This is a genomic window from Noviherbaspirillum sp. ST9, from assembly GCF_048799745.1.
Classification (GTDB): domain Bacteria; phylum Pseudomonadota; class Gammaproteobacteria; order Burkholderiales; family Burkholderiaceae_D; genus Noviherbaspirillum.
Genome location: NZ_JBLWFR010000001.1, coordinates 1 through 227,245, shown reverse-complemented (window position 1 = coordinate 227,245; position 227,245 = coordinate 1). Strand labels below are relative to the sequence as shown.

207 protein-coding genes and 1 riboswitch are annotated in these 227,245 nt (G+C 62.9%); of the genes, 106 read left to right on the top strand and 101 right to left on the bottom strand.

The features are described from left to right. Positions 1 to 46: 46 nt before the first annotated feature. Both ACNOHI_RS01035 and ACNOHI_RS01030 read left to right on the top strand, forming a co-directional pair. The gene (locus ACNOHI_RS01035; RefSeq protein WP_420472773.1) at positions 47 to 268 is read left to right on the top strand and encodes a glycine zipper 2TM domain-containing protein; all 222 of its coding nucleotides are present in this window, start codon (positions 47 to 49) and stop codon (positions 266 to 268) included. A 280-nt stretch (positions 269 to 548) separates the two neighbouring features. Next, the gene (locus ACNOHI_RS01030) at positions 549 to 878 is read left to right on the top strand and encodes a hypothetical protein (RefSeq protein WP_420472772.1); all 330 of its coding nucleotides are present in this window, start codon (positions 549 to 551) and stop codon (positions 876 to 878) included. A 108-nt stretch (positions 879 to 986) separates the two neighbouring features. Here ACNOHI_RS01030 and ACNOHI_RS01025 read toward each other — a convergent pair whose 3' ends face one another. Beyond that, entirely contained in the window at positions 987 to 1,460 is a 474-nt protein-coding gene (locus ACNOHI_RS01025) for a methylated-DNA--[protein]-cysteine S-methyltransferase (RefSeq protein ID WP_420472771.1), read from the bottom strand. A gap of 2 nt (positions 1,461 to 1,462) precedes the next feature. Beyond that, positions 1,463 to 2,920, bottom strand: a complete 1,458-nt coding sequence (locus tag ACNOHI_RS01020) for an AlkA N-terminal domain-containing protein (protein ID WP_420472770.1) — start codon at positions 2,918 to 2,920, stop codon at positions 1,463 to 1,465. Between the two features lie 306 nt (positions 2,921 to 3,226). On the opposite strand from ACNOHI_RS01020, the gene ACNOHI_RS01015 reads away from it, so the two are divergent. From ACNOHI_RS01015 to ACNOHI_RS00990, 6 genes are all read left to right on the top strand, one after another. Next, complete coding sequence (locus ACNOHI_RS01015; protein WP_420472769.1) at positions 3,227 to 4,402, top strand: substrate-binding domain-containing protein; 1,176 nt, start codon at positions 3,227 to 3,229, stop codon at positions 4,400 to 4,402. Between the two features lie 206 nt (positions 4,403 to 4,608). Then, positions 4,609 to 5,394 carry an ABC transporter ATP-binding protein gene (locus ACNOHI_RS01010; protein ID WP_420472768.1) on the top strand — a complete coding sequence of 262 codons (786 nt, stop codon included), beginning with the start codon at positions 4,609 to 4,611 and terminating at the stop codon, positions 5,392 to 5,394. Next, positions 5,391 to 6,128, top strand: a complete 738-nt coding sequence (locus ACNOHI_RS01005) for an ABC transporter ATP-binding protein (protein WP_420472767.1) — start codon at positions 5,391 to 5,393, stop codon at positions 6,126 to 6,128. Before ACNOHI_RS01010 ends, ACNOHI_RS01005 begins: the two co-directional genes overlap by 4 nt. 201 nt (positions 6,129 to 6,329) lie before the next feature. Continuing rightward, the gene (locus ACNOHI_RS01000; protein WP_420472766.1) at positions 6,330 to 7,358 is read left to right on the top strand and encodes a branched-chain amino acid ABC transporter permease; all 1,029 of its coding nucleotides are present in this window, start codon (positions 6,330 to 6,332) and stop codon (positions 7,356 to 7,358) included. Between the two features lie 5 nt (positions 7,359 to 7,363). Further along, a complete protein-coding gene (locus ACNOHI_RS00995) occupies positions 7,364 to 8,428 on the top strand; it encodes a branched-chain amino acid ABC transporter permease (RefSeq protein WP_420472765.1) in 1,065 nt (354 codons plus the stop codon). Continuing rightward, entirely contained in the window at positions 8,425 to 9,261 is an 837-nt protein-coding gene (locus tag ACNOHI_RS00990) for an alpha/beta fold hydrolase (protein ID WP_420472764.1), read from the top strand. The genes ACNOHI_RS00995 and ACNOHI_RS00990 overlap by 4 nt, the downstream gene beginning before the upstream one ends. Here the strand turns inward: ACNOHI_RS00990 and ACNOHI_RS00985 are convergent, their stop codons facing one another. Next, positions 9,262 to 9,624 carry a DUF1304 domain-containing protein gene (locus ACNOHI_RS00985; protein ID WP_420472763.1) on the bottom strand — a complete coding sequence of 121 codons (363 nt, stop codon included), beginning with the start codon at positions 9,622 to 9,624 and terminating at the stop codon, positions 9,262 to 9,264. It lies immediately after the preceding gene. A 74-nt stretch (positions 9,625 to 9,698) separates the two neighbouring features. Continuing rightward, positions 9,699 to 11,369 carry a CHASE domain-containing protein gene (locus ACNOHI_RS00980; protein ID WP_420472762.1) on the bottom strand — a complete coding sequence of 557 codons (1,671 nt, stop codon included), beginning with the start codon at positions 11,367 to 11,369 and terminating at the stop codon, positions 9,699 to 9,701. A gap of 255 nt (positions 11,370 to 11,624) precedes the next feature. Here ACNOHI_RS00980 and ACNOHI_RS00975 point away from each other — a divergent pair, with 255 nt between their 5' ends. From ACNOHI_RS00975 to ACNOHI_RS00965, 3 genes are read left to right on the top strand one after another with little or no spacing between them, the layout of a single operon-like run. Next, positions 11,625 to 12,839: an MFS transporter gene (locus tag ACNOHI_RS00975; RefSeq protein ID WP_420472761.1), complete on the top strand. Its 1,215-nt coding sequence runs from the start codon at positions 11,625 to 11,627 to the stop codon at positions 12,837 to 12,839. Continuing rightward, the gene (locus ACNOHI_RS00970) at positions 12,814 to 12,972 is read left to right on the top strand and encodes a hypothetical protein (RefSeq protein WP_420472760.1); all 159 of its coding nucleotides are present in this window, start codon (positions 12,814 to 12,816) and stop codon (positions 12,970 to 12,972) included. Before ACNOHI_RS00975 ends, ACNOHI_RS00970 begins: the two co-directional genes overlap by 26 nt. Further along, positions 12,963 to 14,150: a pyridoxal phosphate-dependent aminotransferase gene (locus ACNOHI_RS00965; protein WP_420472759.1), complete on the top strand. Its 1,188-nt coding sequence runs from the start codon at positions 12,963 to 12,965 to the stop codon at positions 14,148 to 14,150. The genes ACNOHI_RS00970 and ACNOHI_RS00965 overlap by 10 nt, the downstream gene beginning before the upstream one ends. 2 nt (positions 14,151 to 14,152) lie before the next feature. Here ACNOHI_RS00965 and ACNOHI_RS00960 read toward each other — a convergent pair whose 3' ends face one another. The 6 genes from ACNOHI_RS00960 to ACNOHI_RS00935 all read right to left on the bottom strand — a co-directional run bounded on the left by ACNOHI_RS00960 (position 14,153) and on the right by ACNOHI_RS00935 (position 20,878). Continuing rightward, a complete protein-coding gene (locus ACNOHI_RS00960) occupies positions 14,153 to 15,406 on the bottom strand; it encodes a DUF1161 domain-containing protein (protein ID WP_420472758.1) in 1,254 nt (417 codons plus the stop codon). Between the two features lie 114 nt (positions 15,407 to 15,520). Further along, entirely contained in the window at positions 15,521 to 16,210 is a 690-nt protein-coding gene (locus ACNOHI_RS00955; protein ID WP_420472757.1) for a phosphatase PAP2 family protein, read from the bottom strand. Next, entirely contained in the window at positions 16,207 to 18,117 is a 1,911-nt protein-coding gene (locus ACNOHI_RS00950; protein WP_420472756.1) for an LTA synthase family protein, read from the bottom strand. Before ACNOHI_RS00950 ends, ACNOHI_RS00955 begins: the two co-directional genes overlap by 4 nt. A 108-nt stretch (positions 18,118 to 18,225) precedes the next feature. Then, positions 18,226 to 19,494, bottom strand: coding sequence for a sensor histidine kinase (locus ACNOHI_RS00945; RefSeq protein ID WP_420472755.1), 1,269 nt, complete (start codon positions 19,492 to 19,494; stop codon positions 18,226 to 18,228). After that, positions 19,484 to 20,167 (bottom strand): response regulator transcription factor, encoded by a 684-nt coding sequence (locus ACNOHI_RS00940; RefSeq protein WP_420472754.1) that lies wholly within the window; start codon positions 20,165 to 20,167, stop codon positions 19,484 to 19,486. The genes ACNOHI_RS00945 and ACNOHI_RS00940 overlap by 11 nt, the downstream gene beginning before the upstream one ends. Before the next feature lie 6 nt (positions 20,168 to 20,173). After that, complete coding sequence (locus ACNOHI_RS00935) at positions 20,174 to 20,878, bottom strand: SDR family oxidoreductase (protein ID WP_420473230.1); 705 nt, start codon at positions 20,876 to 20,878, stop codon at positions 20,174 to 20,176. Positions 20,879 to 20,942: 64 nt separating this feature from the next. Here ACNOHI_RS00935 and ACNOHI_RS00930 point away from each other — a divergent pair, with 64 nt between their 5' ends. Next, positions 20,943 to 21,158, top strand: a complete 216-nt coding sequence (locus ACNOHI_RS00930) for a DUF3717 domain-containing protein (protein ID WP_420472753.1) — start codon at positions 20,943 to 20,945, stop codon at positions 21,156 to 21,158. A gap of 29 nt (positions 21,159 to 21,187) precedes the next feature. On the opposite strand, the gene ACNOHI_RS00925 is transcribed toward ACNOHI_RS00930, so the two are convergent. Both ACNOHI_RS00925 and ACNOHI_RS00920 read right to left on the bottom strand, forming a co-directional pair. Further along, complete coding sequence (locus tag ACNOHI_RS00925) at positions 21,188 to 22,687, bottom strand: DUF4080 domain-containing protein (RefSeq protein ID WP_420472752.1); 1,500 nt, start codon at positions 22,685 to 22,687, stop codon at positions 21,188 to 21,190. Between the two features lie 54 nt (positions 22,688 to 22,741). Then, complete coding sequence (locus tag ACNOHI_RS00920) at positions 22,742 to 23,764, bottom strand: AraC family transcriptional regulator ligand-binding domain-containing protein (RefSeq protein WP_420472751.1); 1,023 nt, start codon at positions 23,762 to 23,764, stop codon at positions 22,742 to 22,744. A gap of 133 nt (positions 23,765 to 23,897) precedes the next feature. Here ACNOHI_RS00920 and ACNOHI_RS00915 point away from each other — a divergent pair, with 133 nt between their 5' ends. Beyond that, positions 23,898 to 25,073 carry an alkane 1-monooxygenase gene (locus tag ACNOHI_RS00915; protein WP_420472750.1) on the top strand — a complete coding sequence of 392 codons (1,176 nt, stop codon included), beginning with the start codon at positions 23,898 to 23,900 and terminating at the stop codon, positions 25,071 to 25,073. 6 nt (positions 25,074 to 25,079) lie between these two features. On the opposite strand, the gene ACNOHI_RS00910 is transcribed toward ACNOHI_RS00915, so the two are convergent. Both ACNOHI_RS00910 and ACNOHI_RS00905 read right to left on the bottom strand, forming a co-directional pair. Beyond that, positions 25,080 to 25,832, bottom strand: a complete 753-nt coding sequence (locus ACNOHI_RS00910; RefSeq protein ID WP_420472749.1) for a hypothetical protein — start codon at positions 25,830 to 25,832, stop codon at positions 25,080 to 25,082. 69 nt (positions 25,833 to 25,901) lie between these two features. Then, positions 25,902 to 26,600, bottom strand: coding sequence for a hypothetical protein (locus ACNOHI_RS00905; protein WP_420472748.1), 699 nt, complete (start codon positions 26,598 to 26,600; stop codon positions 25,902 to 25,904). Between the two features lie 263 nt (positions 26,601 to 26,863). On the opposite strand from ACNOHI_RS00905, the gene ACNOHI_RS00900 reads away from it, so the two are divergent. Continuing rightward, positions 26,864 to 27,307, top strand: coding sequence for a bacteriohemerythrin (locus ACNOHI_RS00900; RefSeq protein WP_420472747.1), 444 nt, complete (start codon positions 26,864 to 26,866; stop codon positions 27,305 to 27,307). Between the two features lie 45 nt (positions 27,308 to 27,352). On the opposite strand, the gene ACNOHI_RS00895 is transcribed toward ACNOHI_RS00900, so the two are convergent. Then, positions 27,353 to 28,138, bottom strand: a complete 786-nt coding sequence (locus tag ACNOHI_RS00895) for a cytochrome c (RefSeq protein ID WP_420473229.1) — start codon at positions 28,136 to 28,138, stop codon at positions 27,353 to 27,355. A gap of 162 nt (positions 28,139 to 28,300) precedes the next feature. Next, positions 28,301 to 29,968 carry a long-chain fatty acid--CoA ligase gene (locus ACNOHI_RS00890; RefSeq protein ID WP_420472746.1) on the bottom strand — a complete coding sequence of 556 codons (1,668 nt, stop codon included), beginning with the start codon at positions 29,966 to 29,968 and terminating at the stop codon, positions 28,301 to 28,303. 139 nt (positions 29,969 to 30,107) lie between these two features. On the opposite strand from ACNOHI_RS00890, the gene gstA (ACNOHI_RS00885) reads away from it, so the two are divergent. Together gstA (ACNOHI_RS00885) and ACNOHI_RS00880 are read left to right on the top strand one after the other, a co-directional pair. After that, positions 30,108 to 30,719: a glutathione transferase GstA gene (gene gstA / locus ACNOHI_RS00885; protein WP_420472745.1), complete on the top strand. Its 612-nt coding sequence runs from the start codon at positions 30,108 to 30,110 to the stop codon at positions 30,717 to 30,719. Between the two features lie 51 nt (positions 30,720 to 30,770). Then, positions 30,771 to 31,922, top strand: coding sequence for a patatin-like phospholipase family protein (locus ACNOHI_RS00880; RefSeq protein ID WP_420472744.1), 1,152 nt, complete (start codon positions 30,771 to 30,773; stop codon positions 31,920 to 31,922). Here the strand turns inward: ACNOHI_RS00880 and ACNOHI_RS00875 are convergent. Genes ACNOHI_RS00875 through cysE form a run of 3 tightly spaced genes read right to left on the bottom strand, consistent with a single transcriptional unit; the run spans position 31,911 to position 34,355 of the window. Next, the gene (locus tag ACNOHI_RS00875; protein ID WP_420472743.1) at positions 31,911 to 32,765 is read right to left on the bottom strand and encodes a hypothetical protein; all 855 of its coding nucleotides are present in this window, start codon (positions 32,763 to 32,765) and stop codon (positions 31,911 to 31,913) included. The two genes, ACNOHI_RS00880 and ACNOHI_RS00875, sit on opposite strands and share 12 nt — an antisense overlap. 50 nt (positions 32,766 to 32,815) lie before the next feature. Next, positions 32,816 to 33,475, bottom strand: a complete 660-nt coding sequence (locus ACNOHI_RS00870; RefSeq protein WP_420472742.1) for a class I SAM-dependent methyltransferase — start codon at positions 33,473 to 33,475, stop codon at positions 32,816 to 32,818. Between the two features lie 10 nt (positions 33,476 to 33,485). Next, the gene (cysE, locus tag ACNOHI_RS00865; protein ID WP_420472741.1) at positions 33,486 to 34,355 is read right to left on the bottom strand and encodes a serine O-acetyltransferase; all 870 of its coding nucleotides are present in this window, start codon (positions 34,353 to 34,355) and stop codon (positions 33,486 to 33,488) included. A 294-nt stretch (positions 34,356 to 34,649) separates the two neighbouring features. Between cysE and ACNOHI_RS00860 the strand changes: the two genes are divergently transcribed. Next, a complete protein-coding gene (locus ACNOHI_RS00860; RefSeq protein WP_420472740.1) occupies positions 34,650 to 35,120 on the top strand; it encodes a metallophosphoesterase family protein in 471 nt (156 codons plus the stop codon). On the opposite strand, the gene ACNOHI_RS00855 is transcribed toward ACNOHI_RS00860, so the two are convergent. The 8 genes from ACNOHI_RS00855 to mnmC form a co-directional block, all read right to left on the bottom strand. Next, positions 35,117 to 36,760: an NAD(P)/FAD-dependent oxidoreductase gene (locus ACNOHI_RS00855; RefSeq protein WP_420472739.1), complete on the bottom strand. Its 1,644-nt coding sequence runs from the start codon at positions 36,758 to 36,760 to the stop codon at positions 35,117 to 35,119. The genes ACNOHI_RS00860 and ACNOHI_RS00855 overlap by 4 nt on opposite strands. A gap of 50 nt (positions 36,761 to 36,810) precedes the next feature. After that, positions 36,811 to 37,257 carry a PA2169 family four-helix-bundle protein gene (locus ACNOHI_RS00850; RefSeq protein WP_420472738.1) on the bottom strand — a complete coding sequence of 149 codons (447 nt, stop codon included), beginning with the start codon at positions 37,255 to 37,257 and terminating at the stop codon, positions 36,811 to 36,813. A 60-nt stretch (positions 37,258 to 37,317) separates the two neighbouring features. After that, on the bottom strand, positions 37,318 to 38,049 hold the full coding sequence (locus tag ACNOHI_RS00845) for a DUF4142 domain-containing protein (protein ID WP_420472737.1): 732 nt from the start codon (positions 38,047 to 38,049) through the stop codon (positions 37,318 to 37,320). A 380-nt stretch (positions 38,050 to 38,429) separates the two neighbouring features. Then, complete coding sequence (locus ACNOHI_RS00840; protein ID WP_420472736.1) at positions 38,430 to 39,995, bottom strand: SpoVR family protein; 1,566 nt, start codon at positions 39,993 to 39,995, stop codon at positions 38,430 to 38,432. Then, on the bottom strand, positions 39,992 to 41,257 hold the full coding sequence (locus tag ACNOHI_RS00835; RefSeq protein ID WP_420472735.1) for a YeaH/YhbH family protein: 1,266 nt from the start codon (positions 41,255 to 41,257) through the stop codon (positions 39,992 to 39,994). Before ACNOHI_RS00835 ends, ACNOHI_RS00840 begins: the two co-directional genes overlap by 4 nt. 246 nt (positions 41,258 to 41,503) lie before the next feature. Further along, positions 41,504 to 43,426, bottom strand: a complete 1,923-nt coding sequence (locus ACNOHI_RS00830) for a PrkA family serine protein kinase (RefSeq protein ID WP_420472734.1) — start codon at positions 43,424 to 43,426, stop codon at positions 41,504 to 41,506. A 433-nt stretch (positions 43,427 to 43,859) separates the two neighbouring features. Continuing rightward, a complete protein-coding gene (locus tag ACNOHI_RS00825; RefSeq protein ID WP_420472733.1) occupies positions 43,860 to 46,256 on the bottom strand; it encodes an AsmA family protein in 2,397 nt (798 codons plus the stop codon). After that, positions 46,240 to 48,150 (bottom strand): bifunctional tRNA (5-methylaminomethyl-2-thiouridine)(34)-methyltransferase MnmD/FAD-dependent 5-carboxymethylaminomethyl-2-thiouridine(34) oxidoreductase MnmC, encoded by a 1,911-nt coding sequence (mnmC, locus tag ACNOHI_RS00820; RefSeq protein WP_420472732.1) that lies wholly within the window; start codon positions 48,148 to 48,150, stop codon positions 46,240 to 46,242. Before mnmC ends, ACNOHI_RS00825 begins: the two co-directional genes overlap by 17 nt. Before the next feature lie 136 nt (positions 48,151 to 48,286). On the opposite strand from mnmC, the gene ACNOHI_RS00815 reads away from it, so the two are divergent. Then, the gene (locus tag ACNOHI_RS00815; protein ID WP_420472731.1) at positions 48,287 to 48,778 is read left to right on the top strand and encodes an SET domain-containing protein; all 492 of its coding nucleotides are present in this window, start codon (positions 48,287 to 48,289) and stop codon (positions 48,776 to 48,778) included. Between the two features lie 208 nt (positions 48,779 to 48,986). On the opposite strand, the gene sugE is transcribed toward ACNOHI_RS00815, so the two are convergent. From sugE to ACNOHI_RS00780, 7 genes are all read right to left on the bottom strand, one after another. After that, positions 48,987 to 49,307 carry a quaternary ammonium compound efflux SMR transporter SugE gene (gene sugE, locus ACNOHI_RS00810; RefSeq protein ID WP_420472730.1) on the bottom strand — a complete coding sequence of 107 codons (321 nt, stop codon included), beginning with the start codon at positions 49,305 to 49,307 and terminating at the stop codon, positions 48,987 to 48,989. A gap of 118 nt (positions 49,308 to 49,425) precedes the next feature. Next, positions 49,426 to 50,211, bottom strand: a complete 786-nt coding sequence (gene siaD / locus ACNOHI_RS00805) for a biofilm regulation diguanylate cyclase SiaD (protein WP_420472729.1) — start codon at positions 50,209 to 50,211, stop codon at positions 49,426 to 49,428. A gap of 2 nt (positions 50,212 to 50,213) precedes the next feature. After that, a complete protein-coding gene (siaC, locus tag ACNOHI_RS00800; protein WP_420472728.1) occupies positions 50,214 to 50,591 on the bottom strand; it encodes a biofilm regulation phosphoprotein SiaC in 378 nt (125 codons plus the stop codon). Between the two features lie 13 nt (positions 50,592 to 50,604). Beyond that, on the bottom strand, positions 50,605 to 51,147 hold the full coding sequence (siaB, locus tag ACNOHI_RS00795) for a biofilm regulation protein kinase SiaB (protein WP_420472727.1): 543 nt from the start codon (positions 51,145 to 51,147) through the stop codon (positions 50,605 to 50,607). Positions 51,148 to 51,156: 9 nt separating this feature from the next. Beyond that, the gene (gene siaA, locus ACNOHI_RS00790) at positions 51,157 to 53,148 is read right to left on the bottom strand and encodes a biofilm regulation protein phosphatase SiaA (RefSeq protein ID WP_420472726.1); all 1,992 of its coding nucleotides are present in this window, start codon (positions 53,146 to 53,148) and stop codon (positions 51,157 to 51,159) included. Positions 53,149 to 53,317: 169 nt separating this feature from the next. Further along, positions 53,318 to 53,641 carry an AzlD domain-containing protein gene (locus ACNOHI_RS00785; RefSeq protein ID WP_420472725.1) on the bottom strand — a complete coding sequence of 108 codons (324 nt, stop codon included), beginning with the start codon at positions 53,639 to 53,641 and terminating at the stop codon, positions 53,318 to 53,320. Beyond that, entirely contained in the window at positions 53,638 to 54,369 is a 732-nt protein-coding gene (locus ACNOHI_RS00780) for an AzlC family ABC transporter permease (RefSeq protein ID WP_420472724.1), read from the bottom strand. The genes ACNOHI_RS00785 and ACNOHI_RS00780 overlap by 4 nt, the downstream gene beginning before the upstream one ends. A gap of 168 nt (positions 54,370 to 54,537) precedes the next feature. Here ACNOHI_RS00780 and ACNOHI_RS00775 point away from each other — a divergent pair, with 168 nt between their 5' ends. Beyond that, positions 54,538 to 54,747 (top strand): hypothetical protein, encoded by a 210-nt coding sequence (locus tag ACNOHI_RS00775; RefSeq protein ID WP_420472723.1) that lies wholly within the window; start codon positions 54,538 to 54,540, stop codon positions 54,745 to 54,747. On the opposite strand, the gene ACNOHI_RS00770 is transcribed toward ACNOHI_RS00775, so the two are convergent. The 5 genes from ACNOHI_RS00770 to ACNOHI_RS00750 form a co-directional block, all read right to left on the bottom strand. Continuing rightward, positions 54,748 to 55,515, bottom strand: a complete 768-nt coding sequence (locus ACNOHI_RS00770; protein WP_420472722.1) for a ParA family protein — start codon at positions 55,513 to 55,515, stop codon at positions 54,748 to 54,750. A gap of 25 nt (positions 55,516 to 55,540) precedes the next feature. Beyond that, positions 55,541 to 56,278 carry a YoaK family protein gene (locus ACNOHI_RS00765; protein WP_420472721.1) on the bottom strand — a complete coding sequence of 246 codons (738 nt, stop codon included), beginning with the start codon at positions 56,276 to 56,278 and terminating at the stop codon, positions 55,541 to 55,543. Positions 56,279 to 56,612: 334 nt separating this feature from the next. Next, positions 56,613 to 57,197: a hypothetical protein gene (locus tag ACNOHI_RS00760; protein WP_420472720.1), complete on the bottom strand. Its 585-nt coding sequence runs from the start codon at positions 57,195 to 57,197 to the stop codon at positions 56,613 to 56,615. An 84-nt stretch (positions 57,198 to 57,281) separates the two neighbouring features. Further along, positions 57,282 to 59,093: a sensor domain-containing diguanylate cyclase gene (locus tag ACNOHI_RS00755; RefSeq protein ID WP_420472719.1), complete on the bottom strand. Its 1,812-nt coding sequence runs from the start codon at positions 59,091 to 59,093 to the stop codon at positions 57,282 to 57,284. A 56-nt stretch (positions 59,094 to 59,149) separates the two neighbouring features. Then, on the bottom strand, positions 59,150 to 60,040 hold the full coding sequence (locus ACNOHI_RS00750) for a LysR family transcriptional regulator (RefSeq protein WP_420472718.1): 891 nt from the start codon (positions 60,038 to 60,040) through the stop codon (positions 59,150 to 59,152). Between the two features lie 74 nt (positions 60,041 to 60,114). On the opposite strand from ACNOHI_RS00750, the gene ACNOHI_RS00745 reads away from it, so the two are divergent. Then, positions 60,115 to 60,540, top strand: coding sequence for a DoxX family protein (locus tag ACNOHI_RS00745; protein WP_420472717.1), 426 nt, complete (start codon positions 60,115 to 60,117; stop codon positions 60,538 to 60,540). 29 nt (positions 60,541 to 60,569) lie between these two features. Next, entirely contained in the window at positions 60,570 to 61,178 is a 609-nt protein-coding gene (gene gstA, locus ACNOHI_RS00740) for a glutathione transferase GstA (RefSeq protein WP_420472716.1), read from the top strand. A gap of 14 nt (positions 61,179 to 61,192) precedes the next feature. Here gstA (ACNOHI_RS00740) and ACNOHI_RS00735 read toward each other — a convergent pair whose 3' ends face one another. From ACNOHI_RS00735 to ACNOHI_RS00720, 4 genes are all read right to left on the bottom strand, one after another. After that, a complete protein-coding gene (locus ACNOHI_RS00735; protein ID WP_420472715.1) occupies positions 61,193 to 61,612 on the bottom strand; it encodes a hypothetical protein in 420 nt (139 codons plus the stop codon). A 112-nt stretch (positions 61,613 to 61,724) separates the two neighbouring features. Then, positions 61,725 to 62,297 (bottom strand): DNA-3-methyladenine glycosylase I, encoded by a 573-nt coding sequence (locus tag ACNOHI_RS00730; protein ID WP_420472714.1) that lies wholly within the window; start codon positions 62,295 to 62,297, stop codon positions 61,725 to 61,727. A 37-nt stretch (positions 62,298 to 62,334) separates the two neighbouring features. Continuing rightward, positions 62,335 to 62,568 carry a hypothetical protein gene (locus tag ACNOHI_RS00725; RefSeq protein WP_420472713.1) on the bottom strand — a complete coding sequence of 78 codons (234 nt, stop codon included), beginning with the start codon at positions 62,566 to 62,568 and terminating at the stop codon, positions 62,335 to 62,337. A gap of 1 nt (position 62,569) precedes the next feature. Continuing rightward, entirely contained in the window at positions 62,570 to 63,805 is a 1,236-nt protein-coding gene (locus tag ACNOHI_RS00720) for a dienelactone hydrolase family protein (protein ID WP_420472712.1), read from the bottom strand. A gap of 306 nt (positions 63,806 to 64,111) precedes the next feature. Here ACNOHI_RS00720 and ACNOHI_RS00715 point away from each other — a divergent pair, with 306 nt between their 5' ends. Beyond that, a complete protein-coding gene (locus ACNOHI_RS00715; RefSeq protein ID WP_420472711.1) occupies positions 64,112 to 64,366 on the top strand; it encodes a DUF6139 family protein in 255 nt (84 codons plus the stop codon). Between the two features lie 22 nt (positions 64,367 to 64,388). On the opposite strand, the gene ACNOHI_RS00710 is transcribed toward ACNOHI_RS00715, so the two are convergent. Beyond that, the gene (locus ACNOHI_RS00710) at positions 64,389 to 65,252 is read right to left on the bottom strand and encodes a DUF429 domain-containing protein (RefSeq protein ID WP_420472710.1); all 864 of its coding nucleotides are present in this window, start codon (positions 65,250 to 65,252) and stop codon (positions 64,389 to 64,391) included. A gap of 145 nt (positions 65,253 to 65,397) precedes the next feature. Here ACNOHI_RS00710 and cls point away from each other — a divergent pair, with 145 nt between their 5' ends. The 3 genes from cls (at position 65,398) to ACNOHI_RS00695 (ending at position 69,433) form a co-directional block, all read left to right on the top strand. Continuing rightward, positions 65,398 to 66,825 (top strand): cardiolipin synthase, encoded by a 1,428-nt coding sequence (gene cls / locus ACNOHI_RS00705; protein ID WP_420472709.1) that lies wholly within the window; start codon positions 65,398 to 65,400, stop codon positions 66,823 to 66,825. Positions 66,826 to 67,045: 220 nt separating this feature from the next. Next, entirely contained in the window at positions 67,046 to 68,401 is a 1,356-nt protein-coding gene (locus ACNOHI_RS00700; protein WP_420472708.1) for a PQQ-dependent sugar dehydrogenase, read from the top strand. 39 nt (positions 68,402 to 68,440) lie between these two features. Next, positions 68,441 to 69,433 (top strand): M28 family peptidase, encoded by a 993-nt coding sequence (locus tag ACNOHI_RS00695; RefSeq protein WP_420472707.1) that lies wholly within the window; start codon positions 68,441 to 68,443, stop codon positions 69,431 to 69,433. On the opposite strand, the gene ACNOHI_RS00690 is transcribed toward ACNOHI_RS00695, so the two are convergent. The 5 genes from ACNOHI_RS00690 to ACNOHI_RS00670 all read right to left on the bottom strand — a co-directional run bounded on the left by ACNOHI_RS00690 (position 69,364) and on the right by ACNOHI_RS00670 (position 74,391). After that, on the bottom strand, positions 69,364 to 71,019 hold the full coding sequence (locus ACNOHI_RS00690; protein ID WP_420472706.1) for a methyl-accepting chemotaxis protein: 1,656 nt from the start codon (positions 71,017 to 71,019) through the stop codon (positions 69,364 to 69,366). The two genes, ACNOHI_RS00695 and ACNOHI_RS00690, sit on opposite strands and share 70 nt — an antisense overlap. A 169-nt stretch (positions 71,020 to 71,188) precedes the next feature. Continuing rightward, on the bottom strand, positions 71,189 to 71,770 hold the full coding sequence (locus ACNOHI_RS00685; RefSeq protein WP_420472705.1) for a CHRD domain-containing protein: 582 nt from the start codon (positions 71,768 to 71,770) through the stop codon (positions 71,189 to 71,191). A gap of 75 nt (positions 71,771 to 71,845) precedes the next feature. After that, a complete protein-coding gene (locus ACNOHI_RS00680) occupies positions 71,846 to 72,226 on the bottom strand; it encodes a carboxymuconolactone decarboxylase family protein (RefSeq protein WP_420472704.1) in 381 nt (126 codons plus the stop codon). Between the two features lie 31 nt (positions 72,227 to 72,257). Beyond that, on the bottom strand, positions 72,258 to 73,451 hold the full coding sequence (locus ACNOHI_RS00675) for an MFS transporter (protein WP_420472703.1): 1,194 nt from the start codon (positions 73,449 to 73,451) through the stop codon (positions 72,258 to 72,260). Between the two features lie 52 nt (positions 73,452 to 73,503). Further along, complete coding sequence (locus tag ACNOHI_RS00670) at positions 73,504 to 74,391, bottom strand: LysR family transcriptional regulator ArgP (protein WP_420472702.1); 888 nt, start codon at positions 74,389 to 74,391, stop codon at positions 73,504 to 73,506. 100 nt (positions 74,392 to 74,491) lie between these two features. Here ACNOHI_RS00670 and ACNOHI_RS00665 point away from each other — a divergent pair, with 100 nt between their 5' ends. Beyond that, a complete protein-coding gene (locus ACNOHI_RS00665; RefSeq protein ID WP_420472701.1) occupies positions 74,492 to 75,091 on the top strand; it encodes a LysE/ArgO family amino acid transporter in 600 nt (199 codons plus the stop codon). 249 nt (positions 75,092 to 75,340) lie between these two features. Here ACNOHI_RS00665 and ACNOHI_RS00660 read toward each other — a convergent pair whose 3' ends face one another. Further along, positions 75,341 to 76,270, bottom strand: a complete 930-nt coding sequence (locus tag ACNOHI_RS00660; RefSeq protein ID WP_420472700.1) for an MBL fold metallo-hydrolase — start codon at positions 76,268 to 76,270, stop codon at positions 75,341 to 75,343. Between the two features lie 57 nt (positions 76,271 to 76,327). Further along, the gene (gene nhaR / locus ACNOHI_RS00655; protein WP_420472699.1) at positions 76,328 to 77,236 is read right to left on the bottom strand and encodes a transcriptional activator NhaR; all 909 of its coding nucleotides are present in this window, start codon (positions 77,234 to 77,236) and stop codon (positions 76,328 to 76,330) included. 161 nt (positions 77,237 to 77,397) lie between these two features. Between nhaR and ACNOHI_RS00650 the strand changes: the two genes are divergently transcribed. From ACNOHI_RS00650 to ACNOHI_RS00640, 3 genes are all read left to right on the top strand, one after another. Continuing rightward, entirely contained in the window at positions 77,398 to 78,087 is a 690-nt protein-coding gene (locus ACNOHI_RS00650; protein WP_420472698.1) for a Bax inhibitor-1/YccA family protein, read from the top strand. A 159-nt stretch (positions 78,088 to 78,246) separates the two neighbouring features. Further along, positions 78,247 to 79,008 (top strand): TerC family protein, encoded by a 762-nt coding sequence (locus ACNOHI_RS00645; RefSeq protein ID WP_420472697.1) that lies wholly within the window; start codon positions 78,247 to 78,249, stop codon positions 79,006 to 79,008. Positions 79,009 to 79,132: 124 nt separating this feature from the next. Further along, positions 79,133 to 80,479 (top strand): UDP-glucose dehydrogenase family protein, encoded by a 1,347-nt coding sequence (locus ACNOHI_RS00640; RefSeq protein ID WP_420472696.1) that lies wholly within the window; start codon positions 79,133 to 79,135, stop codon positions 80,477 to 80,479. Here ACNOHI_RS00640 and ACNOHI_RS00635 read toward each other — a convergent pair. After that, positions 80,476 to 80,844, bottom strand: a complete 369-nt coding sequence (locus ACNOHI_RS00635) for a hypothetical protein (RefSeq protein ID WP_420472695.1) — start codon at positions 80,842 to 80,844, stop codon at positions 80,476 to 80,478. The two genes, ACNOHI_RS00640 and ACNOHI_RS00635, sit on opposite strands and share 4 nt — an antisense overlap. A gap of 171 nt (positions 80,845 to 81,015) precedes the next feature. On the opposite strand from ACNOHI_RS00635, the gene ACNOHI_RS00630 reads away from it, so the two are divergent. Together ACNOHI_RS00630 and ACNOHI_RS00625 are read left to right on the top strand one after the other, a co-directional pair. Then, complete coding sequence (locus ACNOHI_RS00630) at positions 81,016 to 81,354, top strand: DUF1294 domain-containing protein (protein WP_420472694.1); 339 nt, start codon at positions 81,016 to 81,018, stop codon at positions 81,352 to 81,354. A gap of 127 nt (positions 81,355 to 81,481) precedes the next feature. Next, complete coding sequence (locus ACNOHI_RS00625; protein ID WP_420472693.1) at positions 81,482 to 81,865, top strand: VanZ family protein; 384 nt, start codon at positions 81,482 to 81,484, stop codon at positions 81,863 to 81,865. Here ACNOHI_RS00625 and ACNOHI_RS00620 read toward each other — a convergent pair. Next, a complete protein-coding gene (locus ACNOHI_RS00620; RefSeq protein WP_420472692.1) occupies positions 81,862 to 83,163 on the bottom strand; it encodes a sialidase family protein in 1,302 nt (433 codons plus the stop codon). The genes ACNOHI_RS00625 and ACNOHI_RS00620 overlap by 4 nt on opposite strands. A gap of 28 nt (positions 83,164 to 83,191) precedes the next feature. Beyond that, complete coding sequence (locus ACNOHI_RS00615) at positions 83,192 to 85,225, bottom strand: FAD-dependent oxidoreductase (RefSeq protein WP_420472691.1); 2,034 nt, start codon at positions 85,223 to 85,225, stop codon at positions 83,192 to 83,194. 193 nt (positions 85,226 to 85,418) lie between these two features. Between ACNOHI_RS00615 and ACNOHI_RS00610 the strand changes: the two genes are divergently transcribed. Then, on the top strand, positions 85,419 to 85,697 hold the full coding sequence (locus ACNOHI_RS00610; protein ID WP_420472690.1) for a hypothetical protein: 279 nt from the start codon (positions 85,419 to 85,421) through the stop codon (positions 85,695 to 85,697). Between the two features lie 67 nt (positions 85,698 to 85,764). Here ACNOHI_RS00610 and ACNOHI_RS00605 read toward each other — a convergent pair whose 3' ends face one another. Together ACNOHI_RS00605 and ACNOHI_RS00600 are read right to left on the bottom strand one after the other, a co-directional pair. Further along, a complete protein-coding gene (locus ACNOHI_RS00605) occupies positions 85,765 to 86,700 on the bottom strand; it encodes an alpha/beta fold hydrolase (protein ID WP_420472689.1) in 936 nt (311 codons plus the stop codon). Positions 86,701 to 86,835: 135 nt separating this feature from the next. Beyond that, complete coding sequence (locus ACNOHI_RS00600; protein ID WP_420472688.1) at positions 86,836 to 87,030, bottom strand: hypothetical protein; 195 nt, start codon at positions 87,028 to 87,030, stop codon at positions 86,836 to 86,838. 156 nt (positions 87,031 to 87,186) lie between these two features. On the opposite strand from ACNOHI_RS00600, the gene ACNOHI_RS00595 reads away from it, so the two are divergent. Together ACNOHI_RS00595 and ACNOHI_RS00590 are read left to right on the top strand one after the other, a co-directional pair. Further along, positions 87,187 to 87,609 carry a response regulator gene (locus ACNOHI_RS00595; protein ID WP_420472687.1) on the top strand — a complete coding sequence of 141 codons (423 nt, stop codon included), beginning with the start codon at positions 87,187 to 87,189 and terminating at the stop codon, positions 87,607 to 87,609. 43 nt (positions 87,610 to 87,652) lie between these two features. Then, positions 87,653 to 87,850: a hypothetical protein gene (locus tag ACNOHI_RS00590; protein ID WP_420472686.1), complete on the top strand. Its 198-nt coding sequence runs from the start codon at positions 87,653 to 87,655 to the stop codon at positions 87,848 to 87,850. On the opposite strand, the gene ACNOHI_RS00585 is transcribed toward ACNOHI_RS00590, so the two are convergent. Further along, the gene (locus tag ACNOHI_RS00585; protein ID WP_420472685.1) at positions 87,847 to 88,746 is read right to left on the bottom strand and encodes a DMT family transporter; all 900 of its coding nucleotides are present in this window, start codon (positions 88,744 to 88,746) and stop codon (positions 87,847 to 87,849) included. The two genes, ACNOHI_RS00590 and ACNOHI_RS00585, sit on opposite strands and share 4 nt — an antisense overlap. A gap of 119 nt (positions 88,747 to 88,865) precedes the next feature. Here ACNOHI_RS00585 and ACNOHI_RS00580 point away from each other — a divergent pair, with 119 nt between their 5' ends. The 5 genes from ACNOHI_RS00580 to hpf all read left to right on the top strand — a co-directional run bounded on the left by ACNOHI_RS00580 (position 88,866) and on the right by hpf (position 95,247). After that, a complete protein-coding gene (locus tag ACNOHI_RS00580; RefSeq protein ID WP_420472684.1) occupies positions 88,866 to 90,506 on the top strand; it encodes a VRR-NUC domain-containing protein in 1,641 nt (546 codons plus the stop codon). Beyond that, the gene (locus ACNOHI_RS00575) at positions 90,503 to 92,740 is read left to right on the top strand and encodes a helicase C-terminal domain-containing protein (RefSeq protein WP_420472683.1); all 2,238 of its coding nucleotides are present in this window, start codon (positions 90,503 to 90,505) and stop codon (positions 92,738 to 92,740) included. The genes ACNOHI_RS00580 and ACNOHI_RS00575 overlap by 4 nt, the downstream gene beginning before the upstream one ends. A 211-nt stretch (positions 92,741 to 92,951) precedes the next feature. Then, positions 92,952 to 93,449 carry a hypothetical protein gene (locus tag ACNOHI_RS00570; RefSeq protein ID WP_420472682.1) on the top strand — a complete coding sequence of 166 codons (498 nt, stop codon included), beginning with the start codon at positions 92,952 to 92,954 and terminating at the stop codon, positions 93,447 to 93,449. A 72-nt stretch (positions 93,450 to 93,521) separates the two neighbouring features. Then, positions 93,522 to 94,661, top strand: a complete 1,140-nt coding sequence (locus ACNOHI_RS00565; RefSeq protein WP_420472681.1) for a PA0069 family radical SAM protein — start codon at positions 93,522 to 93,524, stop codon at positions 94,659 to 94,661. A gap of 244 nt (positions 94,662 to 94,905) precedes the next feature. Beyond that, a complete protein-coding gene (gene hpf, locus ACNOHI_RS00560) occupies positions 94,906 to 95,247 on the top strand; it encodes a ribosome hibernation-promoting factor, HPF/YfiA family (protein ID WP_420472680.1) in 342 nt (113 codons plus the stop codon). Here hpf and ACNOHI_RS00555 read toward each other — a convergent pair whose 3' ends face one another. Continuing rightward, on the bottom strand, positions 95,248 to 95,850 hold the full coding sequence (locus tag ACNOHI_RS00555) for a TetR/AcrR family transcriptional regulator (protein ID WP_420472679.1): 603 nt from the start codon (positions 95,848 to 95,850) through the stop codon (positions 95,248 to 95,250). It abuts the gene before it with no gap. A gap of 115 nt (positions 95,851 to 95,965) precedes the next feature. Between ACNOHI_RS00555 and ACNOHI_RS00550 the strand changes: the two genes are divergently transcribed. The 9 genes from ACNOHI_RS00550 (at position 95,966) to ACNOHI_RS00510 (ending at position 108,321) form a co-directional block, all read left to right on the top strand. Next, complete coding sequence (locus tag ACNOHI_RS00550) at positions 95,966 to 98,320, top strand: alpha/beta hydrolase fold domain-containing protein (protein ID WP_420472678.1); 2,355 nt, start codon at positions 95,966 to 95,968, stop codon at positions 98,318 to 98,320. A gap of 28 nt (positions 98,321 to 98,348) precedes the next feature. After that, entirely contained in the window at positions 98,349 to 99,278 is a 930-nt protein-coding gene (locus ACNOHI_RS00545) for an alpha/beta hydrolase (protein WP_420472677.1), read from the top strand. A 118-nt stretch (positions 99,279 to 99,396) separates the two neighbouring features. Continuing rightward, positions 99,397 to 101,361, top strand: a complete 1,965-nt coding sequence (locus tag ACNOHI_RS00540) for an MFS transporter (RefSeq protein WP_420472676.1) — start codon at positions 99,397 to 99,399, stop codon at positions 101,359 to 101,361. Between the two features lie 152 nt (positions 101,362 to 101,513). Beyond that, the gene (locus tag ACNOHI_RS00535) at positions 101,514 to 103,247 is read left to right on the top strand and encodes a polysaccharide deacetylase family protein (protein WP_420472675.1); all 1,734 of its coding nucleotides are present in this window, start codon (positions 101,514 to 101,516) and stop codon (positions 103,245 to 103,247) included. 125 nt (positions 103,248 to 103,372) lie between these two features. Continuing rightward, complete coding sequence (locus ACNOHI_RS00530) at positions 103,373 to 103,828, top strand: YiaA/YiaB family inner membrane protein (protein ID WP_420472674.1); 456 nt, start codon at positions 103,373 to 103,375, stop codon at positions 103,826 to 103,828. A 23-nt stretch (positions 103,829 to 103,851) separates the two neighbouring features. Then, positions 103,852 to 104,301 carry a hypothetical protein gene (locus ACNOHI_RS00525; protein ID WP_420472673.1) on the top strand — a complete coding sequence of 150 codons (450 nt, stop codon included), beginning with the start codon at positions 103,852 to 103,854 and terminating at the stop codon, positions 104,299 to 104,301. Positions 104,302 to 104,309: 8 nt separating this feature from the next. After that, the gene (locus ACNOHI_RS00520; protein ID WP_420472672.1) at positions 104,310 to 105,110 is read left to right on the top strand and encodes a DUF2145 domain-containing protein; all 801 of its coding nucleotides are present in this window, start codon (positions 104,310 to 104,312) and stop codon (positions 105,108 to 105,110) included. 53 nt (positions 105,111 to 105,163) lie between these two features. After that, positions 105,164 to 105,760 carry a TetR/AcrR family transcriptional regulator gene (locus ACNOHI_RS00515; protein WP_420472671.1) on the top strand — a complete coding sequence of 199 codons (597 nt, stop codon included), beginning with the start codon at positions 105,164 to 105,166 and terminating at the stop codon, positions 105,758 to 105,760. Continuing rightward, a complete protein-coding gene (locus tag ACNOHI_RS00510) occupies positions 105,757 to 108,321 on the top strand; it encodes a PEP/pyruvate-binding domain-containing protein (protein ID WP_420472670.1) in 2,565 nt (854 codons plus the stop codon). The genes ACNOHI_RS00515 and ACNOHI_RS00510 overlap by 4 nt, the downstream gene beginning before the upstream one ends. Positions 108,322 to 108,326: 5 nt before the next feature. On the opposite strand, the gene ACNOHI_RS00505 is transcribed toward ACNOHI_RS00510, so the two are convergent. Together ACNOHI_RS00505 and ACNOHI_RS00500 are read right to left on the bottom strand one after the other, a co-directional pair. Next, positions 108,327 to 108,674, bottom strand: a complete 348-nt coding sequence (locus tag ACNOHI_RS00505; protein ID WP_420472669.1) for a bleomycin resistance protein — start codon at positions 108,672 to 108,674, stop codon at positions 108,327 to 108,329. 135 nt (positions 108,675 to 108,809) lie between these two features. Beyond that, positions 108,810 to 109,166, bottom strand: a complete 357-nt coding sequence (locus ACNOHI_RS00500; protein ID WP_420472668.1) for a hypothetical protein — start codon at positions 109,164 to 109,166, stop codon at positions 108,810 to 108,812. Positions 109,167 to 109,381: 215 nt separating this feature from the next. On the opposite strand from ACNOHI_RS00500, the gene ACNOHI_RS00495 reads away from it, so the two are divergent. From ACNOHI_RS00495 to ACNOHI_RS00470, 6 genes are all read left to right on the top strand, one after another. Then, on the top strand, positions 109,382 to 109,825 hold the full coding sequence (locus ACNOHI_RS00495) for a thioesterase family protein (protein WP_420472667.1): 444 nt from the start codon (positions 109,382 to 109,384) through the stop codon (positions 109,823 to 109,825). 389 nt (positions 109,826 to 110,214) lie between these two features. Then, a complete protein-coding gene (locus ACNOHI_RS00490) occupies positions 110,215 to 110,376 on the top strand; it encodes a periplasmic nitrate reductase, NapE protein (protein WP_420472666.1) in 162 nt (53 codons plus the stop codon). Positions 110,377 to 110,383: 7 nt separating this feature from the next. After that, complete coding sequence (locus ACNOHI_RS00485) at positions 110,384 to 110,656, top strand: chaperone NapD (protein WP_420472665.1); 273 nt, start codon at positions 110,384 to 110,386, stop codon at positions 110,654 to 110,656. Further along, the gene (napA, locus tag ACNOHI_RS00480) at positions 110,653 to 113,151 is read left to right on the top strand and encodes a nitrate reductase catalytic subunit NapA (RefSeq protein ID WP_420472664.1); all 2,499 of its coding nucleotides are present in this window, start codon (positions 110,653 to 110,655) and stop codon (positions 113,149 to 113,151) included. The genes ACNOHI_RS00485 and napA overlap by 4 nt, the downstream gene beginning before the upstream one ends. A gap of 9 nt (positions 113,152 to 113,160) precedes the next feature. Further along, positions 113,161 to 113,637, top strand: a complete 477-nt coding sequence (locus ACNOHI_RS00475) for a nitrate reductase cytochrome c-type subunit (protein ID WP_420472663.1) — start codon at positions 113,161 to 113,163, stop codon at positions 113,635 to 113,637. Positions 113,638 to 113,647: 10 nt separating this feature from the next. Beyond that, a complete protein-coding gene (locus ACNOHI_RS00470; protein ID WP_420472662.1) occupies positions 113,648 to 114,229 on the top strand; it encodes a cytochrome c3 family protein in 582 nt (193 codons plus the stop codon). Positions 114,230 to 114,350: 121 nt separating this feature from the next. Here ACNOHI_RS00470 and ACNOHI_RS00465 read toward each other — a convergent pair whose 3' ends face one another. Continuing rightward, on the bottom strand, positions 114,351 to 116,258 hold the full coding sequence (locus tag ACNOHI_RS00465) for a PAS domain S-box protein (RefSeq protein WP_420472661.1): 1,908 nt from the start codon (positions 116,256 to 116,258) through the stop codon (positions 114,351 to 114,353). A 313-nt stretch (positions 116,259 to 116,571) separates the two neighbouring features. Beyond that, a complete protein-coding gene (locus tag ACNOHI_RS00460; RefSeq protein ID WP_420472660.1) occupies positions 116,572 to 116,898 on the bottom strand; it encodes a hypothetical protein in 327 nt (108 codons plus the stop codon). A 198-nt stretch (positions 116,899 to 117,096) separates the two neighbouring features. On the opposite strand from ACNOHI_RS00460, the gene ACNOHI_RS00455 reads away from it, so the two are divergent. The 3 genes from ACNOHI_RS00455 to ACNOHI_RS00445 all read left to right on the top strand — a co-directional run bounded on the left by ACNOHI_RS00455 (position 117,097) and on the right by ACNOHI_RS00445 (position 119,981). Then, a complete protein-coding gene (locus ACNOHI_RS00455; RefSeq protein WP_420472659.1) occupies positions 117,097 to 117,741 on the top strand; it encodes a LysE family translocator in 645 nt (214 codons plus the stop codon). 389 nt (positions 117,742 to 118,130) lie between these two features. Beyond that, the gene (locus ACNOHI_RS00450; protein ID WP_420472658.1) at positions 118,131 to 118,526 is read left to right on the top strand and encodes a YkvA family protein; all 396 of its coding nucleotides are present in this window, start codon (positions 118,131 to 118,133) and stop codon (positions 118,524 to 118,526) included. Between the two features lie 147 nt (positions 118,527 to 118,673). Next, positions 118,674 to 119,981 (top strand): solute carrier family 23 protein, encoded by a 1,308-nt coding sequence (locus tag ACNOHI_RS00445; RefSeq protein ID WP_420472657.1) that lies wholly within the window; start codon positions 118,674 to 118,676, stop codon positions 119,979 to 119,981. 57 nt (positions 119,982 to 120,038) lie between these two features. Here the strand turns inward: ACNOHI_RS00445 and ACNOHI_RS00440 are convergent, their stop codons facing one another. Then, positions 120,039 to 120,518: a VOC family protein gene (locus tag ACNOHI_RS00440; protein ID WP_420472656.1), complete on the bottom strand. Its 480-nt coding sequence runs from the start codon at positions 120,516 to 120,518 to the stop codon at positions 120,039 to 120,041. A gap of 291 nt (positions 120,519 to 120,809) precedes the next feature. Here ACNOHI_RS00440 and ACNOHI_RS00435 point away from each other — a divergent pair, with 291 nt between their 5' ends. Continuing rightward, positions 120,810 to 121,985, top strand: a complete 1,176-nt coding sequence (locus tag ACNOHI_RS00435) for a hypothetical protein (protein WP_420472655.1) — start codon at positions 120,810 to 120,812, stop codon at positions 121,983 to 121,985. A gap of 92 nt (positions 121,986 to 122,077) precedes the next feature. Here ACNOHI_RS00435 and ACNOHI_RS00430 read toward each other — a convergent pair whose 3' ends face one another. Then, positions 122,078 to 122,791, bottom strand: a complete 714-nt coding sequence (locus ACNOHI_RS00430; RefSeq protein WP_420472654.1) for a FadR/GntR family transcriptional regulator — start codon at positions 122,789 to 122,791, stop codon at positions 122,078 to 122,080. 213 nt (positions 122,792 to 123,004) lie between these two features. Here ACNOHI_RS00430 and ACNOHI_RS00425 point away from each other — a divergent pair, with 213 nt between their 5' ends. From ACNOHI_RS00425 to ACNOHI_RS00415, 3 genes are all read left to right on the top strand, one after another. Further along, positions 123,005 to 125,785: an FAD-binding and (Fe-S)-binding domain-containing protein gene (locus ACNOHI_RS00425; RefSeq protein WP_420472653.1), complete on the top strand. Its 2,781-nt coding sequence runs from the start codon at positions 123,005 to 123,007 to the stop codon at positions 125,783 to 125,785. Between the two features lie 85 nt (positions 125,786 to 125,870). Further along, a complete protein-coding gene (locus ACNOHI_RS00420; RefSeq protein ID WP_420472652.1) occupies positions 125,871 to 127,529 on the top strand; it encodes an L-lactate permease in 1,659 nt (552 codons plus the stop codon). Between the two features lie 14 nt (positions 127,530 to 127,543). Further along, on the top strand, positions 127,544 to 127,996 hold the full coding sequence (locus ACNOHI_RS00415; protein WP_420472651.1) for a universal stress protein: 453 nt from the start codon (positions 127,544 to 127,546) through the stop codon (positions 127,994 to 127,996). Positions 127,997 to 128,034: 38 nt separating this feature from the next. Here ACNOHI_RS00415 and ACNOHI_RS00410 read toward each other — a convergent pair whose 3' ends face one another. Further along, the gene (locus ACNOHI_RS00410; RefSeq protein WP_420472650.1) at positions 128,035 to 128,556 is read right to left on the bottom strand and encodes a class IV adenylate cyclase; all 522 of its coding nucleotides are present in this window, start codon (positions 128,554 to 128,556) and stop codon (positions 128,035 to 128,037) included. Positions 128,557 to 128,732: 176 nt separating this feature from the next. Here ACNOHI_RS00410 and ACNOHI_RS00405 point away from each other — a divergent pair, with 176 nt between their 5' ends. Further along, a complete protein-coding gene (locus ACNOHI_RS00405) occupies positions 128,733 to 130,082 on the top strand; it encodes a hypothetical protein (RefSeq protein ID WP_420472649.1) in 1,350 nt (449 codons plus the stop codon). 32 nt (positions 130,083 to 130,114) lie between these two features. Here ACNOHI_RS00405 and ACNOHI_RS00400 read toward each other — a convergent pair whose 3' ends face one another. Beyond that, on the bottom strand, positions 130,115 to 131,146 hold the full coding sequence (locus ACNOHI_RS00400; protein ID WP_420472648.1) for an AraC family transcriptional regulator ligand-binding domain-containing protein: 1,032 nt from the start codon (positions 131,144 to 131,146) through the stop codon (positions 130,115 to 130,117). A gap of 173 nt (positions 131,147 to 131,319) precedes the next feature. On the opposite strand from ACNOHI_RS00400, the gene ACNOHI_RS00395 reads away from it, so the two are divergent. The 7 genes from ACNOHI_RS00395 to ACNOHI_RS00365 all read left to right on the top strand — a co-directional run bounded on the left by ACNOHI_RS00395 (position 131,320) and on the right by ACNOHI_RS00365 (position 142,798). Then, positions 131,320 to 132,096, top strand: a complete 777-nt coding sequence (locus tag ACNOHI_RS00395; RefSeq protein ID WP_420472647.1) for a crotonase/enoyl-CoA hydratase family protein — start codon at positions 131,320 to 131,322, stop codon at positions 132,094 to 132,096. A gap of 12 nt (positions 132,097 to 132,108) precedes the next feature. After that, positions 132,109 to 133,032, top strand: coding sequence for a DMT family transporter (locus ACNOHI_RS00390; protein WP_420472646.1), 924 nt, complete (start codon positions 132,109 to 132,111; stop codon positions 133,030 to 133,032). 219 nt (positions 133,033 to 133,251) lie between these two features. Beyond that, positions 133,252 to 133,644: a hypothetical protein gene (locus tag ACNOHI_RS00385; RefSeq protein ID WP_420472645.1), complete on the top strand. Its 393-nt coding sequence runs from the start codon at positions 133,252 to 133,254 to the stop codon at positions 133,642 to 133,644. A gap of 10 nt (positions 133,645 to 133,654) precedes the next feature. Then, positions 133,655 to 134,416 carry a glycoside hydrolase family 16 protein gene (locus ACNOHI_RS00380; RefSeq protein WP_420472644.1) on the top strand — a complete coding sequence of 254 codons (762 nt, stop codon included), beginning with the start codon at positions 133,655 to 133,657 and terminating at the stop codon, positions 134,414 to 134,416. A gap of 139 nt (positions 134,417 to 134,555) precedes the next feature. Next, a complete protein-coding gene (locus tag ACNOHI_RS00375; RefSeq protein WP_420472643.1) occupies positions 134,556 to 137,870 on the top strand; it encodes a PAS domain S-box protein in 3,315 nt (1,104 codons plus the stop codon). Between the two features lie 384 nt (positions 137,871 to 138,254). Beyond that, a complete protein-coding gene (locus ACNOHI_RS00370; RefSeq protein ID WP_420472642.1) occupies positions 138,255 to 139,973 on the top strand; it encodes a methyl-accepting chemotaxis protein in 1,719 nt (572 codons plus the stop codon). An 80-nt stretch (positions 139,974 to 140,053) separates the two neighbouring features. Further along, positions 140,054 to 142,798, top strand: coding sequence for a bifunctional diguanylate cyclase/phosphodiesterase (locus tag ACNOHI_RS00365; protein WP_420472641.1), 2,745 nt, complete (start codon positions 140,054 to 140,056; stop codon positions 142,796 to 142,798). Positions 142,799 to 142,827: 29 nt separating this feature from the next. Here the strand turns inward: ACNOHI_RS00365 and ACNOHI_RS00360 are convergent, their stop codons facing one another. Further along, positions 142,828 to 143,298: an Lrp/AsnC family transcriptional regulator gene (locus ACNOHI_RS00360; protein WP_420472640.1), complete on the bottom strand. Its 471-nt coding sequence runs from the start codon at positions 143,296 to 143,298 to the stop codon at positions 142,828 to 142,830. 250 nt (positions 143,299 to 143,548) lie between these two features. On the opposite strand from ACNOHI_RS00360, the gene leuA reads away from it, so the two are divergent. Continuing rightward, complete coding sequence (leuA, locus tag ACNOHI_RS00355; protein ID WP_420472639.1) at positions 143,549 to 145,231, top strand: 2-isopropylmalate synthase; 1,683 nt, start codon at positions 143,549 to 143,551, stop codon at positions 145,229 to 145,231. A gap of 71 nt (positions 145,232 to 145,302) precedes the next feature. Here leuA and ACNOHI_RS00350 read toward each other — a convergent pair whose 3' ends face one another. Continuing rightward, entirely contained in the window at positions 145,303 to 145,557 is a 255-nt protein-coding gene (locus ACNOHI_RS00350) for a GlsB/YeaQ/YmgE family stress response membrane protein (protein ID WP_420472638.1), read from the bottom strand. A 45-nt stretch (positions 145,558 to 145,602) separates the two neighbouring features. On the opposite strand from ACNOHI_RS00350, the gene ACNOHI_RS00345 reads away from it, so the two are divergent. Further along, positions 145,603 to 146,406, top strand: coding sequence for a zinc ribbon domain-containing protein (locus ACNOHI_RS00345; protein WP_420472637.1), 804 nt, complete (start codon positions 145,603 to 145,605; stop codon positions 146,404 to 146,406). Positions 146,407 to 146,866: 460 nt separating this feature from the next. Further along, complete coding sequence (locus ACNOHI_RS00340) at positions 146,867 to 147,115, top strand: DUF3297 family protein (protein ID WP_420472636.1); 249 nt, start codon at positions 146,867 to 146,869, stop codon at positions 147,113 to 147,115. Positions 147,116 to 147,228: 113 nt separating this feature from the next. On the opposite strand, the gene ACNOHI_RS00335 is transcribed toward ACNOHI_RS00340, so the two are convergent. Beyond that, positions 147,229 to 147,513 carry a cupin domain-containing protein gene (locus ACNOHI_RS00335; RefSeq protein ID WP_420472635.1) on the bottom strand — a complete coding sequence of 95 codons (285 nt, stop codon included), beginning with the start codon at positions 147,511 to 147,513 and terminating at the stop codon, positions 147,229 to 147,231. A gap of 218 nt (positions 147,514 to 147,731) precedes the next feature. Between ACNOHI_RS00335 and ACNOHI_RS00330 the strand changes: the two genes are divergently transcribed. Both ACNOHI_RS00330 and ACNOHI_RS00325 read left to right on the top strand, forming a co-directional pair. Continuing rightward, positions 147,732 to 148,178, top strand: coding sequence for a bacteriohemerythrin (locus ACNOHI_RS00330; RefSeq protein ID WP_420472634.1), 447 nt, complete (start codon positions 147,732 to 147,734; stop codon positions 148,176 to 148,178). Between the two features lie 189 nt (positions 148,179 to 148,367). Beyond that, a complete protein-coding gene (locus ACNOHI_RS00325; protein ID WP_420472633.1) occupies positions 148,368 to 148,631 on the top strand; it encodes a hypothetical protein in 264 nt (87 codons plus the stop codon). A 38-nt stretch (positions 148,632 to 148,669) separates the two neighbouring features. On the opposite strand, the gene ACNOHI_RS00320 is transcribed toward ACNOHI_RS00325, so the two are convergent. After that, complete coding sequence (locus ACNOHI_RS00320; protein ID WP_420472632.1) at positions 148,670 to 150,346, bottom strand: methyl-accepting chemotaxis protein; 1,677 nt, start codon at positions 150,344 to 150,346, stop codon at positions 148,670 to 148,672. 163 nt (positions 150,347 to 150,509) lie between these two features. Next, complete coding sequence (locus ACNOHI_RS00315) at positions 150,510 to 152,072, bottom strand: methyl-accepting chemotaxis protein (protein ID WP_420472631.1); 1,563 nt, start codon at positions 152,070 to 152,072, stop codon at positions 150,510 to 150,512. Positions 152,073 to 152,322: 250 nt separating this feature from the next. Here ACNOHI_RS00315 and ACNOHI_RS00310 point away from each other — a divergent pair, with 250 nt between their 5' ends. Then, on the top strand, positions 152,323 to 152,832 hold the full coding sequence (locus ACNOHI_RS00310) for a hypothetical protein (RefSeq protein ID WP_420472630.1): 510 nt from the start codon (positions 152,323 to 152,325) through the stop codon (positions 152,830 to 152,832). On the opposite strand, the gene ACNOHI_RS00305 is transcribed toward ACNOHI_RS00310, so the two are convergent. Further along, a complete protein-coding gene (locus ACNOHI_RS00305; protein ID WP_420472629.1) occupies positions 152,833 to 154,185 on the bottom strand; it encodes a sigma-54-dependent transcriptional regulator in 1,353 nt (450 codons plus the stop codon). Continuing rightward, positions 154,185 to 155,861 carry a sensor histidine kinase gene (locus ACNOHI_RS00300; RefSeq protein ID WP_420472628.1) on the bottom strand — a complete coding sequence of 559 codons (1,677 nt, stop codon included), beginning with the start codon at positions 155,859 to 155,861 and terminating at the stop codon, positions 154,185 to 154,187. The genes ACNOHI_RS00305 and ACNOHI_RS00300 overlap by 1 nt, the downstream gene beginning before the upstream one ends. Before the next feature lie 370 nt (positions 155,862 to 156,231). On the opposite strand from ACNOHI_RS00300, the gene ACNOHI_RS00295 reads away from it, so the two are divergent. From ACNOHI_RS00295 to ACNOHI_RS00260, 8 genes are all read left to right on the top strand, one after another. Next, on the top strand, positions 156,232 to 157,575 hold the full coding sequence (locus ACNOHI_RS00295; protein ID WP_420472627.1) for an ABC transporter substrate-binding protein: 1,344 nt from the start codon (positions 156,232 to 156,234) through the stop codon (positions 157,573 to 157,575). Beyond that, complete coding sequence (locus ACNOHI_RS00290; protein ID WP_420472626.1) at positions 157,572 to 158,885, top strand: ABC transporter substrate-binding protein; 1,314 nt, start codon at positions 157,572 to 157,574, stop codon at positions 158,883 to 158,885. Before ACNOHI_RS00295 ends, ACNOHI_RS00290 begins: the two co-directional genes overlap by 4 nt. A 241-nt stretch (positions 158,886 to 159,126) precedes the next feature. Then, a complete protein-coding gene (locus ACNOHI_RS00285) occupies positions 159,127 to 160,032 on the top strand; it encodes a branched-chain amino acid ABC transporter permease (RefSeq protein WP_420472625.1) in 906 nt (301 codons plus the stop codon). A gap of 1 nt (position 160,033) precedes the next feature. Then, positions 160,034 to 161,008, top strand: a complete 975-nt coding sequence (locus ACNOHI_RS00280; protein WP_420472624.1) for a branched-chain amino acid ABC transporter permease — start codon at positions 160,034 to 160,036, stop codon at positions 161,006 to 161,008. After that, the gene (locus tag ACNOHI_RS00275) at positions 161,005 to 161,787 is read left to right on the top strand and encodes an ABC transporter ATP-binding protein (protein WP_420472623.1); all 783 of its coding nucleotides are present in this window, start codon (positions 161,005 to 161,007) and stop codon (positions 161,785 to 161,787) included. The genes ACNOHI_RS00280 and ACNOHI_RS00275 overlap by 4 nt, the downstream gene beginning before the upstream one ends. Then, the gene (locus ACNOHI_RS00270) at positions 161,784 to 162,440 is read left to right on the top strand and encodes an ATP-binding cassette domain-containing protein (protein ID WP_420472622.1); all 657 of its coding nucleotides are present in this window, start codon (positions 161,784 to 161,786) and stop codon (positions 162,438 to 162,440) included. Before ACNOHI_RS00275 ends, ACNOHI_RS00270 begins: the two co-directional genes overlap by 4 nt. Positions 162,441 to 162,458: 18 nt before the next feature. After that, a complete protein-coding gene (locus ACNOHI_RS00265) occupies positions 162,459 to 163,613 on the top strand; it encodes an iron-containing alcohol dehydrogenase (RefSeq protein WP_420472621.1) in 1,155 nt (384 codons plus the stop codon). 147 nt (positions 163,614 to 163,760) lie between these two features. Next, positions 163,761 to 165,227, top strand: a complete 1,467-nt coding sequence (locus ACNOHI_RS00260; RefSeq protein WP_420472620.1) for an NAD-dependent succinate-semialdehyde dehydrogenase — start codon at positions 163,761 to 163,763, stop codon at positions 165,225 to 165,227. Here the strand turns inward: ACNOHI_RS00260 and ACNOHI_RS00255 are convergent, their stop codons facing one another. Beyond that, a complete protein-coding gene (locus ACNOHI_RS00255) occupies positions 165,228 to 165,791 on the bottom strand; it encodes a flavin reductase family protein (protein WP_420472619.1) in 564 nt (187 codons plus the stop codon). 119 nt (positions 165,792 to 165,910) lie between these two features. Here ACNOHI_RS00255 and ACNOHI_RS00250 point away from each other — a divergent pair, with 119 nt between their 5' ends. Genes ACNOHI_RS00250 through ybaL form a run of 3 tightly spaced genes read left to right on the top strand, consistent with a single transcriptional unit; the run spans position 165,911 to position 168,835 of the window. Then, positions 165,911 to 166,315 carry a hypothetical protein gene (locus tag ACNOHI_RS00250; RefSeq protein ID WP_420472618.1) on the top strand — a complete coding sequence of 135 codons (405 nt, stop codon included), beginning with the start codon at positions 165,911 to 165,913 and terminating at the stop codon, positions 166,313 to 166,315. A gap of 48 nt (positions 166,316 to 166,363) precedes the next feature. Then, positions 166,364 to 167,137: a 2-oxo-tetronate isomerase gene (gene otnI, locus ACNOHI_RS00245; protein WP_420472617.1), complete on the top strand. Its 774-nt coding sequence runs from the start codon at positions 166,364 to 166,366 to the stop codon at positions 167,135 to 167,137. Between the two features lie 3 nt (positions 167,138 to 167,140). Then, entirely contained in the window at positions 167,141 to 168,835 is a 1,695-nt protein-coding gene (ybaL, locus tag ACNOHI_RS00240) for a YbaL family putative K(+) efflux transporter (protein ID WP_420472616.1), read from the top strand. Between the two features lie 103 nt (positions 168,836 to 168,938). On the opposite strand, the gene ACNOHI_RS00235 is transcribed toward ybaL, so the two are convergent. Then, the gene (locus ACNOHI_RS00235; RefSeq protein ID WP_420472615.1) at positions 168,939 to 169,397 is read right to left on the bottom strand and encodes a hypothetical protein; all 459 of its coding nucleotides are present in this window, start codon (positions 169,395 to 169,397) and stop codon (positions 168,939 to 168,941) included. A 69-nt stretch (positions 169,398 to 169,466) separates the two neighbouring features. Between ACNOHI_RS00235 and ACNOHI_RS00230 the strand changes: the two genes are divergently transcribed. After that, positions 169,467 to 169,811: a zinc ribbon domain-containing protein YjdM gene (locus ACNOHI_RS00230; protein ID WP_420472614.1), complete on the top strand. Its 345-nt coding sequence runs from the start codon at positions 169,467 to 169,469 to the stop codon at positions 169,809 to 169,811. A 9-nt stretch (positions 169,812 to 169,820) separates the two neighbouring features. Here ACNOHI_RS00230 and ACNOHI_RS00225 read toward each other — a convergent pair whose 3' ends face one another. The 3 genes from ACNOHI_RS00225 to ACNOHI_RS00215 are packed head-to-tail and all read right to left on the bottom strand — an operon-like array spanning position 169,821 to position 171,544. Further along, the gene (locus tag ACNOHI_RS00225) at positions 169,821 to 170,603 is read right to left on the bottom strand and encodes an enoyl-CoA hydratase/isomerase family protein (RefSeq protein ID WP_420472613.1); all 783 of its coding nucleotides are present in this window, start codon (positions 170,601 to 170,603) and stop codon (positions 169,821 to 169,823) included. 2 nt (positions 170,604 to 170,605) lie between these two features. Further along, positions 170,606 to 170,980: a nuclear transport factor 2 family protein gene (locus ACNOHI_RS00220; RefSeq protein ID WP_420472612.1), complete on the bottom strand. Its 375-nt coding sequence runs from the start codon at positions 170,978 to 170,980 to the stop codon at positions 170,606 to 170,608. Positions 170,981 to 170,989: 9 nt separating this feature from the next. Next, the gene (locus tag ACNOHI_RS00215) at positions 170,990 to 171,544 is read right to left on the bottom strand and encodes a flavodoxin family protein (protein ID WP_420472611.1); all 555 of its coding nucleotides are present in this window, start codon (positions 171,542 to 171,544) and stop codon (positions 170,990 to 170,992) included. A gap of 103 nt (positions 171,545 to 171,647) precedes the next feature. Between ACNOHI_RS00215 and ACNOHI_RS00210 the strand changes: the two genes are divergently transcribed. Then, positions 171,648 to 172,583, top strand: a complete 936-nt coding sequence (locus tag ACNOHI_RS00210) for a LysR substrate-binding domain-containing protein (RefSeq protein WP_420472610.1) — start codon at positions 171,648 to 171,650, stop codon at positions 172,581 to 172,583. Positions 172,584 to 172,849: 266 nt separating this feature from the next. On the opposite strand, the gene ACNOHI_RS00205 is transcribed toward ACNOHI_RS00210, so the two are convergent. After that, positions 172,850 to 173,209, bottom strand: a complete 360-nt coding sequence (locus ACNOHI_RS00205; RefSeq protein WP_420472609.1) for a PilZ domain-containing protein — start codon at positions 173,207 to 173,209, stop codon at positions 172,850 to 172,852. A 414-nt stretch (positions 173,210 to 173,623) separates the two neighbouring features. Here ACNOHI_RS00205 and sstT point away from each other — a divergent pair, with 414 nt between their 5' ends. From sstT to ACNOHI_RS00185, 4 genes are all read left to right on the top strand, one after another. Next, entirely contained in the window at positions 173,624 to 174,853 is a 1,230-nt protein-coding gene (gene sstT, locus ACNOHI_RS00200; protein ID WP_420472608.1) for a serine/threonine transporter SstT, read from the top strand. A gap of 22 nt (positions 174,854 to 174,875) precedes the next feature. After that, positions 174,876 to 176,243: a sodium-dependent transporter gene (locus ACNOHI_RS00195; RefSeq protein ID WP_420472607.1), complete on the top strand. Its 1,368-nt coding sequence runs from the start codon at positions 174,876 to 174,878 to the stop codon at positions 176,241 to 176,243. 295 nt (positions 176,244 to 176,538) lie between these two features. Beyond that, positions 176,539 to 178,092 (top strand): methyl-accepting chemotaxis protein, encoded by a 1,554-nt coding sequence (locus ACNOHI_RS00190; protein WP_420472606.1) that lies wholly within the window; start codon positions 176,539 to 176,541, stop codon positions 178,090 to 178,092. Between the two features lie 184 nt (positions 178,093 to 178,276). Further along, on the top strand, positions 178,277 to 178,915 hold the full coding sequence (locus tag ACNOHI_RS00185; RefSeq protein ID WP_420472605.1) for a tRNA-uridine aminocarboxypropyltransferase: 639 nt from the start codon (positions 178,277 to 178,279) through the stop codon (positions 178,913 to 178,915). Between the two features lie 9 nt (positions 178,916 to 178,924). Here ACNOHI_RS00185 and ACNOHI_RS00180 read toward each other — a convergent pair whose 3' ends face one another. From ACNOHI_RS00180 to ACNOHI_RS00170, 3 genes are all read right to left on the bottom strand, one after another. Beyond that, positions 178,925 to 179,305, bottom strand: coding sequence for a DUF1801 domain-containing protein (locus ACNOHI_RS00180; RefSeq protein WP_420472604.1), 381 nt, complete (start codon positions 179,303 to 179,305; stop codon positions 178,925 to 178,927). A 77-nt stretch (positions 179,306 to 179,382) separates the two neighbouring features. After that, positions 179,383 to 180,591 (bottom strand): cyanophycinase, encoded by a 1,209-nt coding sequence (locus tag ACNOHI_RS00175; RefSeq protein ID WP_420472603.1) that lies wholly within the window; start codon positions 180,589 to 180,591, stop codon positions 179,383 to 179,385. Between the two features lie 207 nt (positions 180,592 to 180,798). Further along, the gene (locus ACNOHI_RS00170) at positions 180,799 to 181,539 is read right to left on the bottom strand and encodes an alpha/beta fold hydrolase (protein ID WP_420472602.1); all 741 of its coding nucleotides are present in this window, start codon (positions 181,537 to 181,539) and stop codon (positions 180,799 to 180,801) included. Positions 181,540 to 181,874: 335 nt separating this feature from the next. Between ACNOHI_RS00170 and blaOXA the strand changes: the two genes are divergently transcribed. Further along, a complete protein-coding gene (gene blaOXA / locus ACNOHI_RS00165; protein WP_420472601.1) occupies positions 181,875 to 182,675 on the top strand; it encodes a class D beta-lactamase in 801 nt (266 codons plus the stop codon). A 46-nt stretch (positions 182,676 to 182,721) separates the two neighbouring features. Here the strand turns inward: blaOXA and ACNOHI_RS00160 are convergent, their stop codons facing one another. Continuing rightward, on the bottom strand, positions 182,722 to 183,171 hold the full coding sequence (locus ACNOHI_RS00160; RefSeq protein WP_420472600.1) for a carboxymuconolactone decarboxylase family protein: 450 nt from the start codon (positions 183,169 to 183,171) through the stop codon (positions 182,722 to 182,724). A gap of 361 nt (positions 183,172 to 183,532) precedes the next feature. Beyond that, complete coding sequence (locus tag ACNOHI_RS00155) at positions 183,533 to 186,436, bottom strand: EAL domain-containing protein (protein ID WP_420473228.1); 2,904 nt, start codon at positions 186,434 to 186,436, stop codon at positions 183,533 to 183,535. Between ACNOHI_RS00155 and ACNOHI_RS00150 the strand changes: the two genes are divergently transcribed. Next, positions 186,323 to 186,838, top strand: a complete 516-nt coding sequence (locus ACNOHI_RS00150; RefSeq protein WP_420473246.1) for a hypothetical protein — start codon at positions 186,323 to 186,325, stop codon at positions 186,836 to 186,838. The two genes, ACNOHI_RS00155 and ACNOHI_RS00150, sit on opposite strands and share 114 nt — an antisense overlap. Before the next feature lie 228 nt (positions 186,839 to 187,066). On the opposite strand, the gene ACNOHI_RS00145 is transcribed toward ACNOHI_RS00150, so the two are convergent. Further along, positions 187,067 to 187,741 carry a hypothetical protein gene (locus tag ACNOHI_RS00145; RefSeq protein ID WP_420472599.1) on the bottom strand — a complete coding sequence of 225 codons (675 nt, stop codon included), beginning with the start codon at positions 187,739 to 187,741 and terminating at the stop codon, positions 187,067 to 187,069. A gap of 107 nt (positions 187,742 to 187,848) precedes the next feature. Next, positions 187,849 to 189,552, bottom strand: a complete 1,704-nt coding sequence (locus tag ACNOHI_RS00140) for a sensor domain-containing diguanylate cyclase (protein WP_420472598.1) — start codon at positions 189,550 to 189,552, stop codon at positions 187,849 to 187,851. A 161-nt stretch (positions 189,553 to 189,713) separates the two neighbouring features. Between ACNOHI_RS00140 and ACNOHI_RS00135 the strand changes: the two genes are divergently transcribed. Then, entirely contained in the window at positions 189,714 to 190,595 is an 882-nt protein-coding gene (locus ACNOHI_RS00135; protein WP_420472597.1) for a DMT family transporter, read from the top strand. A gap of 4 nt (positions 190,596 to 190,599) precedes the next feature. On the opposite strand, the gene ACNOHI_RS00130 is transcribed toward ACNOHI_RS00135, so the two are convergent. From ACNOHI_RS00130 to ACNOHI_RS00095, 8 genes are all read right to left on the bottom strand, one after another. Continuing rightward, the gene (locus tag ACNOHI_RS00130) at positions 190,600 to 193,782 is read right to left on the bottom strand and encodes a DUF748 domain-containing protein (protein WP_420472596.1); all 3,183 of its coding nucleotides are present in this window, start codon (positions 193,780 to 193,782) and stop codon (positions 190,600 to 190,602) included. Positions 193,783 to 193,843: 61 nt separating this feature from the next. After that, entirely contained in the window at positions 193,844 to 194,113 is a 270-nt protein-coding gene (locus ACNOHI_RS00125; RefSeq protein WP_420472595.1) for a DUF4389 domain-containing protein, read from the bottom strand. Between the two features lie 11 nt (positions 194,114 to 194,124). Next, positions 194,125 to 194,712 (bottom strand): NAD(P)H-dependent oxidoreductase, encoded by a 588-nt coding sequence (locus tag ACNOHI_RS00120; protein WP_420473227.1) that lies wholly within the window; start codon positions 194,710 to 194,712, stop codon positions 194,125 to 194,127. A 244-nt stretch (positions 194,713 to 194,956) separates the two neighbouring features. After that, entirely contained in the window at positions 194,957 to 198,055 is a 3,099-nt protein-coding gene (locus tag ACNOHI_RS00115; protein ID WP_420473226.1) for an efflux RND transporter permease subunit, read from the bottom strand. Between the two features lie 15 nt (positions 198,056 to 198,070). Then, positions 198,071 to 199,231, bottom strand: a complete 1,161-nt coding sequence (locus tag ACNOHI_RS00110; RefSeq protein ID WP_420472594.1) for an efflux RND transporter periplasmic adaptor subunit — start codon at positions 199,229 to 199,231, stop codon at positions 198,071 to 198,073. Between the two features lie 40 nt (positions 199,232 to 199,271). Next, on the bottom strand, positions 199,272 to 200,660 hold the full coding sequence (locus ACNOHI_RS00105; RefSeq protein WP_420472593.1) for an efflux transporter outer membrane subunit: 1,389 nt from the start codon (positions 200,658 to 200,660) through the stop codon (positions 199,272 to 199,274). A 141-nt stretch (positions 200,661 to 200,801) separates the two neighbouring features. Then, positions 200,802 to 201,089, bottom strand: coding sequence for a GNAT family N-acetyltransferase (locus tag ACNOHI_RS00100; RefSeq protein WP_420472592.1), 288 nt, complete (start codon positions 201,087 to 201,089; stop codon positions 200,802 to 200,804). An 87-nt stretch (positions 201,090 to 201,176) separates the two neighbouring features. Further along, on the bottom strand, positions 201,177 to 202,232 hold the full coding sequence (locus ACNOHI_RS00095) for a GNAT family N-acetyltransferase (RefSeq protein WP_420472591.1): 1,056 nt from the start codon (positions 202,230 to 202,232) through the stop codon (positions 201,177 to 201,179). Between the two features lie 277 nt (positions 202,233 to 202,509). Here ACNOHI_RS00095 and ACNOHI_RS00090 point away from each other — a divergent pair, with 277 nt between their 5' ends. Next, a complete protein-coding gene (locus ACNOHI_RS00090) occupies positions 202,510 to 203,127 on the top strand; it encodes a tetratricopeptide repeat protein (RefSeq protein ID WP_420472590.1) in 618 nt (205 codons plus the stop codon). Here ACNOHI_RS00090 and ACNOHI_RS00085 read toward each other — a convergent pair. Next, on the bottom strand, positions 203,097 to 203,885 hold the full coding sequence (locus ACNOHI_RS00085; protein WP_420472589.1) for a lytic transglycosylase domain-containing protein: 789 nt from the start codon (positions 203,883 to 203,885) through the stop codon (positions 203,097 to 203,099). The genes ACNOHI_RS00090 and ACNOHI_RS00085 overlap by 31 nt on opposite strands. Positions 203,886 to 203,999: 114 nt before the next feature. Further along, positions 204,000 to 204,084: riboswitch (cyclic di-GMP riboswitch) on the bottom strand. A gap of 198 nt (positions 204,085 to 204,282) precedes the next feature. Between ACNOHI_RS00085 and ACNOHI_RS00080 the strand changes: the two genes are divergently transcribed. The 3 genes from ACNOHI_RS00080 (at position 204,283) to ACNOHI_RS00070 (ending at position 207,002) form a co-directional block, all read left to right on the top strand. Further along, the gene (locus ACNOHI_RS00080) at positions 204,283 to 205,383 is read left to right on the top strand and encodes a 6-phosphofructokinase (protein WP_420472588.1); all 1,101 of its coding nucleotides are present in this window, start codon (positions 204,283 to 204,285) and stop codon (positions 205,381 to 205,383) included. Between the two features lies 1 nt (position 205,384). Next, a complete protein-coding gene (locus ACNOHI_RS00075) occupies positions 205,385 to 205,711 on the top strand; it encodes a thioredoxin family protein (protein WP_420472587.1) in 327 nt (108 codons plus the stop codon). 64 nt (positions 205,712 to 205,775) lie between these two features. Next, the gene (locus tag ACNOHI_RS00070) at positions 205,776 to 207,002 is read left to right on the top strand and encodes a metal-dependent hydrolase (protein ID WP_420472586.1); all 1,227 of its coding nucleotides are present in this window, start codon (positions 205,776 to 205,778) and stop codon (positions 207,000 to 207,002) included. On the opposite strand, the gene ACNOHI_RS00065 is transcribed toward ACNOHI_RS00070, so the two are convergent. Beyond that, positions 206,988 to 207,824: an SIR2 family NAD-dependent protein deacylase gene (locus ACNOHI_RS00065; protein WP_420472585.1), complete on the bottom strand. Its 837-nt coding sequence runs from the start codon at positions 207,822 to 207,824 to the stop codon at positions 206,988 to 206,990. The genes ACNOHI_RS00070 and ACNOHI_RS00065 overlap by 15 nt on opposite strands. A 202-nt stretch (positions 207,825 to 208,026) precedes the next feature. Here ACNOHI_RS00065 and ACNOHI_RS00060 point away from each other — a divergent pair, with 202 nt between their 5' ends. After that, positions 208,027 to 208,377 carry a hypothetical protein gene (locus tag ACNOHI_RS00060; RefSeq protein ID WP_420472584.1) on the top strand — a complete coding sequence of 117 codons (351 nt, stop codon included), beginning with the start codon at positions 208,027 to 208,029 and terminating at the stop codon, positions 208,375 to 208,377. 31 nt (positions 208,378 to 208,408) lie between these two features. Here the strand turns inward: ACNOHI_RS00060 and ACNOHI_RS00055 are convergent, their stop codons facing one another. The 3 genes from ACNOHI_RS00055 to ACNOHI_RS00045 form a co-directional block, all read right to left on the bottom strand. Beyond that, on the bottom strand, positions 208,409 to 210,880 hold the full coding sequence (locus ACNOHI_RS00055; protein ID WP_420472583.1) for an ATP-binding protein: 2,472 nt from the start codon (positions 210,878 to 210,880) through the stop codon (positions 208,409 to 208,411). Positions 210,881 to 210,951: 71 nt separating this feature from the next. Continuing rightward, entirely contained in the window at positions 210,952 to 211,371 is a 420-nt protein-coding gene (locus ACNOHI_RS00050) for a secondary thiamine-phosphate synthase enzyme YjbQ (protein WP_420472582.1), read from the bottom strand. Between the two features lies 1 nt (position 211,372). Then, on the bottom strand, positions 211,373 to 212,590 hold the full coding sequence (locus ACNOHI_RS00045) for a 6-phosphofructokinase (RefSeq protein ID WP_420472581.1): 1,218 nt from the start codon (positions 212,588 to 212,590) through the stop codon (positions 211,373 to 211,375). A gap of 165 nt (positions 212,591 to 212,755) precedes the next feature. Here ACNOHI_RS00045 and ACNOHI_RS00040 point away from each other — a divergent pair, with 165 nt between their 5' ends. From ACNOHI_RS00040 to ACNOHI_RS00030, 3 genes are all read left to right on the top strand, one after another. Further along, complete coding sequence (locus ACNOHI_RS00040) at positions 212,756 to 213,670, top strand: SDR family NAD(P)-dependent oxidoreductase (protein ID WP_420472580.1); 915 nt, start codon at positions 212,756 to 212,758, stop codon at positions 213,668 to 213,670. A gap of 99 nt (positions 213,671 to 213,769) precedes the next feature. Beyond that, a complete protein-coding gene (locus tag ACNOHI_RS00035) occupies positions 213,770 to 214,954 on the top strand; it encodes a ChaN family lipoprotein (RefSeq protein WP_420472579.1) in 1,185 nt (394 codons plus the stop codon). After that, positions 214,951 to 216,948 (top strand): M1 family metallopeptidase, encoded by a 1,998-nt coding sequence (locus ACNOHI_RS00030; RefSeq protein ID WP_420472578.1) that lies wholly within the window; start codon positions 214,951 to 214,953, stop codon positions 216,946 to 216,948. Before ACNOHI_RS00035 ends, ACNOHI_RS00030 begins: the two co-directional genes overlap by 4 nt. Positions 216,949 to 217,088: 140 nt before the next feature. On the opposite strand, the gene cphA (ACNOHI_RS00025) is transcribed toward ACNOHI_RS00030, so the two are convergent. Continuing rightward, positions 217,089 to 219,653, bottom strand: coding sequence for a cyanophycin synthetase (cphA, locus tag ACNOHI_RS00025; RefSeq protein ID WP_420472577.1), 2,565 nt, complete (start codon positions 219,651 to 219,653; stop codon positions 217,089 to 217,091). A 112-nt stretch (positions 219,654 to 219,765) separates the two neighbouring features. Then, positions 219,766 to 221,952 carry a cyanophycin synthetase gene (gene cphA / locus ACNOHI_RS00020; RefSeq protein WP_420472576.1) on the bottom strand — a complete coding sequence of 729 codons (2,187 nt, stop codon included), beginning with the start codon at positions 221,950 to 221,952 and terminating at the stop codon, positions 219,766 to 219,768. Between the two features lie 281 nt (positions 221,953 to 222,233). On the opposite strand from cphA (ACNOHI_RS00020), the gene ACNOHI_RS00015 reads away from it, so the two are divergent. The 3 genes from ACNOHI_RS00015 (at position 222,234) to ACNOHI_RS00005 (ending at position 226,689) form a co-directional block, all read left to right on the top strand. Beyond that, positions 222,234 to 224,510 carry an ABC transporter transmembrane domain-containing protein gene (locus ACNOHI_RS00015; RefSeq protein ID WP_420472575.1) on the top strand — a complete coding sequence of 759 codons (2,277 nt, stop codon included), beginning with the start codon at positions 222,234 to 222,236 and terminating at the stop codon, positions 224,508 to 224,510. Then, on the top strand, positions 224,507 to 224,968 hold the full coding sequence (locus tag ACNOHI_RS00010) for a DUF1854 domain-containing protein (RefSeq protein WP_420472574.1): 462 nt from the start codon (positions 224,507 to 224,509) through the stop codon (positions 224,966 to 224,968). Before ACNOHI_RS00015 ends, ACNOHI_RS00010 begins: the two co-directional genes overlap by 4 nt. A 206-nt stretch (positions 224,969 to 225,174) precedes the next feature. After that, a complete protein-coding gene (locus ACNOHI_RS00005) occupies positions 225,175 to 226,689 on the top strand; it encodes an alpha/beta hydrolase family protein (RefSeq protein WP_420472573.1) in 1,515 nt (504 codons plus the stop codon). Positions 226,690 to 227,245: the final 556 nt, after the last annotated feature.

Genomic DNA, 227,245 nt, shown 5'->3' with positions numbered 1-227,245 from the left:
ACCGTGCATCGCATTCGCGATGCGTCCAATTCTTCCGGAGGAAAACATGAACACACGCAGACTGATTTCCATCACGGGTGCGCTTTCGCTTGCGCTGACACTGACCGCATGCGGCACCACCACGCGACAGCAGGTTGGCATCGGTACCGGCGCCGTCCTCGGCGGTGTCGCCGGCAGCGCAGTGACGAATGGCAGCACCCTCGGCACGGTCGGTGGCGCTGCGGTCGGCGGCGTCATCGGCAACGAAGTCACGAAGAACAAAAGGTAAGAAGTTGTAACCCGACGATGCGTGACAGCATGCTTGCTTCGCGCATCGTCAGCCCTGCCAGCCCACCCTCCTCTGCGCAAGCCCTTGATTCGCGGGGCGATCACGCGCATGCGCTTCCTGCCGCCACGTCGGATTCCTCCCACCGCGCACGTTTTGCGTGGCATTCCCTTTGGGAAGCGGACCGGAACTTTCGTTAGTTGAAAGATTCTACACACTCGCATACATGCCATTTTGGCATGAATGACTCACGTGCTTCGCGATCTTTTCAAGGAGAATACTTATGTTGAAATGGACTATCCCTCTGGCATGCGCACTCGTCCTCGCAGCTTGCGGCACCGGCAGCAAGATGGGCAGCTCGTCGTCCGGCTCGTCGGCTACGTCGCCGAGTTCGTCGTCGGGTGCGTCCGGCAGCTATGGCACGTCAAGTTCCGGAAGCTCCTCCTCTAGCAGCCCGAGCAGCAGCTCGTCCGGCATGTCGTCCGGTTCATCCTCCAGCGATACCTCCGGCAGCTCTTCCAGTCAGCCGGGCGCTAGCGGAACCTCGCAGGCCGTCCCGGGCACCCCTGGCAGCTCCAGCCCCACGAGCGGCAGCGGGTCCACCTCGAAGTAATCGTCTCATCCGTGTGCTGCGCGAGGATGGCGCAGCGAGCGGCGGATTGCGCGTGATGCGCGGTCGCCGTTTCGCGCGCGTCCTGCGTCTGCACACACGCCGCGCGCATCAGCGACCTTCATGGGCAAGCAGGTAACGCTTGCGTGCCAGTCCCCCCGCATAGCCGGACAAATTGCCCGATGTCCCCAGCACACGATGACAGGGCACGATGATCGAAACGGGATTGCGTCCGATGGCCGTGCCCACGGCGCGAACCGCTTTCGGATTCGCCACGCCATGCGCGATGGAACGGTAGGTCGTCGTTTCCCCGAAAGGAAGTGCGCTCAACGCGTTCCATATGGCGCGCTGGAACGTGGTTCCCCGCATATCGAGCGCGACGTCGAAGATCGTTCGCGTCCCCGCAAAGTATTCATCGAGCTCACGCATGGCTGCCTGCAAATGCACATTCGATGGATTGCGCGTCCAGCCTTGCGGACCGTTGAAGTACTTGTGCTCTTCAAAGTACAGTCCGCACAGGCCGTCGGCGGTCGCCGCGAGCAGAAGCGTTCCGAGGGGGCTGCAGTGTTCGGTGTAATCAATCATGATCATGCCATCCATAAAGCGAGCGCCGCATAGCCGCGCCAGGGAGACCAGGCGGATGCGCGTGAAGCGAGTTGTTTTTCGGTGAGCCGCGCTCCATCGGTGCCGGCGGCCTTCTGCAGCCCAAGGTCGCCTGCAGGAAAAGCATCCGGGTAGCGTAACGCGCGTAGTGCGATGTAATGCGCCGTCCAGTCGCCGATTCCGCGCACGGACTTCAGCCGCGACACGACGTCGGACAGGGAGAGGCCAGGCCGAACCTGCATGCCACCCTCGACAGCGAACCGAGCGAGATTACGTAGGGTTTCCGCGCGTGTTGCGGGTAAGCCGATGGCGGCAATCTCCCGCACTTCGGCTATTGCGAGTCGCGCCGCGGCCGGGAAGTGATGCGTGACGCTGGCGAAAGGCGTTTCAGCCGGCGCCCCAAAATGCCGGACAAGCCGACCGGACAGTGTCGTCGCTCCCGCCACGCTGACCTGCTGCCCGAGCACCGCCCGCACGGCGAGCTCGAATGCATCGAAGGCACCCGGGACGCGCAAGCCGGGCATCGCGGTAATCCTTGCCTCGAGGAGCGGATCGTGCATCAGGTGCGCCTCGATCACCGCAGGATTGGCATCGAGGTCGAACTGGCTGCGGATGCGCGCGATCAAGGGCATCAGGTGTGCCGCGAGCGATGCGGAGACTTCCAGCGCAAGCTGCTGGCGTGCCGGCACATGCGCCACGCGCAGCCAACCGTCGATCTCTCCCATGCGCACGCTGCGCGCATAGACGCCCTCCTGGATCGACTCCACGCCGGCGATCGCCCTTCCCGACAGGTAGCGCAAGAGGTGCTCCCATTGATAGGGCGGCCGGTAAGCGAGGCGCAGGACCAGCGCGTCGCGCTCCATGTCTTTCTCTTTCGCCTGGATGCGGCGAATGTCCGTGGGCGCAATCCCGTAGCGTTGCGCGAACAAGGCGTTGAAGCGGCGAACGCTGCCGAAGCCTGCCGCGTACGCGACATCGGTCATCGGCATGTGGGTCTCCTGCAACAGCTTCTTCGCAAACAACAGGCGCTGGGTCTGCGCGAGTTCCACCGGTGTGACGCCGAAATGCTGCAGCAGCACACGGCGCAACTGGCGCGATGAGAGGCCGACCTCATCGGCCAGGCGCTCGACATTGCCGTCATTCAGCGCGCCGGCGGCGATACGCTGCCATACCGCGTGTGCCAGATTTTCCTGCAAGGCATACGGTGCGAGTTCAGGCCGGCAGCGCAGGCAGGGACGGAAGCCGGCGGCTTCAGCCGCTGCCGCGGTGCCGAAGAACAGGCACGAAGATTCCCGCGGCGTCTTGACGGTGCATACCGGCCGGCAGTAAATCCCGGTGGTCTTCACGCCGGTGAAGAACACGCCGTCGAAACGCGCGTCGCGCGCGGCAAGGGCGCGGTAGCAGCTTTCATGATCGAGGGTCGGAGGGGCGGCGGCATTCATGCGATCTTTATACGCGCCCGTGCAAAGAGCGTCTAGCCGTTTTCGGACACCAAACGAAGAGCGCAATCATCGACGCAATGCAGCAATTGCTGTAACGCCTGCTTTACAAATTCCAACCATGCGTCCCACCGTATTTTTACTACTTTCCCCTCAACACGGCATGGAGTAATCTGGCCAAAGCCTGATTTCATCTGCGTCGTGGCAGGGGTGCCGTTTTGCTCCTGACGTCCCTGTTCCAGCTTGTTGGGCGTTGTTCACGATGCACATGCAATGAGGGTCCAGAACAACCTACAAAAGGAAGAGACAATGACCCGACACCACCTCATGGCGGCGCTCGCTGCGCTTTGCTGCACCACCGCCCTCCACGCAAAAGACATCAAGATCGCCCACGTCTATGACAAGACCGGCGCGCTCGAAGCCTATGCGAAACAGACGCATATCGGCCTGATGATGGGCCTGGAGTACGCGACCAAGGGCACCATGGCGGTCAACGGCAACAAGCTGGTGGTGATCGAGAAGGACAGCCAGGGCAAGCCGGACGTGGGCAAGGCGCAGCTGGCTTCCGCCTATGCGGATGACCGCGTCGATATCGCTGTCGGGCCGACCAGTTCGGGCGTCGCGCTGGCGATGCTGCCGGTAGCCGAGGAATACAAGAAGATCCTGCTGGTCGAGCCGGCGGTGGCCGACGCGATCACCGGCGAGAAGTGGAACCGCTACATCTTCCGCACCGGCCGCAACTCGTCGCAGGATGCGATCTCCAATGCCGTCGCGCTGGACAAGGCCGGCGTGTCGATTGCCACCATGGCGCAGGACACTGCTTTCGGCCGCGATGGCGTGAAGGCCTTCAAGGAAGCACTGAAGAGCGCGAAGCTGGTGCATGAAGAGTACCTGCCGGGCAACACCACCGACTTCACCGCCGGCGCACAGCGCATGTTCGACGTGCTCAAGGGGCAGTCGGGCCGCAAAGTAATCTTCGTGATCTGGGCCGGACCGTCGCCCATCGGCAAGCTGGCCGACCTCGATCCGAAGCGCTATGGCGTGGAAGTGGCCAGCGGCGGCAACATCCTGCCGGCGATGGCGACCTACAAGAGCTTCCCCGGCATGGAAGGCGCGGCCTATTACTACTATGGCATTCCGAAGAATCCGGCCAACGACTGGCTCGTGGCCGAGCACCAGAAGCGCCACAACTCGCCGCCTGACTTCTTCACCGCCGGCGGCATGTCCGCAGCCATGGCACTGGTCGAAGCGCTGAAGAAGACCAACGGCGAGACCAAGACCGACACCCTGATCTCCGCCATGGAAGGCATGAGCTTCGACACGCCAAAGGGCAAGATGACCTTCCGCAAGGAAGACCACCAGGCGATGCAGTCGATGTACCACTTCAAGATCAAGGTCGATCCGAAGGTCGAGTGGGGCATCCCGGAATTGGTCCGCGAGATCAAGCCGGAAGAGATGCACGTGCCGATTACGAATAAGCGCTGATCGGGCGAATACTCGCTTTGATGCTCACTTAACGTTGAGCAGCACTCTGCCTGGCTCCTTCCCCCATGCAGGGGGAAGGTTGGGATGGGGGTAGTGCGGTTGCACAATCGCAGGCTTCTGCTCAGCCTCACTACCCCCACCCTAACCCTCCCCCCTGGCAGGGGGAGAGAACCGCGATGTAGTGTGCCGCCTGTCGAGGACGCCCCATGTCTCTGCCCTCTTCCAAGAAAACCTCGCTCGAAACGCGCGACCTCACCATCCGCTTCGGCGGCCATGTCGCGGTCAATGCCGTTTCCTGCGCCTTCCAGACCGGCACGCTGACCGCCATCGTCGGTCCCAACGGCGCCGGCAAGACCACTTATTTCAATCTCATTTCGGGCCAGCTCAAACCGAGTGCAGGACAGGTCTTCCTGAACGGGAATGACATCACTGCATCGTCAGCCTCGGCACGCACCCATGCCGGCCTCGGGCGCGCTTTCCAGCTCACCAGCCTGTTCCCCAACCTGACCGTGATGGAGAACGTGCGACTCGCCCTGCAATCCCGCGCGCACCTGGGACTGGACCTGTGGAATGTGTGGAACCACCACAAGGCACTGATCGAACGCGCGGAACAGGTGCTGGAAGATGTCGCCCTCTCTGCCAAGCGCGACACGCCGGCGGCGGCGCTGCCGCACGGCGACCAGCGCAAGCTGGAGGTCGGCCTGCTGATCGCCCTCGATCCGGACATCTTCATGTTCGACGAACCGACGGCCGGTATGAGCGTCGATGAAGTCCCGGTCATCCTCGACCTGATCCGCGGATTGAAGAAGCTCTCGCACAAGACCATCCTGCTGGTCGAGCACAAGATGGACGTCGTGCGCGAACTGGCGGACCGCATCATCGTCCTGCATAACGGCACGCTGATGGCGGACGGCGAGCCGGAGACGGTCATCGCATCGCCCGTCGTGCAGCAGGCGTATCTGGGCACGGCGCCCGTCGAGGAGGCGGCATGACGCAATCATTATTGAAACTGGAAGGCGTGCACACACACATCGGCGCCTATCACATCCTGCACGGCGTCGACCTCGACGTGCCGCGCGGCCAGCTCACCATGCTGCTCGGTCGCAACGGTGCGGGCAAGACGACGACGCTGCGCACCATCATGGGGTTGTGGCAGGCGTCGCAGGGACGCATCACCTTCGACGGACAGGACATCACGAAGCGCAGCACACCAGACATTGCGCGGTCGGGCATCGCCTACGTGCCGGAGAACATGGGCATCTTCGGCGATCTTTCGGTGAAGGAAAACATGCTGCTTGCCGCACGCAGCGCGGGACGCATCGAGCAGATCGACGAAAAGCGGCTGGACTGGATCTTCGACCTGTTTCCGGCGATGAAGAAATTCTGGCTGCATCCGGCGGGCAAGTTGTCGGGCGGGCAGAAGCAGATGCTGGCGGTGTCGCGCGCGATCGTCGAGCCGCGCAAGCTGCTGCTGATCGACGAGCCGAGCAAGGGCCTCGCGCCGGCGATCATTGCGAACATGATTTCCGCGTTCCGTGAACTGAAGCAGACCGATACGACGATCTTGCTGGTGGAGCAGAACTTCAATTTTGCGAAGCAGCTGGGGGATACGGTGGCGGTGATGGATGATGGGCGCATCGTGCATCGGGGGGCGATGCAGGAGCTTGCGGAAGATGAGGGGCTGCAGACGAAGCTGCTGGGGCTGTCGCTGGCGGCGCATCACTAGGAAAGTTGAATGCGGGCTCGGAATGCAATCGCTCGCCCCCCTCCCCGTCATTCCCGCGAAGGCGGGAATCCATAGGAAGTCAGCTCGAAGAACCTCAGCATGGATTCCCGCCTTCGCGGGAATGACGGGGCAAAAAGAGATGTGATTCAAAAGCCTCCACCCGCACGCGAACGCAGAAAACAGATTCAAGAGGAAGCAACAATGGCAGAGACAACCGCACTTCCCACCGCAGCCGCCACCGGCCCGCGGCTTTACACGCAGATCGACTGGGCGCCTCTTGCGCTGGTACCGGCACTGGCGCTCGCCGCCCTGCCGCTGATCGGCTCGTCATCCACCTGGATCACGTTGACGGCCGCGGGCCTGGCAATGGGCATGATTATCTTCATCATTGCCTCCGGCCTGACGTTGATCTTCGGACTGATGGACGTGCTCAACTTCGGCCATGGCGTGTTCATCGCACTGGGCGCCTTCATGGCGGTGACCGTGCTTGGCATGATGCCGGGCTGGATGGGATCCGCGAACATCGGACTCAACCTTGCCGCCATTGCCGTCGCAATGGTCGGCGCGATGGTCGTCGCCGGAGCCATAGGTCTGTTCTTCGAACGCGTGATCGTGCGCCGCGTATACGGCCAGCACCTGAAGCAGATCCTGATCACCATGGGCGGCATGGTGGTCGGCGAAGAACTGATCAAGGTGTTCTGGGGGCCGCAGCAGATTGCGCTGAACCTGCCCGCATCGTTCCGTGGCGCGATCCTGTTCGGCGACTCCGCCATCGAGAAGTACCGCATCCTTGCCGTCGCGGTCGGGCTGACGGTGTTCGTGGCGATGATGATCGTTCTGAACCGCACCAAGCTCGGCCTGCTGATCCGCGCGGGCGTGCAGGACCGCGAGATGGTGGAGAGCCTGGGTTACCGCATCAAACGCCTGTTCGTCGGCGTGTTCGTTGCCGGCTCCGCGCTGGCAGGCCTCGGCGGCGTGATGTGGGGGCTGTACCAACAGAGCGTGATCCCGCAGATGGGCGCGCATGTGAACGTGCTGATCTTCATCGTCATCATCATCGGCGGCCTCGGCTCCACCGGCGGCTGCTTCCTCGGCGCCCTGCTGGTCGGCCTGCTGGCCAACTACACCGGATTCCTGGCGCCGAAGGTGGCTCTGTTCTCCAACATCCTCCTGATGGTCGCCATCCTGCTGTGGCGACCGCAAGGCCTCTACCAGGTGACGAACAGGTAATCGCGATGCTCAAACAACTCCTTTCCCACGACCTGCCGCGCAACAAGGTGCTGAGTGCGGTGCTGCTTGTCATCGTCTTCGCGCTTGCGTTTGCGCCCTTCCTCTTTCCCGGTGCGAAGGCGCTGAACGTGGCGGCGAAGATCCTGATCTTCATCGTGCTCGTCGCCAGCTACGACCTGCTGCTCGGCTATACCGGCATCGTCTCCTTTGCGCATACGATGTTCTTCGGCATCGGCGCCTACGGCATCGCGATCGCGAGCACGCGCATGGGGCCGGGATGGGGCAGCCTGCTGGTCGGTGCCTTGAGCGCCGTGGCGCTGTCGCTCGTGCTGTCGCTGATCATCGGCTTGTTCTCGCTGCGCGTACGCGCGATCTTCTACGCGATGATCACGCTGGCGGTGGCTTCCGCCTTCCAGACGCTCGCCTCGCAGCTATCGCAATTTACCGGCGGCGAAGACGGGTTGAACTTCAAGCTGCCGGAACTCCTCTCGCCTGCGTTCCAGCTCGCCGAGGAGCAGGTTTTCGGCGCCTGGCTGGATGGCAAGTTCATTACGTACTACATCCTGTTCTTTACCACGGTCCTGCTGTTCCTGGCCATGCTGCGCATCGTGAACTCGCCGTTCGGCCGCGTGCTGCAGGCGATCCGCGAGAACGATTTCCGCGCCGAAGCGATCGGATACAAGATCGTTGTCTTCCGCACCTTGTCCAACGTGCTGGCTGCGGTCTTTGCCACGCTTGCCGGCTGCATGCTGGCAATCTGGCTGCGCTACAACGGCCCCGACACCTCGCTGTCGTTCGAGATCATGGTCGATATCCTCCTGATCGTCGTCATCGGCGGCATGGGAACGATGTATGGCGCGATCTGCGGCTCGGCCATCTTCCTGCTGGCGCAGAATTACCTGCAGGACCTGATGCGGGTCGCGTCAGGCGCCGCGCAAAGCGTGCCGCTGCTGCCGGCGCTGCTGTCGCCGGACCGCTGGCTGCTGTGGCTGGGTATCCTGTTCATCCTGTCGGTGTATTTCTTCCCGACGGGCATTGTCGGCAAACTGCGTACATGGGGGGCACGATGACACCGGTTTCGCATTACCTCCGCTGCTGCGAGCGCGAGATCCATTACGTCGAGTGGGGAAGCAAGGATGCGCCGCCGCTGATCATGTGGCACGGGCTGGCGCGTACCGGACGGGACTTTGACGATCTCGCCGAAGCCTTGTCGGGCATCTACCGCATCATCTGCCCCGACACGCTCGGGCGCGGCCTGTCGCAATGGAGTCCGGATCCGGACAAGGAGTACTGTCTCGCCTTCTACGCCAGGCTGGCGGCATCGCTGGTGGACCAGCTGGGGTTCGACAAGGTGCGCTGGGTCGGCACGTCAATGGGCGGCGCCATTGGAACCGTGGCCGGCGCAACGACGCTGAAGGGCCGCATCAGCCACCTGGTGCTGAACGACAACGGTCCTTCGCTGGCCAGCGCGGCGATCGAGCGCATCAAGGCGTATGCGGGCAATCCGCCGCAGTTCGACACCGTGAGCGAGCTGGAGAATTTTTTCCGCACGGTGTACAAGCCCTACGGATGGCAAAGCGATGCGCAGTGGCGGCGCATGACGGAGACCTCGACGCGCCGCATGCCGAACGGGAAGGTCACACCGCATTACGATCCGGCGATGGTGCGGCAGTTCATCGTGCATCCGGACGACTACGACCTGTGGGAAGAGTACGACGCGCTCGACATGCCGACGCTGGTCCTGCGCGGTACCGATTCGGACTTGTTGCTGCAGGAGACGGCGGAGGAAATGACACGCCGCGGACCGCGCGCAAAGCTGGCGGTCATCCCCGGCTGCGGCCATGCACCGGCACTGAACGTACCGGAGCAGATCGCCCTGGTGCGCGGGTTCCTCGCCGGCTGATTATCTGGCGAGGAAGTGCGCGGCAAGCGCGAGCACGGCGGGCACCGTCTGCACGTAGAGAATGCGCTTCTGCACGGTGACCGCGCCCCAAATGCCGGCCACTGCCACGCACAGCAGGCCGAATACCGCGAATGCATTCCCGATCGCCGGTTCGGGATGCAGCAAGGCCACCGCCAGGGCGGCGGCGAGGAAGCCGTTGTAGCACCCTTGGTTGGACATGGCCGGGGCCATCATCTCGACCTGTTCCTTGCTCAATCCGAATACCTTGCGTCCCCGGCTGCGGAACATCACCGTTTCGAGCAGGAAGATGTAGACGTGGATGAGCATGACGAGGCCGGTCAGTGTCTTGGCGATGAGCAGCATGGGTTCCCCTCCTGGTAGGTTCCTACATATATACCATGGGGAAAGTAGAGACGGCCGTCTACTCGACCGATGGCTCAGGCGCCCTGCAAGCCGCGCTGCGCAAGCGGCTCCTTCGCGAACCTGATCGTGGCGCGTCCGCTGTTCTTCGCCTCGTACATCGCGAGGTCCGCACTGCGCGTCAATGATTTCGCGTCGGTGCCATCCCTCGGGTAGACCGCGGCGCCGATGCTGGCAGAGATGCTGAGCGTATGGCCGGCGATGTCGTAGGGCATGTTCAGGCGCTGCAATACTTTTTCCGCGACCACGGCGACGTCGTTCTCCCCCTCCACTTCGGGCAGCAGGGCGACGAATTCGTCGCCGCCGAGGCGTGACGCCGTATCGGATTCGCGCACGCAGCTGCGCAGGCGAAGCGCCACGTCCTTCAGGAGCAAATCTCCGTAGGCATGGCCGTAGTTGTCGTTGACCGGCTTGAACTTGTCGAGATCGATGAACAGGAGCGCCACCTGCCCGCCGTGGCGCTTCGCGGTGGCGAGGGCATACTGCAGCCGCTCGTCGAGCAACTTGCGGTTCGGCAATCCCGTGAGCGGATCGTACAAGGCCAGTTGCATCGCCTGGTTGGCCGCCTGCAAGGCGCGCGCCCTGTCGTCTAGGAAGATCCATACCAGCAGGGCGAGCAACAGGCTGATACTGATGCCGGCCTGCAATACCAACAGCGTCCTTCCCGATTCGATACGGTGCTCGAAAACCGGAAGGGCGGCGATCGCCACGCTCCACATATGGTTTGCGGCCTCGACACGTGTTACCGCCCGGTATCGGAAGTCGGGCGACAGGGCCTGCACGTCCTTCCTGGCATCGAACATCTGCGCGCGTTCATGCAAATCCCCGTCGTCGTAAATCTCGATATCGATGTCAATGCCGAGATTGTCGAACAGGCCGCGCATGAAATCTCCCATGCGAAAAGGCGCATACACCCAGCCGTCAAGATTGGAGCGCCGTTGCTCGGGAAGGTCGTAGGGCGTGTCGTCGTCATACACCGGCAGGTACATGAGGAAACCGGATTGCACTTCGCCGCCGGATTCCTGCACCAGTGTCACCTTTGCCGACAGCGCGGCGGAACCGGTATCGCGCGCCTTGTCCATCGCCGCCCGCCGCACCGGATCGGAGTACATGTCATAGCCGAACGCGCGCAGGTTGCGGCCGGAGAACGGTTCCAGGTAGACGATGGCCGAATAGACGTCACGCGCCCCTTCCGGGCGGATCGTGTAATCGGTGAATCCCTCGCTGCGCACGCGCGCGACATGCTGGTCCTTTTCCGCGGCAGGGACGAAGGCGGAATAGCCGACCCCCTGGATCCCGGGGTAATTGTCGGTCAGGTTCAGCGCGTCCACGTAGGTGCGAAACATACCGCGGTCGACCTCGCCCCTGACGATGAATAGCCCTTTCGTGGCGCGCAGGACCTGCTCATAAATCATGAGCCGCTCGCGGATCACCTCCCCCACCTCGCGCACGCGGTAGTCGAACGTGCTCTGCACGAGGTGCCGCACGTTGTTGCGCGCATCCTCCCACACCTTGTAGGTCACCAGCAGCGAGGCGATGAGCACGAGGACCGTCAGGACGTCGCGGGCGCGGATGAGTTCGGGAATGCGCGCGCGGCGCTCTTCCACCTGCCTCATGCCGGCCTCCCCGGCGCACGGTGTCGCGCGGACATCTTCCGCAGGTTTATCGGTTTCCAGGATCGTCCGCACGCCGGCTTATCCGCCATTCCCTGTGCACAGTACACTCGCGTTTCCTTGTCATTGTTTATCACGCCTGTCAAAAGGTTTAAGACAAGAAAGCGCGCCAAGGGTTTTTGACGCTTCACAAAACTTGTTCCGCTGCTTGTCGCCCCACGGAAATAGCGGACGCGGCGCGCATGCCTGGCCCGGTAAAACCGGCGGTCCACATGCTTTTTCGCTTTGCGCTACACTCGATTGTTCCCTCCTGTCATCCGAGAGTCCGTCATGCTGACCGCCACGCGCGCCCCGCAACTCAAGAACGTCCTGATCGCCAGCGGCCTGGTGCTGACCCTTGCCATGGGCGTACGGCATGGTTTTGGATTCTGGCTGCAACCGATCTCGCAGGCCCACGGCTGGACGCGCGAAACCTATTCCCTGGCGATGGCCCTGCAGAACCTGCTCTGGGGGGTATTCGGCCCCTTCGCCGGCATGGCGGCGGACCGCTTCGGCACCGCGCGGGTGGTGATCGTGGGTGCCCTGTTCTACGTCGGTGGCCTGCTGTGGATGGCCACGGTCTCGGAACCGACGGCATTCATCGTCGGTTCCGGCGTCCTGATCGGCGCCGCCCTGGCCTGTACGGCGTTCGGCGCGGTCAGCGGCATCATCGGCCGCACGGCGCCGGAAGCGAAACGGTCCTGGGCCTTCGGCATTTCCGGCGCGGCAAGTTCGTTCGGCCAGTTCATGATGATGCCGGTCGAACAGCAGCTGATTTCCGCCACCGGCTGGCAGACCGCCTTCTACATCCTCGCCGCACTGGTGGCGCTGGTGATGCTGCCGATGGCCTTCGGCCTGCGCGAGCTGCCGCATCAGAAGGCTTCCGGTCCGCAGCAGAGCATGGGCGAGGCGATCCGCGAGGCGTTCGCCTATCGTCCCTTCCAGCTGCTCGTGGCCGGCTATTTCGTGTGCGGCTTCCAGCTGGTGTTCGTCGGCGTGCACATGCCGGCCTACCTGAAGGACAAGGGCATCACCGATGCCAACGTGGCGGTGATGGCGCTGGCGCTGATCGGCCTGTTCAACATCTTCGGTTCCTACTATGCCGGCAAGCTTGGCAGCTTCCTGCCCAAGCGATACCTGCTGTCGGCGATCTACCTCGCCCGTGCCGTGGTGATCAGCCTGTTCCTGCTGGCACCGCTGACGCCCTGGTCGATCTACATGTTCGCCGCCGCGATCGGCCTGCTGTGGCTGTCGACGGTGCCGCTGACCAATGGCGTGATCGCCGGCATCTTCGGGGTGAAATACATGTCCATGCTGTCGGGTTTCGTGTTCTTCTCGCACCAGGTGGGCAGCTTCATCGGCGTCTGGCTGGGCGGCTATCTGTTCACGCGCGACGGCAACTACAACACTGTCTGGGGCATCGTCATCGCGCTCGGCGTGTTTGCCGCGCTGGTGAACCTGCCGATCAACGAACGCGCCATTGCGCGCCAGCCGCAACCAGCGTGATGCCATGCGCGACGGACTGAAACGCTTCCTGCTCGGCATCGCCATCGCGGCGGTGCTGGCGGTCGTGTTCGTCGGCTACCTGCGTCCCACCTTCATCTTCGACCTCGCCAACCGCATCATCCTATGCTTCTGAACTCCGCTTCCCTGCCGGCCGCCCGTGCCGTCGTGCAAAACCTGGGCGCCTCGCGCATCCGCGAAGTCGCCAACGCCGGCATCGGCCTGCAGGACGTGCTGCCCTTCTGGTTTGGCGAGCCCGACCAGGAAACGCCCGCTTTCATCCGTGACGCGGCGAAGCAGTCGCTGGACGCCGGCGATACCTTCTATACGCACAACTTCGGCATTCCACCGCTGCGCGAAGCGATCGCGGCTTACCTGTCGGCGCTGCATCGCACTGTCGAACCCGGCCGTGTCGCGGTCACCTCCTCCGGCGTGTCGGCGCTGATGCTGCTGTCGCAGCTCATCATCAATCCCGGCGACCGCGTGGTCGCCGTCACGCCTCTGTGGCCCAACCTGGTCGAGATTCCAAAAATCCTCGGCGCGGAAGTGGTGAAGGTACCCCTCCGTTTCGGAAAGACCTGGGAACTGGACGTCCAGCAGCTGCTGGACGCGCTCCCGCCCGGCACGAAGGCGGTGCTGATCAACTCGCCCAACAATCCGACCGGCTGGGTGATCACGAAGGATCAGCAGGAAGTCATTCTTGCCCACTGCCGCAAACACGGTATCTGGATCCTGGCCGATGATGTCTATGAACGTCTCGTCTACGACGGCGCCCCGGGCCAGCGCACCTGCGCGCCCTCCTTCCTCGACATCGCGGCGCCGGAAGACCGGCTGGTGTCGGCCAACAGTTTTTCCAAGTCCTGGCTGATGACCGGCTGGCGCCTCGGCTGGGTCGTCGCGCCCGAACCGCTGATGGCCGACCTCGGCAAGCTGATCGAATACAACACGTCCTGCGCGCCGGGCTTCGTGCAGCGTGCAGGCGTGGTCGCCATCGAACGCGGCGAGGAAATCATCGCGCACACCGTGTCGCGCTACCAGACCGCACGCGACTACCTGTACGAGCGCCTGAATGCGCTGCCCGGCATTACGACGCCGAAACCGAAGGGGGCAATGTACCTGTTCTTCCGCGTGGACGGCGCGCAGGACACGCTGGCGTTATGCAAGCGCCTGGTCGTGGATGCGAAGCTCGGCCTGGCACCAGGCAATGCGTTCGGGCCCGAGGGTGAAGGCTATATCCGCTGGTGCTTTGCAAGTTCGGTGGAGCGGCTGGAGGAAGGTGTCAACCGCCTGTCGGCGTTCCTGTCTGAACGCTGAACTCAGCGGTTCTGCGCCGTCGCGGCCGGCACGAGTCCGCCGCCGGCCGGCCACCGCACGAATTCATAAACATCGCTGTGCTGGTTTTGCCCGGTCTTGCCGCGTGTATTGATCACGACCTGGCCGGCCTCCATGCTGCCGTCGTAGACAGCCGGTGAACCATCGGGGGCGAAAAAGAGCAGGCGCGTGCCCTGGAACTTGATGCTGCCGCGCTCGTTGTTCGGCTCGTCGCGCACAAACCATTGCCGCAGTTGCTCCGGGGTCCCGACGGAGCGCACGGTGATGAAGGTGCCGTCCGGATAGAAGCGGAAGTATTTCCAGGACAGGGTGCCGTTCACGCTGACCGGCGCCCGGTAGACGCCATCGTATTGCAGTTGGGGGACGGCGGGGGTGCGCGGCTCGCTGGTGGTCCTGGCGTCTGCCGCCGGCCTGGGAATTGCCGCGCTCGCCTCCACGGCGCCTGCAGCGGCGAGCATCCCGGCGATGTCCGCCGGATCGATCACGATGGCATTCGCCGCCGCACGCGCCGTCGCGGCCACCCTGGCCTCGGAGGCTGCTTTCTGCGCAGCCGTCGCAGCCCTGGCCTGGGCCGCCGTCTTGATTTCTGCTGCGGCCCTGGCGTCCGACGCGGCTTTGGCTGCTGCGGCGGCGGCATCTGACGCTGCCTTGGCCGCAGTCGCCGCCCAAGCGTCGGCGGCCACCTTGGCATCGGCTGCACTGATGGCCTCGTTTGCCGCGGCATCCGCCTGCACCTTGGCTTCTGCCGCGACCTTGGCTGCAGCCATCGCGCGTGTTTCCGCGGCGGTGCGTGCCTCGATCGCCGCTGCCCGCGCCTCCGCGGCAGCCTTGTTCGCGGCCGCCTTGGCTTCCGCCGCGAGACTGGCTGCCGACGCGGCCTTGGCCTCCGCTGACGCCGCCTCCGACGCTGCCCTGGCTGCGGCCGCGGCTTTGGCGTCGACCGTCACCTTCGAGGTCTGGGCGATTTTTGCATCCGGGGAATTTTTGTCTGGCGGCGTCATGGCCGGCCGGCCTGCCGCGTAGACGATCTTGCGCTTCTTGCGATCGCACTGGCCGACCTGCTTGCCAGAGACCTTGGCGTCCTTGTCGACAACGGTCAGCGTGACATCCTTCACGCCGTTTGCCGACATTTTGGCTTCAATGGATTTCTTGACGGACGCGCAGTCGTCGCTTGCCGCTACGGGCGTGCCAAAAGCCGCAGCCAATGTCAGGACAGCCAATGCCTCCAGCTTGTTCATCGAAGCTCCCGTCCGCAGGGCTCGCAATGGAAAAAGCCCATGCCCTATCAAAGCCGATATTGCACATAGTCACACAAAAAGGAGGGAACGACAATCGGCGTGGCGGCAGCGACATTATGCCGCCGCGACGGCGCGCCGGGCTGGCGGAAACGCCGCATATTGCACTGCAAGATACATCCAGACCACCCATCCGGACCAGACGTTGTGCGACAGGAAGTGCGCGCCGCGCATCATCTGCGACCACCCCATTATCATGCCGGCGGCAAGGCCGGCCGCGAGGAAGAGACGCGCAGTCCGGGCAGATGTGTCACGCAATCCAAAGTAAAACGCCATCAGCGCGAACCCGCCCGAAGCATGCCCCCCGGGAAAGCAACGGCCCGCGGCCACGCCGCCGGGCAGCATGTCGAAGAGTCCGTGGAATGGCGCATACCCGCCATATTCCGCAAGGTCCCATGGGCAATGCAAGGCACTGCCGTGCTTGAGCAGCGACACCAGGAGTGATCCGCCGGCCATGCCGGCCGCAATCCAGAGCAGGCGGCGCCGGTGCGGCTCCCACTGCGGCAGCAGGTACGTCAGCAGGAAAGCGCCGAACACCGCGAAGGCAATGCCGATCACCAGCAGCTTCGTGCCGCTGTGCATGACGTTCTGCAGGAAGGCATCGTCGCGCAGCGGAAAGGCGTGCACGGACGCGTCGTAGTAATACCCGATCAGCGCGCGGTCCAACGGCGTGGACTCGAACAGCAAGGCAAGCAGCGGGGCCAGCACGAGCGGCCACCAGATATGCGGGTCGCGAAAACGCGTCATGGCAGCCGTCGGTACAAACCGCCCTTGTACAGCTCGGCCGCGCCCTGGTAATACGCAATCGCTTCACGCAGCAGGGACGGGTCGACCGGAATGCTGGTGAGGTTGGACTGTTCGTCGACGCGGTACGCCGCGACCTGCCGCTTCGGGCGCAGCACGGTGAGGATGTCCTTTTTCAGGTAACCGAGCGCCTGGTAATTGCTGATGAATGCCCGGTCTTCCGTTTCCGCCGTGTGCAGCACATCCCTGCCGAGGAAGCGGGTCGAGTAGCTGAAGTCGAGCAGGCCGAGCAGCGTCGGACCGGTATCGATCTGGCTTGCGAGACGATCGACCTTGCCTGGATGGATGTGGGCAGGGGCGTAGACGATCATCGGGATGTGGTAGCGCTCGACGGGCAACTCGGTCTTGCCGGCGCTCGATGCGCAGTGGTCCGCCACGATCACGAACACGGTATCGCGGAACCACGGCTTGCTGCGCGCCTTCTCGAAGAATCGGCCGATCGCATAGTCGGTGTACTTCACGCCGCCTTCGCGGCCGGTGTGCGAAGGGATGTCGATGCGTCCTTCCGGATAGGTAAAGGGCCGGTGGTTGGACGTGGTCATCACATGCGTGAAGGAAGGCTTGCCTGCATGGTGCGACTCGTCGATCTCGTCGAGCACCTGGTCGAACAGTGCCTCGTCCGCCACCCCCCAGATATTCTCGAACGGAATGCGCTCGGAAGGGATCGATACGCGGTCGACGACGCGGTAGCCGTTGCCCCCGAAGAAGGCGTTCATGTTGTCGAAGTAGCCGTAGCCGCCGTAGGCGTACCGCACGTCATAGCCTTTGCCCTGGAAGACGCTGCCGAGCGAGAAGAGCGCCGCGTTATCGGGGCGCTTCACAATGGACTGGCCCGGCGTCGGCGGCAGCGACAGCGTCAGTGCCTCCAGGCCGCGCACGGTACGTGTTCCCGTTGCATAGAGACGCGTGAACAGCAGGCCTTCGCTGGCGAGGCGGTCGAGGTTCGGCGTCAGGTTCTGGCGATTGCCGAAACTGCCGAGAAAATCCGCCGACAGGCTTTCAACGGAAATCAGCACGACGTTGAGATGCTTCTCGGCCGCGCGCGACTTCACGATCCGCGGCTGTTCGACACGCACTGTATCGGGAGCGACAAGGTGCCCAAGCGTGTTGCGCACTTCACCGCTGGGCAGCGTTTCGTAGAAGCGCGCGTAGTCGAGTTCGTTGTTGCGGAAGGCGGCGCCAAAGCTGTACAGGCCATTCGCCGCCAGCTCGCCGTTGTACTGGTTCCGGAAGACTTCCGTGGAAAGCAGGCCACTGCCAAGCCAGCCGGCAAATATCGCCACGCTCCAGCAGGCAACCTGGCGCAGGCGGCGGCCGAACGGGTCGGCGACAGCGAGCGCCGCCGCCAGCTGCTTCCTTGCAAAGAACAGAATGATCGCCGCCAGCACCAGCAGCGCGCCGAGGATTTTTCCGACGGGATAGGACTCGCGAATATTGCCGATGACTTCGTGTGTATAGACGAGATAGTCCACCGCGATGAAGTTGTAGCGCACGCCGAACTCCTGCCAGAACAGCAGTTCGGAGACGAAATCGAACAGCAGCAGGTACAGGGTGAGCGCGAATGCGGCTACCTTCAATGCCTTGGAGATGGGCTGCCATTTTTTTCCCTGCGGCAGGACGAGATGCAGGAGCAGCACCGGCAGCATCGCCCACATTCCGGCGACCATGTCGTACGCGAATCCAAGCGCAAGACTTCCCGGAACAGCCATCCAATCCACATCACTGGCGGCGATGATCAGCAGCACGAGACGTGTCGCCGATGACGCGATCAGGAACACGGCGAGAAATAGCAAGGGCATGCTGCCGAAATGGCGTTGCAGCACAGTGCGCGCTTGAGCAGTGAATGGCATCCGCAAGTCCTCCAATGGTGACGAGCGGAGTATAGAAACCGGACTGTGAAGGCCGGATGCGGGTTTTGTGAAGGAATTGTGATGACTTGCGGCGCCGCTTGACCGAGGTCAGGAATTGAAGCGAACAGTCACCCTGGTACCATGCTGTGGATCACCTTCCGTGGAATGGCTGGCAATGCTGCAGGTCCAGCCGTGGGCGTCGCAGACCCGCTTCACGATGGAAAGTCCGAGCCCGGTTCCGCCAGGCGTGTCGCTGGCGCGGTAATGCCGTTTGAATACGTGCGCGACGTGTTCCGGGGGAATGCCTGAACCGGTATCGGTCACGCTCAGGGCGCCGTCGGCAAAGCCGATGACGATGCACCCGCGCTCGGTATAGCGCGCGGCGTTGCCGATCAGGTTGTCGAGCAGCAGTTGCAGCAGCGACGCATCGGCTTGCACCGTCACATGCTCGCCCACCGCGACGTCGATCTGCACGCCGCGTTCTTCACAGGCATGGCGTACGGGTGCAACTGCCGCCTCCACATGCCTCTTCAGGTTGAGCGGCTTGCGCTCGTCCAGCGCCAGTTCGCGCGCCAGGAACAGCAAGCCGCGCAATCGGGATTCCATCGCATCGACGGACGCAACGATGCGATCGGCGCGCTCCTTGCTGCGCTCCTGCAGCGCCGGATCTTCGGCCAGCAGCTCGGCGCTGGTGCGAATGCGTGTGAGCGGCGTGCGCAGTTCGTGGCTGACGTTGGCGGTGAACTCGCGCTCGCGTTCCAGCAGCTCGCGGTTGCGCTGCCGGTAGCGGTCCAGCGCATCGGCGAGCAGCGCCACTTCGCGGTCCAGCCCCGGTTCGTTCAACGCGCTCTCGTCGTTGCGCTTGAGGCGCTGCGTGATGTTCTCCAGCTGGTGCAGGACGCGGCCGGCGAGCCAGTAACCGAGCCAGAGCGATGCGAGACTCAGCACGGCAATGCCGATGATCAGTTGCCATTCGAGCTGCTCAAGCCGGGTCTCATGCTCGCTGGCGTCATACATCAGGAACAGCCGTTCGTTGCCGCTGTCGCGGATACCGACGTGGTATTCGATTTCGCCCTTGTACCATTCATGGATGCCGGCGGGCAGGGTCGCGTATTGTTCGGGCAATTCCGCAGGCCGCAGGCCGCGCGGCAGGCGGAAAAACTTCATGCGCTGCGGCGCCGTCGGCAGGTCGTCCAGATCGAGGGGTGTGCCGGGCTGGCGCACCTGGTTTTCCAGGGTGGCATTGACCACTTCATTGATCATGTCCTCTTCCTGCTCCTCGGTGCTGACGAAGAGTGCCACCGCCTGGATCAGGACGGCGAAGGTGGACAGCAGCGTGAATGTCCAGGCGAGCCGCCAGCGCAGGCTATTGATCATCGGGATTCACCAGGCGGTAGCCGCGACCGTGCACGGTCTCGATCATGTTCTGTCCGTCGGGGAGCGCCAGTTCGCGCCGCAACTGCGACAGGTGGCTGCGCAGGGTGTCGCTGCTCGCCTGCTGCTGCCCCCACACCGCCTGCTCCAGTTCCTCCCGCGTGAACAGCCGCCCGGGCTGCCGCAGCATGGTGACGAGGAGATTCAGGCTTTTCGGCGACAGCTTCAGCGGCTTTCCCTGCCAGGTCATGTTTCCGGAGAACGGGTCGTACGCGAGCGCACCAACCCGCACTGCCTCATCGACCACCCTGCCCTGCGCACGCTTCAACAGTGCCTGGATGCGCGCATCCACTTCCTTGAGCGAAAACGGCTTTACCAGGTAGTCGTCCGCGCCCGCGTCAAAACCCGCGAGCTTGTCGTCGAGCGCATCGCGCGCGGTGAGCATGAGGATGGGAATGCTCATTCTTGCGTCACCGCGGAGCCGCCGTGCCAGCGTCAACCCGTCCATGCCGGGCAGGCCGATATCGAGCACGATGGCATCGAAGCGCTCTGTCGTCAGCAGGTGCAGGGCTGCCAGTCCATTAGGCGCGGCATCCACCTCGTAGCCTTTGGCGGTGAGGTAGTCGTAAAGGTTGCCGGCGATGTCGGCGTCATCTTCGGCGATCAGGATGCGCATGATGCGTTATACGGAGCGAGTGATGCCGCCGTCCACGCGCAGGTTCTGGCCGGTGATGTAACCGGCGTCGGACGACAGCAGGAACGCGACTGTCTTCGCGATCTCTTCTTTCGTCCCCTGCCGGCCCATCGGGATCTGCGCGACCGTCGCTTCATTCTGCGCGATCGAATCCACATAACCCGGCAGCACGTTGTTGATGCGGATGTTCAACTTCGCGACCTCGTCCGCGTAGATCTTGGTGAAGCTGCCGAGCGCGGCGCGCAGCGTTGCGGAGATGGGAAAGCGCGCGGAGGGTTCGTAGGCGGCGAAGGTGGAGATGTTCACGATGGCGCCGCCTCCCTGCAACTGCATGATCGGCGTCACCAGACGTGTCATGCGCACCACGTTCAGGAGAAGCAGATCGAGGCCGGCATGCCAGTCGGCGTCGGCGAGTTCGAGCAGGGGGCCTTTCTTCGGATGGCCGGTGTTGTTCACCACCGCGTCGATGCGGCCGTGTGCGTCCATTGCCAGCGAAACCAGCTTCTGCAGGTCGTCGGCATTGTCGCTCGATCCCTGCAATGCAATGCCTCCCAGTTCCTGCGCAAGCGCAAGGATATCCGCCGAGCGTGACATCAGCACCAGCTTGTAACCGCGTGCAGCCAGTTCCCTTGCGCATGCGGCACCCATGCCGCGCGACGCGGCAGTGATCAATGCAACCTTGTCCATGAATATGGTCCCGTAGGTGAAACGACGGCACATCATATCAAGCACCATCCCCTGCCGTACAATAACCCGGATGGATATCACCCTTCCCGAACTGGAACAGGCGATCAACTACTGGCGGGCCCTGCGTCCTTCCACCGGCGAGGAATGCGCGCTCTCTCCAGAGGTCAACGCTCTGGCCGATGTTTACGCAGTGATGATCTACAACCGGTGCCATTCCCTGCCGTTTGGCGAGCTCGGTCAGGCGGCCCAGCAACTGGTCGAAGCCTGGCGCAGGCAGGAAAATTAGCTTCGCGACAATACTTTCCGTGTTCTTTGCTAAGCCGCCATGTGCCGCGCCTGACGCTGGTTCGCGACGTCCGACTTTTCCTTTTCCGCCTTCGGTTTCAGGTGCCGCAGGCTGGCCTGTCCCGCATAGTCGCTGTCGAGCAACGCGGCGACCTTCTCGCCGTCGCTCCCACGTTCACGCAGCCACTGCCCCACCAGCGCGGCAAGCCGGTCCAGTGCGATCCGGTGCGTCGCATCGGTCTTCGCATACAGCCAGTCCGCCAGGGCCATGAAGTTGGCGAAAGGCGCATCGGCAAGAATGACCGGCAGCGTATTCGCGAAACGGCCTGAATTGGCGATCATGTCCCAGTAACGCGCAAAGCGCACCAGCCGCTGCATGTTGGCGAAGTCGATGCGGTCGGTGGAGAGGATGGTGTAGGGCGCGTGCGGATCGAACACCAGCTTGTATGCCTCGGTATGCCGGATCACCGGCGTGCCGCGCAGGCGCTTGAGGATGCCGAACTGGATCTCGTGCGGATTGATGGCGACAAGGCGGTCGAAGCCGCGAGCGAAACTCTCGATGTCTTCCCCCGGCAGTCCCGCGATCAGGTCCACGTGCAGGTGCGCATGCGACGCCTCGCACAGCCAGCGGATGTTGGCGGCGGATTTTTCGTCGTTCTGCTTGCGGCTGATGATGGTCTGCACTTCGGGGTTGAAGGTCTGGATGCCGATTTCCAGTTGCAGCGTCCCAGGCGGAAACTTCTTGATCGCCTCCTTCAGCGCGTCGGGCAGGTGGTCCGGAACGACTTCGAAATGGGCGAACACCGGATCATCGGGATGCGCGGCCAGCTTGTCGAGGAAGAACTGCATGATGCGCAGGCTCGATTTGATGTTCAGGTTGAAGGTGCGGTCGACGAACTTGAACAAGCGGGCACCGCGCGCATGCAGCGATTCGAGTTCGGCGAGGAACAGGTCGAGATCGAAAGGCCATGAGGTCTTGTCGAGCGAGGACAGGCAGAACTCGCACTTGAACGGACAGCCGCGCGATGCTTCGACATAGAGGTTGCGGTGGGCGATGTCCTTGTCGTCATACAAGGCATAGGGGAGCTTGATATCCGACATCGGCAGCTGCACGCCGGCGTGGATCTTCATCAGCGGCTTCGGGCCGTGCAGGATCTGCTTGCACAGCTGCGGAAAGGTCGCTTCGCCCCAGCCGGTCACGACATAATCGGCAAGCTGCGCGATCTGCTGTTCCTGCGTTTCGTAGGAAACTTCGGGCCCGCCGAGCACGACGACAATTTCCGGCGCCACGCGCTTGAGCATGGCGACCACCTTCGTGGTTTCCTCCACGTTCCAGATATACACGCCGAGGCCGACGATGCGCGGCTGGTGCGCAAGAATGCGCTCGACGACTTCCGTAGTCTTCGCACCGATCACGAATTCCTTCAGTTGCGTCTCCGCCTGCAGGTCGCCCATGTTGGCAATCAAATAACGCAGGCCGAGCGAGGCGTGCGCGTAGCGGGCGTTCAGGGTGGAAAGCAGGATGGTCATGAAGGCAACAGGCGGGATCGGCAGCCCTTCATTTTACGCCTGTCCGTCCTTGGTTCAGCGATTCTTCCGTTGCCGGAAGGCGCTCGGGGGCACGCCGAACCAGCGCCGGAAACTGCGGCTGAAATTCGACGTGTCTTGATAGCCGAGCGCTTCCGCGATGCTTTCGACGGAGCGCGCGGTATGCTGCAGATACCACTGCGCCTGCTCCTTGCGGCCCTCGTCGAGCAGGGCCTGGTAACTGGTGCCGTGCTGCTTGAGGCGGCGCAGGAGTGTGCGCGTCGACATGTGCAGCTCGGCCGCCATCGCCTCGCACGTCGGCAGCGCATCGCTGCGGCCCTGCAGCCTTGCGCGCACTTGCTGCAGCACATTGCCCTCACCCAGCAATTGCACGAGGGCCTTCTCGCACTCTTGCACCGCCGCGGCGTACCCCTGCAAATCGGCGGTCAGACACGGGAGGTCGAGCAGCGGATGCGGCAGGCGCAGTTCCATGCAGTCCGCGCCGAATGCAAGACGTCCCGACAAGCGCCTGCGATAGGACTCGACCCATGGCGGTCTGGGATACGGCAGCGCACATTCCATCTCCTCCAGTGCATGTCCAACCAGCGACTCGAGCAGTTTCACCAGCACGACCAGCACGGTTTCCATCAGCGGCACCCGCGCGACGCCGAGGTCGATGCGTTCCCGCACCTGCAACATGGTGTGCGCAGCGTCCGTGGCCAGGCGGAATTCCAGTGCGCTGCCGCGCAGGCGGCCGTAACGCACGATAGTCTCGAGCGCTTGGCGCACGTCCCGGCTGGCGACCGCCGCGTAACCGACCGCACCATGACCGGACACCGGAATCGCCGCGCCGAATTCCAGGCCAAGCGCCGGATCGCCCGAGAGGGTGAGCGCAGCATGGACCAGCGGACGAATCTGCGGCAGGCCGATGGCGGCGCCGGAGTCGACGAGCCGCTCCCATTCCAGCCCAGTGCCTTCGAGCAAGGTTGCCGTGGTGACGCCGCGCCTGCGCATCAGCACGCAGAGCAGCCGCACGTAGGAGGGATGGAAGGCCGGCGTCAGCCAATGGGCATGGATCACGATGTTCCTGCACGAAAGCTTGGTTAGCGCTGATCCTGTCACATAATGACGAGAGATTGCCACTTCATTCGGTGTGCGCGGCGAGCCATCCGCGCGATCCTTTGATTTCACCTAAATCAATAAGGACAACACAATGGAGACACTTGCCTGCCCGCCCGGTGCCGGCGGTTATCGTGACCGAAAGCGCTATGCCTGGATGCTGTCGCTGTTCGTCCCTTCCACGATTGCCGCCGGCCCGCTGCTGTATTACGCCATCCCCGATCCACGCATCCTCTGGGTTCCGGTGGTCGGCAGCTATGTCGGCTTTCCCCTCCTCGACCTCGCGCTGGGCAAGGACGCCAGCAACCCGCCCGAAGAGGTCGTGCAGGTGCTGGAGGCCGATCTTTATTACCGCCATGTCACCTATGCGCTGATTCCGCTCCTGTGGATCGGCTTCATCTTCGGCATCTGGTTCTTCACCAGCCACGACCTGCCCCTGCATGCCCAACTGGCCGGTGTCATCAGCACGGGTTCGATCGGCGGGTATGGCATCAACCTCGGACATGAATTGGGACACAAGCGTCCTGACGTTGAACGCCGGCTTGCGAAGTTCATCCTTGCGATGACGGGATACGGGCATTTCTACATCGAACACAACCGCGGCCACCATCGCGACGTGGCAACGCCGGTTGATCCGGCCTCGTCGCGCATGGGCGAGAACCTCTACCGCTTCCTGTTGCGTGAAATGCCCGGGGCCTTCGCGCGCGCGTGGCGGCTTGAACGAGAACGGCTGGTACGCGAGGGCAGTTTGCCCTGGACCCTGCGCAATGAAGTCATTCAGCCCATGCTGCTGACCGCTGTTTTCTTCGCCGGCATGACGGCGTGGCTGGGACTGCAGGCGCTGCCTTTCATCCTGCTGGCGTCCTTCTTCAGCAATTTCCAGCTGACGTTGGCAAACTATGTCGAGCACTACGGCCTGCTGCGCGACCGCCTGCCGTCGGGACGCTACGAGACGTGCAAGCCGCATCACTCATGGAACAGCAATCAATTGTTCTCGAACTGGGGGCTGTTTCATCTGCAGCGCCACTCGGACCATCATGCGCATCCGTTGCGGCGCTACCAGTCGCTGCGGCACTTCGAGCACGTGCCGCAGTTGCCAACGGGGTACTTCGGGATGTTCCTGATCGCCCATGTTCCGCCGCTCTGGTATCGGATCATGGACCGGCGCCTGCTGGAGGCCGTGGGACGCGATCCCCGGCGAATCAATTTCGATCCGGGGAAACGCGAGGCCTTGATGAAGAAATACGGCCTCCGCGAGGTGGAGGCCTGAAAGGCGTTAGTAGCTGTAGGCGACGTTCATGCCGGCGCCCCAATCGGGGCTGCCATCGGCAAAGCCCTTGGTGGCATAGGCCTGCAGCTTGTAGCCGCCGCCCAGCTTGCGGGAATAGAAGCCCGTGATCTCGCGCTGCGCGAAGCCGGTATCAGTCGACCGGCTGCGATAGTCCAGCATCGCGCCCACGCTCGCCTGCTGATCGAGCTTGTACGACAGGCCGGCATTGGCGCTGACGACATCTTTCAGCTTCAGGGTGGCGGACGAACCCAGCATGCAGTAACCAATACCGCCGAAGTAGGTCACGTTGCCGATCTTCGTATAGGGATCGACCAGGATCCAGAAATCGTTCTCGCCGGTCCCCAGGCCGCGGTCGCTGTTGGCGGTGCCCCACTTTACCTTGCCGGTGACGTCGACACCGAACTGCGACTTCGGATCGATCATGAAGGAGTAAGTCGCTGCGGTGACCAGATCACCCAGTCCGGAGTCCGTGCGTACCGTGGTCGCCGTCTGGCTGACGGCGCCCACGCCCGCGATCACGTTGTCCGAACCGGTAATGCGCACATAGGGAATGGACGCCTTGAAGGTCCAGTTGCCGGTTTCATAAGTGCCAATGAACGGAATCGCGGTGATCTCGGTGCGGGTATTCGTCCCGTACTTGCCGGAGGTGTAATCGATTCCGGTCTTCACCGTGAAATTGCCATCTGCGAATGCGGCCTGCGACAGGAGTGCGGCGGCGAGGAGGGTCAGTCTTTTCATTGCTATAACAATCGTTGGTCCAATAAAAAACCGGGCAACGCATGTTGCCCGGTCAGTAGGGTGAACTTCTTAATTGCGGCGAGTCTTTTCGACTTTTTCGGGCCGCTCGATCTTTTCAACCTTGGCGACCTTTTCGACTTTCTCCACCTTCTCTACCTTTTCCACTTTTTCAACCTTGTCGATCTTCTCGACCTTTTCCACTTTCTCGACCTTCGCCGGCTTTTCAGCCCTGAAGGCGGCAATCGCTTCGCGCTTCTCTGCGGCGGCTTCCCGGTTCAGGGCAGCGCGCTCCTGGCCTGCTTTTGCGGCTTCCGGCAACACGACGGTTGCGCCATGGGCCTTTGCAGTGACGCCGGAAGGAAGGGTTGAACCTGGCTTGTAGACAGTTGCGCCCTTGCGGACGGTGGCCGTGGTGGTAGTGGTAGTCGTCGTCGTGGTCGTGGTCGGCGTCGTTGTAGCAGTCGTCGTTGGCGTCGTGGTTGTGGTCGTCGGCGTCGTGGTTGTCGTGGTGCTGTTCGTTGCCGTCGTGGTCGTGCTGGTCGCCGGTGTCGTCGCGTCAGTCGTCGTCGCGGTGGTTGTCGTCGGCGTTGTGGTTGTGGATGTGGTCGGCGTAGCCGTCGTCGTGGTCGTCGTTGCGACCGGCGTCGTGCTGGTGGTCGTGGTGTCGGTAGTGGTCGCTGTCTGGGCAAATGCCGAGCCGGTAACCAGCAGGGCGGAGGCAAGTGCGCTCAGGACGATGGCGGGCGATGCGATCTTGGTGCGTTTCATGGTGTTCTCCCAAAGGCAGGTATCAAGTAATCAATGCCGGGATCATGTTAAGCGTCCGCCAGACGGATTGGCACCACGGAAATGTTTCAGCTGTAAGGAAATGCTACTGTCCGGAAATACTGCATCCCGGCGGCTTCCATTGTCCCCTCGAGGAGTACGGCATCTTGACCTCAATCAACTGATTCGGAACTGCTTCTTTTCCGCGTGGAATCGTGGTGATTAAATGCTTTAACCAGTGACGCTAAAGACTGTCGAGGTACCCCATGATTGAAACCACCGAAAAAAAAGAGCTTGATTCGCTACAGCTCTCCTGGTCGCAGGATCTCGCGATCGGCCATGAACTCATCGACGCCGACCACCAGGAAATCTTTGGCGCTGCCCAGCGGCTGCACGCAGAAATCACGTCGGACGAGCCCGAGTATTCCATCGTCGGCGAAGTGCTGGTCGAATTGATCGACCACACCGGCGGCCATTTTGCGCGCGAAGAAGCGCTGATGCGGGAAATCGGTTTTCCCGCCTATGAGGCGCACAAGCGCGAGCACACCCTGTTGATGCAGAAGGTCAACGACCTGCATCGCCGCTTCATGGACAGCCGCACCAGCAGCAATCTGCCGGTTGAAGTGGCGAACTTCATCCAGTACGGCCTGGTGCGTCACATCATGCGTTCCGACATGGAGCTGGGCCGCTTCATGCACGCCGGCGGCTGATTCCGCCGCGTGATCAGATCGATCCCGGGGCATGCCCGGGATTTCCTATTTCGCTGCCGTCAGAGGCTTGCGCGTCACGTAGGTGCGCAAGACGTATTCGGACACATCCGCGATATCCTGGTTGCTCATGCTCTTGTCCCAGGAGGGCATGTGGCCGCGTCCATTCGACACGGTCGAGAAGAGCGAGAACCCGGTCGCGTAGTCCCGGAAATCCTGGTCGTTGAAGTTGCGCGGCTTGATCTGCGCCACGCGCTGGTCTGTGCCCTTGCCGTCGCCGTTCGCGCCGTGGCAGGACTGGCAACTCGCCGTGTAGACCGTCTTCCCGCGCGCCGCATCCGGCTTCAGTCCGTAGGGATAGTCGACTTTCTTCGCGTTGGAGTGGTCGTGACCCTTGTGCCGGGGATCATTGTGGTCATGGACATTGTCGGCCGGCCTGCCGCCCATGAAGCGGACGATGATGTAGTCGACCAGGGTTTCCATCTGTTCCGGACTCAGGTGGTCCTTCCACGAAATCATCGCGGTACGCTTGCCGTCCTTGGTGAGCGTCCCCTTCAGCAGGGTCTGGAGCATGTGGTCGCGCGACAGTTCCTCGCGGGCCTTGGCATTGGTGAAATTGCGCGGCGCCGGGTCGAGTGCGAAGCGGGCCTGGGTCTGGCCGTCGCCATCCGGCCCGTGACATACGGCGCAGTAGTGGCGGTAGAGCTTGTCCGGCTCGTCCGTGCTCATGTGGCTTTTCCACTTCTTGTCCTGCGCCATGGCGGAGCCGGCGGCAAGGCTTGCCGCCAGCAACGCAAAAACAGCCATCCGGCGCGCGGCTTTGCTTTGGTACATCACGAACCTCTCAACGATATCGATCAGGCAAGGAGCGTCCTGCCAGGAGTTTGGGCTCATTGTATAGCCCCCCGGAAAGCGCGCAACCGAATCTACATCAAGTTTTTGCGTCGATCCGATGCCTGTCTGATACCGTTATTGCTGCTTCGTGATGACAGGCTGTCAGCCTTCCTTTTTCTCCATCTCCTTTTCCTGCAGGGTGCGCCACATCACCTTCCCTGTCGCCGACTTGGGCAGGGCCTGCACGAATTCCACCAGCTTGGGCACCTTGTAGGCGGCCATCTTCTGCTGTGCCCAGGCGATGATGTCGTCTTCCGTCGCGTCCGCCCCAGGGCGCTTCACGATGACGGCCTTGACCGTCTCGCCGCGGTACGGATCGCGGGCGGCAATGATGCAGCACTCCTGCACCGCCGGGTGCTGGTACATCATGGATTCCACTTCCGCCGGCCAGACCTTGAAGCCGCTGGCGTTGATCATCCGCTTGAGACGGTCGGTGAAGAAGAAGAATCCTTCCTCATCCATGTAGCCGAGGTCGCCGGAGCGGAAAAAGCGTTTACCGTCGAGTTCGGCGAAGGATTCCTCGGTCTTGCGCGGGTCGTTCCAGTAGCCCTTGAACACCTGCGGGCCGTGGATCCAGATCTCGCCGGTTTCGCCCTGCGGAACTTCCTTCATCGTGATCGGATCGACGACGCGGGAATCCACGTTCAGGTAGGGCATGCCGAGGCATTGCTGCTTCATCCGGTTGGGCGGATTGACGTGCGATGCGGCCATGGTTTCCGACAGTCCGTAGCCTTCCATGTACTGCTGGCCGGTGAGGTCGAGCAGCTTCTGGGCGATGGCCGCCGGCATCGCCGCGCCACCGCCGGAGACGCGCTTGAGGCCGGAGATGTCGTACTCGGGCAGGCGCGGATTCGAAAGGAAATCAATCATCATGGTCGGGATCAGCGTCCACGTCGTGACCTTGTAGCGCGTGATGAGCTGGCCGGCGGCGTCGCGATCCCAGCGCGGCAGCACGACGATGGCGCCGCCGGTGTAGATCATCGAATTCATCACCGACTGCATGCCGGTGACGTGGAAGAACGGCAGCACGGCAAGCGTGACATGGTCCGGCGCCATTGGCCCCGACCAGGTCGGCGAGGCGACCGCATTGAACATCACGGAACGATGCGTATGGATGCAGCCCTTCGGCTTGCCGGTGGTGCCCGATGTATAGGGCATGCAGGCCAGGTCTTCCGGCCCCGCCTCGTGCGGACGCAGGGCATGGGCCGCGTCGAGCGCCTCCTTCCACGCGACCACGCCCGGCATGGCAGGCACGTCGCGCGGCGCGCGCACGAAGTCGGGCACGTTGAGGTCGGTAGGCTGGATCAGGTAGTCGGAATAGCTGGCGACAATCGCCTTCTGCAGCGCACCCTTGCCCAGCAGCGGCGCAGTGCGCGAGAAAATTTCCTGCGACACGATCGCCACCTTCGCGCCGCTGTCCGCGACGTAATGCTGCAACTCGTCGGTCATCAGCATCGGGTTGACAGGCACCACCATCGCGTCGGCACGCATGATCGCGTAGAAGGCGATGATGAACTGCGGACTGTTCTGCATGTTCAGCAGCACGCGGTCGCCGCGCTGCACGCCGCAAGCCTGCTGGAGATAGCCGGCGAGCGCGAGTACCTGCTCGTGCACCTGCGCATAGGACAGCACGGTGTCGTAGAAGATGATGGCGGGCTTGTTCGGATAGCGGCGCGCGGACACTTCCATGTTCACGTACACGCTGGTATCGGGGGTCGTGATGGCGTGCGGGAGTCCCGCCGGCCAGTGGGCGTAATGGGTCGTGTTCATTGTCTCCGTCTCGTTTTTATATGTGGAAAATTGATTATAGGTGGGCATGGGAAATGCTGCTGACGACACCCTCCGGCAGGATTTTTCCTGCTGCGCTACCATCCACTTTCTTCCCGCCAGATCAAGAAAGAGGTATGCCATGAAACTCTATTACTCGACCGGAACCTGCTCCCTCTCCCCGCATATTGTCCTGCTCGAAGCCGGCCTTCCGTTTGATGTCGAGCGCGTGAACCTTGCCAGCAAGAAGACCGCCGGCGGCGCGGACTACCTGGAAGTGAATCCGAAAGGCTATGTGCCGACACTGGTGCTCGACAGCGGCGACGTGCTGACGGAAGGTCCTGCCATCGTGCAGTACCTCGCCGACAAGGTGCCGGAAAAACAGCTGGTGCCGGCAGCCGGCACGATGGAACGCTACCACCTCATCGAGTGGCTCAATTTCATCTCGACGGAACTGCACAAGAGTTTCTCGCCGCTGTTCAAGCCGAACACGCCGGAGGAAACCAAGCAGGCCTACCGCGACCTCCTTGCCGCGCGGATCAACATAGTCGAGAAGCAATTGCAGGGCCGCGAATACCTGACCGGGAACCAATTCAGCGTTGCGGATGCCTACCTCTTCACCGTGCTCAACTGGGCGCGGCCGATGAAGATCGACCTGGGCCAGTGGCCCGCAGTACAGGCATACATGCAGCGGGTGGCCGCACGGCCGGCAGTCCACGCCGCCATGAAGGCGGAGGGCCTGATCAAGGAATGATCCAGTCCACACGCTGCAACCGATGATTGATCAAGGCAAGGTTGCAGGGATATGGACTCGAAAATCAAGGCAATCGGCGCCCGTCCCCGCGTCGCACTCGTCCTCCAGGGAGGCGGCGCGCTGGGCGCCTACCAGGCAGGCGTCTATCAGGCGCTGCATGAACATGGCCTGACACCCGACTGGGTGGTCGGCACTTCCATCGGCGCGATCAACGGCGCCATCATCGCCGGCAATGAGCGGGCCAACCGGCTCGACCGGCTCAAGGAATTCTGGAACGAGGTCGCGCACTCCGACCTGCTCGACATGCGCAAGGTGCCCGATCCCGCGCGCCGGCTCAACACGATGTTCACCACGCTCGATACCGTCACGCAGGGCGTGCCGGGAATGTATTCGCTGCGCTGGTTCAATCCCTTCTTCGCGGGATGGCCGGTCGAGGCGGAAGCGGCGAGCTTCTATGACACGACCCCGCTCGAGGAAACGCTGAAGCGCCTGGTCGACCTGCAATGCCTGAATGCGTCCAGCGGCATCCGCTTGACCGTCAGCGCGATCAAGGTTACCTGCGGACGGCTCGACAACTTCGACACCGCGCACCAGCCGGTCAGCATCCAGCATGTGATGGCCAGCGGCGCACTGCCGCCCGGGTTTCCACCGGTGCGCATCGACGGCGAACTCTACTGGGATGGCGGCCTGTATTCGAACACACCGCTGGAGACGGTGCTGGCGGACGAGCCACGCGTCGATACCATCTGCTTCATGGTCGACCTGTGGAGCGCCGACGGTCCGGAGCCGAATACCCTGGAGCAGGTGTACACGCGGCAGAAGGATGTGCTGTACGCCTCCCGTTCGCGCCGCCACATCGATGCCTACCTGCGCGGCCACCGTTTGCGCCGGCTGATCCGCACGCTGCGCGCGAAAGTCCCTGACCATCTGCTCGGAGAAGACGAATTGCGCGAGCTGGAAAAGGTGGGCACCGACACGACGATGCACATTGTGCGGCTCGCTTACGCCGGCCGCGACTGGCAGATGGCGTCCAAGGACATCAACTTTTCCAAGGGCTCGATCGAATGGCGCTGGGAGCAGGGCTACCTGGATGCGATGCGCGCGATCGAACACGGCGCCTGGCGCGCGGAAGCCCCGGAAGGCGCCGGCGTGCTGGTGCATGAAATCGGCCCGGACGGGCGCGAAGAACGCTTATCGAGCTGAAGCGGAGAGCACGCCCGGCTCGGCGGGCAGGCGGCACGGCAGGCCGCGCTCCGTCGTCACGTTGGCGGCGCTGTCGCCCGCGGCACCTGCGAGGCGCGACATGACGAATACGTTGCCCGCGGAGCGGTCGACGCGGATCGGACGGATGTCCGCCAAATCCGACCAGGCGCTGACCGATTTCCAGGTATTGCTCGCCTTGTTCAGGACCTGGAGGAAGTACTGGCCATCCTGCCGGCGCACGCGCGCGCCCACTGTGCCGTCGACATCCATGATCCAGCGCGTTATCTCGCCACTGTTCTTCCACACCATCTCCACATTGCCGGTGACGGGATCGGCGGAATAGACATCGAATACGGCTGGGTCGCGCCGGTTGCTGACGATGACCAGCTTGCCGGACGGGGCATCACCCGCATGGATCACGTGCGAGGTGCTGCCTTTCCATGGCGTGAGGTTGACCGGCGTCGCGCCGGGGTGGTCGGTATCGATCAGCATGACCTGGGTGTTGCCGCCCCCGGCGGGATCGGCTTCATGAATCAGGTGGCGGCTGTCGCAGGACCAGTAGGGCAGGTTGCGTCCAAGCCGGAACACGGCCGCATCCCCGCCCTCCACGTTGCGCACGAAGGTCGTGACTTCCCTGCCGTACTGGGCATGCCAGAGCAGCTTCCTGCCGTCCGGCGAGGTCTTGCTGCCGCTGGGGGCATCGATGCTGGCGACGAATTTGCGAAGCGGATCGGGCGCGGGCAGTTGGGTGGCTGCAGGCGAAGGCAGGGCCGGCCATCCGGCACAGCCTGCGAGCAGGCACACGCCGCCTGTTAACACGATGCGCGATGCGATCGATGCCATGTTGTCATTCCTTGGAGAGCAGGGATAGCCGCAGAGTATAAAGCATTACCTCAGCGTTTTCGGGCCAGGGTGAGCCCGTCTCCAAGGGGCAGCATCGACAGGTCGATACGTGCGTCGTCACGCAGGAGCAGGTTGAATGCCTGCAAGGCGGCGGTGTCCTCGTCCGCAGGTGCCTGCGCTACCTTTCCTCCCCACAGCACGTTGTCGACAGCGATCAGGCCTCCCTGCCGGAGCAGGACCAGGCAACGTTCGTAATAGGCGGCGTAACCAGTCTTGTCCGCATCAATGAAGGCGAAGTCGAAACTGTCCGCCCTGCCCTCGGCAATCAGTGCATCCAGTGTCTCGAGCGCGGGAGCAATGCGCAGGTCGATCTTGTGCGACATGCCGGCCTTGTCCCACCAGGTGCGCGCTACGTCGGTGTATTCGCGGCTGATGTCGCAAGCGACGACGCGTCCGTCCTCCGGCAGCGCAAGGGCGACGGCCAGCGCGCTGTAGCCGGTGAAGGTGCCGATCTCGATGGTGTTGCGCGCACCGAGCAAGCGCACCAGCAGTTGCATGAACTGCCCCTGCTCCGCCGCGATCTGCATGCTGGCACGCGGATGGCTGCGATTGGCGTCGCGCATTGCGGCCAGCACAGGATGGTCGCGCAGGGAAACATCGAGCAGGTAGCGATAAAGCGTGTCGTCGAGATTCAGCGTGCGTGTGGTCATGAGGGCTTTCTCAGATCGTCTGGTCCATTTCATCCGACGGGCAGCTGTCGTCGCGGTGATGCCTGACCACGCGCGCCGGCACACCGGCAACAGTGCAGTGCGCAGGCACGGGCCGCAGCACGACGCTGCCCGCGGCGATCTTGCTCATGGTGCCGACCTCGATGTTGCCGAGGATCTTGGCACCCGCGCCGATCATCACGCCGCTACGGATCTTCGGATGGCGGTCGCCGTGCTCCTTGCCGGTGCCGCCCAGGGTCACGTTCTGCAGGATGGACACATGGTCCTCGACGACCGTCGTCTCGCCGATCACGATGCCGGTAGCGTGATCGAACATCACGCCGCAACCGATGCGCGCCGCCGGGTGGATATCGACACCCAGCGCCACGGATGCCTGGTTCGACAAGGCAAAGGCCAGCGCCTGGCGCCCGTCCTGCCATAGCGCATGCGCGATGCGATACGCCTGCAGCGACTGGAAACCCTTCAGGTTGAGCACTACATGCAGGAGGTTGGGGCATGCCGGATCGCGGTCCTTTACCGCGGCGAGGTCCGCTGCTGCCCGTTGGGCAATGCCGGGTGTGTCGCGCATTGCGCTGTCGAACAACTCACGCAGTGCAGCCTCCGGCAGATCCTCGGTGGCGAGCCGGCGCGCGATTACCGCTGCAATCGCTGCGTCAAGCGTCGGCCGGTCCAGCACCATCGTCTTCAGGCGCGGCAGCAGCAGCGGCTCCTGCGCCGCCGTCTGTTCCGCCTCGGCACGGATCTCCAGCCAGATACCCTCCTGCGTCCACGTCTGTCTCGCCTCCACGCTTGCAGCGGGCGCCGTCAGCAGCGAAGCCGGAATCGCACTTCTCCGGGCGAGGGTGGCTTCGGTCGTGTTCATATCTATCCTTTCAATGGCGCAATAGCGCCGCCCGAAAAAGCAAAATGGCCGCAGGTCTCGTGAACTCTGCGGCCATCGGAATCTGTCGAATACGCGTGCGTCAGTCGGCAGGCCCCAAAGGCCGGCCCGGGCAACAAAACTGTGCGGAAACAACGCGCTTGTTCATATGTCCAAACAAAAAGAGAATATGCATAGTGCAAAAACTTCTATGGCCATTAAAGCACAATTCCGATCACGCTGCCAAAGCGGCGCGTTTCTTGCAATCCCCGTCACTTTTGCATTTTTATTAACAAGATGGAACGTATACGCATCGGCCTGATCTCTGATACGCACAACCTGCTGCGCACCGAGGCGCGCATTGCGCTGAAGGGGGTCGACCACATCATCCATGCGGGGGACATCTGCGACGGCAGCGTACTGCGCGATCTGGAAGCGATCGCGCCGGTGACAGCGGTGCGCGGCAACAACGACCGTGGCACGTGGGCGGAGACGTTGCGCGAAAGGGAACGCATCGAGATCGGCGGCGTGCCGATCTATGTCGTGCACGACCTGCATGACCTTGACGTCGTGCCGGAAACTTGCGGCATCAAGGTCGTCATTACCGGACATTCGCACCGGCCGCTGATGAAGATGGAAAACGGCGTGCTCTACATGAATCCCGGCAGCGCGGGGCCCAGACGGTTTACGCTGCCGGTATCGATCGGGTTCCTCGAGATTGCTGGCGGACGAGCGAAAGGCCGTCTGCAGACGCTCGAGGTCGATTAGTAAATCTGCTCGCCACCCTGCGACCCGCCGCGCGCCTCCGCGCCGCCCGTCATGCTGAGCGCAACGGCCTCGGCCACCTTGATGCCGTCCACGCCCGCCGACAGGATGCCGCCCGCATACCCGGCGCCCTCACCTGCGGGGAACAGTCCCTTCACGTTCAGGCTCTGGAAGTTGTCCAGCCGCTTGATGCGTACCGGCGACGACGTGCGCGTCTCCACACCGGTCAGCACGGCATCCGCCATCGCATAACCGCGGATCTGCCGCTCGAAAGCAGGGATCGCCTCGCGCATTGCTTCGATGGCATACGCCGGCAGCGAAGTCGCAAGATCCGTGAGTTTGACGCCGGGCTTGTACGACGGCTGCACGGAACCGAATTCCTTCGACGCCCGTCCATTCAGGAAATCGCCGACGAGCTGGCCGGGCGCGTCATAATTGCCGCCGCCCATTTCAAAGGCGCGCGATTCCAGCTCGCGTTGGAAATCGATGCCGGCAAGGGGATGCCGGTCGCCGCCGAAATCTTCCGGCATGATCCCAACGACGAAGCCGCTGTTGGCGTTGCGTTCATTGCGCGAATACTGGCTCATGCCATTCGTCACCACGCGCCCCGTTTCCGACGTGGCCGCCACCACCGTGCCACCGGGGCACATGCAGAAGCTGTACACCGCGCGCCCGTTGCGGGCGTGGTGCACAAGCTTGTAGTCGGCAGCGCCGAGGATCGGATGGCCGGCAAACTTGCCGAAGCGCGCGCGGTCGATCACCGACTGCGGATGCTCGATGCGGAAGCCGATCGAGAAAGGCTTGGCTTCCATGTACACGCCGCGCTCGTACAACATCTGGAAGGTGTCGCGCGCACTGTGGCCGACGGCCAGCACGACATGATCCGTCGCAATGCGCTCGCCGCCTTCCAGCACCACGCCGCGCATCTGGCCGCTGTCGATGTCGAGGTCCGTGACCTTCGCCTCGAAACGGAATTCGCCACCGAGTTCGGTGATCGTCTCGCGCATCGCCTCCACCATTTTCACGAGGCGGAAGGTGCCGATGTGCGGCTTGCTCACGTAGAGGATTTCCTCGGGCGCATAGGCCTTCACGAATTCCGTCAACACCTTGCGGCCATAGTGTTTCGGATCCTTGATCCCGCTATGCAGCTTGCCGTCCGAGAAAGTACCGGCGCCGCCTTCGCCGAATTGCACGTTCGATTCCGGATTGAGGTCGCGCTTGCGCCATAGTCCCCAGGTGTCCTTGGTACGCTCGCGCACGACCTTGCCGCGTTCGAGGATGATCGGACGGAATCCCATCTGTGCGAGGATCAGCGCGGCGAAGATGCCGCAGGGACCAAAGCCGATGATAACCGGGCGGGAAGTGAGCTGCGCGGGCGCCTGCGCGACGACCTTGTAGCTGGTATCGGGCGCAATGGTGACATTTGGCAATGCGCGTGCGAGTACTGACGCCTCGTCCTTCACCTCGACATCGACTGTATAGACCAACGTGATCTGGCTGCGCCGGCGCGCATCGTAGCCGCGGCGGAAGAGGTTGACGACGAGCAGGTCGGCGTCGGCGATCTTCAGGCGGTCAAGAACGGCCGCGCGCAAGGCGGATTCGGGATGGTCGAGCGGGAGGATGACGTTGGTGAGTCGCAGCATGCGGAGAACCTTCAGGGAAGGCCGCTATTTTACCGCAGGCATCCTCCGCGCTAGCTACGGTATTGGTCGCGCAGACTCTTTACCTGGTCATGATTCTGCAACACCCCCTGATACTGGCGTTCGACCACCGTGCGTACGCTCTCCGGCAAGTTACGGGTCAGCGCCTGGCTGTAACTGCTGACGGCCATGGACTCGCCGCGTTCGCACTCCTGGAGCACGGCGCGGTCATCCTTGCCGGTGATCAGCGCCTTGATGTCGATCCAGCGGCGATGCACGGCGCTGCCGAGACTGCTGCTGTTGTCAGGATCGCCACCATAGGCACGAACCAGGCTCTGCAGTTCCAGCGCGGCGGCCGCGCAGGACTGGGCGCGGTTGGTGAAAAAAGTTTTCAGACGCGTATCGCTGGCGTCCAGCGCGCAAGTGCGAAAGCCTTCGTCCCCATCCTTGCAGGTTTCGATCAGCCCATTCAGTACGGAAATCACTTCGTCATTTGTCATGCTCGCTCTGCTCCACGCCCCAGCCCCTGCGGGCCGGGGAAAATTGAACGCACTTGCGGCTTATTGCTTGGCCGGGCTGGTGCTGTTGGATGAGCCGGATGTGCCCGACGCGCCGGACTTCTTGTCAGAGCCGGACGAACCCGAGGAGGACCCGGACGCCGACGTTCCTGCCGGGCCCTGGGATCCCGATGCCGAGCTCTTCGCGTTGCTGGTTTCCTGCGCCAAGGTCAGGTGCTGGTTAACGATTGGCTCCATCTTCGCAGCCAGTGCCTTCAGATCCTGATCGGTGGCGCGGGTCTGGGCGCGCTGCAGCAGCTTGTGCGTATCGCGATGGTCGCTCATGCCGCCCTGCTTCAGATACTGCTTGTCGAACTTGTCGCCTTCCAGCGCCGACAGCTTCTTCGCGGCCGCCTGGTGTTTCTTGTCCGGCTCGGTCGGCAGAGTCACCCCCTTGGCTTGGGCAAGCTGTTCCAGTTCCTTCTGCGACTGCTGGTGGTCATCGATCATTTTCTGCGCGAAGTTACGCACCTGGTCGTTCTTGGATTGACTCAGCGCAATCTTGCCGGTTTCGATCTCCGCGAGATTCGACATGGCCATGTCGTGCATGATCTTCTGGTCGGACTTGCTCAGGGACTTGCCTGCGGCATCCTTACCGGCACTTGCACTGCTGCTCGCGCTTTGCCCTGCTGAACCGGACGCGCTGCTCGACTGGGCTTGCACGGAGGACGCGCCGAACAGCATCGCGAGCACGGCAATCCCGAGCATGCGGTTGAGAATTTGACGTTTTTGCATATGGATCTCCTGCGGGAACGTGACGGCAATAGCCGGGGAATGACATCCTTGGATGCCTCGTGCCGATTAGGCAATGTGCGTGCCAGTGCCGTCCACGCGCATAGGCCAGTGACACAAGAAGATCCGGTGGAAGAGACTACAGAGAGACGGAAAAAATTACAGGTAGAGCATTCACACAAAGTGGATGCACAAAAAAAAGTGCCAAAGCTTGCGCTTTGGCACAAGTCTTGCCGGATCGCTCCGGCAAGCGCCCATGAAAAGGCGGCATGGCGAGTCGCACCCGCTAACAGGCCTGAAGGCCCGCAGCCGGTTGCGAAGGACGCCGCGCGCCGTGAGGCGCTCCCCTTTCCTCGCGGCGTCCCCGCAAACCTGATGTCTCTCTAGCCGCGCTGCCTCTTTTCACATTTGCATTCGATCGAACTCATCACATTGCCTTGCGGATCGACGGTTTCCAGCACGACATCGAAGCCCCACAGGCGCGTGACATGCTTGAGCACTTCTTCCGCTTGCCCGTTCAAGGGCCGGCGCAGGTACTGGTTGTGGCGCAAGGTCAGCGAACGCTGGCCGTGCGTATCGACCGACCAGACCTGGATGTTGGGCTCCCGGTTATGCATGTTGTACTGACCCGCCAGTTGCTCGCGCAGGTAGCGATAACCGTCGTCGTCATGGATGGCGGAAATCTGCAGCTTGTCCTTCTTGTCGTCGTCCAGCACGGCAAAGAAGTGGAAGTCGCGGATCAGCTTGGGCGACAGGTATTGCGAGATGAAGCTCTCGTCCTTGAAATTGCGCATCGCAAAGTCGAGCGTCTTCTTCCAGTCGCTTCCGGCGATGTCCGGGAACCATTGGCGGTCCTCATCCGTCGGCTCTTCGCAGATGCGACGAATGTCGCGCATCATCGCGAAGCCCAGCGCATACGGATTGATGCCGTTGAAGTACTTGCTGGTCACCGGCGGCTGGTACACCACGTTGGTGTGGCTCTGCAGGAACTCCATCATGAAGCCGTTGCCGACGATGCCTTCGTCGTACAACTGGTTGAGGATGGTGTAGTGCCAGAAGGTGGCCCAGCCTTCATTCATCACCTGCGTCTGGCGCTGCGGATAGAAGTACTGTGAAATCTTGCGAACGATGCGCACGATCTCGCGCTCCCACGGCTGCAGCAGGGGCGCGTACTTCTCGATGAAGTACAGCAGGTTTTCCTGCGGCTCGGGCGGGAACCGGTTTGGCGCAGCCTCGGTCACGACTTCGGCCCTGCGCGGCAGCGTGCGCCACAGGTCGTTGACCTGCGATTGCAGGTAGGCTTCACGCTCTTCCTGGCGTTCGCGCTCCTTCGCCAGCGACAGCTTTGCCGGACGCTTGTAGCGGTCCACGCCGTAGTTCTGCAGCGCATGGCAGGAATCGAGCAGCAGCTCCACGGCTTCGATGCCGTAACGCTGTTCGCACTCGGCGATGTAGTTCTTCGCGAACACCATGTAATCGATGATCGCATCCGCATCGGTCCAGGTGCGGAACAGGTAGTTGCCCTTGAAGAAGGAGTTGTGGCCGTAGGACGCGTGCGCGATTACCAGCGCCTGCATCGTCAGGCTGTTCTCTTCCATCAGGTAGGCGATGCAGGGATCGGAGTTGATGACGATCTCGTACGCCAGTCCCATGTGGCCGCGGCGATAGCTCTTCTCGGTCGACAGGAAGTGCTTGCCGAAGGACCAGTGCGCATACGACACCGGCATGCCGACGGAGGCGTAGGCATCCATCATCTGCTCGGCGGTGATGATTTCGAGCTGGTTCGGGTAGGTATCCAGGCCGAAGTTCTCGGCCACGCGACGGATCTCGCTGTGCGCCTGCTCGATCAGTTCAAACGTCCACTCCGACTGATCCGGCAGGCGGACAGGCTTGACCGCCTTCTTCCGGCCGGTCTTCTTCACGGGGGCTTTGTCGAGGACTTTGATCATTTTGGTTGCTTCTTGAACAGTTCCCGGAACACCGGATAGATATCAGCCGGCGACTCGATCTTCTGCTGCGCAAAGTGCGGGTGATAGTCCTGGACCTGCAGGTACTCGTACCACAGGTTCTGCGGCTCGCCGTCGGTGATCTCGACGTAGGCGTAGTACTGCACCAGCGGCATGATCTTCTCGACCAGCAGTTCGCGGCAGGTCACCGAGTCGTTGTCCCAGTTGTCGCCGTCCGAGGCCTGCGCGACGTAGATGTTCCAGTCACTGGTGGAATAACGCTCGTTGATGACCTTGTCGAGCAGGTGCAGCGCCGAGGACACGACCGTGCCGCCCGATTCGCGGGAATTGAAGAACTCGTCTTCCGTGACTTCGGTCGCCTGCGTATGGTGGCGGATGAAGACCACTTCAATTTTCTCGTAGGCGCGTTCGAGGAACAGGTAGAGCAGGATGAAGAAGCGCTTGGCCGCATCCTTCTTCGCCTGATCCATCGATCCCGACACGTCCATCACGCAGAACATGACGGCCTGGCTGGATGGCTTGGGCACCTTGATGCGGTTGCTGTAGCGCAGGTCGATCGGATCGAGGAAGGCGATGCCTTCCAGCTTTGCGCGCAGGTGATGGATTTCCTTGCGCAACGCGATGATGCGATGGTCATCCTCGAACGTCGTCTTGAGCAGCTCGTTCATCTCCTGCTCCGCCTCGCGCAGGCGCTTGCGCGACTTCGCACCGACGGCAATGCGGCGACCAATGGCCCCGCGCATGGAACGCAGCACGTGAATGTTGGTCGGCGTGCCGGAAATGGTGTAGCCGGCCCGCTGGTTGCGGAACTCGGTAATGGAGGTGAGCTGCGTCTTGACGAGGTTGGGCAGTTCGAGGTCTTCGAAGAAGTAGTTCATGAACTCTTCGCGCGTCAGCTCGAAGGTGAAATCGTCTTCGGTGATTTCCTCGCTGTTGCCCGCCTTACCCTTGCCGGACCCGCCGCCGCCTTTCGGCCGCTGGATCTGGTCGCCTTTCTGGTACTGGTCATTGCCCGGTCGGACAACTTCCCAGATCCCGCCATGTGCGTGCCCGAAACTGGGTTCGCCGATGTCCTTGACGGGGATGGATACTTTTTCGCCTTTCTCGACCTCGGTGATCGAGCGGCCCTTGATGGCGCGTTGGACGGCGTCCTTGATCTGGCCCTTGTAACGCCGCAAGAAGCGTTCGCGGTTGATCGCGGACTTGTTCTTGCCCTGCAGACGCCGGTCGATGAGGTGAGCCAAAATGCCTCCTGAAACTGTATGGGCGTTGTTTTCTCCCTCTCTCGTGGTTAGGGCGCGGCCGGAAGCGCGCCTTGTCGCCCCTTCCCCTTCAAGGGGAAGGCCGGGATGGGGATGGGTTTCGGCCGTGCATCAAAAATACTTGAAACCCATCCCCTCCCTAACCCTCCCCTTGAAGGGGAGGGGACTACAAGGCCTTGCAACCTGCAGCTCACCCTCAGCCTGAGGCATGAGAGGGGATTTACTACATCACGACGACTTGCGAACCCGCAGATACCACTCGCAGAGCAGACGAACCTGCTTCGCGGTGTACCCCTTGGCGACCATGCGCGACACGAACTCCTGGTGCTTGTTCGCATCGTCGGCGCTGGCCTTGGCGTTGAACGAGATCACCGGCAGCAGTTCCTCGGTGTTCGAGAACATCTTCTTCTCGATCACGGTGCGCAGCTTTTCGTAGCTGGTCCATGCCGGGTTCTTGCCGTTGTTCTGTGCACGCGCGCGCAACACGAAGTTGACGATCTCGTTGCGGAAGTCCTTCGGGTTGGAAATCCCCGCCGGCTTCTCGATCTTCTCGAGCTCGCTGTTCAGCGAATCACGGTCGAAGCTCTCGCCGGTATCCGGGTCGCGGAATTCCTGGTCCTGGATCCAGAAGTCGGCAAACGTGACATAACGGTCGAAGATGTTCTGGCCATACTCGGAATAGCTCTCGAGGTAGGCCGTCTGGATCTCCTTGCCGATGAACTCGACGTAACGCTGCGCCAGGTACTCCTTGATGTAAGACATGTACTTCTGCTCGGTCTCGGGCGGGAACTGCTCGCGCTCGACCTGCTGCTCGAGGACATACAGGAGGTGCACCGGGTTGGCGGCGATTTCGGTGTTGTCGAAGTTGAAGACCTTGGACAGGATCTTGTACGCGAAACGGGTCGACAGGCCGTTCATGCCTTCGTCCACGCCGGCGTAGTCGGTGTACTCCTGGCGCGACTTCGCCTTCGGATCGGTGTCCTTCAGGTTCTCGCCGTCATACACCTGCATCTTGGAGAAGATGCTGGAGTTTTCCGGCTCCTTCAGGCGCGACAGCACCGCGAACTGCGCCATCATCTTCAGCGTGCCCGGCGCGCAAGGCGCCTTGCCCAGCGAAGAGCTGGTGATGAGTTTGTCGTAGATCTTGATCTCTTCCGATACGCGCAGGCAGTACGGCACCTTCACGATATAGATACGGTCGAGGAATGCTTCGTTGTTCTTGTTGTTGCGGAAGGCCTTCCACTCGGACTCGTTCGAGTGGGCCAGCACAACGCCGTCGAAGGGAATCGCGCCGAAGCCTTCGGTGCCCTTGTAGTTGCCTTCCTGCGTTGCGGTCAGCAGCGGGTGCAGCACCTTGATCGGCGCCTTGAACATTTCGACGAATTCCATCAGGCCCTGGTTCGACAGGCACAGGCCGCCGGAGTAGCTGTAGGCGTCCGGATCGTCCTGCGAGTAGTCTTCCAGCTTGCGGATGTCGACCTTGCCGACCAGGGAAGAAATGTCCTGGTTGTTTTCGTCACCCGGCTCGGTCTTCGAAATCGCGATCTGCTTCAGCACCGACGGGTAACGCTTGACCACGCGGAACTGGTTGATGTCGCCGTTGAACTCGTGCAGGCGCTTCACTGCCCACGGGCTCGGGATGGTCTTGAGATAACGGCGGGGAATGCCGAAGTCCTCTTCGAGGATGGCGCCATCTTCTTCCGCATTGAAGAGACCGAGCGGCGATTCATTCACCGGCGATCCCTTGATGCAGTAGAAGGGAACGTGCTCCATCAGCGACTTGAGCTTTTCCGCGATGGAGGACTTGCCGCCGCCGACGGGGCCGAGCAGGTAGAGGACCTGCTTGCGCTCTTCGAGGCCTTGTGCGGCATGACGGAAATAGGAGACGACCTGCTCGATGACTTCCTCCATTCCGTAGAACTCACGGAATGCCGGATAGATCTTGATAACCTTGTTGGCGAAGATGCGCGAGAGACGCGGATCGTGGCGTGTATCGATCAGCTCGGGCTCGCCAATCGCTTCGAGCATGCGCTCGGCGGCAGTGGCATAAGCAAGGCGATCGCGCTTGCACAACTCCAGATATTCTTGCAGGGAGTATTCCTCTTCCCGTGTCCGCTCATACCGTGCTGCGTAGTTGTCAAAGATCTTCATTGGGCTTCCTTTGATGTATGTCGTACCGGTCGTGTGGGTCTCGGATACAGAATTGATTTTCCACTCCGCAATTTAATAATACGCAGAAAATTTTCTCGTCGATAGGAAATTTTTCGCTTTTTTTTGTGCGTGAAAATAGTTGAGAAAAAGGCTTTCAACTTCTTCTTTTCAAAGCGGAATTTATCGCGAATTTTTCTGCAGAATCGATTCGAATCGGCAAAACTTTTTCGCGCAGAAATTGTCGCGATGCGATGACCACGATGCAGAATTGCGACACTCGAAGTGCGCTGTCGCACGAAGACAAAAAAAGTTGTGCGCACGCGTCAACCGATAGATGCATGCAATCGTTGGATGGGGATCGGCATAGCAAATGCTCTGCAACATTTTTCTTGCGCAGCAGGGATGTTCGAGTATATTGGTGTTGTAACTCAGGCTACCTGCCCAACAAACCCTTCAGCTTCTCCTGAAGCTGACCGCGGACTTTTTCTTTCTGTTCGTCGAGCGACTTCTCCGCTTTCGCCCGCACTTCTTCTTTCCGCTCATCGAGTTTCTGTTTCGCGAGTTCGCTCGCCATGCCCGCGAGGTCGACACGCCATCCGATGGCGTTGAAGGGACCGGACAGGCGTACCGGCACCGTCAGCCCCTTCAATGACTGCAACTCAGGTCCGCCCTGTCCTTGCAAGGTAGAGACAATGGTTGTGCGCGCAAGGTAGTCCAGCCGGTTTTCCGCGAGATGGATATCGCCCGAACCCGCAACGCGTACCAGCGGTGACTTGATGAGCAGGTCTTCGTTGTGCGCCACACCATTGACGATGCGGAAGCTTCCCGTCAACTCGCTGAAGTCGGTTTTTTGCATCGCCGATCCGACACCGCCCTGCGCTTTTTCGTCGCCGCGGATTTGGACGATGCGTGCTTTCGCATCGCGGATGGTCTGTGCAATATTGACACCGCGGATGGCGCCGTCGCGCAGCTCCATTCGTGCGCTTCCGTTCAAGCCCTGCTTTATCTGGGTGAAGGTCATGCCGGTCGAGGTGACGTCGAGCTGGACATTGCCCTTTCCTTCCAGCGTGTCCTTGTCGATTGCATCTTTCATCAGCGGACCGATATCGATGCCAGTCAAGGACTGACGCACGGCGAAGCGCGCAGGGTTGCCTGCGGTGACACTGAGTGCGCCTGCGAGGCTTCCCCCGTACAGGTTGGCGGAAAGCGGTTGGATGTCCAGTTTTCCACCTGCCGCTCGCATGTCCAGGCGCGCGTTGGACGTCTTGATGTTGGCCACCTTGAAGGTGCCGATCCGCACGCTGCCGCTTGCATGCAGTTTTCGCAGTGCATCAAAATTCAGCGGTGCCTCCGCCGCCGTCCCCTTTCCGGCCGGTGCCGCAGCTGGCACCGGCTTGCTGCGATAGCGGTCAAGGTCGAGCTGGTCAATACCCACATCGAATGTATACATCAGCGGCGATAAGTCGCTGATGCCGATCTTCGCCCGGAAGGCGCTCTGGTCGAGACTGCCATTCAGCATGGCGGAACCGGATTGCTTGCCGTAGTCCAGGGCCGCATTACCGACGGCCTTCAGCGCCATCGCGCCGCCCGCCGGATTGGGCAGGGTGAAACCGGCATTGATCTTGTGCAGTTCGGCATACCGTTTTCCCAGGTCGACCGTGAGCGGCGTAACCAACGTGCCGTTGATCGCCGTCGTTCCCTGCTTGCCGTCCAGTGCCAACGTCATCTGTGGTGAAGTGAACAGCAACTTGTCGATATCGCCGTTGAGCGCGCCGGACAGCTTCAGCTTTGCATCGAGGGGGCCGTCCCGTACCACGCCGTCGACCGACAGCGCAGGTACGCGAAAAGACTTCGGACTTCCTTCAAAGGAAGGCAAGGTAAAGCTGGCGCTCATGTTGCGCGCGCCCTCCGCCGCACGGACCTCACCCTGCACCTTGCCGCCGCTGACCGTCGTGTCCGTCACCGAAAGGCGCGGGATATCAAACCTTGCTTCGATGGCTTCGCCGCCGCGCTTGCCCTTCGCCGCGAACTTGATGGCATCGAGCGTAAAGCGCTTTGCCGCCGGCTGGAGATCGGCGTCGCCCGCCAGCTTCAGATCGAGATTCGACATGCCGGCGAGCGCGCCCTGCAATGCAGCATCGAGCCCCTTGAGGTTCGCATGCTGCTTGTCGGGATCGAACGTGAATCCTGTCTTGAGCGAGACTTGGGCGTCGATGGCCGGCTCGTTGCCCTTGATGTGCGCCGACAGTTGCAGCGCTCCCGGCACGCGTGCGGCAATCTTCCCGGTTTCCAGGTCGAGGTCAGCGATCGAGAGCTTGCGCCCCTGCTGCTGGTCGTCAACCTGAAGTTGCGCCTTCTTCAACACGATGCCGTCGATGTCGAACCGGAACTGCTGCCCTGGCTCGCCTTTCGGCTCGGCCGCTGGTTCTTCCTGCGCAAGCAGATCGTCGTAATTGGTGCTGCCATCCTTGAAGCGGCGAATGTTGGCATGCAAACCCTCGATGCGCACCTGGTCGACCACGAGCTGTTTCGATAGCAGCGGGATCAGCGCCAGCGAGACGCGCGCGCTTTCCACGGACGCGAATTCGGCGTTGCCCTTGTGCTCGGAAATGCTGAGTTTGCCCAGCTCCGCGCCGATCTTTGGAAAAAAGCTGAGCTTGATCTCACCCGGAATGGCCAGCGTGCGCTGCTTCTTTTCCTGCACCAGGCGGATGAGTTGCGGCTTGTAGTCGTTCGGGTCGAACGTTGCGGCAAGGTAGGCGGCGGCTCCGGCGAGCAGCACGAGCACCCCTGCAATGACGAGAAGAATGGTTTTATAGGTCTTTCGCATCTTGTCCCGGCTCGGTCCCGCTGCGCCGATAGGCTTTCAGCGCGAATCGGGCGGGATCGAGTGCCTCGGCGAGTTCACGTTCGATCGGTAGCGGCTCCCCTTCCAGCATGGACGCGAGCAGTTCGGCTGCGAACGGCGCCCAGACAATACCGCGCGAGCCATAGGCCATCAGTCCGTACAGGCCAGGCAGCCGCGGCACGTCGCGCAGGCGGCTGCCGGCAACCGGCAAGGAGGCATTCGGCAAGGCGCCAACCAGGGGCAGCCTGTCAGGCGACACGCAACGAAAGCCTACCCGCCCGGCAAGGGCAATATTGACGTCCGCTCGCGGCAGTACCTGTTTCAACCGCGCCAGGTTCTCGTCGTGGCTGGCCTGCCGCAATTCCGTATCGCTATCGAAGTCGTAGGATGCACCCACGCAGCACATCCCGTTGGCCGGCCGTGTCACATATCCTTCGCCGCAAAGCACCACTGGCAGCGCGGGTAATGCCTCTGCCGGCACATGCGTCACCTGTCCGCGTATCGCGCTCAGGGGTAATGCTTGTGTTTGAGGAAAGGAAGTTGCAATAGTTCCATTGGCGAGGATGACAACCGGCGCCTCCGCCAAGACGTCTCCACAACTGTCGCGGACTTGCCAGCCCGCCGCCGTGCGTTCCAGCGCCGCCACCTCCTTGCTGAAACGCCGCTGCAAGCCGTCGCCGCAAGCGCGAAGCAGCGCATCGCACAGGCTGGACGGCGTCACCCATCCGCCGCGCGGAAAGAAGCACGCCCCTTCCGACCCGCTGGCGCCGGTCAGCGCCTCGACCGCGCATCCGTCCATCCAGCGCACGAAATCCTCCGGGAAGCCGAGTGTTGCCACCGCGTGCGCCGCATCCGGCGCAAGGTGGAGCACACCGCAGGACTCCCCTGCGAATGCCCGCCCGATTCCACCGAGGCGGTCCCAGGTGCGCACGGTGTACAGAAAGGCCGCTCGCAGCAGCCGCGACGAGATATTGTCGTCCTTCGACAGCAGGGGCATCGCAATGCCGGCCAGGTTGCCGGAGGCTTCCTGCGCCGGCCGGTCATGCCGTTCGATCAGGGTCACTTGCCAGCCGCGTGCGGCAAGTCGCTCGCAGGCAGTGCTGCCGGCAATCCCGGCGCCGATCACGATGGCATGACGTTCGATCGCTCCTTGCCGGGTCGTGGTTTGCCAGCGCGGCGCATATCGTGCCGCCAGCATGTCGCGCTTGCGCCCGAAACCCGGCCGCTTTTCGCAGAGAAATCCACCCTGCCCCAGCGCCTGCCGCACAGCGGCGGACACGGTGTAGGTCGCCGCCGTTGCATCCGGCGCGGCGAGGCGGTTCAGGCGCACAAGCACTTGCGGCGCCCACATGTCGGGATTCTTGCTCGGCGCGAAACCGTCGAGGTAGAACGCGTCCGCCACCGCATCGATCTGGGGCAGGCAATCGGCGATGTCGCCGAATGCCAGTGTCAGGACGACGCGCCCCTCCTCGAGTTCAATGCGATGAAATCCTGCAACCAGCACCGGCCACGCCTGGAGCAATTGCGCAGAAAGCGATGCCAACTCCGGCCAGAGCGCGTGCAATTGCACGAGATCACGCGCAGAGAAAGGATGCTTTTCGATCGCGACGTAATGCAGCCTGGCGCTGCGCCGCCGATCGTTTCGCCACGCCTGCCAAGTGGCGAGGAAGTTCAGTCCGAGGCCAAAGCCGGTCTCCATAATGGTGAAGCCGTGTCGATCCGCCCAGCGCTCCGGCAACCCGTTCCCGGCGAGGAAAACATGCCGCGCCTGCTCAAGGCCGCCATCGGCCGAGTGGTAGACATCGCCGTAGGCGTCGGCGTAGGGAATGCCGTTGACGGTGGACAGGACTGCGGGCTGGAGGCGATGGCCGGGCATGGGACAGGCAGAAAAGGAGACAATGGCGACATTGTAGAGCTTGTCCTATCTTCAAACCCGTGCAAAAAAGTCATCCGCCCCGCTCCGGTATTGAGATAATACGCACCCACATCCATTCCAACCTGCCCTAACCGAGATGAATCGCTCCAGCAATACCGCCCCGGCCGAACGCCCCCTGTATGTCGTCAAGAATTCCCGCGTGCACGGACGCGGCGTCTTCGCCGCGAAGAAAATCGCCGAGGGTACCTGCATCATCGAATACGAAGGCGAGCGCATCAACTGGAAGGAAGCGGTGCGCCGCGAAAACCTGAAGGCGCCGGACGATTTCCACACCTTCTTTTTCAGCCTGGACAGCGGCAAGATCATCGACGGCGGCAGCCAGGGCAACGATGCGCGCTGGATCAACCATGCGTGCGAGCCCAACTGCGAGGCGCGAGAGGAAGACGGCCGCGTGTTCATCTACGCGTTGCGCGACATCGCGCGCGGTGAAGAGCTCAACTACGACTACGGACTGATCCTGGAAGAACGCCACACCGCGGCGCTCAAGCGTGCCTACCAGTGCCTGTGCGGGGCGCCAAGCTGCCGCCATACCCTGCTGGCGCCGAAGAAGAAAAAGAAGGCTGCGTGACTAGAGGGTGTTAGGCACCAGCAGACCAACCAGATGAATTGGATGGGCTTGTATGCTCGAAGGTGCGTGGATGAGATCAATCCCTCCCATACTTTTCCCGTCATTCCCGCCTTCGCGGGAATGACGGGAAAAGAAGTCTGAGAAATTGAGACGAAGGAGCCCGCCGTCAAAATGCGCTGACACCCTTCAAATTCATCTGGACGTTCTACTAGTGCGGGCTGAGCATCTTCAGCCCCGCAATCCCGCCGAGGATCAATGCCACGCAGATCCACTGCCCCGGCGACAATCCCTCCTTCAGCAAGACGGCGCCGAGGATCGCGGTGCCGACAATCCCGATCCCGGTCCAGACCGCATACGACGTGCCTACCGGCAGCGTGCGCATGGCAATGCCGAGCAGCACGACGCTGACGACCATGGAGACAAGTGTCAGCACCGAGGGGATGGGGCGGGAAAAGCCTTCGGTATATTTCAGGCCGATGGCCCAGCCGACCTCGAACAGGCCGGCGATGATGAGGATGAACCAGGACATTTTTTCTTGCAGGGAGATGCCGTGGCCGTCCACGGCGGATCGGGAAGTCGCGGGGTCGTCCCCGCGCTTTTTGTGACTGCCACTACTCTATCGCATCCCTGCAATTGCTGCAGGAAGCTCAGCCGGCAATCTCGTAGCGATTGCGGCCATTGCGCTTGGCATCGAACAATGCCGCATCCGCCCGGTTGATCGTGTCGGAAATGCGCTCGCCGGGCTTGCGCTCCGCGATCCCGAAGCTGGCCGAAATCTGCACTGCCTGATCGTCGGCCATCATCTCGATGCCGGCAATCGCCTGGCGCATGCGCTCGACCACCGCGGCACCTTCGACAGCAGTGCTCTCGGGCATGATGACCATGAATTCCTCGCCGCCCCAGCGGCCGCACAGGTCGTAATCGCGGACACCATGGCGGATGGCATTGGCGATGCGCACCAGCACTTTGTCGCCGGCTTCGTGGCCGTAGGCATCATTGACCGACTTGAAGCGGTCGACGTCGATCAGCACGATGGTCAGCGGCCTCTCCAGGCGATCGGCGCGCGCCGTTTCCGCCTTCAGGCTTTCCATGAGCATGCGACGATTGCCGATGCCGGTCAGTGCATCCTTGGTCGACGCATCCTTCAGCGCCTCGTTCAGGTCGCGCATCATCGACTGGTAGCGGTCCGAAATGCGTGCGATTTTTTCGAGCTGCCGCAACTGCTTGTTATAGCGCCCCGTCAGCGCTTCCTTCTCGTCCCGGCTGACGTTCTGGTAACGATCTGAAATGCGCGTGATGCGGTCGATCTGGTGCAACAGGCTGCGGTATTCCGCATACAGTTCGCCCAGGGCATAGCGCAGCGGATTGCTCTGGTTCTCGGGGTCCGCCAGCAGCGTTTCGATGATCAGCTCGAGGTGCTTTTCGTCGCGCACGGCTATTCCACCTGGCTGGTGATCTCGAACGGGAAACTGCAGTCTTCCTTGAATTCCTCCGCCAGGTCGGCGACGCGCTCGTTCTGCTCGTCGTAGAACCAGTTCACCTCCACCTTCCGGCCCGCCTTGTACGCCTCTTCGAGGATGTCGAAGATGTCCATCATGGCCTTGACGCTGCTGGTGTTCAGGTACAGGAGGTGCAGGTTCAGCGCCAGCGGGCGGTCCTGCTGCAGGTAGCTCTCGATCCACTGCAACGCAGGCGAAAACAGCTCGAACGAGTTCTCCGGGTAGGAGTCGCCGCGCATTTCCACGGTCCCTGCATTGAAGTCGGCGACGATCGACGGTGTCGCCTGGGTGCCTTCGATTCTCAGGTTGTCCATTTTTTTTGTTCCTTTACATCACGACGCGCATGCTGAAGAACGCGCGTCCATTGTCGAGTGTGCGCAGAGAGCAGGACAGCGGCTCCGACGCTTTGCGCGCCAGGTCGATCAGCCCCAGGCCGGCGCCGGTGGTCGCCCCCTCTTCGCGCGGCTTGCGCAATTGCTCTTTGTATTCCGCCTTGAGCTGGGTCTTGTCCAGCGAAGCCAGCCGCTGCACACGCGCTTCCAGTGCCGGCCCGTCGCTGCTGTCGAGGAAATTCCCGGCCGAGACCACATAGCGGCCCCCTGCGTCGCGCGCGATGACCACCGTCGCCGCGGCATCCGCCTCGCCCCAGCCCTTGCGTGCAGCATAGTGGCGGATATTCTGCGTGAGCTCGATATAGGCGCCGAACACGTCCATGGCGGACGATGGCGTCGCGTGCTCGTGCTCCATGTAATTGCGCAGCGCATTGCCGATCTCCTCGATCAGGCTCTTGGTCAGCGGGCCGTTGAAGCACAGCATGATGCTCTGCTGGTTGTAGGTCTGCTGCAATGAAAAGAGGTCGATAAGGCCCATGTATTCCCCTTATGCGAATCTGAAACAGAGCATGGTGATGTCGTCCCGTTGCGGATGATCGCCCTGGTATTCCGCGAGTGTAGAAGCAAACGCCCCGCTCTGCTCGGCCAGAGAACGGTTGGCGTGGCGGCGCAGCATGTCGACGAAGCGTGTATTGCCGAAGCCGAATCCTTTGTCCCCGCCCGCCTGGTCGAGGAAGCCATCGGTGGTGAGGTAGAAGGTGCGGGCGCCCAGCAGGTCGACGCTTTCGTTCCTGTATTCGCCGACATACCGGTCGCCGATTGAGCGTCGCGCACCGTGGATCGAGCCGATATCCTCGCCGTCGCTCCAGTAAAGCGAAATCCTGGCGCCGGAGAAGACGACCTTGCGCGTGCTGAAATCGACAAAGGCGACGCCGGCGTCCATCATCGTTGCGATATCGCGCCGCTTGTCGTCGATCTGCAGCATGCCGCGCATCACGGCATCGGTCCGTCCCAGGATGGCGGCCGGGTCTTGTGCCCCGGTTTCGTCGATCGCCTGGTCAATCGCCGCGCGGGCAAGCATGGTCATGAAGGCACCCGGCACGCCATGACCCGCACAGTCGACCACGCCCAGCAGGCAGCCGCCTTCGACCTCGCGATAGACGTAGAAGTCGCCGCCGACGACATCGCGCGGGCGCCAGAGCACGAAATGGTTTTCGCCGAGGGCGCTGGTCAGCTGCCGGTCCGGCAGGATGGCGCGCTGGATCAGGCTGGCATAGGAGATGGAATCGCTGATCTTCTTGTGCGCCACCGACATTTCCCGGTTCGCCCGCGTCAGCTCCTGGGTACGGTCGCGCACTTTTTCTTCCAGTTCTTCGGTGTGATGACGCACCTTTTCGGCCATGGCGCCGAAAGCGCGGGTCAAGCTGCCGATCTCGTCATTACCCGCCGGTGGCAAGGTGAGCGCGTAATTGCCGGCCGCCATTTCCTGCGCCGACTGCTTGAGCCGGAGCAACGGGGAAAGGACCAGGCGATTGAGCGCATAGACGAAACCGGCCATCGCCACCACGAGCAGGGCCAGTGTCGCCAGCGTCACCCATTTCAGCAGTCCGCTGTCGAGCAGTTCGGCCACGTCGAGGTCGACCGCGGTCAGCACATGCCATTTCAGTTCGGGAATGTAGGACGCCGCGACCAGTTGCTTCTTGCCGTCCAGGTTGGCGTGGAACAGTTCCGCCTTGCCGGGGTTCTCGATCGCCCTGGCCAGTGCCGCCTTCGCCGTTTCGGCGTCCTTCGGCCCTTGCAGCAATCCGAACAGTGACTGTTCGATGATCGCTTCCTTGGTGGCGGAATTGAAGGCGATGCGCTTGTTGTCCGGGTGGGCCTGCACGGCGCCGTTGACGTCGACGATCATGGGCGTGACGCCCGTCTCGGAGGTGCTGACGAAGTCGTTCAGGAAGGTCGTCAGGTCGAGGCCGGTTCCCGCCAGCCCGATCTTGCGATCGCCGTCCTTCACGATGATGTTGAACCACACCTTGGTCACGTTCAGCTTCACGTCGGGGTCGACGTTGATATTGAAGGGCTTGTCGCTCTTCATGGTGTTGAAGAACCAGGCGTCGTTGCGGTCTTCTTCCTTCAGCGTGTAGCGCGGTGCGTCGCTGAATGCGGAACGCGCATCATTGAAGAAGTAGTGCCGGCTGATGTCCGAGATGATGAAGTAGGACTGGTCGGTAAAATCGCTGCGGAAGCTTTCGGCCTCACGCAGGGCCAGGGCCTTTTTCGCGGGATTGTCGTCGTCGAGCAGCCATTCGCGAATCACCTGCGACTTGGCGAGGCGCAGGGACAGGGCGAGCTCCCGGGCCACCGGGGCAACGATGCGCTCACGGTTGAGCAGGGTGTAATTACGGGTGTAGGCGGAGCCCAGGTGGGAGCGGATCGATTCGACGGCACGGAAGCCGATCAGGCTTGCAAGCAGAAGAACTAGAACGCAGGTACCAAACAAAGCAAGGACCGACTTGCCGCGAAGGCCGAACGCGCGCCCCATGTATTCTCCAGCTTGATCAATGGCCGGAAGCGCAGCGAACGGCGCCCCTCTCGTGTTCGCACTCGTGTTGCGAACGAGGAAATTCTGCCAGTCATTGTTGCTCTGCGCAATGCTCTTTGGGCAATTGTCGTCAGCGTGTCAATCTCTCGCCGCGCGTATTATCGATTTGCTATTGCAGTACGCCGAACTGCCAACCGAAGAAGGTGATCAGTGCAATCGCGATGGTCAGCAGCTGCTTTCGCGTCGCGGCGCACACCAGGATGGCGATAATGGAGGCAACCAGCTGCGGATTGCGCCACGTCAGTTCCATCGCTTCGCCGCCAGGTGCAAGCACCATCGGAACGATGATGGCGGTGAGGACCGTGACCGGCACGAACCCGAGCGCCTGCTGCAGGAGCGGCGGGAACGCAATGCGCCCGCCGAGGACGAAGATGGTGGCCTTGATGAAGACCGTGACCGCGGCCATGCCGAGAATCATCCCGGTATGGTTCACGCCGCGCTCCTTTCATCAGCGCGCACGCCGGCGCGCCATCGCGTCAAGGCCAGCCCGGCCGACACGCCGATCACGACGGCCAGCGTCAGGCCGAGCTTGTAGGGAAGATCCCGCAGCAGCCAGGCGAACATGCCTGCGGCGACCGCCGCGCCGAAATGCGGCAGCCGGTTCAGCTGGGGAACGACGATGGCGATGAATGTGGCGACCATCGCGAAGTCCAGTCCCATCGATTGCAGCTGCGGGAAGATCGCGCCGAACACAAGGCCTACCAGGGTCCATGTCTGCCAGTTCACGTACATGGACAGGCCCGATCCAAGGAAATACCAGTGCCCGTGCGGGCTGTCGTGCTGCCTGCTGTAATAGCCGTTCATCACGGCGAAGGTTTCGTCCGTCATCAGGAAGCCGAGGGTCCAGCGCCAGCGCGCCGGGAGATGCGCGACGTGCGGCAGCAAGGCGGCGGCATACAGCATGTGGCGCAGGTTGACGATGAACGTGGTGAACCAGATGACCAGCATGCTCGCACTGCCCGCCACGAGACCGGCGGCGATGAACTGGCTGGAACCGGCGAAGACGCCCAGGGACATCAACTGGCCCTGCCATGGGGCGAGCGGGCCGGCGGTGACCAGCGTGCCGAAGATCATGCCGAAGGGCGCGGCGCCAATCAGCATGGGAATGGTATCGCGCGCGCCGGCGGCGAAACTGGACAGGCGTGTGGGTGGGTGCGACATGCGTTTTCCTTTCGACGGCAATGGTAACGTCATGACCGCCGGTCCGCTTGTATGTTCTTGCGCAGCCGCGCTATTTGCAGGCGCCCCTTCACCATTTGCGGCATGGCATGGCCTGGTCTACACTTGGTTGAATAACAACAACGGTCCGCGGCTTTCCAGGGAGGCGTCATGCAGAAGTTCGATTTCTCGATCCATACACGCAGCGGCCAGAAGGTCGAGAGCATTGTGATTGCCGGCCGCGACCGCGACGATGCGGAACGCAAGCTGTTCCAGATGTACCGCAACTGCACGGTCGTTGCATGCGGCATCAAAGAGCCCGAGGACAAGCCAAGGCAGGCGGCATCGATGGAAGATCTGCTGACGCTGATCTCGAAATAATTACCCGAAGAATCCGGCGGCGGCCAGCTCCTCGAGCAGCGCGTCGTAATCCTGCGCGCCGCGGCTGCCCGGCGCGTGCTCGAACACCGTCTTGTTGTGCGCGGGGCTCTCCGCCAGGCTGACGTTCTCGGCAATCCGTGTGCGGCACACCTCTTCGCCGAATCGTTCTTCCAGCATCGCCTGCACTTCCTTCGCCATGCGGCGGCGGTTATCAAAACGCGTGAGCAGGTAGCGGCGCTTCACGCGCCGCTTGAGCACCGGCTCCAGCGCCTTCAAGGCCTTGTCCACCTGCAGCGCACTCTTGTAGGACAAGTGGTCGGCCGAGATCGGCACGATCAGGCAGTCGCTGGCGAAGATGGCGTTGAGCGAGAGGACGCCGATCAAGGGGCAGCAGTCGATCAGCACCGGACTCGACGGTGTGCTGAGTCCTTCCAGCCGCAGGCTGGCATTGAGCCGGTTCACCACGTTGTAGCCCTTGCCGAACAGGGTATCGACCTTGGACAGTTCCATATGGGACGGAATGACGCGGATGCCGCTGGCGGCGGGACGGATCAGTTCGGCGAGCGGACGATTGCGCTGGAACAGGCTGAGCAGCGTATCGTCGCCGGATGCTGCGGTAATGCCGGCGATGGCGCTGAAGTGCGCCTGCGGGTCGAGGTCGATGCCGAAGGGAGTGCGGCCGCTCCGCGCCAGCGCAGCGGCGAGATTGAGGGTGGTGGTGGTCTTGCCCACCCCGCCTTTCTGGTTGAAGACGGCAACGATGGTCATGAGTGCCGACCATCTTACTGGAGAACTAGGCTTGTGGCTTGAATATCGGCGCCGACGACATGATCACCAGCCCGATGGCCAGCGGGATCGTGGCCGAGAATCCCAGGTGCTTGAAGCCCAGCGCGCCGAGCACGCCGCCGACGAAGAAGGATGCCACCAGGACCAGGTGCACCCGCAGTTTCGTCCGGTTGGCGGCGACGAAATGATCGCGCTCGATGCCGGCCTCCCGGTTCCAGTAAAACAGTTTTCCCAGCTCGATGCCGATGTCGGTGAACAGGCCGGTGACGTGCGTCGTGCGGATTTCGGCATTGGAAATCTTGGTCACCAGCGCATTCTGCAATCCCATCACGTAACACAGCAGCGCCGCCGTCAGCGACAGGTCGACGACCTCGTGCATCTGCAGGTTGGCGCCCATCAGGCCGAACACCAGCAGCAGGACCGATTCCGTCAGCAAGGCAGGCATGTAGGGATTGCCGCTCAGGTTGCGCCGGGCGTAGTTGACCATGATGGCCGTGGACGCGGCGCCCAGCGCAAACGACAGGATCGACAGGAAGGCGGTGACCACCAGCGGCAGGTGGCCAAGCACGAGATTGTCGGCGGCCGACGACAGCATGCCGGTCATGTGGGAGGTGTACTGGCCGATGGCGAGGAAACCGCCGGCATTGAGCGCACCCGCGACGAAGGCCAGCGAGGTGCCGAGATGCAGGTTGGCGCGTGCGGAACGTTCCTGCGCCGTCAGGGAAGCGAGGTAATTGATGGGCATCGGAGGAATTGCCTGGTTTGCAACAGCAAGCCCGGCGACTGTGCCGCGCGGGATTCCTGAGTGTACCGCCAAACCATTCGATGCCGTGCACACTGGAAAAAAAGGAGTGGAGACTGCGTGATCTCCACCCCAAACCTCAGGAGACACTGAGGAGAGACTGCATGGGCCCGCAGACGGCGGGACCCATGCCTATTACTACCCACGGGACGAATGTAGCAGCGGGCTGACAAGAGAAAATCCGGAAAGATGGGAGGTCTATCTAAGAAGATTCAGCCGAAGGCACAACGCGATGAGGGCCTGTATCCGGGCGGACACATGTCCGGACGACGAAAGCTCAGGGTTTCGCCTGCGCGGGAGGGCTTGCTTCTGCCGGGGCGGGCGCCGCGGCGGACGGGGCGGTCTCGCGCGACTTCTTCGCCGCCGCTTCCGCCGCCATCACGAATGCCGATGCACAGGCCGCCTTGAGCTCCTGTTCGAACACCGGCGCGAACAAGGTTTTTGCCTTGGATTTGCTCAGCCGAGCCGACTTCGGCAGCAGGTAGTCGCCCGGCGGATGCTCCATGCGGATCCAGTGCAGCATGCCGCCGACTTTCTTCATCTCCACGCGCACCTTGACCGGGGGCGTGATCCGCGTGCTCATGGCCACAACCGTGGCCACATCATGGGAAATGTCGCCCAGCACCGACGGCGCCATGCCCTCGTCGACCCGTTCGGCGCCCGGGGTGGAAAAGAAATGGGCGCCGCACAACTGATCATCCTTCTGGTGCAGTTCGAGCACGAAGTTCGAGCACTTGCCGGAATCCTTTTGCACGCCATTCGGGCAGATCCACGCCACCCATGCGCCGCTGAAATCGTCGACGGCGAAAGCCGGCGCCAGAGGGGCAAGCAGGAGCAAGGGAAGGAGCGCGTGAAGCCGCATGGAGGTGGAGTCCCCGGAGTGCAATCGTGCTCTACATTTACCAGAGAACGCGGCGTGTTCCTTGAGGACTCGCAAAGGACGCGCTTACGCGGCGGCAGCGAACGGCGTCACGCGGTTCCGGCCTGCCGTCTTCGCCGCGTACAAGGCCTGGTCCGCCTCGCGCATGCGCCGCGCGAGTTCCTTGTCCGAGGGCCGCGCATTAAAGATCGTGTAGCCGATGCTCAAGGTATGTTCGATGGCCTGGTCTTCGAAGCGCGTGACCTGTTCCGCGAACGCCCGGCGCAACCGCTCAAGGATTTCGATGGCGCGTTCGCTGTCCGGCACCTCCATCATCACGCCGAACTCTTCGCCGCCAAGCCTGCTGACGACGTCGCCGGGGCGCGTGTTCTCGCGCATGATTCGGCCCAGGTCGCGCAGCACGGCATCGCCGGCGGGATGGCCAAAGGTGTCGTTGATGCGCTTGAAGAAGTCGAGGTCGATCAGTCCCAGGACGAACACGCCAGCCTTGCCCTCTCCCGCCTGCGCGCGCTCGATGAAATGGCGGCGGTTGCCCAGCCCGGTGAGATCGTCGGTGCGCGACAGCGATTCCGCCCGGTTGCGCGCCTCTTCCAGGCTGCGCGTGCGCTCCGCGACCTGGCTTTCGAGCTCCTGGTTCTTGCTTTCCAGCGCGGCCTGGTAGCGCTGCTCCGCCGCGTCTTTGTCGCGCTGGATGATACGCATGCGGTCGTACTGCGCGACGGAGAGCAGCAACAGTTCGCCGAAGTACGCCAGCTCCGCCCAGAAGAAGCCTTCATAGGAATACATGCCGAGGCGCGAGCCGATCACCCCGACCGCGACGGTGGCCGAATAAAGTGTCTGCGCAATGACGTACCAGCGTGCGTAAACCACGCCCTTGCGCCAGGCAATCCATCCCGCCAGCGTCGTCACGATTGCATGCAGGACGACCAGGACCATGAGCGCACGTGTGACCCCGCCGTACACGCCGGCGAGTCGAAAGGCGATGGCAGCGACTGACAGCCACACCATCGCCTTCAGCAGGCGGTCCGCCCACAGCGAGGTCCTCCGCGTGTGCAGGAAATCGCGCGTGAACATGGCCGAAAACACGATCGACAACAGGAAGAAGATGTGCAGCGTGATATTCGCCATGTCGGGCATGTCGACGAACACGTACTGCCCGAGCAGGCCGTTCATTCCCATCCAGGAACCGAGGACAGACAGGGCGTACAGCGCATACACCGAGAAGCGGCGGTCATGCGAGACCAGCCAGCCCGTCAGGGCGGAGAACGCCAGCGCGAGCGGCATTCCATACAGGATGCCGAGGACGACCTGGCTGTGCGCGACGCTCTGCGCGAAGGCCGCGCTGGAGTCGAGCGCGAACGCAAGATGGACGTCCGCCGTGTGCCGGTTGTGGATGCGGATATACACTTCCGCCGTTTCGCCCGGCAGGCTGAGGTGACGGACGGCCGGATAGCGGTATTGCACCTGGCGTTCACGCAACAAGGTACGGTCGCCGCCGATGGCTTTTGTCACCACCTTGCCGTCCACAATGACCCAGAACTCCGCGTAGTCGGTGAAGGGAAGCCGGTGCTGCAGCACCCACTCCATGGGCGCCGCGCCGGCATTGCGCACATTCAGGTGCAACCAGAAATCGGACGGGGTCAGGCCACGGATGAAATTGGCCCGGGTGACGGCGGTAAAGCGTTCGGCGGGCAGGCCGCGTACCTGCTCCAGCGTCAGCGACTTGTCCGGATCCTCGACGAACGCGATCTTGCTCCAGAGGCGGTCGTTTTCCAAGTCCGCCGATAGCCGGACGGATTCACCCGCGGACGCGTCCGGCAGGTGAAGCGTCGCCATCATGGCGAAAAAGGTGACAACCAGGAAATTCAGGACACGCATGGAATTCTTTCAGGGACAGACGATATTCGTACGGGCCTAGGCTTTCTGTCAAGAAACTATAAAGAGAGGTTTTCGCGGAGGAAGTCGAACAGCAGCTTCACCCGTTTCAGGTGCCGGACATCGGGGTGCGCCAGCATCCACAGGTCGGTTTCCAGCGCCGCGACCGGCCCTTCCACAATGCGCACCTGCGGGTGGTCCTTGAGCAGGAACACCGGCGCGACTCCCACGCCCAGTCCCCAGACGACCGAGCCGGCAACGGACAGCACGCTGTTGCAGCGATAGCGCGGCTGCACCTTCGGATAGTGCTGGCGGCGCCAGCGCACGGAGGGGTGGTCCGCGAGCGATTCATCCAGGGCGATCCAGTCGGCCTTTTCCAGGTCCACCTGCCCGCCGGCGCGGTTCACATAGGCCGCCGACGCGAACACCGCGGACTTCAGCGCACCGAGACGGCTGCCCACGAGATGCTCCGGCGGCTTGCGCGTGGCGCGGATGGCGACGTCGGCGTCGCGCTGGCTGAGGTTGGCGAGCGTGTTGGCGGCGATCAGTTCCAGCTCGATCTGCGGATGGGCCGCCGTGAACCTGCCGAGGACCGGCAGCAGCAGGCCGTTCAGGATGGTGTCGGTCGTCGTGATGCGCACGGTGCCGGCCGGTTCGCTTCCCATTTTTGCCGCGGCTTCGCGAGCTTCCTGCAGCTGCGTTTCGATGCGCTCCGCATAGCCGGCGAGTTCACGTCCGAGTTCCGTCGGCAGATAACCCTGCCTGCCGCGCTCGAACAGGAGTTCGCCGAGGTCCTTCTCGATGCGCTTGATCGACCGGAACACCGTCGAGGTATCGACCCGCAAGCGTTCCGCCGCGCCCTGCAGCGAACGTCCGCGCACCAGCGCCAGCAGCAGCTCCAGATCGGACAGGCTGAGCGTCGATTGCATCTGTGCATACGATGATTTCATGAATGCCTATTTTCATTGCATTTTTACAGTCCTACAGTACCACTACACCAACCCGTCCTGAAAGGAGTTCCATCATGATTGACCACACCCTCTCGCCCTACGCCGCCACCCTGCTGCGCGTGAGCCTCGGCACGATGTGGATCTCGCACGCGCTGCTCAAGCTGCTGGTGTTCACCATCGCCGGCTTTGAAGGCTTCCTCGCCAGCCACGGCATGCCAACCTTCATTGCGTGGCCGGTCGTGCTGCTGGAAATAACCGGCGGCACGCTGATTTTGCTCGGCTGGCACGGCCGCATCGCCTCCCTGGTGCTGCTTCCCATCCTCGCCGGCGCCACAGCCGCGCATATCGCGAACGGCTGGGTTTTCAGCAACGCCAACGGCGGCTGGGAATATCCCGTTTTCCTGATGGCGATGTCTGTCGTGCACATCCTGCTGGGAGACGGCGCGCTTGCGCTGTCTCGCGAAAAAGCCCGCAACGGCATGCGGCTGAAAACTGCCTGATCCCTCCCCCACCGACGAAAGGAAACACCATGAAACTTTATTACTCCCCCGGCGTCTGCTCCCTCGCTCCGCATATCGCCCTGCGCGAAGCCGGCCTCGCCTTCGAACTGGACAAGGTCGACACCGGCAAGAAGCTGACGGAGAGCGGCCGCGACTACCTCGCGATCAATCCGCACGGCTACGTCCCGGCGCTGGAGATCGAGCCCGGCTTCATCCTCACGGAAGGTCCGGCGATCATGCAATACATCGCCGACAAGGCGCCGGAGTCGGGCCTCGTCCCGATCGCGGGCAGCAAGGAACGCTACCGGCTGCAGTCCTGGCTGAACTACATCACCTCGGAAATCCACAAGGGTTTCTCGCCGCTGTTCAAGCCCGGCATGCCGGCCGAAGCGAAGACCATGTTCAAGGCGCAGATCGCAGAACACTTCGACTACCTCGAACGCCACCTGTCCCGTCATGCCTATCTCCTTGAAAGCGGCTTCTCGATTGCCGACGCTTACCTGTTCGTTGTCGCTGGCTGGTCGGGCTTTGTCGGGATCGAGCTGAAGAAGTGGCCGGCGCTCGTGGCCTTCCGCGAACGCGTGCAGGACCGCGCGTCCGTGCGTGAGGCGATGCGCGCGGAGGGCCTGCTCAAGTAGGGGCGGGAGACCGGTCAGGCCCAGCGCCGCATGCGCTGGGCGCGGTTCTGGCGCATCCCGGCCATGACCTGCCGGAAGTCCACGACATGGCGTTCGATACGGTCCGGCAGGGTCATCATGGCTTGGGCGGCATCCGTACTGACATCGATATGCAGTTGTTCCACGCGCCCGTGGCGGCCAACGGCAAGGAGCGCGTGAACGTCGTTACCGTAAACCGCTTCGATGTTGTCCGTGTCCTCGCAGTGATCGTTCCAGCGCAGGGTGTAGGCAAGGTCAGGTTGCTCGAGATCGCCGACGACGGGCACGTCCAGGATCTCCGTGGCGGCTTCGTCACCCTGGGCGGCGGCATAGGCGCGCGCGGCGAGATGATACGCAAAGGCGCGTTCGTCGCGGCGTCCGTCTTCATAGTGCGCGACCACGATATATATCTGCATGCGCTCCCCCGTCAGTATTTTTCCGACATGATGCAGATCGCGGGCCGTGCGCACTACCCATGAACATGGGATTTTCACAACGAATCGGCCCGCGGATCCGTTGAATGATCAATCAGGGTTTGCGCAGCGGCCGGTGGCGGAAGCACTCGACGCAATGGTCGTTGACCATGCCGATCGCCTGCATGTAGGCATAGATGATGGTGGAGCCGACGAACTTGAACCCGCGTTTCGACAGGTCCTTGGAAATGCGGTCCGAGAGCGGTGTCTTGGCCGGGCAGTCGCGCAGGTGCTTCCATGCGTTCTGGATCGGTTTGCCGTCGACATAGGCCCAGAGGAAGGGAGCGAGCCCGCCCGCTTCTTCCTTCAGACGCAGGTAAGCCTGCGCATTGCTAATGGCAGCGGCGACCTTGAGGCGGTTGCGGATGATGCCGGGATTGGCGAGCAGCTCGGCGACCTTCGCGTCGCCGTAACACGCGATCTTCCGCGCATCCCAATTGTCGAAGGCTTCACGGTAGTTGTCGCGCTTGTTGAGCACGGTTTCCCAGCTCAACCCGGCCTGCGCGCCTTCGAGATTGAGCATTTCGAACAGGCGCACCTCGTCGTGGCAGGGCACGCCCCATTCTTCATCGTGGTAGGCAACGTAGCGGGGATTGGCCGGATTGGCCCAGGAGCAGCGAGTCGGCATGGCATCTGCGCAAAATGACAATGCGCAGATTCTATGCCTATTTCACTTTGTACTTCAGCTTGATCCAGCGCGCGACGCCGATGACGATCGCGATGCCGGCGAGGTCCGCCAGCGCGGTCTGCTGGTTGACCTCGAAACCGGCCAGGCCCTTCAGGCCGGTGACGATCATCCAGGCGCTGAGACCGGCGAGGACGACACCGGCGAGCGGGCCGGAGTAGCCTTTCGCGAAACGTGTAAGCAGGTTCGGCTTGCCGGGCGATTGCTTGTCCATGTTACGGTCCGGTGAGTGCGGAAGTGGCCGGGCTGGCCGGGGCGGCAGCGGTGGTCGGACGCGCTTCGTCGATCCACACCACATGGTCGTCCACGGCATAGAGGCGGCAGGGCTGGCTGCTGTTCTTCTGGCAATCCTGCAGCGCCTGCTCGACAGGGTCATCGCCATCCTCTGCCCAGCTCCAGGCGCCGGTCGGCGAAACGGCGAAGGCGCGCGGCGTGGACTTGCCGAGGAAGACACGGTATTGCTCGCGCGCACTGCCCTTCAGGTAGGGAATGGCGTCGACGTTGTCGATTGCGGCATATTCGGTCTTCGGCACCTTCACTTCATTGTTCAGGGCGTACACGGTCTCGGTCGGCATGCCGAGTTCCTTCAGGAATTTCTCGGTCTCCGGCCACCAGATCTTCACGCCGTCGCGGCTGCCGCTCATGCCATGGGCATCCTTCTTGAACGCGCCGTAGGCAACCAGCTTCGCATTGCCGCCGGCCTGGGTGTAGGCGTTGTGCAGGCGCGCCGCGAGTTCGGGGCCGAAATGGTTGTCGTTTTCACCATAAAACCAGATGCTCGGCAGCGTGCTCTTGGCGCCGTAGCTGGCGAACGCCTGGACCAGGGACTGCTGCCAGCGGCAATCGCCGCCATGCATCTTGAGGCCGCCGGCAAAGTTGATCAGGCCTTTCACGCCCGGATACTGGCGGGTGCCGAAGGCCATCGCGGTCAGCCCGCCGTAGGATTGGCCGGCGACGACGACATGATTGGCATCGGCCCAGCGTTGCGTATGCAGGTAATCGAGCGTACTCTGCAAGTCATCCGCCTGCGAATAACCGTGCCCGGTCATGTCGCAGCCACGGTCGATGTAGTCGCCGCTGGACTTGGAGAAGCCCTTGCGCATCGGGATCACGACAGCGTAGCCGCGCTTGACGAATTCGCGGCTCAGCACGATGAAACGGTCGCGGTTCTGGTTGCGCGGGTTGCCCAATGCCTTGCCGTGATTCATCACGACAACGGGGAACGGGCCTTCGCCCGGGGGCTTGAAGATGGTGGTTTCGAGTTCAACCGATTTCCCGCCGGAGTTCGCGGGAACCATGACAACCTGCTCATTGAGGGAGGCGTCGAGCGACACGGCTACCGCGGGAGCGGAGCTGGCAAACAGGCTGGACGCAAAGGCAAAGAGGCCGAGGACAGCAGAGATGGTCCAGCTTTTCTTCGCGTCGCGCTTCTGTATTGAGAGAGACTTCATACATCCGATACACGTCGAATTGCAAACACATCGGCCCGCAGGGCGAACCGCCGAAGTGCCCTGGATCAAATTCTTGATCCAGCACAATGTTGCCCATTCTAAAGACCGCGTTTCCGCAACTCAATACGCGTTTAGGCAACTCGAGACGTTTTTTTTCGGAAGTTTTATTGCAGGGCAAGGCTTTGATGCAATTTTTCTTGCCTGGGAGGAACGAGAGGGCGTGCCGAGGGGGATTTGATGCAGTGCGCAACCTTTACGATGTTGCAAGGTCAATAGCAGACCAGCTTTTTTCGAGAGGACGAAGTCATGAAAGTCGACGTGTACAAACGCCCGGAACAGGAAGGCATGTATTCCTACCTCGCTGTTCCGGAAGGCCGCCCCATTCCGGAGGAAGCAACCAATATCGACTGGGAAACCGCCGAGAACAGTATCGATCTCGACGAGAACAACGAACCGGTTCTCGGTCTTTCAGCAGAAGATGCGCTGTCGCAGATCAGCGACAAGGGATACGCGATTTCACATACGCGGGCCTACAAGCTGAGCATCGGGCCGAGCGTCTGATACCACGGCCGGCGCCAGCCGGTCATCCACGCCTTTTCAGGACACCATTCCTGCCCGCCTCCCCGGCGGGCGTGGGGTCGCCGTGCGCGGCCCCCGCCGTCCACCCTTCCACCGCATCCATCGGCATCGGCATGCCGTAATCCGGCTGTCCCGCCGCCCAGGCCGCCGCCACCGCGCATAGAACGGCATCGAGCCAGTCAGCCGTGCCGTCGGCGATGAGCGTCCGGCGCAGCGTCTTTTTCATATGCACACGCACGCCCATCGGATGCGTGCCGTCCTCCAGGGCGGCGATGATGGCCGCACGCGCGGCACGGCGCTCCGGCGTCTGTTTCGCGCGTTCGTCGCTCTTGTAGGAGGCCCGCGTCACGAGGCGCGCGACGAGGCCGGGGTATCCCTCCAGCGCAACGCGCTGCGGATCGCCCGCATGCAGGCCGAATACGGTCACGCCCGCCTCGAGCAGGCGGCGCGCGCCTTCGTGGAACATGTAAGCCACGGGCGGATTCACCCATTTCATCGAGGGACTGGAGCCGGCCGGACCGTCGGTCGCGCGATGGGCGAACTTGCTGCCGACCGGCCGGGCATCGCAGAATGCCTTGAAGGTGGTGCGCAGCTCTGTCCGCGAAAGGCTGGCGCAATGCGTGACAAGTTCGGGCCACTGCAGCGGCCAGCCAAGATGCTCCACCAGTTCGCGCGACAGGCCGAAGGGAAAATCGAAGGCGCCGAGCCAGGGGCCGGGGGCGGCAAGCCATGCCTCGTAGGAAGGCCAGTCGGAAAATGCGTCGATGCGCGTTATCGATAGCACGCGTCCATCGAGATGGCCGTGCGCGACGGTGATGGGCTTGGCCCGCCGCGGGGCAGAGGTGAAATCGACGCCGACGATATGCATGGCACGGAGTGTACTCAGCCTTCTTTCCGCGTGTCCATCTCCTTGCGCTTCGTCGTTTCCGCTTCGAATAATTCTTGCAAGTTGCGGAATTATCAGGCGGAAAAACGATTCCAATATCGGACAACAAGAACATTGAGGTTCCGGAATGCAAGGCTTGCTTGCGCGTGTGCTTTCGCCCGGCCGCATCGTGCGACGCCTGGGCGTTCTTTGGGCAGTGATGCTGGTAGGTTGTGCCAGCCTTCCCGACGTCCACTACCTGCGCGAGCGCCAGTTCGTGCCGGCGCGGGATCCGACCATTATCAGCACCGCCGGCGACTTGCCGGACGCAAAAAAGCAGGCACTGCTTGATGGACTGGCGGCGAAGGCGGGGCCAACCGACATTCTTGCCAAGCATATCGCCGCCGAGGAAGCGATCAGCGGCCGCCCGCTTGTGGCCGGCAACAAGATCGTCCTGCTCGACGACGGCCCGGCCACCATGCGCGCCATGATGTCCGCGATCGAGGCCGCACGCTATCACGTCAACCTGGAGACCTATATCTTCGAAGCCGACGAGGTCGGGCACAAACTCGCCGACCTGCTGATCAGGAAGAAAGCCGCGGGCGTCGCCGTCAATCTCATCTACGACAGCGTCGGGTCAATGGACACGCCGAAAGAATTTTTCGAGCGCATGGCCGCCGCCGGCATCAAGGTGCTCGAATTCAACCCCGTCGATCCCGCACGTGCACGGCGCGAATGGGACATCAACCAGCGGGACCATCGCAAGATCCTCGTCGTCGACGGACGCATTGCCTTCACCGGCGGCGTCAATATCAGCAAGGTCTACGGCAAGAGTTCCTTCCTGCAGGGAAAGCGGCGCGAACCGCCGCCCAAGGATGCGAAGGAAGCCGCCTGGCGCGACACGCACATGCAGATCGAGGGGCCCGTCGTCGCCGAATTCCAGAAACTGTTTCTCGACACCTGGCAACGCAGGTCCGGCAGCGCCCTGTTCGATGCCAATTTCTTCCCGCCCCTGAAGCCCGCCGGCAATGCACTCATCCGCGCGATCGGCAGCACACCGGACAGGGAGGATTTCGCGGTGTACAAGACGTACATCTCCGCGTTCGCGCATGCCGACAAGACCATTCATCTCACCACCGCCTACTTCGTTCCCGACAGGCAGGTAGTGCAGGCCATGATCGATGCCGCGCGGCGCGGCGTGGACGTGCGCATCATCTTCCCGAGTTTCTCGGATGTCGGGCTGATGCTGCATGCAGGAAGGTCCTACTACGATGAATTGCTGGCAGCAGGCATCAAGGTGTACGAACGCAAGGCCGCCATGCTGCATGCGAAGACGGCGGTCATTGACGGCGTGTGGTCGACCATCGGCTCGACCAACATCGACATGCGCAGCTTCCTGCACAACGACGAGGTCAATGCAGTCGTGCTCAGCACGGAATTCGCCGACCGCATGGAAGCGCTGTTCGAGCGCGACCTGCGCGAGTCCGTCGAGATCACCGCCGAGCAATGGAGCCAGCGCGGCCTGCGCAGCCGCATGCGCGAGTGGGCGGTGCGCATGTTCGAGTACTGGCTCTGATTTGCTGGCGCAATATCCGATCCCCGCCTCGGTACTGTAATGGCCTGGCCATGCCGCCCGGCAGCATGCATGCACATTGTCCGCACCCGCTTCATGGTTGAACCAAATTGACATTCTCGCATCACATTCTCGTATCTTTGAATTTGAGAAGCTTCAATTTGGAATGACTTTTTCTGATGAAACTGCGCGCCATGGGGTCAGGCCATGGGCGCTGCTGTTGATGGCAACAGCACTATCCGGTTTGGCAGCATGTGGCGGCGGTGGCGGAAGCAGCAGTGAAGCCGCGGCGCCCGCCCCCGTACCGGCAGCAACACCCGCAACAGCACAGGCAGCCGCCGCAAGCGTCGTACGCAGGCTGGAAGTGCCCGCCGCACTCGACGATCCTCCCTTCGACTCCGCGAGAGATCTCACTGTCCCGCCGGGCTTCGGCATTCGTCTCTGGGCGCGCGTGCAGAACGCGCGGTTCATGGCGCTCGCGCCGAATGGCGATGTGCTCGTGTCGGTGCCGAGCGAAGGCAGGATCGTGCTGCTGCGGGAACGCGCGAACGACGTGCCGCAAGCCTTCGACTACGTGACCGGACTGCGCAATCCGCATGACATGGTCTTCCATCGCATCGGCGAGACAACCTACCTCTATATCGCGGAATCACACCGTGTCAGCCGCAGCGTCTATCGCGGCGATGAGACGTCCCGCAATGCGAGCGAAGTCGTCGTCGACAACCTGCCGGACAATTCGACACCGGAGCTGCAAGGAACATACGGCCACCAGTTGAAGAACATCGCGCTGTCCCCCGACAACAGGCTGTATGTATCGGTGGCTTCCACCTGCAATGCCTGTACCGAGGATACCGAGAGCGACCCGGTGCGCGGCGCGATCTACCAGTACAGCGCCGACGGTCGCGAGCGCCGCCTGTTCGCACGGGGCCTGCGCAATGCCGAGGGCCTCGCCTTCCTGCCCGGCACGTCCACCCTCTGGGTTGCCGTCAACAACCGCGACGAGATCCGTGTGCCGGTCGATGCCGACGTAGACGGCGACCAGTCGAGCGATCTCGGCAAACTCATTCCGTCCTACGTCGACCAGAACCCGCCCGAACTCTTTACCTCGGTGCGCGACGGCGGCAACTACGGCTGGCCGTTCTGCAACCCGGTGCCGAACGGAGCGATGTCCGCGCTCGATCTCTTGCCGGACTATGAGCTGAACCGGAATGGCGGCACGTTCAGCTGTGCGGCGGCGGACCGCTCTGCCAAGGGCATCCGCGCGCATTCGGCGCCGCTCGGCTTCAGCTTCCTCCACGGCAGTGCCTTGCCCGCGGCCTTCCGAAAGGGTGCGGCTGTCGCGCAGCATGGCTGCTGGAATTGCACGCGCCTCGACGCGGGGTACAAGGTCAGCTTCTTCCCCTTCGATGATGCCGGCAATGCGGGAGCGGAGTTCGACCTGGTGAGCGGCTTCGTCCTCAATCCCGACCGCCGCGAAGTCTGGGGACGGCCGGTCGATACCATTCCCGACGCGCGTGGCAATCTGCTCGTGTCTGACGATTTCGCGGGCGCGATCTATCAGCTCTATCCCCTTCGCTAAATGCACCGGCTCTTCAAACGCTTTGGCAGGATGCGGGGCATGGTGATGGCGCCGCTGCTCGGGGCTGTCGCGCTGGCCGGAAGCGGCGTCGGCTACATGACGTCCATGCCCGGCGAATCCTTTCGCGGCCCGCTGCCGCCGCTGACGTCTGAGGAAGAATCGCTGGCGCACAGGTTGCGCGAGCATGTCGAGCACATCGCGCGAGAGGAACACAACACGGCCAATCCCGGACAGCTCGACGATGTGGCGCGCTATCTCGAAAGCACGCTGGCCGGCTTCGGTTACGCGGTCAAGCAGCAAATATTCAGCGTCGATGGCAACCGTGTGCGCAATCTCGAGGTTTCTGTCCGCAGCCCGGGCCCTGCGGAAGGCAAACCGCGCATCGTCGTGGTGGGCGCGCATTACGATTCCGCACCTGGCACGTCCGGTGCGAATGACAACGCGACCGGAAGCGCAGCGGTCATCGAGCTCGCACGCGCCTTGCAGGAGACGAAGCCGGAACCCGGACACGAAATCCGGCTGGTGCTTTTCGTCAACGAGGAAGCCCCCTATTTCAAGACCGCACAGATGGGCAGCCTGCACCACGCGAGCGACATGAAAACGCGCGGCGAGAATGTCGCGGCCATGCTATCGCTGGAAACCATCGGCTACTACGCGCTCGAAAAGGGCAGCCAGCGTTATCCGCCTCCCTTGGCCGCGCTGTATCCGGACACCGGCAATTTCCTCGCCTTCGTCGGCGACCTCGGCGCGCGCGAACTGGTGCGCGACGTGCTGGCTTCATTCCGCAGGCATGCCAAGTTTCCGTCCGAAGGCCTCGCCGCGCCGGCGACCGTGCCCGGCGTCGACTGGTCGGACCACTGGTCGTACCGCAAGCACGGCTATCCCGCGCTGATGATCACCGACACGGCGCCTTACCGCTATCCGTACTATCACACCGCGCAGGATACGCCGGACAAGCTGGATTACACGCTCCTGGCGCGCGTGGTCAAGGGCATCGAATTCGTCGTGCGCGATCTCGCCGCCGCGCCTTGAACGCGCTCCTGGCGACGCAGCCTGAACATCGACACCGCCTGGTTCAACCGGTGCGCCTGCTCGGCCAATGTTGCCGCGGCGGCGGCGGATTGCTCGACGAGCGCCGCATTCTGCTGGGTGGCGTCGTCCATCTGCAGCACGGCCTGGTTCACCTGCTCGATGCCGGAATCCTGTTCGACCGAGGCGGTGGAGATCTCTCCCATGATGGTGCTCACCCGCCGGACGGAAGCGACCACCTCGCCCATCGTGGAACCGGCCTCGTTGACCAGCACCGTGCCGGCCTCCACTTTCTGCGCCGCGTTGTCGATGAGCGACTTGATGTCCTTTGCCGCGACGGCGCAGCGTTGCGCCAGGTTGCGCACTTCCGCCGCCACCACGGCGAACCCCCGGCCTTGCTCGCCGGCGCGGGCCGCCTCGACCGCGGCGTTCAGTGCAAGGAGGTTGGTCTGGAAGGCGATGCCGTCGATCAGGCCGACGATGTCGACGATCTTCCGCGACGATGCGCTGATATCGGCCATGGTGCTGACAACCTGCGCAACGACGTCCCCGCCCCGCGCGGCGACATCCGTCGCGGAAATCCCGAGCTGGTTCGCCTGCAATGCATGTTCCGCATTCTTTTTCACCGCCGCGGCAAGCTGCTCCATGCTGGACGCGGTTTCCTCCAGGCTGGCGGCCTGCGATTCGGTGCGTGACGACAGGCCGAGATTGCCGTTGGCGATTTCATCCGTGCCGATGGTGATCGTCTCGACATTGGCGCGCACGTCGCCGATGATCGCCTGCAGGTTGACATTCATCTGCTGCAGCGCGCGCAGCAGTTGCCCGATATCGTCCTGGCGGCTGGCATTGAAGCTGTGGGACAGGTCGCCGCCGGCGATGGCGCGCGCGGTCCGCGTCGCCTCTTGTACCGGACGCACGATGGCGGTGTGCAGCATGCGCCAGAGTGTCAGGACGGTGGCGATGCCCGCGGCGCCCAAACCCGCCAGCGTCCATGCAAGTGACGGATCGTGGCGCAGCAAACCGGTGAAGGCGAGGCCGGCGACGAGCGCAAGGAGGCCACAAAGCGCACCCATTTTCAGGGCGAGCGAAACGGCAAACGGCATATGGCGCATCGCCTCCAGCCTGCCGCGCAACCCGGTGCGCACCACCGCGCCGCGGCGGATGACGACGTCGCTTGCCTGCCCGGCGCGCATGCGCGCGTACAGCGTATCCGCGGCGGCCACCTCCTGCCTGCCTGGCTTGGTGCGTACCGAGACGTAACCGCTAACCTGGCCGCCTTCGAGCACGGGCGTCACATTTGCTTTTACCCAGTAGTAGTCGCCGTTCTTGCGCCGGTTCTTCACGAGTCCGGTCCAGGGAACGCCTGCCTTCAACGTATCCCACAGGTCGCTAAAAGCCTCCGGCGGCATGTCCGGATGGCGCACGAGATTGTGCGGAGCGCCGAGAAGCTCTTCCTCGGTGAAGCCGCTGACCTCGATGAAATAGGGATTGACGTAGGTGATCTTTCCCTTGAGGTCGGTCTTTGAAACGATGGCGACGTCGTCCCGCAACGGGTACTCGACGCCAGTAACAGGCAAGTTCTTGCGCATTCTTTGTCTCCTCTGCCGGCCTCGGAGTGCCGGTCTACGCGTCTAATCGCCTGTGACAGGCAGGCTTTGGCGCCTGCCTTAAATATTTCTTTGTGGAAATATTTATATCCGGTTTCGCAGCATGGGTAAATTGATCCAGATCAAGTTTTTTGAAGCTGGCGAAGCGAGGTCAGAAGCCGAGCGTGAAGCCAAGTCCGATACCGGTAAAACGCCAGTCGTCGGCCTCCAGGATTTCCTGCACCTGGCGCAACTGCAGCTCGACGGTTGCGGACTGCTCGCGCACCTGCTCCAGGCGGTTGAGCTGCTCGGGAGTCGGCATGGACCAGGTGATCTGGCCGCGAATTTCACCGTTCGGGAAGGAAGGACTGTGCACGTTGAAGTAATAATTACCGTCGCGCAGTGCGGCGAATTGCGGGTCGGTCAGCGGCGCGCGCGCCGTCCAGACGGTCGTGCCGGCCGCTTTGGTCAACGGAAACGCCACCGGTCCTACCGTCCCGGGAATGGCGAGGTGAATATGCGCGTCCGTATCCACGACGCCGGTGGTCACGACGCTGGCGGTCAACGCCCTGCCGTCAGGATCGACGGTCACGAGCCCGACGCCGCTGCCCGTGCTTGCCGTCGGCGGCACTTCCTGGGCGCCGGTCAGCGTCGCGGAGAAGGCAAAAGGAAGATCGTCGTCAATGCTGCCCCCACAGGACGCGAGGACAACTACCGCAACGCAGGCGGCGAGATGGAGACGCAAGAAGGCCATGGCGGACTCCCGTACCCCTGTCATTGCTCCCTGGATCGCCGGACTGGATCCGGTCGAGGATGACGCATGCAGGCTTCATGCCTGCGCGGCAGCTTCCTTCATGACTTCCTGTGCCGTGCGGAATGCATCCACCGCCAGAGGCGCGCCGCAGTAGACGGCGGCATGCAACAGCACTTCGCGGATTTCCGCCGGCGTCGCGCCATTGTTGAGTGCGCCGCGCAAATGTCCCTTCAATTCGTGCGCACGGCCGAGTGCGGTGAGCATGGAAATGGTGATGAGACTGCGGGTCTTCAGGTCCAGGCCTTCGCGGCACCAGACCGTCCCCCACGCGTTGCGTGTGACGAATTCCTGCAAGGGCATGGTGAACTCATCGGCATTGGCGAACGCCTTCTCGACAAAATCCTCGCCCATCACCTGCTTGCGCATCCGCAAGCCATCTTCGTATTGCTGGTCCATGCTGCCGCTTCCCGTTGAGTGAAAACGGTCATTATAGGAGTCTATGGCGCGGCGCATTGACCGCTGTGATGAAGCAGGCCAGGGACACCAGCGAAACGGCAAACAGGATGCCAAGCAGCCATGGCGGCGAGGGATTGGCCGCCACGATCGCCGCCGCGACCAGCGGGCCGGCGGCCTTCGCGACGAGCGAGGGTCCCGCGAGCGCGCCGGAAATGGCACCGTAATTCTCGCGTCCGAACAGCGTCTGCGGGACCGTGCCGCGCACGATGGTCAGCACACCGTTGCTGACGCCATACAGGATGCAGAATGCCGCCACCGCGTAGCTGTGCTGACCGAGGAAAAGCAGCGCCAGCAGCCCCGCAGGCAAAAGGGAGAAGGTCAACTTGCCCACCGTCTGCGGACGCACATGGCGCGCGAACGCCAGCTCGCCAATGCGCCCGGCGACCTGCATCGGTCCGATCAGCGTCGACACCAGCACTGCGGTGGCGGCGGAATGGCCAAAGCGTTGCAGCAGCGGAATCAGGTGCACCGATAGCGCGGAGAAGACGAACATGTTGGCGGAAAAGGCGATGGCCAGTTTCCAGAACGCGGGATCGCGCACGGCCTCATGCAGGGTGTAATTCCGCGCGGCCTGCTTCTCCGGCGGAGGCCGCTTGCGCACGCCCCCGGAGCGTATCAGCGCGTGCACGGGCGCACAGAGCGCGAGGTGGACGGCGCCGTAGATCAGGAAGGTATCGCGCCAGCCCACCAGGCTGTTGAGCTTGAGGGTCAGTGGCCAGAACACGGTGCTGGCGAGGCCGCCGAACAGCGTCAGTACGGAAATGCCCTTGCGCGGCGCGAGGAGGAATTCGCGGTTGATGGTAGCGAAGGCCGCTTCATACAGGACCATGGCCATGCCGATGCCGACCGCGCTCCATGCCACGAAGTACAGCGCGACTGAATGCGCACTGCCGATGCCGAGCATGCCGAGCCCGGCGAGCACCGAGCCCAGGGCCATGACGCCCCGGCCGCCGATGCGGTCGATCAGTATTCCAGCCGGCGTGGACGCCAGGCCGGCAATCAGGAGACTCAACGAAAACGCGCCGAACACGATCTCATTGCGCCACCCCATCTCGCGCTGGATATCGCTGGCGACGATGGCGAAGGCGTAATAGAGCGAACCCCACGACACAACCTGCGTGAATGCAAGGAGGTAGACGATCTTCCACGGGTCTTTGCTGCTCATCGGTGTGGTCTGGGAATTGCCGAACTGAAAGTGTACCCGGTTCGGCCATTCCTTATTTGAGCATGCTGCGCGCCTGCGCCACCAGCGCGCGCGACAAGCGTTCCATGCGCGGAGACTGCACCTTCCAGGCGTGCCAGTAGAGCCCGACGTCGACCGTGCGGTTTGGCGCAAGATCCACCAGCACGCCGCGCTCGCGCAGGCTGCCCATCTGCAGTTCCGGCAGCATGCCCCAGCCAAGGCCGTGAACGACGGCCTGCATGTACGGGTCGGACGCGGGGACAGTGTGCTGGGGATAGGCGTCCTCCGGCAGGCCGAAATGCTTCAGAAGAAAATCGGCCTGCAAGCGGTCCTTGCGATCGAAGATCACGACCGGCGCCTTGGCCGCCGCAGCACGCGACATGCCCCTGGCAAACCAGCGCGCGCGGAAATCCGGCGACGCCATGCAACGGTAGCGCATCGCGCCCAGCGGTTCGACACTGCATCCCCGCATCGGCTGAGACTCCGTCGAGATGCAGCCGAGCGCACGTCCCTCCTCGAGCAGCGTATAGGTATGGTCCTGGTTGTCCAGGATCAGGTCGAGCAGGACTTGCTCTGCAATCGCAAAGGGCGCCAGCGCGGGAAGGAACCAGCAGGCGAGCGAATCGTTGTTGAGGGCGATAGAGATGGACTGCGGCGCCGACTGCTCGCCGGCCAGCTCCGCGCGCAGATCGTCTTCCAGCGACTGCACGCGCCGCAGGTATTGCAGCAGGCGCTGCGCTGCCGGCGTCGCGCGGCAAGGACGGGTGCGCACGACCAGCGGCGTGCCGAGGAACACCTCGAGCGCGCGCACGCGCTGCGATACGGCGGAAGGTGTGAGGTGCAGCACGGCGGCGGCCTGCTCGAAACTGCCGTGCTCGATTACCGCGAGCACCGCTTCGCACTGGCGAGGGTCGAGTTTCATTGATTAAGCGTTTTTAAACGATACGGAATTATATTAAGTATCGTTTATTTTTCTATCCTCGCCAGACAGAATGCCTCCATTCGTCATGCGGGAGGAAAACGTGTCGTTCTATTTAAAAGGGTTGGGCCTGGGCGCAGGGCTGATTGTCGCGATCGGATCGCAGAACGCGCACGTGCTGCGCATGGGACTCAAACGCCAGCACGTCGGCCTCACCGTACTGGTCTGCATCCTGTGCGAAGCGCTCCTGATTACTGTCGGTGTCGCCGGCGTCGGCACCATGGTCGAGCGCAGCCCTGTGCTGCTTTCATTTGCACGCTGGGGCGGCGCCCTGTTCCTGGCCTGGTACGGCCTGCGTGCGTGGAAGTCCGCTTTCGGGCGCCACGCGCTAAATGCGGCGCCCAATGCGGAAATCGGACTGCGCGAAGCCCTGCTCACCGTGCTGGCGGCCACGCTGCTCAATCCGCATGTCTACCTGGATACCGTCGTGCTGCTCGGCTCCATCGGCGGACAGCAAGGGCAGGATGGCAAGTGGTGGTTTGCGCTGGGCGCGATGACGGCGGGGGCGGCATGGTTCATGTTGCTCGGCTTCGGCGCCCGCGTCCTGGCGCCGTGGTTCGCGAAGCCTGCAGCATGGCGCGTGCTCGACGCAATGATCGGTGTGGTGATGCTGTCGCTGGCCGTCTCGCTCGTGACGGGCTGAGGCTAGTAAGAGCGTCCAGATGAATTTGATGGGTTTGCATGCTTGAAGGCGAGTGGCTGAGATCGGTCTCGCGCAAAAGTGTCGCGTCATTCCCGCGCAGGCGGGAATCCATAGTGACGTAAATCGACTTGACGACGCATGGATTCCCGCCTGCTCGGGAATGACGGAGAGAGTAAAACTGAAAAATCTAACCGTCGGTGCCCGCACGCAAAAAGCGTTGAAACCCATCCAATTTAATTGGACGGCCTACTAGCGGCGGATCGCCGGCTTGAATCGGTAGGTGTCGCCATGCTTCAGGTAAGTCACCTTGCCCTGCAGCCCCGCCGCCTTGACCTCGCTTTCGAACTCGCTGAGCGGTGACTTGAACACGTCATAATCGTTGTAGTGAATGGGTATGGCGTGCTGCGGCGCGACCAGCTGCATCAGTTTCACGCCATCCTTGCCATCCATCGTCACTTTCATCACGCCGAGGATGCGCGTGCCGCCGAGGTGGAGCAAGGCAAGGTCGATGTCGGGATAGCGGCGCGGGATATCCTCCAAGTCGTTGTACACCAGCGTATCGCCGCTGATGTACATGCGGTACCCGCCGTCCTTGTCCGCCGCGAATTCGAGCATGGAGCCCATCGTTTCCGGCAAGGGCACCGAAGCGCCGGGCGGTCCGTGGCGTGCAGGCATGGCGGTGACGCGCAGCGTCGCCGTGCCCTTTCTCACCGCCAGCGTGTCCCAGGTCGCGAGCGCGTGCCGGTTCTTGAAGCCCAGGTCGGCAAGTGCCCTGGCGGCTTCCTCCGTCGTCACGATCGGGATGTTGCGGTCGAGCTTTTCCTGTACCAGCTGGTCGAAGTGGTCGCCGTGGAAATGCGAGAGCACGACGAGATCGATGGGCGGCAGCTTGTCGAGGGAAATCGCGGGGTTGGTGAGCCGTTGTGACTTCAATCCGTATCCGAGGTGCACGTGGTCGCCCTTGTGCAGGAAATTGGGATCAGTGAGGATAGTGAATCCCGCGTAGCGGATCAGGACCGTCGCCGTGCCGATGAACTGGACCGAACCCGCATCGGCATTCGCCGGAGTCCCGCCTCCGTTCAGCTCAAGCGCGGTTTCCTTCGCTTGTACAACCGCCGAAAGGCAGGCAAACAGGAGCGCAACCGATACGGCGCGCCATTGCCTCAACAAGATGGACACTCCCGCTCCAATCGTTCAATGGATGCTTCTCGTATGAAGCGGGACGCGCCTGCAAGTTCAATGCGCGAACACGCTGACGTGACTTGCCGTCAGGATGGCATCGACTGCCGGATGCTTGATCTTGCGCTCGTTGGAGATCGCATAGACCTGCTCGCGCACATGCGTGAGTTCGCCGACCGGCACGGCGCCGAACTGTTCTTCCACCGCTGACGCCAGCGCGGAGGGAGCGGGAAACATCCCCAGTCCGGTACGGCCGAAGGTGTTGAGCAAGGCGCTGTCGTCAAACTCGCCGACGATATCGGGCCGCACATCGTGCGTCTCGAACCAGTGGTCGAGGCGGCCGCGAAGCGTGTGGTTGCGCGTGGGCAGAAGCAGCGGCGCGCCTTTCAGGCTGGCAGGAAAATCCTCGCGGTACTTCTCCGCCAGTTCCGGCACTCCGTAAAGCATCGTTTCGCTTTCGCCCAGCAAGTGGCTGAACACGCGCAGCGTGGTGCCGGATGGCACCGGACGGTCGGTCAGGATGACGTCCAACTTGTGCACCGAGAGCTCGCCCAGCAGCGATTCGAAATCGTCCTCGTGGCATACCAGTTTGACCTTCTGCGGCAGTTTCAGCGCGGCATCGAGCAGGCGCGACGCCGTCAGTTTCGGCAATGAATCGGACAAGCCCACGGTAAGGCGCATCGTCTGCCCGACATCGGTTTCGGTCAGCACATCCTGAAGTTGCTCCCCCAACAGGAAGATCTGGTCGGCGTAGGACAGCGCCACGCGTCCTGCCTCGGTCAGCACCAGGCGCCGCCCCTGCGGCGCCAGCAGCGCCTTCCCGACGGATTGTTCCAGCAGGGCAAGCTGGGCGCTGATGGTCTGCACGGCCACATCCAGACGTTCCGCGGCACGCGTCACGCTGCCCTCCTTGGCAACAACCCAGAAGTAATAGAGATGGCGATAGTTCAGGGAGACGTTTTTCATATTCTGATTTTTGCGAAGTAATGTTCACATTATCTTCGCTTTTTAAGACATGACAAGCCTTTTAAGATGCAGGGGTCGATCAACAGGAGGTTCCGATGTAATGCAGGACTGCACATCACTGCAACTTGATTGTTTGGCATCTTCCTCGGAAAGGATTCACCATGAATGACCGTATCACCACCCTGCGCAACCGGACCTTTGGCTCCGGCTCGGCGACGACCGTCATCGACGCGTCGGCGCACAAGGTATTGCGCAATACCTACATGCTGCTGGCCATGACGCTGGGCTTTTCCGCGATCACGGCGGGCGTGTCGGCGGCCATGCGCCTGCCGCATCCCGGCATCCTGATCACGCTGCTCGGCTACTTCGGCCTGCTCTTCCTGGTCAACAAATACCGCGACCGCGGCCTCGGCGTGGCGCTGGTGTTTGCGCTGACCGGCTTCATGGGCTACACGCTCGGTCCCGTTATCAGCCATTACCTGAACATGCCCAACGGCACGCAGACGGTGATGCTGGCGATGGGCGGCACCGCTGCCATCTTCCTGGCCATGTCCGGCTATGCATTGGTCACCAGGCGCGACCTGTCGTTCATGGGCGGCTTCCTGATGGTCGGCATCCTGGTCGCCTTCCTGGCCGGCCTGGCGGCGATCTTCCTGCAGATCCCGGCGCTGTCGCTGACGGTGTCCGCAGTGTTCGTGCTGCTGATGTCCGGCATGATCATGTTCGAGACGCAGCAGATCGTGCGAGGCGGCGAAACGAACTATGTGATGGCGACGCTGAGCCTGTTCGTGTCGATCTTCAACCTGTTCACCAGCCTGTTGCACCTGCTGGGCTTTGCCAGCAACGATTAAACCTTAACCCCTCCGTTCCTCAACCGAGAGCAGACGCAAGTCTGTTGCCTTCCGGGGGCGCTCATACCGTCCCCGGTTTTTTTTGCAAACTGTCTTCGTTTCCCAAAGTCCAATCCACTGGGTTGGACTCTGAGAAACGAAATCAAACAAGGAGACTCCATGGTCGAACTACTCGCCGATCCGCAAGTCTGGATCGCCTTCTTCACCCTCACCGCGCTCGAACTGGTGCTGGGCATCGACAACATCATCTTCATCTCCATCCTCGTGGACAAGCTGCCAAAGGAACGGCGCGAATTCACGCGACGCCTGGGCCTGTTCCTCGCGATGTTCATGCGTATCGGCCTGCTGCTGACGCTGTCCTGGATCGTGGGCATGACGCAGCCGCTGTTCACCATCCTGGGACAGGGATTCTCGGGACGCGACCTCGTACTGCTGGGCGGCGGCCTGTTCCTGCTATGGAAGAGCGTCGGCGAGATCCACGAAACCTTCGAAGGCGCGGAGGGCGGCGCATCGACTGCCGTGAAGAACACCTTCGCCGGCATCGTGCTGCAGATCATGGTGATCGACCTGGTGTTCTCGCTCGACTCGATCATTACTGCCGTTGGCATGGTCGATGAGATCGTGGTCATGATCGCAGCGGTCGTTGCCTCCGTCGGCATGATGATGTTCTTTGCCGGCCCGATCGGCCGCTTCGTGTCCGAGCATCCGACCATCAAGATGCTGGCCCTGTCCTTCCTGGTGGTCGTGGCGGTAGTGCTGATTGCGGAAGGTTTTGGCCACCATGTACCGAAGGGTTACATCTACAGCGCGATGGCATTCTCCGTCGTCGTGGAGATGCTGAATATCCGCCTGCGCAGGCGTTCGACTCGCGCAGAACTGGAAGCGACGACCTACATTCCGGAAACCGGAAGCAAACACTGATCGACGCCATGGCAATGCCGGGAAGGAAGCGATTCCTTCCCGGCATTTTCTTTTGACGAACACCAAATGGAGGAACGGCAAGGACGGGATTCGGGTCGATCATGCAACCGCTCAAGAGGTGGATATGAAGATTGCGATCATCGGCACGGGTTACGTCGGTCTCGTCACGGCGGCCTGCCTCGCCGAGATCGGCAACACGGTTACCGGCGTCGACGTCGATGCGCGCAAGATCGACCTGCTGAATGCGGGCAAGGTCACCATCCACGAGCCGGGACTGCCGCAACTCATTGCACGGAACCGTCGCGCGGAACGCCTCGTCTTCACGACGGATCATGAAACGGCCGTCCGTCACGCCGAAGTCGTTTTCCTGGCGGTGGGTACGCCGGCCGAAGAAGACGGCAGCGCCGACCTCTCGCATGTCATCGATGCGGCCCGCCTCGTCGGACGGCACCTGCATCGCCCCACCGTCATCGTCACCAAATCGACCGTCCCCGTCGGCACGGCCGCCCTCGTGCGCGCAGCGGTTGCGGATGAACTCGCTGCCCGCCGGCTCGACCTCGCCTTCAGCGTGGTGAGCAATCCTGAGTTCCTGAAGGAAGGTTCAGCGGTGAGCGACTTCATGCATCCCGACCGCATCGTGCTTGGCTACCACGACACATCGGCGGCCGGCATCATGCGCGAACTCTACATTCCCCTCCTGCGCCAGCGCGAGCAACTCATCGAGATCGACGCGCGCAGCGCCGAACTGAGCAAGTACGCGGCCAACGTGATGCTCGCCGCGCGCATCAGCCTGATGAACGAGCTGGCCTGCCTTGCCGACGCAGCAGGCGCCGACATCGAAGCGGTGCGCCGTTGCATCGGCGCCGATGCGCGCATCGGCCCGCATTGCCTGCAGGCCGGCATCGGCTACGGCGGTTCCTGCCTGCCCAAGGACGTGAAGGCGCTGATCAGGACGTCGGTGCAGTACGGCTGCACGCCGCACATGCTCAAGGCGGCGGAAGCCGTGAATGAAAAGCAGAAGGCGCTGCTCTACAGGAAGATCTGCAGCCACTACGGCGGCGTGCGTCGGCTGGAAGGAAAGACGTTCGCGCTGTGGGGACTGTCATTCAAGCCGAACACGGGCGACATGCGCGAGGCGCCAAGCCTCGTGCTGATCGAGCAGTTGCTGAAAGCGTATTGCGGGATACGCGCCTGCGACCCCGTCGCGTGCGAGGAAGCCGCGCGGGAATTGCATGGCATGCATGAGGCCGGCCGGTTTTCCGATCGCATCCATCTCACGCGCGATCCCTGGGAGGCCGTGGAAGGCGCGGATGCATTGGTGCTGGTGACGGAGTGGAGCGATTTCCGGACGCCGGATTTTGCGCGCTTGGCGGAAAGCCTGAACGACAAGGTCGTGTTCGACGGGCGCAACCTGTACGAGCCGCGGCACGTTCAGGCTGCGGGATTGCGGTACTACGGCATCGGGCGCTAGCGCCGATAATCCCAGCGGCCGCCGCGATGGCCGCCGTCCCAACCGCCATTCCAGTCGTGGCGGTGATGATGCCGGTGTCCGCGCGGTTCGATCTGGCGTCCATACGGGTCGACGTAAATGACCGGCGGCGGGTATGCCGGATAGGCGGGTTGCACATAGACGACGGCGGGCGGCGGCGCGAACGCCGACGGCGGCGGGCCGTACATGTACTGTGGCTGCGGAGAAACGACGACGCCGGGCGCCGGCACAACGTATCCGGGCGAACCGACGGTCACCGACCACTGCACGCGTCCGCCGGCATGGACCGGCATGGCAGCCAGCCAGACTGCGAGCGCGCCGACGGCGACTGCGAAATTCCTGTTCATGTTCTGCTCCTCAATCTATTTATATTAAAGGCGATAGACGACCGTCCCGCTCGGAATCTTTGTAACAGCACGCTTCCGGAGCGGCGGTGCGGCAAGCGTGCAACAGCATGCCGAATGGACATCTTGCCGGTCATTGCTTAGACTCGCGCCATCGCCAGTACGCCGCCTTCCATGCCCGTTGCCTTCGCCGCCCTGTTCCTGACCTGCCTGCTCGCCGCCGGGCTTGCCGGCGTGTTATCGCTGGCGGTCTTTGCCGTGTACGCAACAGTCAGCCTTGCTGCCTTCATCGCCTATGGCCTCGACAAGTCGGCGGCGCGGCGCAAGTTGCGGCGCACACCGGAAAGCACGCTGCACGCGCTCGGCGTCGCTGGAGGATGGCCAGGCGCGCTGGCCGCGCAATTCCTGTTCAGACACAAGACGAGCAAGCAATCGTTCCAGGTCATGTTCTGGGTGACGGCCGGCGTCAATTGCGCTGCGCTCGCCTTGCTATTCCTGTCCGGCCGGGTTTGACATGCGTCAGCGGAAAGCCTTGCATCTTGAGAATGCCGAAAAAACACGCAGCATCTCTGACGGAACGCCAAGACATCCCGCGGTGTCCGAGCTACGTTTTGCACTTCGACGACACCTGAACATTCCGATGCCGCGTTTCATTTCCGACAAACCCGCCGAAGCCCTGATGTTCCGTTGCGGCCTCGCACTGTACCTCGCTGTCATCCTGATCGGTTCGATCCCGGGCGCACGCGCCGAAGTCGGGGAAGTGGCATCCGGCCTGGTGTTGCACTTTGTAACTTACGCGTGCATCGCTTACCTGCTCGCGTGCGGCGCGGCCGGCAGCCTCACCGCGCGGGCCATCAAGGCTTTCTGCATCGTCGTGGTCATGGGCGCGCTGGATGAAGGCATCCAAAGCTTCCTGCCCTATCGCAACGGCGCATTGGCCGACTGGATGGTCGACATGAGCGCGGCGCTGTTTGTCACGTTGACCTGGCGCATCAGAGGCAACGGCAAGACGGAAACGGTCTAATAGCTCCCGCTCAGCAGCCACACGCGGCTGCGCGTGCCGGCGACCAGGCTGCTATTGACCACAGCCACCTTGCCGCTTCTGCCTACTGCCAGTTTTTTCATCAGCAGCCCCTGGTAGCTGCCATTGCCGCCGCCGTCGGGGTCGATGCTGCCGGGTATGACTTGCGGCTCGGAAAAGCGGCGCCCGCCGTCCAAGGACACCGTTAGCGCGAGTCCCCTGGGACGTATGCGTGGATCGGACATGACCTCCCACAGTACGAATACATTGCCGCCGGCATCGATGCCCAGCGATGGAAAGGTGGCGTCGGTCCTGCCTGCCGATGAGATGTCGCGTGCCGGTTCAAACGTGCGCGCGCCGTCGGTCGAACGCGCATATCGGATGTGGTAGCGGCCGAACGGTCCGCCGGTGCTCTCCGCGAAGACAAGATGCACGGTGCCGGTCCCTCCGACTGCCAGCTTGGGCGCGTCCGAATAGCCTTTCCCCTTGAACGCGCGCACCGTGTCGCCGAAAGTGTTGCCGCCGTTGTCGGAGCGCGCTACGTGGATGTCCGCGCTGTCATCCTCGCCGGTCGTCCAGGCGAGGTAAAGCGCGCGGCCTTTTCCGATGGCCAGCGATGGCCCGCGCACCGGTTTGGCCTGACTTCCGCCAGCCACGCGTTGCGGGCGGGAAAAACGCTTGCCGCCGTCCATGGAGCGGCTGAACCAGAGCGGCCCGTCATACTCGGTCCACACAGCATAAACCACGTCATCCTCGCCGGCGACGAGGTCGTAGCTGCCGTTGTGCCAGACTTCCTTGTTGATACGGCCCTTGCCGTCGCCGCCAACGGAATTCGACACGTTCACCGGTTCCGAGAATGACACGCCGCCGTCCTCGGAGCGGGCAAAGAACATTTCGCCGCCGTGCGACGCGCCGGAGAAAATGATTTCCTGCCAGAAGAGATAGATGCGCCGGGGATCGTCAGGAGCAATCGCAATACGGGGCAACCAGGAAAACGTGGCCGGGCTGCGCGACACATTGACCGGCACGCCGAGACGCGTCGTGCCGTCGGCAGCGAAGCGCTGGAAGAGGACGTCCTTGCGGGCTTGCTCCACCCATGCGACAGCAATTCGTCCGCCGCTATCCATTGCGACGGTGGGATCGTCGACGTAATCGTAGCGGGATTCGTTCTGCTGCCACGGCCCTTTCTCGCCGCGTCCGGTGGCGATATCGGTGCTGGTCTGCCACACGGGCAGGCCGGCGGCCATGCCGGCCAGGGAAGTTGCCAGGAGACATGCCGCCAGGAGTTGTCGCGCGCCCATGATGACAGTCTAGGCGCTCCTGCAGGATTTACAGGCGGGCAGCGAGCTCCGCACCTTCCCTGATGGCACGTTTTGCGTCGAGCTCGGCGGCAAGCGCAGCACCGCCAATCAGGTGGAAACGCGGCCCACCTTCGGACTGCGCCGCCGGCATCAATTCCTTGAGCGGCTCCTGGCCGGCGCACAGGATCACGTTGTCCACGTCGAGCACCTGCTCCTTGCCATCGACCGTGATATGCAGGCCCTTGTCATCGATCTTCCGGTATTCGACACCGGCCATCATGCGCACGCCCTTGCGCTGGAGCGTGGCGCGATGCACCCAGCCCGAGGTCTTGCCGAGGGATGCGCCCAGCTTCGATGCCTTGCGCTGCAGGAGGAAGACTTCACGCACGGGTTGCTCCGGAACCGGCTTGCGCAGCCCGCCGTTGGTCCCGGCCTTGAGGTCCACGCCCCATTCGTCCAGCCAATTCTGGAGCGGCACCGGCAGCGGCACATGCGGGTCGTGCAAAAGGAACTCGCTGATATCAAAACCGATGCCGCCCGCGCCGACGACCGCCACGCGCTTGCCGACGGGTGCATCATTTTTCAGCACGTCGAGATAGGACAGCACCTTGGGATGATTCACGCCTTCGATGCGCGGCGTGCGTGGGAGGATGCCTGTCGCCACGATCACGTCGTCGAAACCCTGCTGCAGCAGTTCCTCCCGCGTGACCTTCCGGTTGAGCACGACGTCAACGCCCGCGAGGTCGAGGCGGCGGCGGAAGTAGCGCAGGGTTTCGCGGAACTCTTCCTTGCCGGGCACGCGCATCGCAAAGTTGAATTGCCCGCCGATCCGGTCGCTTGCCTCGAACAAGGTGACACGGTGGCCGCGTTCTGCTGCAACGGTCGCGGCAGACAGGCCGGCGGGTCCGGCGCCGACCACGGCGACGCGGCGCGACTGCGCGGCCTTCGCATAGACGAGCTCCGTCTCGTGCGCCGCACGCGGGTTGACCAGGCAGCTTGCGCGCTTGTTGGAGAACGTATGGTCGAGGCAGGCCTGGTTGCAGGCGATGCAGGTATTGATTTCATCCGCGCGTCCGGCCGCGGCCTTGTTGACGAAGTCGGGATCGGCAAGGAAGGGCCTCGCCATCGATACCATGTCGGCGTCGCCGGTGGCGATGATGTCTTCCGCTTCCGCGGGCATGTTGATGCGGTTGGACGCAACGACCGGAATGCCGATCGCCTTGCGCAACTGCCCCGCAAGGCTGCGGAAGGCCGCGCGCGGCACCGAGGTGACGATGGTCGGCACGCGTGCTTCGTGCCAGCCGATGCCGGTATTGATGATGTTGACGCCGGCCTTCTCGAGCGCCTTCGCCACGGCGACCACGTCGTCCCAGGTATTGCCTCCTTCGACCAGATCCAGCAGTGAATGGCGGTACATGAGGATGAAGTCATTCCCGACCGCTTCGCGCACCTGCTTCACGATCTCCACAGGCAGGCGCATGCGGTTTTCGATGGAACCGCCCCAGCGGTCCGTGCGGCGGTTGGTGCGCGCGCAGAGGAACTGGTTGAGCAGGTAGCCCTCGCTACCCATGATCTCGATGCCGTCGTAACCGGCTTTCTTCGCCAGTTCGGCACAACGCACGTAGTCGCGAATCGTGCGCAGGATGCCTTTGTCGTCGAGTTCGCGCGGCGTGAACATCGAGATCGGCGACTTGACGGCCGATGCGGACACGACGAAGGGCTGGTAACCGTAGCGTCCTGAATGCAGGATCTGCATCAGGATCTTGCCGCCCTCCTCGTGCACGGCGCTGGTGACTTTGCGATGGTTAGGCACGTCGAAGATGCTGTTCATTGTGCCGCCGAAAGGCAGCAGCCATCCCTGCCTGCTGGGTGAGATGCCGCCGGTGACAATCAGTCCGACGCCGCCCTTCGCGCGCTCGCGGAAGAAGGCGGCCAGTTTCGGATAGTTGAAGAAGCGGTCTTCGAGGCCGGTGTGCATCGAGCCCATGATCACGCGGTTGCGCAATGTCGTGAAACCGAGGTCGAGCGGGGCGAGCAGGTGCGGGTAGGCGGCGTTCTTCATCTTGTTGTTTCTCCGATGGCGGTCGGCAGAGTCTACAAGATGTCGCTCGCCTATTCTTAGTGGCAATCCTCTAGGCGTATTTCATGCGTTACATTTCTTAACACAGTCACAACAACTTCTGCGGCGCGCATGCGGTCAGAACAGGCAGTAGGGCCCGAACAAAAACACTTTCCCTTTATTTTGTGAGGACGCCATGTTGAAAAAAACCGTATCCCTTGCAGTCATGTCCGCATTCGCATTCGGTCTTGCCGCTTGTGACGTCGAGAAAAAACAGGAAGGCAAAGTCGACCTGCCGAAGTATGAAGTCGAGAAAAAGCAGGCCGGCAATGTGCAGCTGCCCGAGTATGACGTCAAGACGCCCGACGTCGCGGTGAACAAGGAACAGCGCACCGTTGAAGTCCCGACGATCAAGAAGGAAGAACGCACCGTCACCGTGCCCGACGTCGATGTGAAGCCTGCCCAGGAAAAGTAAGAGTTTGCTGCCCCCGTTCGTACTCTGATGGGTACTTGATGCACCTCCGTCCTTCGGAGGTGCCTTTTTATTTTCCTTCGCTGACAGCGGCACGGAAGCGCAGGTAATCCTCCGCACTCTCCTTCGGACGTTCGATCATCGGAAGATGGCCGACGCCAGGCATGACCACGACCTGCGAACGCGGCATCAGCTTGTGCAGCACTTCCGCCGTGCCAACGTGGATCACGCGGTCGCCATCGCCCCACACGATCAGGGTCGGCGTCTGCAGTCCCGTCACGCGCTGCTCGACGGAGTCCGTGGCAATCTTTGCGAAGATGCGCTCTTCCAGGTCCGCATTGCGGATGCGCTCCTGCGCGAACACATTGAGGATGGGCCGCGGCACGAAGGGTGGATCCGTCATCACGAAGGCGAAGGTTTCGGCGAATTCTTCTTCGCTGCGTGCGATCAGCGGATTGCGTCCGGTGCCGAGCACGATGTCCGCGAGTTCGCTGCGCGGCGCATTCCAGATCCCTGCCGGGTTCAGCAACCAGAGACTCCCCACGTCGTCCGGATACATCGCGACATACGCCATCGCGATCTGTCCGCCCATGGAGTTGCCGCCAAAGTGGACGTTCCTGATGCCGAGCGCCTTTGCCAGCCGGTGCAGGCGCTCCGCCTGCGCGGACGGTGTGTAGTCGGCGTCGGCCGGCCGCGACGATTCGCCGAAGCCGATATGGTCCGGGATGATCACGCGGTATTGCGGCGTCAGGTGACGCGCGCTGCGGGTGAAGTTGTCCTTGTTGCCGCCGAAGCCGTGCAGCAGCATGAGCGGCTCGCCCGTGCCGCCTTCGAGGTACACGTAACGCAGTCCGTCATCGAGCGTGACCTCCTTGCGCTCCAGACCGGCGCGCTCGCGGTCGAAACCGATCGCCATGCCGGCGACCTGTCTGTAGGCGCTGGCGCAACCGGTAAGCAGAAAGAGAAGGAAAAGCAGCGGCAGCAGTGGTTTTCTTAGGGTGTGCATGGGAGCAAATCGGATTGGGAAAACCCTGCAACGCTATGCGCCGCCCGCCGTCCCACCTTGATCCATCTCATGCGCTTGCCTTCCTGGCATTGCCAGGTCAACGACTGGCGCTCTCGCGCCCATGCGTCCACGTGCTCAGTCCTTGCCGCGCTCCGGAATGCCCAAGTCGATGCCCTCCAGATCCTCAACGGGACGCAAGTTGACGGCGTGCCCGACGAAAGGCTCGCGTTCTTCCCATCCGCCATTTCGTGCGGGAACCAGCCAGTAGCCGTCCTCATCGTACGCAACCCAATAGCGGGGATGGCGCGTGTATTCGTACAACGTAACCAAGGGAAACTCCGGGCCGGAAAAATCGAAAAATTTTGCTCGCCATGCAAGCAGGAATGACGGTAGTCAAGCAATGCAACTCGTCCAGTGCCCATAATAGCGGGTGCCGCGCTCAACGCGCACGACCGGCGTGACCACAGACAACACGGGACCACTGCAATGACTATCGCGCTTTCCACGAATTCCGACACCACCCCTGCGCCAGCCAACAAAGCCCGTACCGGAAAACGCATCCTGGTGGTGGACGACAACGTGGACGCCGCCGAGTCCGCGGGTGAAATCCTGCGCCTGCTCGGCAACGAGGTCTCTGTCGTGCATGACGGACTGGCCGCCGTATCCGCGGTTGATACATGGCGGCCCGAGGTGATGCTGCTCGACATCGGCCTGCCCGGTATTGATGGCTACGAAGTGGCGAAGCGCGTGCGCCAGTCGGATCACGGCAAGGGGCTGATGCTAATCGCGCTTACCGGCTGGGGGCAGGACCAGGACAAGCAGAGGACATCCGACTCCGGATTCGACCAGCACTGGGTCAAGCCCGTCGGGATCGACAAGCTGCGGGAAATCTCGCAAGGCGGACCGTGACGCGTCGTACAATGGCGCAAACAACGCCTGTCCACGCTTCACCATGTTCAACGACCCGATTTACCTCATCGTCCTGAAATCCGCCGCCGTCGGCCTGCTCCTGGGCGCGGTTGCTTCCCGCATCAAACAGCGCAGCTTTGCCGGCTGGGCGGCGATCGGCGCAGCGGCTGCCGCGATCTTTCCCGGGCTGTCGCTGGTGGCGTTGATGGTGCTGGCGCTGCTCCCCAAAGGAAAGCACTAGCGGCGCGACGATAGTACGATCCCGCCGACGATCAGCGCAAACGCCACCGCATGGTAGGCATGCGGCAATTCTCCAAGAAAGGCCGATGACATCAGCGCCGCGAACAGCGGTGTGAGATTGTTGAAGAAGGCGGCGATATTCGGACCGACGCGCTGCACGCCGGCGCCCCAGCAGCGGAAGGCAACGATTGCCGGACCGACAGCCACGTAGAGCAGCGCGGCCACGAGCGGCCAGCCCCATGCGATGTGCTTGCCACCCATCGCCCATTCCCCCGCCGCAAACGCGCCCGACCACATGACGCCGAAGGTCACCTGTGCCAGCAGGAAGGCCGCCCAGTCGTTGCGGATCGTTTCGGGCTCCTTGCGCGCAGTCAGAAACCAGCTATAGACCGACCATGCAATGGTTGCCAGCACCATGAACAGGTCGCCCGGCACCAGGCGCAATGCCACCAGTTGCTCCCATTGCCCGCGGCTGAGCACGATCAGCACGCCGGCCACCGACAGCAGTGCGCCCGCCACCTGCATGCGCGACACGCCGGTGTTGAAAAACATCCATCCGATGAGCAGCATCCAGACCGGCATGCTGGCTGCCACCAGGGTCACGTTGATCGGCGTGGAGCTTTGCAGCGCGAGATACTGGAGCGCGTTGTACATGCCGACGCCGAGCAGGCCGAGCACCGCGAAACGGCGCGAGTGCGCCCACAGGCCGCTGCCCTTGCGGTATATCCATCCCGCCATCGGCACGAGGATCAGCAGCGCGATGGCCCAGCGCAGAAAGTTGAGCGTGATCGGCGGCACCATCGCATTGACCAGGCGCCCCACCACGGCATTGCCGGCCCAGAGCAGCGGAGGAACAACGAGCATCAGGGCGGTGGATGGGGTGAGCGGATGGTTCATGCTGCGGGCAGACGGGAGAATATGTAAGTGTGGCAAGAGCATACTTGATTTCACTTGTGGCCGCCGGGCACTCCCCGCTGCCGGTACAATCGAGAGTCAAGCATCGGCACATTGCCAAGATGATCAGGACGCTGGAAAACCGCTTTTACTACCTCGACAACTTCCACACGGTCGTCAACTGGATCGGGGAACGTTACGACGCCTTGCTGGATGATGCAGAGCGTGGATTCATCGCGCGCTTCGTCGAGCTGCCGCAGGCGTCGCGGGCGCTGCTGGTGCGCATGGTGATGCGCAAGGGCGAGCTGTTCCGTTCCGGCAAACTGTTGTACGAGGAAATCGGCGATCCCCGCGAAGCGGCGACGCTTCTCGCTGATGCGGGTTGGATCGAACGCGATGCCCAACTTTCGCTCGACGACGTGTTCTCCTTGCTGACCAAGGCGGAAATCGAACACCTCTTCCGCCCGCACATTCCCAAAGGTGCGAGAAAGGCGGAGCAACTCGAGGCGCTGCGCAGCGCGTTCGGTGACACGCGCCCCTTCTCCCTCTGGCATCCCGACACGGACGAGCAGGTATATCGCCTGCGTATCGGCATGCTGTGCGACCGGCTCCGCCTCATGTTCTTCGGCAACCTGCACCAGGACTGGACCGAGTTCGTGCTGTCCGACCTCGGCATCATGCGCTACGAAAAAGTGGCGTTCCCTGCGTCGGCACAAGCGTTTCGCGACAGGCGCGATGTCGACGACTACCTGCACCTGTTCCGCTGCCGCGAACGTTTCGAGGCAGGCGAAGCGATGGAGACTGTGCTGGCCGACGTGCCGGCGCACCCCTTGGACAACCAATGGATCGAGCAGCGCCGCACGCGCCTGCTGTTCCACGCCGCGCAGGAATACGAACGCGCACGGGACTGGGACAACGCGCTGCGCCTGTACACCGGCATCCGCTATCCGGAAGCCCGCGTGCGCACCGTTCGTGTCCTCGAACTGAGCGAACGGCATGACGAGGCCTTGTCGCTTGCGCAAGCGGCCGCTTGCGAACCTGAAAGCGACGCCGAGCAGCAGCAATTGCAACGCATGCTGCCCCGCCTCCTGCGCCGTGCGGGACAGCCGAAGCCATCGCCGCGCATCCCGGCACCCGTGGCCCGAATCGATCTCCTCCTGCCGCAGCCCCCGGGTGATTACTCGGTGGAAGAACTGGTGCGCGCGCAGTTCGAAACGCCGGACGCCCCTGTCTGGTATGTTGAAAACACGCTGATCAACTCGCTGTTCGGCCTGCTGTGCTGGAAGGCCATCTTTACCCCGGTGCCAGGCGCCTTCTTCCATCCCTTCCATACTGGTCCCGCTGACCTGCACAGTGCTGATTTCCGCTTGCGCCGCACAGCGGAATTCGACGACTGCCTTTCGGCGCTCGATAGCGAGCGGTACAAGGACATCATCCGCCAGTACTTCCGGGAGAAATCCGGCATCCAGTCTCCTTTTGTTTTCTGGGAGATCCTTGACGAAACCCTGCTGGAAACGGCACTCACGTGCATTCCGCCACAGCATCTGAAGAAATGGTTCGAGCGCATGCTGCTCGACGTCCGCGCAAACCGTTCCGGCTTCCCCGACCTCATCCAGTTCTGGCCACGGGAAAGGCGCTACCGCATGGTGGAGGTCAAGGCGCCCGGCGACCGCCTGCAGGACAACCAGTTGCGCTGGCTCGCGTTCTGTGCCGCCCACGGCATGCCGGTGGAAGTCTGCTGGGTGCAATGGACGGACGCATGAAGTACGTCGTCGCCGTCCGCGCACTGACCGAGTTCACCGCCAAGCAAGGCGACCTCGACCTGCGCTTTACGCCGTCGCCCTCGGCGCAGGAAGGCATCGCGGGACACGCGACGGTGACGGCGCGGCGTCCGTCGGGGTACCAGACGGAAATCACGCTCAGCGGCGAATACCGGCACCTGGTCGTGCGCGGGCGTGCCGACGGTTACGACCCGGACCGTAACCAGCTCGAGGAAATCAAGACCTTTCGCGGCGACCTGGAAAGGATGCCGGCAAACCATCGCCACCTGCACTGGGCGCAGGTGAAGGTGTACGGCTGGCTGCTGTGCGAGAAGCTCGGACTGGCCGAGGTGCGCCTGGCCCTGGTCTACTTCGATATCGGCAGCAACAAGGAAACGGTGCTGGCGGAGACGTACGCATCGGCGGAGCTGAAGCAGTTCTTCGAAGCACAGTGTGAGCGCTTTCTCGCCTGGGCGGAACAGGAAATGGCGCACCGCGCCGCACGCGACGAAGCGCTCACCGCGCTGCGTTTTCCGCACGATGCCTTCCGTACTGGCCAGAGGGAGCTGGCGGAAGCGGTATACCGTGCGGCATGCAGCGGCCGCTGCCTGCTCGCCGAGGCGCCCACGGGTATCGGCAAGACGGTCGGCACGCTATTTCCCCTGCTGAAGGCCTGTCCGGGGCAGCAGCTCGACAAGGTGTTCTTCCTTGCCGCCAAGACGTCCGGCCGCCGGCTTGCGTTCGATGCGCTGTCCCAGCTCGGCGCGGGCAAGACGCTGCCGTTGCGCGTGCTCGAACTCGTCGCGCGCGACAAGGCCTGCGAGCATCCGGACAAGGCCTGCCATGGCGACTCCTGTCCGCTGGCCAAGGGGTTCTACGACCGGCTTCCGCAGGCGCGGCAGGCGGCGGTCGAGGTCCGCGTGCAGGACAAGGAAACACTTCGCAAGGTGGCACTGGAGCACAACGTGTGTCCCTACTACCTGAGCCAGGACCAGGCACGCTGGAGCGACGTGGTGGTCGGCGATTACAACTATTACCTCGACGGCGGCGCGATGCTGCATGGACTCGCCATCGCCAACGACTGGCGCGTGGCGGTGCTGGCGGACGAAGCGCACAACCTGGTCGAACGCGCGCGCAAGATGTACACCGCGGAACTAGACCAGGGAGCCTTGCGCGGATTGCGCCTTACCGCGCCGGCGGCACTGAAGAAAAGCCTCGACCGCCTGCACCGTCAGTGGAACGCACTGAACAAGGAGCAGGAGGCCGATTACCAGGTCTACCCGGAAGTGCCATCACCCTTTGCAGGCGCGCTCCAGCAATTGATCGCGGATATCACGGAATACATGGCGGAGAACCCGGCGCTCTTCGATGCCGGATTGCAGCAGTTCTATTTCGATGCCTTGCACTTCTCGCGCCTGGCGGAAGTGTTCGACACGCATTCGCTGTTCGATATCAGCAAACTGCGTGCGCGCGGGTCGGTGCTGTGCATCCGCAATGTCGTTCCCGCACCCTTCCTCGGCCCACGCTTCAGCGCGGCAAGGACGGCGACATTGTTCTCCGCGACACTGCGGCCGGTGGATTTCTATACCGACATGCTCGGCCTGCCCGAGGACACGGTGTGCATCGAAGTAGCGTCGCCGTTCGCATCGGACCAGTTGCGCGTGAAGATCGTGCGCGAGATTTCCACGCGCTACCAGGACCGCGATGCATCGCTCGATCCGATCGCCGCACTGATCGCACAACAGTACGAGAGCCGGCCCGGCAATTACCTGGCCTTCTTCAGCAGCTTCGATTACCTGCAGAAAGTCGCGCAGCGCTTCGCCGCACGCTTCCCGACGATTCCGTTCTGGGAGCAGTCGCGCGGCATGGCGGAAAGCGAGCGTGACGCCTTCCTCGCGCGCTTCACGCCGGAGGGGCGCGGCATCGGGTTTGCGGTGCTCGGCGGTTCCTTCGGCGAGGGCATCGACCTGCCGGGCGAACGGCTGGTCGGCGCCTTCATCGCCACACTGGGGCTGCCGCAGCTCAACCCGGTGAACGAGCACATCATGCAGCGCATGCAGGAAACCTTCGGCGCCGGCTACGACTACACCTATCTCTATCCCGGCTTGCAGAAGGTCGTGCAGGCGGCGGGGCGCGTGATCCGCACGCAGACGGACAAGGGCGTGATCTACCTGATCGATGATCGCTTCGCCCGGCCGAATGTGATGCGTTTGCTGCCGGGCTGGTGGAAGGTATAGAGTCCGCGCGGCACTGCATCATGCGATATCCCAAGCTTTGTGGCGACGGCGGGATTTCGATGCCATCTCCTTAGGTCGAATCAATGCGGCACAACCGCATCCACCTTTCTTCGCAGATGCGACCGTATCTGCAGTTCCACGAGTCATACCACGTCAGGGAGCAGATAGCGCCTCCAGAGCGCAATCGTCATTCTTCATGAATGGAGAGCTTATGGGATGGTTCACAAGCAACGATGCTTCGCCGGCTCGGCATGCCGCCGCCGCGCTGTTCGCCGCAGTCCTCCTCGCGCCCTTGTCCGCCACGGCACTTGAAGCGGGCAACATGCAGCGATTGTCGGAAGATGAACTGCGGCTCGTCGCCGCGCAGGGCCTTGCCGACCGCTTCCTCCAGCGCGTGGCGCTCTACGTATCCAACGGGCTCGGCGTCGAAGTCATTGGCGACTCCGCGAAACTGCTCAATCCGTTTGGCGACGCCTTTGCCGGTCTGCTCGATGCGGACATCACGTTCCAGGATGCGGTTTTCAATCCGCTCAATCCGGCCACACTCATCGACAGCGACGGCAGCGTGCTCGTGCGCCTGCCATCGTCGATTGGGGAAATCAATTTCCGCAATATCCGCATTCGTGGATCCAACGGCAACAGCTTCGGCAGCGTGACGATACGCGGCCTGGATTTCGGCGGCACGACGATCCGGGTGACGCGGCGTTGAAATTCGTTTTGCCTACTTGAACTTGCGCATCTGGCTGGCTAAGATACTGTATTTATATACAGTATCTTAGCCATGTCGGACAATGATTTCCCCGCCGATTCTCAACCCGTCCTGATTCACCGCCCCCTTGCCGCGCGCAAAGGACGCGGCGCAGTCACGAACTTGCAGGGCCGCTATGAAACACAGGCGCGCGAGGCCTTCGACGATGGCTGGGCGGGCGACGGGGACGAAGCCGCCGCTGCATTCAAGACCGAGGTCATCGAGGAGCAGGCGCGCAGCATCCTGACCCGCAATGCGTCGCCCGACGTGCCGTTCGATGTTTCCCTCAATCCCTATCGCGGATGTGAGCACGGCTGCATCTATTGCTTTGCCCGGCCGACACACAGCTACCTCGGCCTGTCGCCCGGACTGGATTTCGAAAGCCGGATCTACGCCAAGGTCAATGCGCCGGAACTCCTGCGCCGCGAACTGGCGCGGCCGTCCTACGTGCCGGAATCCATCGCGCTCGGCGTCAATACCGACGCCTACCAGCCCTGCGAGCGCGGCCTGCGGCTGACGCGACGTGTACTGGAAGTGCTGCATGAATGCGGCCACCCGGTGGCGGTGATCACCAAGTCGTCGCTGATCGAACGCGACATCGACCTGCTCGCCGCCATGGCCGAAAAGCACCAGGCCATGGCCGCCGTCACGATTACCACGCTCGATCCGGCGATCGCGCGCACGCTGGAACCGCGTGCCGCGGCACCAACCCGTCGCTTGCGCACGATACGTACGCTCACAGACGCCGGCATTCCGGTCGGCGTCAGCATCGCGCCGGTGATTCCCTTCGTCACCGAACCCGACCTGGAACGCATCCTGGCGGCCGCGGTGGATGCAGGCGCGGTGGCGGCGAGCCATATCGTGCTGCGCCTGCCATGGGAAGTGAATCCGCTGTTCCAGCAATGGCTGGAAGCGCATTTCCCCGACCGCGCCCGTCGCGTGATGAACCGCATCCGGGATATGCGCGGCGGCAAGGATTACGACGCGGATTTCGGCAAGCGGATGCACGGCGAGGGAGTCTGGGCCGACCTGATCCGGCAGCGCTTTGACAAGGCAACGGCACGGCTGGGGATAGGTTCTCGCTCCGAAGGATATGCCCGGCTCGACGCATCGCAGTTCCGCCGGCCGTCCGGCAAGTCCGGGATTGCCGGCAAGCAGTTCGACCTGTTCTAGCGCGTGTCATCAGGCTGTCACACCGGCCCCGTACGATTCGCCTATCTGCTGTACATGCAAACGATAGGCATGACGGCAGACAGGTGTGCCGCCGTTCCCGAACAGACACGGGGTGGCACACCGACCACCCTCTCCTTCGCATTCGCGGTGAACCTGCCCGGCAAGATGCCGTCTACAAGCAAAAGCAAGGTGCGCTACGACGCCCCTGCGATCCCCTTGTATCTTGCCAATTGGAGCCGACCGTATGAATCTGATGATCACCGGACACCATGTCGATGTCAGTCAAGCCCTGCGTGAATATGTCGAAAACAAGCTCGAACGCGTCGTCCGCCACTTTGACCAGATCATTGATATTGCGGTGATCCTTGGTATCGAGAAACCCTCCGAGAAGGACAAGCGCCAGCGCGCCGAAGTGAACATGCGGCTCAAGGGCAACGTCATTCATGTGGAGCATTTTGCCGAAGACCTGTATGCGGCCATCGACGGGCTGGTGGACAAGCTCGACAGGCAGGTGCTCAAGCACAAGAGCAAGGTGCAGGGCCACCAGAACGAGGCCCTCAAGCACATCAGCTCGGACCTGTCGTAATCAGCGGGAAGGCAAGGTGTAAGGCAGGAACAGGCTGAGCACCTGCTTGAATCCCCAGTCCAGGTGTTCCCGCGTCACCTTGCCGACGTTGTGCCGTGAGTCAAGATAATCCAGCCAGTAGCTGGAAATGATCCAGGCATTGACCACGAGGCAGTCCAGTTCCTCGTCGCTTGCGACGAGGAGTCCTTTCTCGACCATGTGTTTCAGTGCGCGCTTGATATCCGCCTGGCCGCGGTCCGCGAGCTTCACGTTTCTTGCACGCACCTTCGGTGCCATGCGCTTGATGGCAGCGCCGTCGCGGTAAAGAAAGCGCCATTCCCACATCAACCGGAACCAGCGCTGCAGGTAAGCCATGCCGGCGTCTGCGCCATCGCCCTCCGTCTGCGGCGCATTGGCGACTTCGTTCAATGCCGCTTCAAACATTTCGAACAGCGCGAAGACGATGTCTTCCTTCTTCTTGAAGTAGTAATACAGGTTGCCTTCGTTGATGCCCGCGGTGCGCGCGATCTCGGCCGTCGTCACGGCGGCGGGGCCGGATTCATTGAACAGGCGCAAACATACATCCAATATGCGGTCCCGCGTACTCATGGCGACTTCGGTCATGATGATCCGTATTGACAGATTTAAGGTAATTACCCTAACGTGGATATTGCAGAAAATTCATTTCCTTTGTCCATTTTACTGGACGCGAACCGGGCAATGCGAATCGGAGGACGGCATGAGCTGGCAAGCACGCGTTTTCAGTTTCATCCTGCGGCAGACGTTCAAACGACGGCTGGCGGCGGCGAAAAATGCCGTGCAGGCACGTGCCTTGCTCAATAGCGGACGGTTCAGGACACCCGGGGATGTGCTCGTGACGCCGGAACGGCTGGGCGGCATTGACGGGGAATGGGTCGAACCCGCGCATCCGAGTGCATCCACACTGCTCTATCTGCACGGCGGCGGCTACTTTGCCTGCTCGCCACGCTCGCACCGGGCGGTGACCAGTTTTTATGCGCAACAGGGATTCCGCGTCTTCGCGCCCGACTATCGGCTTGCGCCAGAGCATCCTTTTCCCGCGGCACTGGAAGATGCCGAGGCGGTGTATGCCGCGCTCATTGAACACGGGACCGATCCGCATCACATCGTCCTGTCCGGCGACTCGGCCGGCGGCGGACTGGCGCTCGCCCTGCTATTGCGCATCCGCGAACGCGGCCTGCCCATGCCAGCCGCCGCCGCACTGTTCTCTCCGCTGACGGACTTGGCGGCAACCGGTGCATCGATCACCGCGAACGACGCCCGTTGCGCCATGTTCCGTGGCGCACGCATCGCCATCGGCGCCGCCTTCTATCTTGGCGGCGCCGATCCGCGCACGCCCCTGGCATCGCCCCTCTATGCGGACCTGCGCGGACTTCCACCACTGCTGATCCACGTCGGCGCGGACGAAGTGCTGCGCGACGATTCGATCCGCATTGCCGAGCGGGCACAAGCGGCAGGCATACAAGTCGAACTGCGCGTGTGGCCCGAGGTGCCGCATGTGTGGCAGCTGTTCCACCGCTTCATTCCCGAGGGCCGCGCATCGCTTGCGCAGGCGAGTCGCTTCCTGCTTGCGCAAGCAGCCGGCAAGGGCAAGCGTGAACCTGACGTCGACGTCGCCATTATCGGCAGTGGCTTCTCGGGCCTCGGGATGGCGATCAAGCTCAAGGAGTCCGGCAACAACGACTTTGTCATTCTCGAAAAGGCACAGGACATCGGCGGCACCTGGCGCGAAAACACCTATCCCGGTTGCGCCTGCGACGTGCCGTCACACATGTATTCCTTCTCCTGGGAGCGCAATCCCCGCTGGAGCCGCATGTTCGCCACCCAGCCGGAAATACTCGCCTACCTGAAGCATTGCGTGGCCAAATACGGCCTTGCGCCGCACATCCGTTTCGGGGCCGAGATGCGCGAAGCGGTGTTCGACGAAGCCAACGACTTGTGGGATCTGCATACTGTCGACGGGCGTCGCTTTACGGCGCGCACGATCGTCTCCGCGATGGGCGCGCTGCACCGTCCGGCACTGCCTGCACTGCCGGGCATCGACAACTTTCGCGGCGTCAGCTTCCACTCTGCGGAGTGGAGACACGACGTCGACCTGACAGGCAAGCGGGTGGCGGTGATCGGCACCGGCGCCAGCGCGATCCAGTTCGTGCCGCAGATCGCGCCGAAGGTCGCTCAGCTTACGCTGTTCCAGCGCACGCCGGCCTGGGTATTGCCGAAGCTGGACCGGCCCATCGGCCGCCTCGAACAAACCATCTACCGCAGCGTGCCGGGCGCAATGCGGCTGTTCCGCAATATCCTGTACTGGCGGCAGGAATTCTTCGGCCTCGGCTTTGTCCACCCGAAACTGATGGAACAGGCGCAGCGCATGGCGCTCAGGCACATGGAGCGGCACATCGCCGACCCCGCACTGCGCGCGAAGTTGACGCCGTCCTATACGATCGGCTGCAAGCGCATCCTGATTTCCAATGACTATTTCCCCGCGCTTGCCCGACCCAACGTGGACGTCGTGACGAGCGGCATCACGCGCGTGCGCGAGCATTCGATTGTCGGCGGCGACGGCGTCGAGTATCCGGTAGACGCCATCATCTATGGCACCGGCTTTCGCGTCACGGAGCAGCTCTCACCCGTGCGCCTCATCGGCCGCAACGGCGTGGACATCAATGAAGCGTGGCGCGACGGGCCACAGGCCCATCTCGGACTCATGAGCGCGGGCTTTCCCAACCTGTTCATGCTGCTCGGCCCGAATACCGGCCTGGGGCACAACTCGGTCGTCTTCATGGCGGAGCAGCAGATCCGTCATGCGATGGACTGTCTGCGCCTGATGCGCGCACAAGGCAAGACACGCATCGAAGTGCAGGCCGGCGCACAACGCCAGTTCAACGAGGACTTGCAGCGCCGCCTGACGACGACCGTCTGGTCGACCGGCTGCAAGAGCTGGTACCTCGACGAACACGGCCGGAATGTGACCTTGTGGCCTGGCTTTACCTTCGAATACTGGCACCGGATGCGCAGGCTAAATCTGGCCGACTACCGTTTTTCCGGAAGCGTGTAACATCAAAAAAAACAACGGAGGAGACAACATGCTGCATCCCCAGGCGCGCGCGCTGCTTGACCTGATCGAACAACGCGCCGTACCGCCGACCCATACCCTGTCGGTTGAAGACGCCCGGCGCTTCTACCGCGAACGCCGCTTCTTCACCCAGCCGGACACGCCGGAAGTGGCGCACGTGGAGGACATGCGCACGGACGACGGAATTCCTCTCCGGCTCTACAAGCCGCTCGGCGCCGAGGCAGGCCTGCAGCCCGCGCTGGTCTACTACCATGGAGGCGGGTGGACGATTGGCGACCTCGATACCCACGACACCCTTTGCCGCCAGCTTGCCAACCGCTCCGGCTGCGTGCTGCTGTCCGTCGATTACCGCCTCGGCCCCGAGCATCGTTTTCCAGCAGCGGTAGACGACAGCATCGCCGCCTTGCGCTGGGTACACACCAATGCGTCCGCGCTCGGCATCGATGCCGCACGCATCGCGATCGGCGGCGACAGCGCGGGAGGCAACCTGGCGGCAGTCGCAACCATCGACGCGCGCGACAACGGCGGCCCGCCGTTGGCATTCCAGCTCCTGATCTACCCGGCGACCGACATGCGCGCTATTGCGGCATCGCACGTCACGAACGGCCAGGGATATCTGCTGACCAGCAACACCGTCCGCTATTTCCACGATCACTACATCGACGATCGGAAGCATGACCTCGACTGGCGTGCTTCCCCGCTGCTGCACCCCGACCTGTCGCGCCTGCCGCCGGCGTTCATCCTGACCGCCGGCTTTGATCCGCTGCGCGACGAGGGATTGATGTATGCGCAGCGCCTGAGCGAAGCAGGTACGCGCACGACCTCGATCTGCTTCGACCGCCAGATCCACGGCTTCATCACCATGGGCCGCGTGCTCGACGAAGCCAATGCAGCGGTCGACATCTGCGCTTCGCAGTTGAAGGCCGCGCTCATCGGCTGACGGTATCGCGCGGCGCGACTATCGGTCGCGCCGCATTCGCCCCGGCAATTCCATCCCCTCCATGCAGCGTCTGCGTGTATATTTGATGCCGATTTACCAATACGCATCAGAGGAGACCATGGAACAACCCGTCAATGCGCAGGCCGGCGCCGCCGTACCCGGCACGAGCACGCATGCCGACCATCCCAACCAGTTTGCGCTGCTTGGCCAGCGCCGCTTCGCGCCCTTCTTCTGGACGCAGTTCTCCGGCGCGGCGAACGACAACCTCTTCAAGTTCGCCTTCACGGTGATGGTCACTTACCAGCTTCAGGTGAGCTGGATGCAGCCGGCGATGGCCGGCCTCGTGATCGGCGCGCTGTTCATCCTGCCCTACCTGCTGTTCTCCGCGACCAGCGGGCAGATCACCGACAAATACGAAAAGACGAAGATCATCCGCTTCGTGAAGAACCTGGAGATCGCCATCATGGCGCTCGCCGCCTACGGCTTCGTCGCGGAGAACGTACCCGTGCTGCTGGCATGCACTTTCTTCATGGGATTGCACTCGACCCTGTTCGGCCCGGTGAAGTTCGCCTACTTGCCGCAGGCATTGAGCGAGCGCGAGCTGACGGGCGGAAATGGTATGGTGGAAATGGGCACCTTCGTCGCGATCCTGCTCGGCAATATTGTGGGCGGCTTGCTGATCGCGACACCTGACGTCGGACGCATGCATGTCGCTATCGGCTGCATGGCGGCCGCACTTGCCGGCCGGATCGTCGCGCAATTCATCCCGCTTGCGCCCGCCACCGATCCCGGGCTCAAGATCAACTGGAATCCAGTAAGCGAAACCTGGCGCAACCTGAAAATGGCGCACGGCAATCCTGTCGTGTTCCGCTCGCTGCTGGGCATCAGCTGGATGTGGTTCTTCGGCGCGGTCTTCCTCAGCCAGTTCCCCAGCCTTGCGCGAGAAGTCCTGCACGGCAACGAGCAGGTCGCGTCCTTCCTGCTGGTCGTGTTTTCCATCGGCATCGCGACTGGTTCGTTGCTATGCGAAGTGCTCAGTCGCCGCCACGTCGAAATCGGGCTGGTGCCGCTGGGTGCGATCGGCATGACGGTATTCGCGGTCGACCTGTACTTCGCCACGCGCGGCCTGCCGCCGTCGGCGACCCTGACGCTCGGTGAATTCCTCGCGCAGTCCTATCACTGGCGCGTGCTGGCCGACCTCGCCCTGCTCAGCCTGTTCGCCGGCCTGTACAGCGTGCCGATGTACGCGCTGATCCAGCTGCGCGCGCAACCGACGCATCGCGCCCGCATCATCGCGGCCAACAACATCCTGAACGCGCTGTTCATGATTGCCAGCTCCGTTATCGCCGGCGTCCTGCTGCAGTCGGGTTTCTCGATTCCGCAGATCTTCCTGTTCACCGGCCTGGCCAACGCCCTCGTCGCGTTCTACATCTTCATGCTGGTGCCGGAATACCTGCTGCGCTTCTTCGCCTGGGTGATGTCCCACGTGGTGTACCGCTTCAAGGTGCGCGGCGATGAACACATTCCGACGGCGGGCCCGGCGGTGCTGGTATGCAACCACGTGAGCTTCGTCGATGCCGTGCTGCTGATGGCGGCGAGTCCGCGTCCGATCTATTTCGTGATGGACCATCGTATCTTCCGCATCCCGGTGCTCGGCGCGATTTTCCGCCTGGCGAAGGCGATCCCGGTCGCGCCGCGTACGCAGGATGAAACAACCTATGAGCAGGCGTTCGAGCGTGCCGCGCAAGTGCTCCGGGAAGGCGATCTGCTGGCCATCTTCCCCGAGGGTGCGCTCACGCGCGACGGCAGCCTGCAGGAATTCAAGGGCGGCGTGATGAAGATCCTCGAACGCGCGCGGCAGGACGGCATCTCGCCGCCGGTGGTGCCGATGGGCCTGACCAATCTGTGGGGCTCCTTCTTCAGCCGCATCGAGGTGGTCAATGGAGACCGCGTGGCGATGGTGCGGCCGTTCAGGCGTGGGATGTTCTCTCGCGTGGGGCTGAACGTCGGCCAGCCCGTCCCCGCCGTGCAGGCCCAACCTGCCATGTTGCGCGAACGCGTCGCCGCACTGCTTGTTGAGTGACCGCTCACACTTGAGCACAAATAAGGCTTTTGTTTAAACCGGCGGCGACCGCCGCCGGTACGCTCTGCGCGATTGAGAACACGCAATCGATACTGTGCAGCGCACTTCTAGCATGAAGGCTCCAGAACTCGAACAACAAGGAGCCTTCCCTCATGAAGAAGACACGCGTTCCGAGCAGTCTTTTATTGGCATTGGTAAGCGGGTTGAGTGCATGCGGCGGGGGAGGTGAAGACAGGGCGGCGGAGGCAGGAGCCAGGCCGGCCTCCGTGATGGCGCCCGAAGTCTGGATCAAGTGCGCGGACGAATGGCAGGTGTGCAGCTTCTCCGGAACGACGCAGGTGCGGTATGGCCTGAATGGCACCTGGGTCACGCGGACCGCCACCGGATCGATCGGTTGCAACAACGATGTCTTCGGCGATCCGCTTCCCGGTGCGGACAAGATCTGCGAGTACGCGACGATGTCGCCGTCGCCTACCCCGACACCGACTCCCACTCCGACACCGACTCCCACTCCGACACCGACTCCCACTCCGACTCCGACTCCGACACCGACTCCCACTCCGACTCCGACTCCGACTCCGACTCCAACTCCGACTCCGACGCCGACGCCGACGCCGACTCCGACGCCAACGCCTTCGCCAGCGCCGTTATCGACGTGGACCAAGTGCGCCGATGAATGGCAAACCTGCTCCTTCTCGGGCACGCGGCAAGTGCGCTATGGATTCAACGGCACCTACGCGACGCGCACCGCCACCGGATCGATTGCCTGCAATAACAATGTCTTCGGTGATCCGGTTCCCGGTGCGGACAAGATCTGCGAATACGAAACGCTCACCCCGGCGCCGTCTCCAACGCCTTCTCCGACGCCGACGCCTACACCGACACCAACCCCAACGCCGACACCTACTCCTTCGCCGACGCCCGCGGACTGCAACGCCATCATCGATCGCTGCTTCGACCTGACCGCGCCATCCGTGACGAAGTACAAGGGAGACAAGTCCGCGGCCGCATCGTACACCTTCGACGACGGATACCGCACAAGCTCCACCATCGCCGGCATCTTCGAAAGCTTCGGCCTGCGCGCGACCTTCTACATCATTCCAGGCATCATCCCGGACACGGACTGGAATTTCTGGAAGGACATTGCCGGCCGCGGACACGAGATCGGCAATCATTCGATGACGCACGACATCGACATGGGTGACCCTTCGGTGTCCGACGCCACACTGCAGACCGAGATCAACGGCGCACAGGATCGCATCACGCAGAAACTGGGCATCAAGCCGCTCACGTTCGCCTTCCCGTGGCATTCGTACACGTCACGTGCGTTGTCGGTGGCCGAGTCGCGCCACTTCTCCGTGCGCAAGATGTCGACCGGCGAAAGCAATTACCAGTTCGCCTTCTTCGACCAGGATCACGACAGCTCCCTGTCGCAAGCGCTCACGACGGTGAACAACCAGCTGCGCTTCGTCGTCGACAATGGCGGCTGGTTCGTCGCCGGCGGCCACGGCGTGGATGGCGACGGCTGGAGTCCGGTCACGTCGCAATTCCTGCGCGATCACCTGAATTTCGCCAGCCAGTTCTCCGCGCGGCTGTGGACCGATACCTACCTGAATGTGGCGCGCTACCGCCTGTGCCGTCCGCAGGTATCCGTCTCCGCGACGGCGGCGTCGTCGAGCCAGGCGACGGTGACGGTCGGCGGCAACTTCAATGCGGCGCTGTGCACCGCGCCGCTGACGGTCAGCCTGCCGGTCAAGGAGGCGTGGTCGGGCAACGTCACCGCGCGCCTCGCCGACGGCACCGCCGTGCCCGTCACGCGCACAGCGGCCAAGCTCTATCTCGATATCCGCCCGGGACGGACAGTCACCATCGAAGTCTCCCGGTAAACCGGCCTCCGGTATCAAACCACAATACCGGAGGACCATCGCAGGTACACCCAGATCAAATCACGATCCTTTTTCCTGGCTTTCAGGGACACTCCTCTCACCCGATAACCACCGAGAGGAATGCAATGAAAGTCCTGATGCATCGCGACACGAGCGCCTGGCAGATTCAAGTCTGGGTTTCCTTCGCCCTCGCCGCCTTCTTGTGCGGCGTCGGCCTTGCCTGGCTGCCGGGCAAGGACCTCGACCGCGCCTTCATGGTCATGGGCTACTTCTTCTGCCTGACCACCGCTTTCGTCCTCGCGAAATTCGTCCGCGACAACGAACAGAGCCGCCGTGAGGGCAAGCCGGCGGACACGCCGATGTTCCGTTATGTCGTATGGACCAGCTTTTTCCTGGCGATGGCGCTCACCGGCTGGGGCCTGCTGCGCATGGAAATCAACGAGACCTACAAGGCCTTCCTCGGCGTGAGCTGGCTCTACCTCATCACCTGCGCGTTCACGCTGGCCAAGACGCTGCGCGACAAGCATGAAGCCGACGTGCTCGAAGCCCGCGCCGCATCGCGTGTGCAGGAAGCCGCCTGATTAACCATCCCCTGGAGAATGTCATGAACAAACGTTTTGCCGTATCCCTGCTTGCCTCTTTCCTGATCGCGTCCAGCGCGATTCTCCCGGCCCGGGCACAAAGCGATGCCTCTGCACTGAGCGCGATCTCCGCCCTGCCGGTCGCCTCAATCGTGGTTGCAGGCGCCGCAGCCAGTGCGGTCGTTGCCGCCCCCGCGATGCTCTCGGTTGCCGGCACCGTGCTCGTCGTCAAGTCGGTGGAAGCAAGTACGCACGCGACGGTGATCGTTCTGGAACGCGCGTCGGACGGCGCGCGGGTCAGCCTGCGCATCGCAGGGAACGGCCTTGCCGCTTCCGGCATGGTTGCCGGCACCGCCGTCGTCGTCAGCGTGATCGGCACCGGCGTCATCCTCTCGGCTGCAGGTGAAGCGATCGCTTTCATTCCCAATGCGCTGGGGCAAGCCCTGCTCCACAACGAGCGCCTGACGTACTGAGGCCGGCCATGCGCACACTGACAAGGATGGCCGTAGCCGTTTCAGTGGCGCTGTTCGCCACTGCCGCCTGGGCGGGACGTTCCTGCGAGCAGAAGCGCCCCACCGTGCAGACCATCGAGCGCGGGCTGGCCCTCGCGGCGCGGACGCAGGAAATGCTCGATTCGCTCGGCCAGGATGTCGTCGTCCTGGCACGCGCAGGACAGGACCTGACGAAATACGGCGTGCATTATTCGCATGTGGGTCTGGCGTATCGCCAGCCCGATGGCAAAGGCGGCCATGTGTGGCGAGTCGTGCACAAGCTCAATCATTGCGGCACGGCGGAGTCGGCGATCTACCGACAGGGATTGGGGGAGTTCTTCCTCGACGACCTGTGGCGCTACGAGGCGGCGTTCTCGATGCTGTCGCCCGAGATGCAGGACAAGTTGCTGGGACTCCTCAAGGACAACAGGGCGGCGGCGCGAATGCATCACAAGCCCTACAGCATCGTCAGCTATGCCTGGGGCAAGGCGTACCAGCAATCCAACCAGTGGGCGATCGAAACCATCGCCGCGGCAGCGGATCCTGCGGTACGAACGCGCACCCAGGCGCAAGCCTGGCTGCAGTTGCGCGACTACCGCCCGGCAACACTGAAACTCGACGCGCTGACCCGCCTCGGCGGACGCATCAGCGCCGCCAACGTCGCTTTCGACGACCATCCCTTCGAGAAGCGCTTCTCGGACCGCATCGAAACCGTGACGGCCGACTCCGTGTTCGGTTGGCTCGAGCGCTCCCGCCTCGGCAGCACCGCTGTTCCAGTCAGTCTTGAATAATTTCTAAACGACGTTTATTATTGAACGACGTTCAAAATTATTGGGCCGATACCATGGATGCCACACCCGGACGGCGCGAGAGAAAGCGCCAGCAGACCGCCGACCTGCTTGTCGATACCGCAATGGAACTGTTCGAGGCGCACGGCTACGACGCGGTGACGATGGAACAGATCGCTGCCGCGGCGGACGTCGCCAAGGGCACGCTGTACAACCATTTCCCGGTGAAGGAAGCCTTGTTGCGGCACTACTTCCACCGGCAGTTCGCGGAGCAGGGACCGGCGCTGCGCAACAAGCTGCTCGGCGAACCGGACGCGATCCGGCGCATCGCCCTGTTGCTTAAACACGCCGCGCGATGGGCCCAGCAGCACCGTGAATACATGCCCCACTATCTTGAGTACCGGCTCGGGCAGTCGATCCGGCCCGGCGCCGAACGCAGCGGAACGGAAGTTGTCTTCGCGCAGTTGATCGCCGCCGCACAGGAAGCGAACCGCCTGCGCAAGGATCTCGACACTGCGACGCTGGTCCACTATTTCCGCTATCTCTACCTCGCCGCCTTCACGCGCTGGATCCACGATCCGACGGTCAGGCTCGAGAACGAACTGGCGACCATGCTCGACCTGTTCGTTGCCGGAGCAGGAGAAGCGCAATGAACGCCGCCGCCCCATCCATGCCCCTGCTCGATTGGGATGCCGCAGCGACACAACGCGAGGAAGCCGGCGGCAAGGGCTGGCAGCTCGGTCTGCTGGCGCGCTACGGCCTTCCGGTGCCCGAGGGATTCGTCATTCCGGCATCCGTCTACCGGAAAGCAGTACGGGAGAACGGCGATGCACTTGCCCACTGCCGCCTCGACAATGGAGTCATCGCCCTGCTCAATGACGAACTTGCCCGCCGAGGCTGGCTGGAGACGCCGCTCGCGGTGCGCTCGTCCGCGACCATGGAAGACTCGGCGCAGGCCTCCTTCGCCGGCATCCACCTCACTCGTCTCAACGTAACCGGCATCGACGCGTTGCTCGATGCGGTGCGCGCGGTCTGGGCCTCGCTCTGGACACCGCAGGCCGTCGCCTATCGCGATCGCTTCGGCATTGCCCACGCCGACGCCGCCATGGCCGTCGTTGTCATGCCCCTGCTGCCCGCACGCGCTGCCGGGATCGCCTTCAGCTGCGACCCGCGCGCTGGACGCGATGACCGCATCATTGTTCATGCGCACTGGGGTCTTGGCGAATCATTGGTCGGGGGCGAGGCGGACGGCGACGAATATGTCCTCCACGAAGACGTGCTCGATACGCGCCTGTCGCTGGGGGAGAAACGCATCGGCAGCAAGGCGCGCAAGACCGTCATGCAGGACCAGGGCGGCACGCACACGATTGACACGCCCCGCGACGAAGCGGCCCGTCAGGTGCTCGACGACGCGCAGGCGCTCCTGCTCGGCACACTGGTACGCGACGCCGCCAGCGCGCTCGACTTCGGCCGGCCCTTCTATGATGTCGAATGGGTGTGGGACGGCGAACGCTTCTGGATCGTCCAGGCGCGTCCCGTGACCGCCATCGCGCGCAACACCTACCCCGCTATCGCCAGCCAGCCGACGATCTGGACGAACGGCAACAGCCGCGACGTCATGCCGCTGCCGATGTCCGCGCTCGACTGGTGCGGCGTTCGGCGTCTCGTCAATGAACTGCTCGAAGCGGGCTACCGGCACGCCGGTTATCCGCTGCTGCCCGGCACGCAGCGCGCCGCTTGCTTCAACGGCCGGCTCTACCTGAACCTGTCGCTGCTGATGTGGGAAGCGTGGGACGGTTTCGGCGTACCGCCGAAGATCATCAACGAAATGGCCGGCGGTCACCAGCCCGAGATCGCCGTGCCACCCGACACGCTGCGCGACAAGCTCCGTCGCATTCCTTACTTCATCCGCTTCGCGCGGACCACCGGGCCGGTGCGCAAGCATGCGGAGCAGGCTGCGGCCTCCGCAATGGCATTGGCGAAGGAATGGAAGGCAGCGACCCCGCCGCACGATCCCGTTGCCAGCTACACGCTGTTGCTCGACCGCACCCGCACCGTGCGCGGCCAGCGCGAGCTGGGGCTGATGCAGGGCTCGGGCGGCGCAAGCTTGTCCATGCTCGTCGGCGCACTGGAAAAGCACTTCCCCGGCGAGGCCAACGCCATGGCCGCGGCCCTGCTCGCCGGCGGCACACCAAGCGTGACCGCGCAGCAGGGCTACGACCTGATGTCGCTGGCCGAAGTCGCCGAGCGGCATCCCGAGGTGCAGGCCTGGCTGACACAGCCTGGCCGCGACGACAACGGCTGGCGCGCACTGGCTCCCGAACATCCTTTCCGCCGAGGGTTTGCCGACTTTCTCGATCGCTATGGCCACCGCGGTGTCTATGAAAGCTACTGGCGGCACCAGCGCTGGCACGACACCCCGGGCTACCTGCTCGACACCATTGCCGGCCTGATCGGCACCCGCGCCGCCGACGTCCGCGCCCGCCAGGAAAAGGCCCGCGAGCAGGCATGGCAACGCGCGCGCGCGGGAATGCCCTGGCACGCGCGGCAGATGCTGAAATTCTTCGTCGCGTCAGCCGTGCGCGACAGCAACCAGCGCGAACTGGCGCGCAGCACCTTTGCCGCCACGGCGGATGCGCTGCGTGGGCAGCTCCTGCATCTGGGCCGAGCGCTTATGGAACGCGGCGCGCTGGTGCAGCCCGAGCATATCGTCGAGCTGACGCTGCCGGAGATCGGCCTTGCGCTGCGCGGTGTGACAAAGGCGCAAGGTGTGGCCAACCGGGTCGAAGACCGCCTCGCCCAGCGCGCGTACTGGGAAGCCGTGCACGGCCCCGATGTCATCCAGGTCGACGGCCCGCCAGTTGCCGTCGCGGATGTTTCGATGCCCGCAACCGGCAAGGTTCGGACCGGTGTTGCGGTCGGCGCCGGCATTGCACGCGGCATTGCACGTGTCATCCGCGATCCCCGCGACGGCACGCGCCTCAACCAGGGCGAGATCCTGGTCGCGCCCTCAACCGATCCGGCGTGGACGCCGCTCTTCCTGAAAGTCGGCGGACTGGTCATGGAAACGGGCGGCTACCTGTCGCACGGCGCGATCGTGGCGCGCGAGTTCGCGATTCCGGCGGTGGTGAACATGCCGGGGATTCTGGAGCAGATTCGGGATGGGGATGTGATTGAGGTGGACGGCAGTACGGGGCGGGTGCGGCTCGCTTGATGACGTCACGCCGGCTCACCGAATTTCAGGAGATTACCGTGCGGGTCGATGACGTAGAGTTCTTTCATTCCCCACGGTCGAACGGCGGGCGGATCGGACTGCACGCCGTTCTCGGCAAACTCCTTGAATAGTGCCTCCGTATCTGTGACACGGAGGTAGCAGGAGGTGTTTTCAGCGATGCTGCGATCCCGGCACAGCCAGAAATGGATCTCGGCGCCGTCGCGGGCGACGATGGCATAGTCGTCGTACTGGCTGAGTTTTTTGAACCCGAGGCGAGCGGTGTAGAAGTCGGCGGATTCTGCGATGTCCAGCGATGCCAGGACGGGGATCGTGCTTTTGATTTGTGTTGTCATTGGGATTCAACGAATGCGTTGCTGGGCTTCACTAAAGTAGTTGTAGGCTGGGATGCAATCCCAGCAGAGCCGAACAAATGATCGCTGGGATTGCACCCCAGCCTACGGCACTGCGCTTTTTCGCCCTACGGTTGCTCACCATAGCCACCAAAACATGAGAGCCAGGCCGGTACCAAAGCCGACCAAAAGAAAGATTCGCAGGTATCCATCAGAATTGGGTTCTTCAATGGGACGCCAGTTGTCAGACAGCCCGTTAATGAGTCCCCATGAGAAGTGCATCAAGGCCAATATGGCTTCACCGATCAGGTTGCCGTAGAAGTAACCCAGGAAGGCAAAGACCGCCGCGGACCAGCCGATGATATTTGGATGCCAACCGCCTGTGAAAAACCCGATGGTCAACGAAAGCACCAGCCCATACGCTGCGCCAGTGAACCCGCCAAGCAGGCAAGACATGCTTCGATCAAGGGCTGATTCTTCCGGATCTGCGGCCATGATATTTAAGTTGGATTGGACGGACAGCGTCAGTCTGAATCATCCGCAAACCCGATCTGCTCCAATCGACATCGCGCGGACGATTCAACAGAGTGCTGCACGAAAACACAGTACCAAATAACAATAGAGCAGGGCCTAGTATAGACGCCACCTCCCCTCTCCCTCAGGTTAAAACTGCCGTACCGCATCACCAAGCCCCACCCGCAGAGACCCTCATGGCCCGCCTCACCCTCGATTTCCCCGAAAACCAGTACTACTACTCCACCACCCTCACCGTCCGCGTCACCGACATCAACGGCGCGAACCATCTCGGCAACGACTCGATGATCTCGATGATTTCCGAGGCGCGCGCCCGCTTCCTGTTCGACTTCGGCATCGAGGAAACGCAAGGCGACGGCATCGGCATCATCGTGACCGATCTCGCGACGACCTACCGCACCGAGGCGCACGCGCGCGACCAGCTGCTGTTCGAAGTGGGCGTGATGGATTTCAACAAGTACGGCGGCGACATCACCTTCCGCATCACCCGGCCGAAGGACCAGGCACTGGTGGCGATGGCCAAGTCGGGATTCGTGTTTTTTGATTACATCAACAAGCGCGTCGTGCCGATGCCTGAAGCTTTCCACAATAAATTCGGCCAGGTGAACTGGGCGGCCTAAGGCAGGCATGGCCGCACTTGACCCAGATCAAATGTAAGCACATGCTTCTCCCGCAGACCTTTAAATACAAGATTGTGGCTATATCCCCACACCTCGTCGGATTATATTGATAAATATCAAGGTTTCCATAGGTCATACTTCGATAGCATGATTCCGCTATGTACGAAGTTGATGTTTCGCAAATTCCGGATACGTCGGCGAGGCATGGCGAGTGGTCCAACGGCGGGCCGGATGCATTGAAGCAAAGACAACACCTGGCACCTCCCGCCGCGCTGCTCGCGCACTGATCTCCCCTCCCGGCAATCGCGACATCCTCTGCATAGGCGACGCCGCGGCAACATCCCCCTGCACGCGGCGTCATCCGATCAATGTCACGCACGGGAGCAGCAATGGACGCCAATGACAAGGCACCGACAAAAGCGCAGGAAATGCGCGCTTTCCTCTTCCTGACCGTCATCACCGCGCCGCTCCTGGCCGTGGCGGTCGTGGGCGGATACGGCTTCAGCATCTGGATGATCCAGCTGCTGACCGGCTCGCTGCCTACCGGCTGAGGCAGGCATGGAGCAGGAAATCCACATCGCCGGCATCGTCGTCTACGCCCAGCCCGAGCAGATCGAGTCGATCCGCTCGTGCATCGAGGACGCGCCCGGCGCCGAGGTCTGCGCCACCGACAGCAGCGGCAAGCTCGTCGTCACGCTTGAAACAGACAGCACCAAACGCACCCTCGACATCATGGACGCCATCCGCGCACTGCCCGGCGTCCTCGACGTTGTCCTTGTATATCAACATGCGGAACCCATCGCCGCACTCGACCAGGAGGTCTCACAATGAAGCTCACACGACGCGACTTCATCAAGCAATCCGCCGCCGTGACGGCGGCCACATCGGTCGGCATTCCGATCGAATCCATCGCCTCCAACGTCATCACTGACTCGTCCAAGACCCAGATCACCTGGAACAAGGCCGCCTGCCGCTTCTGCGGCGTCGGCTGCGGCGTCAATGTCGGCGTCAAGGACGGCCGCGTGGTCGCCACGCACGGCGACATCAACGCCGAGGTCAACCGCGGCCTGAACTGCGTGAAGGGCTACTTCCTGTCGAAGATCATGTACGGCAAGGATCGCCTGACCAAGCCGCTGCTGCGCATGACCAACGGCAAGTACGACAAGAACGGCGAATTCACGCCGGTGTCGTGGGATGTCGCCTTCGACACCATGGCGCAGAAGTTCAAGCAGACGCTGAAGGACAAGGGCCCGGCCGGCATCGGCATGTTCGGCTCCGGCCAGTGGACGATCTGGGAAGGCTATGCCGCGGCGAAGCTGTTCAAGGCCGGCTTCCGCTCCAACAACATCGACCCGAACGCGCGTCACTGCATGGCATCCGCCGTGGCTGGTTTCATGCGCACCTTCGGCATGGACGAACCGATGGGCTGCTACGAGGACGTGGAAGCCGCCGACGCGTTTGTGCTGTGGGGTTCCAACATGGCCGAGATGCACCCGATCCTGTGGACCCGCATCACCGACCGCAAGCTGTCCGCGCCGCACGTCAAGGTCGCCGTGCTGTCGACCTACGAGCACCGCAGCTATGAGCTGGCCGACCTGCCGATGATCTTCGGTCCGCAGACCGACCTGGCGATCCTGAACTACATCGCCAACTACATCATCAAGAACAACAAGGTCAACAAGGACTTCGTCAACAAGCACACCCGCTTCGTGCAGGGCAATACCGACATCGGCTACGGCCTGCGTCCGGAGCACCCGCTGCAGAAGGCCGCGAAGAATGCCGGCCCCGATGCGGGCGGCAGCAAGCCGATCACCTTCGACGAATTCGCGAAGTTCGTCAGCACCTACGATGCCGACTACACCTCGAAGCTGTCCGGCGTGCCGAAGGACAAGCTGCAGCGCCTGGCTGAAATGTACGCCGACCCGAAGGTCAAGGTGACGTCCTTCTTCACGATGGGCTTCAACCAGCATACGCGCGGCGTGTGGTGCAGCAACCTGCTGTACAACATCCACCTCCTCACGGGCAAGATCTCCACGCCCGGCAACAGTCCGTTCTCGCTCACCGGCCAGCCCTCCGCCTGCGGTACCGCGCGCGAAGTCGGCACCTTCTCGCACCGCCTGCCTGCCGACATGGTGGTCACCAATCCGAAGCATCGCGAGATGGCCGAGAAGATCTGGCAACTGCCCCCGGGCACGATTCCCGAGAAGCCGGGCTATCACGCCACCGTGCAGAGCCGCATGCTCAAGGACGGCAAGCTCAACGCTTACTGGGTCCAGTGCAACAACAACATGCAGGCCGGCCCGAACGTGATGCAGGAAATGCTGCCGGGCTACCGCAATCCGGCCAACTTCATCGTGGTCTCGGACGCCTACCCGACCGCGACCACGCTGGCCGCCGACCTGATCCTCCCGACCGCGATGTGGGTCGAGAAGGAAGGCGCCTACGGCAACGCCGAGCGCCGCACGCAGTTCTGGCACCAGATGGTGGATGCACCGGGCGAGGCACGCTCCGACCTGTGGCAGCTGGTCGAGTTCTCCAAGCGCTTCAAGATGGAAGAAGTGTGGCCGAAGGAATTGCTGGACAAGGCACCGCAATGGCGCGGCAAGACCATGTACGACCTGCTGTTCAAGAACGGCGTGGTCGACAAGTTCCCGAGCTCGCAGATTGAAGAAGGGTACGCGAACGCGGAAGCCAAGGCGTTCGGCTACTACCTCCAGAAAGGCCTGTTCGAGGAATACGCATCGTTCGGCCGCGACCACGGCCACGACCTGGCCCCGTTCGATACGTATCACAAGGAGCGCGGCCTGCGCTGGCCGGTCGTCGACGGCAAGGAAACGAAGTGGCGCTATCGCGAAGGCACCGACCCGTACGTCAAGGCCGGCGAAGGCTTCAAGTTCTACGGTCATCCGGACGGCAAGGCGGTCATCTTCGCCCTGCCCTACGAGCCGCCCGCGGAGTCGCCCGACAAGGACTACCCGTTCTGGCTGACTACCGGACGCGTGCTGGAGCACTGGCACACCGGCACCATGACGCGCCGCGTCCCCGAGCTGTATCGCGCGGTGCCGAACGCGGTGTGCTTCATGCATCCGGACGACGCCAAGCAGCTCAACGTACGCCGTGGCGACATGATCGAACTCTCTTCGCGTCGCGGAACGATGCGTACCCGTGTCGAGACACGGGGCCGCAACAAGCCGCCGCGCGGACTGGTGATGGTGCCGTTCTTCGACGCCAGCCAGATGGTCAACAAGCTCACGCTGGACGCGACCGACCCGATCTCGTTCCAGACCGACTACAAGAAGTGCGCAGTCAAGATCACCAAGGTATAGGAGCCTGACATGAACGTAAAAAAATTCATCATGACGCTGCTCCTGCTGGTTCCGCTTGCAGGTTTCGCAGTGGACTTCCAGGACGGCTTGCGCGGTGCAACCCCGCTCGACCAGACCACGCAACCGCCGCCGATCGCCAACACGGACAACAGCGACGTCCGCCGCGTGCGCAATTACGCGATGCAACCCCCGGTCGTGCCGCACAAGATCGAGGGCTACCAGCTCGACAAGAATGCGAACAAGTGCATGATGTGCCACGCCCGCACGCGTACGCAGGAAAGCCAGGCTCCCATGATCAGCGTCACCCACTTCATGGACCGCCAGGGCAACTTCCTTGCCGAACTGTCGCCGCGCCGCTACTTCTGCCTGCAATGCCATGTGCCGCAGGCCGACCTGAAGCCGCTGGTGGAAAACGAGTTCGTCGATGTCGATTCGATCCTGAGCAAATCGACCAAGCCGTCGCTCGCCCCCGCGAAGAAGAAGTGAGAGGCCGACCATGAGACAAGCCCTCAAGACGTACTGGGACATCCTGCGGCGGCCCGCCACGCACCTGAGCCTCGGCTTCCTGGTGATCGGCGCGTTCATCGCAGGCATCATGTTCTGGGGCGGCTTCAACACGGCGCTGGAGGTGACCAACACGGAAGCCTTCTGCACCGGCTGCCACGAGATGCGCGACAACGTGTTCCAGGAACTGCGCACCACGATCCACTACGCGAACCGCAGCGGCGTGCGGGCGACCTGCCCGGACTGCCACGTGCCGCACAAGTGGACCGACAAGATCACGCGCAAGATCAAGGCGTCGAAGGAAGTGTGGGGCAAGCTCTTCGGCACCATCGACACGCGCGAGAAGTTCGAGGCGCACCGCCTGCAACTGGCGACGAACGAGTGGGAACGACTGAAGGCAAACAACTCGCTGGAATGCCGCAACTGCCACCAGTTCGAATCGATGGACTTCACCCGCCAGAGCAAGCGCGCGACCGACGCGCACTCCACACAGCTGGCGAGCGGCGCGAAGACCTGCATCGACTGCCACAAGGGCATTGCGCACCAACTGCCTGATATGGCGAACGTGAAGTAAGGCGAATGGCGCGATGGTGGCGGAAACTCGCCGCCATCGCGCTAACCTGTGCCTACATCTTTGCGGCCTGCGTTAGCGAACGCACCTACCCGCCCGCAAGCAAATAACCCGACGAATGCATCTACACGCGCAGTTTCTTGATGATTTCAGCCATCCGGTATGGCTTGGTGATGAACTCGAAATCGTCGATACCAGGATTCCTGGCCTTGGCAGCGTTTGACGCATAGCCTGACGCCAGGACGATCTTTGCACTGGGCGCCAGGCTGCGCACCTGACGCGCCAGTTCAATCCCATCCATCGCCGGCATCGCGACATCGCTGAAGACGACATCGATGTCGGGCGTGCGCCGCACGATCTCCAGCGCATCTTTCCCGTTGCTGGCCGACAGCACCTCGAAGCCAAGCTGGCTGAACAATTCCACTGCCATACCCAGGACCTCTGGCTGGTCGTCGACGACCAGCGCCTTCGCCGTGCGCTCCGCGAGGGTGGTTTCATCCGCCGGCTCGCCTTCGACGGCCGGCAGGTAGAGGATCACCGATGTCCCCTGGCCAACGGCGCTGTCGATCACCAAGTCGCCGCCCGCCTGCTGGACGAAGCCGTAGACCTGGCTCAGGCCCATGCCGGTGCCCTTACCGATCTCCTTCGTGGTAAAGAAGGGTTCCACGGCGCGCGCGGCGACATCGGGCGCCATGCCGGAGCCCGAGTCCCTCACCGTCACCTTGACATAGGCGCCGGGGGCAAGAGTGTTGACTTCCATGCGCTCCAGCCGCACTGCCTGCGTCGAGAGCGTGATGCTGCCGCCCTCCGGCGTCGCATCCCGCGCGTTCACCACAAGGTTCAGCATGGCGGTTTCAAACTGGGTCGCGTCGATCATCGCGTACGGCAATCCGGGTTGCAGCGAGAGCTCGAAATTCAGCGCGCCTCCCGCCCTGCGCAGCACCGCCTCGAATGAGCCGATCACGCTGTTGACATTGTGCCGTTCCAGCTTGAGCGGCTGCTTGCGTGCGAACGCGAGCAACTGCATGGTCAGCTTCGACCCGCGCTCGGCGGCACGCTGCATGCTCTCGAGGACTTTCTGCGCGCGCGGACTCGGCGTCTCCAGCGCGAGGATATCGAGTCCGCTGACAATCACATTCAGCAGGTTGTTGAAGTCGTGCGCAACGCCGCCGGTCAACTTGCCGATGGCTTCCATCTTCTGCGACTGGTAGAGCGCCTCCCGCGCGCGCTCCAGGGCCTCGGCCGCGGCGCGGCGTTCGGTGATGTCGCGCGTCACCTTGGCAAAACCGATCAGCGTGCCGGATTCGTCGCGAATCGGGTCGATAACCACGTGTGCCCAGAAACGCGTGCCGTCCTTCCGCACCCGCCACCCCTCGCCCTCGAAGCGGCCTTCGTTGATGGCTGTCGACAGCGCGCGCGCCGGCAGTCCGCCCGCACGATCTTCGTCGCTGTAGAAGCGGGAAAAATGCGTGCCGATCACTTCGTCATGCTCGAAGCCCTTGATGCGCCGGGCGCCGGCATTCCAGTTCGTGATCGTGCCCTCGGGGGATAGCATGTAGATCGCATAGTCGGTCACGCCCTGCACCAGGAGCCTGAAGCGCTCCTCGCTCTCGCGCAAGGCTTCCGCAGCGTGCTTTCTGTCGGTAATGTCGCGCGTGATCTTGGCAAAGCCCGCGAGCGTGCCGTCCGGTGTGCGGATGGCGTCGATCACGACATTCGCCCAGAACCGCGAGCCATCCTTGCGGATGCGCCAGCCCTCGTCCTCGAACCGGCCGGTCTCCATCGCAATGCGCAGGTTCTTCGCGGGTATGCCGCGCGCGTTATCCTCATCGGTGTAGAAGCGGGAGAAATGCTGCCCGATGATTTCCTCGGCGGCGTAGCCCTTGATGCGCTGCGCGCCTGCGTTCCAGCTGTTGACGATGCCGGTCGGGGACAGCATGAAAATGGCGTAGTCGGTCACACCGGCGACAAACAGGCGCAGCTGTTCGGCATCGTCGGCGTTGATGGGGGGCAGGCGTGAATCCTGGTGCATCAACACACCGCGTCGAGTGGGCTCTTCATGAAAGACACCGTCGGGGAGACTGAGTGCCGATTTTATAAGGTTTGGCGCGACGACGCCGGATAGGGCGAGTTTCTCTTGCACCACCTCAACGCGGGCGGCCTCAATCATCTTTCGGTGCAGAAATGAAATGCACCTTTGTCATGGCGACAGAAAAATATGCGTGAGATGTAACGCTTTGTGACAGGAGTCACATCCGCGCGAGCGCCGCTGGAGTGTAATGGCGCCGTAATCTCCAAAGTTTATTTCCGGCCCGCCACCGCAAGGTGCGCGGGCTTTTTCTTTTTTATTGGCTGAACGACACCGCAGTGTCCGGAATATCCCGGAAAGCAATGTCTTCCACACTTTGGCGCCAGGTGGTGCGCGCCGGGTAACCGGGTCGAATCACTTCCGGCGAAGCCATGCGCTCGCAGGACTTGCGCCAGCGGACGTTGGCACGCATACAGGCCGCCGTGGCGATGACGGCAACCAGCCAGATAATCAGGAAGCCCGCGTTGCCTTGCCGAACAAGAACCGTGATGGACAGCGCGAGGGAGAGAAGGAAGCCGAGGGCGCCCGCTATCCATCCGAACAGGATGGCAAGTGCGCGTTTCGTCTGTGGCAGTGTGTGCATGGAATCGTGATGCGCGGCAAGTCGAAAGGACAGGCCGATTATGCACAGGCAGCGAAGACATTTCGATGGAAAACGGGCATCGGAAGGAAAGTTTTTTTGCGCGGCGGCATGGCGTTATCGCGGATGAAATGATGACGAACGCCGACTGAAGAGACCTGTTATCCTTTGCCAGCTTTTTGTGCAAGGAGTGATTCGGGAATGAGTATTCAAACGTGGTGGTTGTTCGTCATGATGACGTTTGTCGTGTCGGCGACCCCGGGACCAAACATGATCCTGGTGATGAGTCATAGCGCGCGCTTCGGCATGCGTAACGCCCTTGCCACGATGGCGGGTTGCATGACTGCGCTGCTGGCGATGATGAGCCTTTCTGCCGCTGGGCTGGGAGCATTGCTGCAAGCCTTTCCGTCGGTGTTTGACGCCTTGCGCTGGGCAGGTGCGGCCTATCTCGCCTACCTGGGCCTCAAGAGCTGGCGCGCGCCGGTGAATGGAGAATCTGCGGGAGAAGCTGCGCCGGCGTCGGCAAACACAGCCGGCACCTCTCCTGGTGCGGGACATCTCTATCGCCAGGGATTGCTCGTCGCTGCCAGCAATCCGAAAGCGATCCTGTTCGCCGCCGCCTTCTTGCCTCAATTTATCCGACCGGAGCTGCCGCAACTGCCGCAGTTCGGCATTCTCCTCGCAACCTTCACCGTCATCGAGGTAGGCTGGTACATGGTGTACGCCGGCAGTGGACACCGCCTTGCGGCTTACCTGCGCCGCGCGCCGGTGCTCAAAGTGTTTAATCGTGTCACGGGAGGCGCGTTCATCGGATTCGCCGCGGTGATGGCGGCAGCGCGTAACTGATTGAATGAAAAACGGCCCGCAAAGCGGGCCGTTTTAATTTGACCCTGCCGCGCGTGCCAGCACCCCAGAACCATGGGTCCATGGGGGTCGGAAGTGGCATGGCTTCGGGTTCATCTGACTTCGACAATCGCTCCCGCCATGACGCATTTCCAACCAAAGCGCTTGATCGTCCAAAGGATGTTTTGGCACGGTTGAACGCGACAGGTGAACTCCATACTACGCTCTTGCGCGCATCTGTCAAGGCAAGTCTGCGACAAAGTGAGAGCAGACATTTTCCTGTGTAAATTTCATTGACGCCGGCAAAAAAGTTTCAAAACTTTCGTCCGCGAAGACGGATACACTTTTCGTTCCCTTCCTCCCGGGCGCGCACCGGCAAAACACAAGAGCGAATGAGCCTGTCAGACAAAATCCGCGGCTGGGCGCGGAACATCAAGCGCGACGGTGTGACCCTATGGTTCGCCGGGAAGCACGCCGGCACGCCGCTGGCCGCCAAACTCCTGTGCGTGTTCGTCGTTGCCTATGCGTTGAGTCCGATTGACCTGATTCCGGACTTTATCCCGGTCCTGGGCTACCTGGACGATGTGATCCTGCTTCCCTGCCTGATCTGGGTGGCCGTCCGGCTGGTGCCGCCCGATGTGCTTGCGGAATGCAGGACCAAGGCGGCCGCGTGGATGGAAACGGAAGGTCGCAAACCGCGCAACAATTGGGGCATCCTTTTCGTCGCCTTGGTCTGGATCGCCGTCACCTGGGTGTTGTGGAAGTATCTCGTCTCCCCCTACTTTTGAGCGACGGCGAGCGTCCTTTTCGACACCAAGATTGTCATTACCGCCGTATCCCAATAAACTTTCCACTGGAAAATATTTACCTTAACCAAAGGACGGGCTGCAACGGCGCACGCTGGGGCAGCCCGTCCGATTATCCGGCAAACCCCAATGAAAGAATCCTTTTTCCCCCAATGGCGCCTGCGCCAAAGCACGAACGACGGCAAAGGGCCGGTAATCGGCACCGACGAGCGGCTACCGTGGCCGCAGACGATCGCGATGGGGCTGCAACACGTGGTGGCGATGTTCGGCGCTACCGTGCTCGCGCCGCTGCTGATGGGCTTCGATCCCAACCTTGCAATTTTCATGTCGGGCATCGGCACCCTGCTCTTTTTCGTGTTCGTCGGCGGTCGCGTACCGAGCTACCTCGGTTCGAGCTTTGCATTCATCGGCCTGGTGATCCTGGTGACGGGCTATAGCGGCCAGGGGCCGAACACCAACACGGGGGTCGCGCTCGGCGGCATCATCGCCTGCGGCGCCGTGTATGCGCTGATCGGCCTGCTGGTCGCGGCGGTAGGCACCAACTGGATTGAGAAGCTGATGCCGCCCGTCGTCACTGGCGCAGTCGTCGCGGTGATCGGCCTGAATCTCGCGCCGATCGCCGTGAAAGGCGTCATGGGCAACAACTTTGATGCATGGGTAGCACTGCTGACGGTTCTCTGCGTAGGCGGTGTTGCCGTGTTCACGCGCGGCATGGCGCAACGGCTGCTGATCCTGATCGGCCTGCTGCTCGCCTACGTCATTTACGCAGTGCTGACCAACGGCATGGGCCTCGGCAAGCCGATCGATTTCACCTCGGTCGCCAATGCGGCGTGGTTCGGCGTGCCGCAGTTCGTAGCACCGGTATTCCGTGCCGATGCGATGGCCCTGCTGGCGCCGGTCGCGGTGATCCTGGTCGCGGAAAACCTCGGCCACATCAAGGCCGTCAGCGCGATGACCGGCCAGAACCTCGACCGCTACATGGGCCGCGCCTTCATCGGTGACGGCGTCGCGACGATGTTGTCGGGCAGTGTGGGTGGCACGGGCGTCACCACCTACGCCGAAAACATCGGTGTGATGGCAGTGACGAAAATCTATTCGACGCTGGTGTTCGTGGTCGCTGCCCTGATTGCGCTGGCGCTCGGCTTCTCGCCGAAGTTCGGCGCGGTCATCCAGACCATTCCCGGTGCCGTCCTCGGCGGCGTGTCGATCGTCGTGTTCGGCCTGATCGCGGTTGCCGGCGCGCGCATCTGGGTGGAGAACAAGGTGGATTTCGCGAACAACCGCAACCTGATCGTCGCAGCGGTGACGCTGGTGCTGGGCGCCGGTGACTTTACGCTGAAGCTGGGCCAGTTCGCGCTCGGCGGCATCGGGACCGCAACCTTCGGTGCGATTCTGCTGCACGCATTGCTGTCCTTGCGGAAGGATGAGGAGCAATAAGCGCCGGCGAGCCGGACTGCGTCCGCAAGTCCGGCTCGCGCGTTCAATCAAGCCACATCAACCGCGCCGCGCGGCTTCAATCGCGGCAATATCAATCTTCCCCATCTGCATCATCGCGTCGAATGCGCGCTTTGCCGCCGCCCGGTCAGGATCGGTGACCGCGGCAATCAGCGCGCGCGGCGTGATCTGCCAGGACAGCCCCCACTTGTCCTTGCACCAGCCGCATGCACTTTCCTTGCCGCCATTTCCAACGATCGCATTCCAGAGGCGATCGGTTTCCTCCTGATCGTCAGTCGCGACCTGGAAGGAGAAAGCCTCATCGTGCGTGAACTCCGGGCCGCCGTTGAGGCCAAGGCACGGAATGCCCATCACCGTGAATTCAACCGTCAGCACGTCGCCCTCCTTGCCGGCGGGATAGTCCCCGGGCGCGCGGTGGACAGCGCCGACGGCGCTGTCGGGAAAGGTCTTTGCATAGAACTGCGCGGCTTCTTCTGCCGCGCCGTTGAACCAGAGGCAAACCGTGTTCTTGGCGATCATGTTCGTTCTCCATGAGTGGAAAAGAATGCAACACCCATTGTGCGTTAAAAAACCGCACGCTGCGCTAATGCGATGCAAACGGCAAAACCGTTGCCGGTTTTCAATAGAAGCCCATCCATGCGACCGCTCACCGAGAGTTTGTCGCGCACTTATGATCTTCCGCAATATTTCGCTGCATCACCGGATGACCTCCGACAAAGGCGCTGCACCACGCTGGCGCAACAATTGTTTCGGGCCTCACGGGCCGCGTTTCATCGATTGCATTTCATTCGCACAAGGGAGGGAATTCATATGCGCACGAAGAAGGTCATCTCGCTCGCTGCTTTGGGAACAAGTATCGCCGTACTGGCCGCTTGCGGAGGCGGTGGTGGCGATACGGTCGCCGACACGAGCACGCAAACGCCGCCGGCAACGCAGCCGACAACGCCATCGACTGGCACTACTCCGACGACGCCGACCACACCCACGACACCGACCACACCGACAACGCCCACGAACGCGTCGGTCGCCTATGTCGTCCAGGCCGCCACCAATGCGTCCAGCACGGCGGCAGGCACCGCCTATACCGGCGGCAGCATCCTGAAGTGCACGATCAACGCCAGTGGCGACCTCACGGCATGCAGCTCTACCGGCATGCCGACCGTGAACAACCCGATCTCCATTGCCTTCTCCGGTTCGTCGGCCTTCATCCTCAACCAGACCGCGCCGAAAACGGCGACGAGCACCGGCATCCAGTATTCGGTGCTGAGGTGCACGGTGGGCGCCGACGGCACGCTCTCGAGCTGCGCCGACGCCTCGCCGGGTGTCTCGACGGAGACCGACTTCGCGTCCAAGCTGGTTGCCACCGCCAACAGCGGCTATGCACTGAAGGAGCAGCAGCTCCTGAAATGTCCGAGCAGCTTCGCTGGCGCATGCGGCGCCGATCCGAGCAGCGTTGCCTTCCCCGCCAGCGTCGTGGCAGCGGATGTGGTCGCGTCCGACAACCGGATGTATGTCGTGAACGCAGGAGCAGGCGCGACGCCCGGCTCCATCCTGTCCTGGAATGTGGACGCCGCCACGGGCGCGTTGTCCGCAACGTCCACTGCCGTGACGGACGCGAGCTTCGCGACGGCACTGCGCATCGATGAGACGACGCTCGACTCGCCGGCTTCGCTCGCGATCAAGGCGCCCTTCGCCTATGCGCTGACGCGTTATGCGAACAAGGTCGTGCAGTGCTCCTTCAACAGCACCGCCAACACGATGACCGCCTGCGCCGAGACCACGCCGCTTGCGGGACTGCCCGGCATCACGCCGAGGAACATTGCGGTACAGGGCAACTTCGCGTACATCACCGATTCCTCGTCAACCGCCGCCGGCAACTCCATCGTCAAGTGCAGCATCGGTGCGACCGATGGCAGGCTGGGTAGCTGCGCCGTCATTCCCGGACTGACCTTCACTTCCGATATCGTCGCCATCGCACTGCGTTAAGCAACCGAGCCGGCGCGACAAAAAGGGACTACAGATGGGAATCTGTAGTCCCGAAATTTCAATTGCCCGAGGTTCCATCCGACTAGCTGAAGCTAGGCATCTCGCGGCCCCTCCGACGCATTTGCGTGCCGCACCAGTTCCGACCGCGTGAAGTCCATATGGACCTGCATCGCCGTGCGCGCCTCGTCAGGCTGCCCGAAGCGGATCGCATCCCAGATTGCCTGATGCTGGTGGCGCAAGTCCACGGCGGCGTCATGCATGCCGATCAGGTTCAGCGAGATATGCTCGCGCAGCATCCGCACAATGCCCGCGTGCAGGAAACGGAACATGCTGTTGTGTGAGGCTTCGGCGATCGCTTCGTGGAAATCGGCGTCGGCGCTGATCTCCGCTGCGCGCTCTCCTTTCTCGTAGGCCTCGCACAATCGCGTGAACACGCTTTCTATCCTGGCCAGGTCGACCTCCGTCGCGCGGAGCGCCGCATAGTAAGCGGCGGCCCCTTCCAGTTCGCGCCGGAACTCCAGTGTGTCCCAACGCAGGTCGGGATGCTCCGCGACCAGCTGGCGCCATGGCGAGACGATGTTGGCCTGCAGGCGTTCGGTCACGAACACACCGCTGCCGCGCCGGCTCTCGAGCATGCCGCGCGCCTTCAGGGACGCCACGGCCTCACGCAGGGAGGCACGCGATACGCCCAGCATCTCCGCGAGTTCGCGCTCGGCCGGCAGCCGCGTTCCCGCGCCCCACAAGCCGTCGAGCAAACGCACCTCTATCGCGCGCCTTGCCTGATCGGCAACCCTGCTTCGCACCATCGCACTCTCCCGAAAATCATGTCGCCTGCTGGCCACAGAAAATTGGTCTGACCAATTTGACGTTTATTTTAGCCGGGCCGAGCATACGCGCATTCATTGCAAAAAAAAATAATGTGGAGACCGCGATACGCATTGCATCGCGCACCTCCTCCCCCGTGGCACGCCGCCGTGCACGCGCCGCAGTACCCGAGCAACCGACTGAAGAGAACGACCGTGAATCCATTGATTCAAGCACTGAGCCGCATCCTGCCCGCCCGCCAAGTCATCACGGACGACCTGCGCCGCCTGGCGTATGGCACGGACGCCAGCTTTTACCGGATGACGCCGGAGGTGGTTGCCGTGGTCGAATCCGAGGAAGAGGTGCGGTCCCTGCTGCAGACAGCGCAAGCCCATGCCCGCACGGTGACGTTCCGGGCCGCCGGCACCAGCCTGTCAGGGCAGGCAGTGACGGACAGTGTGCTGGCGCTGATCGGCGAAGGATTTGCCGGTTGTGAAATTGCGCCTGGCGCGGGGACGGTGCGCCTGGGGCCCGGCATCACCGGTGGCGAAGTCAATGCACGGCTCGCGCCGCACGGACGCAAGATCGGCCCCGACCCGGCTTCCATCAATGCCTGCAAGATCGGCGGCATCGCCGCCAACAACGCCTCGGGGATGTGCTGCGGCACCGCGCAGAACAGCTACCGCACGCTGGCCGGCATGCGCGTCACGCTGGCTGATGGCACCCTGCTCGACACCGAGGATGCGGCAAGCGTCGCCGCTTTCCGGAAAAGCCATGCCGCACTGCTCACCGAGCTGGCACAGCTTGGCGCCGCCACCCGTGCCGATGAGAAGCTGGCCGCCCGCATCCGCCACAAATACAAGATCAAGAACACGACCGGTTACAGCCTGAACGCGCTGGTCGATTTCGAAGACCCGATCGATATCCTCGCGCACCTGATGATCGGCTCCGAGGGCACGCTGGGCTTCATCTCGCGCATCACGCTCAATACCGTCCCCGAAGCGACGAACAAAGCGAGCGCGCTGGTGTTCTTCCCGACCATCGAAGCAGCCTGCCAGGCCGTGATTCGCCTGAAGCAGGAATCGGTGTCGGCGGTCGAACTGCTCGACCGCCCCGCACTGCGCTCGGTGGAAAACAAGCCGGGTTTGCCTGCCGTCATACGCAGCCTGGACAGCGATGCCGCCGCGCTGCTGATCGAGGTGCGTGCCGATACCGTTCCCGTCCTGCAGCAACGCATCGACGCGGCGCTTGCCGCGATGACAGGCATCGATACGATCGGCGCGCCGGCGTTCTCCACCGACCCGGCCACCTGCGACATGTACTGGAAAGTGCGCAAGGGCACCTTCCCCTCGGTCGGTGCGGTGCGTCGCGCCGGCACCACCGTCATCATCGAGGACGTGGCCTTTCCGGTCGAATCGCTTGCTGCGGCAACCGTTGACCTGCAGGCGCTGATGCGCCGCCATGGTTACAGCGAGGGCATCATCTTCGGCCATGCGCTGGAGGGCAACCTGCATTTCGTGTTCACCCAGGATTTTTCCGACCAGGCGGAGGTGGACCGTTACGCGCGCTTCATGGACGATGTGTGCGAGCTGGTCGTCGACAAGTACGACGGTTCGCTCAAGGCCGAGCACGGTACCGGCCGCAACATGGCGCCCTTCGTCGAGAAGGAATGGGGCAAGCAGGCGACCGATCTCATGCGCCGCATCAAGCAGCTTTTCGATCCGCAGAATTTGCTGAATCCCGGCGTCATTCTCAACGACGATGCACAGGCGCATCTGAAGCACCTCAAGCCGATGCCGGCCGCCGAGGACATCGTCGACCGCTGCATCGAATGCGGCTTCTGCGAACCCGTTTGCCCGTCGCACCGCCTCACGCTGTCGCCGCGCCAGCGCATCGTCAGCTGGCGCGACCTGTCGCAACGCGCGGCAGCCGGCGAGCACGCGACCCAGGCCGAGGCTGACTTCGCCTACTTGGGCCTCGATACCTGTGCCGGCTGCGGCATGTGTTCCACCGCCTGCCCCGTCGGCATTGATACGGGCGAACTGACGCGCCTGCTGCGCGGCCGCAAATTGGGCGCCACGTCCCGCAAGGTCGGTGAATGGACGAGCCATCATTTCGGCTCGGTCACCGCACTGTCGCGCCTTGGCCTGCGCGCCGGCCAGGTTGCGTCAGGCATCGTCGGCGCCCCCTTCCTTGGGCACGCCACGGGAGGCATGTGGAAGCGCGGCATGCCGCAAGCGGGCAAGGCACCCAATCCATATCGGGGAACGGGCGATCCGGTCGTCTATTTCCCTGCGTGCGGCGGCCGTATTTTCGGCGCCAACTCGACGGGAGAAGCGACGCAGCCCGAAGTCATCATGGAATTGCTGGTGCGCGCGGGGTATGCGCCGCGCCTGCCGGAAGGATTCGACAGTCTTTGCTGTGGCCAGGCGCTGGCGAGCAAGGGCATGTCCAGGGAAGCCGACGACATGGCAAGTGCCGTGACCAAGGCGCTGTTGAAAGCGGCCGACGACGGCCAGGGCGGCTTCTACCCGATCATCATGGATGCCAGCGCGTGCTCGGTGCGCATGCAAAAGCAGCTCGATGCGCGTCTCAAGTTGTACGACTTCCATGAGTTCGCACACGATGCCTTGCTGCCTCGCCTGCGTATCACCCGCAAGCCCGGCCCGATCGCCCTGCATATCAACTGCAGCGTGCGCCGTACCGCATCGGACGCCAAGTTGCGTCGCGTGATCGAGGCCTGCGTCGAACAGGTCGTCGAGCCGGCCGGCGTGACCTGCTGCGGCTTCGGCGGCGATCGCGGTTTTGTCGTGCCGGAGCTGAATGCGCACGCGCTGCGCAAGATCCATGATGCGCTGCCATCGAATTGCTGCGAGGGCGTGTCCACCAATCGCACTTGCGAAATCGGACTGACCGCCGAGACCGGGCGTCCCTATCGCTCCATTGCTTACCTGCTCGAAGAATGCAGCCGGGAGGAGGTCGCGATGCATTGCTGAGGCAATACCGGTTTTTCAGCGTGAAGCGTCAGGCAGAAGACTTGCGCTTCACTTTTCAATTGATTGGATGTTGGAAGAGACTACTATGATTTGGCAACAGATTTACGACCCGTTCGGGAACATGATCATCTCGACCCTGCTGGCGGCAATACCGGTGGTGGTCATGCTGGTGGCACTGGGCTTCTTGCATATCAAGGCACACATCGCGGCGGGCCTCGGCCTGATCGCCGCCGTGATCGTCGCGGTGTTCGCCTACGGCATGCCGATTGGCATGGCGGGCAAGGCAGCCATGTTCGGCGGCTTCACCGGCCTGCTGCCGATCGGCTGGATCGTCCTCAATATTATTTTCCTGCAGCAGCTCGCCGAACAGAACGGCAGCTTCAAGGTCCTGCAAGCCTCGCTCTCGGGCATTACCGACGACCGCCGCCTGCAACTGCTGCTGATCGCCTTTTGCTTCGGCGCATTCTTTGAAGGCGCGGCAGGCTTCGGCACTCCGGTGGCGGTGACCGCCGGCATCCTGATCGGCCTCGGCTTCTCGCCGCTGGCCGCATCCGGCCTGAGCCTGATCGCCAACACCGCGCCGGTCGCCTTCGGCGCGCTCGGCACGCCGGTCATCACCCTCGCGAAGGTGCACGGCTACGACCTGATGGAAGTGACCGCGATGATCGGCCGACAGCTGCCCTTCTTCTCGGTGCTGGTACCGTTCTGGCTGATCTGGGCGTTTGCCGGCCGCAAGGCGATGATGGAAATCTGGCCCGCCATCCTCGTGACCGGCCTGTCGTTCGCCATTCCGCAGTACCTGGTCTCCAACTTCATTGGCCCGGAACTGGTCGACATCATCGCCGCGATCGTCTCGATGATTTCGCTGATCCTGTTCCTGCGCGTGTGGCAGCCCAAGAAAATCTGGACCTCGCCGACCCTGAAAGGCCATGAGCACGACAGCGGCGAAGCCAAGCCGGCTGAACCGGTCGTCACCTACTCCCGCGCTGAGCTGATCCGTGCCTGGACGCCCTGGACCATCCTGACCGTGTTCGTGTTCATCTGGGGCTTGCCGTCGGTGAAGACCTTCCTGAACAACCTCTACGCACCGAAGTTCCCCATTGAAGGCCTGAACAACCTGATCATGAAAATGCCGCCGGTCGTGCCGAAACCGCACCCGGAAGCCGCGGTCTACGTACTCAACCTGCTCTCGGCCACCGGCACCGGCATCTTGCTGGCCGCCATCGTCGGCGCACTGGTCATGAAATACAAGCCCACCGAAATCGTCCGCACCTTCGCCCGCACCTTCTGGCTGGTGCGCTATTCGCTCATCACCATCGTGCTGATGCTGGCGCTGGGTACGCTGACGCGCTTCTCCGGCACCGACACCACGCTCGGCCTGGCATTCGCCAATACCGGCGTGCTGTATCCGTTCTTCGGCACCCTGATGGGCTGGATCGGCGTGGCGATGACCGGTTCGGACACCGCGTCGAACGTGCTGTTCGGCGGCATGCAACGTGTCGCAGCGGAACAGCTCGGCTTGTCGCCCAACCTGATGGGCGCGGCCAACAGTTCCGGCGGCGTGATGGGCAAGATGATCGATGCGCAATCCATCGTCGTGGCATCCACGGCGACGCGCTGGTTCAACCATGAAGGCGACATCCTCCGCTACGTGTTCTTCCACTCGATCGCGCTGGCTGCCCTCGTCGGCCTGTTCGTGACGCTGCAGGCATACGTGTGGCCGTTCACCGCCATGGTCAAATAACTCAGGAGAAAACGATGTACAAACGTATTTTTGTCGCGATCGACGACAGCTCCACCTCGCAAAAGGCGCTGGACGAAGCCATCAACCTGGCCAGCGCCCTTGGCGCGGCCCTGTGCGTCGCGACCGCTACGGACGAAGGACCGTTGACGCAGCATGGAATGGGCCTCGGCTCCTACATCGACGTCGACAAGGTCAAGGATGAAATGCGCGCGGCCAGCACCACGCTACTGCAGCAGGCGGTGGCGAAGGCCGCTACTGCAGGCTGCACGGCCGAGCACATGCTGATCCCGCCCTCGTCGCGCCGGGTGGCGGAGATGATTGCCGAGGCAGCCGGCCAGTGGAATGCCGACCTCGTCGTGGTCGGCACGCACGGCCGGCGCGGCGTCGAACGCCTGCTGGTCGGCAGCGTGGCAGAGAACCTGGTGCGTATTGCCACGACCTCCCTGATGCTCGTTCGCGAGCAATAAGCAGTGCCGTTGATTCTGTCCTGACCGGGTTCGCCTCGTTAATCGCGGCGGCGCCCGTCAAGCAAATCGAAATAAGCGCCTTCAACGAGCTGGGAATCCTGGATTCCCAGCCGCTGCATCAATGAAGCGGCCTCCTCCATGCCAGCCGCTGTCGATTCACCTTCCTCCAGCACCACCTCCAGTTCCATGAACTCCCCGAGTCCTTCCACTATGTCCAGGTGGACGCGTGTCCTGCCGACCATATAAAGCAGCCGCCGCTTTTTCACGCGGCCAAGTTGTCCGCAGGCGAGTGACAAGACTTCCCTGAGTGAACCGGGCGCATCCGTTTCTGACAATACGTAGAAGGACTCCTTGGGCCCTTGTTCATTCGCGCGCCGATAAAAAATCAGTTGCCCGATCCCATCGGCAAACTCCCGCAGTTTCAAACGGCCTTCTTCGCATCTGAAAAACGTGTCGTCTTGCAGAATCTCTTTTGGCGCTTCTGTCGCGAAAGGCGAGACCTTTTCCGAGAGCGCGGTGACGCTGTCGATGCGCGCCTTGATTTCGATGTTCCTGGCCATGGTTGTAGTCCTGTTGATGCACCCGGGTATGCGCGGGGCCGGAATTATAACTGGATGGATGACGCCGGAACGGCGGCTCGCCCGCATTCATCTAATGTCGTAGTACCGTCGGTCATCGTAACCGGCGCGCGGTCAACAGTGATGGCAGGGAGTCTTCCACAACGAGGAGATCCAAAATGAAGCTAACGCGGATAACGTATTGCCTGGTGCTCGCAGGTATCGCAACGGCAAGCGCCGTCATGCTGGCCTTTTCCGGCGCCGCCTACAGTAATTCGGATGCCCGGCCGGCCAGTCCCGGCATGGGAGCAACACCGGGTAGCGACATCCAAAAGCAAATCGCCGACGGACGGCAGATCTTCCGCTTCGACACCTTCGGCGACGAAGCATTCTGGGGAGACACGCTGCGACTGCACCAGGCCATTGCGGGCCAGAACAACGGCGGTGTCGGCCCCGGTGTGAGTCCGAAAACCGCACTCGCGGTTGGTCTCAAGGTGGACGCCGAAGCGTTGCCCGCGGAACTGCAGCAACAGATCAGTCAAGGCAAAGTCAATCTCGATGACCCGACGACGACCGTGGCGCTGCTGCGGCTGGACGCCGTGGTTGGGGTCAAAGGCCTGTTCGATTCCAGCGGCAACCTCAGGTCGATGGGTGTGCAATGCGCCTTGTGCCATTCCACGGTGGACGATTCGTTTGCTCCCGGCATCGGCAAGCGGCTCGACGGCTGGGCCAACCGGGACCTGGATATCGGCAAGATCATTTCCCTGGCGCCCAACCTCAGGCCCTACACCGACCTGCTGGGAGTGGATGAAGCAACCGTGAAGAAAGTGCTGGCGAGTTGGGGACCAGGCCGGTTCGATGCGCTGCTCGACAAGGACGGCAAGGCTTTCCGTCCGGATGGAGGACAGGCGGGAACGGTGATACCGCCCGCATTCGGTCTCGCGGGCGTCAACCTGCATACCTGGACAGGCATGGGGTCTGTCCCCTACTGGAATGCCTATGTTGCCGTCACCGAGATGCACGGCTCGGGCACGTTTTTCGATGAGCGCCTGAACAACGCCGCGCGCTATCCCGTCGCCGCCAGGGCAGGTACGGGCAACGTGCGGAACACGCCCGACCTGGTCACCGAAAAATTGCCGGCACTGCACGCGTATCAACTGTCCCTTGCTGCGCCCAAACCACCGCAAGGCAGCTTCGATGCCGCCGCGGCCGCGCGCGGGCAACAGGTATTTTCAGGCAGGGCGAAATGCGCGACGTGCCACGTACCGCCGCTTTACACCGAGCCCGGCGACAACTTGCACACGGCGACTGAAATCGGCATTGATGCCTTCCAGGCAGAACGGTCCCCGACGGAAAAATATCGCACCGCGCCGCTCGCGGGCCTGTGGACGCATCAGAAGCCCGGCTTCTACCACGATGGCCGTTTCGGCACCTTGCTCGATGTCGTCGAGCACTACAACCGCGTCAAGCAGCTCGCGCTGACGGACCAGGAGAAGCGTGATCTTGTCGAGTTCCTGAAGTCGCTGTAGGAGAACAGCGAAGCCCGACCGCAAGCGACGACTCAACGTGGACGCGCTCCCTGTCGATACGCTTGCGGCGTGCTGCCGGTCCATTCCCTGAAAGCACGGCAAAACGCCGCGGGGTTGCCATAGCCCAGTTCCAGGGCCAGGTTTCCGATCGGGACGTTCGAATGCATGAGGCGATGAATCGCCACGTCGCGCCGCACTGCATTCTTCACCTGCTGGAAGTGCGTCCCTTCGGCCGCGAACTTCCTGTTCAATGTACGGACAGAGAGATGCATGTAATCGGCGAGGTGCCGGACAGTGGGCGTGCCGTCGAGCCTTTGCTCGAGATATTCGCGCGCGCTGGCGCTCACCGAACCACGGTGGAACGAACGGAAGGCCCAATCCTCCGGCGCTCTCTTCAGGAATGACCACAACTGATGCTTCTCGCGCTTGAAGGAAGATGCGCAATCGTGCCCGGCAAGAAAGATGCTGCTTTCGCTCGCATCGAAACAGATCTCCGACGGGTAGAGATAGACATAGTCGTCGGCATGCCGGGGCCGCGAAAACGCAAGGTCGACGCGCAGGACGCCAATCTCCCTGCCCAGGAGCCAGGAGGCGATGCCGTGCGCCAGCTTCATCATCAGCTCATGGCCGAGGAGTTTCACCGGCACGTCCGCGCCGCGCCTTACCAGGGCAATCCTGACCCATTCATTGCGACGGGACATATGCAAGCGGTAGTCGTCGAGCAGCAGATTCCAGAATCGGACAAAACGGTTCAGCGCAATCAGGACGGTCGGCGCATCCAGCAAGCTGAGCATCAGGTATTTCAAGGTGCCGCCCCGGATCGGCCTCGACCACAAGCCCAGCATTTCGTCGTCCAGCGCAGCAGCGACGCTCTTGTAGAGCGCGACGAATTGCGGACGCGTGATGCGCGCCTCGGGTTCATCCAGCAGGGCCGGCGATATGTTGGCGTCCAGCATTGCCGCGTGCGCCGCACTGGTGCCGCGCTGAACTTCCAGGGATGCCAGCATCGCGCGCAGGAAATGCGCGGAAACGGTAACGGCTGCTTTTGGCGGGGCTTTGGGCATATGCCATTATGGCGCGTTTTGCATATACGTTGGCGCGATCGGCGCACCTCGCTGCAGTGGAGGACCTACACTTTCCCTGCACCTCCTCTTACGCAGCAGCCGATCACTCCGCCACGAGGCGGAAGGAGATGGCGCGCTTTGGCAATCGGCAATTCCACTCTGGAGATAGAACGATGACCCATCCCATCCTCGAAACGCGCATGGAAGACGCTGTCGCCGTCGTCACGCTCAATCGCAGCGAGCGGCGCAATGCATTGGACGAACACGCCATCGCCGAGATTGAACATTTTTTTGCCCATCCGCCCGCCGGCGCGCGCGCGATCGTCCTGGCAGCCAGGGGGCCGCATTTCTGCGCCGGGCTCGACCTGCGCGAGCACCATGCCAAACAACGCAGCCCCGCCGAGTTCATGCGCGTCTGCCAGGGCTGGCATCGGGCATTTGACCGGATACAGCACGGTGGCATACCGGTCGTGGCCGCGTTGCAGGGGGCCGTGGTCGGCGGCGGACTGGAGCTGGCGGGTGCGGCGCACATTCGCGTCGGCGACAGGACGACCTACTTTGCCCTGCCGGAAGGACAGTGGGGCATCTTCACCGGCGGCGGTGCGACGGTGCGGGTGGCGCGGTTGATCACGCCGAACAGGATGATCGAGCTGATGCTGACAGGTCGCGTCATGCGTGCCGAAGAGGGCATGCAAATCGGCCTGCTGAACTATCTGACGGAACCGAGTGACGCGCTGGCGCAGGCAATGTCGCTCGCGCACAAGATCGCCGCGAATGCCCCGCTCTCGAACTACTCCATTGTCGCCGGCATCAACAAGATCTGGGACATGTCGGCAAGCGATGGCTTGTTCACCGAATCGCTTCTCGCGGCCCTGGTGCAGACCAGCCCGGAAGTGCAGGTGCGGCTGTCCGAGTTTGTTGAAAAGCGCGCCGCGAAAGTGGCGGCATGAGGTGACGCGCGCATGTCGCGTTTCAGTGTGAAGCGATGGATTCCTGCAGCCGCGCCTGGCGCGCAGGCGACAGGGATGCTTTGCCTGATCGTGACCTCCGTCGGCTGGGGACTGAACTGGCCGGCGATGAAGATGCTGCTCACCGAATGGCCGCCGCTGTTTGCGCGCGGCACGGCGGGCGTGACGGCGGCCATCGTGATCGGACTTGCCGCGCGTCTCGCAGGTCAAAGCCTGCACGTTCCCGCCGGTCAGGCTGCACGGCTGGCGACGAGCGCCTTTGTCAATGTGTTCGCCTGGATGGGCTTTTCCACGCTTGCACTGCGCTGGCTGAAGGCCGGCCAGGCCGCATTGCTGGTCTATACCATGCCGGTCTGGGTGATCCTGCTTGCATGGCTCATCCTCGGCAAGCGCCCGGCTCTCAAGGGCATGCTGGGACTCGTCCTGTGTTTTATCGGCCTCACCCTGCTGTTCAGCGGGCAGGAGATGGCCATTCGTACCGACCAGATCCCCGGCCTTCTCTTCGCGCTTGCGGCAGCCATGCTGTTCGCCCTTGGGAATGTCCTCCTGAAACCGCCTGTACTGCCGCCGCTTGCTTCCGTGACCTGGCAGCTGCTGATCGGGTGCCTCCCCATGGTGGCATTCGGCTGGTTCGCCGAACACCCTGATCTCTCCGCACTCTCCTCGCGCGGATGGATGCTCATGGCCTACATGACCGCCGTTCCGATGGGACTATGCTACGTCACCTGGTTCGCGGCGCTTCGCCGTCTCGCGCCGGAGACGGCCTCGCTCTCGACCTTGCTCACGCCCGTGGTCGGCGTCCTCGCGGCAGCCATTGCGCTGGACGAACCGTTTGGCGGCAAGGAACTTGTGGCGATCGTCATTGCACTGGCGGGCGTCTGGTTGTCCTTGCGGGGAAAACGAACGATAGAGCCTTAGCGCAAGATTGCTTCCGGATCACGGATGCAGGTCGGCACCGTCGCCATGCGCGTCACGCATCGGGGTTTGACATGCATCAGAGCCGCCGGCATGTCGGCGCTCACAATGAGGACCTCGTCGGCACTTGCATGCGGTGCTTGCCGAGCCGGCCTGGTCGCTTTGCTCCATGCGGGAACACGCGGCGCCCCGGCACACCGCCACCACAAGGAGACGCATGCCATGAACGCTTTTGGTTTGCGCGCGGGCATCGCAGCCCCGCTTCTGATGGCACTGACCTGTTTGCCACTCGGCGCCCAGGAGCGCGATCCTTTCGATACCCTCCCTGATCGCGATCCCCAGGCGTTGCAACAGTTGCTGGATCTCGACGATACGCAGTTGAGCCGGTTGCTTCAGGAAAGCGACGGCGCACGATTCCGTTCAGTCGTATCGGCATTCGATCCGCCCGGAGCGGCGATCTTTCCGCTTTCGCACGGCTTCGCCGGCGCGAGGCAGGCATGCCTCGCCGCACGCACGGCAACCGCCTGCCGTCTCTATGTGACCGACTTGCTCGCGGTCCAGCGCGAGCGGCAGAGCGCAGCTGCTGTCTCCAGCAATCCGTTCACACCCCGCTGAGGAGAAGACCATGCATGCACAATGGATGGGCGCCTGGCTGGGTGTCGCCGCGCTGGGCATGCACGCGGCCTGCCTGGCGCAGGTCGCCCCGGCCGGGCAACCCGCATCAGGATATACGCTGACGTTTTCGGACGAGTTCAACACGCTGAACCGAAGCGTGTGGAACGACCGCATGTGGTACGAGAGTGCGAGTCCGACCATCAATTACACTGTGGAAAACGGCGTTCTCAAGATTTGGCCCATGCGTGATGCCAACGGCAATTTCTTCAACCGCTCGCTCGATACCGATGGCCGTTTTTCCCAGACCAACGGGTTCTTCGAAATCGAAGCGAAGCTGCCTTATGGAAAAGGTCCATGGCCGGCGTTCTGGCTGTTCAACCACATCGGCACGCGGCGGCCGGAAATCGATGTCCTGGAAGCTTACCCCGGCGGCGGCCCGTCTTCCGGCTGGTCGGATGCGAGCCTGCACCCGACCGCGTACGGCATCGCCGTGTGGCGCGACGCAACGTCGCTTGCCGGCTCTGCCGCCGTGCAAACGCCCGACCTTTCGGCTGCCTTCCACAAGTACGGCGTGCGATGGGACAACACGAAGCTCACCTTCTACTTCGACGGTCGCCAGGTCTACAGCGTCAACGCGCGCTTCAAGGATCCCATGTATCCCGTCCTCAGCCTGTGGTTCGGCAGCGCGAGCGGCACACCGGACGCCACGACGCCGGAAGGAAAGACCAACGCATTCGAGATCAACTACATCCGGGTGTGGAAGATACGCTGATGCAAGGCGACAAGCAGTGCGCTTTCTTGCCACGGAGAACGCAACGCCTTGCCATGCGGTGAACCTTGCATTTGTGACAGTGTCTTAACTGCCCGAGCTGTCACCGAAGGATGCCAGCCCAATTGCACAGGTGGCAGTCATGGAACAGCCTTCATCAGACCAATCGGCGCAAGACGCGCAGGAAACCAGCACGAAGAATGCCGATAACGCCCTGTTTTCCTTTACGAACTCCTTGCTGCAAAACAGCAATGATTTGATCGCCGCGGTCGATTCGGAATTGCGGCTGGTGGGGGTCAACGCGCATTTTTTGCACGAGTTCGAATTGGTCTTCGGCATCAGGCTGCACTCGGGGCAACGCCTGGACGAGGTGCTGGCCCACCTGACGCGCGACCGTGACAAGGTCACTGCGCTTTGCCGCAGGGCACTTGCCGGCGAAGCGTTCCGTGTCGTCGAGGACTTCGGGGATGAACACCTGCTTCGCAAGACCTACGAACTGGCCTTCAACCCGATCTTCGATACCCAGCACAAGCCGCTTTTCGCCGCTGTCGTCGTGCGGGATGTGACGCTGCTTCGCGCTAATGAACAGCGCTTCGGCGCCTTGCTCGATGCCGCGCCGGACGCGACGCTGCTCATGCGTAGCGACGGCACCATCGACATGGCAAATGCAACCGCCGAACGCCTGTTCGGCTATGGCCGACAGCAGATGATCGGCATCCCCGTGGAAAAGCTGATTCCGCAACGATTCCATGCCCGTCATATTGCGCAGCGCCACCAGTTTGCGCTGCGCCCCGCGGCAAGATCGATGGGAAGCGGAAGAACCGACCTGCTAGGCTTGCGTGCCGACGGTTCCGAATTTCCGGTTGAAATCAGCTTGAATCCGCTCGATGTCGCCGGGGAAAGGATGGTGGTTGCCGCGGTGCGCGACATGACGCTTCGCCAGACTGCCGAAGATGAACTGCGCGCATTGTCCAAAGAGCTTGAGCAGCGGGTCAAGGAACGTACTGCCGAGCTGGAACAGGCAAACAAGGAATTCAAGGCGACGTTTGAACAGGCTTCCGTCGGCATCGCCCATGTCGGGCCAAACGGCAAGTGGCTACGCGTGAACCAGCAACTGTGCGAGATCGTCGGTTATGCGAAAGAGGAAATGGCAAGCCTGACGTTTCAGGACATCACGCATCCTGACGATCTCGATGCCGACCTGAAGCTGATGTATGCGCTGCTAGCCGGGAGTATTCAATCCTACTCGCTGGACAAGCGCTATATCCGGAAGAATGGCGAGTGCATCTGGATCAATCTGAACGCCTCGCTTGTCCGCGATGGTTTTGGCGCCCCGCACTACTTCATTGCGGTCATCAAGGACATTAACGACCGCCGGCGGGCCGAGGTCGAGCTGCAGCGAAGCAAGGAAAATTTTGAAGTCGCCATCCAGGCCACCGGCCTCGGCATGTACGACTACGCCCCACAGTCGGGGAACATGCACTGGAATCCCGAAATGAAACGCCTCTTCGGCCTGCCGGTGGATGCGCCGGTCGATTATGGCGATTTCATTGACGTACTCCACCCGGCGGACAAGGAGCGTGTGGATGCGGTGATCCAGCAGGCGTTGCGCAGTCCGGCAAGCGCCCGCGTGTCCCTGGAGTACCGGATCATTCGCCATGACAATGGGGTGGAGCGCATCATCGAGGCGCGCGGCCAGGTATTCTTCGACGACGAGGAAAGGCCGGTGCGCTTTATCGGTACGGTGCTGGACATCTCCGACAAACGACGAGCGGAAGTCACGCTGCGCGAAAACGAGCGCGAGCTGCGCCTGCTCTTTGACGCCAGTCCGATCGGCATGGTCAGGCGCGCCTCATCCGGCGAAGTGCTGGAGGCCAATGCCGCCTACCTGCGCATCGTGGGCCTTTCCCGGGACGATCTTGCGGCAGGCCGGGTACGGTGGGACCGCCTCACCGCACCGGAATATCTCGCCGCCGACCAGAAGGCGATGGAACAGGCGTTCGCGCATGGCGTCTCTGACGTCTTCGAGAAAGAATACATTCGCACAGACGGAACGCGGATTCCCGTTTTGCTGGCATTTGCCGCGGTCGGAACGGGCAGGAACCTGGTGGCATTCGTGCTCGACATCAGCGAGCGCAAGGAAGCAGAGGAGCGTGTGCGGCAGACGGCGCTGCACGACCCGCTGACCGGCTTGCCCAATCGCAGCCTGCTGTTCGACTATGCGAAGCATATCTTTGCCCGGGCAAGGCGTGCCCAGCATCATAGCGGCATCCTGTTCGTCGACCTCGATCGCTTCAAGCTGGTCAACGATAGCCACGGCCATGAAGTCGGCGATGAGGTCTTGCGCGAGGTCGCCCGGCGCATGGCCCACTGCACCCGGGCCGACGACATGATCTTTCGGCTTGGCGGCGATGAATTCCTCGTCCTGCTGCCGAAAATCGAGAATGACAAGAATGCCGGTGACGTGGCGCGCCATTTGCTGCATTGCCTGGACCAGCCTTACGAGGTCAGCGGCCTGGTGTGCTCGATCTCAGCCTCGATCGGCATCAGCCTCTTTCCGCGTGACGGGGAAGATCTGGACACGCTGGTCAACAATGCCGATTCGGCCATGTACCAGGCAAAGCTTGCTGGCCGCAACAACATCCAGTTCTATTCCAGGGAACTGGCCGCGCGTGCCCAGCAGCTGACGAAGATCGAGGAGCAGCTGAAATCCGCCCTGAGCGAAGAGTCATTCAGTCTCTACTACCAGCCGGTGATCGACACCGGCACGGGCGAGCTGATCGGCGTCGAGGCGTTGATCCGATGGCCCTACTCCGATATCGGCCCGGATCAATTTGTTCCCATCGCGGAAACGACCGGACACATCGTGCGCCTGGGCGATTGGGTCATCAAGAAGGCCTGCCGCCAGCACAAGGAGTGGCTGGAACATGGACTGCCGGCGATCCCCATTGCGGTCAACGTATCGGCAGTGCAGTTCCGGCACAAGGACTTTGCCGAACAGTTCAAGCAAGCGATGGGCGATTGCGAGGTGGACGCGGCGGCATTGCAAGTGGAGCTGACGGAAACCGCCTTGATGGAAAACCTGGAGCGCGCCGTGGAGGTCCTGGTGCACCTGAAAGCGCTTGGCGTGAAAATCTCGCTGGATGACTTCGGCACCGGCTATTCCAGCCTGAACTATCTGTCGCGCCTGCCGATCAACAAGATCAAGATCGACAAATCATTCGTGCAGCGACTCGAACATGACAACGCCAGCCGTGCAATCACCAAAGCGGTCATTGCCCTGGCCAGAACGCTCGACCTGGATGTGGTTGCGGAAGGGATCGAATCGGAGGCAGCGATGGATTACCTGCGTCAGCACGGATGCAACCAGGCGCAGGGCTACCATGTTTGCAGGCCGGTGCCTTCCGACCTGTTCGAGGAATGGTATCGAAGCCGCGGCAGCGGCGTCACGCACTAGGCTTCCCGGCCTGCCCGACGATCCTTGTCAGCTGTTCCATGCTGGCCGGCTTCACCAGATGATGGTCGATTCGCGCTGCGCTGGCTTTCAGTCATTCCCGGGATGTGATGTTAAAAACGGCAATTTCCAATGGCGAAATGGAAATGGACTGCCAGGAGCACAGCGCCTTCCTCCAGCCGACGTCGCAGCAGAAGCTATTCACGATTGGCAGAACGCCTTGCCACCTGCGAAAGCAGTTGGAGTCATCTCCCCATTGGCGTTCTGGTAACAGGTGTTGGAAATCGATAACGATCGCGATTGGCGAGACAAGTCTTTCTTGCGAACGACTCCACCAGTGGGCACTATTGATGCAGGTCAATTTTACGAACCGCGGGAGACAGGGTCATGGAAGGTCGGAGTATGAAAGTCGGGACACGTCTCGCATTAAGTTTTGGCAGCATATGTGCGCTTTTATGCGTCATCCTTGCCGTCGCCACGAGCAAGCTGTCCACGCTCAATGACGGCACCTCGTCCATTATCGAGGACCGCTGGCCGAAAATTGCGATGTCGAGTGAAATCATGACGCAGACCGACAGGATCGCCATCGCGCTGCGCAACATGATGCTTACCGAGAACAAGGCGGACCGGCAAAAGCAGGTCGACGACATCCTGGATGCGCGCAAGATCATCGCGGCCGATTTCGACAAGCTGGAAAAGATCCTCACCCTTCCACGCGGAAAAGAGCTGTTGCGGCAGGCGCTGGAAGCGCGCGCGAACTATATCGCCGGCCAGGAAAAGCTGATTGCCCTGGTCAATGATGACAAGGTGCAGGAGTCTAGAACGTTTCTGGCCGAGGTACTGCGTCCGATCCTGAAATCCTACAAGGCGGCCCTCACCGAATTGATCGCCTTCCAGGTCGAACTGATTGAAGCCTCCGGCAAGGCCGCAGCGAATACGTATGCGGTGTCGCGCAACCTGATGCTCGGCATCGGCGCGTTCGCGATTCTGCTGGCATCGGCGATCGCTGTGCTGATCACGCGCAGCCTGTTGAAGCAACTGGGCGGCGAACCGGAGTATGCGGCGGCTATCGCCACCCGCATCGCTGCCGGCGACCTGGCGGTGGACGTGCAGATCCAGCCGAACGATCACTCCAGCATGCTGCACGCCATGCGCTCGATGCGTGACAACCTTGGCACGATCGTCACGCAGGTGCGGCAGGGAACGGAAACCATCGCAACGGCATCCGGAGAGATCGCGTCCGGCAGCCTCGACCTGTCGTCACGCACCGAGGAGCAGGCCAGTTCGCTGGAGGAGACCGCGTCGTCGATGGAGGAACTGACGTCGACGGTGAAGCAGAATGCCGACAATGCGCGGCAGGCGAATCAGCTCGCGGTATCGGCCTCGGAAGTGGCGATCAAGGGCGGCGCCGTTGTCACGCAGGTGGTGGACACGATGGGTTCCATCAATACCTCGTCTCGCAAGATTGTCGACATCATCGGCGTGATCGACGGCATCGCGTTCCAGACCAATATCCTGGCCTTGAATGCGGCAGTGGAAGCGGCGCGTGCCGGCGAGGAGGGCCGAGGCTTTGCGGTGGTCGCTTCGGAAGTCCGCAACCTCGCGCAACGCTCCGCGGCCGCCGCGAAGGAAATCAAGGAACTGATCCAGGATTCGGTGGAAAAAGTCGAAAGCGGCACGCGCCTCGTCGACGAGGCCGGTGCGACGATGCAGGAGATCGTCAACAGCGTCAGGCAGGTGACGGACATCATGGGCGAGATCACTGCGGCCAGCCAGGAACAGACGGCAGGGATCGAGCAGATCAACCAGGCGATCGCGCAGATGGACCAGGTGACGCAGCAGAATGCCGCCCTGGTGGAGGAAGCCGCTGCCGCATCGGAAGCGATGCAGGAGCAGGCCGGCCATCTGGTGCAGATGGTCAGCACCTTCAAGCTGAGCGACCGGCACGCGGTATCCGTTCCCGTTGCGGGAATGACTGCCGCCCCCTCTCCCAGGCTGCACGCCCTGAAGCCAAAGCAGCGCGTGCCCGCCAAATCCGTCGCAGCACCGGCGGTCAGGCGCGCTGGACCGGCAAGAACCGGGACGGATGATTGGGAAGAGTTCTGATCCCTGCGCACGTGACGTCCCACAGTTCATGACGCCGTCGCTTCGGCGGCGTCGTCTCAACTTTACAGCGAATTTCTTCCGTGCCTTACAGCTGGTCCATCCGCCGTCATTTGTATGCGCTCGTCCTGGCCGTGGTCGTCCCGATGGCGATACTGCTGGCCTATTCGATTCAGTCAAACGTCCGCAGTCATCTCGCGGACGCCAGTTCCATTACGTTGACGCTTGCGCAAATCTCCGCGGCGGACACCCAGCGCTTTGTCCATGACGCGGGACAGGTGCTCGCCGGCCTGGCCAAACGGCCGAAGGTGCGCGCGCTCGATCCGGCCAATTGCGACGCCCTGCTGCAAGACTTCAAGGAGTTTTTTCCGCAGTTCGCCAACGTTGCCATCGCCGACAAATCCGGCGCGGTCGTCTGTTCGGCGCTGACATCCCGCTTGGGCAAGCGCGCCTCGGTCGCCGGCACGACCTGGCTGCGCCAGGTGGCGGAGGCCAACGCCTACATCGCGGGATATCCGCATATCGGCCCTGTCAGCGGCAAGTGGGTGTCCGTTCTCGCGTATCCCATCCGGGATGAAGATGGCCTCTTCATTGGGGTGGTCGGATTCCCGATTGATCTCGTGCAGTACCGGCCGCTGCAGGCAAACGTCAATCTGCCCAAGGGAACCGTCATCCGCATCATCACCAGCGACGGGACGATCCTCGCCAGCTCGGAATCGCCCAAGGACTGGGTCGGCCGGAAGCTGGATGATGCCGCGCTTGCCGCTCGCATCCGTGAAGAAAAGCATGGACAGGCCTGGACGGGCAGCGGGCTGGACGGCACGGTGTACGGGTATACCCCGGTTCCCGGCACGGACTGGTACGTGGTCAGCAGCGTTCCCGCTGCCACCATTCTCGACGACGTCCTCGCCAATGCGAGCAGGAACAGTGCACTGCTTCTCATGCTCGCGATCATTGCCGGCTTTGCCGCCTACCAGATCGGGCGACGCATCGTTCGTCCGATCATCGATATTGCCGGCACGGCGAAGGCCGTCGCGACCGGCCAGCTCGACCGGCGCGCGCCGGTGGTCGGGCCACGGGAAATCAAGGACGTTGCCGAGCAATTCAACACCATGCTCAGCGTGCGGCAGCGCACCGAAGAAAAGTATCGCAATCTGCTGGAGTCGGCGACGGATGCCATCGTCATCGTCAATGCGGAGGGCCGCATCATTTTCGCGAACGGACAGGCGGAAAACATGTTCGGATTCGCGCACAAGGAATTGGTCGGACAGCAGATCGACGTCCTGGTGCCGCCGGCCCTCCGCCACGCGCACGGGGCCAAGGTGGCCCGTTTTGTCGCTGACCCGCAGTCGCGGCAGATGGCGCCGGGAACGGAATTGCGGGCGATACGAAAGGATGGAAGGGAATTCCCTGTCGAGATCACGCTCAGCCCGCTGATGACCGATGAAGGGTTGATCATCTCCGCCATCGTCAGGGATGTCAGCGAGCGCAAGCGCTACGAGGAACGGCTGGTGTACCTCGCGCAATTCGACGCGCTCACCGGACTGCCGAACCGAAACCTGCTGCGGGACCGCCTGGAACAGGCGTTAAGCCGCGCCATTCGCGACAACAAGCGGGTGGGAGTCATCCTGATCGATGTCGACCGCTTCCAGGAGCTGAATGACACGCTTGGCCACCGGGCCGGCGACGCCCTGCTGAAGGCGATCGGCGAGCGCCTGTCCGCGGCGGTGCCCGACACCGCCACGGTCGCGCGCCCCGGCGGCGATGAATTCATCGTCATGGAGAAGGTCCATGCCGAGGGAGAAATCCTGTTGATGGGCGAAACGATCCAGGAAGCCTTCACCGCGCCGTTTCATCTCGACGGCAAGGACGTCTTCCTTTCCGTCAGCATCGGCATTTCCGTCTATCCCGACGACGGCGCCGACGCCGACACCCTGCTCAAGAATGTCGACGTTGCGATGTACCAGGCCAAGCATGACGGACGCAACACGTTCCGGTTCTATGCCCCGGAAATGGACAAGCGGGCCAGCGAGCACGTCCTGATCGAAAACCATCTGCGGCGGGCACTGTCGCGGAACGAACTGCTGCTCCACTATCAACCCAAGGTGGACGGCCGCAGCGGACGCGTGCTGGGCGTCGAGGCCCTGGCGCGCTGGGAGAATCCCGAGCTCGGCATGGTTCCCCCCGCGCGCTTCATTCCCGTCGCGGAAGAAACAGGGCTGATCGAAAACATCGGCGACTGGATCCTGCGCACCGCATGCGCACAGAACAAGCAGTGGCAGGACGATGGCATTCCGCCGATCGTCATGGCGGTCAACATCTCGGCCACCCAGTTCCGCCGAAGCGACCTCGTGAGGACGGTCTGCGCTGCGCTGGAGGCCACCGGACTGGCCCCGCAATGGCTTGAGCTGGAAATTACCGAGAGCATGCTCATGCAACGCCCGGAAGAAGCCGAAGCGCTCTTGCGCCAGCTGGCGGCGATGGGCGTCGGCATCGCGCTGGACGACTTCGGCACCGGCTATTCCAGCCTGGCTTACGTCAAGCGCTTCCCGGTACGCAATCTCAAGATCGACCGGTCATTCGTACGGGACATTCATACGGATCCAAACGATGCCGCGATTGTCCGCACGGTTGTTTCGCTGGCAAAAAGCATGGAGCTCGGACTGGTGGCCGAGGGCGTCGAGCTGCGTGAACAGCTCGATTGCCTGGCTGCGCTGGATTGCCACGTCTATCAGGGCTACTACTTCAGCAAGCCGGTACCGGCCGAATCCTGCACGTCCTTGTTGCGGCAATCGCTGGCGGGCGTCGCTGGAAACGATTCGCCGTAGCGATACAACGCCTTCCCTGCGCCGGCGCGTCACGTCGCGTCGAGCGGCAGTGACGTCTTGTTGACGACGCGGCGCAGGACAAAGCTTGAATGCACGCCCGTCACACCTTCAATGCGTGTGATCTTGTTGAGCAGCAGCTCCTGATAAGCGTCCAGGTCGCGGACGATCACTTTCAGCTGATAATCCGCGTCCTGTCCGGTAATGAGCAGGCATTCGAGCACCTCCGGCAACGCACTCACCGTCGTTTCAAAGTTTTCGAAACGTTCGGGCGTATGGCGATCCATCGAGATATGAATCAGTGCCATCAAGGTCAGGCCGAGCACCTTGGCATCCAGTAGCGCCCGGTACCCGGTGATCAAGCCCGACTCTTCAAGCGTCCGCATGCGCCTCAGGCACGATGAAGAAGACAGTCCGATGCGTTCGGCAAGGTCCTGGTTGCTGATACGTCCGTCCTGCTGAAGGACATGCAGAATCTGGCGGTCAATGCGGTCGAGATTCATGGCGAATAGGCAATATCTTCAGTGAATGCAAGAATATTTGAAGAAAAATCGCATATCTGCAATTGTATTGCATAATCAGGAAAACATTGCCAATTTTTGCAAGCACTTTGCACGCACTTTCGATTAATCTTTGTCCTGTGCCCACAAGGTCGCCGCAACTGCAAAGCGGGCCTCGTCCGGCTTACCAAGCCGGACGAGGTAGTCCCGAGTCAGACCATCAAACTTATCCCAAAACAATCAGGAAGCCGGAATGAAAGCCTTCGACCATCGCAAATATCGGCCAGCGCCCACTGTTGCCATGCGCAACCGCCAGTGGCCCAACCGTACAATTACCAAAGCACCCCGTTGGGCGAGCGTCGATCTGCGTGATGGCAACCAGGCCCTGCTGGAGCCGATGAATGTGGCCCAGAAAAAGCGGATGTGGGCCTTGCTGGTGAAGCTCGGCCTCAAGGAAATCGAAGTCGGATTCCCGTCGGCGTCGCAACCCGATTTCGATTTTGTCCGCTGGCTGATTGAAGCGAACCAAATTCCGCACGACGTCACCATCCAGGTGCTCGTGCAGGCCCGCGAGGATCTGATCGGGCGCACCTTTGAAGCATTGAGCGGCGCAACGCGCGCGATCGTGCACGTCTACAATTCCACTTCGACCGTGCAACGCGAACGCGTATTCGGCATGGACCGCGCAGGCATTCTTGCGATTGCACGACGCGGCGCCGAACTGGTCAGGGATGAAGCGGCAAAGTATCCGAACACGGAATGGACGTTCCAGTATTCGCCGGAAAGCTTTTCGAATACCGAGCTGGATTTCGCCGTCGAGGTCTGCGACGCCGTGATGGACGTATGGCAGCCGAGTGCGGAAAAGCCCTGCATCATCAATTTGCCCTCGACGGTGGAAAGCACCACCCCCAACGTCTTTGCCGACCAGATCGAATATTTTGCGACGCACATCGCGCGCCGCGACGCCTTGATTCTGTCGGTGCATACGCACAACGATCGCGGCTGTGCCGTCGCTTCGGCCGAACTGGCCGTGCTGGCCGGCGCGGATCGCGTGGAAGGCACCTTGCTCGGCAATGGCGAGCGCACGGGCAACATGGACATCACCACCTTTGCCATGAACCTGTACAGCCAGGGCATTGATCCCGAACTCGATTTGTCCAACCCCGATGAAATCATCCAGGTGGCGGGGGAATGCACGAACCTTCCCTTGCATCCGAGGCACCCCTGGTTTGGCGAACTCGTTTACACCGCCTTCTCCGGCAGCCATCAGGACGCCATTCGCAAGTGCCTGCAGAAACAGCAGTCGGATGAACCCTGGCAGGTGGCCTACCTGCCGATCGACCCGCGCGATATCGGCCGCGACTACCAGGCGGTCATCCGGGTCAACAGCCAGTCCGGCAAGGGCGGTGTCGCGTTTGTGCTGGAGCGTGACTATGGATTGACCCTGCCGCGCTGGATGCAAGTCGAGCTCGCGCAAGTCGTGCAGAAGGCCAGTGAAGAAAAAAGCGGAGAAATCGACGGCGGCCAGATTCACGCGCTGTTCATGCAGCATTTCGTCGCAGCGGACCGGGATGTCGCGCTGAAGGGATACAAATTGACGCGTGATGGCGGCCATGACGCGATCGCGGCCGAAATCCATGATCACGGCCAACTGGTGCAGATCAAAGGCGATGGCGAAGGGGCCTTGTCGGCATTCGTTGCGGCGTTGAGCCGGCACACCGGCCATCGGATCAACATCGTCGATTACACCGAGCATGCCATTGGGGCTGGCACCAATGCCGAGGCCGCGGCCTACGTCCAGCTTAACGTCAATGGACAGCGTTCAAGCGGCGCCGCACTCGACCATGACACGGTCAGCGCCTCGCTGAAAGCGGTGTTGGCTGCTTACGATAACGCGTCGGTGCGCTTGAAGACTGTCGACGAATTGGCCGCATAGGCGACCGAGGCCGGACACGGTCCTGAATGTAGAAAGCCCGCTTTGGCGGGCTTTCTCTTATGTCGGTCCCGTCAGCGGTGCCATCGTGCGCTGTTAAAAAGTCGCAAGATCAGCAACAGCACGATGGCGCCGATGGTCGCCGTAATGATGCTCCCCAGCGTGCCACCTCCCGCACTCCAGCCCATCCGGGCAAACAGCCAGCTCCCAAGATAAGAACCGACAATCCCGACGATCAGGTCACCCAGCAGTCCGAACGGTCCGCCGACAATCATGCTCGCCAACCAGCCGGCGATCAAACCGATGATCAAAAGCCACAGCAGATCCATAGAACCTCCATTCATGAAAGCGATGGAATTTCGACAATGTCTTTGATGAAATGGTTCGACGGCATGGCATCCCAGCTCCTGCATGACGGCATCCCGGCACGACAGTTTCTGAGCAACAACGCCATTGAATGCGTCGAGCAGCGGAGCGCATTTTTCATCATCCCTTTCGCGCTGCATCAGTGCAGAACAAGTGGCCACAGCGCTGAGGCTCGGCAGTCTGGAATGATGACCGTAGCAGACGGCATCGGAGGTGGACAGGCAGGCTCGGTTCGGCCAATTGCTGCCGGTCACCGGCATTCCCTAAATGGGATTATTCCTGTAAGTCGGTTATGTTATAAATGCAACAATATTCCGTCGCCTGTTACGTTGCGTGGCATGTCGGTTATCGACACAGGTAATCACCGGAACGCTAATAAGGATGCGGTCGCGAGAGTGTTAAGTATCTGTGTTAGACGACACTTGCCAATGTTAAACAAGGGTTTCACGATTAATAACAGGTTAAACAGCATGGCCTACTGCCCAAATTGCGGTACGGAAATTGAAACGACAGCACTTGAGTGCCTCAAGTGCCCGGCAAATTTTAGTGCGCTCGACGGATGGAAACCTTCGCAAACGCCGGTAGCTGTAGTTCGCAGCGAATCATGGCTGTATTTACTCGGACGCTTGCTAGTTTGGGCGGGGCACTTTTTCCTAATGGGCGTCCCCGTATTGTTTGTCCTCTATCACCTGCTTTTTTATCGCGGAGGAGGGACATCCGGCGTTCCGTTGGCTTTCTCCATCATGTTTTCGCCAGTGCTGTACGTGCCGGGCTATCTGCTTACCTTCCTCGGAAGTGACAAAGCAGATTAACGGGTCGGCCGACATGGACGCCCAAATGGCTCCGCCGGCTTCCCCGGCTCGCATCTTGGGCGCCGGTTATCTTCTACGTTAAAACGCATGAAGATTCTCTGCCTTCACTCTTGCCGGGGCATTTGCTGCGGGCATAGTTGCGCTGAATTACATTGAATATCCGACGTCGATGCTGGGATTGCATCCGAGCCCACGGCCCTGCGACTGTCCACTTTCAACAGCTGTGATTGGCTGCTTCGTGTCGTTCTCGTTGATGTGTGGCACGACGCTGACCGGCAGGAATCCATTGTCAAGCTTCCGGCCCTTGCGGCCCATTTTCCGCAGTGTTCGGCCATAGGGCGACAGAGAGTGAAGCCGCATACCAGACACAACGACCCGGCGGCAGAAAATGGAAATGCAGGGCAGCAAGCGAGTGCTCGAAAATTGTGATGGGCGAGAGAATGGTAGATAATTCCGTCCCATGAACGAAAAGACACAACTCCCCCCCTTTCCTGACCGTCTCTCGGTCGATCCGCGCAGCCCTTACTACAATGCGGCTGTCCTCGAGCACGATGTCGGCATCAAGCTCGATGACAAGGAACGCACCAATGTCGAGGAATATTGCATCAGCGAAGGCTGGATCAAGGTTGCGGCCGGCAAGGCGCGTGACCGCAAGGGCAATCCGATGATGATCAAGGTGAAAGGCAAGGTCGAGCCTTTTTACCGATAGCGCCTTTATGCGTTGTCCAACATAAGAAAGCACGGAAGATGCCGCCTGCAACAGGAACGCAGGCGGTCAATCAGCCCACTATCGCCTGCCCAGTTCATCCGACGCGCGGCGCCTTACCCAGCCTGGTCCTTCACCCAGAAAACCACCACCGACGTCTTCTCCACAAAGCGCTCGGCGTGTTCCGCATTCGCGGGAATCGTGCACCACTCTCCCGGACGGATCGGTTGCTCCACGCCGTGCAGCGTCAGGTACAAAACGCCTTCCGTGACGGTCACGTAGTTGGTGGTCGGATGCGTGTGCAGCGGCGTACTGATGTTCTCGCGCGTGGCGATGGACACGTCCCCTTTCTCGCTCGTCAGTTTGCCGAGATCGAGCAGCGGTGCCGGAATGTGAGCCATGGGTGAAGTCCTGGATAAAGCGAGGAGTATAGCAACGACCGCGTCAACGAATGTTGCCGTGAGTCAATCATTTCCATGCCGCGATTCTTGACCTGAATCACCTTTTTCCAAACATGTCCCGCGCGGCAGTTGAATGGAACAGAGAGATCCCATATTCATGAGATGGATGAAGCACGCGCCGGTGCTTTAATGACCAAAAGAGACACCCGCCCCCTACCGTGCAAGATACTCCATCCCCCTCCGCCCGGCCGATCATTGCCTGGTCCGACATCCTGCTTGTCGGCCATGAGCAGATCGATGCCGATCACCGGCGCCTGTTCGAGATTGCGGACCGGCTGCACGCCGGCATTCGGGAAGCCGGCAAGGACATGCTGGTGCGCGATGTGATGGGGGAGTTGATGGACTATACCCTCACGCATTTCGCGCGCGAGGAGGCCATGATGAAAGCGGCGGGGTTTCCAGGCTTGCAGGATCATCGGTTCGAGCACGAGCTGATTACCTACCGGCTTCGCAACCTGCACCGCGATGCCGACAGCGGCCGTGAAGGGCTTGCCGGGCAACTGGAAGTCTTCCTGGACCGGTGGCTGGCCCGCCATATCCTGACATCCGACGCCCAGATCGCGATCGCATTGCGCGATGCGCAGGCGGCACATTCCGCGGGCTGACCGCGGCTGATCGTTCCCATTCTTGCGAATCCCTGCCGGATTCTTTGATGTGAAACAGCGATATCAAAAATCCCGGGCACGGGATGGTTGTACCGGCAATGCCTCTCCTAAAATTCGCGATCAAACGGTTGCGGGAATTCCATTCCCTGCAACCGGCACTTTCTTTCACTGCATCGTCGCGATATTGAAATGCCAACTCTCTCGTTTCAAGGCTGCACCGATACGCCGTCCTACTTTTCCGAAAAATGCAGCGAGTGCAGCTTCGCCTGCCTGAAGGGCGGAAGCAAGCAGATGCATGACGATGCTGACACGACGCGCGGCACCCTGAGCATTCCGGGCATTGCGGCGGTGGCTGCGGGCGCAGTGGCGTCGATTGCAGGCTATTCAGATGTGTCCGCGGCACTGACCGTGATGGGCGCGGCCTCGATCGTCATCAGGATCGTCAGGAAGTAATCCGGGCCGGTTTTCATCTCCCCGGCTCCGGACTTTCATCAGCGCAGCCGCTTGACGGCGGCCTTGCGTGTCCCCGGCAGAGCGGGACGTGCGCGTGCAGGTTCCGGCGCCGCAAGCGCGGTCATCGGCGCTTCCTGACGCAAACCGTCATCATTCACGCGAAATACCGACACGGCCTGCACCAGTTGCTCGGCTTCGTTCTTCAGGTTTTCGGCAGCGGCGGCCATTTCTTCCACCAGCGCCGCGTTCTGCTGCGTGACCTCGTCCATCTGCGCAATCGCCTCGCCCACCTGCGACACGCCGATACTCTGCTCGTTGCTGGCCGCGCTGATCTCGCTCATGATGTCCGTCACCCGGCGGATGCTGGCCACGATTTCCTGCATGGTGCTGCCGGCCTGGTCCACTAGCGTTGTGCCCGCCTCCACCCGCTCCACGCTGGTGCCAATCAGGGTCTTGATTTCCCGTGCCGCCTGCGCCGAGCGCTGCGCCAGCGAGCGCACTTCCGCCGCCACCACCGCGAAGCCGCGGCCCTGTTCGCCGGCGCGCGCCGCTTCCACCGCCGCATTGAGCGCGAGGATGTTGGTCTGGAAGGCGATGCCGTCGATGACGCCGATGATTTCCGAAATCTTGTGCGAGGCTTCGTTGATGCCCTTCATCGTCGACACCACCTCGTCGACGATGCCGCCGCCCTTGACCGCGATGGCGCTTGCGTCCTGCGCCAGCTGATTCGCTTCGCGCGCGCTGTCGGCGTTCTGCTTGACCTGTGAGCCCAGCTCTTCCATCGATGCCGCCGTTTCTTCCAGCGAGCTGGCCTGCTGTTCGGTGCGCGCGGACAGGTCGTTGTTGCCCTGCGCGATCTCGGCGCTCGCCGTGGCCACGCCTTCGGCATTGCGGCGCACGTTGCCCACTACCGCCGACAGGCTGTTCTGCATGGCGTTGAGCTGCGCCATCAGGCTGCCCTGGTCGCCGCGCTGCAGTTCGATGCGCATCGCGAGGTCGCCTTGCGCCACGCGTTGCGCCACGGCCGCCGCTTCGGACGGTTCCGCGCCGAGCTGTTTGAGCGAGCGGCGCACGATGGCGCCGATGACGAAGAACAGCACCACCTGCAGCACGCCCTGCCCGATCCACAGCAGGATGTTGAAGCGGCGGATCGCCGCCATGTCTTCCTTGATGTCGAGCGTGACGCTGGCGGCGCCCAGCACCGTGCCTTCATCGACGCCGTGGCAGTCCAGGCACTTGCTGCTCCGGAACTCCTTCTTCGCAACGAAAGGCAGCACGGCCCTGAGCGACGCATCGTCGCCGGTATTCGTCATCTTGAATTCTGGTTTGCCGCTGGCGAGCACGCTGCGGTCCAGCTCGTCTTTCGGCTCCTGCTCGGGCAGGCCGGGGCCGTACTCGTCGTTGGTCCCCTTGCCGCGGACGATGCGCAATTCCCGGATGCCCTCCGACACACCGATCTGCTTGATGAAGCGCGCCTTGGCCTTGGCATCGCTGATCACGTCCTTGCCGGCCACGGTGACATCCATCAGCGTGTTCAGGCCGTTGATTGCGCCATCGGCTACCGCCGTCGTCCGTTCCTTCGCCGCGATCAGTTCGCGCTGCTCGAACTGGTTCGACACCCAGTGCTGGACGGCGACGAGCACGACCAGCAGGAAACCCTGGATGAGAATTTGCAGCTTGCGCTGCAGGCCAAGCCGGCTCCACCAATCAGACATGCTCTTTCTTCCTTTGCAATAGGGTGACCGGCTCGTCCTGCCGTCGTGTGCGCGCCGCAAACAATTTCAGACAACCCGTCAAAGCCTAAAGAACACGTTCCTCAGCGGCAATGGCGGAAATTGATGCAAGTCAAATCGCCACGCAAATATCCCGTGTTCTGTCTCACTCGCCGTTCAGCCTGAACACGGCCACCGCCTGCACCAGTTGCTCGGCTTCGTTCTTCAGGTTTTCGGCAGCGGCGGCCATTTCTTCCACCAGCGCCGCGTTCTGCTGCGTGACCTCGTCCATCTGCGCAATCGCCTCGCCCACCTGCGACACGCCGATACTCTGCTCGTTGCTGGCCGCGCTGATCTCGCTCATGATGTCTGTCACCCGGCGGATGCTGGCCACGATTTCCTGCATCGTGCTGCCGGCCTGGTCCACCAGGGTTGTGCCCGCCTCCACCCGCTCCACGCTGGTGCCGATCAGGGTCTTGATCTCCCTCGCAGCTTGCGCCGAGCGCTGCGCCAGCGAGCGCACTTCCGCCGCCACCACCGCGAAGCCGCGGCCCTGTTCGCCGGCGCGCGCCGCTTCCACCGCCGCATTGAGCGCGAGGATGTTGGTCTGGAAGGCGATGCCGTCGATGACGCCGATGATTTCCGAAATCTTGTGCGAGGCTTCGTTGATGCCCTTCATCGTCGACACCACTTCGTCGACAATGCCGCCGCCCTTGACCGCAATGGCGCTGGCCTCCTGCGCCAGCTGATTCGCTTCGCGCGCGCTGTCGGCGTTCTGCTTGACCTGCGAGCCCAGCTCTTCCATCGATGCCGCTGTTTCTTCCAGCGAGCTGGCCTGCTGTTCGGTGCGCGCGGACAGGTCGTTGTTGCCCTGCGCGATCTCGGCGCTCGCCGTGGCCACACCCTCGGCGTTGCGGCGCACGTTGCCCACTACCGCCGACAGGCTGTTCTGCATGGCGTTGAGCTGCGCCATCAGGCTGCCCTGGTCGCCGCGCTGCAGTTCGATGCGCATCGCGAGGTCGCCTTGCGCCACGCGTTGCGCCACGGCCGCCGCTTCGGACGGTTCCGCGCCGAGCTGTTTGAGCGAGCGGCGCACGATGGCGCCGATGACGAAGAACAGCACCACCTGCAGCACGCCCTGCCCGATCCACAGCAGGATGTTGAAGCGGCGGATCTTGGCCAAGTCGTCCTTGATGTCGAGCGTGACGCTGGCGGCGCCCAGCACCGTGCCTTCATCCACGCCGTGGCAGCGGAGGCATTTGCTTGAGCGGAATTCCTTCATGGCGATGAAGGGAAGGACGGCGCGCATCGTGCCGTCGTCGTGCATGACGTACTGCGGCTTGCCGTCCGCCATGACCGATTTGTCGAGCGCATCGACGGCGGCTTCTTCCGGCAGGCCGGGGCCGAATTCCTTGTCGACCGCGTCGCCACGGATGATCCGGAATTCCTTGACGCCGTCCGTCACGCCGATCTGCTTGATGAAGCGCGCGCGGCCCTTCTGGTCGCTGATGGCATCTTCGCCATTGATGCGCACATCCATCAGCGTGTTGAGGCCGTTGATGGCGCTGTCGGTCACCGCGATGGTGCGGTGCCTGGCGTCGTTCAGGCTGCTCGCCTCGTAACGCGCCGCAATCCAGTGCTGCACGCCGACGAAGACGATGAGCAGGAATCCCTGTATCAGGATTGTCAGCCTGGACTGAAGCCCGAGCCGGTTCCACCAGTCAGACATGCATTTCCTTCCGTTGCGTACATGCGCTTGATTGAATACTTGACGCAATGCCACGCCCGATCTGACCGGCTCCTGCGAACTGTACCGGACTCAAGCGTAATGAACGTCACGCCGCGGAGCAATGGCAATTGTTGATCCACGTCAATTCTAGCCGTGAAACAGTCTGGAAGGCGACAATCCTTTGCGATGGAGAACTATTTCCGCACGGCACACTCACAGGGAAGTTATCCACCCTGCGCCCTCTGCCGTGTTGAAATTCCTGAAAAACATTGTCGGTTCGACCGACGTCACGCCGCCCCCCAGTCCCGTCGTCTACCCGCGCCCCATGGCAGAGATGACGGAATACCTTGTCCTTCTGCAAACCTGTGGCACCGCGCCCAATCGGGGCAAACAGGGAAACCTGCTGCGGCTGGCGACACTCCTGAGCGAGGATCCTTATTGCCTCGGTTATCTGCACGGGATGTTCGAATCGCTGTGCGAACAATGGGATGTGCCGGCTGCGGAACGCCGGGTGGTTGTCGGGACGGCGTCGACCGTCCTATTCCGTGACCTGCTCGATGGCTGCTGCGAACCGCGTTGTGTGGGGCAGATCGAAGACAGCGCCTTCAACCGCCTGCATACCTACGCTGGCGATCCGGTATTCCAGCGTGGGAAGTTCGACGGCTGCACCGAGCTGACGCGCTATACGGCGACCGGTGAGCAGGCGTATCTGCCGGGGCTGTTGCACGAGCGCCTGAAGCAGCTCGCGGAAGCGGCTTGATCAGTCAATACCCAAGCGCTGCAGGCGGCGCTTGAACGCATGCCGTGAAATGCCGAGGCGTTCGGCGGCGTGCCCCTTGTGGCCGTCCGCGTCGCGCAGGGCGGCCAGCATCATTTCCTTCTCGGTACTGGCCAGTGCGTCGCCGATGCTGGCGGGCGCCTTGTCCAACGCCGCAGGCAGGCTCAAGCCCGCGCCGCGGAATTCGGGCGGCAACGCGCTCTCGGGCACCTCCGCGCCTGGATGCAGGATGGTGAGCCGTTCGATCAGGTTCTTCAGCTCCCGCACGTTACCCGGCCAGCGGTAGCGCAACAGCGCAGCACGCGCATCGGCAGACAGCCGAATCGGCGCCGAACCCTCTCCCTGTGCGAACGCGCGCGCGAAATGCGCGATCAGTTCGAGTGCGTCCGAAGCGCGCTCCCGCAAGGCGGGAATGTTCAGCTGGATGACATTGAGCCGGAAATACAGGTCTTCGCGGAACCCGCCCTCGCGCACGGCAGCGGCGAGATCGCGATTGGTTGCCGCCACTACCCGCACATCCGCCGTCTGTGCACGACCGGAACCGATGGCGCGGTACTGTCCGTTTTCCAGGAAGTGCAGCAGTTTCGCCTGCAGCGGCAGCGGCAGCTCGCCGATCTCATCGAGAAAGAGCGTTCCCTTGTCGGCCAGTGTCACCAGACCGACCCGCCGCTGGTGCGCGCCGGTATAGGCGCCCTTTTCCGCGCCGAACAATTCCGCCTCGATCAGTTGTTCGGGCAGCGAAGCGCAGTTGATCTCGATGAAGGGTCCGGAGGCGCGCGGGCTGGCGGCATGGATGGCGCGCGCCACCAGTGCCTTGCCGGTGCCTGACTCGCCCAGCACGAGAATGCGCGTGGCCGCGCTGGCGGCGACGCGGTCGATGGTGGCCGCGAGTTCGCGCATGGCCGCGCTATCGCCGATCAGGCCGGAGTTGCGCAGCGTCGCATCGCGATGGAATTCCAGCTCAAGCGCCATGTGACGGCGCTCGAGCGTCGTGCGAATGGTGAGCGACAGGTCGTCGAGGTCGAAGGGCTTGGTGATGTAATCGGCCGCGCCGAGCTTCACCGCCTTCACCGCGGCGCGCGTGTCGCCGTGGGCGGAGATCATGATGACCTGTGCGTCGCACTTCTGCGCGGTGAGTTTCTCCAGCACGTCGAGTCCGGACAGGTCGGGCAGCTTGAGGTCGAGCAGGATGAGGTCGGGCGCGAATTCCGACGCGGCCGCCAGTCCCTCTGCACCGGTGCCTGCGCCGCGCACGGTGTGCCCTTCATCTTCCAGCGCAAAGCTCAGCGAGCGCACGAGGTTGGTTTCGTCATCAATGATGAGGATGCTTGCCATTATCTTTTTTCCCATGCGAGCGGAAAGAATACGCGGACGGATGTCCCGCTTCCCGGCGTACTGCGGATGTCCAGCCGACCGCCGTTGATCTCGGCGAGCTGGCGCGAAATGCTGAGGCCCAGGCCCATGCCCTTGCTCTTGGTCGTGAAGAACGGATCGGTCACGCGGGGCAGCACGTCGTCTGGGATGCCGTGTCCCTGGTCGCTGACCTCCAGTACGGCCATGCTGGTTTCCCGCGTGGCGCGCAGCACCACGGCGCCGCCTGCCTCCGACGCCTGCAAGGCATTCATGCCGAGATTGAGCAGGATCTGCACGACGTGGTCGGCATCGGCGATGATCACGATGTCGCTGTCGCCCTGCGCGGAGAGCGAGACCTTGCGGTTGTCCGCCTCCGGTTCCAGCAGCAGCATCACGCGCCGCAGGATGTCGCGCACGCCGACCTCTTCCGGGACGGGCGGACGCGGGCGGCCGAAATCGAGGAGCTGGCTGACCACGCGGGCGAGGCGGTCGATTTCACTCTCCACATCGGTCAGCAGTTGCAGGCGGCGTTCATCGGCTTCGCGGCGCGACAGCGCCTGCACCGTGGTCTTCACCGCGGCGAGCGGGTTGCGCACCTCGTGCGCGATGTTGGTGGCGAACTCGCCGAGCACCGCGAGCTTTTCCATGCGCACGATGCGGGCGAGATGCTGTTCCAGCCGCTGCGCCATGGCATCGAAAGCGCGCGAGACGGTCGCGATTTCATCCTCGCCGTGGTCGGCGATGCGGTATTCGAGACGGCCGGACGAAATCGCGTTCGCGCCGGCGAGCAGCTGGCCGACGCGTTGCCGCAGCCGCGTGGACATGCGGGTAAAGAGGATCACGATCAGCACCGCGCCGACCAGCGCCGCAATGAAGAGCGCGCGCCGCGCACGGTCGAAGGGTTCGAGCAGTTGGGACGGTTCGACCTGCAGCATGGGTTGCCAGCCTGGATAGATCTCGGGTCCGGCGATCAGCTTGCCGCGTGGTGACACCAGGTGGCCGACGCGGTTGAAATAGCCGGCGGGCGTTTTCAGGACCGGCTCGGCCGCACCGGCAGCGGGATCGGCGCCCATCAGTTCCGTCAGCGAGGCGAGGCGCACATGCAGCGCCACCTGCCGCGCGCCGTCCTGCTGCACGTCGCGCAAGGGATAGCGCACCAGCAGCCAGCCGGAGTTGCCGTCCACGGGCGGCGCCGGCCCGACGAGCTCGACGTCGCCGGCGCGGGTCTGCGGCAGCTCGCCGATCTCGAGCGTCGTTTCGCTCCAGTAGGGCGGACCGGAGGCGGCCTGACCCGGCACCACTTTCTTCAGGCTGTCGTCCTCGCCGAAGAAAAGGATGCCGAACAGGTCGGGCAGGTCGGACTCCACCTGCAGCAAGGCGCCCACCTGGTCGCTCGGCACGCCTTCGTCCGATCCCGCAAAGCCGGCCATGCCCGGGAAGTTGGCCAAGGTCTCCGCCTGGTAGCGGCGTGCTTCCACGAAGCCGCTGATGCGGCTGGCCGTCGCGGTCAGGTGCGCGCTGAGTTTCTCGTCGATGACTTCCTGAAAGGCGGATTCGGCAAAGCGGTCGTAGAGCAGGCCGATCCAGACGACAGGCACGACCGACGCCAGGAGCGACAGGATGAGATAGCGGCGGACGATGCTTTTTTCGAGGGCCATGGGGGTGGTAGCTGGGAGGCGAACAGCCATTACGCAAGTAGCGTGCCTTTCGGCAAGGAACAATCGCGCCGCAAGAATAGCGCGTTTCCCTCTGCATCCCGCCATTTGTGAACGTCTTGTCAACACGATTTTGAGCGGATTCCGCTCACCCCCTGAGCGGTTGCCGCTCGTTCGCGCGCGCGATGCGCGGCATCGCCGGACACGACGATCGCACCTTCCGTCAATCCCCACGCGGCTTTGCGCCGCATTTCTCCTTCCCCGGCGCGATTGGCACACGGATTGCGATAGGTCGTTCAGGCAAACACCTCGACCTGCACACGGCCCGATCACTGACAATAAGGCCTTTCGAATGTTTGCCCAGGAGGAGACGATGTCCAATTCACAACAGTTCGGTCGAAGCTTCGGATGGCTGTCATGCCTGATGACGGCGCTGGTGTTCGCCATGCCGGGTCAGGCATCGGCGCGCGTCGAGCTGGGCGCGCCGGCTGGCAAGGCGGACGCGGTCGTCGGTTGCATGTACCCGCTGACCGGACGCGCGGCGAGCTATGGACGCGACAGCATCGGCGGCATCAAGGTGGCGCTGGCCGACCTCGACGCCGAGCTGGGTGCGCAGGCACCGAAGCTGCGCGTGCTGGTGGAAGACGACCGCTCCAAGGCGTCGTTCGCACAGCGCATCGCCCACGATTTCGTGAAGCGCGACGGCGTGCGCTTCCTCTGCGGCATCGTCAGCTCCGGCGTGGCGCAAGCCGTCACCCGCGTCGCGAAGGATCAGCGGGTGCTGCTGATCGGCACGGACCACGCTTCCTCCCGCCTGACGATGGAAGACTTCCATCCCTATTACTTCCGCCTGTCGAACGATACCTATACCTCGATGGCGGCAGGCGCGCGCTACCTGGCCGACCTGCAGAAAAAGTACGGCTGGAAGCGCCTGGCCTTCCTCGGCTCCGACTACGACTACGGCCACGTGTCCTGGCGCGACCTGAAGAGCAGCCTCGACCGCCTCGGCGTGCGTTACGAGGTCGCTGGCGAATACTGGTCGAAACTGTACGAAGCGGACTACTCGGCCTACATCACGGAAATCGAAGCAACCAGGGCCGACATCGCCGTGGTCGGCCTGTGGGGCGGCGACTTCGTCACCTTCCTCAAGCAGGCGACATCGAGCGGACTGCACACCAAGATGCGCATCGCCAACTTCGACACCGGCGGCAATTACGAAGTGCTGACCTCGCTCGGCCAGCATGCGCCGAGCGGACTAATCCTGTCGGCGCGCCACCACAACAACTGGCCCGACACGGCGCGCAACCGCAAGTTCGTCGCCGACTTCCACAGGGCCGAGGGACGCTATCCCAACTACACCGCCGAGGGCGCGTACTCCGGCATCATGGCCATCGGCCGCGCACTGGCGCAGGCCGGCAAAAACGCCAACGTCGACCAGCTCGCCCGCACGCTGGAAGGGCTGCGCCTCGCCCTTCCCGAAGACCCCGAGGGCTTCACCTCCACCATCGATCCCGTCCTGCACCAGGTCGTGCAGGCGCAGGCGATCGGCGAAGTCGTTCCCGACGACCGCTTCGCCCCGGCCCAGGTCATGCTGGGCAACTGGACTGTCTACCGCGCGGAAGACCTGCTTCCGCCGCCGGAACTGATTCAACAGCGCCGCAGCAGCCGGCGCATTTCCCCCGTAGTCCAACCACCACCCAGGAGAAGCAGTCCATGAGCGTTCAGCGCCCACGTCACGCCGGCATCGCCGTCGCCGCCATTTCCCTCGCAGTATCCGCAGCTTTCGCACCGGCCGCACACGCAGCCGAAAACGGCAAGTTCCGCATCGGTATCGTTACCTTCCTGTCGGGCGGCGCAGCCGGCCCGTTCGGTGTACCGGCCGCGAACGCCGCCAAGCTGACCGTCGAGGCGCTGAACAAGGGCGCACTGCCCGCTCCCTACAACAAGAAGGGCATCAACGGCCTCGAGATCGAGACCGTCATCATTGACGAAAACGGCGGCGCGACCAAGCAGGTCGAAGAGTTCCGCAACCTGGTCCAGCGCCAGAAGGTCGATGCCGTCATCGGCTACATCTCTTCCGGCGACTGCCTCGCCGTCGGCCCGGTGGCCGAAGAGCTGAAGGCCCCGACCATCTTCTTCGACTGCGGCACGTCCCGCCTGTTCGACACCGTCAAGAACGCGGAGTACACCTTCCGCACCGGCCTCGACGCCGTGGTCGACAACGTCGCGCTGGCACGCTACGTCGCCGAGACCCGTCCGAACATCAAGTCGGTCGCATCGATTCAGCAGAACTATTCCTGGGGCCAGGACTCCTGGAACGACTTCATCTTCGCGCTGAAGCAGATCAAGCCGGAAATCAAGGTCGCGTCCGAGCAATGGCCGAAGCTGGCACAAGGCCAGTACGGCGCGGAAATCTCCGCCCTGTCGGTCGCCGCGCCTGACCTGATCCACTCCAGCTTCTGGGGCGGCGACATGGAAGCGCTCATGCTGCAAGGTTCCGCACGCGGCCTGTTCGACAAGAGCCCGGCGGCGCTGACCTGCGGCGACACCGGCGTCGAACGCTTCAAGGGCCAGATCCCGAACGGCACCATCGTCGGCGGCCGCGGCCCCTTCGGCCAGTTCGCGCCAAAGAACGCGCTCAACGACTGGTTCCGCCCGAACTTCACCGCGCAGTTCAAGGAATCGCCGACCTATCCGGCCTACAAGATGACCCAGGCCATCCTGGCGCTCAAGGCCGCTGTCGAGAAGACCGCCAAGCCGAACACCATGCCGGCACCCGAGCAGATCACCGCCGGCCTGAAGGGTCTGACCTTCGAAGCACCGAGCGGCACCGTGAAGATGTCGAGCGCCGACGGCCACCAGGCGGTGCAGGGCGTTTCCTATGGCGAGTACCAGTTCGACCCGAAGACCGGCAAGGGCGCGGTTACCAAGGTCAAGAGCTACTCGGCGGAATGCCTGATGCCGCCGGACGGCACGACGGCGGTGGACTGGATCAAGTCCGGCATGCCGGGCGCGAAGTGCAGCTGATTTGAGTTGAACTGAACGGGTGCCTGCTGCTTGTGCATGCGGGCGGTTGCGCCGCAAGTTTCGCACTTCTTTTCCCCGTCATTCCCGCGCAGGCGGGAATCCATGCTGAGGATGCACGTATCGCCTCACCATGGGTCCCCGCCTGCGCGGGGACGACGTGGCAAAGGAAACGACGTGCTCGACCGTTGCACCCGCACGCAACCACCCGTTCCCGCCCAATCCCACATTCTGGACTCACTCCATGAACACACTCTTCGCGATCTTCATCGACGGGATGATCTACGCCTCCTGGCTCTTCCTCGTCGCCGCGGGTCTCACCGTCATCTACGGTGTGATGCGCATCCTTAACATGGCGCACGGCAGCTTCTACGCGATCGGCGCGTACAGTGCGGCGTCGCTTGTCGGCTGGTATTTCTCCGGCGAAGGCCAGAACGCCCCCTACTGGAGCTACGCGCTGCTCCTCGGCTGCGCGCTCGCCGCCGGCATCATCGTCGGCCTCGTGCTGGAACAGGGCCTGCTGCGCTTCATGCGCGGGCGTGACGAAATCCTGATGGTCATCGTCACCTACGCCCTCCTGCTCATCCTCGAAGACACCACCAAGCTGATCTGGGGCGTCGATCCCTACTTCGCTTACCAGCCTTATCGCCTGCTCGGCCAGACCGCCGTCGGCGGCGTGCTCAGCTTCGCCAACTATGACCTGTCGCTGGTCGTCGTGTCGCTGCTGGTCGGCCTTATCGCCTGGTATGCACTCAATCGCACCAACAAGGGCCGCCTGTTGCGCGCCGTGATCCACGACCGCGAAATCGCGATGGCCATGGGCGTGAACGTGAACGTCATGTTCGCCGTCACTTTCGTCATCGGCGCCGTGCTGGGTGCGCTGGCCGGATCGCTGACCGCGCCCGCCATTTCCGTCACCCCGGGTATCGGCGTCGAAGTCATCGTGCTCGCCTTCGCGGTGGTCGTCGTCGGCGGCCTCGGCAGCATCGGCGGCGCGGCCGTCGGCGCGCTGCTGGTCGGCCTGACCCGCTCTTTTGCTGTCCACGTCGCGCCGGAGATCGAACTGTTCGTGATCTACGGCGTCATGTTCCTCGTTCTGGCCGTCCGCCCGCAGGGCTTGTTCGGACAGATTCTCGCAAGGAAGATCTGAAATGCGTACCGAAATCGCCCTGCTTGCGGCCGCCGTCGCGGTCGCCGTTGCCGGCTGGCTCTCGCCTGACTGGCTGTCCTTCCTCCTCACCCTGGCCTTCGCCAAGGCGCTGGTCGTCACCGGCGTCGTCGTGCAGATGCGCGTCGGCCTGGTGACCTTCGGCCAGGCGCTGTTCTACTGCATTGGCGGCTACGCGGCCGGCCTCGGCGCGCAATACCTCGGCGTGAACGATGCCTTCGCGCTGCTCGCCGCGGGCGTCGGCGTCGCCGTGCTCGTCGCCGCCGTGTGCGGCCTGCTGCTGGCGCGCTACCGCGACATCTTCTTCGCGATGCTGACCATGGCCTTGTCGATGATCCTCTTCGGCGTGCTGGTGAAGTCCTCCGCGCTCGGTTCGACTGATGGCTTCAACGTGTCGACCCCGACCTACTTCGGTTGGGCGCCGGCGCCGGAAAACGCCAAGCTCGCGGTGTTCTTCCTCACGGTCGCCGTCAGCGCCGTAGCGGCAGTCGTGTTCCATCGCCTGATGAACTCCGGCCTCGGGCTCGTCACCGAAGCGATCCGCGAAAACGAGATCCGCGTGGAATACCTCGGCGTGTCGCCCCGCGCCGTGATCTACGCGAACTACCTCGCCGCAGCGGCCATCTCCGCCCTCGGCGGCGGCCTCACCGCACTCGCCACCGGCCACATCGACCCGGACATGGCCTTCTGGACCACCTCGGGCGAGTTCGTGTTCATCGCCATCCTTGGCGGCACCGGCCATGTGGCAGCAGCCTTCGTCGCGGCCATCGTCTTCGCCGCCGTACGCACCTTCGCCATCCAGGAAGCGCCGCATACCTGGCAGCTCACGCTTGGCGTCGTGCTGCTGGTCCTGATCATCTTCCTGCCCAAGGGCCTGTGGAGCCTGGTCAGCCGCAAGAAGCACAGCGCTCCCGCCAAACCTGCCGCGACGGCAACCACCTCGGAGGCCGCAGCATGACCGCCATTCTCGAAACCATCGACCTGCAGCGCACCTTCGGCGCGGTCGTCGCCGCCAAGGACATCAACGTCCGCATCGACAAGGGTGAAGTGGTCGGCGTGATCGGCTCCAACGGCGCCGGCAAGACCACTTTCATCAACATGGTGACCGGCTACCTGCCGCCGTCCGGCGGCAAGATCCTGTTTGAAGGCCAGCACATCGTCGGCCAGGAGCCGCGCGCCATCACCCGCCTCGGCATGGCCCGTTCCTTCCAGGTGGCGCAGCTGTTCCCGCAGCTGTCCGTCCTGGAAAACGTCATGGTCGCGCTGATCGCCGCTGAAAGCCCGCGTCCGTCCTTCTTCGCTGGCTTCGACAATCCGTCGCGCCGCAAGCGCGCGCTGGAAATCCTCGACGAGTTCGGCGTGGTGCACTACAAGGATTCGCGCGTCTCCGCCGTGCCGCAAGGCGCGCGCAAGCTGATCGACATCGCGATGGCGCTGGTCTCCAATCCGCGCATGCTGCTGCTGGATGAACCGACCTCCGGCGTGTCCGTGGAAGAAAAGTTCCCGCTGATGGATACCGTGATGGCGGCGGTGAAGCATCACGGCACGACGGTGCTCTTCGTCGAACACGACATGGACATCGTTGCCCGCTACGTATCGCGCATCCTCGCCTTCTACAGCGGTGAAATCATTTCCGACGGCACCCCGATGAAGGTGTTGTCCGACGCACGCGTGCAGGAACTCGTCATCGGCCACCACATCGATCCCTCCCAAATCCTCGAAGGAGCCGTCGCATGAGCGCGTCCCTGCTTTCCATCAAGAACCTGAATGTTTCCATCGACCGCATCCCGGTACTGCGCGATGTGTCCATGGATGTGCCGAAGGGCTCCATGGTCGGACTGATCGGCCGCAACGGCGCGGGCAAGACCACGCTGATGCGCTCCATCATGGGCCTGATGCAAATGGACGCAAAGGAGCTCGCGGTCAACGGCGAGAATCTTGCCAACGTCGCGCCCCACGGCCGTGCGCCGCGCGGCATCAGCTACCTGCCGGAGGACCGCCGCCTGATTCCGTCGCTGACGGTCGAAGAGAACATCCTCCTGCCGGTATGGTCTATCGGTATCAAGGATGCCGAGAAGCGGCTCAACTGGATCTACAGCCTGATGCCGGAAGTGGCGGGTTTCCGCGACCGCCGCGCGCTGCAGCTGTCCGGCGGCCAGCAGAAGCTGGTGGCACTGGCGCGCGCGCTGATGCCGGGCCGCACGTTGCTGCTGCTCGACGAACCCTTCGAAGGCGTGGCGCCCGTTCTGTCGCGCCGGCTCACGGAGGTGATCGGCTCGCTGCGCGACGAAGGCATGTCCATCATCCTGTCCGAGTCCGACGACTCGCACTCCGCCGATCTGGTCGACCGCGTGTTCCGCATCGAACGCGGCGTGGTCACCGCAGGCTAACCGTTCGAAAGGATTTCCATGTCACAGTTCATTTTCGAAACCGCACCGAAGATCGTGTGCGAACAGGGCGCGGCGAACCGCCTCGGCGAACTCGCGAAACAGCTCGGCGTCACCCATCTCTACCTGGTCACCGACCGCTTCCTGCTCGACGCAGGCTTGCTCAAAGGCGCGATCGCCAGCCTCGACGCTGCCGGCATCAAGGCAACCGTGTTCGCCGATGTGCAGGCCGATCCGCCGGAAACGAGCGTGCAGGCTGCCGTGGACCACGCGCGCGCGGCGGGCATCGATGGTGTCGCCGGGTTCGGCGGCGGCAGCTCGATGGATACCGCGAAACTGGTCGCGCTGCTCGCTCGCACGCCGCAGGCATTGCCTGACATCTACGGCGTCGGCCTCGCACGCGGCCCCCGCCTGCCGCTGATCCAGGTGCCGACCACGGCGGGCACCGGCTCGGAAGTCACGGCGATCTCAATCCTCACCACGCCGGCGAACGAGAAGAAGGGCGTCGTGTCCTCCCACCTCTACCCGGACGTCGCCCTGCTCGACAGCCTGCTCACGCTCGGCCTGCCGCCGCGCGTCACCGCGATGACGGGCGTCGATGCCATGGTGCATGCCATCGAGGCCTACACCACGCGTCACAAGAAGAACCCGCTGTCGGATGCGCTCGCGGTGCAGGCACTGACCATGTTGTACAACAACATCCGCACCGTCATCCGCGACGGCAAGGATGCGGTCGCGCGCGAAGCGATGCTGCTCGGCTCGCTGTTCGCCGGCATGGCCTTCGCCAACGCCCCCGTCGGCGCGGTGCACGCCCTTGCCTACCCGCTGGGCGGCCACTATCACCTGCCGCACGGCCTGACCAACGCGCTCGTTCTGCTGCCGGTGCTGGAGTTCAACCTGCCGGAGGCGGAAAAGATGTATGCGGAACTCGGCCGCGCCATCCTGCCGTCCGGCACCTTCAAGGACGACGCCGAAGCCGCGCGCGCCTTCATCGATGCGATGCGCGCGCTGGTCGTCGAGATGCCCTTCGAACAGGACCTGAAGAGCGCCGGCGTGCCGGAAGCCGACCTGGACATGCTGGCGAAGGACGCGATGAATGTGCAGCGCCTGCTGGTGAACAATCCGCGCGACGTGCAGTACGAGGACGCGCTGGCCATCTACCGCACGGTGTATTAGTCGCTAGTCGCGCACGAAAGGACGTCCCCTCCCCTTCAAGGGGAGGGTTAGGGTGGGGATGGGTTTCCGCAGTCGAGCAACACCCATCCCCATCCCGGCCTTCCCCTTGAAGGGGAAGGAGAAAACAGCTCATCCAGGACACACACCATGACCATCCAACTCAAAGACCCCAACCTCTTCCGCCAGAAGGCCTACATCAATGGCACGTGGTGCGTCGCCGACGCTGGCGCAACCAACGTCATCCGCAATCCCGCCAATGGCGAAGCGATTGCGGCAGTCCCCGACATGGGCGCCGATGAAACGCGGCGCGCGATCGCGGCCGCCGACGTCGCCCTGCCCGCATGGCGCGCAAAAACCGCCAAGGAGCGTGCCGCCATCCTGCGCCGCTGGTTCGAACTCATCCTCGCCAACCAGGAAGACCTGGCGCAACTGATGACGCTGGAGCAAGGCAAGCCGCTGGCCGAAGCGCGCGGCGAAGTCGCCTACGGCGCGTCCTTCATCGAGTGGTTCGCCGAGGAAGGCAAGCGCGTCTATGGCGACGTGATTCCCTCTCCCGCCGGCGATAAGCGCCTGGTGGTAATCAAGCAGGCGGTCGGTGTCACTGCCGCCATCACGCCGTGGAATTTCCCGATCGCGATGATTACGCGCAAGGTAGGCCCGGCGCTTGCGGCAGGTTGCACGTCCGTGGTGAAGCCGGCAGAAGCGACGCCGCTGTGCGCGCTGGCGCTGGCCGAACTGGGCGAGCGCGCCGGCATCCCGGCGGGCGTGCTCAACGTCGTCACCACGGCCCGTCCCGCGGCGGTGGGCGAGGAGCTGACGCGCAACCCGACGGTGCGCAAGCTCAGCTTCACCGGCTCCACGCCGATCGGCAAGCGGCTGATGGCACAGTGTGCCGACACCGTGAAGAAGGTATCGCTGGAACTTGGCGGCAATGCGCCCTTCATCGTCTTCGACGATGCCGACATCGATGCCGCCGTGCGCGGCGCCATCGCCTCGAAGTACCGCAATGCCGGCCAGACCTGCGTGTGCGCGAACCGCCTGATCGTGCAGGACGGCATCTATGACCTGTTCGCGGAAAAGCTCGCCAAGGCGGTGCGGGAAATGCAGGTCGGCGACGGCATGCAACCCGGCGTGGTGATCGGTCCGCTCATTAACGAGGCAGCGGTACACAAGGTCGAGCGCCTCGTCGATGACGCCGTGGACAAGGGCGCGAAGGCCATCGTCGGCGGCAAGCCGCATGCGCTGGGCGGGAATTTCTTCGAACCGACCGTGCTCACCGGCGTGACCGGCGACATGCTGGTGGCGCAGGAAGAAATCTTCGGCCCGGTCGCGCCGCTGTTCCGCTTCAAGACGGACGATGAGGCGATTGCGCTGGCGAACAACACCCGCTACGGCCTTGCCGCGTATTTCTATTCCCGCGACATCGGCCGCGTCTGGCGTGTCGCTGAACAGCTCGAATACGGCATGGTGGGCATCAACGAAGGCATGATCTCCAACGAGGTCGCGCCCTTCGGCGGCGTGAAGGAATCGGGCATCGGCCGCGAAGGCTCGCACTACGGCATCGAGGAATACCTGCAGATCAAGTACCTCTGCCTCGGCGGCATGCAACCGTAATTACTTCTTCACCTCGAACGCCCCGCCCGTCTCAAAGAAATTGCCGCCGGCAATGTAATGGATGGAGCGGGGCGTTCCTTCTTCAAATCGCCAGTGGCCGTCCCGGAACGCATCCGGGTCGGCCCAGGCGGCCACCACCTCGCCGAGGAACAGGTCGTAGGTTCCCTGGATATGCGGCTCGGGAATCACCCGGCATTCCAGCCAGCCAAGGCATCCCTCGACCAGGGGCGCGCCGATGTTCTCGCTCGCGAACGTGACCAGTCCGAGTTCGCGAAACTTGTCGATATCCCTGCCCGATGCCGATCCCGCGGCCAGCGTTTCCAGTGCGATTTGCCGTGACGGAACGTTGAGCGCAAATTCCCCCGACGCCTCCACCAGTTCGCGCGTGCGCGTCGTGCGGTCGATCACAACGGCGACCTTGGGTGGCGAAAAATCCAGCGGCATCGACCAGGCGGCGGCCATGACATTGGCGGCGTCGCCGTGCGCACTGGTGACCAGCACGGTCGGGCCATGGTTGAGCAGGCGGTAGGCTTTCGAGAGTTCGACGGGGAGGCGGTTTGACATGGCGGCTACGGCAAATCAAAAGCTGCATTATGGCCCCGTTTGACAGAAGTCTTCCGTCAAAGGGATACTCCTCCAGGCAAGATTGTCTATCGCAGGACCACCGTATCGAGACGATCCCCATGCTTCCTCAGCCACCTTTTCCGATCCGCAAGGAATGTCCGCCCGGCGCCTGCGTCTGCGGCCGCGACGACCTGCTGAACGATCCGCAGGGCGACGTCCGCATCCTGCGCATGACGCGCGAGGAAGAGAAGCGGCTGATCGAGCGGATCGAGAGCATTACCTCCTACGAAGAACTCAAGCGCATCGGCAGCCGCATGTACGAACAGCTCGGCATCGTGCTGCAGATTGCGCCCGGCAGCCGCGAGGTGCGCACCGTGCGCGGCATCAGCATCCGGCTTGCCGAGCAGCCGGGCCTGTGCCGGAAAACACGCCAGAACGTGCCCGCCGCCATCCGGCGATGCCTCGAGAAGAATCCTGATATCGTCTATGCCATCCTGAATGCGCACGACCTGCTCGGCGGCTGAACGCTGCCTGTCTGCGCGGACGACAACACACTTTCAAGGGGAAAGACTGTGCCCAAATTTGCGGCAAACCTGAGCTTGATGTTCAACGAAGTGCCTTTCCTGCAGCGCTTCGCTGTGGCGGCGAAAGCCGGTTTCACGGCGGTGGAATTCCTGTTCCCGTACGACCATCAACCGGAAGAGATCACGCAGCAGCTCAAGGCCCACGGCCTGGAAAACGTGCTGTTCAACATGCCGCCGGGCGACTGGGCCGGCGGCGAGCGCGGCATCGCCTGCCTGCCGGGCCGCGAAGCGGAATTCCGCGAGGGCGTGCTCAAGGCGATCGGCTATGCGAAGGTCTTGGGCACGCCGCGCCTGCACATGATGGCGGGCCTGGTGCCTGCCGGCGCGGATCGCGCCATCTGCCGTGCCACTTACGTGGACAATCTGCGGCACGCCTGCACGGAAGCGGCAAAGCACGGCATCGCCGTCATGATCGAGCCGATCAATACGCGGGACATGCCCGGCTATTTCCTGAACCTTCAGGCAGAGGCCCACGCGATCCGCGATGAAGTCGGCGCCGCCAACCTGAAGGTGCAGATGGACTTCTACCATGTACAGATCATGGAAGGCGACATCGCGACGAAAGTGCGGCACTACCTGCTGCACATCGGCCACATCCAGATCGCCGGTGTTCCTGGAAGGAACGAGCCGGACACCGGCGAGGTCAACTATCCCTACCTGTTCCGCCTGCTGGACGAACTTGGCTACGAAGGCTGGATCGGCTGCGAATACCGCCCGGCAAAAGGCACCGTCGAAGGACTCGGCTGGATGAAAGGCGGCTGAGGCATGCCGCACAACGTCAGCCTGATCACCACCATCGCCGCTGCGCTCGGTCTGGCGCTCGTCTTCGGCTTCATCGCGGCGCGCATGCGCCTGCCCGCCCTTGTCGGCTACTTGTTGGCGGGTATTTTCATCGGACCGTTCACGCCGGGCTTCATCGCGGACGTCGACCTGGCGATGCAACTCTCCGAGATCGGCGTGATGCTGCTGATGTTCGGCGTCGGCCTGCACTTTTCGCTCGACGATCTCATGGAAGTCAAGAAGATCGCCCTGCCCGGCGCAATCCTGCAGATCGCGGTGGCGACGCTGCTGGGCATGGGCCTCGCGACCACGCTGGGCTGGAGCATCGGCGCGGGCCTGGTCTTTGGCCTCGCCCTTTCGGTAGCCAGTACCGTCGTGCTGCTGCGTGCGCTGGAAGACCGTGGCGTGCTCGACTCGGTCAACGGACGCATCGCCGTCGGCTGGCTGATCGTGGAAGACCTGGTGATGGTGGTCGTGCTCGTGCTGCTGCCGGCGCTGTCCGGCCCGCTCGGCGGAAAGGCCGATGCCGCGGCCGGCAATCTCTGGGCCTCGCTGGCGATCACGCTGGCCGAAGTAGCCGTCTTCATTGCGCTGATGCTCGTCGTCGGCAGGAAGTTCTTTCCCTGGCTGCTATGGCAGGTGGCGCGCACCAACTCGCGCGAACTGTTCACGCTATGCGTGGTCGCGGCCGCGGTCGGCATCGCCTACGCGTCGGCGAAACTGTTCGGCGTGTCGTTTGCCCTCGGTGCCTTTTTTGCGGGCATGGTGCTGCGCGAATCGGATCTCAGCCATCGCGCCGCGGAGGAGTCGCTTCCGTTGCGCGAGGCGTTCTCCGTGCTGTTCTTCGTGTCGGTCGGCATGCTGTTCGATCCCTCGGTCGTGGTCAATCGGCCGCTCGAAGTCCTGGCCGTGGTTGCCATCATCATGTTCGGCAAGTCGATCGCCGCCTTCGTCCTGGTACTGGCGCTGCGCTATCCGCTGGGCACCGCGCTGACAGTTTCCGCCAGCCTCGCGCAGATCGGGGAGTTTTCCTTCATCCTCGCGGCGCTCGGCGTCTCGCTCGAACTGCTCTCGACGGAAGCGCAAAGCATGATCCTCGCCGGCGCGATCTTTTCGATTGCATTCAATCCTTTCGTGTTCAAGACGCTGGAGCCGTTGCAGCGCTGGCTGCATGCGCGCTCCGATCTCGCGCGCAAATTCGAGCGCAGTGCCGATCCCCTGGCGGAGCTGCCGTTCACGGTCGAACAGGAAAAATTGACCGGCCAGGTCGTCCTCGTCGGCTACGGCCGGGTGGGACGGCATATCGCGGGAATGCTCGCCACATGCGGCGTCCACTATGTGGTGGTCGAAGAAAACCGGGAGATGGTCAAGCAGTTGCGCAGTGAAGGCGTGCCCGCCGTCGCAGGCAGTGCGGCGGAACCGGCGGTCCTGATCCAGGCGCACATTGCCAACGCGAGCGTGCTCGTCATCGCGACGCCGGACACCTTTCATGTGCGCACCATGGTCGAGACCGCCCGCGCCTTGAATCCCTCGATCGATACCGTCGTACGCACGCACAGCGAAGAGGAAGCGCGTCTGCTGAAGCAGGAGAATGCTGGACGGATTTTCCTTGGCGAGCAGGAACTGGCGCAGGGGATGACGGGGTATGTGATCGAGCGGCTGAAGGACCGGCAGCACTAGTGGCGCAACCAGATGATTTCAATGAGTTTGACGCATCGCCTTTCATGTTCCCTCCCCCTTGCAGGGGGGGGAACATGAAAAAGACTGCAACAACGCAACACATTCATCCAGGCGAGGATGCACGGCAGCGTCGCAATTCCTCGCTGACGGCCTTTATTTCAGCCGCATGCTCCGCGTCCGTCATGACGGCGCGCTCGCCTGTCGCCTTGTCTCCCCAGCGCAGCCGCCGTCCGGACTGCAACTGCTCCATCGCGCGCTGGGCGCTGGCGCATCGCTCCTTCATCGCCTGCTGTTGCAGCTGACGCTTCTCCGCATCGCTTTCCGCCTGTTCGCGCCGCAAGCGGCGCTCCTGGAACGCCCGCTCCTGCGCCTGCCAGTCCTGCTGCGGCGCTGCGGAGGCCGCCTCCCTGGCCCTGAGTTCTTTCTGAGACAGGGTGCCGGGCGGGCAGACCGAGGCAAATTCCTTCCGGCCCTGGCTGTCGATGCATTCCAGGACCTGCGCGTGCGCGCCAAAGGTGGTCAAGCTGGCAAGAAAGAATGGAATGAATGCGCAACGACGCACGGCCGGCCTCCCGAAAGTGGTTGTCGGGGAAGTATACTTGCGTCCTTTACCCATCTCCCGGATTTCTCCATGAGTGCTCTCCCCCCCTGCCCCAAATGCCATTCCGAATTCACCTACGAGGATGGCAGCCAGCTCATCTGCCCCGAATGCGCCCATGAATGGCCGGCGCAGGCCGCCGCCGAATCGCCGGAAGAAGGCACGAAGGTGTACCGCGACGCCGCCGGCAACGTGCTGCAGGACGGCGACACCGTGACCGTGATCAAGGACCTGAAGCTGAAAGGCGGCGGGGGTGTCGTCAAGATGGGTACCAAGGTCAAGAACATCCGCCTGGTCGACAGCGACCATGACATCGACTGCAAGATCGACGGTTTCGGCTCCATGAGCCTGAAATCCGAGTTCGTCAAGAAAGTGTAATCACACGGCCTACTTCCCTGTCCACACCGGCCGCGTCTTTTCGACAAAGGCCGTTGTGCCGATGCGGAAGTCCTCCGTCGCCGCAACAAGCCCGAAGAAATCGGCGCCCAGCGCGGCGGACTCCTCCAGCGTCATGTTCAGCCCGCGGTGCAAGGCCTCCCAGGTCAGGCGCACCGCGTGCGGCGATTGCGACAGCACCTCCCTCACGAAAGCCTCGGCGTCCTCCATCAGGCTGCCGGGCTCGGACACCGACTGCACGAGGCCGATGCGCAGCGCTTCGTCCGCATCGATGGCCCGTCCGCGCAGGAGCATCTCCGCTGCGCGCCCCTTGCCGACGAGTCGTGCGAGCCGCGTGGTGCCGCCGAAGCCGGCAACCGCGCCGATGCGTACTTCGGGGTGGCCAAGTTTTGCCGTGTTCGACGCTACACGGATCATGCACGACTCGGCCAGTTCGAGGCCGCCGCCGAAGGTCAGTCCGTTCAATGCGGCGACCACCGGCTTGCCGAGATGTTCGATCATGCCGGTAATGCGGACGGCGAGATGGGCGAAGTCGCGTACCTCCGTCGGCGTCGCGCTGCGCAAGTAACCGATGTCCGCGCCGGCCGAGAAGGCGATGCCGGCGCCGGTCAGGATCACCGCCCGGACGGCTTCGCGCTCGCGCACCGCGTCGAGCAAGCGCCCGATTCGCTGCAGCATGGCGACGTTAATGGCATTGAGCACGTCGGGCCGGCTGAGCGTGATGACGGCAATGCCATCCCGCTCCTCGTAGAGAACGCATTCTTCTGTTTTCATGATCAATTCTCCTGGTGTGGAACATCGGTGAAAACCTTGCTGACGATGCGCCACCTGCCCGCTTCCCGCACGAAGGACAGGTAGTCGGTGTAGTCGTAGCCGAGCATCGGGCAATGCACTTTTGCGAAGGCGATTTCGTGCGTCACCTCGACGGCGATCGGCTTCATCCGGTACGCCTCACCCAGTGCCTGGGGCGACTGACGATTCGCCACGATGGCAAGGTATTCCTCGAGCCGTTTGCAGCTCGGTGCTCCACGCACTTCCGCAAAGAGCACCGCCTTTGGGTGGAACACCGAGCGCAGCAGGTCGACATCGCCGCGATATACGCCCGTGCAGTACGCGTCGATCACGGCAAGCACTGCCTCATGGTCTCGCATGGCGCACTCTCAGGCGAGCCGTTCGGCCGCGGCACGCACCCGCTTGCCGAACAACACCGCAGTACGCAGGTCGCCCTGCACCATCTCGTCCACCGACGCGTCGGACGGCGTGGCCGTCGCCAGTCCGGCGAACGACGACAGATAGTTGATGTCGTCGCGCGTGGACGCCTTCGCATTGCTCGGCATCATGCCCGTGCCGGCCCACAACATCCCGTGCTGCTGCGCCAGCGTGAAGAGCGTTGTAAGCGTCGTCTGCTTGTCGCCCGCGACCGAGGCGGAATTGGTGAACGCCGCTCCGAGCTTGTCCTTCCACCCCTGCGCCGCCCATACCTTCGACGAAGTGTCGGCAAATTTCTTGAACTGCCAGCTCACGTTGCCCATGTAGGTAGGCGAGCCGAAGATGATGGCGTCGGCATGCGCCAGCCTGTCCCAGCCGTTTTCCGGCAGGTTGCCGTCGGCGTCGATCGGCAACAGCGCGCCGCCGCTGCCCTCGGCCACGGCCTCCGCGATCTTGTGCGTATGGCCGTAGCCGCTGTGATAAACGATGACGATGTTCTTGCGCATGATGTTCTCCCGGTGGGTGATTGCGTTAAGGGCCATCTTATTTACCCTTTCGACGGAGATAAATATAGAATCAGGCACAACATTCATTACATGACGTAATAACATGAGCCGACATTTCGACAGCCTGATGCTGGGCAGCATCGAGCTCTTCTGCAAGACGGCGGAACTGCAAAGCTTCACCGCGGCCGCCGCACAGGCGGGCGTGACGCAGGCGGCGGTGAGCCGTTCGGTGTCGCGGCTGGAGGAGCGGCTCGGTGTGCAGCTGTTCGTCCGCTCCACGCGCAGCGTGCGTTTGACGGACAGGGGCCGCGCCTACTACGAGCAATGCCGGCAGGCGCTGGGGCAACTCGTCGAGGCGGAGCGCGAACTGACCGGCGAGCAGGCAGTGGCGGCGGGTCTCGTGCGCATCAGCCTGCCGACGTCATACGGGCACTTCCGCGTGCTTCCCATCCTGTCGCGCTTCCGGCAGAAGTATCCGCAGGTCAGGCTGGAGATCCAGCTGACCAACCAGAACGCCGATCTTGTCGCGGACGGCATCGACCTCGCCATCCGCGCGCGCAATCCACCCGACTCGGGCCTGATTGCCCGTCCGCTGGAAGACGGCGAACTCGTCATCGTCGGCGCGCCGGCCTACCTGAAGCGCAAGGGGACGCCGAAGATGCTGGATGATCTCCAGCGGCACGAGTGCATCCAGTTCGAACGGCCGCTCACGGGGCAGCCCATGCCTTGGCTGGTGCGTGTGGATGGCGAGACCGCGGATCTGACCACGGGCGGTTCGGTGTGCATCACCGACGACGTGATCGGGCTCGCGACGGCCGCGCGTGGCGGAATGGGATTGATCCAGACCTACCGCTTCATCGTCGCGGAAGATCTGGCGAAGGGAACGCTGGTGGAAGTGCTGCGCCCTTTCGGTGGCGCTTCGCGGCCGTTCACGCTTCTGTATGCGGCCAATCGGCATATGCCGCATCGTGTACGGGTGCTGGTGGAGTTCCTGCTGGAGAATTTGCGTGGTGGCGGGCGCGGTCGCTTAACGAAGTAGGCTGGGATCCTATGCCCGCCTACGGCCTAATCTGTGCCCATATTTTTGCAACATAAGTAGGAAGGCGGGTGACTACGGTCGAACACCGTCCAAACGTATCCCCTCATTCCCGCGCAGGCGGGAATCCATGCTGAGTTTGCATCGATCACCTCACTGGGGGTTCCCGCCTTCGCGGGAACGACGGGGATATGGCAGCGAAAAGTCATACGCAGTGTGCGCCGACAAGCAATTCGGCATGTTGCAAAGATATGGGCACAGGCTAGCGCCTACGGCCCGACGCCGAGCATCGAAGACTGCGACTGGATTTCCTGGATCAACAGCCGACTGTAGCTGTCCATGTCGAGCAACTGGACGCCTGTCCGGAACAGGTGCCCGCAGGGACAGGAATAGATCACGCGCGCCCAGGCGTTCAGGCGCACGGGCTTTCCGCCATACGGCGAGTCAAAGGAAATCATGCATCGCGTATCCGAGGGCAGCGGCGAACTGAAGGCCAGACCGATCCCTCCCTCCGCGATATCAAGGATTTCGCAGGGAGCGACAATGGCGGGAGCGAGCAGCAGCTTCGCGTCGACATGAAACGTGGTACGTACGAAGCGCCGAGCGTCAGCTGTTCCGTAGTTATTCATTGCGGGTCGTGCACTTCATTACAGGTCAAATGTCTTTCAGGAAAGATTTTCCTACTGTAAGTGTGCGTTTCCTTATGCACATAGTTCTTTGATTTAAATCAACATTGCCCGAGCGAACGCCGGGTTGGACTTGAACCGACCGGGGACTTCGACGCGATCTCGGCAACACGTCCAGTGTGTTGCATTCCAGCATTTCATGCGACACATCAAGTATTCGTCCAGGCAACACGTGGTAAAGTCACGCGCGATCCTTTACCGAGGATAGAAATCCTGCGTCGGACCGGCAATCCCGGCTCCCTGCCAACCCTTATCAAGTCGTCACCGCAAGATTCCCCTCGCATTTCATGCTTCAACCGGCGCATCCTCGCCGGCTGTTGCCGTTTTTTCATTACCGTTACACGCACCTCGCATACTATGGCAACCACCCTCACCGCTCCCGTATTCGGCCTGCTCAACCGCATGGGCCTCGTTACGCAAATTGTCATCGGCCTCGTCGCCGGCATCGTCCTGTCGCAAGTGTCGCCCGCAGCTGCCTTGTCCGCCGGCTTCCTTGGCAATGTGTTCATCTCTGCACTGAAGGCCGTCGCCCCCATCCTGGTGTTCGTCCTCGTGACGGCGTCCATCGCCAACCACAAACCCGGCCAGCAAACCCACCTGCGCCCGATCCTCATGCTTTACCTGATCGGCACCTTCTCGGCCGCCGTGGTCGCGGTGATTGCCAGCTTCGTGTTCCCGTCGACGCTGGTGCTGACCGCCGTCGACAAGGCTGCGACGGCGCCAGGCAGCATCGTGGAAGTGCTGCACTCGCTGCTGACCAGTGCGGTGGACAACCCGGTGAACGCACTTCTGAAAGGCAACTTCATCGGTATCCTGGCCTGGGCAGTCGGGCTTGGCATCGCGATCCGTCATGCGAGCAACACGACACGCGTCGTATTCAGCGACCTGTCGGATGGCATTTCTCTCATCGTGAAGGCAGTGATCCGCTTTGCGCCGCTGGGTATCTTCGGTCTCGTCTCGGCCACCTTCGCCGACGCGGGCCTGGGCGCGCTGGTCGGCTATGCCCAACTGCTCGCAGTGCTGGTCGGCTGCATGCTGTTCATCGCGCTGGTGGTCAATCCGGCCATCGTCTGGTGGAAGATCCGCCGCAATCCCTATCCACTGACGCTCACCTGCCTGCGCGAAAGCGGCATCACCGCCTTCTTCACGCGCAGCTCGGCGGCCAACATTCCGGTGAACATGGAGCTGAGCAAGCGTCTCGGCCTGCATGAGGATACCTACTCCGTGTCCATCCCGCTCGGCGCCACCATCAACATGGCCGGCGCGGCGATCACGATTACCGTCCTGACGCTGGCAGCCGTCAACACGCTCGGCATCAGCGTGGACATCCCGACCGCCATCCTGCTCAGCGTCGTCGCATCGATCTGCGCCTGCGGCGCATCGGGCGTGGCGGGCGGATCGCTGCTGCTCATTCCGCTGGCATGCAGCCTGTTCGGCATTTCCTCCGACATGGCCATGCAGGTTGTGGCCGTCGGTTTCATCATCGGCGTGCTGCAGGATTCCGCGGAGACGGCGCTCAATTCGTCCAGCGATGTGCTGTTCACCGCCGCCGCCTGCATCGCGCAGGAAGACGCCGCAAAACAGTAATCAACGATCGCAGGCAATCATCATGTCCCAGCAACAAACCACGGCAAAACGCGACGGCTTCAGTTCAGGCTTCGGCGTGCTTGCCGCGACCCTCGGCTCGGCCGTCGGCCTCGGCAATATCTGGAAATTCCCGTACCTGACCGGCGCCAACGGCGGCGCCAGCTTCCTGCTGGTGTACCTGCTCGCCACGCTGCTGGTCGCGCTGCCGGTGATGATTGCCGAGATCGCACTTGGCCGCAAAGCCAAGGCCAATCCGATCAGCGCGCTCCTGGCGCTGGCGCCCGCGCGCCAGCCGTGGTGGCTGATCGGCGCGGCCGGCATGGTCGCCTCCTTCCTGATCCTGTCTTTTTACTCGGAGGTGGTCGCCTGGGTGTTCGCCTACATCCTGAAGGCGATCTCCGGCTCGGTACTGAGCAGCGACCGCGCGGTGACGGAAGCCGCGTTCGGCTCGCTCATCAGCGATCCCGTCCAGTCGCTGGTATGGCAGTGGGTGGTCCTCGCGACCATGGGCGGCATCCTGATGCTGGGCGTGACCAAGGGCATCGAGGCATTGACGAAGAAGCTGATGCCTTTGCTGTTCCTGCTGCTGGTGCTGCTGTGCGCGGTGAGCCTGTCGCTCGACAAGGCGCGCGAAGGCCTCGCCTTCCTGTTCCATCCCGACTTCAGCAAGCTGACCGCGGCGACCGTCCTGACTGCGCTCGGCCTTGCCTTCTTCAAGCTCTCGATCGGCATGGGAACGATGATGACCTACGGGAGCTACTTCCGCGACGACCAGGACATCCCGGCCACCGCGTTCCGCGTCATGTCGGCCGACCTGTGCGTGTCCCTGCTGGCCGGCATCGCAATTTTCCCGGCGGTGTTTACCTTCGGCTTCGAGCCGGCCGCCGGACCGGCGCTGGTGTTCATCACCATCCCCGCCGTGTTCTCGCAGATCCCGATGGGCCAGGCGCTGATGGTGGTGTTCTTTGTCCTTACGGCGATTGCGGCTACGGGGGCGACGCTGTCGCTGATGGAAGTGCCGGTGCTGATTCTCCAGGAACGCTTTGGCCTGTCGCGGCGCAAGGCGACGGCAAGCACCCTCGGATTACTCGCGCTGACCGGTTCGACCTGTGCGCTGACCAACAGCGCGCTGTCGGGCTTCACACTGTTCGGGCTGAACATGTTCGACCTGTTCGACTTCGTCTCGTCGAACCTCATCCTGCCGGCGGGCGGCATCTTCATCGCGCTGTTCGTGGGATGGGTGTGGGGCTTTGACCAGCTCCGCCGTGCGCTGTCGAACGAAGGCCGGCTCAATAATGGAAAGCTGGCCGGCGTCGTGTTCTTCCTGCTGCGCTATGTGTCGCCGCTGCTGATCCTGCTGGTAATGTTGAAGGGACTGAACCTGTTCTGAAATACGCCGTTTTTCAGCCGGACACCGATGGCAGTTCCGGCAAAGAGAGCAAAGCCACCGATTCGACACCGGTGGCTTTTTCTTTTCCTGGATTCGGGTATTTGTTGTTCTTCTTTCCACCCTACCCTGCCGACTTTGATCTGGATCATGGATGGAAAAAACTTGATTTATATCATGTCAGCCTTCGACCTCCACGATCACGCCGGCGCCGCTGCCGCAGTAGCCGCGCCCGCCGGAGGTGGTATGCCCAGCCTCGTTTTCTTGCTTGGGCGCCCTACACTCATTAAAGGAAGCAATGCGCACCAACCTGCCAGTTACCCAGCGTGAAGTCGAGTTAAGCGACGGCGCCATGCTCGTGTCGACGACCGACGCGCAAGGCCGCATCACCCATTGCAACGCCGTCTTTGTCGCTGTCTGTGGCTACGACTACAACGAGCTGCTCGGACAGCCGCACAACCTGGTGCGGCATCCCGACATGCCGCCGGAAGCATTCCACGACATGTGGTCCACGATCGGCCGCGGCCGCCCCTGGTCGGGCGTGGTGAAGAACCGCTGCAAGAACGGCGACCACTACTGGGTGCTGGCAAACGTCACCCCGGTGGTTCGCAACGGCAAGAATGTCGGTTATATCTCGGTGCGGACCAAGCCGACGTGCGCGCAGATCGCCGAGGCCGAAGCCCTGTATCAGCATCTCCGCAATCCCGGCAGCAGCGGGCCACGCGTGCGCCTGCATGCCGGCGGCGCACGCAAGCTGGGCTGGCGCGACTGGCCCCAGCGCTTCTTCCGCCTCTCGCTGACCCAACGCATGGCCGGGGCGCTGGGCCTATGGCTTTCTGCCCTGCTGGCCACCCACCTGGCCGGGGCCGGCACGGCGTTCAGCCTGGCACTTGACGCCGCGGTACTGGTGCTCGGTGCAGCCGGTGTGCTGGGCTGGTTCCACTGGACGGTGGCCCAGCCCCTGAAGCACTGCACCCGTCAGGCTGCACGCATCGCCGGCTGCAATCTGGAGGGCGACATCTCCTTCGACATGCGGCACCCGATCGGCCAGCTGATCCGGAACATTCGCCTGATCAATCTGAACATGCAAGCGATCGTCGAGGATGTGCGGACGGAAGTATCCAGCATCACGGCAGCCGCCGAGGAAATTTCCCAAGGCAGCAACCACTTGGCCGAGCGTTCGGAAGACCAGTCGTCCAGCGTGGAACGGACCGCATCGGCGATGGAAGAGATCACCTCGGTGGTGCAGCAGACAGCGAGCGCGGCGCGACAGGTGGAAAACAACACCCAGGAAGTGAGCCGCACGGCCAGCACCGGCGGCGCCTCGATGGCCGACCTGGTGAAGACCATGAAGTCGATTGACGATGCGTCAGGGCGGGTCACCGAAGTCATCAAGGTGATCGAGAGCATTGCCTTCCAGACCAATATCCTCGCGCTGAATGCGGCGGTGGAAGCGGCACGGGCGGGTGAAATGGGCAGGGGTTTTGCAGTGGTTGCCTCCGAAGTACGCACCCTCGCCAATCGCAGCGCCGAATCGGCCAAGGAAATTCGCGCCTTGATCACGGCGTCCAGCGAGCAGGTCGACCAGGGTTCGCATCACGTCAACTCGGCGGCGGAGATCATCAGCTCCATGGTGCGCTCGGTATCGGACGTCACCACGCTCGTGCAGGAGATTACGCAAGCGGCCAACGAGCAATCGAAGGGCGTGAGCGAGGTCAATCGCGCCATCAGCGACATCGAAAGCACCACGCAGCAAAACGCCGCCCTGGCCGAGCAAAACGCCGCCACCAGCGAAACGCTTAAACAACAGGCCGGCACGTTGCGCCGCGCGGTACAGATCTTCCACTGCTGATCGACGGCGCGGCCTGCACGCGTCTTCGTCCCGGTGCTGTATTCTGGGGCTGATGCATCGGTTGCAAGGGCAGTAGGCTGGGATGAAATTCCAGCACTGCCTGGCCACTCTGACGATCGCCGGGATTTCATCCCAGCCTACCGGGCTACCGCGCTCCATCACATGCAAACGCTGCCGTAACGCAATGACCCGAACCAAACGCCTTGTTTGCGACCGTTGCATGCGCCCGCAACGGACCTGCATCTGTCAGTGGTGCACGCCGATTGCGCACACGGTCGACGTGCTGATATTGCAGCATCCGTCAGAAGTCGAGCAGGCCAAAGGAAGCGCCCGTCTGCTCAACCTGAGCTTGCAGAACAGCCGTTTGCTGGTCGGCGAAGCGTTTGACGAGCAGGATTTACAGGCGCTGCTGCGCGAGCCGTTCACGCCAGGGGGCCAATGCCGGCACCCCATCCTGCTGTATCCCGAGTCGCCGGAAGGGGCAAGCATGGCGCGGCCGGCAACGTCGGCGGATGTTCCCTGGACCGAGCCGGAAAAGTTGCGGCTGGTGGTGCTCGACGGCACCTGGCGCAAGAGCCGGAAAATGCTCTACGCCAATCCGTCGCTGCAATCGCTGCCGCGTCTGTCCCTGCGCGATACGCCCGCGTCGCGCTACCTGATTCGCAAGGCACACGGTGCACATCAGCTCTCCACGCTGGAAGCCACGTGCCATGCGCTGATGCAACTGGAAAGGGACGGTGCCAACTATGCGCCGTTGCTGGACGCCTTCAGCGGCTTTGTTGCCCAGCAGCTGTCGTACCGGGATGGCGATATGCCTGCATAGGCCGGGATGTCAGCCCTCAGTCATGCTCCGGTTCAGGGCGACGGCTGCGCGGACAAGCGCCTGGAACGCTTCCTCATCAAGCTCGTCGCCCTGCTTCAAGTCGATTGCCCGCCGGTCCTTGCCATCCAGGCCCGCATTGAACAGTCCTCCCGGGTCACGCAATGCTGCGCCTTTCGCAAAGGTGAGTTTGATCTTGTCCTTATAGGTCTCACCGGTGCAGATGATTCCATGATGAGACCAGACCGGAACGCCGGACGGGTTTGAAGGCTTCCTCCACTTGATCTCCTCAACGGCTTGCGGATCGGCTCGCTTGATGAGATCGCGGACGATCGAAAGCAACTCGGTTCGCCAATCGCTCATCGGCGGCAATGCATTCCTGGTTTCACTCATCGACCAAGCCTTTCATCTGCGTTAACACCCTGTTAAACGGCACGCTTGATGCGAACGGAAGATGATCCTGTCCGCCATCAATAGGAAAAGTTGCTGAGAGTGCCATTGACAATCTGTGCCTCCTTGAACGGGAGACTGTCCCAGTTCGAAAAGTTGAACGGCTGGCTGTCGGTGATTTTGCGCACCGTGATGCCACGCATTGTCAGCGGACTTCCCGGAACACACGTCTCGGGCGCTATCGATGGTCGCAGCAGGTAGGCCGCGTTCGTCCCCGGAGCGCCGGGATTGCTCACGCGTACTGCGGTCTGCGCGCCGGCGGGGCCTTCGATGAGGAGCGCCGTCTGTATTGCCAAGCCGATCGCGCGTGCCGCGTCCTGCGCGTTCGCGGTGCCGGACAGGATGCCGCCTGCGCAGCCGGTTGCGCCGTCGGACCGGACGAGACGCGCCATGAACGTCATCAGCCGCCCCATCCGGTCACGCTCATCCAGATGGGCATCGACGATGGCCGTCTCCAGCCCCGGTGCGACGATAAACCCCGGCTGCGCAAGCGGCTGCGGTTCGATCGTCATGTACTTGTTGAACGGATCAGCCAGCGCTTGCGCCGATGTCACCGAACCGCGCAGCGCGGCGAAGTCGAAACGGGGCAGGATCATCATGCCGGCGGAGGTGCCGCCAATCGGCACATTGCGCGCACGCGCCTGGTCAAGCGTCTGCTCGAGCGCCGTCCCGCGCCAGTTCTTGTAGTAGTCGGACTGATCGCCGCCAGCGATCCAGATGACATTGGCGCGGCCGACGATCTCGTTGACCTTCGCATCATTGGCGGCATCCGGCGACGGAATGACCAGCGTCTCCACTGACGACAAGCCGAGTGCGGCGCCGCCCACCGAGCCGGGTTGCGCCGTGCCGGTGGAGGTGCACGTCGGGTAGTTCGAGTAATACACGTAACAGTTGTACCCGTCCGCTCCCGTCGCGCGAATGATCACGAAGCGTCCACCGGAGCTCTGGGTAATGCCGGCGCGATCGATCATCCAGCGGAATGCCGCGTCGACATCACTGTCGCCCCCCATGAGAACGGTAGATGGCGATGAGGGCTTCTTGCGGATGACAGGAGTCAGCTCGGGGTTGCCGGTGACATAGTAGGCATAGGACGTCTTGCCACTGACATTTTTTCCGCCGCCGGAGATTTTGTCGGAGCCGGCATGTGCCTGCAGGCCGACGAGCGCAATCGCAGCGACAAGCGCATGAACCAGGCGAAGGGCGTGCTGACGAAAGAGTGCAACGTGCATGGCGTCTCCTTGATCTTGCGCGGACAAGGTCTTTACTATGCCGCAATTTCAATCCGGGTATCGGGGCGATGCACGCCACATTTGCGCAGGGTTAAACACCCGAATGCCGGCAAGAACGGAAAGAACGGTCAAATTTGATCGAGAAAGCGCTCGATCTCGGCATTGACGATGTCCGGATGTGTCACTGGCGCCATGTGCCCCAAGCCCTCAAACGTCACCACGCGCACGTTGGGAAGTGCAGGAATCAGGATGTCGGCGACCGCGTGCGCCGAGGCCGTGGAGCGCTTGCGCCGAGGCCGTGGAGCGCTTGCCCATCATGTACAGGACCGGGACATCGATCCCTTGAAACGCGGCGATACCTGCGGGTTCGGTGAACAGCGCATGGGCCCACCTGCGTACATTCACCACGGACTGCGCAATCGGCTGGCGTCGCTGTTCAGGCATGTTTGCCCACGTGCCGGATCCCATCCAGTAGTCGATAAAGGCTTGCGCGGCCAGATGCGGTTCACCGGCATCGAGAAAGGCGGCAGCAGCGTGGACGGCATGGCGAATGCCGTCTGCCTTGTTGGGCGGCGGCGCCGAGGCGTCGACGAGTGCGAACAAGGTAGGCTCGTACAGCGCCAGCGCACGTACACGGTCGGGATGCATGAGGGCCGCCTTGAGTGCAACGGCCGCGCCATACGAATGGCCGACCAGTGTGACTGGCGACTGTCCCCTTGCCAACAGCGGCGCGATGAGCGCGACCTCGTCGCCAAGCGATATGACGCGATCAGAATTCCACTCCGGACTTTTTCCGGCGCCATAGGAGTCCGGCGCCAGGATGTGATACCTGGGCGCGAGGAGATCCATCATGGCGCGCCATTGACCAGAACTGCTGGCGTTGGAGTGAATGCAGACGATCGGTCGGCCGGAGCCGGCTTCACGGAAAAATGGCGAGGAAGGATTCATGGTCGCTCCACCTGATACTCGGACGTCAATACGCGTGCTCGGCAGGCACGTTGCGGACGCGCACTTCGGGTACGGCATTTATCGCCGGGAACACGGGGGATAAGTGCTCGCTTCCGAGGAACCGGCGCTCCATTCAGTATGCACGCAATCAGGATTTAGGGAACCCGCACGGGCGCTTTGTCTTGCAACGATTGCGCTTTGGGAAGATTGCGAAACGCTGATCCGTTTCGACGTCGCATGGCAATTAATGCAAAGCAATGACACTCGCTGGCGATCGTCTGGATCTTATCGCGGCCTGCCGTACCGTCTCCCTCTGCTTTGATAGAATCGCCGCCATGAATCGACGCCACTTGATCGTTTGCGCATTGTCCCTCTTCCTGTCATCCGGTGCGTTCGCTGCATCACGCTCGCAGGAGCGCCCTGACTGGTCGGGTTTCTTCTCCGAGGCCGACGCGCACGGCACCATCGTTGTTATCGATGCCCGCGGGAAGAATGACGTGGCGTTTGTGTTCAATGCGGAGCGCGCGAACCGTCGCTACTCGCCGGCGTCAACCTTCAAGATTGCCCATAGCCTCTTTGCCCTGGACGCAAAGATACTGCGCGACGAGTTCCAGGTCATTCCCTGGGATGGCGTCAAGCGTCCGATCGACGCATGGAACGAAGACCAGGACCTGCGCTCAGCCATGCGCAATTCGACCGTCTGGGTCTACGAACGATTCGCACGCGAACTCGGCGACAAGCGCGAGACCGATTACCTGCGAAAAATTGGGTACGGCAATGCGACGATTACGGGGGATAAGCCTTTCTGGGTCCAAGGTGACCTGGCAATATCCGCCAATGAACAGATCGCATTCTTGCGCCGTCTTTATCAGAACGCATTACCGTTTCGCGCCGAGCATCAACGTCTCGTCAAGGACGTGATGATCAATGAAGCCGGTCGAGACTGGATACTGCGGGCCAAGACCGGGTGGAGCGGAAAGATTGGCTGGTGGGTAGGCTGGGTCGAGTGGCCGACCGGGCCGGTGTTTTTCGCGTTGAACATCAACACGCCGAACAGGTTGGCCGACCTCCCGAAGCGGCAGGGCATCACGCGCAACATCCTTCGCTCCATCAATGCGCTACCGCACGCGCAATGAATTGTGACAGCGCCTTCTGCCAAACGGATTACCTTCAAACAGGACTTCAACTCCTTGCGCGAGGCTTCAGACGGAAGCTGACGCCGAGGCGGTTGATCGCGTTCATGGCCGCAATGGTCAAGGTCAAGTCCACCAAGTCCTTCTCGCCGAACGCGGCCAGCGCGGCTGCGTAGGCTTCGTCGGAAGCGTGTGTTTCGCTCACGCGCGTGACTTCCTCCGACCATGCGAGCGCGGCACGCTCTTGCTCGGTGAAAAGATGTCCGCATTCGTGCCAGACCGAAACCAGCACAGCCTTGTCGACCGTCATACCCTCATTGATCAGGTCGCGGGTGTGAATGTCGATGCAGTGCGCGCACCCGTTGATCTGCGATACGCGCAGGAAGACAAGATGGATGAGCGTACTGGACAGGTTCGTGTCGTTAACGACATAGTGATGCAGGACGCCGATTGCCTTTGCCCCCTCGGGGGAAACAGCGAACCAATTCGCGCGATTCATGATGTTCAATCCTTTCAAGACGTGGTGTTCGATGGCCGGGAATTTGGCCTATCCCACCTAAGACGGATGACATCCGCGCGTTGTGACAGAGCACGAGAAAAATTTCATCGAACCGATTGGTTCGGGCCTGCTGGCACCCGTGAGGGCCGGGGTGAATAGGCAAACAGTCAACCCTTCCCAAGGTGACGACGAACTGGAACAGTCGCCCCATAGCGGAAGCGCGGCTTCCTCCTACGCGGTCGTTCGATGCAGCGCCATCGAAAACCGACTCGGATCAGCAGCGGTTCGACGCAGTCTCTTATCCAACGGTGGCAGTTGGAGCGGAATGCCGTGGGGCAGTAGTCCGTGTAAAGGTTGGCCGCTATCGGTGGACATGCTGGCTCCGATACCACTGTGCGAACTCCGGTGCAGGTAACGGATGACTGACCCAGAATCCCTGGGCGTGGTCGCAGCCTTCGTTTCGCAGATATCCCAGGGTTCCTTCGGATTCAATGCCTTCCGCCACGATCTCAAGATTCAATGCACGGCCGAGGGCAATCATGGCTCTGGTGATGGCTCGGCTTGCAGGATCGCCATCGATGCGGCGCACGAACGACTGGTCGACCTTGAGTTTGTCCAATGGCAGGCTCGAGAGGCTGCTTAGGCTGGAATACCCGGTGCCGAAATCGTCCAGCGCAACCTTTACGCCAAAGGACTTAAGCTGGTTCAGTATCTCGATCGCCTCATCAACGTTGTCCATGACAGTGCTCTCGGTCACTTCAACCTGGATGCCGCACGGGTCGATGCCATTTTCAGCCACGATTGTTCCCAGCCGCTCGGCGAAGTCACGCTGCCGGAACTGAAGCGGTGATACGTTGATGGCAATGGCGACCTGCAATCCGTCGTCCAGCCACGCCGCGTGCTGGCGGCAAGCCTCCGCCGCTACCCACTCGCCGAGTTCTCCGATCAAACCGGCAGATTCGGCGACAGGGATGAATCTCGCGGGACTGATTGCCTGGCCGTCTTTGCTAGCGAGACGCAGCAGCGCTTCAGCACCGATCAACTTGCCACTCTTGACCTCCACTACCGGCTGGTAGTGAAGTTCGAGGCCGCCGTGCCGGAGCGCCTCCTTCAGTCTTGCCTCCAATGCATAGGCTGCGTCGGCTTGCCAGTCCAGTTCCGGCCTGTAGAACTGGTAGTTCGCACGCCCCGACTGCTTCGCCCTGTACATCGCCAGATCTGCGGTGTGAATCAGCTCGCTGATGTTAGTGGCGTGCTCCGGGTAGTAGCTGATTCCGATGGAGGGTGAAACCGACAACTCGAGGCGATCGATCAGAAAGGGCCGTCCGATGCTGTCAATGACGTGTTCGGCGACGACTGCCGCCGGGTAAAGGCCGGCGTCGACGTGCGGCAAGACGACGACGAACTCGTCGCCGCCCAAGCGGCCCACCACGTCCTCCTGCCGCGTGCAGCCGACAAGTCGCCTGGCGACTTCCTTCAGGACGCGGTCGCCGATCTCATGTCCATAGATGTCATTGATGGGCTTGAAGCGGTCGAGATCGATGAACAGAAGCGCGCCGCGACTGTGGTTCCGGCGCGCTGCGGCGATGAGGTGGCTGCCATACTCGAAAAGAAGCGCTCGATTCGGCAGACCGGTCAGCGGGTCGTGCAGCGCTGCTTCGCGGATACGTTGTTCCGCCAGCTTGCGCTCGTTGATATCCGTATGCGCGCCGACCAGACGGACGGGCTTTTTTAATGAATCGCGCTCGGCTGCCGTCGCTTGTGAAAGGATCCAGTGCCAACTACCGTCCTTGGCGCGCAGGCGCAATTCACGCCAATAACTGTCACGTCGCCCTTCAATCACATCGCGAATCATTTCAGGTACACCCTGCAGATCGTCCTCATGGATGAGCGAAACCCACTCGGGCCATGTCTTCATATCACCAGGCTCGTATCCCAGCATCGTGTGCAGCAGATCACTGGTGGAAATGATCTCCTGCGTCACGACGTCCATCTCCCAAACAGCCGTGCCGGCTGCCTTCAGCGCCAGGGACAGCCGCTTTTCGCTCTGCTGCAGTGCGGCTTCCGCATCTTTGCGGGCGGTGATGTCGGTGAAGATTACCGTGCATTCGCCGCGCTTCGGGCTGTAGGCATAGAGCGCGATCCACTGCTTGATGGGTGGGAAGTAGAACTCGAAGTCGCTGTCGCCGCCTTGCAGCGCAATGCGGCCGAATTCGCCCATGAAGTCGAACTCGAAATCCCGGATTCCGGGAAAAACTTCGGTCACCCGTTTTCCGACCACGTCTTCGCGCTTCATGCTGATCATGCGCAGGCAAGCGTCGTTCATTGCCTCGTAGACATAATCGACCACCCGCCCCGCCTCGTCCATGACCATGCGCTGGTGGGCGACGCCCATGGTCTTGTTGTTGAACAACGCCTTGTAGCGCTTTTCGCTGTCCTGCAGGGCTTCCTGCATGCGCTTTTGCTTGGTGATGTCGCGGAACAGGATGGCAAACCTGCCAAGCCTGGGGCAATAGACGCGGACGTCATAGTGACGCTGGGTGTCGCTGTTGTAACTCTCGATACGATCCGGCTGCCCTGTCAAGGCCACGGCACAGTAACGATCGATCCACGTCTGCTCCAGCTGGGGCAGCACTTCCCGAAGCGGTCGGCCTTCGATGCCGCGGGCAATGCCCGTCTGCGTGTAAAAAGCCTCGTTGACTTCCAGATAGCGATAATCGACGGGCCTGCCCTGACTGTCGAGGATCGGTTCGCCGAGGGCGAATCCTTCGACCATGTTGGCGAACAAGGTCCGGTATCGTTCTTCGCTCACCCGCAAGCGATGCAACGCCTCACTCAGCTCGATGTTTCGACCGAATACGTCAAGTTCGGACGCCGGCCCTGTCATCGTAGACGGCACTGCTATGCCGTCACGCCGTCCATGTTGCTGACCGAATCGAATGTACCTGGTGACGTCTTCGACCCGGTGGATCAGGTAGAGAATCTGTCCTTGGTCGTCAAGGACCGGCGCATTGACGGGGCTCCACCAGCGTTCTTCAAAACCCCCACCTTGCTCCAATGGCCGTCGGATGTCGTACTTTTGCACCGGCATCGTGTCCGGCAAACGGGTGTTCAGCACGCGCTCAAGCGAATCTCGCAGTCTGCTGACGCCATGCGCATTCAGATCATCTGGGTTATCCGGAAAAATCTCGAACATGTGATGCCCAAGAATGTTGCCCCGGCGAGTCATCGTGATCGCGAGATATGCGTCATTGACGGCAACGATATTGAATTCCGGGGAGAGAATCAGTTGCGGAACGGGGTTGGCTTCAAATATTCGACGAAATTCGCTTGCTTCCGGGATATGTGGCCGCCTGCAATCGCAATCCACGATAATGCTCCAAAAAACTATTGGCGATCATTGTCTTATTCAGTTCTTCAATACCAGTTGCGTACAAACTTGATATTGGAAACCATAAAGCGACGACAGTTCCGTCATGACAAGAAAGAGAATACAGCTTCGCAAGCAACCCGCGCCGCTAACGAATACCTGGCGGAAATGGCCGGACCAAATCGAGAATGGTCGAACGAGCTCGCTGGAGCAACTATGCGTGGTATGAAAATGTCCGGCTTGGCGGTCTATGGAAAGCACCGTGCACTCAATAGCTGGCCACACGACTTTGAATGATGTAACAACGACAGGCGGCTCCTGGCCGATTGATGACAAACATTGACGTGCTTGAACGATTTACGTGACAGTTAAAAAACGCCTGCATAAAATTTCTCCTCGATGGCGCGCTCAACCCAGCCCCTCGCATCAAAACCTCACGCAGGAAGTCAATCGATTATCCCTACCCATAGCCAGCAAGCCGGCGACCAGCTGCATTATTTTCGGACCACCCTGCTCCCCTGGCACCTACTTCTTTACCGACAGGGTAATCGTCGTCCCGGTAAGGTCGATATTCCGGATGCTGATGCTGCCAAAGCTCGCGCCCGACCTGTCGCCCTTCACGCGGATGTGTTCCATCGAGATCTCCTCGATCGTGCTCGGCATGCTTAGCCTGATCGATCCGTCTGCATCCACCATGGCCTGCGCGCTCGAGGCCTCATAGGAAATCCCCTTGACGGTGACGTCGGCGTCGAGGAAATGCAGCACGGGATTCACCAGGGTTGCCAGGGCGCGCAAGTGGTCGAGGCCGTTGCCTTTCGACTTGTCGAGGTAGAGTTCGCGCACGAAGTCCGGCAATCCGGCGGCGGAGACCGCGTCCAGGTCATCGTCGGAAAGTTCGTGCACGCTCACGGCCTGGACAGTGTCCATCGGCGGCATGGGCGCGGCGGCCAGTGCTTCGAGCGGGGCAAACATGGCGGAGGCGAAGGCGGCGATCAGCCGCAGATCCCGCTGCTTCTTCAGCGCGCGCTGGATGTGTTCCTGGGTGAGCAGGTTGGCGCTGGCAAGGATTTCACCCAGGCGTTTGCCCGTCTCCTTTTGCAGCGCGATCGCTTCGGCAAGCTGCTCTTCGGTAATCAGGCGCTGCCTGACCAGCAACTGGCCGAGCAGGAGCTGTTCGGCATTGGGTCTTAGCCATCCCATGATCGTCACCTTGTATCGATACCGTTGGTGAAATCATCTTACCCGTGACGGGAATGCGTTCGATCAACATGGCTTGCAAGGTCAAGAGATGGCTTGCACGGGTCGAATTATCCCGCTGCGCGGGCCTTCTTCCGTTCGAACATGCGATGATCCGCCACCTTCAGCAGGGCATCGACGTCGAGGCCGTCGCCCGGATACTGGGCCCAGCCGATCGACGCGCCGACGCATGCGGTCGCGCCCGAGGGCAAGGCGATGGGCACCTGGATCGCCTGCAGGAGCTTGGTGCGCACCGCGCCGATGTCGTCCACGGAGAGCGCGCCGTGCAGGTAGACCACGAACTCGTCCCCGCCGAAGCGCGCGACCTCATCGTCGGAGCGCAATGCGCTCTTCAGCCGCGTCGCGATTTCGGCCAGCACCTTGTCGCCGGCATCGTGGCCGTGCTGGTCGTTGACCTGCTTGAAGAAGTCGAGGTCGACAAACAGGAGGGCAAAGCGCAGCGGCTGGATCTCCGTCGCGGCGTGCGCGCGGAACTCGATGCGCGAGGCGAGGGACTGGCGATTCAGCACGCCGGTCAGCTTGTCGGTCCGCAGGTTGCGTTCCATCTCCTGCAGGCTCTTTGCAAGCAGCCCGATTTCATCCGCGCGGCGGATGTCGAGCGGTTCGAGCGGACGGCCGAGGCCGATGCTTTCAGCGGCAGCGGTGAGCTTGCGGATGTCGGTCAGCACCCAGTGCAAGAGCGAGGCACCCATCGCGAGCAGGACCAGGACGGCGAGAATGGCGATGCCAATGCTTTGGTAAAACACCGTGGACACGTTGCCAATGAAATCGGCGCGCGGGATGGCGACGATGGAAATCCACTCCAGGCCGATCGGGTCGCGCAGCAGGGTCGCGCCGACCTGGATGGTGCCGCCTTCGTTGTCGAATTCGCGCGAGACCGGCGTCTCCAGGCGCTCGCCGTTCGCCTGCCACGCCTTGACCTGATCCCAGGCTTGCCGCAACAGGGGCGAGTTGCTTTGCTCTGCCTTGAGCCGGACAAGGGCGTCGCCCTGCATCCTGAAAGGCCGCTCATTGGTGGAGGTGGCGATGATGGCACCCGAACGCTCGACCACGAAGGCGACGCCGTTGCGGCTGACCGACAGGGACTTGAAAAACTCGGTCAGCTGGCTGAGGGACAAATCGGTGGCGGCGACGCCGACCAGCTGTTCGTCCGATCCGTAGGCAGGCTTGGAGAGGGTCAGCGTCGGTTCGCGCGTGGTGAAGTCGGTATAGACCGGCGACCAGCTTTCGCGGCCATTCATCACGGCGGTCTTGTACCACGGACGCGTGCGCGGATCGTAATCGTCGAAACGCAGCAGGCCGAGACGTTTGCCCGGCGCGGCGACACTGAAGACGTCGCGGACGGAAGAATCCGGTTTGCGCAGCCGAAGTTCAATCATGTCCAGCTTGCGCATGATGCCGACAAAACTGCCGTCGGCGCCGCCGAAATACACATAGTTGTTTACCGCCGGGAAGAATCCCGTGGCGATCCACAGCTGCCGTTCCAGTTCATCCTGGCTGCGCGGCACCAGGATCGGCGCCGTCGTGTAATCGGCGGGCGAATAGATCGGATTCGGCACGACCGTGTTCAGCGCAACCCGGGCGCCGATCAACTGGTTCTCGGTTTCGTTGGTGACGCGCTCCACCATGTTCAGCAGGACCGTCTGCGAAAACTCCCTGCCGGCATATTCGCTCGACCGGTACGACGCCCAATAGATCACCCCTGCCAGTGCAAGCAGCAGCAGCAGGAACGGCACAACGAGGACGCGTTGCAAGGACGACAAATGCGGCATGAGCAGGGAGGACGCAAATGGAAACAGCGAACAAATATCATACCGAAATTTCCGTGCGGAAATATCCCATGTAATAGAGATAGGCCGAAATGAGACGATTGTCGGCGCAAGCGTGCAAATGACCTGCCCGGTATGATGCTGCGATGCACGAAAACACCACCCACCGCCGCATCGGCCTCACCCAGATCCACATCGCCGTCCTGCTTGCCGGAGGCGCCGGTTTGTTTGCCAAGCTGGTGCCCGTCAGCCCGATGGTCCTGACGTCGGGGCGCACCATCTTCGGAAGTCTGGCACTGCTCGGTTTTGCCATCCTGACAAAGGCGTCGCTGCGCGTACGGAATCGCAAGGACCTGTTCGTCCTGCTTGCGTCCGGCATGATCCTGGCCGCGCACTGGTTTACCTTTTTCCTGTCGATCCAGGTGTCCAGCGTCGCGATCGGCCTGCTGGCGTTCTCGACCTTCCCGCTGTTCACGACCTTTCTCGAGCCGCTGGTGCTTGGGGAGCGCCTGCGCCGGCAGGATGTCGTGACCGCCATAGTCGTGACGGTGGGCCTGGGCCTGGTGACGCCGAGTTTCGATTTCGGCAACCAGCTGACCCAGGGCCTGTTGTGGGGAATACTCTCGGCGTTCTGCTACGCGGTGCTGTCGCTGCTGAGCCGCTCCACCAGCAGCAGCTATCCCGCGGCGACCATTGCGTTCTATCAGCAGGGATTCGCGGCGCTGTGCTCGCTGCCGTTTGCATTGCAATGGGAAGGGGCGCTGGCGGCGAAGGATGTGCTGAATCTTGCTTTACTCGGCGTCGTGTTCACGGCGCTGCTGCAGGGGCTGGTGGTGGCCAGCCTGCGCCACCTGCGCGCGCAGACGACCAGTGTGGTGTTCGGCCTCGAACCGGTCTACGGCATCCTGCTCGCCTGGATCGTGATCGGCGAGGTGCCCGCCCTCCGGACGGTGGCGGGCGGCGTCTTGATCTGCGGCGCGGTGCTGTGGGCGTCATTCAGCCATGGGAAGGCTGCGGCACACGGATAGACGGCTACTTCAGCGAGAAATCCACCCTGCTCGCCGGCTTGCCGCGCTCTGCAGCGCCGTCCACCTTCGCCGCCACGATGAACATCCGGTCCGCCGACACCTGCCCGTTCTTCTGCAGCCAGTTCTTCACCGCCTGCGCGCGCTGGTTGCCGAGTGACAGGAGATCGTCCTCGTCGACGTCGGCGTTGGCGGACATCAGCTTTTCCATCTCCTCCACCGGCAGATCCTTCGGCAAGCCGATCACGTTGCGCGGCTTCGGGAACTTCTCGTCCCGGTAGGCGCGCAGCAACAGGCCCGGGTACTCTTCGCGGCTGACCGTGACGCTGCCCGGCTCGACCTCGACGCCCTTTGCGCGCAGGTCTCGGATCTTCAGCGCGCGCACCTTGCGTTCGACCGACACATGCTTCAGTCCCTCGCGGTCCGCTTCCGGATCCACGCGGCCGCCGATGTCGAGGCGCAGGCCGGGACGTTCGGCCAGTGCCTTGGCGAGCCCGCGCAGTTTTTCCTCGGCGGCGGCGGGGATGGATGCGCGTCCCGGCTCGAACGCCATGTTCGACAGCTCCGCGCCGCCGCCAAACAGCGCCCCAAGCAGGGCAAAGGGCTGGGTGACCGCCTTGGCAATGGTGTTGCCGATGATCTTGAAGATGATTGCGCCGATGGAGAATTGCGGATCGTCGAGCGAGCCCGCGATCGGCAGGTTGAGGTCGATGACGCCGTTGCGGTCGGACAGCAGCGCAACGGCAAAGCGCACCGGCAGGCTGGTGGCTTCGGGGCTTTGAACCTTGTCGCCGAAGGTGAGCTGCTCCAGCACCAGGCGGTTCTCGGCACTGAGCTTGCGGTTGTCGACCTGGTAGCCGACTTCGAAGGACAGCTTGCCCTTCTCGATGCCGTAGCCGACATATTTGCCGGAATAGGCCGACAGCGGCGCGAGTTCCATGCCGCGCACGTTGGCCTTGATGTCGAGGAAAAGATCGCCGCGCAGCGGGTTGATGCGCCCGCCGACCGCGAGCGGCGCGCCGTTGACCTCGCCGCGCAAATCGACGTCCGCACGGCTGGCCGGATCGGACGACAGCCCGGATACCACGCCGCCAAACTGCGACAGGCTGGCGGAATAGTTGGGCTTGATGAAATTGTCGGTGAAGCGCACCCGGCCACCCTGCAGACTCACGCGCTTGATCGTGACCGGCGGCATGGGCGACGCGCGGCCGCCATTGTCCGCCTTCGGCGCATCACCGGCGTCGGCATCGCCGCGCACGATGTCCTGCAGGTTGATGCGCCCGCTCGGATCGATGATGACGCGTGCGAAGAAGTCCGCAAGCGCCAGCTGGTCGACCGCGACCGCAAGTGGTTCGAGACGCACATCAACGCCGCCGGCATGCAGCGACTTCCAGCGCAGGAAATCGTTGTTGCCCGCCTTGTCCACCGTCGCCAGGTTGCCAACCGTGACGTCGCCCTTGAAGCCGCCGCGCAGCTTGCCCTCCTTGTCCTCATCGAGCTGCACCCGTCCCTTCGACGACAGGTTGGCGCTGGTGGCGCGCAGGTTGACCTTTGCGGTGATGAAGGGTTGCAGGGGCAGGATGTCGACCGCCTTGATGTCGAGTGCAAGGTCGGCATGCAGCGGCGCCAGGCCAACGGCGCCATTGACCGCCAACTGTCCCGACTTGTTGACCCCGGCCTTCAGGTCCAGGCGGGCGCGTGAGGCCGGTTCGGTCGACAGGCCTTCCATCGTCAGGTTGACCGGCGACACCGTCGTGACGACCGGTTCGCGCGCCCCCTGGTCTTCCATGCGGAAGGACCAGTTGCTGATGCCCGCGCGGGCGATGTTGACGGCGTACCCCTTGCCTTGTTCGGCGGCCTGTTGCTTCGGTTCCGGATTCCGCGACACGCCGGTTGCCGCGGGAAGGTTGCGGTTGACCAGGACGTCCGCACCGGCGGAAGTGATCTCGCCGATGTCGACGCTTTGTTTGCCGGTGTCGATCGCCAGCTTGCGCAGCGCGAGGTCGAGCTTGCCGGCGGAAGCGCGCAACGGATGGGCGGAATGCTCGTCCGCATAGCGCAAGGCGGCGTTGCGCACCGCCAGTTCGCCGAGCATCACCTTGAGCGCGAGCGGCTTGTCCGCCGTCTTCTGCGGCGCAGGGGCCGGTTCCGCCGGCGGCATGAGGCTGGCCAGGTTGAGCCGGCCATCCGGTGCGCGCGTCACGTCCGCCTGCAGGCCGTCGAGGCGAATGCGCGACAGGTCGATCCGGCCAGCGAAGACATCCGCTTCGTTCAGCGCGACGGCCAATTCCTGGAGCCGCAGGACGGGTTTTCCGGCCACGTCCGCGACCTGCAGCGATTTCAGCGCGGCTTCGCCCTGCAGCAGCAGCGCCTGTCCCTCGCCTCCCTGGCGGAAGCGGGCGGTGAGGTTCAAGTCCAGCTTTGCGCCCGAAATGCGCGCCTGCGGCTTGACGGGCAGGTATTCGATGTAGCGCGTCAGGTCGAGGCCATCGAGCCGGAGGTCAACCACCGCATCCGCCGGATCGGCAAAGGGGCGCGCCTTGCCCTTGAACTCGAACGGTGCACCGTTGACCTTCGCGCGCAGCAGCGGCTCGACGAAGATGTCGACCTGCGAGGGCAGCGACGACACGAAGGGAATGCCGAGCGCGATGTCAGTGACGGCATGCGAGGCTCTTGCAGGCCGGTCGTCAAACGCAATGCGGCCGCCATCGATCTGGATGTTATTGACAGCGAAGCGCGCGGGTGCGTCCGAGGGCGGCTGGCTGGAGGCCAGTTCGACGATGTCGTCGATGTTGTAGCGGTGCGGCGCGGTGCGCGCCAGGTGCACATAGGGCGCGGAGAGACGCACCTCGCGCACGACCGGCGCCAGGCGCAGCAGCGATTCCGACGAGAGATTGACGTGCAGCAGGTCGAAGGAGGCGAAGACTTCTTCGCTCTTGCGCTCCCGCACCTTGACGTCGCGCAGCGTCAGCGTCAGCGCATACGGATTCACTTCCACCGCGCCGATGCTTGCCTCGCGCTGGAGCTTCTCGGCAATGATCGTTTCGGCCTGCGAGCGGATCACGCCAGGCAGGATGAAAAATCCGACGACGCCGTACGCGAACACCGCGCCGGCCAGGGTGGCTGCGCTACGACGCAGCGTCGGATGTGTTGCCCAGGCGGGCAGGCGGCGGGAAGTGGATGGCGGCATTACGCTTACCTTAGGTGCAACGGGTGTTGCACGATTCTACCAGCCGCGTTTCCCCTGCACATCAACCTGCGGGCCAGTCGCTGAACGGGAACGGTGTTTCCTCAGTCGCGAAGGTGAGGAATTGCACCACCTGCTTCAGGTAAGTGCCCACGCTGCGGCCGAAGTCCATCAGCCGCGCATTGGGTGCATCGTTCAACAGCACGATCAGGAACTGGATCACCGCCAGGATGAACAGCAGCGTGACCGATACCTGGTAGGCCAGCATCATCAGCAGCATGAACAGCGCGCGCATCCAGAGGCTGCGCGCGCCGGTGTTGGTTTGCTCATTCATGATCGGTCCTTTCAGGAGGCGAGCCTGCCGAGCTTATCCATCCGGGCGAACCACTTTTCGGCATCCTTTTCCTTCAGGTTGCCCACGCCGCCGATCAGCGATTCATGGACCGGAGAAATACCGACGAAGCCGAGGATGTTGCGCTCCAGCGATTTGATGCTGTGCGCGCGGAAGTACCAGCGGTAGACGGCGGCCGGCATGCCCATGGTGACGACGACACGCGCGGAACGGCCGGTGAGGCCCTTGCTCGTGAATGCATTCCTCTCTCCTTTGAATGCAAAGCCGGGCCGCGCGACCTGCTCGAGGAAGCCCTTCAGCAAGGCTGGCATGTCGCCCAGCCATAGCGGGAAAAAGAACACGATGTGCTCGGCCCACTTGATGGCGGCCTGTGCATCGGCGAGGCCGGACGGCAACGTGCCCTGCTCCCATTCCCGCTGGCTGCGCAGCAGAGGGAAGTCGAGCGTGGCAACGTTGAGGTGGCGGACTTCGTGCCGGGCGGCGAGCGCGCCGGTCGCGTAGGCGTCTGCCAGCGCATGGCAGAGGTGGCGCTGCGTGGAATCGGGGTGGGCTTGAACCAGGAGAACGTGCTTGCTCATGATGCCTCCCTTTGGTGTGCGGTCACAATGACACTGTCCGCCTGGGAGAGGGGGAAATCAATGAAATGGATCAAGGAAAATGTGACATATCGAGGAATGGGCGGTGCCTGGAATCATGATGGCGGGCACCGCTCTTCACTGCCGGCACGCCCTCTTCTCCCGTCGTTCCCGCCTGCGCGGGGATGACGGGGTTAGGGGGAGATGAAAACCGCCCTAACCTGCCCGCCCACGCAGGCAGGCACTCCCGTCACAGCTTGTCCTGCACCACCTCCGCCCGCCCCTTCGGATGCCTGCGCAACTTGTTCCTCACCTTCCGCACCAGCCCCTCGAAATCGTCCATGTAGGTAAACACCGCCGGCACCACCAGCAGGCTCAGCACCGTGGACGTAATCAAGCCGCCGATCACCGCGATCGACATCGGCGAGCGGAAGCTGGCGTCGGCCACACCAAGGCCGATCGCGATCGGCAGCATGCCCGCACCCATTGCCAGCGTCGTCATGATGATCGGACGCGCGCGCTTGTGGCAGGCATCGAGCAGCGCGTCAAAGCGCGACAGCCCGTGGTCGCGGCGGGCGACGATGGCGTATTCCACCAGCAGGATGGAGTTCTTGGTCGCAATCCCCATCAGCATGATCAGGCCGATCAGCGACGGCATCGAGAAACTCTTCTGCGCGACCAGCAGGCCGACGAAGGCGCCGCCGAGCGACAGCGGGAGCGCGGCGAGAATCGTCACCGGATGCAGGAAGTCCTTGAACAGCAGCACCAGCACGATGTAGATGCACAGCACGCCGGTCAGCATCGCCAGGCCGAAGCTGGCGAACAGTTCGCCCATCACCTCGGCGTCGCCGACTTCGACCACCCGTACGCCCGGCGGGAGATTCTGTACCGCCGGCAGCTTGTGCACCAACGCGGTCACGTCGCCCAGCGGCAGGCCGGACAGTTCGATTTCGAAGTTGATGTTGCGCGAACGGTCGTAACGGTCGATCACCGCGGGGCCGCCGGTGACTTCGAGGTCGGCGATCTGGCCGAGCATGACCGGCCCGCGCCTGCCGGGCACCGTCAGCCTTTCCAGCACGCCGAGGTCTTCGCGCGCGGCCTCGTCCAGCTTGACCACGATGGGTACCTGGCGCTGCGACAGGTTCATCTTCGGCAAGGACACGTCGTAATCGCCGACGGTCGCAATGCGCAGGGTCTCGCCGATGGCGCTGCTGGTGACGCCAAGGTCGGCTGCGCGGGCGAAGTCGGGACGGATGGCGATTTCCGGACGGATCAGGCTGGCAGTCGAGGCGACGTTGCCCAGGCCGGGAATGGTGCGCAGGTCTTTCTCAACGGCCAGCGCCGCCGCGCGCAGCGCATTGGCATCCTCGCCGGTCAGCACGAGGATGTATTTCTCCCCCGAGCCACCGAGTCCGACCTTGGTGCGCGCGCCGGGCAATTGTTCGAGCGCGGTGCGGATATTGGCCTCGATCCCTTGCTTGCGCGGACGATCGCCGCGCGGCGTGAGCTGGATGGTCAGCGTGGCCTTGCGCGCCTCGGCCGCGCCCTGCGGTGCAAACGGGTCGCCGCCGGCGCTGCCGCCGCCGATCGTGGTGTAGACGCTCTTGACGTGTTCGACACGGGAGATCAGCGCGCGCGCATGTTCCGCGGCTTTCATGGTGTTGGCCAGCGTCGATCCGGGCGGCAGTTCAATGTACACCTGCGTCTGCGAATTGTCGTCCGGCGGAATGAAGCCGGTGGGCAGCAGCGGGATCAGCATGATGGAGCCGATGAAGAACAGCGTGGCCGCGATCATCGTCGTCATCCGGTGCTTCAGGCACCAGCCGGCCCATTTCATGTAGGTCTTCATCCAGCGCGGGTCGCCATGGTCGTCGACGATGGGCTTGAGGATGTAGGCGGCCATCATCGGTGTCAGCACACGCGCCACCACCAGCGAGGCGAACACCGCGAGCGAGGCGGTCCAGCCGAACTGCTTGAAGAACTTGCCGGCCACGCCGCTCATGAAGGCGGTCGGCAGGAACACCGCGATCAGGGTGAAGGTGGTGGCGATCACCGCCAGGCCGATCTCGTCGGCCGCCTCCATCGCTGCCTGGTAGGGCGTCTTGCCCATGCGCAGGTGACGCACGATGTTTTCCACTTCCACGATGGCGTCGTCGACCAGGATACCGATCACCAATGACAACGCGAGCAGCGTGACGACGTTGATCGAAAAACCGAGGAGGTACATGCCGATGAAGGCGGGGATCACCGACAGCGGCAGGGCGACCGCCGACACGAAGGTCGCGCGCCAGTCGCGCAGGAAGAGCCAGACCACGACCACGGCGAGCAGCGCGCCTTCGAGCAGCAGCTGCATCGAACCGTCGTACTCCTCCTCCACCGGCGTGACGAAGTTGAAGGCCTCGGTGATTTCAAGATCGGGGTACTGTTCCTTCAACTCGGCCAGCGCTTTCTGCACGGCCGCGCCGACCGTGACTTCGCTCTCGCCCTTGCTGCGCGACACTTCGAAGCCGACCACCGGCTTGCCGTTGAGCAGGGCGGCGGAACGGCGTTCGGCGATGGTGTCGCTGACGTTGGCGACTTCATCGAGGCGGATGCGGCGGCCGTCGGACAGGGGCAGTTCGAGACGCGCCAGCTCCTCGGCGGATTTCACCGTGGCGAGGGTGCGCATCGGCTGTTCGCCGCCGCCCAGGTCGGCGCGGCCGCCGGCGCTTTCGCTCTGCATCATCCGCAGCTGGCGCGAGATGTCGGCCGCGGTTGCGCCAAGCGCCAGCATCTTGCCGGGGTCGAGCGCCACGCGCACTTCGCGTGCGACGCCGCCCACACGATTGACCGCGCCGACGCCACGTACCGACAGCAGCTTGCGCGAGATATCGTTGTCGACGAACCAGGACAAGGCTTCCTCGTCCATGCGCGGCGAATAGATCGTGAAGGCGAGCACCGGCTGGGCGGCGAGATCCATCTTGTTGACGATGGGATCGCGCACATCGCCCGGCAAGTCAGCGCGTACCCGCGCTACTGCCGAGCGGACGTCGTCCACCGCTTCCTGCACCGGTTTCTCGAGGCGGAACTCGGCGGTGAGCGTAACGCCGCCGTCCTGCACCTTGGTATAGATGTGCTTGAGGCCCTGCACGGTGGCGATCGAATTCTCGATCTTGCGCGCGACTTCGGTTTCGAGCTGCGCGGGTGCGGCGCCAGGGAGGGATACCGACACGCTGACCGTGGGCAATTCGATATCCGGGAAATTCTGGATCTTCATGCCCTTGAAGGAGAGCACGCCGGCAAAGGTCAGCATCACGAACAGCATGACCGCCGGTATCGGGTTCCTGATCGACCAGGACGATACATTCATCATTGGGTGCGCTCCTTATTTCGCCGCGGGCTTGCCGTTCGCATCCGTTCCATTGGCGGACATGTCGCTCGCCAGGCGCACGAGATCGCCGTCGTTGAGGAAGCCTGCGCCGCTCACCACGATGGCCGCGTCGGCCTTCAGCCCTTCCAGGATTTCGACGCGGTCGCCGATGCGGCGTCCGGTCCTGACCTTGACCTGCTGCACGCGGTTCTCGGGCGTCACGCGGAACACATAATTGAATCCGTCGCGCAACACGACCGCCTGCTGCGGCACGGTCAACGCGGAAGAGGTGCCGAGGTCGAACTCGCCGCGCGCAAACATGCCGGCCTTCGCGGGCGGCGTGTTCTCGTTTGATGCGGTCAGGTCGACATAGACGATGGCCGCGCGGTTCTGCGGGTCGACGGTCGGGCCGACCATGCGCACCTTGCCTTTCAGCTCGGCGCCGTTGACGGCGACGATGGATGCCGGTGTGCCGGTCTTCACACGGCCGAGTTCCGCCGAGGTGACCTCGGCACGCCATTCAAGGCGGCCGCGGCGGATCATGCGGAACAATTCTGTCCCGGCGGGCACGACGGCGCCGACGGTGGCGGCGCGCGCGGAAATGACGCCGCTGTCCGGTGCCACCACCTGCACCTTCTTCAGGCGGAGCTGTTGTGCGCAGAGCGTCGCCTTGGCCGCTTCAACCTTGGCCTTCTGCGTCTGTTCGGCGGTGAGGTACTGGTTGATCTGCGCCTCGCTCAGCGCGCCGGTGCTCTGCAGGGTGCGCGCACGGGCCGCATTGGCGGCGGCCTCGGCGGCATTGGCCTCCGCCTCCATCAGTGCGGCCCGGGCCTGGGCCACGTCTGCGGCGACGGATTCATTGGCAAAGGTCGCCAGCACCTGTCCCGCGCGTACCTGGTCGCCGACGTTCACCAGCACGTCGGCCAGGCGCAGGCCATTTGATTCGCTGCCGATGATCGCTTCCTGCCACGCGGCGATGTTGCCGTTGGCCGCGAGGCGGATGGGCATGGAGACGGTCTGCGGACGGACCGTCGATACGGTCAGTGCAGGCTTCGGACCGGCGGCCTTCTTGTCGTCCGCCGCCGTGGAATCCTGGGACAGGAGTGTGGCCCCGCTGGCGAGGACAAGCAGCGCAACGAGGACGAAGGCGGCGGGTTTGAATTGGAATGGCTTCATGTCGTTGTTTCCGTCATTCATAGGTCGAGATCTTGCGTGTTCATTGCATTGCGGCGGTCCAGCCGCCGCCGGCGGCGCGATAGAGGGCGATCCATGCGGCGCGGCGCTCTCTTTCCAGCGCGACGAGCGCGTTTTCCGAGGCGAGCCGGTTGCGGCGTGCCTCTTCCAGCTCGACCAGGCTGGCGAGCCCGCTCTTGTAGCGCGCCTCCGTCGCATTGAACGACGACCGGTAGCCTTCGACCGCGATGCGCGCATCCTCGCCGCGCGCGGCGGTGCTGTTCAGGTTGACCAGTGCTTCTTCCACCTCGCGTACCGCCTGGCGCACACGCGCCCGATAGGTGGCGACGGCGGCCTCGTAGCGTGCCTGGGCCGCTTCGACGTTGGCCGCGCGGCGTCCGCCGTCGAAGACCGGCAGCGACAGGGCCAAGGGGCCGATGGACCATGTGGACAATTCCACATCGGTTCCGCCTGTACGGAAGCTGGCGCGCCCCACGGAACCGCTGAGCGACAGGCGCGGGAAGCGCTGCGCCTGCGCGCCGCCGATGTCGGCGCTGGCGGCGGCGACTTCGCGCTCGGCGGCAAAAACGTCGGGGCGCTGCGACAGCACTTGTGCCGGCAGGCTGTCGATGACGATGCCGGTCTCCGCGGCGGGCGCGGCAACGGTGGACAGTTTCTGCCGCAGTTCCGGCTCGGGCAGCGCCGTCAACGCGACCAGTGCCTTGGTGCCGGCGTCGCACTGCGCACGTTGCTGCGTCGCGCGCGCATTCGCTTCAGCCGCGCTCGCGCGGGCCAGGGCGGCGACTGCGGGGGCAGTGAAACCGGCCTGCCGGCTCAGGTCCGCCAGGCGCGCGGTTTCGCCGCGCGACGCGGCATCAGACAGGGCTATGGCAAGAAGGCCGTCACAGGCACGCTGGCTGTAATACAGGTTGGCCACTTCCGCCGCGACCGACACGCGCGCCTCGTGCCAGCCGGCGGTCGCGCCTTCAAGACGCGACTGCGCAGCATCACGTGCCGCCCTTCCCGCGCCGAACAGGTCGATCTCCCATGCGGACTGGAAGCCGGCCTGGGCCGTCGTTGCCATTGGCTGCGGGGGCTGCGCGCTGCTGCGGGCGACGCTTGCCCCCGCGTCCAGCGTCGGCAGCAACGCCGCACCGGAGGCGACACGCAGCGCGCGCGCCTCGTCGATCCGTGCACGCGCGGATGCGATCGTGGGACTTGCCGCCTGCGCCGACGCAATCAGCTGTGCCAGCATCGGATCGCCCTGCTGCTGCCACCATTGCGCGAGACCCGCGACGTTGCCGCCGTGCGGCAGGGGCGCGTGCCACTGCTGCGGTGCGATCGTTGCGAGCGGGGCCGGCGGCTCGGGGGTTGCACACGCGGCGAGCACCATGGGCAGACCAACGGCGAGAAGCTTTTGACGTTTGTTCATGGTTCTTTTTGTTGTGGCGTTTCGCGACGGCGACGCGTGAGTGAGGGTGTCGTCATGTCTCAGTAAAAGACAAGTGTGTTCGAGGCGACTTGCGCCCGGCGCCGGCACTGCCGTTCCAATGTGAACGGCATGGAAGAAAAGTCAGTCTATCCTGACCGCCGCGCCGTATTCCGGATGGCGGCCCAGGTAACCGGCGATGAACTCGCAACGGGCAACGATCTTCCGTCCGGCGGCTACGGTATCGTCCAGCGCAAGCTTCGCGAGCTTCGAACCATAGCCTTTTCCCTCGTGCCCCTCGCCCACCTCGGTATGCGTGAAGACAACCGCGTCGCCGTCGAGCTTGTACTCGGCGATACCGACGACTTCATCGTTATCGAGCAGTTCATAACGTTGCTGCTCGCTGTTGTTCCTCAGGGTTGCACCACTCATGATTCTCCCGTATTCAGTCTACGTCGGCACACACGTTGAAACTTGTCTTTCATTGCGCAATTGTAGTGCAAGGCCGACAAATCGGATTCAGCGTCCGCGCAAGCTTTTTGCCGCGCGCCATGCCGCCAGCGCCTTGCCCGCCAGGCGCCATGGAAGGGTGTGTCCCTGCCCGGCGCGATGCAGGACCCAGCGATTTGCGGCCAGGGTGGCGCCCTTGCAGGCCGTCTGGAATGCGCTGCCGGCATGGCGGACAAGCGCGCCCGGGGAACGATACAGCGCCAGATGATGAAATGCCTGGAACTCGCCGAGCAGCGCGGTCTTGTAGTCGTACCAGCTGTGGCCGAGGTGAAAGCGTTCCGCTCCCGTCTCGATGGCATGGCAGGCGGCGAGATAGCAGCACAGCATGCCGAGCCGGTACGAATCGAACTCGGCCTCATGGGTGTTCACGCGTGAGATGCAATTCTTTCCGAAGCGATACAGTAGCGTGCCGCCGCAGATACGCCCGTCGATGCTTGCCGCCAGCACCGCGCCGCACTGCCGGACGAGCGTGACAATGCGCTGCGCCTCCTCCTCATCGATGGCAAAGGCCATGCCTTTGGCCGCGATGCGAACGCGGCTCAGTTCGATGATGTGGCGGATCATGCCTTCGTCGGCTTCCGTCCGTTCGTACACGGCATGACGAAACGTGGGGAAATCGCGCTCCAGGCGGTGGCGGTGACGCTTCAGGTTCTTGCGCGTGGCCGGACCGAGGCGCGCAAGATATTCCTGCGGCGTGGACGGCAACGGAACGATGAAATCTTCGGCGCAGAAGGCTTGCTGGCGCAACAAGGGGATGTGCGACGCGGCCGTCTGCACGGCGTGGAATTCGATGACATCCACAAGGGGGGACTGTGCGAACATGTGGCGCGCAAAGCGGAGCACTTCGTCCGCGTCGAGCCGCATGCCTTCATTGACGACGCGGATCCGGCTGCCTTCGCGGCGAAAAAGGAAAACAGCTGCCGGCGTGCCATCCCTGTAGGCGACGTAAGTGCTGACACCTTCAAGGCTGGCGCAATGGCGAAAGTACGCAAGGGAGGAGTAGAGCGTTCCGTACAGCCTGTCCAGCTCGGGACCGACAAAGGAAGGCACTTCGTTGTCATGCACGGCGATTCCGGCCGGGGCCGGGACCGCGGAGAGGGGCTTCGCGTCGAATGGCACCGCGTATGGTGGACGCCTGCATCAATGGCAGCGTCGCGTTACCTGCAATATGAGGCGGAAAATCGCTCCGCCGGAGAGACTGCGAGCGTCTGACCGGGAGGGAAGTTCCCGCGCCCCCATCGCACGTGATCTTGTTCTACCGCAATCAAGTGCGTGTTGGCCTCCAAAGACAAGCCCGGATGGCTACCCTCTTTTTCTCCGTCAGCTTGCCATGGATAAAGACATGTCCCTGCCCTCCCCATCCGCCAACATTGCCCTTCACCATGCGCTCGGCCACCACCAGCGCGGCCGCCTGAAGGAAGCGGAGCAGTTGTACCGCTTCGTCCTCAAGACGCATCCCGGGCACGTCGATGCCGGCCGCAACCTTCTGGCGTCGATGCTCAAGGGCGGCCGCTATGCCGAGATGGAAAGCGCGGCACTGGAGCTGGTGAAGGATGCGCCACGTTTCGGGATCGCATGGAAAGGCATGGGCGTAGCGCAGCTGATGCAGGGCAAGGATGCGGTGCATGCCTTCCGCATGGCGGTGCAGCATCTGCCGGATGACGCGGAGTCACTCGAAAACCTCGGGCTGGCGCTCAAGCGCGCCGGACAGCAGGAAGAGGCGGAACGCTGCTTGCGCCGGGCGGTCATGCTGAATCCCGCCTCTGCAAGCGCGTGCGTCAATCTCGGCAATCTCCTGCGCGAAACCGGGCGCGTCGAGGAAGCGGCGGCCTGCTTCCGCCGCGCAATCGAGAGCCGCCCCGACAATGCGGATCTCCACGCGCAGCTCGCTGCTGTCTTGCAGGAGCAGGGCAGCAGCGACGCGTTGCCTCAGGGCTCGTCGCCGGACGACGCCGCGTAAAACTTTCTCACGTCCCGCACATAGCGTCGCGTCTCGTTGAACGGCGGCACGCCGTTGTACTTGCGGACGTTGCCGGGGCCGGAATTGTAGGCGGCAAGCACCTCGTCGAAGGTCGCGTGCGTCCGCATCAGGTATTTCAGGTAAGCGGTGCCGGCGTGGATGTTCGTCTGCGGATCGAACAGCGCATGTGCGTTGACGACGCCGACGAACTTCGCCGTCCCCGGCGTGACTTGCATCAGTCCGCGCGCATTCTTCTTCGAGCGCGCCTTCGGGTTGTACCCGGATTCCTTCTGGATCACCGCATGGATCAGGCTCGGCGGAACGCCGTGACGCAGCGACGCATTGACGACCATGTGGTGGTAAGGCTTGGCGTCGCAGGAATGGCAGGTCGCGTTGTCGACGATATCCTGGATCGATTCGCTGTAATCCGGCGCGGGCAGCAGCGTGCGCGGCGATGCGGCGCGCCCTGCCTTGCGGAAGGCGCGCGGCTCGATACCAAACGTGCCCCACTCGGCGAGCACGTCCTGCGTGCGCACGCGCTTCTTGCGCGCCGACTCCGGTGCGACCTGGGTGGCGACTGCCTGCTGCTCGTTCTCGACGCCCGGGGCGGATTTGAAGGGCAAGGGTCCTGCACATGCGGCAAGCAATGCCGCGAAAAAAAGAGCGGACAACACCTTCACCGCCCTGGCTGTCACTGCCGCACGCGCCAGCAGGGAATTGCTGGCGTTCCCCCGCGCGGTTGCATTGTTGCTGCACATGGTTCCTCCGCTCGCGGCACGCAGATGTGCCGCATGGCCGGCATGCATTCGCGAAGGAAGTTGCTGGAGTGAAGAAAGCTGGAGGGCGGCAGGATGCGAGCGGACGGGTATCCACTCGGCAGCCCTGCTGTCATAGACATATGCCCTTAGACCAGAAGCTTTGCGTCCCCGCCTTTCGACGGGTTTGCCCTTATCGGAATGTTTGCTGCCGGAATCAGGATACGCCAATCATTTCCCAATAGAAAATGACTGAAGCATCTTGATACAAGTGCGAGGCAAATTCGCCACGAAACGATAGCGGCTTGACACGATCTACTGACACAAAGCCAACGTCTCCGGCACGATTGACTTGGTTCTGCCCGGGGGTGATACTAAATTGACATATCCAGGAGAAACTGTGGTCAAACGAATCGCCATTAATACCGGCGGGGGCGACGCGCCCGGCCTCAATGCTGTCATCCGTGCAACCGTGCTCGCCGCCATCAATCGGGGCTGGGAATGCTACGGCATCCGCGACGGCTTCAACGGCATCCTCAATCCCGACCGCTATGCTGACGGCGGCGTGTTCCGACTGACGCGCGATGGCGTGCGCGGCATCGCGCACCTGGGCGGCACGATCCTCGGGACGACCAACAAGGGCAATCCGCTGCACTATCCGGTGCAGATGCCGGACGGCACGACCAGGGACACGGACCGCTCCGGCGAGATCCTCGACTACTTCGCGAAGGAAAAACTCGACGCCTTGGTGGCCATCGGCGGCGACGGCTCGCTGACGATTGCGCATGCGTTGCACAAGATGGGCCTGCCGGTGGTCGGCGTGCCGAAGACCATCGACAACGATCTCGACAAGACCTTCACCACGTTCGGCTTCGACACGGCGGTGGCGTTTGCGACCGATTGCCTGGATCGCCTGCACAGCACGGCGGAGAGCCACCAGCGCGTGATGGTGGTGGAAGTGATGGGGCGCTACGCGGGATGGATCGCCCTGCATGCCGGCATTTCCGGCGGCGCCCACAGTATCCTGATCCCGGAAATTCCCTTCGACATCGAGAAGGTGGCGGAGAAAGTGCGCTGGCGCGACGGACTGGGCCGCATGTATTCGATTGTCGTCGTTGCCGAAGGTGCGGCCCCCGTGGAAGGCGGACGTGAAGTGGCCGAGGCGGCAGGCACCGGACATGCCGAACGCCTGGGCGGCATCGGCGAACGCGTTGCCCGCGCGCTGCAGGAGCGCACCGGCAAGGACGCGCGCGTCGTCGTACTCGGCCATCTGCTACGCGGCGGCAGCCCGACCTCCTTTGACCGCCTGGCTGCACTGCGCTTCGGCGCCGCGGCGGTGCGCGCCCTCGAGCAGAACATGTCCGGGGTGATGGTGTCGCTCGCCTTTCCAAACGTCGAATACGTCGCGCTCGAGGAAGTCGCCGGACGCATGAAAGGCGTGCCCCTCGACAGCGACACGCTGCAGACGGCGCGCGACATCGGCATCAACTTTGGCGACTAGCATGGGACTCAATACCAACTACGCGGAAAGCGAACCGGCACGGGCCGAGGTCGATGCCCTTCCCGGCCCGACCGTCGTCGAATTCGGCGCGCCCTGGTGCGGCTTCTGCATCGGCGCACAGCCGCTGATCGAAAAGGCCTTCGACGGCCATGACAACGTTCGCCACATCAAGATCGAGGACGGTCCGGGGCGCAGGCTGGGCCGTTCTTACCGGATCAAGCTGTGGCCGACGCTGGTCTTCCTCAAGGACGGCGTTGAAGTCGCGCGTCTCGTGCGTCCGTCCGATGCCGGCGCGATCGGGCAGGCACTGGCGCAGCTCGACAGCTGACGCGAATGCAGGGTTCTCTCGGCACTGGCAGAGAAGAAGCGCCGCAGCCGTGTAAGATTGTCCGATGGATAATCTGAGTCACTCCCTCGCCGGCCTCGCTGTCGGTGAACTCCTTCACCGCAGCCTGCCGCAGGAAGCCGATCCCGGCCAACAGCGCATTCGCCGCCGCCTGCTCCTGTTCACCTCCTGGGCGGCCAGCAACTTCCCCGACCTGGATCTCGTGCTGACGCCGGTGCTGCCGGTGCCGCTCGGCTACCTGATGCACCACCGCGGCCATACGCACACGCTGCTGTACGCGATTCCGCAGGCACTGCTGCTATGGGGACTGATCCTCCTCCTGTGGCCGAACGCGCGCCGCCTCATCGACGCCAGCGCCACCGCGCGCAAGGGCTTCTTCGCGGCATTGTCGATCGGGCTCGTGCTGCATCTGTCGATGGACTTCCTCAATTCGTACGGCATCCATCCGTTCCATCCGTTCGACTCGCGCTGGCTGTATGGCGACATGGTGTTCATCCTTGAGCCATTCTTCTGGATCGCATTCGGCGTGCCGCTGGCGATGATGACGCCGCCGGCGCTGCGCATCCTTTCCCTGGTGCTGCTGGCGGCCGTACCGGCGTACTTTGCGGGGAAGGGTTTCCTGCACTGGAGCTCGCTGGCGGCGCTGGCCGTCCTCGCCGCTGTCGCCGGCACGGTGCAATACCGCGCGGGCCACACCGGACGGCGCGGTCTCGCGAGCGCATTTGTGCTGGCGGCCGGATTCATCGCCCTGCAAGGCGTAGCCTCCTGGAACGCCGGACGCATGGTTGCCGGCACCTTGCTTCAGCGGGACGGGGCGAGCCGTGTTCTTGACGTGGCGTTGACGCCGTTTCCCACCAATCCCGTCTGCTGGACCTTCGTGTCGGTCGAAAGCGATCCGCGCGCGGGGAAGTATGCGTTGCGGCGCGGCGTGCTGAGCCTGGCCCCCGGCCTGCTGCCACTCGACCATTGTCCCGCCAGCCGATGGGGCGATGTGCTTCCGGCGGACGCAACACGCTCCATCGCCTTCTACTCGACCGAAGTCGCAGACCTGTACACGTTGAGGGCGTTAAAGGAGGGCAATTGCCACTTCGAGGCATGGCTGCGTTTTTCCCGTACCCCGTCGGTGGGCGCGACCGCGGCAACCGACTTGCGTTACGGTCCCGCCTGGAAGGAAAACTTCACCACCTTGGACTTCGAATCCTTCCGGAAGCTGGATTGCCCGCGCTATGTGCCGCGCTGGGGTTTTCCGCGATCCGACCTACTTGGCCCATGAAGGCAGCCAGCGCAGGAACCAGGGCAGCGGCCTGCCTTCGACGCGCATGCGTGCGATGGCGTCTCTGGCGAGAACAGGCAACACCTGGCGGGCGCCGCCGAACAATTGCCATTGGGCATAGTGCAGGTTCTCGCACCATTCAGGATTAAGCACGCAGATCGGGACTCCGGCGCGATGGGCGGTTTCGACCACCGCCGCGCCGGGATACATTTCCGCCGGCGTGCCGACCACCAGCACGAGCCCCGCCGATCGCGCGGCCTCCTCAGCCCGGTTGACGTCGGCCTCGTGCGGCATTTCTCCCATCCAGACAATGGAAGGGCGCAACTGCCCTCCGCAATTCGGGCAGGGCTGGCGCAATGAATCCGCCGCAGTCGCGATGCCGGTCCAGCGGCACTGCAGGCATTTGATCTCGTCGAAGCGTCCGTGCAGATGGACCACTTCGGCGCAACCGGCTTCCTCCAGCAGCACGTCCACATTCTGCGTCACATGCGTGACGTTCCAGTGCCGTTCGAGTGTGCGTAGAGCGGCATGCCCTTCATGCGGTCTCGCCGCGAGCAACCGGTGCGCCTGTTCGACGTACCACTCGATGGCAAAGGCGGGATCACGCGCGTAACCGGTCGGTGTCGCAACGCGCTCGAGCAAGTCCCCCGTCCAGAGATGCTCCCCGGCGCCGCGGTACGTCGGCAGTCCGGAGTCGGCCGACATGCCTGCCCCGCTGTATACGAGGATGCGGGTTGCATGGGCAAACTGTTCGAGCAGTTTGCGATAGCCGGCGGGTTCAAGGCCGAACGTTGCCGTGGGCGCGGTGCTGGGAGTTCTCATGGGATCGGTGACGTTTTCCCATTATCGCGTTGATTTGCCGCATCTGCCATAGACCTGCGTCATGGAGTCGCGCGCCCGGTTGCGCTTGCACAAAACACAACAAAACCATCTCGGCAGAATGGATATTCAGCACGGCAGGCACAGGTTGCGCCGCGCACTTCCTGTTTTCCCCTCTTGAATGCACACGTGGAGGAAGAAGGCCATGGGATATTCGCCGCGGTACCACCTGCTGGCCGTCATCTGCATGCTGTCCGCATGCGCGGCAACGCAGGAAGCGAGCGTGCGCGAGGATGGTCCGACAAAGAAGATCAGTCCCCGCAAGCACCGCGAGCATGTCATGCAGTCCGCATGGCGCGGGCAGCCGTATGTTGCGCTCTTGAAAAACTTCGGCCCGCCGAGGACCGTGATGGCCTATCCGAACATGCAGACCGAACGGGGCGAGATCGTCCTCTACGGCGTGCGCGATGCAAACTCCAACTGTATCGATGCCTTTACGGTCGCCGCGCCGAAAAGCAACCACGACCGTGTGGTGACGGATTACTTCTGCCGTTAACCTGCTGAACGCCTTTCCCTGCCGCTCGCGGTCAGGAGGTTCGCGGCCCGCTGCTGGGAATGCGCACACGGAAGGTGCTGCCCGCGCCGGATGCGGAGCGCACTTCGACCGCACCGCCGAGGATTTCCACGATCTGCTTGACGAGGGCGAGCCCAAATCCGACGCCGGGGATGCTTTTGCGCTGCACCGGTTCGACCTGCTCGAACGGCAGGAAGATGCGCGGAAGGTCTGCCTCGGGAATCCCGATGCCCGTGTCGTGGACTTCGAACACATGGGCGCCACCATCCGTGCCGAGGCGAAGCGTGACCAGCCCTTCCTTCGTGAACTTCAGCGCATTGGCGACGAGGTTGCCGAGGACCACCCGCAGCAGGCGCGTGTCGCTCACCAGCGGGGGCAGGCCGGAAGGCGGCGGCGCAAGGACAAGTTGCACGCCCTCGGGCACGGTGTCCGCCATCGTCTCCGTCACCTCGCGCGCCAGCCTGAGAGCATCCACGCCTTCCATGCGGGCCGAACTTCTCCCGCTTTCGATGCGCGTGTATTCGAGCAATCCCTCGATCAGCGTCGACAACTGCTTCGTGGCGCGTATCAACCGCTCGATGTGCGCCCCCGCGGCTTCCCGCGACTGGCCCTCGCGGTGGCGGTCAAGCAGTTCGGCGTTCATGGTGATGGATGTCAGCGGCGTCCGCATTTCATGGGAAATCGCCGCCAGGAAATGGCTCTTCACCTGGCTTGCACGTTCTGCCTGCTCGCGCGCCACTTCCGTTGCATTCAGCGCGGTCTGCAACTGCCTGTGCTTGGCCGCCAGCGCATGCGCCAGTTCACCGACATTGTCCGACGCACTCGCGAGCTCGACGCGCAACGCGTCGCCTGCCCGCTTCATGGCAAGCAGGTTGCCCACCCTTGCCCGCAACTCCTGCGGCAAGAACGGCTTCGTCAGGTAGTCCTGTGCGCCGTTGCGCAGCAGCGTGATCCGGACGTCATCATCCGTCTTTGCGGTCAGCAGGAGGACCGGCGTATGGTCCAGCTCGCCGTAGGTGCGCATGGTGTGCACCAGCTGGTCGCCGCTCATCCTCGGCATCGTGATGTCCGTGACCACGAGGTCCGGACGCAAGGCGAGCGCCCGTTGCAAGCCTTCCTGGCCGTCTCGGGCGGTCACGAGGTTGCACGTGCCGGCGAGGCAGCGCGCGATGAATTCGCTCATCTCGACGTTGTCCTCGACCACGAGCACGTCTGGCAGGCCGGACGATGCATCATTCGTCGCCGCGGGACGGGGTTCCGAAGGCCGTTCGAGCAGGGCAAGCTCAAGCATGGTCTGCGGACCGGCGGCGGGTTCCGGCGGCATGTCGGCGACAGCGATGCCGGCGCCGGCGAACAGGGGGAGTTCCGCGACAAATCGCGCGCCGCCACCGGGCGCGCGGGCAACACTGATCCGCCCACCGTGCAAGACCACAAGATCCTTGACGATCGCCAGTCCGAGCCCCGTGCCGCGCGACTTTCCTGCAGGGGCGCCGTCGCCCTGCCGGAAGCGTTCGAAGATGGCCTCGCGCTGGTCCTCGCGCACGCCGGGGCCGCTGTCCTCGACCGCCAGCGTGAACGTATCCTGTCCCGCCTGCACGTCGAGCCTGATCTGGCCCTCCCCGGGTGTGAACTTGAATGCATTCGAGAGCAGGTTGACGATCACGCGTTCGGTCATGTCGGGGTCCGCTTCCACCGGCAAGTCGTCGGGAGCATCGACGCGCAGCCGAATGCCGCGCTGCGCCGCCGCGACGTCGAACTGCGACACGATGCGCCGGCACTGCCGGGCGATGTCGAAGTGTGCGTAGCGGATATCCATCCGGCTTGCCTCCAGCCTGGCGACATCCAGCAGGTCATTGACCTGCTTGAGGAGAACTTTGCCATTGGCGCTGATGCTTTCCAGCTCGCGCCGCTGGGCCGGCGTCAGGTTGTCATCCTCCAGCATGCGCTCGGCGGGACCGAGGATGAGCGCCAGCGGCGTACGCAGTTCATGCGATACGTTCGCGAAGAACTGCGTCTTGAGTTCATCGAGCTCCGTCACTTTCCGGTACAGGGCCTCCAGCTCGGCATGCGCGCTTTCCAGACGCACACGCCGCTCTTCGGACAAGCGGGCGGTGTGCACGACTTCCTCCACCTGTGGCCGTATGTAAACAAGGCCGACGGCGGTCGCCACGGAGGCAACCGCCGTCGCCGCCTTGACCAGTCCATCCACGAAATAGTCCGGGTTCCATACCGTCCAGACGCTCATGAAATGCGTCAGGCCGCACAATCCGATAAACAGGCCGAAGGCAACGAACACCGGACTGAACGGCAGCCGTATCGTCCTGACCAGCAGATACAGCAGCAGCGAGATGCCCACGTAGGCGATGCCGATCAGCGTGTCGGACAGCACATGCAGCCACAACAGGCTGGGAATCCAGAGGTAGCAATGCCCGTGTGGCATGAAGGCATCGCTTCGTTCAACTATTTCGCTCATCCACGCAGGCATGGCGTTCTCCATCGCATGTTGGTGACGCCGGCAACAATGCCGGGGCGCGATGCGAGGGCCGGCGGGCGGCGTCACTCTCCGATGATCTTTACCAGCACGCGCTTGTCTCGCATGCCATCGAACTCACCGTAGAAAATTTGTTCCCATGGACCGAAATCGAGGCGCCCTTCCGTGACCGCCACGACGACTTCGCGCCCCATCATCTGTCGCTTGATGTGGGCATCCGCATTGTCCTCGCCGGTGTCGTTGTGCCGGTACTGGCGGATGGGCTCGTGCGGCGCAAGCTTTTCCAGCCAGTCTTCAAAATCCCGATGCAGTCCCGGCTCGTCGTCGTTGATGAAGACGGAGGCCGAAATGTGCATGGCGTTGACCAGCACCAATCCTTCGCGCACGCCACTGGCGTGCAAGGCTTCCTCGACCTGCGGCGTGATGTTGATGAAGGCCCGGCGCGTGCGCGTCCTGAACCAGAGTTCCTTGCGGTGGCTCTTCATGTCAGCCGCGGTTCATGCGCTTGGGAACGGGATTGAAACGCAGCCGGAAGGCGTCCGGCATCTTCGACCCGACCAACGGGCGCAGGTAGAGACGGAATGCATCGGTAATATCGGTACCCGAGGGCGCGATGAATTCATCTTCCAGCGTGCGCGTCTTGCCGGCTACGGCTTCAAGCGGCAGCAGCTCGTAGTCAACGGAATAGAAACCGGTGCGCTTGATCGCCACCGAGCCGTCACGCTCGCCCCACATCGCGAACTGCACGGCCTTTTCGCCGACCTCGCGCGCTTCGCGCTGGTCGACGTCGGACACGCAACCGATGAAGGAGCGCTGCAGGTAGCCGAAGGTATCGCCGCGCACGCGCTTGATCTTGAGCTTGGACTTGATCTCCTCGCACAGCAGGTCCGCCAGCGCGCCCGTTCCGGACAGTTGCACGTTGCCGTGGTCGTCGCGTTCCACGTCCTTCGCCAGCAGGGTCGCGATGGGCGCGCCCGAGGCGTCGTGGATGCCTTCGGAGACAGCGATGACACAGCGCCCAAAGCGTTCATAAGTTGCTTTCACATCGGCGAGGAATTTCTCGACGACGAAGGTGCGTTCGGGCAGGTAGATCAGGTGCGGTCCGTCGTCGGGGAATTTCTTTCCCAGTGCGGACGCGGCCGTCAGAAAGCCCGCATGCCGTCCCATCACCACGCCGACGTAGACACCCGGCAACGAGGCATTGTCGAGATTCGCGCCGGCGAAGGCTTGCGCGACGAAACGCGCGGCCGACGGGAAGCCCGGCGTGTGGTCGTTGCCGACGAGGTCGTTGTCGATGGTCTTGGGGATGTGGATGCAGCGTAGCGGATAGTTCGCCTTCTGCGCCTCCAGGCTGACGATGCGGACGGTATCGGAGGAATCGTTGCCGCCGATATAGAAGAAGTGCTCGATCTCGTGGGCGCGCAGCACCTCGAAGATTTCCTGGCAATACTTCATGTCGGGTTTGTCGCGCGTCGATCCCAGCGCCGAGGAAGGCGTGTTCGCCACCATCTCCAGGTTGTGGCTGGTTTCCTGCGTGAGGTCGACGAAGTCCTCGTTGACGATGCCGCGCACGCCATGCCATGCGCCGTACACCCGCTCGACGCCGCGGAAGCGCCGCGCTTCGAGCGTCACGCCAACCAGCGACTGGTTGATGACCGCGGTCGGGCCGCCGCCTTGCGCGACGAGGATTTTTCCTGAGGGCATGGCATTCCTCCTTTTGTCGTTGATCGAAAAGCGCTATTGCTGAGTATGGACGATTTAGCTGCAGGAATGAATGACATTTAGCCAACTCCTCCTGAATTGCGCGCCGGCCGCTCTTCGGGAATTCCGCTACCATTGATTTCTTTCCACAACTCCAAGACCAGAGACATGAGCACTCCCATCCGCTTCGACAACCAGGTTGCCATCGTTACCGGCGCAGGCGGCGGCCTCGGCCGCTCGCACGCCCTGCAGCTTGCCGCGCGCGGCGCGAAGGTCGTCGTCAACGACCTCGGCGTGGCGCGCGACGGTTCGGGCAATGCGATGACACCGGCCGAAAGCGTTGTTGCTGAAATCCGCGCTGCCGGCGGCCAGGCGATTGCAAGCGCCGCATCCGTGACCGATCCGGCCAGCGTGCAGGAAATGGTGGACCAGGCGATGAAGGAGTGGGGCCGCGTGGACATCCTCGTCAACAATGCCGGGTTCCTGCGCGACAAGACCTTCTCGAAGATGAGCCTCGACGATTTCCGCGCGATCGTGGACGTCCACCTGATGGGCGCCGTGTATTGCACCAAGGCAGTGTGGGAAATCATGAAGCAGCAGAACTACGGACGCATCGTGATGACGACGTCGTCCTCCGGCCTGTTCGGCAACTTCGGCCAGTCAAATTACGGCGCGGCAAAGATGGCGCTGGTCGGCCTGATGCAGACATTGGCGCTGGAAGGCGAGAAGTTCAACATCCGCGTCAACTGCCTCGCGCCCACCGCCGCGACGCGCATGACGGAAGGCATCCTGAGCTCGGACGACCTTGAATTGCTGAAGCCGGAAAACGTTACGCCCGGCATGATCTGGCTCGTGTCGCAGGACGGCCCGTCGAAGACGGTACTGTGCGCCGGCGCCGGCACCTTCTCCCGATCCAATATCACGCTGACCGCCGGCATCCACATCGGCGGCGGCGCGGATGCGGCGGAAATGCTGGCCGACAACGCGGGCAAGCTGGCGGACCGCAGCGGCGAAACCGTACCGCGCGCAGGTTTCGAACAGCCAATGATGGAGCTGACCAAGGCCCGCGCCGCGCGGGGATGAACGGGATTTTGTGGTTTGATAGATCCGGATCATTCCCCCGGCCGTGGACTTCCCCTACCCTGCAAAGGTGAAAGTTGCGTGAAGGCTAGGAAACCGATCATGAACCACTTCATCCGCCGCATCTTGCCGCTGGCATTCGCTGCCGCCATTGCCGCACCGCTCGCGAATGCCGCCCCGGCAGGCTGCCTGACTCCCGCCGCGTGGACACAATTCGACAAGGCGTCGACACGCACCGCGCCTTCAGCGGACATCGTCGCCGAGATGGCGAAGCGCGACGTTGTCCTGCTCGGCGAATACCACGACGAAGACGACCACCATCGCTGGCAGGTGCAGATGCTCTCCGCGCTGCACGTGCTGCGGCCGAACATGGTGATCGGCTTCGAGATGTTCCCGCGCCGCGTGCAGCCTGTGCTTGACCGCTGGGTCAAGGGCGAACTCACGCTCAAGCAATTCCTCGAACAGGCGGAATGGGACAAGGTGTGGAACACGCCGCCCGACCTGTACGTGCCGCTGTTCCAGTTCGCGCGAATCAACCGCATTCCGATGGTCGCACTGAACGTCGACAACAAGCTCAACAAGGCTATCCGGGAGAAAGGCTGGGACCAGGTGCCGGAAGCGGAACGCGAAGGCGTGGGCCGCGCGGCGGGCGCGTCGGAGGCATACCGCGATTACCTGTTCGATGTCTTCGGCATGCATGCGGGCGTGCATGGGGCGAAGGGCGCAAAGCCGAGCAAGACCGACCCGGCGTTCGTGCGCTTCGTGGAATCGCAGATCACCTGGGACCGTGCGATGGCGGAGGCGCTGGCGGGGCGCGTGAAGGGTAGCGACAAGCCGCTGGCCGTCGGCATCGTTGGTAGCGGCCACCTGCGCTTTGGCTATGGCATCCCGCACCAGCTGCGCGACCTCGGCATCAACCGCGTCGGCACCCTGGTTGCCACGCCCGCCGATACCGAGTGCAAGGACATCCCTGCCGGCATTGCTGATGCGGTGTTCGCCCTGCCGCTGCAGTCGGAGGAAAAACCGGAGCCGCCGCGCCTCGGCGTGCGGCTTGAAGACGTCGAAGGCGGCGTGCGCCTGAGCGAAGTCACGGCGGGCAGCCTGGCCGAACGTACCGGGCTGAAGGTCGGCGACCGCCTGCTGGAAATTGCCGGCATCGCCGTCGGCAAGGCGCCGCAGGTCGCCGCCTCGGTGCGTCGCCAGCCGCCCGGCACCTGGCTGCCGATGCGTATCAAGCGCGGCGAGGAATTGCTGGATATCGTGGTCAAGTTCCCGGTGAAGCAATGAGGAAGCTCTTCGGCGCATTGCTGTTGTCGCTGGCCGGCTCGCTTGCATGTGCCGCGCAACTGGACCTGCAAGTCGAACTCGATCCCGCGACACGGCGTTTCAAGGCGGTCGCGGACCTTGCCACCGCCTCGAAAGATTTCCGCTTCCTGTTGCATGAGTCGCTGAACATTACGTCGGCATCCGCGGGCGGCAAGGCGGTCAAAGCGTCGGCCGGCCCGAACGAAGGCGGCGCGCGCGTCTGGAAGCTTGCCCTTCCCGCCGGCGCGGCGAGGGTGCGTATCGAATATGCCGGCACCCTGCCGGCACTGGACCGCAGCCTCGATCATCGCGGGGTGTTGCGCGGCCTGCCGCCGATGACGTCGCCCGAAGGCAGCTTCCTGCCCGCTGGCGGCGCGTGGTATCCGCCGTCAGCATCCTTGTTCAGCTATCGCCTGGAGGTGACGGTTCCCGCAGGGCAGCGTGCGATCGCGCCCGGACGGCTTGCCTCTGAAAGCGTGCCGGACGCATCCAGCTACCGCGCCGCGTTCGAATTCGAACAGCCCGCCGACGGCATCGACCTGATGGCGGGGCCGTGGATCGTGCGCGAGAAAATGGCGCCGCGCAGCAGCGGGGATGCGCTTCGCCTGCGCACCTACTTCACGCGTGAGCTCGACGCCGTTCCCGGACTCGCGGACGCTTATCTCGACGACACCCAGCGCTATCTCGAACGTTACGCGGCGCAGATCGGCGCGTATCCCTTTGCTGGATTCTCCGTCGTCGCCAGCCCCCTGCCGACCGGCTTCGGCATGCCGACCTTGACCTACCTCGGCGCCGACGTGATCCGCCTGCCCTTCATCCGCGCCACCTCGCTCGGGCATGAAGTACTGCACAACTGGTGGGGCAACGGCGTGTACGTCGACTATGCGAAGGGCAACTGGAGCGAAGGCCTGACCACCTTCATGGCCGACTACGCGTACAAGGAGCAGGACTCCGCGGAGGCCGCGCGCGAAATGCGGCTCGGCTGGCTGCGCGATTTTGCCTCCGTGCCTGCGAATGACCATACGGCGCTGGCCGATTTCCGTTCACGCACACATGGCGCCGCGGCGGCCGTCGGCTATGGCAAGTCGGCCATGCTGTTCGTCATGCTGCGCGATACGATTGGCGAGGATGCGTTCGGCAAGGGGATTCGGGCATTCTGGGAAAAATATCGCTTCAGGCGCGCCGGCTGGAATGAATTGCGCGCGTCCTTCGAGGAAGCGTCGGGCAAGAAGCTGGGCGACTTCTTCGACCAGTGGCTCAACCGCGCCGGCGGGCCGTCGCTCACCGTCACCGAGGCGCGCATGACTGAACCTGGCAAACGGCTTCAGCTCACCATTGAGCAGAGCGCGACCGCCTATGCGTTGCGCGTGCCGGTCGAACTGGTGTTCAAGGATGCCTCCGAAATCCGCTGGATCGACGTTGCGCACGCGCGCGAACAGGTCAGCCTCGATGTTCCGTCAGCACCAATTGGCGTGCGCGCCGATCCTGGCCTGCGCCTGTGGCGCGTGCTGGAGCGCGACCAGCTGCCGCCCATCCTGCGCCAGTGGTATATCGCCCGTTCGCCGCGTCTCTCCATTGCTTCCAACGTCCAGGAAGTGCGGGAATCGGCCGACGCGCTGGCGCAGCGCATCTTCGAAACGCCACCGCGCGTGGTGCCGCTCGATGCCTTGAACGGCGGCACTCCCTTGGTGCTGGCCGGGCTGCATGCGGACGTGGATGCCGCGCTGGCGCGTGCCGGACTTCCTCCGCGTCCTCCCGGCCTTGCCGGCAAGGGCAGCGCGCAGGTCTGGACGGTTGCGCGTCATGAAGGCGCGCCGCTTGCGGTGGTTTCCGCCGACGATGCGAACGCATTGCGCGCGCTGCTACGGCCGTTGCCACATTACGGAGCGCACAGCTGGGTGGTGTTTGATGGGAGCCGGGCGATTGGGCGTGGGGTGTGGCCGGCGGCGGGGAAGCTGGTCAGGGTGTCGCCGTAGTTGTTTTTCTTCGGTGAACCGATGCTGTTGTCACTCTGTGGATGCTTGCCGGGACTGGCCCCGGCAAGGCCCCACGGAGTGGCTGAAGAATCGGGTCACCGAAGAGAAGGAAGGACGCCGATCTTTACCTGCAAGTCGCATCACGCCTTGCACTTCTCCGCAATGTACGCCAGCGCCTCTTCCACCTGGTCAATCAGAACCAGGCACAAATCCCCGTCAGCGAGCTCCGCCAACGCGGCGTCGATCGCCACGAACTCGCCCTTGATTTCCTTGATCGCGCGCGCACGCTTGGCATCCTTCAGGCCATCGCGAAGCAACGCAACGACCTCACCTTCCTCACGACCACGCTGGCAGGCATCCTCGTACAGCACGACGCTGTCGAATGCATCGCCGAGAATTTCCGTCTGGCGGCGGATGTCGATGTCGCGCCGGTCGCCCGCGCCGCTGATGACGACGGAACGACGCTTGGCCGGCATGCTTTCAATTGCATTGACCAATGCCTGGATGGCATCCGGGTTATGCCCGTAGTCGGCGATCAGCGTCGCGCCCTTGTACGAGAACAGGTTGAAGCGGCCGGGCGCGCTCTGCGCATCGTTGACGAAAGTCTGCACCGCCTTGCGGATCACGTCCCAGCCGATGCCCAGTCCCCACGCGGCGCCGATGGACGCCATCGCATTTTCGACCTGGAAGCCGATGGTGCCGTCGCGGGTGAGCGGGATGTCCTTGAGTTCGATGCGGTGCGAGGTCTTGCCTTCCGCGGCGACAATGGCGTTGTCTTCGACGTAAACCACGCGGCGTCCCTGTGCGCGATGCATGGTCATGACCGGATGGTGCACATCCTTCGCGAAAAAGGTCACCGAACCAGGGCAGACTGCGGCCATGCTGGCGACCATCGGATCGGCGGCATTGAGCACGGCGGTGCCGCTGGCGGCAACGTTCTGCACGATCACGCGCTTGACGACAGCCAGGTCTTCCACCGTCGTGATGAAGTTCAGGCCGAGGTGGTCGCCTTCGCCGATGTTGGTGACGACAGCGACATTGCAGCGGTCGAAGCCGAGGCCTTCGCGCAGCACGCCGCCGCGCGCGGTTTCGAATACGGCGGCGGTGACGTCGGGATGCATCAGCACGTTGCGCGCGCTGCGCGGTCCGCTGCAGTCGCCGGTATCGATACGCTGGCTGCCGATGTACACGCCGTCGGTGCCGGTCATGCCCACGCGATGCTTGTCCGTAGTAAGGATGTGCGAAATCAGCTTGACCGTGGTGGTCTTGCCGTTGGTGCCGGCCACCGCGACGACCGGAATGCGGCCGTCGTCGCCGTCCTTGAACATGGTGGAGATGATCGCTTCGCCGACCGGGCGACCCTTGCCGTAGGACGGCTGCAGGTGCATGCGCAGGCCAGGCGCAGCGTTGACTTCGACGATGCCGCCGCCCTGTTCTTCCATCGGCTTGATCACGGTTTCGCAGACCACGTCCACGCCGCAGATGTCCAGGCCGACCATCTGCGCGGCTTCAACCGCGCGCGCGGCCATGTCCGGATGCACGTCCTCGGTGACATCGGTCGCGGTGCCGCCGGTGCTGAGGTTGGCGTTGTTGCGCAACACGACGAGGGTGCCCTTGGGCGGCACGCTGTCGATGGTGTAGCCCTGTTTGTCGAGCACGGCGCGCGCGATGTCGTCGACGCGGATCTTCGTCAGCGAGGTGGCGTGGCCGTCGCCGCGGCGCGGGTCCTTGTTCACCTGTTCAATCAGTTGCGCGATGGAGTGCACGCCGTCGCCGGTGACTTGCGGCGGTTCGCGGCGGGCGGCGGCGACCATCTGGTCGCCAACGACGAGAATGCGGTAATCGTGGCCGGTGATGTAGCGCTCAACGATCACGTCTTCGCTGATCGCATGCGCGGCTTCATAGGCGCGCAGCACGTCTTCGCGGGTCTTCATGTTGACCGCGACGCCCTTGCCCTGGTTGCCGTCGCGCGGCTTGACCACGACCGGCGCGGCGATTTCCTGCGCGGCCTTCCATGCATCTTCGGCGTCGCTGACAGCGCGGCCGTTGGGGACCGGGACGCCGGCTGCGTGCAGCAGCATCTTGGTCAGTTCCTTGTCCTGCGCGATCGATTCGGCGATGGCGCTGGTCTCGCCGGTTTCGGCGGCCTGGATGCGGCGCTGGCGATGGCCCCAGCCGAACTGCACCATGCTGCCTTCGGTCAGGCGGCGGTAGGGAATGCCGCGCGCCACGGCGGCATAGACGATGGAACCGGTGCTGGGTCCGAGGCGGATGTCTTCGTCGAGGTCGCGCAATTCCTTCAGCGCGGCGTCGAGGTCGAAGGGCGTGTTGTCGATGGCGCTGGCGATCAGCTTTTCGGCGAGGTCGAAGGCAAGCCGGCCAACGTCCTCTTCCGTGTATTCAACGACGACCTGGTAGGTGCCGGCTTCGACCGTTGCCACCGAGCGGCTGAAGGTCACCGGGCAACCGGCCTGCGCCTGCAGGCAGAGCGCCGCGGACTCGAGCGCATGGGCGAGCGAGAACGGCTGGCCCGTGGCCGGCTCGAGGAATTTGATGTCGGGGAAACGCGCGCGCAGCCGCGGCTCGAACTCGGGCATCGCGGTGATGTCCCGCTCGGCTTCGTTGCACGACACAATGGCTTCGATCGACGTGTGCCGACTCCACAGGTTGGGGCCGCGCAGGGCGCGGATACGCGAAATTTCCATCAATAGTTCCTTGTGTGCGCGGTGGCCGCTGTTTCCGGTTCCGCGCTTGCAAAGGCCGCCTGCATTCAGGCGGCTCTTGTTCTCATTCGATGTCCGGGGATGGACCGCCTGCTCAGGCTGTCTTCCTTGCGTTGCCGTAATCGAAGGTCTCGATCGCGGCACGGATCACGTCCGTGCTCACCCCCGCCGCCCATGCGGCACCGGCGGCAGCGAGGATGTTCTCGACAATCCACTGCTGGCTGTCGAGATCCTTGATCGCCAGTTTCGTCGTATCGACCAGGGGTGTTTCCACGCCGTCTTCGGCGAGGACAATGCTGCCGTCGCGCACGAACAGCGCGCGGCCGCCCTGTTCGCGATGCTTGACGAGCGCCTCGGCATCCGGCGACATGCTGAAGAAGATCACGCCGCCGTCGCACAGCTCAGCCAGGCCGGCCACACGCGGGTCGGCGGCATTAAGCACGGCGGTGCCTTCGGGCAGGACGATATCGACCTGGGTGCGCGCGATCGACGCCAGTGCATCAGCGTCGGCAAAATGCAGGTCGGCGAGGTCACCATGCGCATCGATGTTAGTCACGACGCCCACGAGGCAGCGGTCGTAGGCGAGGCCTTCCGACGCGATGGCACGGAAGCCGTTTTCGAACACGGCGGCTTCCACCGAACGGTTCATCAGGATGCGGTGCGCCGATGCCCAGTTCGCGCTGTCCTTGGCATCCATCTGGCGCTGGCGCAGGAAGATGCCGTCGCTGCAGGCGGTGCCGACGTACGGGCCGTGCAGCTTGAGCATGCGCGCCGTCAGGCGGGCAACCATGGTCTTGCCGCGGCTGCCGGTGATGCCGACGATGGGGATGCGGCCGTTGTCGTCCATCGCGGGGAACAGGTGATCGACGATCGCCTGGCCGACGGGGCGGGGCGTGCCGACCGCGGGCTTGAGGTGCATCAGCAGGCCGGGACCGGCGTTCACTTCGACGATGGCGCCGCCCTGTTCTTCGAGCGGGCGCGAAATGTCCTGCGCGACGATGTCGACACCGGCGATGTCCAAGCCGACGATGCGCGCGGCCAGCGAGGCGGCGGCGGCGACAGCCGGATGGACTTCGTCGGTGCAGTCGAAAGCGAGGTTGCCGCGGCTCTGGATCAGGACGTGCTTGCCTTCCGGCGGCACGGCGTCGGGGCCGAAGCCCTGTCGCTCGAGCACCAGCAGGATGGTCGGGTCTTCCTCGTAGGTGATGCGGCTGAGCGGGAAATCCTCATGGTCGCCGCGGCGCGGATCGGTGTTGATCTGCGATTCGATGAGTTCGGTCACGGTGGACTTGCCGTCGCCGGTGACGGCGGCGACTTCGCCCTTGGTCGCGGCGACCAGCTTGCCGCCGACGATCAGCAGGCGATGTTCGTCGCCGCGCACGAAGCGCTCGACCATCACGTCGCTGCCTTCTTCGTCGGCCAGCTTGTAGGCGGCCTCGACCTGTTCGCGGGTCGTCAGGTCCATCGACACGCCGCGTCCGTGGTTGGCGTCGGAGGGCTTGACCACGACCGGGATGCCGATGTCCTCGGCGGCGTCCCAGGCGTCGTCGGGGCTGGTCACCACGCGGCCTTCCGGAATCGGCACGCCGCAGGATTGCAGCAGGCGCTTGGTCAGGTCCTTGTCACGGGAAATGCTTTCGGAAATCGCGCTGGTCTGGTCGGTCTCGGCGGTCCAGATGCGGCGCGAACGGGCGCCGTAGCCGAGCTGCACCAGGTTGCCGTCGTTCAGGCGCAGGGCCGGGATGCGGCGGTCGGTCGCGGCGTCAACGATGTTGTAGGTGCTGGGGCCGAGGCCGATGCGTTCGGCGAGATCGGTCAGCTCGGTGACAGTTGCCTCGACGTCGTAGGGCTTGTCCTCGATCGCAGCCATCACGATGTCACGCGCGGCAAACAGGGCCTTGCGGCTGACTTCCTCGTAGCGCGCCCGCACCACCAGCTTGTAGAGTCCGCGCTTGCCCTTCACTTCGCGCGCCTTGCCGAATCCGGTCTGCACGCCGGCCAGGTTCTGCAGCTCGATCATCACGTGTTCCATGATATGGGCGGGCCAGGTGCCTTCGCGCAGGCGCTGCAGGAAGCCGCCGCGCTCGCCGACGCCGCAGTGGTGCTCGGCCAGGCCGGGCAGCATGGCGGTCAGGCGCTCGTAGAAGCCGGGGATGGTATTGGAGGGGGAATCTTCGAGGTCGCCAATGTCAACCCATGCCTCGAGGGCCGGACGATACGTCCAGATGTTCGGACCGCGCAGAGACATCACATTGATGATCTCAATGGTTTTGTTGTTCATTTAATACTTGGGGCAGTGGGGTAAAGGCCTTAGGGATTTGAACGTCGTTTTTGCTGGCCTGTTCCGGATTAACGCTTTTCAGGCGCGGAAGTTTACTTAACCGAAAAAAATTATCGTGTGGACGCAACGTCCAGGAAACAAGATTATCGCCTCTCGGTATACTTAGCGCCACATCGGCGAGCCATTTAGCGCGCTCCAACACGTAGTTTTTACATTTTGCAAACAAATTTCCGGCCGTTTCATGTAATTTCGGCACCCTTGTTTGCCCTTTCCGAGCCTTGATGAATACTGAATCCCCGAATCTGTTGCCGCAGCGGCAAGCCGTGCCCGCGCATTGGCAACAGGAAGTCCAGTCGCGCCTGCAGGCCGGCGAAACCGCCGTGGCGGCCGTCGAGCTTGACCTCGACGCCGCGCTCCGGTTCGCGTCCGGCATGGTGGTGGCGACCGAACGCCGCCTTCTGGCAAAGACGGCGGGTGGCGAATGGCAGGAATGGCCGTACCGCCAGGACCTGTCGCTGGGCCACCATGACCACGCCGGCGTCGGCACCCTCGAACTGCACGACGGCAAGGGCCGCCTGGCCTGCTGGCGTTACACCTTGGGCCGCAACCCGGAAGCGCTGCGCCTGATCAAGCATTTCGAGGAACAGCGCGACGCGTTCACGAGCGGCCGCCCGGTGCAGGAACCGGAGCAGTTCACCTGCCCGAGCTGCAAGGCGCCGATTCCCGCCGACCAGGAAGAATGCCCGATCTGCACGCGCGAGATCCATACGCCGCCGTCGACCTGGACGCTGTTCCGCCTGTGGCGTTTTGCCAAACCCTACAAGGGGCAGTTGCTGGCCGGCTTCCTGCTGACGCTGGCCTCGACCGCGGCGACCCTGGTGCCGCCCTACCTGTCGATGCCACTGATGGACAATGTGCTGATCCCGTACCAGAACGGCCAGCAGATCGACACTGGCCTGGTGGCGAAGTACCTCGGCGGCCTGTTCGGCGCGGCGCTGGTGGCCTGGATCCTCGGCTGGGCGCGCACTTACATCCTGGCGCTGGTGTCGGAACGCATCGGCGCCGACCTGCGCACCTCGACCTACGAGCACCTGCTGAAGCTGTCGCTCGAATACTTCGGCGGACGGCGCACCGGCGACCTGATGGCGCGCATCGGCTCGGAGACGGACCGCATCTGCGTCTTCCTGTCGCTGCACCTGCTCGACTTCGCTACCGACGTGCTGATGATCACGATGACCGCGGTCATCCTGGTATCGATCAATCCCTGGCTGGCGCTGGTGACGCTGCTGCCGCTGCCCTTCATCGCCTGGATGATCCACATCGTGCGCGACCGCCTGCGCCACGGCTTCGAGAAGATCGACCGCGTGTGGGGCGAGGTCACCAACGTGCTGGCCGACACCATCCCCGGCATCCGCGTGGTGAAAGCCTTCGCCCAGGAAAAGCGCGAAGCCGCCCGCTTCCGCGAAGCGAACAAGCACAACCTGCTGATCAACGACCGCGTCAACAAGGTGTGGTCGCTGTTCTCGCCGACCGTCACCTTCCTCACCGAGATCGGCCTGCTGGTGGTGTGGGGCGTGGGCATCTGGCAAGTGTCGCGCGGCGACATCACGGTCGGCGTGCTGACCGCCTTCCTGGCCTACATCGGCCGCTTCTACACCCGCCTCGATTCCATGAGCCGCATCGTGTCGGTGACGCAGAAGGCGGCTGCCGGCGCCAAGCGCATTTTCGACATCCTCGACCATGTGTCGTCGGTGCCGGAATCGCAGAACCCGGTGCACCTGGAGCGCATCGAAGGCCGCATCGACATCCGCTCGGTCGGTTTCCGCTACGGCAATCGCGCAGTGCTGCGCGGCGTGGACCTGGCGATCAAGCCGGGCGAGATGATCGGCCTGGTCGGCCACAGCGGCTCGGGCAAGAGCACGCTGGTCAACCTGATCTGCCGTTTCTACGACGTGTCGGAAGGCGCGATCATGGTCGACGGCGTGGACATCCGGTCGCTGCCGGTGGCCGAGTTCCGCCGCCACATCGGGCTGGTGCTGCAGGAACCCTTCCTGTTCTTCGGCACCATCGCCGACAACATCGCGTACGGCAAGCCGGATGCGACACGCGAAGAAATCATGGCCGCCGCGCGGGCAGCCAACGCCCACGAGTTCATCCTGCGCCTGCCGCACGGTTACGACTCGCTGGTCGGCGAGCGCGGGCAAACGCTGTCCGGCGGCGAGCGCCAGCGCATCTCGATTGCACGCGCGCTGCTGATCGATCCGCAACTGCTGATCCTCGACGAAGCCACCTCCTCGGTCGACACGACCACGGAGAAGGAAATCCAGAAGGCGCTCGACAACCTCGTGCGCGGCCGCACCACCATCGCCATCGCCCACCGCCTGTCCACGCTGCGCCAGGCCGACCGTCTCGTCGTGCTCGACAAGGGCCAGATCGTCGAAGTCGGCCAGCACGAGGAATTGCTCGCGCGCGGCGGCCACTACTTCCGCCTGTACCAGGCGCAACTGCGCCAGGCGGAAAATGAAGCGCTGGCAGACGTCGAGGAGAACGCGGCATGAACCACTTCACACTGAGCCGCAATGCCTACGGCAAGCTGGTCTTTTCGGACGCACAGGGCGTGCATGAAGGCGTGGTGCCGGTGCGCGCCTTCCCGATCGCTGCGCCGGAAACTGGTATCGCGATCGTCGACGTCGACGGCCACGAGCTGGCCTGGATCAACCGGCTGGAAGACCTGCCGGACGATACGCGCGCACTCTTGCAGGAAGAACTCAAGAGCCGGGAATTCCTGCCGGTGATCGGCCGTATCCGCGGCGTCTCCACGTTTGCCGTTCCCAGCACCTGGGAAGTCGAAACCGACCGTGGACTGACCAGCTTCGTCCTCAAGGGCGAGGAAGACATCCGCCGCATTGCCGGTTCGGCCCTCATCATCGCCGACAGCCACGGCGTGCAATACCTGATCCGCGACCAGGCGGCGCTCGACAAGGGCAGCCGAAAGCTCCTCGACCGCTTCCTCTGATCCTGCCATCTGCATCCTGCCCCCTCGGGCAGGATGCCCTGCGGCAACTCTTGCCGCGTTCCATTGCGCAAGCGCAAACCTTCTTCGTATCGCTTCTTTTTGTTTCGTTTTTTGACTTATTTTGGTCTTTACGCGCGTTTCTCAAAACGTGATTCTGCATTGCAGAACGACGCGTAAGCCAAATCAATCATAAGAGGAGACAAACCGTGAACAAGAAACTCTGCAGCGGCGGAGCGCTGCTGCTCGGCGGCACCTTTCTGCTGAGCGCCTGCGGCGGCAATCAGGCCGACAGCGCATCCATGGGCACCACGTCCTTGATGGCGCCGGCAAAGAAAGTCGTCACCGAAGAATCGCGCGTCCACGACGAACGCAACTTCGTCGTGCCGAATCCCACTGCGGCAGCGGATTACGAAGCAGCGGAGGATGGCGGACCGGGCTTCAAGGCCATGTCCGGGTCAACGGCCGCCACCGACCGCTGGGCGGGCGAGCTGAACGGGGCGGCCTACCGCATCGAGGTCCCGAAGAACTGGAACGGCAAGCTGGTGATGTACGCGCACGGCTACGTCGGCCCAGTGCCGGAACTGCGCGTCTCCATGCCCTCGATCCGCCGCCACCTGATCGAGAACGGCTACGCATGGGCGGCATCCAGCTACAGCAAGAACTACTACGACGTGCGTGCCGGCGTGGAAGACACCAATGCGCTCGCCGACGGCTTCAAGAAGATTGCCAAGGAGCGCGGACGGCAGCTGCACGCACCGCACAAGACCTACATCATGGGCCACTCCATGGGCGGCCACATTACCGGCGCGGCGATTGAGGAAGAAACCTGGCGGACTGCGGTCAACAAGCAGAAGTACGACGGCGCGGTGCCGATGTGCGGCGTCATGGGTGACACCGAACTGTTCGACTACTTCGCCGCCTACCAGCTCGCCGCGCAAACGCTGGCCGGTTACCCGAACCATCCCTCCAGCGCATTCGGCACCATCGCCGCCGACGTGCGCGCCAAGCTGTTCACGACCTTCAGCACCGTGCCCACGGCGCAGGGCGTGAAGCTGCTGCAGGTCGTGAAGAACCTGACCGGCGGCGAGCGGCCGGTGTTCCTGCAGGGCTTCGGCAACACAGGGCTGCAGAGCGTCGTGTGGGGCACCTTCGGTAGCGACGGCACGGTCAATGGCATCCTGAACAAGAACACGCTCGACACCAACCGCTTCGCCTACCAGTTCGACAATGACCCGGCGGTGTCATTCGACGAAGCGCAGTTCAACCAGACGGTGCAGGACTTGACCGCCGCGCCGGATGCCAATCGTTTGCGTGCCGATGGACTGCGCTGGATTCCGCAGGTGAATGGGCAATTCAATATTCCGGTCGTGTCCATGCACACGCTGGGCGACATGTATGTCCCGTTCAGCATGCAGCAGATCTATCGCAAGCGCGCCGATGCACAGGGCAGCGGTGACTGGCTGGTGCAGCGTGCGATCCGCGCGCCGAGCCACTGCGACTTCACCGTACGCGAGCAGGTGGAGGCGTTCGAGGCGATGGTGAAGTGGGCGGAGATGGGGATCAAGCCTGCGGGTGATGACGTGATGACGCCTTCCACGGTCGCTCATCCGCAGTATGGGTGTGCGTTTACGCGGAATGCGGGCGGGGTGGATGATAGCCAGGTGACGGTGGGCACGCGGGCGGTGATTGCGCCGATGTTGGCGCCTTGTCCGGCTTCTTGATGTTTCTCTCCGGTGACCCGATGCATTCGGCTCTCCGTGGAGGCTTGCCGGGTCCGGCCCCGGCAGGCCGCTCACTTTCTTTGCTTCGCCAAAGAAAGTAAGCAAAGAAAGGCGACCCTGGTTCCGCCGCCCCTTCGGGGTGCCCAAAAGAGCGCAGGAAAAATCAAACCCATCCCCACCCTGGCCCTCCCCTTGAAGGGGAGGGAATGTGTCACTTGGCGTTGTCCGAAGAAACTATTCTATCCCCTCCCCTTCAAGGGGAGGGCTAGGGTGGGGATGGGGTGCGCTCTTCTCCCTTGTACGCAGCCGAAACAATCCGGCACAAGGCGGAAAAAGAAGCGCAAATGTCTGAGCCGAAGGCGAGTTTTTGCGCTTCCCGCGTTGTGCCGGATTTTTTCGGGCACCCCCGAAGGGGGCTGCGGACCAGGGTGTAGGAGTCAACCACATAGGTAACAAAAAAGTTCAATCACATGGGTTACACCTTCAGGTTCAAGTAACCACGCTCGCCGCCCTTGCGCTCATCAAATCGGCCCAATGCAATTGGGCCGAAATACAC

Bases quoted from the DNA above. Each gene is read 5' to 3' on its own strand.
- ACNOHI_RS00690 (WP_420472706.1), bottom strand. From the start codon at position 71,019: ATGCGCAAGAACTTGCCTGTTACTGGCGTCGAGTACCCGTTGCGGGAC.
- ACNOHI_RS00385 (WP_420472645.1), top strand. From the start codon at position 133,252: ATGAACGCTTTTGGTTTGCGCGCGGGCATCGCAGCCCCGCTTCTGATG.
- ACNOHI_RS00390 (WP_420472646.1), top strand. From the start codon at position 132,109: ATGTCGCGTTTCAGTGTGAAGCGATGGATTCCTGCAGCCGCGCCTGGC.
- ACNOHI_RS00305 (WP_420472629.1), bottom strand. From the start codon at position 154,185: ATGGCAAGCATCCTCATCATTGATGACGAAACCAACCTCGTGCGCTCG.
- ACNOHI_RS01000 (WP_420472766.1), top strand. From the start codon at position 6,330: ATGGCAGAGACAACCGCACTTCCCACCGCAGCCGCCACCGGCCCGCGG.
- ACNOHI_RS00850 (WP_420472738.1), bottom strand. From the start codon at position 37,257: ATGACAAATGACGAAGTGATTTCCGTACTGAATGGGCTGATCGAAACC.
- ACNOHI_RS00185 (WP_420472605.1), top strand. From the start codon at position 178,277: ATGACCCGAACCAAACGCCTTGTTTGCGACCGTTGCATGCGCCCGCAA.
- ACNOHI_RS00550 (WP_420472678.1), top strand. From the start codon at position 95,966: ATGAGCTGGCAAGCACGCGTTTTCAGTTTCATCCTGCGGCAGACGTTC.
- ACNOHI_RS00610 (WP_420472690.1), top strand. From the start codon at position 85,419: ATGTTGAAAAAAACCGTATCCCTTGCAGTCATGTCCGCATTCGCATTC.
- ACNOHI_RS00460 (WP_420472660.1), bottom strand. From the start codon at position 116,898: ATGCACACACTGCCACAGACGAAACGCGCACTTGCCATCCTGTTCGGA.
- ACNOHI_RS00280 (WP_420472624.1), top strand. From the start codon at position 160,034: ATGCGTACCGAAATCGCCCTGCTTGCGGCCGCCGTCGCGGTCGCCGTT.
- ACNOHI_RS00645 (WP_420472697.1), top strand. From the start codon at position 78,247: ATGGTCGAACTACTCGCCGATCCGCAAGTCTGGATCGCCTTCTTCACC.
- ACNOHI_RS00510 (WP_420472670.1), top strand. From the start codon at position 105,757: ATGAACGCCGCCGCCCCATCCATGCCCCTGCTCGATTGGGATGCCGCA.
- ACNOHI_RS00170 (WP_420472602.1), bottom strand. From the start codon at position 181,539: ATGAATCCTTCCTCGCCATTTTTCCGTGAAGCCGGCTCCGGCCGACCG.
- ACNOHI_RS00755 (WP_420472719.1), bottom strand. From the start codon at position 59,093: ATGCGTGTCCTGAATTTCCTGGTTGTCACCTTTTTCGCCATGATGGCG.
- ACNOHI_RS00010 (WP_420472574.1), top strand. From the start codon at position 224,507: ATGAACCACTTCACACTGAGCCGCAATGCCTACGGCAAGCTGGTCTTT.
- ACNOHI_RS00910 (WP_420472749.1), bottom strand. From the start codon at position 25,832: ATGAAAAGACTGACCCTCCTCGCCGCCGCACTCCTGTCGCAGGCCGCA.
- ACNOHI_RS00675 (WP_420472703.1), bottom strand. From the start codon at position 73,451: ATGAGCAGCAAAGACCCGTGGAAGATCGTCTACCTCCTTGCATTCACG.
- ACNOHI_RS00290 (WP_420472626.1), top strand. From the start codon at position 157,572: ATGAGCGTTCAGCGCCCACGTCACGCCGGCATCGCCGTCGCCGCCATT.
- siaC (WP_420472728.1), bottom strand. From the start codon at position 50,591: ATGGACAACCTGAGAATCGAAGGCACCCAGGCGACACCGTCGATCGTC.
- cphA (WP_420472576.1), bottom strand. From the start codon at position 221,952: ATGAACAACAAAACCATTGAGATCATCAATGTGATGTCTCTGCGCGGT.
- ACNOHI_RS00520 (WP_420472672.1), top strand. From the start codon at position 104,310: ATGCGCACACTGACAAGGATGGCCGTAGCCGTTTCAGTGGCGCTGTTC.
- ACNOHI_RS00940 (WP_420472754.1), bottom strand. From the start codon at position 20,167: ATGCGCATCCTGATCGCCGAAGATGACGCCGACATCGCCGGCAACCTT.
- ACNOHI_RS01025 (WP_420472771.1), bottom strand. From the start codon at position 1,460: ATGATTGATTACACCGAACACTGCAGCCCCCTCGGAACGCTTCTGCTC.
- ACNOHI_RS00780 (WP_420472724.1), bottom strand. From the start codon at position 54,369: ATGTCGCACCCACCCACACGCCTGTCCAGTTTCGCCGCCGGCGCGCGC.
- ACNOHI_RS00015 (WP_420472575.1), top strand. From the start codon at position 222,234: ATGAATACTGAATCCCCGAATCTGTTGCCGCAGCGGCAAGCCGTGCCC.
- ACNOHI_RS00570 (WP_420472682.1), top strand. From the start codon at position 92,952: ATGGGATGGTTCACAAGCAACGATGCTTCGCCGGCTCGGCATGCCGCC.
- ACNOHI_RS00455 (WP_420472659.1), top strand. From the start codon at position 117,097: ATGAGTATTCAAACGTGGTGGTTGTTCGTCATGATGACGTTTGTCGTG.
- ACNOHI_RS00735 (WP_420472715.1), bottom strand. From the start codon at position 61,612: ATGCAGATATATATCGTGGTCGCGCACTATGAAGACGGACGCCGCGAC.
- ACNOHI_RS00880 (WP_420472744.1), top strand. From the start codon at position 30,771: ATGGACTCGAAAATCAAGGCAATCGGCGCCCGTCCCCGCGTCGCACTC.
- ACNOHI_RS00075 (WP_420472587.1), top strand. From the start codon at position 205,385: ATGGGACTCAATACCAACTACGCGGAAAGCGAACCGGCACGGGCCGAG.
- ACNOHI_RS00505 (WP_420472669.1), bottom strand. From the start codon at position 108,674: ATGACAACACAAATCAAAAGCACGATCCCCGTCCTGGCATCGCTGGAC.
- ACNOHI_RS00585 (WP_420472685.1), bottom strand. From the start codon at position 88,746: ATGAACCATCCGCTCACCCCATCCACCGCCCTGATGCTCGTTGTTCCT.
- sugE (WP_420472730.1), bottom strand. From the start codon at position 49,307: ATGTCCTGGTTCATCCTCATCATCGCCGGCCTGTTCGAGGTCGGCTGG.
- ACNOHI_RS00710 (WP_420472710.1), bottom strand. From the start codon at position 65,252: ATGCATATCGTCGGCGTCGATTTCACCTCTGCCCCGCGGCGGGCCAAG.
- ACNOHI_RS00375 (WP_420472643.1), top strand. From the start codon at position 134,556: ATGGAACAGCCTTCATCAGACCAATCGGCGCAAGACGCGCAGGAAACC.
- ACNOHI_RS00345 (WP_420472637.1), top strand. From the start codon at position 145,603: ATGAAATGGTTCGACGGCATGGCATCCCAGCTCCTGCATGACGGCATC.
- ACNOHI_RS00540 (WP_420472676.1), top strand. From the start codon at position 99,397: ATGGAACAACCCGTCAATGCGCAGGCCGGCGCCGCCGTACCCGGCACG.
- ACNOHI_RS00565 (WP_420472681.1), top strand. From the start codon at position 93,522: ATGTCGGACAATGATTTCCCCGCCGATTCTCAACCCGTCCTGATTCAC.
- ACNOHI_RS01005 (WP_420472767.1), top strand. From the start codon at position 5,391: ATGACGCAATCATTATTGAAACTGGAAGGCGTGCACACACACATCGGC.
- ACNOHI_RS00830 (WP_420472734.1), bottom strand. From the start codon at position 43,426: ATGAAGATCTTTGACAACTACGCAGCACGGTATGAGCGGACACGGGAA.
- ACNOHI_RS00475 (WP_420472663.1), top strand. From the start codon at position 113,161: ATGAACGTAAAAAAATTCATCATGACGCTGCTCCTGCTGGTTCCGCTT.
- ACNOHI_RS00410 (WP_420472650.1), bottom strand. From the start codon at position 128,556: ATGGCCAGGAACATCGAAATCAAGGCGCGCATCGACAGCGTCACCGCG.
- ACNOHI_RS00500 (WP_420472668.1), bottom strand. From the start codon at position 109,166: ATGGCCGCAGATCCGGAAGAATCAGCCCTTGATCGAAGCATGTCTTGC.
- ACNOHI_RS00695 (WP_420472707.1), top strand. From the start codon at position 68,441: ATGGTGATGGCGCCGCTGCTCGGGGCTGTCGCGCTGGCCGGAAGCGGC.
- napA (WP_420472664.1), top strand. From the start codon at position 110,653: ATGAAGCTCACACGACGCGACTTCATCAAGCAATCCGCCGCCGTGACG.
- cphA (WP_420472577.1), bottom strand. From the start codon at position 219,653: ATGGAAATTTCGCGTATCCGCGCCCTGCGCGGCCCCAACCTGTGGAGT.
- blaOXA (WP_420472601.1), top strand. From the start codon at position 181,875: ATGAATCGACGCCACTTGATCGTTTGCGCATTGTCCCTCTTCCTGTCA.
- ACNOHI_RS00545 (WP_420472677.1), top strand. From the start codon at position 98,349: ATGCTGCATCCCCAGGCGCGCGCGCTGCTTGACCTGATCGAACAACGC.
- ACNOHI_RS00145 (WP_420472599.1), bottom strand. From the start codon at position 187,741: ATGGGATGGCTAAGACCCAATGCCGAACAGCTCCTGCTCGGCCAGTTG.
- ACNOHI_RS01015 (WP_420472769.1), top strand. From the start codon at position 3,227: ATGACCCGACACCACCTCATGGCGGCGCTCGCTGCGCTTTGCTGCACC.
- ACNOHI_RS00700 (WP_420472708.1), top strand. From the start codon at position 67,046: ATGGCAACAGCACTATCCGGTTTGGCAGCATGTGGCGGCGGTGGCGGA.
- ACNOHI_RS00420 (WP_420472652.1), top strand. From the start codon at position 125,871: ATGATTTGGCAACAGATTTACGACCCGTTCGGGAACATGATCATCTCG.
- ACNOHI_RS00130 (WP_420472596.1), bottom strand. From the start codon at position 193,782: ATGCCGCCATCCACTTCCCGCCGCCTGCCCGCCTGGGCAACACATCCG.
- ACNOHI_RS00760 (WP_420472720.1), bottom strand. From the start codon at position 57,197: ATGCGGCTTCACGCGCTCCTTCCCTTGCTCCTGCTTGCCCCTCTGGCG.
- ACNOHI_RS00650 (WP_420472698.1), top strand. From the start codon at position 77,398: ATGAATGACCGTATCACCACCCTGCGCAACCGGACCTTTGGCTCCGGC.
- ACNOHI_RS00680 (WP_420472704.1), bottom strand. From the start codon at position 72,226: ATGGACCAGCAATACGAAGATGGCTTGCGGATGCGCAAGCAGGTGATG.
- ACNOHI_RS00770 (WP_420472722.1), bottom strand. From the start codon at position 55,515: ATGACCATCGTTGCCGTCTTCAACCAGAAAGGCGGGGTGGGCAAGACC.
- ACNOHI_RS00875 (WP_420472743.1), bottom strand. From the start codon at position 32,765: ATGGCATCGATCGCATCGCGCATCGTGTTAACAGGCGGCGTGTGCCTG.
- ACNOHI_RS00685 (WP_420472705.1), bottom strand. From the start codon at position 71,770: ATGGCCTTCTTGCGTCTCCATCTCGCCGCCTGCGTTGCGGTAGTTGTC.
- ACNOHI_RS00110 (WP_420472594.1), bottom strand. From the start codon at position 199,231: ATGAAGCCATTCCAATTCAAACCCGCCGCCTTCGTCCTCGTTGCGCTG.
- ACNOHI_RS00620 (WP_420472692.1), bottom strand. From the start codon at position 83,163: ATGGGCGCGCGACAACTCCTGGCGGCATGTCTCCTGGCAACTTCCCTG.
- ACNOHI_RS00090 (WP_420472590.1), top strand. From the start codon at position 202,510: ATGTCCCTGCCCTCCCCATCCGCCAACATTGCCCTTCACCATGCGCTC.
- ACNOHI_RS00430 (WP_420472654.1), bottom strand. From the start codon at position 122,791: ATGGTGCGAAGCAGGGTTGCCGATCAGGCAAGGCGCGCGATAGAGGTG.
- ACNOHI_RS00215 (WP_420472611.1), bottom strand. From the start codon at position 171,544: ATGCGCAAGAACATCGTCATCGTTTATCACAGCGGCTACGGCCATACG.
- ACNOHI_RS00195 (WP_420472607.1), top strand. From the start codon at position 174,876: ATGTCCCAGCAACAAACCACGGCAAAACGCGACGGCTTCAGTTCAGGC.
- ACNOHI_RS00515 (WP_420472671.1), top strand. From the start codon at position 105,164: ATGGATGCCACACCCGGACGGCGCGAGAGAAAGCGCCAGCAGACCGCC.
- ACNOHI_RS00530 (WP_420472674.1), top strand. From the start codon at position 103,373: ATGAAAGTCCTGATGCATCGCGACACGAGCGCCTGGCAGATTCAAGTC.
- ACNOHI_RS00380 (WP_420472644.1), top strand. From the start codon at position 133,655: ATGCATGCACAATGGATGGGCGCCTGGCTGGGTGTCGCCGCGCTGGGC.
- ACNOHI_RS00285 (WP_420472625.1), top strand. From the start codon at position 159,127: ATGAACACACTCTTCGCGATCTTCATCGACGGGATGATCTACGCCTCC.
- ACNOHI_RS00180 (WP_420472604.1), bottom strand. From the start codon at position 179,305: ATGAGTGAAACCAGGAATGCATTGCCGCCGATGAGCGATTGGCGAACC.
- sstT (WP_420472608.1), top strand. From the start codon at position 173,624: ATGGCAACCACCCTCACCGCTCCCGTATTCGGCCTGCTCAACCGCATG.
- ACNOHI_RS00060 (WP_420472584.1), top strand. From the start codon at position 208,027: ATGGGATATTCGCCGCGGTACCACCTGCTGGCCGTCATCTGCATGCTG.
- ACNOHI_RS00085 (WP_420472589.1), bottom strand. From the start codon at position 203,885: ATGTGCAGCAACAATGCAACCGCGCGGGGGAACGCCAGCAATTCCCTG.
- ACNOHI_RS00960 (WP_420472758.1), bottom strand. From the start codon at position 15,406: ATGAACAAGCTGGAGGCATTGGCTGTCCTGACATTGGCTGCGGCTTTT.
- ACNOHI_RS01020 (WP_420472770.1), bottom strand. From the start codon at position 2,920: ATGAATGCCGCCGCCCCTCCGACCCTCGATCATGAAAGCTGCTACCGC.
- ACNOHI_RS00065 (WP_420472585.1), bottom strand. From the start codon at position 207,824: ATGAGAACTCCCAGCACCGCGCCCACGGCAACGTTCGGCCTTGAACCC.
- ACNOHI_RS00870 (WP_420472742.1), bottom strand. From the start codon at position 33,475: ATGACCACACGCACGCTGAATCTCGACGACACGCTTTATCGCTACCTG.
- ACNOHI_RS00605 (WP_420472689.1), bottom strand. From the start codon at position 86,700: ATGCACACCCTAAGAAAACCACTGCTGCCGCTGCTTTTCCTTCTCTTT.
- ACNOHI_RS00445 (WP_420472657.1), top strand. From the start codon at position 118,674: ATGAAAGAATCCTTTTTCCCCCAATGGCGCCTGCGCCAAAGCACGAAC.
- ACNOHI_RS00435 (WP_420472655.1), top strand. From the start codon at position 120,810: ATGCGCACGAAGAAGGTCATCTCGCTCGCTGCTTTGGGAACAAGTATC.
- ACNOHI_RS00220 (WP_420472612.1), bottom strand. From the start codon at position 170,980: ATGCGAGACCATGAGGCAGTGCTTGCCGTGATCGACGCGTACTGCACG.
- ACNOHI_RS00915 (WP_420472750.1), top strand. From the start codon at position 23,898: ATGGAGACACTTGCCTGCCCGCCCGGTGCCGGCGGTTATCGTGACCGA.
- siaA (WP_420472726.1), bottom strand. From the start codon at position 53,148: ATGGGGCGCGCGTTCGGCCTTCGCGGCAAGTCGGTCCTTGCTTTGTTT.
- ACNOHI_RS00190 (WP_420472606.1), top strand. From the start codon at position 176,539: ATGCGCACCAACCTGCCAGTTACCCAGCGTGAAGTCGAGTTAAGCGAC.
- ACNOHI_RS00115 (WP_420473226.1), bottom strand. From the start codon at position 198,055: ATGAATGTATCGTCCTGGTCGATCAGGAACCCGATACCGGCGGTCATG.
- ACNOHI_RS00265 (WP_420472621.1), top strand. From the start codon at position 162,459: ATGTCACAGTTCATTTTCGAAACCGCACCGAAGATCGTGTGCGAACAG.
- ACNOHI_RS00580 (WP_420472684.1), top strand. From the start codon at position 88,866: ATGATCAGGACGCTGGAAAACCGCTTTTACTACCTCGACAACTTCCAC.
- ACNOHI_RS00230 (WP_420472614.1), top strand. From the start codon at position 169,467: ATGAGTGCTCTCCCCCCCTGCCCCAAATGCCATTCCGAATTCACCTAC.
- ACNOHI_RS00395 (WP_420472647.1), top strand. From the start codon at position 131,320: ATGACCCATCCCATCCTCGAAACGCGCATGGAAGACGCTGTCGCCGTC.
- ACNOHI_RS00070 (WP_420472586.1), top strand. From the start codon at position 205,776: ATGGATAATCTGAGTCACTCCCTCGCCGGCCTCGCTGTCGGTGAACTC.
- ACNOHI_RS00495 (WP_420472667.1), top strand. From the start codon at position 109,382: ATGGCCCGCCTCACCCTCGATTTCCCCGAAAACCAGTACTACTACTCC.
- ACNOHI_RS00250 (WP_420472618.1), top strand. From the start codon at position 165,911: ATGCTTCCTCAGCCACCTTTTCCGATCCGCAAGGAATGTCCGCCCGGC.
- ACNOHI_RS00100 (WP_420472592.1), bottom strand. From the start codon at position 201,089: ATGAGTGGTGCAACCCTGAGGAACAACAGCGAGCAGCAACGTTATGAA.
- ACNOHI_RS01010 (WP_420472768.1), top strand. From the start codon at position 4,609: ATGTCTCTGCCCTCTTCCAAGAAAACCTCGCTCGAAACGCGCGACCTC.
- ybaL (WP_420472616.1), top strand. From the start codon at position 167,141: ATGCCGCACAACGTCAGCCTGATCACCACCATCGCCGCTGCGCTCGGT.
- ACNOHI_RS00860 (WP_420472740.1), top strand. From the start codon at position 34,650: ATGGAACGTATACGCATCGGCCTGATCTCTGATACGCACAACCTGCTG.
- ACNOHI_RS00985 (WP_420472763.1), bottom strand. From the start codon at position 9,624: ATGCTGCTCATCGCCAAGACACTGACCGGCCTCGTCATGCTCATCCAC.
- ACNOHI_RS00965 (WP_420472759.1), top strand. From the start codon at position 12,963: ATGCTTCTGAACTCCGCTTCCCTGCCGGCCGCCCGTGCCGTCGTGCAA.
- ACNOHI_RS00105 (WP_420472593.1), bottom strand. From the start codon at position 200,660: ATGAACAAACGTCAAAAGCTTCTCGCCGTTGGTCTGCCCATGGTGCTC.
- ACNOHI_RS00300 (WP_420472628.1), bottom strand. From the start codon at position 155,861: ATGGCCCTCGAAAAAAGCATCGTCCGCCGCTATCTCATCCTGTCGCTC.
- ACNOHI_RS00150 (WP_420473246.1), top strand. From the start codon at position 186,323: ATGCGCATTCAGATCATCTGGGTTATCCGGAAAAATCTCGAACATGTG.
- ACNOHI_RS01035 (WP_420472773.1), top strand. From the start codon at position 47: ATGAACACACGCAGACTGATTTCCATCACGGGTGCGCTTTCGCTTGCG.
- ACNOHI_RS00125 (WP_420472595.1), bottom strand. From the start codon at position 194,113: ATGAATGAGCAAACCAACACCGGCGCGCGCAGCCTCTGGATGCGCGCG.
- ACNOHI_RS00745 (WP_420472717.1), top strand. From the start codon at position 60,115: ATGATTGACCACACCCTCTCGCCCTACGCCGCCACCCTGCTGCGCGTG.
- ACNOHI_RS00490 (WP_420472666.1), top strand. From the start codon at position 110,215: ATGGACGCCAATGACAAGGCACCGACAAAAGCGCAGGAAATGCGCGCT.
- ACNOHI_RS00415 (WP_420472651.1), top strand. From the start codon at position 127,544: ATGTACAAACGTATTTTTGTCGCGATCGACGACAGCTCCACCTCGCAA.
- ACNOHI_RS00525 (WP_420472673.1), top strand. From the start codon at position 103,852: ATGAACAAACGTTTTGCCGTATCCCTGCTTGCCTCTTTCCTGATCGCG.
- ACNOHI_RS00340 (WP_420472636.1), top strand. From the start codon at position 146,867: ATGAACGAAAAGACACAACTCCCCCCCTTTCCTGACCGTCTCTCGGTC.
- ACNOHI_RS00855 (WP_420472739.1), bottom strand. From the start codon at position 36,760: ATGCTGCGACTCACCAACGTCATCCTCCCGCTCGACCATCCCGAATCC.
- ACNOHI_RS00485 (WP_420472665.1), top strand. From the start codon at position 110,384: ATGGAGCAGGAAATCCACATCGCCGGCATCGTCGTCTACGCCCAGCCC.
- ACNOHI_RS00905 (WP_420472748.1), bottom strand. From the start codon at position 26,600: ATGAAACGCACCAAGATCGCATCGCCCGCCATCGTCCTGAGCGCACTT.
- ACNOHI_RS00325 (WP_420472633.1), top strand. From the start codon at position 148,368: ATGCCAACTCTCTCGTTTCAAGGCTGCACCGATACGCCGTCCTACTTT.
- ACNOHI_RS00440 (WP_420472656.1), bottom strand. From the start codon at position 120,518: ATGATCGCCAAGAACACGGTTTGCCTCTGGTTCAACGGCGCGGCAGAA.
- ACNOHI_RS00815 (WP_420472731.1), top strand. From the start codon at position 48,287: ATGAATCGCTCCAGCAATACCGCCCCGGCCGAACGCCCCCTGTATGTC.
- cls (WP_420472709.1), top strand. From the start codon at position 65,398: ATGCAAGGCTTGCTTGCGCGTGTGCTTTCGCCCGGCCGCATCGTGCGA.
- ACNOHI_RS00370 (WP_420472642.1), top strand. From the start codon at position 138,255: ATGGAAGGTCGGAGTATGAAAGTCGGGACACGTCTCGCATTAAGTTTT.
- ACNOHI_RS00950 (WP_420472756.1), bottom strand. From the start codon at position 18,117: ATGCCATTCACTGCTCAAGCGCGCACTGTGCTGCAACGCCATTTCGGC.
- ACNOHI_RS00040 (WP_420472580.1), top strand. From the start codon at position 212,756: ATGAGCACTCCCATCCGCTTCGACAACCAGGTTGCCATCGTTACCGGC.
- ACNOHI_RS00050 (WP_420472582.1), bottom strand. From the start codon at position 211,371: ATGAAGAGCCACCGCAAGGAACTCTGGTTCAGGACGCGCACGCGCCGG.
- ACNOHI_RS00405 (WP_420472649.1), top strand. From the start codon at position 128,733: ATGAAGCTAACGCGGATAACGTATTGCCTGGTGCTCGCAGGTATCGCA.
- ACNOHI_RS00135 (WP_420472597.1), top strand. From the start codon at position 189,714: ATGCACGAAAACACCACCCACCGCCGCATCGGCCTCACCCAGATCCAC.
- leuA (WP_420472639.1), top strand. From the start codon at position 143,549: ATGAAAGCCTTCGACCATCGCAAATATCGGCCAGCGCCCACTGTTGCC.
- ACNOHI_RS00295 (WP_420472627.1), top strand. From the start codon at position 156,232: ATGTCCAATTCACAACAGTTCGGTCGAAGCTTCGGATGGCTGTCATGC.
- ACNOHI_RS00720 (WP_420472712.1), bottom strand. From the start codon at position 63,805: ATGAAGTCTCTCTCAATACAGAAGCGCGACGCGAAGAAAAGCTGGACC.
- ACNOHI_RS00590 (WP_420472686.1), top strand. From the start codon at position 87,653: ATGTTCAACGACCCGATTTACCTCATCGTCCTGAAATCCGCCGCCGTC.
- ACNOHI_RS00465 (WP_420472661.1), bottom strand. From the start codon at position 116,258: ATGCACCAGGATTCACGCCTGCCCCCCATCAACGCCGACGATGCCGAA.
- ACNOHI_RS00925 (WP_420472752.1), bottom strand. From the start codon at position 22,687: ATGACCATCCTGCTTTCCACCCTGAACGCCCGCTACGCGCACGCCTCG.
- ACNOHI_RS00360 (WP_420472640.1), bottom strand. From the start codon at position 143,298: ATGAATCTCGACCGCATTGACCGCCAGATTCTGCATGTCCTTCAGCAG.
- ACNOHI_RS00160 (WP_420472600.1), bottom strand. From the start codon at position 183,171: ATGAATCGCGCGAATTGGTTCGCTGTTTCCCCCGAGGGGGCAAAGGCA.
- ACNOHI_RS00640 (WP_420472696.1), top strand. From the start codon at position 79,133: ATGAAGATTGCGATCATCGGCACGGGTTACGTCGGTCTCGTCACGGCG.
- ACNOHI_RS00725 (WP_420472713.1), bottom strand. From the start codon at position 62,568: ATGGACAAGCAATCGCCCGGCAAGCCGAACCTGCTTACACGTTTCGCG.
- ACNOHI_RS00400 (WP_420472648.1), bottom strand. From the start codon at position 131,146: ATGCCCAAAGCCCCGCCAAAAGCAGCCGTTACCGTTTCCGCGCATTTC.
- ACNOHI_RS00205 (WP_420472609.1), bottom strand. From the start codon at position 173,209: ATGAATAACTACGGAACAGCTGACGCTCGGCGCTTCGTACGTACCACG.
- ACNOHI_RS00555 (WP_420472679.1), bottom strand. From the start codon at position 95,850: ATGACCGAAGTCGCCATGAGTACGCGGGACCGCATATTGGATGTATGT.
- ACNOHI_RS00825 (WP_420472733.1), bottom strand. From the start codon at position 46,256: ATGCGAAAGACCTATAAAACCATTCTTCTCGTCATTGCAGGGGTGCTC.
- ACNOHI_RS00995 (WP_420472765.1), top strand. From the start codon at position 7,364: ATGCTCAAACAACTCCTTTCCCACGACCTGCCGCGCAACAAGGTGCTG.
- ACNOHI_RS00945 (WP_420472755.1), bottom strand. From the start codon at position 19,494: ATGATCAATAGCCTGCGCTGGCGGCTCGCCTGGACATTCACGCTGCTG.
- gstA (WP_420472716.1), top strand. From the start codon at position 60,570: ATGAAACTTTATTACTCCCCCGGCGTCTGCTCCCTCGCTCCGCATATC.
- gstA (WP_420472745.1), top strand. From the start codon at position 30,108: ATGAAACTCTATTACTCGACCGGAACCTGCTCCCTCTCCCCGCATATT.
- ACNOHI_RS00450 (WP_420472658.1), top strand. From the start codon at position 118,131: ATGAGCCTGTCAGACAAAATCCGCGGCTGGGCGCGGAACATCAAGCGC.
- ACNOHI_RS00635 (WP_420472695.1), bottom strand. From the start codon at position 80,844: ATGAACAGGAATTTCGCAGTCGCCGTCGGCGCGCTCGCAGTCTGGCTG.
- ACNOHI_RS00225 (WP_420472613.1), bottom strand. From the start codon at position 170,603: ATGAAAACAGAAGAATGCGTTCTCTACGAGGAGCGGGATGGCATTGCC.
- hpf (WP_420472680.1), top strand. From the start codon at position 94,906: ATGAATCTGATGATCACCGGACACCATGTCGATGTCAGTCAAGCCCTG.
- ACNOHI_RS00670 (WP_420472702.1), bottom strand. From the start codon at position 74,391: ATGAAACTCGACCCTCGCCAGTGCGAAGCGGTGCTCGCGGTAATCGAG.
- ACNOHI_RS00575 (WP_420472683.1), top strand. From the start codon at position 90,503: ATGAAGTACGTCGTCGCCGTCCGCGCACTGACCGAGTTCACCGCCAAG.
- ACNOHI_RS00275 (WP_420472623.1), top strand. From the start codon at position 161,005: ATGACCGCCATTCTCGAAACCATCGACCTGCAGCGCACCTTCGGCGCG.
- ACNOHI_RS00260 (WP_420472620.1), top strand. From the start codon at position 163,761: ATGACCATCCAACTCAAAGACCCCAACCTCTTCCGCCAGAAGGCCTAC.
- ACNOHI_RS00840 (WP_420472736.1), bottom strand. From the start codon at position 39,995: ATGATCAAAGTCCTCGACAAAGCCCCCGTGAAGAAGACCGGCCGGAAG.
- ACNOHI_RS00470 (WP_420472662.1), top strand. From the start codon at position 113,648: ATGAGACAAGCCCTCAAGACGTACTGGGACATCCTGCGGCGGCCCGCC.
- ACNOHI_RS00775 (WP_420472723.1), top strand. From the start codon at position 54,538: ATGCAGAAGTTCGATTTCTCGATCCATACACGCAGCGGCCAGAAGGTC.
- ACNOHI_RS00715 (WP_420472711.1), top strand. From the start codon at position 64,112: ATGAAAGTCGACGTGTACAAACGCCCGGAACAGGAAGGCATGTATTCC.
- ACNOHI_RS00615 (WP_420472691.1), bottom strand. From the start codon at position 85,225: ATGAAGAACGCCGCCTACCCGCACCTGCTCGCCCCGCTCGACCTCGGT.
- ACNOHI_RS00320 (WP_420472632.1), bottom strand. From the start codon at position 150,346: ATGTCTGATTGGTGGAGCCGGCTTGGCCTGCAGCGCAAGCTGCAAATT.
- ACNOHI_RS00765 (WP_420472721.1), bottom strand. From the start codon at position 56,278: ATGCCCATCAATTACCTCGCTTCCCTGACGGCGCAGGAACGTTCCGCA.
- ACNOHI_RS00315 (WP_420472631.1), bottom strand. From the start codon at position 152,072: ATGTCTGACTGGTGGAACCGGCTCGGGCTTCAGTCCAGGCTGACAATC.
- ACNOHI_RS00035 (WP_420472579.1), top strand. From the start codon at position 213,770: ATGAACCACTTCATCCGCCGCATCTTGCCGCTGGCATTCGCTGCCGCC.
- ACNOHI_RS01030 (WP_420472772.1), top strand. From the start codon at position 549: ATGTTGAAATGGACTATCCCTCTGGCATGCGCACTCGTCCTCGCAGCT.
- ACNOHI_RS00890 (WP_420472746.1), bottom strand. From the start codon at position 29,968: ATGAACACGACCCATTACGCCCACTGGCCGGCGGGACTCCCGCACGCC.
- ACNOHI_RS00255 (WP_420472619.1), bottom strand. From the start codon at position 165,791: ATGTCAAACCGCCTCCCCGTCGAACTCTCGAAAGCCTACCGCCTGCTC.
- mnmC (WP_420472732.1), bottom strand. From the start codon at position 48,150: ATGCCCGGCCATCGCCTCCAGCCCGCAGTCCTGTCCACCGTCAACGGC.
- ACNOHI_RS00210 (WP_420472610.1), top strand. From the start codon at position 171,648: ATGAGCCGACATTTCGACAGCCTGATGCTGGGCAGCATCGAGCTCTTC.
- ACNOHI_RS00895 (WP_420473229.1), bottom strand. From the start codon at position 28,138: ATGTACCAAAGCAAAGCCGCGCGCCGGATGGCTGTTTTTGCGTTGCTG.
- ACNOHI_RS00595 (WP_420472687.1), top strand. From the start codon at position 87,187: ATGACTATCGCGCTTTCCACGAATTCCGACACCACCCCTGCGCCAGCC.
- ACNOHI_RS00630 (WP_420472694.1), top strand. From the start codon at position 81,016: ATGCCCGTTGCCTTCGCCGCCCTGTTCCTGACCTGCCTGCTCGCCGCC.
- ACNOHI_RS00730 (WP_420472714.1), bottom strand. From the start codon at position 62,297: ATGCCGACTCGCTGCTCCTGGGCCAATCCGGCCAATCCCCGCTACGTT.
- ACNOHI_RS00990 (WP_420472764.1), top strand. From the start codon at position 8,425: ATGACACCGGTTTCGCATTACCTCCGCTGCTGCGAGCGCGAGATCCAT.
- ACNOHI_RS00055 (WP_420472583.1), bottom strand. From the start codon at position 210,880: ATGCCTGCGTGGATGAGCGAAATAGTTGAACGAAGCGATGCCTTCATG.
- ACNOHI_RS00270 (WP_420472622.1), top strand. From the start codon at position 161,784: ATGAGCGCGTCCCTGCTTTCCATCAAGAACCTGAATGTTTCCATCGAC.
- ACNOHI_RS00335 (WP_420472635.1), bottom strand. From the start codon at position 147,513: ATGGCTCACATTCCGGCACCGCTGCTCGATCTCGGCAAACTGACGAGC.
- ACNOHI_RS00625 (WP_420472693.1), top strand. From the start codon at position 81,482: ATGCCGCGTTTCATTTCCGACAAACCCGCCGAAGCCCTGATGTTCCGT.
- ACNOHI_RS00845 (WP_420472737.1), bottom strand. From the start codon at position 38,049: ATGCAAAAACGTCAAATTCTCAACCGCATGCTCGGGATTGCCGTGCTC.
- ACNOHI_RS00535 (WP_420472675.1), top strand. From the start codon at position 101,514: ATGAAGAAGACACGCGTTCCGAGCAGTCTTTTATTGGCATTGGTAAGC.
- ACNOHI_RS00045 (WP_420472581.1), bottom strand. From the start codon at position 212,590: ATGCCCTCAGGAAAAATCCTCGTCGCGCAAGGCGGCGGCCCGACCGCG.
- ACNOHI_RS00350 (WP_420472638.1), bottom strand. From the start codon at position 145,557: ATGGATCTGCTGTGGCTTTTGATCATCGGTTTGATCGCCGGCTGGTTG.
- ACNOHI_RS00175 (WP_420472603.1), bottom strand. From the start codon at position 180,591: ATGCACGTTGCACTCTTTCGTCAGCACGCCCTTCGCCTGGTTCATGCG.
- ACNOHI_RS00930 (WP_420472753.1), top strand. From the start codon at position 20,943: ATGGATATCACCCTTCCCGAACTGGAACAGGCGATCAACTACTGGCGG.
- cysE (WP_420472741.1), bottom strand. From the start codon at position 34,355: ATGAACACGACCGAAGCCACCCTCGCCCGGAGAAGTGCGATTCCGGCT.
- ACNOHI_RS00750 (WP_420472718.1), bottom strand. From the start codon at position 60,040: ATGAAATCATCGTATGCACAGATGCAATCGACGCTCAGCCTGTCCGAT.
- ACNOHI_RS00955 (WP_420472757.1), bottom strand. From the start codon at position 16,210: ATGACGCGTTTTCGCGACCCGCATATCTGGTGGCCGCTCGTGCTGGCC.
- ACNOHI_RS00030 (WP_420472578.1), top strand. From the start codon at position 214,951: ATGAGGAAGCTCTTCGGCGCATTGCTGTTGTCGCTGGCCGGCTCGCTT.
- ACNOHI_RS00975 (WP_420472761.1), top strand. From the start codon at position 11,625: ATGCTGACCGCCACGCGCGCCCCGCAACTCAAGAACGTCCTGATCGCC.
- ACNOHI_RS00900 (WP_420472747.1), top strand. From the start codon at position 26,864: ATGATTGAAACCACCGAAAAAAAAGAGCTTGATTCGCTACAGCTCTCC.
- siaB (WP_420472727.1), bottom strand. From the start codon at position 51,147: ATGGGCCTTATCGACCTCTTTTCATTGCAGCAGACCTACAACCAGCAG.
- nhaR (WP_420472699.1), bottom strand. From the start codon at position 77,236: ATGAAAAACGTCTCCCTGAACTATCGCCATCTCTATTACTTCTGGGTT.